The 230,686-nt window shown below is 30.4% G+C and carries 224 protein-coding genes and 6 tRNA genes (1 of these 230 cut by a window edge); 110 read left to right on the forward strand and 120 right to left on the reverse strand.

Translation table 11 applies throughout. The features are described 5' to 3' along the window. From MOV42_RS09175 to MOV42_RS09185, 3 genes are all read left to right on the forward strand, one after another. Positions 1–266: the end of an EI24 domain-containing protein gene (locus tag MOV42_RS09175; RefSeq protein WP_324170895.1), read on the forward strand. It extends 505 nt beyond the left edge of the window; 266 of the gene's 771 nt are visible here — the last part of the coding sequence; its start codon lies beyond the left edge, outside the window; the stop codon is at positions 264–266. Then, positions 256–1,056: a paraquat-inducible protein A gene (locus MOV42_RS09180; RefSeq protein WP_324170896.1), complete on the forward strand. Its 801-nt coding sequence runs from the start codon at positions 256–258 to the stop codon at positions 1,054–1,056. Before MOV42_RS09175 ends, MOV42_RS09180 begins: the two co-directional genes overlap by 11 nt. A gap of 260 nt (positions 1,057–1,316) precedes the next feature. Then, positions 1,317–2,156 carry a hypothetical protein gene (locus MOV42_RS09185; protein ID WP_324170897.1) on the forward strand — a complete coding sequence of 280 codons (840 nt, stop codon included), beginning with the start codon at positions 1,317–1,319 and terminating at the stop codon, positions 2,154–2,156. A 67-nt stretch (positions 2,157–2,223) separates the two neighbouring features. Here the strand turns inward: MOV42_RS09185 and MOV42_RS09190 are convergent, their stop codons facing one another. After that, entirely contained in the window at positions 2,224–4,308 is a 2,085-nt protein-coding gene (locus MOV42_RS09190) for an ATP-dependent helicase (RefSeq protein WP_324170898.1), read from the reverse strand. A gap of 108 nt (positions 4,309–4,416) precedes the next feature. On the opposite strand from MOV42_RS09190, the gene MOV42_RS09195 reads away from it, so the two are divergent. Further along, positions 4,417–5,235, forward strand: coding sequence for a GGDEF domain-containing protein (locus MOV42_RS09195; RefSeq protein WP_324170899.1), 819 nt, complete (start codon positions 4,417–4,419; stop codon positions 5,233–5,235). 15 nt (positions 5,236–5,250) lie between these two features. Here the strand turns inward: MOV42_RS09195 and MOV42_RS09200 are convergent, their stop codons facing one another. Further along, positions 5,251–7,422 carry a transglycosylase domain-containing protein gene (locus MOV42_RS09200; RefSeq protein ID WP_324170900.1) on the reverse strand — a complete coding sequence of 724 codons (2,172 nt, stop codon included), beginning with the start codon at positions 7,420–7,422 and terminating at the stop codon, positions 5,251–5,253. After that, positions 7,415–13,264 carry an alpha-2-macroglobulin family protein gene (locus MOV42_RS09205; protein ID WP_324170901.1) on the reverse strand — a complete coding sequence of 1,950 codons (5,850 nt, stop codon included), beginning with the start codon at positions 13,262–13,264 and terminating at the stop codon, positions 7,415–7,417. Before MOV42_RS09205 ends, MOV42_RS09200 begins: the two co-directional genes overlap by 8 nt. A gap of 156 nt (positions 13,265–13,420) precedes the next feature. On the opposite strand from MOV42_RS09205, the gene MOV42_RS09210 reads away from it, so the two are divergent. Genes MOV42_RS09210 through MOV42_RS09220 form a run of 3 tightly spaced genes read left to right on the forward strand, consistent with a single transcriptional unit; the run spans position 13,421 to position 20,320 of the window. After that, the gene (locus MOV42_RS09210) at positions 13,421–16,024 is read left to right on the forward strand and encodes a valine--tRNA ligase (protein ID WP_324170902.1); all 2,604 of its coding nucleotides are present in this window, start codon (positions 13,421–13,423) and stop codon (positions 16,022–16,024) included. 3 nt (positions 16,025–16,027) lie between these two features. After that, a complete protein-coding gene (locus tag MOV42_RS09215) occupies positions 16,028–17,566 on the forward strand; it encodes a SulP family inorganic anion transporter (protein ID WP_324170903.1) in 1,539 nt (512 codons plus the stop codon). Positions 17,567–17,590: 24 nt separating this feature from the next. After that, positions 17,591–20,320 carry an EAL domain-containing protein gene (locus MOV42_RS09220; RefSeq protein WP_324170904.1) on the forward strand — a complete coding sequence of 910 codons (2,730 nt, stop codon included), beginning with the start codon at positions 17,591–17,593 and terminating at the stop codon, positions 20,318–20,320. Here MOV42_RS09220 and MOV42_RS09225 read toward each other — a convergent pair. After that, on the reverse strand, positions 20,285–21,754 hold the full coding sequence (locus MOV42_RS09225; protein ID WP_324170905.1) for a hypothetical protein: 1,470 nt from the start codon (positions 21,752–21,754) through the stop codon (positions 20,285–20,287). The two genes, MOV42_RS09220 and MOV42_RS09225, sit on opposite strands and share 36 nt — an antisense overlap. Continuing rightward, positions 21,699–22,421, reverse strand: coding sequence for a flagellar basal body L-ring protein FlgH (gene flgH, locus MOV42_RS09230; protein WP_324170906.1), 723 nt, complete (start codon positions 22,419–22,421; stop codon positions 21,699–21,701). Before flgH ends, MOV42_RS09225 begins: the two co-directional genes overlap by 56 nt. Before the next feature lie 66 nt (positions 22,422–22,487). Here flgH and MOV42_RS09235 point away from each other — a divergent pair, with 66 nt between their 5' ends. After that, positions 22,488–22,931: a GatB/YqeY domain-containing protein gene (locus MOV42_RS09235; RefSeq protein WP_324170907.1), complete on the forward strand. Its 444-nt coding sequence runs from the start codon at positions 22,488–22,490 to the stop codon at positions 22,929–22,931. A 5-nt stretch (positions 22,932–22,936) separates the two neighbouring features. On the opposite strand, the gene trpC is transcribed toward MOV42_RS09235, so the two are convergent. The 4 genes from trpC to MOV42_RS09255 are packed head-to-tail and all read right to left on the reverse strand — an operon-like array spanning position 22,937 to position 26,073. Continuing rightward, on the reverse strand, positions 22,937–23,722 hold the full coding sequence (gene trpC, locus MOV42_RS09240) for an indole-3-glycerol phosphate synthase TrpC (protein ID WP_324170908.1): 786 nt from the start codon (positions 23,720–23,722) through the stop codon (positions 22,937–22,939). Further along, positions 23,719–25,005 (reverse strand): hypothetical protein, encoded by a 1,287-nt coding sequence (locus MOV42_RS09245; protein WP_324170909.1) that lies wholly within the window; start codon positions 25,003–25,005, stop codon positions 23,719–23,721. The genes trpC and MOV42_RS09245 overlap by 4 nt, the downstream gene beginning before the upstream one ends. Continuing rightward, on the reverse strand, positions 24,998–25,378 hold the full coding sequence (locus MOV42_RS09250; protein ID WP_324170910.1) for a YkgJ family cysteine cluster protein: 381 nt from the start codon (positions 25,376–25,378) through the stop codon (positions 24,998–25,000). Before MOV42_RS09250 ends, MOV42_RS09245 begins: the two co-directional genes overlap by 8 nt. Then, the gene (locus MOV42_RS09255; protein WP_324170911.1) at positions 25,378–26,073 is read right to left on the reverse strand and encodes a tRNA1(Val) (adenine(37)-N6)-methyltransferase; all 696 of its coding nucleotides are present in this window, start codon (positions 26,071–26,073) and stop codon (positions 25,378–25,380) included. Before MOV42_RS09255 ends, MOV42_RS09250 begins: the two co-directional genes overlap by 1 nt. A 63-nt stretch (positions 26,074–26,136) precedes the next feature. Here MOV42_RS09255 and kdsB point away from each other — a divergent pair, with 63 nt between their 5' ends. Further along, positions 26,137–26,853, forward strand: a complete 717-nt coding sequence (gene kdsB, locus MOV42_RS09260) for a 3-deoxy-manno-octulosonate cytidylyltransferase (RefSeq protein ID WP_324170912.1) — start codon at positions 26,137–26,139, stop codon at positions 26,851–26,853. Positions 26,854–26,928: 75 nt separating this feature from the next. Here the strand turns inward: kdsB and MOV42_RS09265 are convergent, their stop codons facing one another. The 15 genes from MOV42_RS09265 to rpsO form a co-directional block, all read right to left on the reverse strand. Further along, a complete protein-coding gene (locus MOV42_RS09265; protein ID WP_324170913.1) occupies positions 26,929–28,227 on the reverse strand; it encodes a response regulator in 1,299 nt (432 codons plus the stop codon). After that, positions 28,227–28,970, reverse strand: coding sequence for a ParA family protein (locus tag MOV42_RS09270; protein ID WP_324170914.1), 744 nt, complete (start codon positions 28,968–28,970; stop codon positions 28,227–28,229). Before MOV42_RS09270 ends, MOV42_RS09265 begins: the two co-directional genes overlap by 1 nt. After that, positions 28,951–29,220: a hypothetical protein gene (locus MOV42_RS09275; RefSeq protein ID WP_324170915.1), complete on the reverse strand. Its 270-nt coding sequence runs from the start codon at positions 29,218–29,220 to the stop codon at positions 28,951–28,953. The genes MOV42_RS09270 and MOV42_RS09275 overlap by 20 nt, the downstream gene beginning before the upstream one ends. Positions 29,221–29,228: 8 nt before the next feature. Then, positions 29,229–29,993, reverse strand: a complete 765-nt coding sequence (locus MOV42_RS09280; RefSeq protein ID WP_324170916.1) for a chemotaxis protein CheW — start codon at positions 29,991–29,993, stop codon at positions 29,229–29,231. Between the two features lie 13 nt (positions 29,994–30,006). Next, positions 30,007–32,688: a chemotaxis protein CheA gene (locus MOV42_RS09285; RefSeq protein WP_324170917.1), complete on the reverse strand. Its 2,682-nt coding sequence runs from the start codon at positions 32,686–32,688 to the stop codon at positions 30,007–30,009. A gap of 13 nt (positions 32,689–32,701) precedes the next feature. Further along, positions 32,702–33,067, reverse strand: coding sequence for a response regulator (locus tag MOV42_RS09290; RefSeq protein WP_324170918.1), 366 nt, complete (start codon positions 33,065–33,067; stop codon positions 32,702–32,704). A 9-nt stretch (positions 33,068–33,076) separates the two neighbouring features. After that, complete coding sequence (locus MOV42_RS09295; RefSeq protein ID WP_324170919.1) at positions 33,077–33,478, reverse strand: hypothetical protein; 402 nt, start codon at positions 33,476–33,478, stop codon at positions 33,077–33,079. 2 nt (positions 33,479–33,480) lie between these two features. Then, complete coding sequence (locus MOV42_RS09300) at positions 33,481–33,852, reverse strand: response regulator (RefSeq protein WP_324170920.1); 372 nt, start codon at positions 33,850–33,852, stop codon at positions 33,481–33,483. Positions 33,853–33,948: 96 nt separating this feature from the next. Further along, positions 33,949–34,779 carry a protein-glutamate O-methyltransferase CheR gene (locus tag MOV42_RS09305; protein ID WP_324170921.1) on the reverse strand — a complete coding sequence of 277 codons (831 nt, stop codon included), beginning with the start codon at positions 34,777–34,779 and terminating at the stop codon, positions 33,949–33,951. A 2-nt stretch (positions 34,780–34,781) separates the two neighbouring features. Further along, positions 34,782–35,408 carry a HEAT repeat domain-containing protein gene (locus tag MOV42_RS09310; protein ID WP_324170922.1) on the reverse strand — a complete coding sequence of 209 codons (627 nt, stop codon included), beginning with the start codon at positions 35,406–35,408 and terminating at the stop codon, positions 34,782–34,784. 15 nt (positions 35,409–35,423) lie between these two features. Next, entirely contained in the window at positions 35,424–36,479 is a 1,056-nt protein-coding gene (gene cheB, locus MOV42_RS09315) for a chemotaxis-specific protein-glutamate methyltransferase CheB (RefSeq protein WP_324170923.1), read from the reverse strand. Beyond that, on the reverse strand, positions 36,479–37,843 hold the full coding sequence (locus MOV42_RS09320) for a chemotaxis protein CheW (RefSeq protein ID WP_324170924.1): 1,365 nt from the start codon (positions 37,841–37,843) through the stop codon (positions 36,479–36,481). Before MOV42_RS09320 ends, cheB begins: the two co-directional genes overlap by 1 nt. 6 nt (positions 37,844–37,849) lie before the next feature. Beyond that, positions 37,850–39,748, reverse strand: coding sequence for a methyl-accepting chemotaxis protein (locus tag MOV42_RS09325; RefSeq protein WP_324170925.1), 1,899 nt, complete (start codon positions 39,746–39,748; stop codon positions 37,850–37,852). A gap of 17 nt (positions 39,749–39,765) precedes the next feature. Further along, complete coding sequence (locus MOV42_RS09330) at positions 39,766–40,194, reverse strand: PAS domain-containing protein (RefSeq protein ID WP_324170926.1); 429 nt, start codon at positions 40,192–40,194, stop codon at positions 39,766–39,768. Between the two features lie 216 nt (positions 40,195–40,410). Continuing rightward, positions 40,411–40,686: a 30S ribosomal protein S15 gene (gene rpsO / locus MOV42_RS09335; protein ID WP_324170927.1), complete on the reverse strand. Its 276-nt coding sequence runs from the start codon at positions 40,684–40,686 to the stop codon at positions 40,411–40,413. A 190-nt stretch (positions 40,687–40,876) separates the two neighbouring features. Between rpsO and MOV42_RS09340 the strand changes: the two genes are divergently transcribed. The 8 genes from MOV42_RS09340 (at position 40,877) to flhA (ending at position 49,827) form a co-directional block, all read left to right on the forward strand. Continuing rightward, positions 40,877–42,763: a hypothetical protein gene (locus tag MOV42_RS09340; protein ID WP_324170928.1), complete on the forward strand. Its 1,887-nt coding sequence runs from the start codon at positions 40,877–40,879 to the stop codon at positions 42,761–42,763. Beyond that, entirely contained in the window at positions 42,764–43,135 is a 372-nt protein-coding gene (locus MOV42_RS14015) for a GtrA family protein (RefSeq protein ID WP_416385437.1), read from the forward strand. It abuts the gene before it with no gap. Next, positions 43,128–43,931: a methyltransferase domain-containing protein gene (locus tag MOV42_RS09345; protein WP_324170929.1), complete on the forward strand. Its 804-nt coding sequence runs from the start codon at positions 43,128–43,130 to the stop codon at positions 43,929–43,931. The genes MOV42_RS14015 and MOV42_RS09345 overlap by 8 nt, the downstream gene beginning before the upstream one ends. After that, positions 43,928–45,325: a hypothetical protein gene (locus tag MOV42_RS09350; protein ID WP_324170930.1), complete on the forward strand. Its 1,398-nt coding sequence runs from the start codon at positions 43,928–43,930 to the stop codon at positions 45,323–45,325. The genes MOV42_RS09345 and MOV42_RS09350 overlap by 4 nt, the downstream gene beginning before the upstream one ends. After that, positions 45,318–46,133: a hypothetical protein gene (locus MOV42_RS09355; RefSeq protein ID WP_324170931.1), complete on the forward strand. Its 816-nt coding sequence runs from the start codon at positions 45,318–45,320 to the stop codon at positions 46,131–46,133. The genes MOV42_RS09350 and MOV42_RS09355 overlap by 8 nt, the downstream gene beginning before the upstream one ends. A gap of 3 nt (positions 46,134–46,136) precedes the next feature. Next, complete coding sequence (locus tag MOV42_RS09360; protein WP_324170932.1) at positions 46,137–47,075, forward strand: glycosyltransferase family 2 protein; 939 nt, start codon at positions 46,137–46,139, stop codon at positions 47,073–47,075. 176 nt (positions 47,076–47,251) lie between these two features. Beyond that, positions 47,252–47,653 (forward strand): Rrf2 family transcriptional regulator, encoded by a 402-nt coding sequence (locus MOV42_RS09365; protein ID WP_324170933.1) that lies wholly within the window; start codon positions 47,252–47,254, stop codon positions 47,651–47,653. A gap of 2 nt (positions 47,654–47,655) precedes the next feature. Continuing rightward, positions 47,656–49,827: a flagellar biosynthesis protein FlhA gene (flhA, locus tag MOV42_RS09370; RefSeq protein ID WP_324170934.1), complete on the forward strand. Its 2,172-nt coding sequence runs from the start codon at positions 47,656–47,658 to the stop codon at positions 49,825–49,827. A 199-nt stretch (positions 49,828–50,026) separates the two neighbouring features. Here flhA and MOV42_RS09375 read toward each other — a convergent pair whose 3' ends face one another. Continuing rightward, complete coding sequence (locus MOV42_RS09375; RefSeq protein WP_324170935.1) at positions 50,027–51,241, reverse strand: IS110 family transposase; 1,215 nt, start codon at positions 51,239–51,241, stop codon at positions 50,027–50,029. Between the two features lie 250 nt (positions 51,242–51,491). Between MOV42_RS09375 and MOV42_RS09380 the strand changes: the two genes are divergently transcribed. Further along, on the forward strand, positions 51,492–52,577 hold the full coding sequence (locus MOV42_RS09380; protein ID WP_324170936.1) for a phosphoesterase: 1,086 nt from the start codon (positions 51,492–51,494) through the stop codon (positions 52,575–52,577). Here the strand turns inward: MOV42_RS09380 and MOV42_RS09385 are convergent. From MOV42_RS09385 to MOV42_RS09445, 13 genes are all read right to left on the reverse strand, one after another. Then, positions 52,574–53,935: an N-acetylmuramoyl-L-alanine amidase gene (locus tag MOV42_RS09385; protein ID WP_324170937.1), complete on the reverse strand. Its 1,362-nt coding sequence runs from the start codon at positions 53,933–53,935 to the stop codon at positions 52,574–52,576. The two genes, MOV42_RS09380 and MOV42_RS09385, sit on opposite strands and share 4 nt — an antisense overlap. Before the next feature lie 7 nt (positions 53,936–53,942). After that, on the reverse strand, positions 53,943–55,034 hold the full coding sequence (locus MOV42_RS09390) for a nitronate monooxygenase family protein (protein WP_324170938.1): 1,092 nt from the start codon (positions 55,032–55,034) through the stop codon (positions 53,943–53,945). Continuing rightward, positions 55,035–56,234 (reverse strand): tyrosine--tRNA ligase, encoded by a 1,200-nt coding sequence (tyrS, locus tag MOV42_RS09395; protein ID WP_324170939.1) that lies wholly within the window; start codon positions 56,232–56,234, stop codon positions 55,035–55,037. Between the two features lie 24 nt (positions 56,235–56,258). Then, the gene (locus MOV42_RS09400) at positions 56,259–58,412 is read right to left on the reverse strand and encodes a RelA/SpoT family protein (RefSeq protein WP_324170940.1); all 2,154 of its coding nucleotides are present in this window, start codon (positions 58,410–58,412) and stop codon (positions 56,259–56,261) included. 12 nt (positions 58,413–58,424) lie between these two features. After that, entirely contained in the window at positions 58,425–58,646 is a 222-nt protein-coding gene (locus MOV42_RS09405; protein ID WP_324170941.1) for a DNA-directed RNA polymerase subunit omega, read from the reverse strand. A gap of 18 nt (positions 58,647–58,664) precedes the next feature. After that, the gene (gene pyrH, locus MOV42_RS09410; protein WP_324170942.1) at positions 58,665–59,375 is read right to left on the reverse strand and encodes a UMP kinase; all 711 of its coding nucleotides are present in this window, start codon (positions 59,373–59,375) and stop codon (positions 58,665–58,667) included. Positions 59,376–59,557: 182 nt separating this feature from the next. Continuing rightward, positions 59,558–60,190, reverse strand: coding sequence for a zf-TFIIB domain-containing protein (locus tag MOV42_RS09415; RefSeq protein WP_324170943.1), 633 nt, complete (start codon positions 60,188–60,190; stop codon positions 59,558–59,560). Between the two features lie 3 nt (positions 60,191–60,193). After that, entirely contained in the window at positions 60,194–61,192 is a 999-nt protein-coding gene (locus MOV42_RS09420; protein ID WP_324170944.1) for an SPFH domain-containing protein, read from the reverse strand. A 66-nt stretch (positions 61,193–61,258) separates the two neighbouring features. Then, positions 61,259–63,547: a nitrate reductase gene (locus MOV42_RS09425; protein WP_324170945.1), complete on the reverse strand. Its 2,289-nt coding sequence runs from the start codon at positions 63,545–63,547 to the stop codon at positions 61,259–61,261. A 77-nt stretch (positions 63,548–63,624) separates the two neighbouring features. Continuing rightward, positions 63,625–64,245 carry a 3'-5' exonuclease gene (locus tag MOV42_RS09430; RefSeq protein ID WP_324170946.1) on the reverse strand — a complete coding sequence of 207 codons (621 nt, stop codon included), beginning with the start codon at positions 64,243–64,245 and terminating at the stop codon, positions 63,625–63,627. After that, positions 64,238–66,070 carry a putative nucleotidyltransferase substrate binding domain-containing protein gene (locus MOV42_RS09435; RefSeq protein ID WP_324170947.1) on the reverse strand — a complete coding sequence of 611 codons (1,833 nt, stop codon included), beginning with the start codon at positions 66,068–66,070 and terminating at the stop codon, positions 64,238–64,240. Before MOV42_RS09435 ends, MOV42_RS09430 begins: the two co-directional genes overlap by 8 nt. 86 nt (positions 66,071–66,156) lie before the next feature. Next, positions 66,157–67,794, reverse strand: a complete 1,638-nt coding sequence (locus MOV42_RS09440) for a cation acetate symporter (protein WP_416385454.1) — start codon at positions 67,792–67,794, stop codon at positions 66,157–66,159. Between the two features lie 23 nt (positions 67,795–67,817). Then, positions 67,818–68,135 (reverse strand): DUF485 domain-containing protein, encoded by a 318-nt coding sequence (locus tag MOV42_RS09445; RefSeq protein WP_324170949.1) that lies wholly within the window; start codon positions 68,133–68,135, stop codon positions 67,818–67,820. Between the two features lie 362 nt (positions 68,136–68,497). Between MOV42_RS09445 and MOV42_RS09450 the strand changes: the two genes are divergently transcribed. The 4 genes from MOV42_RS09450 (at position 68,498) to MOV42_RS09465 (ending at position 73,219) form a co-directional block, all read left to right on the forward strand. Continuing rightward, complete coding sequence (locus MOV42_RS09450; RefSeq protein WP_321777822.1) at positions 68,498–68,752, forward strand: DUF4212 domain-containing protein; 255 nt, start codon at positions 68,498–68,500, stop codon at positions 68,750–68,752. A 13-nt stretch (positions 68,753–68,765) separates the two neighbouring features. Further along, positions 68,766–70,664, forward strand: a complete 1,899-nt coding sequence (locus MOV42_RS09455; RefSeq protein ID WP_324170950.1) for a sodium:solute symporter family protein — start codon at positions 68,766–68,768, stop codon at positions 70,662–70,664. Positions 70,665–70,793: 129 nt separating this feature from the next. Next, positions 70,794–72,608 (forward strand): putative nucleotidyltransferase substrate binding domain-containing protein, encoded by a 1,815-nt coding sequence (locus MOV42_RS09460; protein WP_324170951.1) that lies wholly within the window; start codon positions 70,794–70,796, stop codon positions 72,606–72,608. Next, positions 72,608–73,219, forward strand: a complete 612-nt coding sequence (locus tag MOV42_RS09465) for a 3'-5' exonuclease (protein ID WP_321777819.1) — start codon at positions 72,608–72,610, stop codon at positions 73,217–73,219. The genes MOV42_RS09460 and MOV42_RS09465 overlap by 1 nt, the downstream gene beginning before the upstream one ends. A 7-nt stretch (positions 73,220–73,226) precedes the next feature. Here the strand turns inward: MOV42_RS09465 and MOV42_RS09470 are convergent, their stop codons facing one another. The 3 genes from MOV42_RS09470 to MOV42_RS09480 form a co-directional block, all read right to left on the reverse strand. Next, positions 73,227–74,792 (reverse strand): DmsC/YnfH family molybdoenzyme membrane anchor subunit, encoded by a 1,566-nt coding sequence (locus MOV42_RS09470; RefSeq protein WP_324170952.1) that lies wholly within the window; start codon positions 74,790–74,792, stop codon positions 73,227–73,229. 79 nt (positions 74,793–74,871) lie between these two features. Next, positions 74,872–75,648: a CheR family methyltransferase gene (locus MOV42_RS09475; protein WP_324170953.1), complete on the reverse strand. Its 777-nt coding sequence runs from the start codon at positions 75,646–75,648 to the stop codon at positions 74,872–74,874. Further along, entirely contained in the window at positions 75,648–76,247 is a 600-nt protein-coding gene (locus MOV42_RS09480) for a chemotaxis protein CheB (RefSeq protein WP_324170954.1), read from the reverse strand. The genes MOV42_RS09475 and MOV42_RS09480 overlap by 1 nt, the downstream gene beginning before the upstream one ends. A gap of 103 nt (positions 76,248–76,350) precedes the next feature. Here MOV42_RS09480 and MOV42_RS09485 point away from each other — a divergent pair, with 103 nt between their 5' ends. Then, a complete protein-coding gene (locus MOV42_RS09485; protein ID WP_324170955.1) occupies positions 76,351–77,631 on the forward strand; it encodes an MFS transporter in 1,281 nt (426 codons plus the stop codon). 60 nt (positions 77,632–77,691) lie between these two features. Beyond that, positions 77,692–78,405, forward strand: coding sequence for an FKBP-type peptidyl-prolyl cis-trans isomerase (locus MOV42_RS09490; protein WP_324170956.1), 714 nt, complete (start codon positions 77,692–77,694; stop codon positions 78,403–78,405). On the opposite strand, the gene MOV42_RS09495 is transcribed toward MOV42_RS09490, so the two are convergent. Further along, the gene (locus MOV42_RS09495) at positions 78,398–79,597 is read right to left on the reverse strand and encodes a class I SAM-dependent rRNA methyltransferase (RefSeq protein WP_324170957.1); all 1,200 of its coding nucleotides are present in this window, start codon (positions 79,595–79,597) and stop codon (positions 78,398–78,400) included. The two genes, MOV42_RS09490 and MOV42_RS09495, sit on opposite strands and share 8 nt — an antisense overlap. Before the next feature lie 72 nt (positions 79,598–79,669). Here MOV42_RS09495 and MOV42_RS09500 point away from each other — a divergent pair, with 72 nt between their 5' ends. The 5 genes from MOV42_RS09500 to MOV42_RS09520 are packed head-to-tail and all read left to right on the forward strand — an operon-like array spanning position 79,670 to position 86,655. Further along, a complete protein-coding gene (locus tag MOV42_RS09500) occupies positions 79,670–81,307 on the forward strand; it encodes a protein kinase domain-containing protein (RefSeq protein ID WP_324170958.1) in 1,638 nt (545 codons plus the stop codon). A gap of 5 nt (positions 81,308–81,312) precedes the next feature. Beyond that, positions 81,313–82,629, forward strand: coding sequence for a hypothetical protein (locus MOV42_RS09505; RefSeq protein WP_324170959.1), 1,317 nt, complete (start codon positions 81,313–81,315; stop codon positions 82,627–82,629). Positions 82,630–82,631: 2 nt separating this feature from the next. Next, on the forward strand, positions 82,632–83,723 hold the full coding sequence (locus MOV42_RS09510; protein WP_324170960.1) for a trypsin-like peptidase domain-containing protein: 1,092 nt from the start codon (positions 82,632–82,634) through the stop codon (positions 83,721–83,723). After that, on the forward strand, positions 83,720–85,672 hold the full coding sequence (locus MOV42_RS09515; RefSeq protein ID WP_324170961.1) for a M3 family metallopeptidase: 1,953 nt from the start codon (positions 83,720–83,722) through the stop codon (positions 85,670–85,672). The genes MOV42_RS09510 and MOV42_RS09515 overlap by 4 nt, the downstream gene beginning before the upstream one ends. Before the next feature lie 53 nt (positions 85,673–85,725). Then, positions 85,726–86,655 carry an endonuclease/exonuclease/phosphatase family protein gene (locus MOV42_RS09520; protein ID WP_324170962.1) on the forward strand — a complete coding sequence of 310 codons (930 nt, stop codon included), beginning with the start codon at positions 85,726–85,728 and terminating at the stop codon, positions 86,653–86,655. Here the strand turns inward: MOV42_RS09520 and MOV42_RS09525 are convergent. The 4 genes from MOV42_RS09525 to MOV42_RS09540 all read right to left on the reverse strand — a co-directional run bounded on the left by MOV42_RS09525 (position 86,636) and on the right by MOV42_RS09540 (position 89,356). Then, positions 86,636–87,298: a uracil-DNA glycosylase gene (locus MOV42_RS09525; protein ID WP_324170963.1), complete on the reverse strand. Its 663-nt coding sequence runs from the start codon at positions 87,296–87,298 to the stop codon at positions 86,636–86,638. The genes MOV42_RS09520 and MOV42_RS09525 overlap by 20 nt on opposite strands. After that, on the reverse strand, positions 87,298–87,696 hold the full coding sequence (locus MOV42_RS09530) for a hypothetical protein (protein WP_324173020.1): 399 nt from the start codon (positions 87,694–87,696) through the stop codon (positions 87,298–87,300). The genes MOV42_RS09525 and MOV42_RS09530 overlap by 1 nt, the downstream gene beginning before the upstream one ends. 695 nt (positions 87,697–88,391) lie before the next feature. After that, a complete protein-coding gene (locus MOV42_RS09535) occupies positions 88,392–89,108 on the reverse strand; it encodes a restriction endonuclease (protein ID WP_324170964.1) in 717 nt (238 codons plus the stop codon). Beyond that, positions 89,108–89,356, reverse strand: coding sequence for a hypothetical protein (locus tag MOV42_RS09540; RefSeq protein ID WP_324170965.1), 249 nt, complete (start codon positions 89,354–89,356; stop codon positions 89,108–89,110). The genes MOV42_RS09535 and MOV42_RS09540 overlap by 1 nt, the downstream gene beginning before the upstream one ends. 170 nt (positions 89,357–89,526) lie before the next feature. Between MOV42_RS09540 and MOV42_RS09545 the strand changes: the two genes are divergently transcribed. From MOV42_RS09545 to MOV42_RS09610, 14 genes are all read left to right on the forward strand, one after another. Next, the gene (locus MOV42_RS09545; RefSeq protein WP_324170966.1) at positions 89,527–89,766 is read left to right on the forward strand and encodes a hypothetical protein; all 240 of its coding nucleotides are present in this window, start codon (positions 89,527–89,529) and stop codon (positions 89,764–89,766) included. Then, positions 89,763–89,957 carry a hypothetical protein gene (locus tag MOV42_RS09550; protein WP_324170967.1) on the forward strand — a complete coding sequence of 65 codons (195 nt, stop codon included), beginning with the start codon at positions 89,763–89,765 and terminating at the stop codon, positions 89,955–89,957. Before MOV42_RS09545 ends, MOV42_RS09550 begins: the two co-directional genes overlap by 4 nt. A 394-nt stretch (positions 89,958–90,351) precedes the next feature. Further along, on the forward strand, positions 90,352–90,696 hold the full coding sequence (locus tag MOV42_RS09555; protein WP_321777800.1) for a hypothetical protein: 345 nt from the start codon (positions 90,352–90,354) through the stop codon (positions 90,694–90,696). A gap of 229 nt (positions 90,697–90,925) precedes the next feature. Continuing rightward, positions 90,926–91,156 carry a hypothetical protein gene (locus tag MOV42_RS09560; protein ID WP_324170968.1) on the forward strand — a complete coding sequence of 77 codons (231 nt, stop codon included), beginning with the start codon at positions 90,926–90,928 and terminating at the stop codon, positions 91,154–91,156. A gap of 9 nt (positions 91,157–91,165) precedes the next feature. Continuing rightward, a complete protein-coding gene (locus tag MOV42_RS09565) occupies positions 91,166–91,441 on the forward strand; it encodes a hypothetical protein (RefSeq protein ID WP_324170969.1) in 276 nt (91 codons plus the stop codon). A gap of 2 nt (positions 91,442–91,443) precedes the next feature. Next, a complete protein-coding gene (locus tag MOV42_RS09570; protein WP_324170970.1) occupies positions 91,444–91,695 on the forward strand; it encodes a hypothetical protein in 252 nt (83 codons plus the stop codon). A 157-nt stretch (positions 91,696–91,852) separates the two neighbouring features. Beyond that, complete coding sequence (locus tag MOV42_RS09575) at positions 91,853–92,158, forward strand: hypothetical protein (RefSeq protein ID WP_324170971.1); 306 nt, start codon at positions 91,853–91,855, stop codon at positions 92,156–92,158. A gap of 127 nt (positions 92,159–92,285) precedes the next feature. Continuing rightward, on the forward strand, positions 92,286–93,254 hold the full coding sequence (locus tag MOV42_RS09580; protein ID WP_324170972.1) for a hypothetical protein: 969 nt from the start codon (positions 92,286–92,288) through the stop codon (positions 93,252–93,254). Beyond that, positions 93,251–94,870: a hypothetical protein gene (locus MOV42_RS09585; RefSeq protein ID WP_324170973.1), complete on the forward strand. Its 1,620-nt coding sequence runs from the start codon at positions 93,251–93,253 to the stop codon at positions 94,868–94,870. Before MOV42_RS09580 ends, MOV42_RS09585 begins: the two co-directional genes overlap by 4 nt. A gap of 248 nt (positions 94,871–95,118) precedes the next feature. After that, positions 95,119–96,360: a zonular occludens toxin domain-containing protein gene (locus tag MOV42_RS09590; protein ID WP_324170974.1), complete on the forward strand. Its 1,242-nt coding sequence runs from the start codon at positions 95,119–95,121 to the stop codon at positions 96,358–96,360. A gap of 112 nt (positions 96,361–96,472) precedes the next feature. After that, a complete protein-coding gene (locus tag MOV42_RS09595; protein WP_324170975.1) occupies positions 96,473–97,867 on the forward strand; it encodes a hypothetical protein in 1,395 nt (464 codons plus the stop codon). Between the two features lie 224 nt (positions 97,868–98,091). Further along, a complete protein-coding gene (locus MOV42_RS09600; RefSeq protein WP_324170976.1) occupies positions 98,092–98,244 on the forward strand; it encodes a hypothetical protein in 153 nt (50 codons plus the stop codon). Further along, entirely contained in the window at positions 98,235–99,428 is a 1,194-nt protein-coding gene (locus MOV42_RS09605) for a DNA cytosine methyltransferase (RefSeq protein ID WP_324170977.1), read from the forward strand. The genes MOV42_RS09600 and MOV42_RS09605 overlap by 10 nt, the downstream gene beginning before the upstream one ends. Further along, the gene (locus tag MOV42_RS09610; RefSeq protein WP_324170978.1) at positions 99,425–100,306 is read left to right on the forward strand and encodes a site-specific integrase; all 882 of its coding nucleotides are present in this window, start codon (positions 99,425–99,427) and stop codon (positions 100,304–100,306) included. Before MOV42_RS09605 ends, MOV42_RS09610 begins: the two co-directional genes overlap by 4 nt. 382 nt (positions 100,307–100,688) lie before the next feature. On the opposite strand, the gene MOV42_RS09615 is transcribed toward MOV42_RS09610, so the two are convergent. The 3 genes from MOV42_RS09615 to MOV42_RS09625 are packed head-to-tail and all read right to left on the reverse strand — an operon-like array spanning position 100,689 to position 101,596. Beyond that, positions 100,689–101,021: a restriction endonuclease gene (locus MOV42_RS09615; protein WP_324170979.1), complete on the reverse strand. Its 333-nt coding sequence runs from the start codon at positions 101,019–101,021 to the stop codon at positions 100,689–100,691. Then, positions 100,993–101,346, reverse strand: coding sequence for a hypothetical protein (locus MOV42_RS09620; RefSeq protein ID WP_324170980.1), 354 nt, complete (start codon positions 101,344–101,346; stop codon positions 100,993–100,995). Before MOV42_RS09620 ends, MOV42_RS09615 begins: the two co-directional genes overlap by 29 nt. A gap of 1 nt (position 101,347) precedes the next feature. Beyond that, positions 101,348–101,596: a hypothetical protein gene (locus tag MOV42_RS09625; protein WP_324170981.1), complete on the reverse strand. Its 249-nt coding sequence runs from the start codon at positions 101,594–101,596 to the stop codon at positions 101,348–101,350. 110 nt (positions 101,597–101,706) lie between these two features. On the opposite strand from MOV42_RS09625, the gene MOV42_RS09630 reads away from it, so the two are divergent. The 15 genes from MOV42_RS09630 to MOV42_RS09700 all read left to right on the forward strand — a co-directional run bounded on the left by MOV42_RS09630 (position 101,707) and on the right by MOV42_RS09700 (position 113,488). Then, on the forward strand, positions 101,707–101,946 hold the full coding sequence (locus MOV42_RS09630; protein WP_324170966.1) for a hypothetical protein: 240 nt from the start codon (positions 101,707–101,709) through the stop codon (positions 101,944–101,946). 188 nt (positions 101,947–102,134) lie between these two features. Next, a complete protein-coding gene (locus MOV42_RS09635; protein WP_324170982.1) occupies positions 102,135–102,329 on the forward strand; it encodes a hypothetical protein in 195 nt (64 codons plus the stop codon). A 395-nt stretch (positions 102,330–102,724) separates the two neighbouring features. Then, positions 102,725–103,069, forward strand: a complete 345-nt coding sequence (locus tag MOV42_RS09640) for a hypothetical protein (RefSeq protein ID WP_324170983.1) — start codon at positions 102,725–102,727, stop codon at positions 103,067–103,069. A 235-nt stretch (positions 103,070–103,304) separates the two neighbouring features. Further along, positions 103,305–103,808 carry a hypothetical protein gene (locus MOV42_RS09645; protein WP_324170984.1) on the forward strand — a complete coding sequence of 168 codons (504 nt, stop codon included), beginning with the start codon at positions 103,305–103,307 and terminating at the stop codon, positions 103,806–103,808. Between the two features lie 97 nt (positions 103,809–103,905). Then, entirely contained in the window at positions 103,906–104,136 is a 231-nt protein-coding gene (locus MOV42_RS09650; RefSeq protein WP_324170985.1) for a hypothetical protein, read from the forward strand. Between the two features lie 6 nt (positions 104,137–104,142). Continuing rightward, complete coding sequence (locus tag MOV42_RS09655; RefSeq protein WP_324170986.1) at positions 104,143–104,331, forward strand: hypothetical protein; 189 nt, start codon at positions 104,143–104,145, stop codon at positions 104,329–104,331. Between the two features lie 3 nt (positions 104,332–104,334). Next, positions 104,335–104,529, forward strand: coding sequence for a hypothetical protein (locus tag MOV42_RS09660; RefSeq protein ID WP_324170987.1), 195 nt, complete (start codon positions 104,335–104,337; stop codon positions 104,527–104,529). Then, on the forward strand, positions 104,529–104,660 hold the full coding sequence (locus tag MOV42_RS09665) for a hypothetical protein (protein ID WP_321777794.1): 132 nt from the start codon (positions 104,529–104,531) through the stop codon (positions 104,658–104,660). Before MOV42_RS09660 ends, MOV42_RS09665 begins: the two co-directional genes overlap by 1 nt. Positions 104,661–104,662: 2 nt before the next feature. After that, positions 104,663–106,288, forward strand: coding sequence for a hypothetical protein (locus MOV42_RS09670; protein ID WP_324170988.1), 1,626 nt, complete (start codon positions 104,663–104,665; stop codon positions 106,286–106,288). 2 nt (positions 106,289–106,290) lie between these two features. Further along, positions 106,291–106,575, forward strand: coding sequence for a hypothetical protein (locus tag MOV42_RS09675; protein ID WP_324170989.1), 285 nt, complete (start codon positions 106,291–106,293; stop codon positions 106,573–106,575). A 19-nt stretch (positions 106,576–106,594) separates the two neighbouring features. Then, positions 106,595–108,391, forward strand: a complete 1,797-nt coding sequence (locus MOV42_RS09680; protein WP_324170990.1) for a secretin N-terminal domain-containing protein — start codon at positions 106,595–106,597, stop codon at positions 108,389–108,391. Next, a complete protein-coding gene (locus MOV42_RS09685; RefSeq protein ID WP_324170991.1) occupies positions 108,384–109,574 on the forward strand; it encodes a zonular occludens toxin domain-containing protein in 1,191 nt (396 codons plus the stop codon). The genes MOV42_RS09680 and MOV42_RS09685 overlap by 8 nt, the downstream gene beginning before the upstream one ends. 74 nt (positions 109,575–109,648) lie before the next feature. Further along, positions 109,649–111,043, forward strand: a complete 1,395-nt coding sequence (locus MOV42_RS09690; protein WP_324170992.1) for a hypothetical protein — start codon at positions 109,649–109,651, stop codon at positions 111,041–111,043. Between the two features lie 262 nt (positions 111,044–111,305). Continuing rightward, the gene (locus tag MOV42_RS09695; RefSeq protein WP_324170993.1) at positions 111,306–112,490 is read left to right on the forward strand and encodes an IS3 family transposase; all 1,185 of its coding nucleotides are present in this window, start codon (positions 111,306–111,308) and stop codon (positions 112,488–112,490) included. 116 nt (positions 112,491–112,606) lie between these two features. Further along, positions 112,607–113,488 carry a site-specific integrase gene (locus tag MOV42_RS09700; protein WP_324170978.1) on the forward strand — a complete coding sequence of 294 codons (882 nt, stop codon included), beginning with the start codon at positions 112,607–112,609 and terminating at the stop codon, positions 113,486–113,488. A gap of 441 nt (positions 113,489–113,929) precedes the next feature. Here MOV42_RS09700 and MOV42_RS09705 read toward each other — a convergent pair whose 3' ends face one another. After that, positions 113,930–114,337 (reverse strand): hypothetical protein, encoded by a 408-nt coding sequence (locus MOV42_RS09705; RefSeq protein WP_324170994.1) that lies wholly within the window; start codon positions 114,335–114,337, stop codon positions 113,930–113,932. Between the two features lie 86 nt (positions 114,338–114,423). On the opposite strand from MOV42_RS09705, the gene MOV42_RS09710 reads away from it, so the two are divergent. Together MOV42_RS09710 and MOV42_RS09715 are read left to right on the forward strand one after the other, a co-directional pair. After that, a complete protein-coding gene (locus MOV42_RS09710) occupies positions 114,424–114,723 on the forward strand; it encodes a hypothetical protein (RefSeq protein ID WP_324170995.1) in 300 nt (99 codons plus the stop codon). Positions 114,724–114,750: 27 nt separating this feature from the next. Beyond that, a complete protein-coding gene (locus MOV42_RS09715; RefSeq protein ID WP_324170996.1) occupies positions 114,751–115,125 on the forward strand; it encodes a hypothetical protein in 375 nt (124 codons plus the stop codon). On the opposite strand, the gene MOV42_RS09720 is transcribed toward MOV42_RS09715, so the two are convergent. After that, a complete protein-coding gene (locus tag MOV42_RS09720; protein ID WP_324170997.1) occupies positions 115,091–115,414 on the reverse strand; it encodes a hypothetical protein in 324 nt (107 codons plus the stop codon). The two genes, MOV42_RS09715 and MOV42_RS09720, sit on opposite strands and share 35 nt — an antisense overlap. Position 115,415: 1 nt before the next feature. Next, complete coding sequence (locus tag MOV42_RS09725; protein WP_324170998.1) at positions 115,416–115,664, reverse strand: hypothetical protein; 249 nt, start codon at positions 115,662–115,664, stop codon at positions 115,416–115,418. A 145-nt stretch (positions 115,665–115,809) separates the two neighbouring features. Between MOV42_RS09725 and MOV42_RS09730 the strand changes: the two genes are divergently transcribed. The 15 genes from MOV42_RS09730 to MOV42_RS09800 all read left to right on the forward strand — a co-directional run bounded on the left by MOV42_RS09730 (position 115,810) and on the right by MOV42_RS09800 (position 127,168). Further along, positions 115,810–116,049 carry a hypothetical protein gene (locus tag MOV42_RS09730; protein WP_324170999.1) on the forward strand — a complete coding sequence of 80 codons (240 nt, stop codon included), beginning with the start codon at positions 115,810–115,812 and terminating at the stop codon, positions 116,047–116,049. Positions 116,050–116,370: 321 nt separating this feature from the next. Beyond that, positions 116,371–116,715, forward strand: coding sequence for a hypothetical protein (locus MOV42_RS09735; RefSeq protein ID WP_324170983.1), 345 nt, complete (start codon positions 116,371–116,373; stop codon positions 116,713–116,715). A 233-nt stretch (positions 116,716–116,948) separates the two neighbouring features. After that, positions 116,949–117,452: a hypothetical protein gene (locus MOV42_RS09740; RefSeq protein WP_324171000.1), complete on the forward strand. Its 504-nt coding sequence runs from the start codon at positions 116,949–116,951 to the stop codon at positions 117,450–117,452. A 97-nt stretch (positions 117,453–117,549) separates the two neighbouring features. Continuing rightward, entirely contained in the window at positions 117,550–117,780 is a 231-nt protein-coding gene (locus MOV42_RS09745; protein ID WP_324170985.1) for a hypothetical protein, read from the forward strand. Positions 117,781–117,786: 6 nt separating this feature from the next. Continuing rightward, positions 117,787–117,975 carry a hypothetical protein gene (locus MOV42_RS09750; RefSeq protein ID WP_324170986.1) on the forward strand — a complete coding sequence of 63 codons (189 nt, stop codon included), beginning with the start codon at positions 117,787–117,789 and terminating at the stop codon, positions 117,973–117,975. A gap of 3 nt (positions 117,976–117,978) precedes the next feature. Next, on the forward strand, positions 117,979–118,173 hold the full coding sequence (locus MOV42_RS09755) for a hypothetical protein (RefSeq protein WP_324170987.1): 195 nt from the start codon (positions 117,979–117,981) through the stop codon (positions 118,171–118,173). Further along, positions 118,173–118,304 (forward strand): hypothetical protein, encoded by a 132-nt coding sequence (locus MOV42_RS09760; protein ID WP_321777794.1) that lies wholly within the window; start codon positions 118,173–118,175, stop codon positions 118,302–118,304. The genes MOV42_RS09755 and MOV42_RS09760 overlap by 1 nt, the downstream gene beginning before the upstream one ends. A 2-nt stretch (positions 118,305–118,306) precedes the next feature. After that, the gene (locus MOV42_RS09765; RefSeq protein WP_324171001.1) at positions 118,307–119,974 is read left to right on the forward strand and encodes a hypothetical protein; all 1,668 of its coding nucleotides are present in this window, start codon (positions 118,307–118,309) and stop codon (positions 119,972–119,974) included. A gap of 2 nt (positions 119,975–119,976) precedes the next feature. Further along, on the forward strand, positions 119,977–120,261 hold the full coding sequence (locus tag MOV42_RS09770) for a hypothetical protein (RefSeq protein ID WP_324171002.1): 285 nt from the start codon (positions 119,977–119,979) through the stop codon (positions 120,259–120,261). A 19-nt stretch (positions 120,262–120,280) separates the two neighbouring features. Continuing rightward, complete coding sequence (locus tag MOV42_RS09775; protein ID WP_324170990.1) at positions 120,281–122,077, forward strand: secretin N-terminal domain-containing protein; 1,797 nt, start codon at positions 120,281–120,283, stop codon at positions 122,075–122,077. Beyond that, the gene (locus MOV42_RS09780; protein ID WP_324170991.1) at positions 122,070–123,260 is read left to right on the forward strand and encodes a zonular occludens toxin domain-containing protein; all 1,191 of its coding nucleotides are present in this window, start codon (positions 122,070–122,072) and stop codon (positions 123,258–123,260) included. Before MOV42_RS09775 ends, MOV42_RS09780 begins: the two co-directional genes overlap by 8 nt. Before the next feature lie 74 nt (positions 123,261–123,334). After that, positions 123,335–124,729: a hypothetical protein gene (locus MOV42_RS09785; protein ID WP_324170992.1), complete on the forward strand. Its 1,395-nt coding sequence runs from the start codon at positions 123,335–123,337 to the stop codon at positions 124,727–124,729. 224 nt (positions 124,730–124,953) lie between these two features. Continuing rightward, positions 124,954–125,106, forward strand: coding sequence for a hypothetical protein (locus tag MOV42_RS09790; RefSeq protein WP_324170976.1), 153 nt, complete (start codon positions 124,954–124,956; stop codon positions 125,104–125,106). Then, positions 125,097–126,290 carry a DNA cytosine methyltransferase gene (locus MOV42_RS09795; RefSeq protein ID WP_324170977.1) on the forward strand — a complete coding sequence of 398 codons (1,194 nt, stop codon included), beginning with the start codon at positions 125,097–125,099 and terminating at the stop codon, positions 126,288–126,290. Before MOV42_RS09790 ends, MOV42_RS09795 begins: the two co-directional genes overlap by 10 nt. After that, positions 126,287–127,168: a site-specific integrase gene (locus tag MOV42_RS09800; protein ID WP_324170978.1), complete on the forward strand. Its 882-nt coding sequence runs from the start codon at positions 126,287–126,289 to the stop codon at positions 127,166–127,168. Before MOV42_RS09795 ends, MOV42_RS09800 begins: the two co-directional genes overlap by 4 nt. A gap of 65 nt (positions 127,169–127,233) precedes the next feature. Here the strand turns inward: MOV42_RS09800 and MOV42_RS09805 are convergent. After that, positions 127,234–127,324 (reverse strand) — tRNA-Ser (locus MOV42_RS09805). A 174-nt stretch (positions 127,325–127,498) separates the two neighbouring features. Here MOV42_RS09805 and MOV42_RS09810 point away from each other — a divergent pair. After that, positions 127,499–128,047: a transglutaminase-like cysteine peptidase gene (locus MOV42_RS09810; protein WP_324171003.1), complete on the forward strand. Its 549-nt coding sequence runs from the start codon at positions 127,499–127,501 to the stop codon at positions 128,045–128,047. On the opposite strand, the gene pyrF is transcribed toward MOV42_RS09810, so the two are convergent. The 9 genes from pyrF to MOV42_RS09855 all read right to left on the reverse strand — a co-directional run bounded on the left by pyrF (position 128,044) and on the right by MOV42_RS09855 (position 138,604). Continuing rightward, positions 128,044–128,727: an orotidine-5'-phosphate decarboxylase gene (gene pyrF, locus MOV42_RS09815; RefSeq protein WP_324171004.1), complete on the reverse strand. Its 684-nt coding sequence runs from the start codon at positions 128,725–128,727 to the stop codon at positions 128,044–128,046. The two genes, MOV42_RS09810 and pyrF, sit on opposite strands and share 4 nt — an antisense overlap. Before the next feature lie 44 nt (positions 128,728–128,771). After that, on the reverse strand, positions 128,772–130,721 hold the full coding sequence (gene acs / locus MOV42_RS09820; protein ID WP_324171005.1) for an acetate--CoA ligase: 1,950 nt from the start codon (positions 130,719–130,721) through the stop codon (positions 128,772–128,774). After that, a complete protein-coding gene (locus MOV42_RS09825) occupies positions 130,722–131,276 on the reverse strand; it encodes a 3'-5' exonuclease (protein WP_324171006.1) in 555 nt (184 codons plus the stop codon). After that, positions 131,273–133,087, reverse strand: coding sequence for a putative nucleotidyltransferase substrate binding domain-containing protein (locus MOV42_RS09830; protein WP_324171007.1), 1,815 nt, complete (start codon positions 133,085–133,087; stop codon positions 131,273–131,275). Before MOV42_RS09830 ends, MOV42_RS09825 begins: the two co-directional genes overlap by 4 nt. Further along, positions 133,084–134,673: a cation acetate symporter gene (locus tag MOV42_RS09835; protein WP_324171008.1), complete on the reverse strand. Its 1,590-nt coding sequence runs from the start codon at positions 134,671–134,673 to the stop codon at positions 133,084–133,086. Before MOV42_RS09835 ends, MOV42_RS09830 begins: the two co-directional genes overlap by 4 nt. A gap of 5 nt (positions 134,674–134,678) precedes the next feature. Next, positions 134,679–134,984, reverse strand: coding sequence for a DUF485 domain-containing protein (locus MOV42_RS09840; protein WP_324171009.1), 306 nt, complete (start codon positions 134,982–134,984; stop codon positions 134,679–134,681). 145 nt (positions 134,985–135,129) lie between these two features. After that, positions 135,130–136,515: an OprD family outer membrane porin gene (locus MOV42_RS09845; RefSeq protein WP_324171010.1), complete on the reverse strand. Its 1,386-nt coding sequence runs from the start codon at positions 136,513–136,515 to the stop codon at positions 135,130–135,132. 214 nt (positions 136,516–136,729) lie between these two features. Next, a complete protein-coding gene (locus MOV42_RS09850) occupies positions 136,730–137,386 on the reverse strand; it encodes a response regulator transcription factor (protein ID WP_324171011.1) in 657 nt (218 codons plus the stop codon). Beyond that, complete coding sequence (locus MOV42_RS09855) at positions 137,387–138,604, reverse strand: HAMP domain-containing sensor histidine kinase (RefSeq protein ID WP_324171012.1); 1,218 nt, start codon at positions 138,602–138,604, stop codon at positions 137,387–137,389. A gap of 66 nt (positions 138,605–138,670) precedes the next feature. Between MOV42_RS09855 and MOV42_RS09860 the strand changes: the two genes are divergently transcribed. From MOV42_RS09860 to MOV42_RS09920, 13 genes are read left to right on the forward strand one after another with little or no spacing between them, the layout of a single operon-like run. Next, positions 138,671–139,177, forward strand: coding sequence for a peptidylprolyl isomerase (locus tag MOV42_RS09860; RefSeq protein WP_324171013.1), 507 nt, complete (start codon positions 138,671–138,673; stop codon positions 139,175–139,177). Continuing rightward, positions 139,171–140,223 carry an epoxyqueuosine reductase QueH gene (locus MOV42_RS09865; RefSeq protein WP_324173021.1) on the forward strand — a complete coding sequence of 351 codons (1,053 nt, stop codon included), beginning with the start codon at positions 139,171–139,173 and terminating at the stop codon, positions 140,221–140,223. The genes MOV42_RS09860 and MOV42_RS09865 overlap by 7 nt, the downstream gene beginning before the upstream one ends. Before the next feature lie 47 nt (positions 140,224–140,270). Beyond that, positions 140,271–140,720 carry a 3-hydroxyacyl-ACP dehydratase FabZ gene (gene fabZ, locus MOV42_RS09870; protein ID WP_324171014.1) on the forward strand — a complete coding sequence of 150 codons (450 nt, stop codon included), beginning with the start codon at positions 140,271–140,273 and terminating at the stop codon, positions 140,718–140,720. A 10-nt stretch (positions 140,721–140,730) separates the two neighbouring features. Beyond that, the gene (gene lpxA, locus MOV42_RS09875) at positions 140,731–141,531 is read left to right on the forward strand and encodes an acyl-ACP--UDP-N-acetylglucosamine O-acyltransferase (protein WP_324171015.1); all 801 of its coding nucleotides are present in this window, start codon (positions 140,731–140,733) and stop codon (positions 141,529–141,531) included. After that, positions 141,528–142,772, forward strand: coding sequence for an ATP-dependent Clp protease ATP-binding subunit ClpX (gene clpX / locus MOV42_RS09880; protein ID WP_324173022.1), 1,245 nt, complete (start codon positions 141,528–141,530; stop codon positions 142,770–142,772). Before lpxA ends, clpX begins: the two co-directional genes overlap by 4 nt. An 11-nt stretch (positions 142,773–142,783) precedes the next feature. Beyond that, a complete protein-coding gene (locus MOV42_RS09885; RefSeq protein ID WP_324171016.1) occupies positions 142,784–143,821 on the forward strand; it encodes a rod shape-determining protein in 1,038 nt (345 codons plus the stop codon). Next, positions 143,821–144,582, forward strand: coding sequence for a rod shape-determining protein MreC (gene mreC, locus MOV42_RS09890; protein WP_324171017.1), 762 nt, complete (start codon positions 143,821–143,823; stop codon positions 144,580–144,582). The genes MOV42_RS09885 and mreC overlap by 1 nt, the downstream gene beginning before the upstream one ends. Then, positions 144,579–145,319 carry a MipA/OmpV family protein gene (locus MOV42_RS09895; RefSeq protein ID WP_324171018.1) on the forward strand — a complete coding sequence of 247 codons (741 nt, stop codon included), beginning with the start codon at positions 144,579–144,581 and terminating at the stop codon, positions 145,317–145,319. The genes mreC and MOV42_RS09895 overlap by 4 nt, the downstream gene beginning before the upstream one ends. Before the next feature lie 58 nt (positions 145,320–145,377). After that, on the forward strand, positions 145,378–148,635 hold the full coding sequence (gene carB, locus MOV42_RS09900) for a carbamoyl-phosphate synthase large subunit (RefSeq protein ID WP_324171019.1): 3,258 nt from the start codon (positions 145,378–145,380) through the stop codon (positions 148,633–148,635). Then, positions 148,596–149,069: a hypothetical protein gene (locus MOV42_RS09905; RefSeq protein ID WP_324171020.1), complete on the forward strand. Its 474-nt coding sequence runs from the start codon at positions 148,596–148,598 to the stop codon at positions 149,067–149,069. The genes carB and MOV42_RS09905 overlap by 40 nt, the downstream gene beginning before the upstream one ends. Continuing rightward, positions 149,066–149,509, forward strand: a complete 444-nt coding sequence (locus MOV42_RS09910) for a hypothetical protein (RefSeq protein WP_324171021.1) — start codon at positions 149,066–149,068, stop codon at positions 149,507–149,509. The genes MOV42_RS09905 and MOV42_RS09910 overlap by 4 nt, the downstream gene beginning before the upstream one ends. After that, entirely contained in the window at positions 149,506–150,072 is a 567-nt protein-coding gene (locus MOV42_RS09915; protein WP_324171022.1) for a hypothetical protein, read from the forward strand. Before MOV42_RS09910 ends, MOV42_RS09915 begins: the two co-directional genes overlap by 4 nt. After that, on the forward strand, positions 150,069–151,247 hold the full coding sequence (locus MOV42_RS09920; RefSeq protein WP_324171023.1) for a glutathionylspermidine synthase family protein: 1,179 nt from the start codon (positions 150,069–150,071) through the stop codon (positions 151,245–151,247). The genes MOV42_RS09915 and MOV42_RS09920 overlap by 4 nt, the downstream gene beginning before the upstream one ends. Before the next feature lie 7 nt (positions 151,248–151,254). On the opposite strand, the gene MOV42_RS09925 is transcribed toward MOV42_RS09920, so the two are convergent. From MOV42_RS09925 to MOV42_RS09995, 15 genes are all read right to left on the reverse strand, one after another. Next, on the reverse strand, positions 151,255–152,172 hold the full coding sequence (locus MOV42_RS09925) for a DUF302 domain-containing protein (RefSeq protein ID WP_324171024.1): 918 nt from the start codon (positions 152,170–152,172) through the stop codon (positions 151,255–151,257). A 110-nt stretch (positions 152,173–152,282) separates the two neighbouring features. Continuing rightward, positions 152,283–153,467 (reverse strand): IS3 family transposase, encoded by a 1,185-nt coding sequence (locus MOV42_RS09930; protein WP_324171025.1) that lies wholly within the window; start codon positions 153,465–153,467, stop codon positions 152,283–152,285. Between the two features lie 45 nt (positions 153,468–153,512). Then, complete coding sequence (locus MOV42_RS09935; protein WP_416385438.1) at positions 153,513–155,666, reverse strand: cache domain-containing protein; 2,154 nt, start codon at positions 155,664–155,666, stop codon at positions 153,513–153,515. A gap of 35 nt (positions 155,667–155,701) precedes the next feature. After that, the gene (locus MOV42_RS09940; RefSeq protein ID WP_324171027.1) at positions 155,702–156,136 is read right to left on the reverse strand and encodes a DsrE family protein; all 435 of its coding nucleotides are present in this window, start codon (positions 156,134–156,136) and stop codon (positions 155,702–155,704) included. Then, the gene (locus tag MOV42_RS09945; RefSeq protein ID WP_324171028.1) at positions 156,133–156,507 is read right to left on the reverse strand and encodes a thioredoxin family protein; all 375 of its coding nucleotides are present in this window, start codon (positions 156,505–156,507) and stop codon (positions 156,133–156,135) included. The genes MOV42_RS09940 and MOV42_RS09945 overlap by 4 nt, the downstream gene beginning before the upstream one ends. Continuing rightward, entirely contained in the window at positions 156,500–157,405 is a 906-nt protein-coding gene (locus tag MOV42_RS09950; protein ID WP_324171029.1) for an MBL fold metallo-hydrolase, read from the reverse strand. Before MOV42_RS09950 ends, MOV42_RS09945 begins: the two co-directional genes overlap by 8 nt. Before the next feature lie 27 nt (positions 157,406–157,432). Further along, the gene (locus MOV42_RS09955; protein ID WP_324171030.1) at positions 157,433–158,608 is read right to left on the reverse strand and encodes a porin; all 1,176 of its coding nucleotides are present in this window, start codon (positions 158,606–158,608) and stop codon (positions 157,433–157,435) included. A gap of 107 nt (positions 158,609–158,715) precedes the next feature. Then, positions 158,716–160,476 carry a thiosulfohydrolase SoxB gene (gene soxB, locus MOV42_RS09960; RefSeq protein WP_324171031.1) on the reverse strand — a complete coding sequence of 587 codons (1,761 nt, stop codon included), beginning with the start codon at positions 160,474–160,476 and terminating at the stop codon, positions 158,716–158,718. Positions 160,477–160,486: 10 nt separating this feature from the next. Further along, positions 160,487–161,260 (reverse strand): sulfur oxidation c-type cytochrome SoxA, encoded by a 774-nt coding sequence (soxA, locus tag MOV42_RS09965; RefSeq protein WP_324171032.1) that lies wholly within the window; start codon positions 161,258–161,260, stop codon positions 160,487–160,489. 3 nt (positions 161,261–161,263) lie between these two features. Beyond that, positions 161,264–161,599, reverse strand: coding sequence for a thiosulfate oxidation carrier complex protein SoxZ (soxZ, locus tag MOV42_RS09970; protein WP_324171033.1), 336 nt, complete (start codon positions 161,597–161,599; stop codon positions 161,264–161,266). Positions 161,600–161,649: 50 nt separating this feature from the next. Then, complete coding sequence (gene soxY, locus MOV42_RS09975) at positions 161,650–162,120, reverse strand: thiosulfate oxidation carrier protein SoxY (protein WP_324171034.1); 471 nt, start codon at positions 162,118–162,120, stop codon at positions 161,650–161,652. Between the two features lie 13 nt (positions 162,121–162,133). Continuing rightward, on the reverse strand, positions 162,134–162,688 hold the full coding sequence (gene soxX / locus MOV42_RS09980) for a sulfur oxidation c-type cytochrome SoxX (protein WP_324171035.1): 555 nt from the start codon (positions 162,686–162,688) through the stop codon (positions 162,134–162,136). 75 nt (positions 162,689–162,763) lie between these two features. Continuing rightward, complete coding sequence (locus MOV42_RS09985; protein ID WP_324171036.1) at positions 162,764–163,927, reverse strand: HAMP domain-containing sensor histidine kinase; 1,164 nt, start codon at positions 163,925–163,927, stop codon at positions 162,764–162,766. After that, on the reverse strand, positions 163,917–164,570 hold the full coding sequence (locus MOV42_RS09990; protein WP_324171037.1) for a response regulator transcription factor: 654 nt from the start codon (positions 164,568–164,570) through the stop codon (positions 163,917–163,919). Before MOV42_RS09990 ends, MOV42_RS09985 begins: the two co-directional genes overlap by 11 nt. After that, complete coding sequence (locus MOV42_RS09995; RefSeq protein WP_324171038.1) at positions 164,567–165,661, reverse strand: cache domain-containing protein; 1,095 nt, start codon at positions 165,659–165,661, stop codon at positions 164,567–164,569. Before MOV42_RS09995 ends, MOV42_RS09990 begins: the two co-directional genes overlap by 4 nt. Positions 165,662–165,971: 310 nt before the next feature. On the opposite strand from MOV42_RS09995, the gene pepN reads away from it, so the two are divergent. Beyond that, positions 165,972–168,539, forward strand: a complete 2,568-nt coding sequence (pepN, locus tag MOV42_RS10000; RefSeq protein ID WP_324171039.1) for an aminopeptidase N — start codon at positions 165,972–165,974, stop codon at positions 168,537–168,539. 128 nt (positions 168,540–168,667) lie between these two features. Here pepN and MOV42_RS10005 read toward each other — a convergent pair whose 3' ends face one another. Beyond that, the gene (locus MOV42_RS10005; protein ID WP_324170767.1) at positions 168,668–169,870 is read right to left on the reverse strand and encodes an IS3 family transposase; all 1,203 of its coding nucleotides are present in this window, start codon (positions 169,868–169,870) and stop codon (positions 168,668–168,670) included. 326 nt (positions 169,871–170,196) lie between these two features. Here MOV42_RS10005 and MOV42_RS10010 point away from each other — a divergent pair, with 326 nt between their 5' ends. The 4 genes from MOV42_RS10010 to MOV42_RS10025 all read left to right on the forward strand — a co-directional run bounded on the left by MOV42_RS10010 (position 170,197) and on the right by MOV42_RS10025 (position 175,075). Beyond that, a complete protein-coding gene (locus MOV42_RS10010) occupies positions 170,197–171,663 on the forward strand; it encodes an NAD(P)/FAD-dependent oxidoreductase (protein ID WP_324171040.1) in 1,467 nt (488 codons plus the stop codon). 25 nt (positions 171,664–171,688) lie between these two features. After that, positions 171,689–171,892, forward strand: coding sequence for a hypothetical protein (locus MOV42_RS10015; RefSeq protein WP_324171041.1), 204 nt, complete (start codon positions 171,689–171,691; stop codon positions 171,890–171,892). A 69-nt stretch (positions 171,893–171,961) separates the two neighbouring features. Next, on the forward strand, positions 171,962–172,765 hold the full coding sequence (locus tag MOV42_RS10020; protein WP_324171042.1) for a peptide deformylase: 804 nt from the start codon (positions 171,962–171,964) through the stop codon (positions 172,763–172,765). Positions 172,766–172,792: 27 nt separating this feature from the next. Beyond that, positions 172,793–175,075, forward strand: coding sequence for a hybrid sensor histidine kinase/response regulator (locus tag MOV42_RS10025; RefSeq protein WP_324171043.1), 2,283 nt, complete (start codon positions 172,793–172,795; stop codon positions 175,073–175,075). Positions 175,076–175,080: 5 nt separating this feature from the next. Here the strand turns inward: MOV42_RS10025 and MOV42_RS10030 are convergent, their stop codons facing one another. Both MOV42_RS10030 and MOV42_RS10035 read right to left on the reverse strand, forming a co-directional pair. Then, on the reverse strand, positions 175,081–175,830 hold the full coding sequence (locus MOV42_RS10030) for a response regulator (RefSeq protein ID WP_324171044.1): 750 nt from the start codon (positions 175,828–175,830) through the stop codon (positions 175,081–175,083). A 101-nt stretch (positions 175,831–175,931) separates the two neighbouring features. Continuing rightward, complete coding sequence (locus MOV42_RS10035; protein WP_324171045.1) at positions 175,932–176,897, reverse strand: 5'-nucleotidase; 966 nt, start codon at positions 176,895–176,897, stop codon at positions 175,932–175,934. 49 nt (positions 176,898–176,946) lie between these two features. Here MOV42_RS10035 and MOV42_RS10040 point away from each other — a divergent pair, with 49 nt between their 5' ends. After that, the gene (locus MOV42_RS10040) at positions 176,947–177,204 is read left to right on the forward strand and encodes a GIY-YIG nuclease family protein (RefSeq protein ID WP_324171046.1); all 258 of its coding nucleotides are present in this window, start codon (positions 176,947–176,949) and stop codon (positions 177,202–177,204) included. Here the strand turns inward: MOV42_RS10040 and MOV42_RS10045 are convergent. From MOV42_RS10045 to MOV42_RS10055, 3 genes are read right to left on the reverse strand one after another with little or no spacing between them, the layout of a single operon-like run. Further along, positions 177,186–178,145, reverse strand: a complete 960-nt coding sequence (locus MOV42_RS10045; protein ID WP_324171047.1) for a WD40 repeat domain-containing protein — start codon at positions 178,143–178,145, stop codon at positions 177,186–177,188. The two genes, MOV42_RS10040 and MOV42_RS10045, sit on opposite strands and share 19 nt — an antisense overlap. Then, entirely contained in the window at positions 178,126–178,482 is a 357-nt protein-coding gene (locus MOV42_RS10050) for a hypothetical protein (protein ID WP_324171048.1), read from the reverse strand. Before MOV42_RS10050 ends, MOV42_RS10045 begins: the two co-directional genes overlap by 20 nt. Position 178,483: 1 nt before the next feature. Next, positions 178,484–178,810, reverse strand: a complete 327-nt coding sequence (locus MOV42_RS10055) for a hypothetical protein (protein ID WP_324171049.1) — start codon at positions 178,808–178,810, stop codon at positions 178,484–178,486. A gap of 147 nt (positions 178,811–178,957) precedes the next feature. Here MOV42_RS10055 and MOV42_RS10060 point away from each other — a divergent pair, with 147 nt between their 5' ends. Continuing rightward, a complete protein-coding gene (locus MOV42_RS10060) occupies positions 178,958–179,209 on the forward strand; it encodes a YfhL family 4Fe-4S dicluster ferredoxin (protein WP_324171050.1) in 252 nt (83 codons plus the stop codon). 11 nt (positions 179,210–179,220) lie between these two features. Further along, complete coding sequence (locus tag MOV42_RS10065; RefSeq protein ID WP_324171051.1) at positions 179,221–180,681, forward strand: Ppx/GppA phosphatase family protein; 1,461 nt, start codon at positions 179,221–179,223, stop codon at positions 180,679–180,681. A gap of 3 nt (positions 180,682–180,684) precedes the next feature. Here MOV42_RS10065 and bamA read toward each other — a convergent pair whose 3' ends face one another. Then, on the reverse strand, positions 180,685–182,928 hold the full coding sequence (gene bamA / locus MOV42_RS10070) for an outer membrane protein assembly factor BamA (RefSeq protein ID WP_324171052.1): 2,244 nt from the start codon (positions 182,926–182,928) through the stop codon (positions 180,685–180,687). Positions 182,929–183,026: 98 nt separating this feature from the next. Here bamA and MOV42_RS10075 point away from each other — a divergent pair, with 98 nt between their 5' ends. After that, positions 183,027–183,857 carry a prephenate dehydrogenase gene (locus tag MOV42_RS10075; RefSeq protein WP_324171053.1) on the forward strand — a complete coding sequence of 277 codons (831 nt, stop codon included), beginning with the start codon at positions 183,027–183,029 and terminating at the stop codon, positions 183,855–183,857. Here MOV42_RS10075 and MOV42_RS10080 read toward each other — a convergent pair. The 15 genes from MOV42_RS10080 to MOV42_RS10150 all read right to left on the reverse strand — a co-directional run bounded on the left by MOV42_RS10080 (position 183,854) and on the right by MOV42_RS10150 (position 198,607). Then, entirely contained in the window at positions 183,854–185,269 is a 1,416-nt protein-coding gene (locus MOV42_RS10080) for a BatD family protein (RefSeq protein ID WP_324171054.1), read from the reverse strand. The genes MOV42_RS10075 and MOV42_RS10080 overlap by 4 nt on opposite strands. Next, complete coding sequence (locus MOV42_RS10085; RefSeq protein WP_324171055.1) at positions 185,253–187,109, reverse strand: VWA domain-containing protein; 1,857 nt, start codon at positions 187,107–187,109, stop codon at positions 185,253–185,255. Before MOV42_RS10085 ends, MOV42_RS10080 begins: the two co-directional genes overlap by 17 nt. Next, positions 187,109–188,038 (reverse strand): VWA domain-containing protein, encoded by a 930-nt coding sequence (locus MOV42_RS10090; RefSeq protein WP_324171056.1) that lies wholly within the window; start codon positions 188,036–188,038, stop codon positions 187,109–187,111. The genes MOV42_RS10085 and MOV42_RS10090 overlap by 1 nt, the downstream gene beginning before the upstream one ends. Further along, positions 188,031–188,435, reverse strand: coding sequence for a hypothetical protein (locus MOV42_RS10095; protein WP_324171057.1), 405 nt, complete (start codon positions 188,433–188,435; stop codon positions 188,031–188,033). Before MOV42_RS10095 ends, MOV42_RS10090 begins: the two co-directional genes overlap by 8 nt. After that, positions 188,436–189,257 (reverse strand): DUF58 domain-containing protein, encoded by an 822-nt coding sequence (locus MOV42_RS10100; RefSeq protein WP_324171058.1) that lies wholly within the window; start codon positions 189,255–189,257, stop codon positions 188,436–188,438. 14 nt (positions 189,258–189,271) lie between these two features. Next, positions 189,272–189,490: a hypothetical protein gene (locus MOV42_RS10105; protein WP_324171059.1), complete on the reverse strand. Its 219-nt coding sequence runs from the start codon at positions 189,488–189,490 to the stop codon at positions 189,272–189,274. After that, entirely contained in the window at positions 189,481–190,035 is a 555-nt protein-coding gene (locus tag MOV42_RS10110) for a zeta toxin family protein (RefSeq protein WP_324171060.1), read from the reverse strand. Before MOV42_RS10110 ends, MOV42_RS10105 begins: the two co-directional genes overlap by 10 nt. Positions 190,036–190,116: 81 nt before the next feature. Then, positions 190,117–191,064: a MoxR family ATPase gene (locus tag MOV42_RS10115; RefSeq protein WP_324171061.1), complete on the reverse strand. Its 948-nt coding sequence runs from the start codon at positions 191,062–191,064 to the stop codon at positions 190,117–190,119. 32 nt (positions 191,065–191,096) lie between these two features. Beyond that, entirely contained in the window at positions 191,097–191,834 is a 738-nt protein-coding gene (locus MOV42_RS10120) for a hypothetical protein (RefSeq protein ID WP_324171062.1), read from the reverse strand. 36 nt (positions 191,835–191,870) lie between these two features. After that, entirely contained in the window at positions 191,871–192,875 is a 1,005-nt protein-coding gene (locus MOV42_RS10125; RefSeq protein WP_324171063.1) for an LPP20 family lipoprotein, read from the reverse strand. 11 nt (positions 192,876–192,886) lie between these two features. Beyond that, entirely contained in the window at positions 192,887–194,152 is a 1,266-nt protein-coding gene (locus MOV42_RS10130) for a hypothetical protein (protein ID WP_324171064.1), read from the reverse strand. A gap of 15 nt (positions 194,153–194,167) precedes the next feature. Then, positions 194,168–195,106, reverse strand: coding sequence for a hypothetical protein (locus MOV42_RS10135; protein ID WP_324171065.1), 939 nt, complete (start codon positions 195,104–195,106; stop codon positions 194,168–194,170). Positions 195,107–195,157: 51 nt separating this feature from the next. After that, entirely contained in the window at positions 195,158–196,261 is a 1,104-nt protein-coding gene (locus MOV42_RS10140; protein ID WP_324171066.1) for a hypothetical protein, read from the reverse strand. Beyond that, positions 196,242–197,687: a VWA domain-containing protein gene (locus MOV42_RS10145; protein WP_324171067.1), complete on the reverse strand. Its 1,446-nt coding sequence runs from the start codon at positions 197,685–197,687 to the stop codon at positions 196,242–196,244. The genes MOV42_RS10140 and MOV42_RS10145 overlap by 20 nt, the downstream gene beginning before the upstream one ends. Then, entirely contained in the window at positions 197,684–198,607 is a 924-nt protein-coding gene (locus MOV42_RS10150) for a VWA domain-containing protein (RefSeq protein ID WP_324171068.1), read from the reverse strand. Before MOV42_RS10150 ends, MOV42_RS10145 begins: the two co-directional genes overlap by 4 nt. A gap of 142 nt (positions 198,608–198,749) precedes the next feature. Here MOV42_RS10150 and MOV42_RS10155 point away from each other — a divergent pair. Together MOV42_RS10155 and MOV42_RS10160 are read left to right on the forward strand one after the other, a co-directional pair. Then, positions 198,750–198,825, forward strand: a tRNA-Lys gene (locus MOV42_RS10155). A gap of 36 nt (positions 198,826–198,861) precedes the next feature. Continuing rightward, positions 198,862–198,936, forward strand: a tRNA-Glu gene (locus tag MOV42_RS10160). A gap of 161 nt (positions 198,937–199,097) precedes the next feature. Here the strand turns inward: MOV42_RS10160 and MOV42_RS10165 are convergent. The 10 genes from MOV42_RS10165 to gyrA all read right to left on the reverse strand — a co-directional run bounded on the left by MOV42_RS10165 (position 199,098) and on the right by gyrA (position 207,547). Further along, a tRNA-Asn gene (locus MOV42_RS10165) sits at positions 199,098–199,172 on the reverse strand. 27 nt (positions 199,173–199,199) lie between these two features. Beyond that, positions 199,200–199,274 (reverse strand) — tRNA-Asn (locus MOV42_RS10170). 56 nt (positions 199,275–199,330) lie between these two features. Continuing rightward, complete coding sequence (locus tag MOV42_RS10175) at positions 199,331–200,263, reverse strand: radical SAM protein (RefSeq protein ID WP_324171069.1); 933 nt, start codon at positions 200,261–200,263, stop codon at positions 199,331–199,333. Between the two features lie 5 nt (positions 200,264–200,268). Continuing rightward, positions 200,269–201,303, reverse strand: a complete 1,035-nt coding sequence (gene hemE, locus MOV42_RS10180) for a uroporphyrinogen decarboxylase (protein WP_324171070.1) — start codon at positions 201,301–201,303, stop codon at positions 200,269–200,271. Beyond that, positions 201,300–201,815, reverse strand: coding sequence for a YqhA family protein (locus MOV42_RS10185; RefSeq protein ID WP_324171071.1), 516 nt, complete (start codon positions 201,813–201,815; stop codon positions 201,300–201,302). Before MOV42_RS10185 ends, hemE begins: the two co-directional genes overlap by 4 nt. A gap of 5 nt (positions 201,816–201,820) precedes the next feature. Next, on the reverse strand, positions 201,821–202,855 hold the full coding sequence (locus MOV42_RS10190; RefSeq protein ID WP_324171072.1) for an aspartate-semialdehyde dehydrogenase: 1,035 nt from the start codon (positions 202,853–202,855) through the stop codon (positions 201,821–201,823). Between the two features lie 9 nt (positions 202,856–202,864). Continuing rightward, on the reverse strand, positions 202,865–204,007 hold the full coding sequence (locus MOV42_RS10195) for a sigma-54 dependent transcriptional regulator (RefSeq protein ID WP_324171073.1): 1,143 nt from the start codon (positions 204,005–204,007) through the stop codon (positions 202,865–202,867). Between the two features lie 13 nt (positions 204,008–204,020). Continuing rightward, positions 204,021–204,431 carry a hypothetical protein gene (locus tag MOV42_RS10200; RefSeq protein WP_324171074.1) on the reverse strand — a complete coding sequence of 137 codons (411 nt, stop codon included), beginning with the start codon at positions 204,429–204,431 and terminating at the stop codon, positions 204,021–204,023. Next, positions 204,380–204,988: an LPP20 family lipoprotein gene (locus tag MOV42_RS10205; RefSeq protein WP_324171075.1), complete on the reverse strand. Its 609-nt coding sequence runs from the start codon at positions 204,986–204,988 to the stop codon at positions 204,380–204,382. Before MOV42_RS10205 ends, MOV42_RS10200 begins: the two co-directional genes overlap by 52 nt. A gap of 93 nt (positions 204,989–205,081) precedes the next feature. After that, complete coding sequence (gene gyrA, locus MOV42_RS10210) at positions 205,082–207,547, reverse strand: DNA gyrase subunit A (protein ID WP_324171076.1); 2,466 nt, start codon at positions 207,545–207,547, stop codon at positions 205,082–205,084. A gap of 389 nt (positions 207,548–207,936) precedes the next feature. Between gyrA and MOV42_RS10215 the strand changes: the two genes are divergently transcribed. From MOV42_RS10215 to MOV42_RS10245, 7 genes are all read left to right on the forward strand, one after another. Further along, the gene (locus tag MOV42_RS10215; RefSeq protein WP_324171077.1) at positions 207,937–209,895 is read left to right on the forward strand and encodes an autotransporter domain-containing protein; all 1,959 of its coding nucleotides are present in this window, start codon (positions 207,937–207,939) and stop codon (positions 209,893–209,895) included. 250 nt (positions 209,896–210,145) lie between these two features. Further along, positions 210,146–211,399 carry an ammonium transporter gene (locus tag MOV42_RS10220; protein ID WP_324171078.1) on the forward strand — a complete coding sequence of 418 codons (1,254 nt, stop codon included), beginning with the start codon at positions 210,146–210,148 and terminating at the stop codon, positions 211,397–211,399. A 58-nt stretch (positions 211,400–211,457) separates the two neighbouring features. Then, a complete protein-coding gene (locus MOV42_RS10225; protein ID WP_324171079.1) occupies positions 211,458–211,796 on the forward strand; it encodes a P-II family nitrogen regulator in 339 nt (112 codons plus the stop codon). A gap of 113 nt (positions 211,797–211,909) precedes the next feature. Beyond that, positions 211,910–213,085, forward strand: coding sequence for an ammonium transporter (locus MOV42_RS10230; protein WP_324171080.1), 1,176 nt, complete (start codon positions 211,910–211,912; stop codon positions 213,083–213,085). A 111-nt stretch (positions 213,086–213,196) separates the two neighbouring features. Beyond that, a complete protein-coding gene (locus tag MOV42_RS10235) occupies positions 213,197–213,796 on the forward strand; it encodes an energy transducer TonB (RefSeq protein ID WP_324171081.1) in 600 nt (199 codons plus the stop codon). 118 nt (positions 213,797–213,914) lie between these two features. Further along, positions 213,915–214,322 carry a cytochrome C gene (locus MOV42_RS10240; protein WP_324171082.1) on the forward strand — a complete coding sequence of 136 codons (408 nt, stop codon included), beginning with the start codon at positions 213,915–213,917 and terminating at the stop codon, positions 214,320–214,322. Between the two features lie 297 nt (positions 214,323–214,619). After that, on the forward strand, positions 214,620–215,303 hold the full coding sequence (locus MOV42_RS10245) for an IS256 family transposase (protein WP_324171083.1): 684 nt from the start codon (positions 214,620–214,622) through the stop codon (positions 215,301–215,303). 226 nt (positions 215,304–215,529) lie between these two features. Here MOV42_RS10245 and MOV42_RS10250 read toward each other — a convergent pair whose 3' ends face one another. From MOV42_RS10250 to MOV42_RS10285, 8 genes are all read right to left on the reverse strand, one after another. Continuing rightward, complete coding sequence (locus MOV42_RS10250) at positions 215,530–216,510, reverse strand: IS5 family transposase (RefSeq protein ID WP_324171084.1); 981 nt, start codon at positions 216,508–216,510, stop codon at positions 215,530–215,532. A 120-nt stretch (positions 216,511–216,630) separates the two neighbouring features. After that, on the reverse strand, positions 216,631–217,815 hold the full coding sequence (locus MOV42_RS10255; protein ID WP_324171085.1) for a tetratricopeptide repeat protein: 1,185 nt from the start codon (positions 217,813–217,815) through the stop codon (positions 216,631–216,633). 3 nt (positions 217,816–217,818) lie between these two features. Beyond that, positions 217,819–218,454, reverse strand: a complete 636-nt coding sequence (locus tag MOV42_RS10260; RefSeq protein WP_324171086.1) for an energy transducer TonB — start codon at positions 218,452–218,454, stop codon at positions 217,819–217,821. A 1-nt stretch (position 218,455) separates the two neighbouring features. Continuing rightward, positions 218,456–218,863 carry a biopolymer transporter ExbD gene (locus MOV42_RS10265; RefSeq protein WP_324171087.1) on the reverse strand — a complete coding sequence of 136 codons (408 nt, stop codon included), beginning with the start codon at positions 218,861–218,863 and terminating at the stop codon, positions 218,456–218,458. Beyond that, the gene (locus tag MOV42_RS10270) at positions 218,860–219,363 is read right to left on the reverse strand and encodes a MotA/TolQ/ExbB proton channel family protein (RefSeq protein ID WP_324171088.1); all 504 of its coding nucleotides are present in this window, start codon (positions 219,361–219,363) and stop codon (positions 218,860–218,862) included. The genes MOV42_RS10265 and MOV42_RS10270 overlap by 4 nt, the downstream gene beginning before the upstream one ends. A gap of 2 nt (positions 219,364–219,365) precedes the next feature. After that, positions 219,366–220,688, reverse strand: a complete 1,323-nt coding sequence (locus MOV42_RS10275) for a MotA/TolQ/ExbB proton channel family protein (RefSeq protein ID WP_324171089.1) — start codon at positions 220,686–220,688, stop codon at positions 219,366–219,368. After that, positions 220,689–221,444 (reverse strand): DUF3450 domain-containing protein, encoded by a 756-nt coding sequence (locus MOV42_RS10280; protein ID WP_324171090.1) that lies wholly within the window; start codon positions 221,442–221,444, stop codon positions 220,689–220,691. 188 nt (positions 221,445–221,632) lie between these two features. Then, positions 221,633–223,738, reverse strand: a complete 2,106-nt coding sequence (locus tag MOV42_RS10285; protein ID WP_324171091.1) for a TonB-dependent receptor — start codon at positions 223,736–223,738, stop codon at positions 221,633–221,635. A 116-nt stretch (positions 223,739–223,854) separates the two neighbouring features. Here MOV42_RS10285 and MOV42_RS10290 point away from each other — a divergent pair, with 116 nt between their 5' ends. After that, positions 223,855–224,829, forward strand: coding sequence for an AraC family transcriptional regulator (locus tag MOV42_RS10290; RefSeq protein ID WP_324171092.1), 975 nt, complete (start codon positions 223,855–223,857; stop codon positions 224,827–224,829). Positions 224,830–225,027: 198 nt separating this feature from the next. Here MOV42_RS10290 and MOV42_RS10295 read toward each other — a convergent pair whose 3' ends face one another. Beyond that, positions 225,028–227,271, reverse strand: a complete 2,244-nt coding sequence (locus MOV42_RS10295) for a glutamine--tRNA ligase/YqeY domain fusion protein (protein WP_324171093.1) — start codon at positions 227,269–227,271, stop codon at positions 225,028–225,030. A gap of 169 nt (positions 227,272–227,440) precedes the next feature. Here MOV42_RS10295 and tpx point away from each other — a divergent pair, with 169 nt between their 5' ends. After that, positions 227,441–227,950: a thiol peroxidase gene (gene tpx / locus MOV42_RS10300; RefSeq protein WP_324171094.1), complete on the forward strand. Its 510-nt coding sequence runs from the start codon at positions 227,441–227,443 to the stop codon at positions 227,948–227,950. 42 nt (positions 227,951–227,992) lie between these two features. Here tpx and groL read toward each other — a convergent pair whose 3' ends face one another. Continuing rightward, a complete protein-coding gene (gene groL / locus MOV42_RS10305; protein WP_324171095.1) occupies positions 227,993–229,636 on the reverse strand; it encodes a chaperonin GroEL in 1,644 nt (547 codons plus the stop codon). 4 nt (positions 229,637–229,640) lie between these two features. Next, on the reverse strand, positions 229,641–229,901 hold the full coding sequence (gene groES, locus MOV42_RS10310) for a co-chaperone GroES (RefSeq protein WP_324171096.1): 261 nt from the start codon (positions 229,899–229,901) through the stop codon (positions 229,641–229,643). A 138-nt stretch (positions 229,902–230,039) separates the two neighbouring features. On the opposite strand from groES, the gene MOV42_RS10315 reads away from it, so the two are divergent. Then, positions 230,040–230,116 (forward strand) — tRNA-Met (locus MOV42_RS10315). Positions 230,117–230,686 lie beyond the last annotated feature (570 nt).

The following is a 230,686-nucleotide window of genomic DNA, read 5'->3' on the forward strand; positions in this document are numbered from 1 at the left end:
TTGTTAATATTGTAGCTTTCAATCTACCACTGTACTACTTTTTTCATAAGATGATAACTTTTGATATAGCCTCAAACATCTGCACAAAAGAAGAAGACAAGCAAATAAAATACTTTCGTGGAAGTAGCATAAAATTTAAAACATTAACTCTATATCTTTTGTCACTAATTCCATTTGTTATATTCTTTGGTGCAATATTTTATGTGATTTATTTAGGTCACACATATTTTATTGAAGTTAGAAAAATTCGTAATAATGTACAGTAAAAACCTTTCCTCAGGTATATTGTCTGTAATTTTAGTTTTAATAATTGCTTTTATGGCATTTCAAGCATACTTATTTTCTGTAAAATATGACAAAGAGATGGCTTCTCACGCTCAAAACTATAAAATAGAAAATAAAATAGACCACTATATACAAAAAACAAACAATATAATACAAGATTACTTTTCTGAATATATACGTGGCGAAACTAAAGAGCAAAAACCACATGAGTTATCAAAAATAAATAAAGAAAACACACAACTTTATACAACACTTTATTTTATAGCTTTAGGAGTATTACTACTTACATACTTTTTTTCTTCTAAAGAAATTTTTATAGTATCAATTTTAAGTGCTGCTCTTATTTCTTGGTTTGTTGGTATATTCGCACCAATTATGACAGTTGAAATTTTTAAAGATTTACCAATTTTTGGATTCACTATATTTAAGTACGAGTCAAAAGGGATTTGGAGTACAGTTGAGAAATTATGGATTTTACAAAACTATTTTTTAGCTGTTGTAATTACACTATTTAGTATCGCTATACCTATTATTAAAACTATATCACTTTACTTTAGTGTTCTTATGAAGATAAATATTAAATATATAGATTTTATTACAAAATGGTCAATGGCAGATGTGTTTATTGTTTCTTTATTACTTACAAATCTATCTCTTAGTGTCGATGAATTTACAAATGCAGAAGTTCAAATAGCTGTTTACTTTTTTTGTACCTATGTTGTACTTTCTATATTATCGTCATATATAATAATAAAAGAGAGGGAGAAGTAAAGCTTACTCTTCTTCCTTGTCTAACTCTTTCAACACTAAAGCTCTATAAGCTTAATATAACCATAAATGCACATTAAGATATAATTAATAGTACAAAAGATATAATTTCATTCAGGACATCAGCTCTCCTATCGTTCTCAACCTTCTATAAGGTATGGTAAATCTGAATTCAACACTCACTCAACGTAAGTTATCCGTAATTTGGTAATTGTTATAAAGAGAACAATAACATTAATATTATTCAAATTAAAGGGATTTACATGACAACTACTATATCAAAAAAAACAATTAAAGAAAAAGCAAACTTACTTAAAAAAAATAGCAGCTTAAGTCATAGTCAAGCACTTCATGCAGTATCAAAAGAATTAGGCTTTCAAGATTATGAGTATTTCAACAAATTAAAAAAATTCAAGATAGTCGTTTTTAGTAGAAAAGGAGGTGTTGGTAAAACATCAACATCCCTAAACTTAGCTATAGATTTAAATGCTGACCACTATTTTAGAACAGACTACACAGATTTTAATAATAAATTTTATCAGATATTTCCTAAAATAGAAAAGTACAATAAAAAACTACCTACTAAAAGATTATCATCAGTTTACGATTTGTGCAGATATACAAAATTTGAAGATATTGAGGACACATTAAATGATATTGATTTGTTTATTATTCCAACATGGGCTCATGAATGTAATAAACCATGGAGACTTGTACTTGAAAATTCTGTTGAAGAAGTGTCTAAATATAATACACCTGTCATTATATTATCATATGGCACACATTACATATCAAAAACAAAAGATTTGAAATATTTGGATAATTTAAAAGAAAAATTATCCAAGCATAAAAATATTCATTATATTTATATACCTTCTTCTACTATTTATGATGATAAAAATGTGTATAATGGAGAAGATATTAGGAATTTAACTTTGATAAATTATGAAGAATTCAACCTTGACACAAAAGCAAAAAGTATACTTCAGATATATAATAAATCTACAAATAATAAGAGAATGTTCAAAAATATTTACAATGAATATATTAAATTATTACACTTAATTGAAAGAGTAATTAAAGAAAATAAGGCTGAACAATGAAAAAGTTTAAATTAAAATTAGCCTTTAGAGTTTGGAAATTAAAAGTTAATTTTTTAGTGGAGAAAACTTAATCTTCATCCTCTTTGTCCAACTCTTTTTGAATCAAGGCTCTATATGCCTCATCTTTTGGAACGAGTCCCGCTTCGTATAAAAACTGAGATGGCATAAAATTTATTTTCTTTATCTTGTCGTACTTTGCAAAACTAAGATATAAAATATCTTTTGCACGAGTTACAGAGACATAAAAAAGTCGCCTCTCTTCATCTAAAGAGCCACCTCTTTGCATAAGTTTTCTGTTTGGAAATCTTCCATCCATTAAGTCAATCACATAAACTTCTTTATACTCTAAACCCTTAGATGCATGGACACTTAACAGATTTACACCCTCCCCTTGAGTTAAATCAGACGAACCTAAAATCATAGCATTTAAAAATCTTTCATGTTGTGAATATGGTTTTGACAACTCTTCTAAAAGCATCATTTTTCTACTTATTCTACTTAGAGATTCTGTCTTTTGTTTTTCATCAACCGAACCATCTTTTAACTGTGCTCTTTTGTTTGATAATATCTCAAATATATACTTAAAACATGCAGATGTTGCAATTTTTTTTACTACTGTTCTTGGTTGTTTTATGCCTTTTAAATCTTTATACAAAAGATAAAAATCATGTAAAAAACTTGCACTATCTTTAGTTAATTTTGGATGCTTTAAAATCGGATTTTTCATAAACTTAGGCGTGAATTCTAGCTTAGCAAATTTTCCAACAGCACCAAGTTCTAAAAACTCATCAAAAAGTCCAAGTTGACGATTTAACTTTCTTTTCTCAAAAGGGTTTTTAATAGACTCATCAGGAGCATATAAACCATAAAATATACTACCATGACCTAATGTTTTAAGTGCTAAGTACAACTCTTTCGCCATTGCACTACCGATGCCTCGAACAAACTCAAAAAGATGAATAAATGCCATCATATCTGACTCATTTACTAAAAGAGTGTAAAAATCTAAAACTGCTTTTACTTCTTTTGCATCGAAGAAACTTATTCCTCCTTTTCTCTTACAAGGAATGTCAAGCTCACGAAGTCCTACTTCAATACCATCCGCAGAAGAGTTGTTTCTAAAAATAACAGCAATCTCTTCATGTGGAGTTTGAGTATCTCTAATCTTTGCAGCGATGGCATGATACTGGTCAAAAAGCTCATCAAAGGCTAAAAGAGTTGGAGCTTTTGCCGCTCCAGTTCTTGTTACTTCTAACTCTTTAGGATATATGCGTTCATTGTGTTCTATAACTTTTGTTGCAAGAGAAAGAATAGGTAAACTTGAGCGATAGTTTTTTGTAAGAGTATGAACTACTGCCTCTGGATATTTAGTAGCAAAAGAGCCTATTATAGAAATATCTGCACCATTAAAAGCATAGATGCTCTGGTCATAATCTCCTACACAAAAAAGTGATGGAGGATTCATAGCATCTATAAGTGTGCCTTGAAGAGCATTTGTATCTTGATACTCATCAACCAAAACTTCTTTATAACCCAAGTCGCTGTTTTCACATATTTTTCTAAAATTAAGTAACAAATCATTGAAATTTAAAAAGCCATATTCACTTTTTAAAGCTTCAAACTCATCTATAACATCTGCATATATCAAACAAAAAAGTTCATGTTCTGGATAAGTTTCTACCATCCAGTCTTCAAAATTTAAACTTAGTTCTGTATTTTGATAAAAAGAGTATATATCATAAAGATAATTCCCACCATAAGGAGTAATCTCTGCACCAATATGCTCAAAAGAGCGTTTTTCAAAAACACTTCTAAAGAGTGTTTTTAATTCTCTTTGTTGTTTTAAAATTACTTTTTTATTTTGTTTTTTTAACCATCTGTAACTAACCGCATGAAAAGTTCCTGCATCTATCTTAGATGCTACATCTTTTCCAAAAAGTTCAGCAACACGAGTCACCATTTCTGCAGCTGCTTTGTTTGTAAATGTAAGTAGTAAAATCTCTTGTGGTTTAATATTTGAGTTTAAAAGATAAGCAATTCTTCCAACTATCGTAGAAGTTTTTCCTGTTCCAGCAGATGCAATTATTAAGTTTTGAGAAGTTTGTGAAGTTGCTGCTTTGAACTGCTGTTCATTTAAACGAGATAATGGCAAGTAACTCTCCTACATATTTTAAGAATGTGATTATAGCGGTATAGATTTAAAGTATTATTCAACATAATAAGAGCATAATTACATAACAATTTATAACTATGAGAGAACATGCAAAACAATGAAACTTTAAAAATTATTTCCAATGAAACAAAAAATTCTGTCGATCAACTTTCAGTTGTAACACCTAGCATCTACGCTTCTATTTTTTCTAAGTTTGCAACTGAACATAAAGTTGATATAAATAATGAACAACAAGTAGCAAAAGATTTGATGATTTTAGAATGTTCAAACTTAACAGATATGCAAACTCAAGCTTCTAAAAGTGCTATTCAATTGAGTAAAAATGCTAACAAAGCGATCAATGCCATAAAAGACAAAGATGAAAAAATTCTCAATGAAGTTTTAAAAGAAGCTCAAGAACTAAGACAAGAAGTTGAAAAACTAAAAGAGTCAATATATAGAGATGAACTAACTCATGCTTACAATAGAAAATGGCTTCATGATAATCTTTTAGATGAGGATGGCTCTTCGCTTAAAGAAACTGGTACATTAGCAATCATGGACTTAAACTACTTTAAAATTATAAATGACACACATGGGCATATTATAGGTGATAAAGTTCTCATATTTATAGCTAATCAACTTAAAAAATCTAGATATACAGTTATAAGGTTTGGTGGTGATGAGTTTATAATAATATATCCAAAAAACATATCTGATTCAAAAGCAATCTCTAATCTAAACAGTATCAGAGAAGAAGTTATTTCTAAAAAACTAAAATCATCTAATTCATCTTTTCATGTAAGCTTTTCCTTTGGAGTTAGTGAGTTTAAAATCGGTGATGATTTAGAAGAAATTATTGCAAAAGCGGACAAAGAAATGTATGAAGATAAAAAACAAATCAAAAAAAGAGTTACAGGGATTTAAACTCTTTTTTAAATCCTATAAAACACTAAAACTGACTTCTTTCGTATCTAGAAACTCTGACTCATTATTTTTTTGTACTCTTGCCTTAACTGAAAATTTTCCCTTTTTAACCTTCCATAAAAAAGAACTATCTTTTGTCTGAGAAACTTCTTTTTGATTAACATACCAGATTACTTTTTTAATCTCCTTACTCTTACTAACTTGAAAGTTAAAATACTCTAAATCATCATCTATTCTTGGATCCATCGCTATTAAAAGATTGTTTGTAGGTTTAATAAGGCGTATCGTTACTTTCTTATCTTGTGCTTTGTTTTCATAGGTATCATTTAAAAAGAACTCATCTCTAGACTCGCATCTAGCATCTGCTATTTCAGATGTTTTAATACAGATTCTTTTTTTCTTAAGTCTCTGGCTTAGATATAATTTCTTTACTTCTCTATTGCTATTTAATTCATTAAAAATTGTTCTAAGTAAGTAAGCTGGTCCTGAGCCTCCAGTCACTTTATCCATAGGTTTATAGTCTAAATTACCAAACCAAACTCCTATTGTATATTTATCGTTATAGCCTATAGACCAAGCATCTCTATAGTCACTTGATGTTCCTGTCTTTACTGCTGTTTGATATGGGAAATTTAGTATAGAGTTTATACCAAACTCTTTTTCTCTTGCAGTTGAGTCACTTAGTATATCTGCAATAAGACTAGAGATATCTTCACTAAAAACTCTTCTACTTCCATTTGTTTTTTCAAAAGTTTTTATGTAACTTAACTCTTTAAAATCTCCCATTCTTGCCAAGACACTATAGGCTTGGACTAACTCATATAGACTAACCTCTCCGTTTCCTAGTGCGATGCCATCGCCATATACATTTGGATGCTGAGATAAGCTTTTTATACCAAAGCTTTTTAAGTGAGTAAGAAAATTATCTACACCAACAAACTGTATAGTCTTTACAGCCGGTATGTTAAGTGAGTTACCAAGTGCTTCACGCAGACTTATAAGTCCGTAGTGCCCTCTTGAATAGTTATGATAAGTATGCATCCCCATACCTACACTCTCTTGCAAGATAGAATCATCTATAAGAGTAGCGCTACTCCATCCCATCTCTATAGCCTTTGCATAAAGAAAAGGTTTTAGTGTAGAGCCTGGCTGTCTCTTTAGTAAGACAGGATTCATTTGTGAGAAAGCCTTAGTTTTATCATCTGCATTTGCAACTGCCCAAGAGAGTATTTCGTTTGTATCATGGTTTACAACTAGTACTGCCCCATTAAATACATTTTTACTCTCAAGTCCTGCTATGCTTGCATCTAAAAGACTCTGTACTTTTTTTTGTAACTGGGAATCTAGTGTAGTTTCTATTTTTGAGCTCATCTCTTGTGGCTTATTTTTAGAGATAAACTCCAAAAAATGTTGAGAGTTAAAATCTGACTTTGCTTCTTGAATTTCTAGTCTGTCAATCTTAATATTTTCAAGTTCTTCTTTAGATATCTTTTGATTTTCATAGAGACGAGTGGCAAGATTTAAAATAGATCTGTTTAGATTTTCATGGTTTTTTACAGGGTCATAATATTTAGGTGAACGAACAAGGACAACAAGGGCTAGCATCTCTTTTTTATTTAATGTATTTATATCTCGGTTGAAGTAGTATCTACTAGCTTGAACAACTCCTCGTCTCTGTGCTTTATATGGAACTTGATTTATATAAAACTCTAAAATATCAAGTTTGGAAAACTTCTCTTCTAAAGATATTGCTTCAAAACCTTCAATCCATCTCGCACTTACAGTCCTTGGTCTTGAATGCAAAAGACGAACTACCTGTTCCGATATAGTACTAGCACCTCTTACAACACCAAAAGAGCTTACATTTTGCCACAAAGCATGAACTCTGGCTAACCAATCCATTCCTTTGTGTGAGAAGAATCGTTTATCCTCAGAGAGTATAAATGCAATTTGAAAAAACTTTGGGATATTGTGAAGTTCTACTTGATCGTATAAATTCCATCTATTCTCATAAGTCATATTTAGACGCTTAGAATATCTATCGAGATAGATTGGTTTTTTTATGACTTTAGAGATGCTAGATAATTCTTCATCAAACTCGAGCATACTATTTTGAGTAAAATTAAAGAGCCATACCAAAAGTAAAACACTCAGTATGGAGATAAAAAAAAGTAACTTTTTAATCATCAATAACTTTTAACTCTGATGGTAGTGACTTACCGTAAATATCACTGTCATACATTTCCTGGGCATGTGCAGGCATTATACTAAACTCACCCTCTGCTATTGCCTGAGCTGTATATGATAAATGGTAGTTTCCAGTTGGAAGATAATCAGCATAAAAGTTAGCTCCATCATGTTTTAACTCTTTATGGTAAAAACTCCAGAAATACCTTCCATAACTAGACCACTCACCTCTACTAAACCACCATGAACCTTTAGATGCTACAAATGCTCCCTTGTCTGCATCTACTTGTGAACTTGTAGCCAAGTCACTGTTAACAGGTTCAAGTCCACCTGCCATTGGATCACGAATTACTACAAAGTGTCTAGCCGCAGGAACAGACACAAATATATCTACTCTAAGAATATCAGACTTTTTAATCTGCATCGGAGCTTTGAGCATTACAAATTTGCCATCTTTCTCAACTGAGTATTCTCTTCTTACCTCAATCCCTGAGTTGATTCTATCTGCATTTTTGGCTTTTAAAGCATAGCTAATTTTAGCACTATAGTATAGTCTCCCCTCTCCATATTTGTTAATAGTAAGGTCAGTTTTTTTATCCTCATCAGATGGTCTTAAACCACGAGATACCTCAACTTCTACATCACTTTTTTTATCAAATGTAGTCTGAGCGAATACTTTATTATCCAGTTTTACAATGACCTTCATAGATGGGTCTTTGGATTCATATACTTTTGCATAATCAACTATAGCATTTAGACAAAAGAGATTTTCTTGAGTACTTCCCCAGTAATCTTTGTTCTTACGACTATGCATAATGCTTCTTAGTAGTTTAGGAGTAAGAGACTCCACTTTAAGTGCTAGTAGATGCTCGTCTTGTGCTTGAACTAAAGTGGAGAGGATAGAACACTCTGTTCTTAAAGAACTTGATAGCATCTGAGAATAATCATCACCTAAATCTTCACTAAAGCCTATCTTAGAACTTGTTTCATTGACATGAGAAAGTATTGAGTCAAGAACCTTAGTTTTAGTGTCACTTGAGACTCCTTTAGTTGCAAGGGCGGCTTGTAGAAAGTTAGACTTACCAAATAAATCCATATCAGCTACATGATCTTTATATCTTCGGATATCAGATGCTACAACTATTTTTGATTTTGATAGTGCATTTAGTGCGACAGCTCTTACACTTGAACTCATACCTTTTGAGTAGTGACTTGGTAGGTTCTCATTTCTAAGCATATCAAGTAAATACTTGTTTAGGTTTTCACTTACCTTTGTGGGAACCTCATAACCATCTTCTTTTAACCACTCAAATGCCAGAGCTGTATAAGCAGAGAGGTATGGGCTAACATACGCATTTTGACCTCTCCAAAAACTCATACCACCATTTGGAGCTTGAAAACTTGAAGCACTTTGCATAGTTTTCTCTATTAGTTTCTTCGCATCTTTCCATCTGTCTTCTTCTTTTAGATACTCACTTAACTCTACATTCTTTGAAGCACCTAGAGATTTTGAAAGTCTTTGTTCCCAACAAAAGAATGGATACTCTTTGAGATATTTAAACGCTCCATCTATATTTCCAATAGCTGAAGAAGAGAGTGAAACCCCTATTTCCCCAACATCAGTATGTATATCTTTTGGAATATGAATAGCTTTTTTAGTCAAAGAATCTTTTGTAGAACCGTATAGTGCAGATGTCTCTAAAGAGCGTCTTTTATTTACCACTACTATATATTCTAGACTATCTGCGTCAAAAGCATCTCCTCCTGTAGCACTAAAAGTAAGTTCACCAAAAGTTGTAGTTTTGACTGGTATGTAGATGCTCTTTCTCTCATAAGGCTTAAGGTTTATTTTGAATTCTTTTTTTATAGTCTTACTTATAGCTCCACTCACTTGTATATCTACTTTTATATTTCTAGTTTTAGCACTTCTATTCATCACGCTAAAACCTGCTTTAAAACTATCTCCTTGAAGAAGTTGGTTTGGCATTACAGGTCTTATTTCTGTAGGACGATTTACTTTAAAGCTTTTTGTTGAGAGTCCCATCATGTCATCTTTATTTACACCAAAGGCAATGATTCTCCATCCTGTTAGATTATCAGGAACTTCAAACTCTACCTCAGATGCAAGATTATTTCTTACTACTATAGATGGGTTCCAGTATGTCACATATTTAAAAAGATTTCTTAGTTGTGACTGAGCAACTCCACCACCATCTCCACCTGCGTTTGCACCTTTTTTCTCAAACTTTTGACGACCTATAAGACGACTGATAAGACTATAATTTTTAATATCAAGAGATTCTAGTTTATTAAATCCAAGATATGGGTCATAGTATCTATTACCTGATTTGTTCAGTGCTAAGACTGACTCATCAACAACAGCAATCGCTATTTCATAAGGTTCACTTTTTCCTGCCTTAGGAATATTTACTTTTAGTCTTACTTTTACTTTCTCTCTTGGTTTATATATCTCTTTATCTGTTGTAATATCAAACGACAGTTCCTTAAATGAGTCCTTAACTAGAGTCTTTATGTATCCCATCTTATAACTTGGTTTTCCAAGGTCAACTTTAGATAAACCCTTAGGTTTTTCTACACGAGGAGATAAAACGACTACACTTAGATAAAATCCTGGAAGGTACTCAGACTTAATAGGTACTTCTATTACATGTGTACTAGTTTCTAGTGTTTCAATCCAAGAATCAATAATGCCGTATCTCTCGATAGTTACTAAAGCTTTTGCTCCGGGAAAAGGATTTTTGACAAGATATCTAGCTTTATCACCTATCTTATAACTATTTTGTTCAGGTATTATCTTTAGAGTTGCATCGTTACTTTGATTCCATAGTAAGTTTCCAGATCCACTTACCCAAGCGTGTATCATGCTTTTATGTTCTTTGTTTTTAGAATCTTTTATCTTCGCAGTAAATCTATAATAACCTGAGTTTTTAGGAATAAAACTACACTTTACTATATCGGTAGTAGATGCTACGCTGCACTTCTCTTGCTCAACCCATTTTCTTACAGTCTGTGTTAAAAATGCATTACCCGCACCCTTAACCTTAGATGCTACATATGTCTCATGCTCTATAGTTATCTCTATCTCCGTACCTGAAGTTAGTTTTCCTTCTTTATCTACAACTATTACTTCGATATCTGCACTAGTGCCTTTTTCATAAATCCACTTACTATTTTTAAGACCCACAAAACGATCTCTTCCAAAATACTTTGCCCTAGCACTAGATGCTACAAACTTACCTCTATCATCTTTAACGGCAGACTCAACTACTATAGAACCATAGTATAGATTAAACACAGGTACTTTAAAACTGGTCTGATTTTCACCCTTAGCATCTAGACGACTTCTAATATCTAAGAGTTTATTTTGAGAAAAGTACCCAGAAGAGCTAAATCTAAATCCTTTAGCTAAAGGTATATTTGTAAAAAAAGACTCCTGCTTTAGATGTGCATTTACTCTAATATCTGCATCACTAAAGACTCCACCTGAGTGAAGTGTAGCGATAGAATCTACTCTAATAGTATCATTTGATTCAAATGACTCTCCATTAAGTTGGGTTTTTACTTTAAAAGGAGATGGAGTAAAGTCACTTACTAAAAAGTCCATAGGAGTAAACTTTATGCTTTTTAGTTTTGAATCAACATAATATTCTCTTTTAAGATTAAATCTATATTTACCTGTAGTTGCATTTTTAGGAACTACAAACTCATCACTAAAAGAACCAAACTCATTAAGAGATAAAGCCGTTTTTTTATAGACCTCTTTTCTTTGTGGATCATATACACTTAGTGTGTAGCTAGATTTTTGTGGTGCTACATAACTAGTGTTATTTTGATCTCTAACATAAAGTTTAAACTCAACCTTATCTCCTAGTTTATAAACACCCTGAGCCGTTGTACCCCATGCAGATGCATGTTGTAAATATCCCTGTGTTCGTGCATAAGTCCCACTACTTCTGACTTCAAAGTTATAATCAAGTGGAAGAAGAGCTATTTCTTCATCTTTTTCTACCATTACAAAGTATCTCTCTTTCTTCTTTGAAAGCCAGTAGGAGAAGTGTTGTAGATTTGGGTCAAGTTTACTTATCCCTTCAAAACTAACAAGTCCATTCTTATCACTAAGTAAACCAAATACCGACATTTGAAGTTCAGTTAAATTGTTATATGTACCTTTGTATAGAGTCACTTTAGCATCTTTAACAGGAAGTCCATCACTAAACCTACTTATCCATACAAGAGAGTTAAAATGTCCCATTTTTGCATGGACTTGAAAAGGAGTTACTTGTGCAAAAAGTCTGTTTTGATATTTATATGCGCTAAGTGGTCGTTGAGATATACTCCCATAAAATACGCCAGACTTGTTATCTAGAATCTCTCTAATGCCAAGTTTTACCTTGTAAGCCACATCTTCTTTTTTATTTATCTTTAGAGTTTTTTTAAGACCTTTTTTATCTTTAGAGAACTGAAGTATGTCGTAGTTAAAGTCTATAAAATCCAAGTTTGTCACATAGGCACCTAAAGCACTATCTACCCTACTCTCTAAGACAGCATATGAATAGTTCATCTTTAGTTTTGGATCTCTATGTGCTGTAAAAAAGTCAAACTTTATTTCAGGTTTTTTCAACATATTTTTAAATATGCTTTTGACTGTATCTAGTGTTCCTTTCTTTATTTTTGTCTCTTCTATCTCCTTAATTTTTCTACCAAATAAGTCTGCAAATTCTTTTTTATTTATAGAGACTAGATACTTCTGGTTTGCCTTTAAAAGTTCTGGTAACCAGACTGTATATAACTTGCCTTTTCTATGGGGATAAGAGACTCTATTATAGTCATAACTATTTTTCCAAGGATCATAATCTTTTCTTCCACCATCAAGCCTAGGAAGAAAACTAATGTTATTTTTTACCATAGAATTTGCTACAGGAGTACTAAAGAGAAGTCCAACAGAAGAGAGAGGTTTACATAACTTTTGGAGCCTATCTATTTTTTTAAGAGTATCAATTCCTATAATTTGAGCCGATTTTTTATCTTTTAAAGTACACCTTATACCTTTAAACTCAAGCTCTGGAAATGTCATAAATCTTTTTAAAACTTTCTGCTCAACTCCCGCTTCTCCTCCACTTAAAGCACTCAGACCTGCTTGGATATTTAGCTTTATATTTTCATCTTGGGCAAGTCTTCTTTTTGGCTCAATTACCCAAATAAAAGAGTTTGTACTACTATTTATATCTAAGTTTTGAGTTGTGTCTTCATAGTAAGGCTTTACTCTTTGAAGTTTTTTTCCAAAAGCTACAACACCAAATCTTTTTCCTCTAGAATTTGTAAAAAATATTGACTTCTCAACTGATTCTTTTTTTACAGGCATATTAAATCTTAGCACAATAAGTGGAGTTACAGGAGATAACCATGTTTTAAAATATGTGTATGTTACCTTAGGTCTTTGAGTTATAAAACTACTTGTATAACTGTTTAGCATCTCTATATTACTAGTAGTTTTAAATCCTTTATTAACTTTTACAACATACTTTGTAGCTTTTTTCAATCTTGTTTTTTCATTTAGTTGACAAGACAGAGCAGATAAGTTTAACCATCTCCATTCGCACTCTAATTTTGGACTTATCTCTATTGGTATCTCTGATGCTTTTCTATCCATCTTTCCTAGTGCTACCACATCTCTGTCAAACTGGATAACTATCTGTCTAGATGTAGGTACATCCTTGCCATTTGGGGTTATACGAAGCACTTTTAGGTAATCGTTTGAGATGTTTTGTGCATGTATCGAACTAAATAATATACTTAAAATAATTACTAATATAGGTTTCATAAAATCTCCAAAATAAATGTTAGCTTATTATATAATTTTGCAAAACAATTGCTACTTAAAAAATATACTTTGTCCTCTTACTAGCATCTAAGCAAATCCTCACTTATTTTAAGATATAATCGCGAAATTTTAAATAGACAATTTTAAGGCGATTATATGTCCCAAAACAGCTACCTCCCCAGTAAAATAGAGAATAAATTTTATAAAATATGTGAAGATAGAAAGTACTTCGAAATAGATGGCAACAAAGCTATTCAAGAAGAGGGAAAAAACTTCTCTATTATGATGCCTCCTCCAAATGTAACAGGTCGTTTACATATTGGTCACGCACTTACCTTTACACTTCAAGATATCATAACTCGTTATAAACGAATGGATGGATATAAAACTCTATGGCAACCTGGAACAGACCACGCAGGAATAGCTACTCAAAATGTTGTAGAAAAACAAATACTAGCAAGCGGAACAACAAAAGAGGCCATAGGTCGTGAAGCATTTTTAGAGCGAGCATGGGCTTGGAAAGAAGAATCTGCTGGAATTATGACAGACCAACTTCGTAAGATGGGTGTAACTCCTGCTTGGGAAAGAGAACGATTTACTATGGATGAAGGTTTACAAACATCTGTAAAAGAATCATTTGTAAAACTTTATGATGAAGGTCTTATAATTCGTGGAAACTACATGGTTAATTGGTGTACTCATGATGGAGCTTTAAGTGACATAGAAGTTGAACATGAAGATACTAATGGAAAATTTTATCATATCAAGTATCCTTTTGCAGATGGAAGTGGTCATGTAGAAGTTGCAACAACTAGACCTGAAACTTACTTTGGTGATACAGCTGTAATGGTTCACCCTGAAGATGAAAGATATAAAGACCTTATTGGTAAAAAGATAAAACTACCTTTACTAGACAGAGAAGTAGCAATCATTGCTGATGAACATGTTGATATGGACTTTGGAACAGGTGTTGTTAAAGTTACTCCTGCTCATGATCAAAATGACTACGAAGTTGGAAAAAGACATAACTTAGAGTTTATTACTGTTTTTGATGAAAAAGGGATTTTGAATGATTATGCTGCTGAGTTTAAAGGTTTAGACAGACTAAAAGCCCGTAAAGTAATTGTGGATAGACTACAAGAAGAAGGTTTTATGGTTAAGATAGAAGACCATAAACATCAAGTTGGACACTGTTACAGATGTAAAAGTGTTGTTGAGCCTTATATTTCTAAACAATGGTTTTTGAAAAAAGAATTAGCTGATAAATCTATACTAAAAACAAATGCAGGTGAAGCTACATTTTTTCCTCCTCACTGGATAAACTCTTACAACTCTTGGATGGGTGAACTTCGCGACTGGTGTATTTCTCGTCAACTTTGGTGGGGACATCAGATTCCAGTTTTTTATTGTGATGACTGTGAACATGAGTTTGCTTCATTAGATGAAAATCCATCATCTTGTCCTAAATGTTCAAGTAAAAACTTAACTCAAGATCCTGATGTTTTAGACACTTGGTTCTCTTCGGCACTATGGCCTTTTTCTACTCTTGGCTGGGGTCAAGATGGACAAAACGATATGAAAGATTTTTATCCTAATACTCTTTTAATCACAGGTTTTGATATTCTTTTCTTTTGGGTAGCTAGAATGATGATGATGGGTGAACATTTTAATGGTCAACTTCCGTTTAATCATATCTACCTACACGCTCTTGTTCGTGATGAAAAAGGCGATAAAATGAGTAAATCAAAGGGTAATGTTATTGACCCTCTTGATATGGTAAACAAATATTCTGCTGATATTTTACGATTTACTCTTGCTATTTCTGCCGCTCAAGGTCGTGATATTCGCATGAGTACAGAAAAACTAGAGCAAAACCGTAACTTCACAAACAAACTTTACAATGCATCAAAATACTTTCAAATGAACGAAAAAACTTTTCCTGATTTAAAAGGCTTTTGTCTTAAAACTGACCTTGGAAAGTATATGGCATCTAGACTAAACTTTGCAACAAAAGAAGTTCGTACTTACTTAGAGGAGTATAAGTTTAACGATGCAGCTTTAGTTATGTATCGCTTTTTATGGAATGAATTTTGTGATTGGGGAATTGAACTTAGTAAAGCAGATAAAGCATCTATCATTGAACTTGGAGCTATTTTTAAAGAAGCTATGAAACTACTTCATCCTTTTATGCCTTTTATCACAGAGTATCTTTACCATGAGTTATCTGGTACAACGCTAGAAGATAGTGATTCTATTATGATTATGTCTTATCCAACAAAAACAAAAAAACGAAAAGAAGAAAAAACTTTTGAAATCATCATGGATGCTATTGTTTCTATTAGAAGAGCGAAAGTTCTTGTTGATTTAGCAAACCAAAAAATAGTAAAAGCATTTGTTAAAATTTACAATATTTCAGATAAAGAAAAAAAGATGATGTTACCTTTTATCACAAGACTTGCAAAAGTTGAAGTTTTAGAATTTACACAGACTAAAGTAGAAAACTCTGTAAGCGACATCGCTGATTTGTGTGAAACTTTTATACCAACTGATTCAATCGATTTGAGCTCAATTATCTCTAAGTTAACAAAACAAGACGAGAAGTTGCAAAAAGAGATAGGAAAACTTAATGGCATGCTTAATAATGAAAAATTTGTAGCAAATGCACCTAAAGATGTTCTTGATAAAAATCGTACTCTTCTTTCAGATGCTAAAACAAAACAAAAAAAAGTTTTAGAGCAGTTAAGCTCACTAAAGGCTTAAGCGTTGTTTGATTTAAAAAAATATTCTAATGGCAATATTAAAAATGATGTTTTATCTGGTTTAGTTGTTGCTGTCGCACTTGTTCCTGAAGCAATAGCTTTTAGTTTCATTGCTGGAGTTAGTCCTGTTGTCGGTCTTTATACTGCTTTTATTTTAGGTCTGATTACTTCTCTTATCGGTGGTAAAGCAGGTATGGTTTCAGGAGCTACAGGAGCAGTCGCTATTGTTTTTGTTGGACTTGGACTTGAAGTGACTACACTATTCCAAGCGCAAGGAGCTAGTAAAGATGCCTTAGCTATGGGAGTTTTAAACTACATACTCTTAGCAACTGTTGTCGCTGGACTTATTCAAATAGGTATTGGGGCTTTAAAACTTGGTAAATTTATCCGTCTTGTTCCAACTCCCGCGATTCATGGTTTTGTAAATGGTCTTGCTATAGTTATTGCAACTGCTCAGTTTAAGTTTTTTGATGGTCAAGGTTATATGATGTATATCCTAGTTCTCATAACCATGTTTATCATGTACATACTTCCAAAGTACACAAAAGCTGTTCCAGCTGGTCTGGTTGCGATAATTTTTGTAACCTTAGGAGTTTATCTAACAAACGCGGACACACTACTTCTTAGTGGTTTAGATGATATGAGTAAATATGCTGGACAACTTCCAACTTTTGGTGTTCCTTATTATCTTTTTAGTCTAGACGCTATTGTTTTAGTTCTGCCTTTCGCGGTTATCGTTGCCCTCGTTGGTATCATAGAATCACTTCTTACATTATCTGTTTTAGATGAACTAAGCAATACTCGTGGGTCTGCTAACAAAGAATGTATCGCTCAAGGAACAGGAAATATTACTTGTGGTTTCTTTGGTGGTATGGCTGGTTGTGCCATGATTGGTCAAAGTATCATTAACTACACTTCTGGTGGTATAGGAAGACTTTCTTCTTTTGTGGCTGCCGTAGGGTTAATTATTCTAGTTGTTTCAATGAGTGGTGTTTTAAATACTATTCCTGTTGCTGTTTTAGTTGGAATCATGTTTATGGTAAGTATTGGTACTTTTGAGTGGTCTAGTTTTTCTCGTATAAGTCGTATGCCAAAAACAGATGCTTTTGTAATGGTTACTGTAACTCTTATAACAGTTGTAGAAGACTTAGCTATTGCAGTTATTGCCGGAGTTATTATATCAGCACTTGCTTTTGCTTGGAAACATGCAAAAATATTCTCACGCGTTCATACAGAAGAAGATGGAACTAGAGTTTACGAACTTGACGGTCCTCTATTTTTTGGTAGTGCTACAACATTTGCAGACAACTTTGATATACCAAATGACCCTTCAAAAGTTGTTATTGACTTTAAAGATGCACGAGTTATGGATGCTTCAGGTGTTGAAGCAGTAGATGCCATTACTAAAAAATATGAAGATGCTGGGAAAAATTTACTTCTTAGACATTTATCTGCTGATTGTAAAGCTATACTTAAAAAAGCTGGTCCACATTGCTCATATGAGGAAGATGATCCAACCTATAAAGTAGCATACAACTACTAATAAATCAAAGGAATAACCAATATCATGAAAAATACATTTTTTGACTTTAAAATATTGTTTTTATTTTTAGTCCCTTTAATCTCAATACTCTATTTATCATTATCTTTTATTAGTATAAAATATAATAATTTAAATGAAAGTACAACACATAAATTTTCTGCATATGCAACAAATATTTTCACAAATCTAATCCATGATCTTCAAAAAGAGAGAGGTCTTAGCTCTGGATATATTGCTTTTCCTGATAAAAATAGTAAAAATAAACTTTTATCTCAACACAAACAAACAGATAAGTCATATAAGAAACTCCTATCTTTAATCAAACTAATATCTGATAAAGAAGAACTACTACAAAAGGAAATAAGAGATAAAAATGATCCATTAGTTAAAAAAAATATTTTATATCTAAATGAACTTAAAAATGTAAGAAAAAAAATTTTAGATAATTCTTTTAAATTTGATGAACAATTTAAATATTATAGCAAATTAAATGAAAAATTAATGCAATCTATAGAAGTATTAACAATGGTGATAAATAAATATTCCAATGATAACAATGCTTTATATGAAATACAACTTTTAAAAGAAGATGCTGGAAGGGAGAGAGCAATTATTTACAATCAACTTAACTCAAATAAGTTCGAGTATATGTTGCAAATCAAATTTCTTCAATCACAACAAAAACATGAACATGAGGAATTCATGTTAAATGCATCTACGAGTTCAATCTTTATATATAACTCTATACTTACAAAACAAAATGAAGAAGAACTAAATATATTGAGAAAATCTTTTTTATCAAAATCATTAGATAGTAACGATGCTAAAAAATGGTTTAAAGTTACAACATTTAGAATAGACATGCTTGAAAAAATATCTACTAAAATACTTTCTAAATACACTTCTCAATCCGAAGACCTTTACTCTAATGCGCTCTTCACTCTTTTCATTGTGATATTATTATGGTTGTTATCTATTATTTCACTAGTAAGTTTGGCAACTATATTAATTAAAAAAATACAAAAAGAAAATGAAAATATAGCTGATTTGAAAATGTTTGCACATACATTCAACTCCCACCAAGCTATAACGATAACAGATGCTAATGGAATCATTATAAAAGTCAATGATGCATTTACCCGTATTACAGGCTATAGTGCTTCTGAAGTAATTGGTAAAAATCCACGAATACTAAAATCTATGAAACATGAAGAAAATTTTTATAAAAAAATGTGGACAGATTTGATTAGCAAAGGGGAATGGAATGATGATATTTACAATAAAAGAAAAAATTCTGAAATTTATTTAGAAAGGCTGTCTATAACAGCAATCAAAGATAACAACAACATTACAACTCACTACCTAGCTCAATTTATAGATGTAACTGATATCAAAGAAGCTCAAGAAAAAGCTCAACATCAAGCAGATCATGATTTTTTAACAGGTTTAGTAAATAGAAAGTATTTATTACAAAGACTAAATGAAGAGTTGGTTAAAGCCATAAGACATAACTTTTTACATGCCTTTTTATTTATAGACCTAGATGCATTTAAAAATATAAATGATACTTATGGGCATGATATAGGGGATAAACTTCTTATAGAAGTGTCAAAAAGGCTTAAATCAATTCTTAGAGAAGAAGATATTGTTGCAAGAATAAGTGGCGACGAATTTGCAGTAGTTATTCTTAACATTGATAAAGAAACACCAGAAGCGGCTAAAGATGTTAAAGAAATATGCACAAAAATCATTAATAAACTAAACAAAACATTTATATTTAATGAACAAAAATTAAATATTAGTGCGAGTATCGGGGTTAAACTATTTCCAGATGACAAGGTAGGTATTCCAGAAATTATGACAAATGCTGATGCCGCAATGTATCAAGCAAAAAGTCAAGGTAAAAATCAATTTGTTTTTTTTAACAAAACTATTGAGCTTGAACTAAAACGTCTGCAACTACTTGAAGAAGAATTAATTTTTGCATATAATAATGATGGATTTAAGTTTTATTATCAAGCAAAAGTAGATATAAAAACTGGTAACATTATTGGAGCCGAAGCACTGATTAGATGGCAACATCCAAAACGAGGACTTCTATACCCAGATTCATTTTTAAAAGTTTTGACAGATATGGGTATGATTCATGATATTAGCATACTAGCACTCTCTAGTGCATGTAAATTTATAAAATCATACAAAAAAATATTTAATGGAATTATCTCTATTAATATTAATGTAAACGAACTACTTGATCCTTTGTTTGAGCAAGATATAATATCAACTGTTAATAGTTTTGGGGTAAATCCTGCTAATATTGAGCTAGAAATCACAGAAAAGGAACTTATTAAAGATATTAGCGCTGCCGTATTAAAAATAGAATCACTTAGAAAAGTAGGTTTTAAATTTGCTATTGATGATTTTGGCATAGGATGCTCATCTATCTCATATTTAAAACAACTACCTGTAAACTCTTTAAAAATAGATAAAAGTTTTTTAACAAATTTAAATAATTCCTCAAATAAAGAGGTTATTAAGATGCTAATTCATATGGCAGATACATTCAACATGCAAAGTGTTATAGAAGGTGTAGAAGATAAAGAACAACTCTTATTCATACAAGACAGCGGAGCAAAACAGTATCAAGGCTACTATTTTTCTAAAGCAATTGATGAAGAAAATTTTGTAAAATTAATAAATAAAACTACAAATTTATCATCACTTTACAATAACAAAACTGTCTGGTCTAATTGATTTATATTTAGGCATACTTTGACCAATACTAGCGTTGATAAAAGTAGGATCTGCAAGCACAAATTTTCTTTGTCCTGCTTTTACACTATCACCGCTCATAGGTACATAAAGAGCGGTTGCCATGTGGTCTTTATATTTTACACCAATAACACCCACCCCAAATAATTTTTTTATAAGGTATGAATAGAGAACTGCTCTGTCTTCGCAATCTGACTTATTAAAATAAAGAGTTTCAGCTGCAAACATAACTTTTTCTCTTCCAAACTGAGCATTATCTCTTGCATATTTAAAAGATTTCTGAACGAAATGAAGAACAAAGTTCATAGCATCTCCAGCTTTTTTGCCATCTACATACTTTTTAATATCTTTAGCTATTGAAGAGTATGTTCTACTATCTAGTGGAGCATTAAAATATGTCTCATAGTCTGCTTGTGGATATGTAGCCATGAAGTCTATAAGGTTTTGGTTGAACTCAAAAGAAACTTTATAGTTTTTGCCAAGTTCATTAAAACTAAGTGTTTTACTTTTCATATTAGACTTAAAATTTGGTAATGTTTTAAGTGCTAAGTCAAGTGGTTTATTCGCTCCAGGATAATTTTGTTTGTATGAATAAAGCCTACCTACATTTCCTTTTGAATAATTAGATACTACATAAAACTGTTTATTTGAAAAACTATAATTAGGAGTAGAATATATGATTTTTTTAGAGTAATGCAGTAAAACTATATGTCTTTTAGCTAAACCTACCTTTACAGCATAACCAAGCTTATTAAAAATAAACCAACTTAATAAATTTGAATTATCTTTACTCGGATGCACCTCAGAAGAAATTTTTAAAACTAAAAGATAAACTCCCCAATCATTAAGATTCATATTTGTAGATACTTTTTTTATATCACCTATGAGACTATGATAATCACTAGATGCTACACTATCAAAAAAGTTTGTAATCCCTTTTTGATTTTGAGGGTAAAATCTTGCTTTTTTTATGCCAGTTGGCATATCAAACCCTAAGTACGAACCATAAAAGTCAAAGCTTATTTCTTTTTTTATTATTTCTTTTTTTGCTTCTTTAAATATTATGAACTTTTGTACAGGTTTTGGCTCAACGGATTTTACTTTATGAACCTTTATACTTATTTTTGGACCAACACTTTTAATCTTTTTAATTTGAGCAGGAGCTATCTCTTTTGGTTTTGGTTTTTCATATAAAGGAGTACCTTTAAAAACATCATATGCCTTCCACTGTTCTTTGAGATACTTGTTAAAAGCATTATCTTTTTCATCTTTATATTTAGAGAACGATTTTACTTGTGAGTTTTTAAATTCTGAAAAACTTTGAGAAGAAAAAAGAGATGTACTTAAAAAAAGTATTAGGCTAAAACGGCCAAACAGCCTGAATGATTTTGGTTCCCCATCCTTGTTGTGTCGCACGGTCAACATCTCCTTGTGTTTTATAAAGAATTTTAGCATCACTCATTTGAGCAGAACTAATTTTATTATATTGGTCTATATCGTATGGACGAATAACACCACTTATTTGTACAACTTGCTTTTGTTCATCAACTAAAATTTCTCTTTTTCCAGAGATAAAATAGTTTCCATTTTGTAAAACCTTTACTATTCTAGCTGAAACAGTTGTAGTAAAAGTTGCATCTTTTGTTGCACTTCCTTGACCTGAATAAGTATTAGAAGATTTTCCAGTATAGCCTATATTTGATAAACCAGTAAGATTATTTGCAAAAGCACTCACTGCTGAGTTTCCACTAGCTGATGCAAAAACTCCACCACCTAAAACACTCTCATCAGATTCAGCAAGTGCTTTTGTTCCAGTACTTGAGCTTTTAGCTGTTTCAGAAATAACAACTCTAACTATATCATTTACATGCATTGCTTTGTGATCTGAGAAAAGTGGATTGTCTCCTTGACCAAATATGCTTCCCGTTGATATATAATCTTTTTTATCTTCACGAGATGGCATCTGCTCAACATAAGCGGGTGCTTCAAAGTTTATTTCTGGTTTTGTCAAATTAGCAGTACATCCTGTAAAAAATAGTATAACATAAAATGGCACTAAATATATTAAAATCGTTTTTAGCATTTAATCTCTTTGTTAGTAGTCTTTGTTTAGTTATAATTCTAGCAAAAATAGTTCCAAGGAAGTACAATGACATTAAGAGAAATAATTAACCAAGATGTTAAAGATGCTATGAAAGCAAAAGATACAAAAAAAAGAGATGCTCTTCGTCTTTTAACAAGTGCTTTTAAGCAAATAGAAGTTGATGAAAGAAAAGTTTTAAGTGATGATGATGTTATCAAAATCATACAGACTCAAGTTAAAAGAAGGAATGATGCTGCTTCTCAGTTTAAAGATGCTGCTCGTGATGATTTAGTACAAATAGAACTAGATGAAATTGCGATATATACACCTTATCTACCTGCTCAATTAAATGATGATGAATTATTAACTGCTATAACACAGATAATATCTAAAGTTGGAGCTTCTACTATGAAAGATATTGGTAAAGTCATGGGTAACGCTTCTAAAGAGTTAGCTGGAAAGGCTAATGGAAAAAGAATAAGTGAATGTGTTAAGAGTTTATTAAAATAATAAAATTAACCAAATTTTAGTTTTCTTAGAGCTTCTTCCTCGTTGTCTGTTCTCATTAGAGATTCGCCAACAAGAAAAGCGTCTACTCCTGCTTTACTTAAATCTTCTAGTTGACCGTGTTCATAGATGCCACTCTCAGCTACAATTATTTTACCATTTGGTATTAGAGGTATTAGGTCATAACATAAATTCATATTCATTTCAAAAGTTTTTAAATTTCTATGATTAATACCTATAATATCACTACCTGCATATATAGCTTTTATTAAATCTGTTTTGTCATGTACTTCTACTAAAGCTTCCATACCAAGATGTCTTGTATATGCTAAAAGTTCTTTTAAATCTTTTTTAGAAAGTGCCGTAGCTATTAATAGAATAAAGTCCGCACCGTGAACCATTGCTTCTAATATCTGATATTTAGAAACAATAAAATCTTTTCTTAAAAGTGGGATACCAACATACCTTCTAATTCCACCAAGATAGTCTAATGAACCTTGAAAAAAGTGAGGTTCTGTCAGAATAGATATAGCACTTGCTCCACCTCGCTCATAGGCTTGAGCAATCTCTAATGGGTCAAAGTTCTCACGAATAACCCCTTTTGATGGTGAGGCTTTTTTTACCTCTGTTATTATTCTATATGGGTCTTGTAGGGTTGCTTTTAAATAAGGGAAAACATCTCTTGGAACTCTTGCATTAAACGCAAGTGAACGACCTAACCAATCAAGTGAAAACTCTTTTTCTCTTTTAATTAAATCTTCTTTTGTTTTTTCTATAATATCATCTAAAATCATTTTTTCTTTTTACCCTTATTTTTTTTGTTTTTACATTTTTTTATTATTCTAAAATGAGCTAAAACTTCAAGGTCATCTCCGCCCTCTAGTTTCATAACATTCTTAATTATTCTTAATGCTTTTTTGCATTTTCCTAATCTATAGTAACCCCAGGCTAAAGAGTCAAGGTAAAAAGCAGATTTTGGCTCTACTTCTAAAGCTTCTCTTACATAAGCTATTCCTTTTTTTATATCTATAGAATGGTCGATTAAAAGATAACCTAAATAATTTAAATACAATGCATTTTTATCTATCTTAACAACTTTACTTAACTTTTTTATAACAGACTTTTGCATTTGTTTATTTTCTTTATTTTTAGCATATTCATACTCAAAAATTGCACTCTGTCCAAGATAGTTTATGTCATCTTTATTTTCATAAAGTTTTTCTGCTAACAAGTATGCTTTTTCATAATTTTTTGAATTTATGTAGAGTTGAAGCAAAAGGTCATCATCACTACCGCTATCTTTTAAGAAAACAAGAAGTTTTAAATGCTCTTTTTTATAAAGATAAATTTGTATAATTTTTTTAGATATTTCACCACTTTTATACATATTATATTTTCTTAAGTATATAGATAAAATTCCATCTATATTATTCTCATTTGAGTAAAAACCAATTAGTCTATTACATATTTTTTTTGAACATCCATGTATTCTACTATGCGTTTCTAGTTGTGCTATCGCATCTTTTTTTCTTTGCAAGTTTACATATAAAATTATTGACATTCTGTCTAATATATCTTCATTGTAACCTTTTGCATATGCACTTTCTAAATATTTTAATGCTGTATCAAACTTTTTTTGTTTTACATATATTTCACTAACCATAATATAATCAGTTGCTTTTTTTGAGGTATCTACAAGTTGTATAGCTAATACTCTAGCGTCTTCAAGTTTAATCTCTCCAATAAGTGCTAGTATTTTAAGTCTTATAAGAATAAAATCATCAAGGTTATTTTGTGCTATTTCATCAACTTTTTTAACAACTTTACTATAGTCTTGCTTTGCTATATCATTTTGAAGTGATTTATAAAGATACTCTTTTTTTCCAGATTTTTCCCAAAGTGTATTAAAAATACTAGATGCTGCCTTGTACTCTTTAACTTGTTCTGCTCTTAGTGCAAAGAGTATGTAAGCATCTTCTTCTTCAAAAGCTTTTTCATTAGGTTTTATCGATGAAATAGAACCTGAACAAGCACCTAAAATAAATGCTAAAAATATTGTTATAAGTATTTTATACATCTTTATCCTTCATCTTTACTCCTGGACACTCTTGTTTTAACTCATCTAATCGTATTTTGTAATAATCCCAAAAAGGAAAAGTTCTACACTGAGATGGTCTTTCATCGTAGATGCTACAAGCTTTTATATCTCTATCATAAAATATACATTCATAAGAATCATTATACTTCATCTCTTTTATAGAGTACTTATATCCTTTTTTAAATAGATAATTTTTAACAAAATTATTTTCTTCTACAGATAAAAGTTTACTGATTTTTTCTATCTCATTCTTTGTAACAAAAATATATCCACTATCTCCAGTGCAACATCGACCTTCACAACTAAAACAAGCACTAGAATCAAAAGTATAATCAAAGCCATCCTTTTTCATTATAGTTGGCACTTTATACTATGAGTAGACGCTTTTTTAAAAATTTTTTCTACTTCTTGCGTATAGTTGTCACTATCCATTGTAATTAACGGAGGTAATACATTCATAAGTGATTTTGAACTATTTCTTACATGTATTAACACTAAAAAAGCCTTTTTATTTACTTTAGAGTGGACAAATCTTACATCAACGACTCTTAATTTTACTCTATGTAACTCTGCGCATATTAGAGAAAACTGTGAAGCTTCATAGCAAAATATAAAATGTGCTTGAGGCTTTAAAAGTCTTGAAATTTTTTTAAAAAATTTATCTATTGGTAAGTTGACATTATACCTTGCATTAAACAACATATTATCTTTACTTTGTTTACTTCCTTCATTATAAAAAGGAGGATTGGAAAAAATAAAATCATACTTTTGACTCTCATAAAAATTCAAAACATCTTCTTTTTGGATTTTATATTTTATTTTATTAACTCTTGCATTAACTAAAGCATAAGAAACAAATATATCTTGTTTTTCAACTGCTTCTAGTTCTATTTTTGGATTATCCCGTGCGACTAAAAGTCCAACTATTCCGCAACCTGCCCCTATATCCAAGACTCTACCACGAGGCTTAAAAGAGTTTATAAAATCATATAAAAGAAGAGAATCACTATTGTAGTTATAACCTGACTGAGGTTGATATAGAAGCATTTAAAAGTACCTTGCAACATTTTAGATATAATTTTGTTATTATATCTCAAAGGCATTAAAATTATGATTATTATTCCTGCACGATTGGCATCTACAAGATTTCCGCAAAAAGTTTTAGCTGATATTGGTGGTTTACCAATGGTCGTTAGAACTGCAAAAGCAGTAGAGCATCTAGATAGAGTTGTTATCGCTACTGATGATGAAAAAATTATTTCTATTTGTAAAGAGCACAATATAAAAGCGATGCTAACATCAACAACACATAAAAGTGGAACAGATAGAATCCATGAATGTGCAAATATTTTAAACTTAGATGATGATGAAATAATTATAAATGTTCAAGCTGATGAACCTTTTATAGAGCCAGAAGTAGTCCAATTACTTATAAATAGACTTAAAGAATTACAAAAAGAAAAAGAGCCTTTTATCATGGGAAGTTGTTATAACTCCATAAATGCAGACTCTGCAAAAGACCCAAATCTTGTAAAAGTTGTACTTGATAATGATAATAATGCCATATATTTTTCACGCTCACTTATCCCGTATAACAGAAGTGGAAGAGCAAACTACTTTGGACACATTGGCATCTATGGATTTTCCAAAAAAAGTTTAAAAGAATTTTGTAATCTTAGTGATGCACCTATCGAAGATATAGAAGGCTTAGAACAACTTCGAGCTATTCATCATCAAAAAAAGATAACTATGCTAAAAGTTGCAAGTACAGGTTTTGGAATTGATACTAAAGAAGATTTAGCAAGAGCTATAGAAATTTTTCTTTAATTATACTTTCTGAAAATCCACTTTTAAAAAGCAACTGCATGTATTTTAAATTTTTACTTTATACATAACAAATTCCTAAAAATCAAAGATATCATCTAAATCTTCTATATTACTAAGATTATTATCTAATTTTAACATTGAACTTATTGTCTCGCAATTAACAACGATAGTATCATTCATAAAATCAACACTTGGTGCACCTTTATAAAAAGACATCTGAATCCATTTTGACATATCACGACTAAAAGCTGAACACATTGCTCCTAAGTTTTCAGAATTTTCTATAAATTTATATATATTATCTGACATATTATATGATAAATCTTTTAATGCCTTTGAAATTACAAAAACTTCACTATACGAAGATAGGATTATTCCAAGTTTTTCTAAATATCCATATATTTCTTGAACCTCTTCAAAAGTAATATCATCACTGCCAACTATTAGCATTAATGATTTTAGCTTATTAGCGAATTCTTCTAAGTCAGATAAATCTTCAATATCTAAATAATTAAAAACTTCCAATTTTTGTGACTTAAACTCAACAATAGATGCTATCTCTTCATTTGCTTCTTTAACAAAAACAGGTTGAACACTTTCACTCTCTTTTTCACTATATACTTTTTTTAATTCAAAAGATATTTTTGATACATTTATTTTATATGGACAAGATACATTATTCTTTTTCACTATAAGTTCAACGATTTTTTTAGGAAGTTTTTCTATATTTGTTAATGTAAAGTATTCGTTATCTTCTGATTCCTCTATAACTATATTAGCATCTATAGATAATTTTATTTGTGCTTCAGTAATAGAAAAAATTGCCCGAACTACATCACTTAAATTATCGTTTTTTTTCATACTATTTAATAGAAAAAATTCCCAAAATTCTGATATAGAATCTTCTGTGTTAATCATAAAATTTGTATATCTTGAAAAAACTTCTGCTGTAAAAAGATTAATATGATTAATATTACTTTTTTTGTACCCTCTTGTTTCAACAAGCATTATATAATTTTCTATTCTACTTATAAATATATCAGCATTTACAGGTTTAGTTATATAATCTTCTGCACCATTATTTAAAATTTCTTTTTTTCTAGCACTATCATTAACTGCTGAAACAGCAATAATCATAACCTTATTATTTTTTTCTCTTATTAGTTTAGTGGCTTCGATACCATCCATATTTGGCATCATTATATCCATTAGTACTATGTCATAATTATTATCATTACATTTACTTACAGCTTCGCGTCCATCTTCAGCTTCTTCTATATTAAATTTTATATTCTTATTTTCTTCATAATCTTCAAGAAGTAGTCTTAATATCATCCTATTATTAGAATTATCATCTACTATTAAAATATTCATTATTTAATCCTTTTTATAAGTTCTTCAACGCATAGATTATAATCTTTCATGCCCTTAGATCTCTTTTCGTCTAAAATAATTGGTAAGCCAGATTCAAACTGTTTTGCTAACTTTATATCTACTCCAATTGGAGATAAAAGCTTATCTGCTCCAAAAGATGTTTTCACTTTTGCTAATGATTCTTTATGCTCATTTATATGCGGATTAAACATTACAGGTAGTATTAAAATATCTGCTATCTCTCTTGAGAATGTTGAAGCACTCTGATAAACAGCACGAAGCATCTGACCAACTGCTACCACACCTAAATGATGAGGGACAAAGGGAATGACAACAGCATCTGCTACTTCAAGAGAATTTTTTAGCAAGGCATCGAAAGTTGGAGGTGTATCTATTACACAATAGTCAAAAAATTCTGCAATACTTTCTCTTTTAAAACGACTTTTTAATACACCTCGTAAGTCAGAATATTCATACACATCAAAAAAAGAAAGTGCTGGTGATAGAGTTAAGTTATTATGAACAGTTGGTATAAAACTTTCACTCAAAGTATGTCCTGTAAAAATAGAATGCACTCCTAAAGTTTCACTTGGTTCACAACCAACACCAATACAAGCATGTCCTTGAGTATCAAAATCTATAAGAAGAACAGAACCGTGTTTTGCTAAACCGCTTGCGATATTTACTGCTGTTGTTGTTTTTGCAGAACCACCTTTTCTATTGCTAATTACAATGGTTTTCACTAGTATCAAATCCTTCCAAAACTTTTTGAAAAAGCTTTTTACTTTTACCGAACTTATAAGAAATTGAGTAGTTTTTTTTATAAGCCATAATAATTTGTAAAACTGCCAAATGAATATCTTCGCACTCACCAAATTCTAGTTTAACTGCGTCAGGTGCTTTTTCTTGTAAAAAATCTCTAAATGAAACAACCTCATCTTCATAAATCACAGATACAAATATTGCTGAATTTTTTTTATATTTTATTGCCATTTTCACTCCTAACTTGGTATTTTTATAGTTTTAATTATATTTATTAACATATCATCTAACTCAAGAACTCCTAAAAGCTCTAAAAAAATATTATTACTATCATCTTCATTACTCATAATATCACCATCTTCAATATGAGCAATATCTTCTATTTTATCTACTTTTACTGCAAAAACTTTATCATTATTTTCATAAATAATAAGCTTCTGTAAAGAGTTTGTAACTTTATCTGCTTTGGAAATAAAAGAGTCTATATCATCAATAGTTTTAGTAAATATATCATAAATATTTTTGTTAAATTCTTCTATTGCTTTATCTTTATCTTCTTTCAAAATCTTCAAGATATTTGCACCGACTAAATGAAGTTTTTTATGATTTTCATATAGATGCTTAAATATTTTTTCAACATCTTTATCATCATAAGAATTAAAAGAATTCAACCAAATACCAAGTTCACATTTATTTGGATCTAGTTGTTTTGTAAATGTAGAAGCATTTTTTATGGAACTTTCTAAAGCGTCTATCCAAACTTGATGACTTTTTTTAAGCTTATAAAAAAATTGTACCAGCTCTTCATCATAAGTTAATAGTCCGATTAACTTACGGAAGTTAATAACTTTTATAACCTTACCCTCATAAGACATCATCCCATCTATGAGGTTATGAGCATTTGGTATCTCACTTATCTCAAGCATTTGAATTATTCTTTGTATATTTTCAATATCAAGAGCATAACGATTATCTCCAACACTAAAAACTATTAAATCTTTCATACTTAAACCCTCTTTATGCTACTGCAATATCTTCTTTTAAATTTTGTGAAATCCCTAAAAGTCCTATTGGGTCAATTGCCATAATTATTTGTCCATTCCCAAGAAGTGCCGTTCCACTAAAAAGAGGATGACCTTCCATTACTCCTGCTAAAGGTTTTTGAACCACATCTAATTGACCCAAGAATTTATTTACAACAACTGCCAATAAATTATCTTTTATTTTTAAAACAACAATTGACATTGGTTCATCTATCATAATTTCTTCATCTAACATAGATTTAATAAACAGTAGAGGAATAACTTCACCACGAATATAAACAAATGGTTCATTATGAAGGTATTCTATCTCTGAACGCTCGAGCTTAACAGTTTCACTAACACTGTCCATAGGAAGTCCATAATGAATATTATTCATTTGAATGTGAAGCAAAGATGTAACAGCTAAGGACATTGGTATTGTTAAAGTTATAGTTGTTCCTTCATTTGCTTTAGTTTTGATGCCAATATTACCACCAAAACTCTCTATAGACTTTTTAACAACATCCATTCCCACACCGCGTCCACTAAATTCAGTTATCTCTTGGGCAGTTGATAATCCTGCTAAAAGAACTAACTCAGCCATTGCATTTTCATCAAGATTATCTATTTTCTCAGATGTCATTAAACCTTTTTCTAAAACCTTACTTGCAACTCTTTCTACATTTATCCCTGCACCATCATCTATAATTTCTATAATTATTCTATCTGATTGAGTATAAGCTTTTAGAGTTACATTACCCATCGCACTCTTGCCTTTTTGCTCCCGCACATCTGGCATCTCAATTCCATGGTCAAGTGAATTTCTCATTATATGAATCATTGGATCAGCCAACATCTCTATCATATTTTTATCTAACTTAGTGTCGCCACCTTCCATTTCTAGTTTTACTTTTTTACCAAGTTTTTTACTGATATCACGAACTAATTTAGGATATCTATCAAAGACATAAGAAATTGGTAACATTCTCATACCCATAATAAGATCTTGAAGTTGTTCTGTCAAACGATTTATAAAAATATATTTATCCATAATCTCTCGTTTTATAACTTCATGACTCAAGTCAATAACACTATCTGCTAAATATGGAAGAGAATTTTTGGCAACTAAAAGTTCTCCAGCTACATTCATAAGGCTATCTATAGATTCTTGTTCAATTTTAACAGTTTTGCCAATAACTGTTTTTTTAGTTTCTATTTTTTTCTCTGTTTTTTCTTCTACTTTTGCTTTAATATTTTTTTCTATCTTAGATTCAATTTTTGCCTCATTTTTCGGCTCAGTTAACTCAACTTTTTCTTCTACTTTTACTACGCCTAGTTGAGATTTTAAAAAAGATTCTACTTCTTCTTTTGTGTTTAAATCATCTGGCATCTGAGGTGTAAATTTTTTAATTTTTTGCATCATCAGTAAAATTCTTTGCAAATCATCTTCAGTTTTAACATACTCTAGTGCATGAAGCTGTTGAGTTTTAATGTTTGTAAGAGCTTGTTCTATATGCTCATTTATCTCCATTTTAATTTCAGGACTCTCTTGCTTTACACTTTCTTCTTGGACAATATGTTCTTTTGTTACTTTATTAGCATCTGATTCTATCGTATATACTTTACCCTTGTGAAGATTTTGAAAAAAACTATCTAATTTTTTAATATCATTTTCTTTTATTAAAGAGCTTATATCAATAAAGCGTTGAAGCTGTGCATGCTGTAGCGTATCTACTCCAACCAATTCCATAGAACGCTCAACTGCTTCAATGATGCCATCTAAATCTAAGTCATTAGTAATATCACTTAACTCTTTTAAAGAGTCAATTTTATGCCCTTTTTCTCCAGCATCTATACTCAGTAAGGTCTCAATATCTAAAGGTAAAAATTGAAGTTCATCAATAAAGTTAAAAAGTGCATCTTCAATTTCACTGTAATTAGATTTTACAAAAGCAGTCAATTGAACTCTTAAAAGTAAGCCATCTGAATCTTCTGTTCCACTAAGAATAGACTTTGCATTATTATCAGAAATACAAGAATGAACACCAAGAACTTTATCTTCCAATAGAGAAAGAGTATATATAGGATCATTCCCATAAACCATACATGATTCATCTATATCAAACAAAATTGCGTAAAAATTATCATTTTCACAAAATTCTTCACTTAGAGGTTGGTTTTTAAAAGGTATTTTTTTGCAAGATTTATTATCTAACATATTAAGAGGTATATTAATTATCGAGGAACTATCTTTTAGCACCATAAACCCTGCTTCCCAAGCACTCTCTTTTTCCTCGCTTTTACCCATCTGTTCACTTAAACTTGAAACAATAGTGCCTAAAATTTTTAAATCAGCTTCAACAATACCTTCGCTCTCTTCTGCTGCTTCTACTAAATTTAAAACTTCATCAAAAGCATCATAAAGTGCTGATACCATAGAATCAGCAAAGTCTAACCTTCCATCTCTTAGCATATCAAGTAAGTCTTCAGCATGATGAGTAATATCTCTAATACTATCAAAACCAACAATCCCACTTCCACCTTTTAAAGTATGTGCTGCACGAAAAACAGAGTTTAAAAGTTCTGGATCATCACCACCAATATCTTCAATATTTTGATCTATAAATGCTAAATTTTCTCTTGCTTCACTTAAAAATTGTTCTAATAAAGGATCCATAATTTATTACCTCCTAACTTTTAACTAATATATCTACATATGCTTGAAGCACTTCAGGTTTTATAGGTTTAGTTTCAAAAAGATTTGCTCCAACTTTAAAAGCATTTATCTTGTCTTCTTCTTTTGCTTGAGTTGTAACCATAATAACGGGGACAGTTTTATGAGGAGATTGCTTTCTTAAATCACGAATAAAAGAGTAACCATCCATTATAGGCATGTTTACATCTACTAAATATAAATCAATAGATATTCCAAGAGATTTTTCCAATGCTTCCATACCATTTTCTGCCTCTAAAATCTCAAAACCTTGAGACTTCAAAATTGCGCCGTGATAATTTCTAACTGTTTTTGAATCATCTACCACCATTATAATTGCCATAATATCTCCTTAAAAAAACTCTATTTCATCAGCTTCGTTTTGATTACTTAGCTTACCTAAAAATGCTTCTTTTTTGTCTTTTGCTGTTTTAAGAGTTTTTGATAATTTTGAGTGAAGTTTTTTTATACTCTCATTAGCTATTATCTCATCTGAATTTTGAGCATTCTTAAAAATATTTATACTTTGTTGAACACTCTTTATCGCCTCTATTGTAGCACTTAATTGTTGAGAAATAATATCCTGATATTGTAAAGCTTTTGAAGCATTATCATCTAACTCTATTGAGTTATCTTCAAAAAATTTACTTATCATCAGCATAGATTCTTGCGACATTTCAATAGTATTTTGCTCTACCTCTTTTATGTGAGAAAGCAAATCATTAATCGAAGATAACATATTCATTTTATTCATCACTATGTTAATCTTAGCACTCTTGAAATTGCTTGTTTTAACTGTGCTGGATTAAATGGTTTAACAATCCAACCAGTAAGTCCCAATGCTTTACCTTTTTGTTTTAATTCTGCTTTAGTCTCTGTTGTTAGCATTAAACATGGTGTTCTACCAGTAGATGGTACTTTTCTTAACTCTTCTAAAAATTCAAGACCATTCATTACAGGCATATTAAGGTCTGTAATTATTAAATCAGGTGTCATACCCGCTTGAATCTCAGCTAACGCTGTTTGTGCCTCTGTAAATTGTATCACTTCTATTGGCATAGAGTTTGTCACCATTCTAGTTGAAGCTAGAGCTGTCTCACTATCATCTACAAATATTACTAATGGCATCTATTATCCTTATTATTAATTTTTAGTTCTATTATTATGAACTTGATTGAAAGTTTTTTTTTAAATTCTCAATCAAGTTCAGTATAATCAAATAACTTACTTTTGATAAATCAAAGTAGTGTCTATTTTTTTTGCTTTAAAAACAGACACTATGCGACTCATATATTCGGCATGTCCTAACAAAACATATCCACCAGGATTTAACATATCGTAAAATGTCATTGCAACCTCTTTTCTGGAAGCATCATCAAAATATATAAGCATATTTCTAGAAAAAATAACATCAAATTTACCTAACTTACGCATCTGTGCTTTATCAAATATATTTGCCACTTGAAAATCAACACTTCCTAGCAAATCATCTCCAAGTTGATAACCCAAAGACTTTTTATTAAACCATTTAGCTAAAATTTTCTTTGGTATCGCATGAACAGAGCGTTCTGTATATTTTGCTTTTATTGCCTTTTGAATCACTGTTGAATCAATATCTATACCCACAACTTCTATATCTCTTTTCTCAACAATATTAGCCTCTTCAACTATATGGAGTATCATAGAATAAGGTTCTTCTCCAGTTGAACATGGAGAAGATAATATTCTAAGAGTTTTAGAAGGAGGAAGTTTTTCATGCAATTCTGGCAAAATTTTATTCACTAAAACTTCAAACTGATCTTTTTCTCTAAAAAAATATGTTTCATTTACAGTTACACCATTCATAAGTGCTTGAAATTCTTCTCCCGACTTATCTTCAAAACGAAGTTTATAAAAGTATTTTCTAAAACTATCAACTTCTAGCTCTTTTGCTCTCACATCTACATATTTTGCTAATTTATCAAAATGTTTATCTTCTTCAAGAAAAATACCACTTTTTCTATACACAAACTCACTCATTTTTGCAAAATTTTCTTTTGACAACAAGTATGCCATCGCTACCCCCTAATCATTTTTACTGCACCATCTACAGCAAATTCTACATAGAACTCACCATCAAATCTTGTTTTTAATGACTCCAAAAGTTCTATATCTTTTTCTTCTCCTATTTCAGCCATATAATCAACTGCTGTCATTGCCACATTTATATCTTGTTCATCTTCTAAAAGTTCAACTAACATATCTCTTGATTCAGCAAAATCAACATCACCTAAAACATTAATAGCAAAAATTCTTAGGTCTCTATCATCACCTATTAAAAACTTAACAATATAGTATTTAATTTCATGACCAAAATCTCTTAATATAGAGATACCTAAGTTTCTTATATACGCATTATTGAGTTTAAGTAACTCCATAATATCTTCAATAGGTGCAATTGCAGGATCCATACTCGAAATAACTGAGGCTATTTTTGTTAAATAATTTTTTTCAACATGTTCCTCTTTGCCTATACAAGTAACCAAGTATTTTCCCCCTCCATCAAACTTTACAATTTCTTCTATTGCGTAGTCTTTGTTATCGCTGTTTATGTTTGACTCAAAATAGCTTATTGCATCTTGAAGTGTTGTGAATTCTGGTAAATTTTCAACTTCTTGCTTAACATGTTCTTTAATTAAAGCCATTTTATATCCTAAATTTTATTTCAATGTTACTATTTTTTTCAAAATATCTGAAAAATTCAATTGCTCACTAACGCCACCTTTTTCAAAAGCAACTCTTGGCATGCCATAAACTGTTGCGCTCTCTTCACTTTCACCTAAAGTATATGCTCCAGCTTTTTTAAGTTTTACCATTGAATCTGCACCATCATCACCTATTCCAGTCAGAAGAACTCCTATAAGATTTTCACCATCAAAAATATTAAGGGCACTACTCATCATATCATTTACACTTGGCTGAAAAAAATTATCACCTTTTTCTTTATCTTCTCGTATTACTATCTTCCCAGATGTTTTTTTTGCAAAATTCATATGAACACCACCACGAGCTACATATATATTTCCGGGAAGTAGCTCCATATCATGCGTAGTTTCATGTACATCCAAAACACTTGAATCATTAAGCCTCTGGGAAAAAACTTTTGTAAATTTTTCTGGCATATGCTGAACAATACAAATTGGATATTTATAATTTATTGGAACTCCAGCACAAATTTGCTCTATTAAACCTGGCCCACCAGTAGATGAACCTATTAGAACAACTTTTTGGATATCTCTTGAATCTCCTATTTGCTCCACACTTTGTGCAACTACTTTTCTCTCTCTATTTACTGATTTATTAACTTTTCTTTGAAGCCTTCTTTTTGGAATACTACTAAGACATTTAACTAATTCCACTATATCTTGAGCATTTTTAGCTTTACCGACATTCATTGTTCCAGGTTTAGTTATATAATCAATCGCTCCAGCATCCATCGCTTTCATAGTTATCTCAGCGTCTTGAATTGTTAAAGAGCTAATCATTAATATAGCGGTAGGTTTTATTCTCATGATTTTTTTAACAGCTTCTATACCATCCATTACAGGCATATTTATATCCATCGTAATTACATCATACTGAGTTGAAGTTGCTTTTTCAACTGCTTCTTTGCCATTTTTAGCAATATCTATCTCAAAATTAAGTGTTTGTATTATTTCTGTTAATTGTCTTCTTACTAAAGCAGAATCATCAACAATAAGTACTTTTTTTACCACTATTTCTCCTTACTTGAAATTATTTTTTTTATATCCATACTCAAAACCAACCTTTTTCCACCTTCTAGATGCAATACATGCTTAAATATTTCTTCATCTTGATTTTTTTGTTCATCACTGTTTATGTATAATATATCACTAATACTATCAACAACAAAACCTATCTTATTTTCATCTATATCACAGATAATAATTTTTGAGTCTTCATTTCTTTTTCTTGGTATTGATAATTTTTTATAAAGAGAAACGATAGTAACTATTTGACCTCTAATATTTATGATTCCATCTATATTTTCATCACTATATGCAACTTTTATTGAGTCCACTATATCAATGATTTCTGCAACATATTCAACATCAAAAGCATACTCTTTGCCAAGAAGTTTAAATATAATTACCTCTTGGGCTATTTCTGAACTATTTATATGAGAAATTATTTTTGATTTAGAATCAATATATGAGCTATTTTTAGAAAATATTACTTTTAATACATCTTCATCAAAAAAAGGTATAAGAGAGTTTTTATCATGTATAACTCCAGATATTTTATTATCCTCAAAACTATCTCTCATGTACTCTACATCACTATTTAAAACACTCTTAATATCTATAATATCATCAACTAAAAGACCTATCCTTTCATCATTATATGAAGTTATTAGTATTCGATTTGAGTCACTTCTTTTACTGGAAAAACCATAATATGAACGAAGATCTATAACAGCGAGAATATCATTTCTTAGAGTAATCAGACCAAGTAAGTCATCAGAACTTCCTGCAATATCTGTAAAGTCTATATCTGCAAGTATTATCTCTCTTAAATAATCTATATTTAAAGCAAATTTTTCATTCGACATTGCGAATATTAAAAATTTTCTTAAATCTTCTTCTTTAATTTCAGGTTCTTTTATCTTTCCATTTTTAATCTCTTTTGATTTTATATCAATTTTAGAGATATTTGAAATTATAGTTTCAAGAGATAAAATTTGAATAAGAGAGTCTTTATGTTTATATATAGCTATAACAGGGTCACCCTTATTATCTATATATTCTATATTTGAGTCATCTATATTTAGAGTATTGTAAACTTTACTAACCAAAAGTGCACTTGATGACAACTCATCATTTAAACTTAAAAGTCTGCTGTCATCATTTTTTAAATCAACTTCTGATATATCTAGTAAAAGATTCAAATCTAAAAGAGTTACAATATTTCCATTAACAGCACAAAGTCCTCTTATACCTTTTGGTCTTAAAGGAAGTTTTGTAATAGCTGGAACTCTAGAAATTTGGTTTATACACTCTGTCGATATACCATAACTCTCAGATGCATTTTTAATGATTAAAATCTCTTGGATTGTCATATGATTTTACCCTTGCTGAAGCTCATCTGCCATAACTGCCAACTCTTCAACACCTTCACCAATATGAGAAATTGTTTCGATAATTAGTTCACTTGCCTTACGAGATTCCATAGCATTTCTTGCACTTAACTCTACTGCTTTTTGAATTTCATTAATTCCTATAACAACTTGATTCATTCCTTCAAGATTTTGATCATTAATAGCTTTGAGACCTGTATATCTGTCAAGTAAATCTACAAGCATATCTGTTATTTTTACTATATCATTTATTAGAGCATCTATAAGGGATTGTTCATTTCCTTGAGATGCTAAAAGGTTGTTCCAATCAGTTTTAACAATATCTATTTCAGAGTTCATAGACTCCACAATATCATTTATCTTATCCGTGTTTGATTCTGAATCTTTTGCTAAATTTCTAATATCAGCACTTACAACTGCAAAACCTTTACCAAAATCACCAGCACGAGCGGCTTCAATAGAACCGCTAATTGCTAGCATATTTAACTGAACGATTGAGTTTGAAATATTACCAACCGTTTTATCAACATTTCTTGTTTCTTTTACAATTACACTAAGTTCACTTGCCGCACTATTCCCTTCTGTTATAGAGTCACTAAAAGCTCTTCTAATCTCACTTACAGTATTTTTTACTGCATTAAAAGAAATTTTTAAAAGATCGAAATTTCTTCTTGCTATTTCAATAAGTTTATCTATATCTTTTGCAGCTTCTATACCTGCTTCGATTAGTTCTTTATTATTTAGTGCACTTTTATTTGTTGTATGTGAAGCAGATTCTATTTGATTTAATGCATTCGTAACATCTTCAAGTGCATTTTGAATATCTTCCATTGAGCCACCAATAGTATCTGCTGAAAGTGCTATATCTTCTGCTGACTTCATCGTATCTGTTGAAAATTTCAACTCTTCGGCAAGATTAGATAGTTCTTTTATATCATCTTCTGTTTGAGCAAGAGCGTCTGATTGTATGTCTATGCCATTTAGAGTTTTTTCAACTGAAAGTGCTATCTCACTAGACGCATTAGCTATATCTTGAGAACCGTCATTTATCTTAGAAACAAAATCACTAAGTTTTTGAGTATATGTGTCAACACTTCTAGCTGCTTCAACTGAATATACTGCTATCTTTGTAAGCTCTTCCATTTTAATACTCAAAGCATTGCCTTTAACACCATTACTAGAAATAGTTTTTGTTGTCTCGCCGATGCTTAATATTATTTGGTCGATACTTCCTTGAATTTTTGTAACAAGTTCAGATATAAATTCGGCATTTTTTTCACTCTCTCCAGCTAAAGCTCTAGTTTCATCAGCAACTACTGCAAAACCTTTTCCATGTTCTTTTGCTCGGCTTGCTTCAATAGCAGCATTTAAAGCTAAAAGGTTTGTTTGGTCTGCAATTTTAGCAATAAATCCAACTGCATCACCAATATTTTGAGATGAAACTTTTAACTCTTCACTTTTTGTTGATGATTCTTGTGCAACTTGTACGGCAGTGTCCATTCGCCTAACAGAATCATTAATTTTCTCAACAGATGCCATAATATTTTCACCAGTTGAAAGAGTAGAAGAAATTACTGTATTTATTGTTGTGTTCATTCTACTAATGTTTGTATTGATACTTTTTACATTAGAAAGAGCTTGTTCACTTGCTCCACTATTTTCTTCAGCAGCCGTTGCAATCTGCTCCATGGAAGACTTAAGTTCTTCTATCGCACTTACACTCTCTTGTGCATTTTCAAGTATTGTCATAGAAACACCAGCAATACTTTCAGAAATTTGTTGTTGTTTTGCTAAAGTTCTTTGTCTTCTTTTATCTGTTGTACCACTACTATGAGCAACAACTGCCGCTGAAGATGAGTTAGAACTATTCTTTTTCATTAATGCCATTTTAATTCCTTTAAATTCTAATCTAGAGTTGCGTAAAGCGCTTCAGCTTTTTTGATTTCTTCATTAGATGGTTTTACACGAATAGAAACATATTTAGTATTACCATTTTTATCAACTGAACGAAGAACAGTTGCAAATACCCAGTAGTGTCCACCACCTTTTCTAGCATTTTTTACATAGCCTGTCCAAAAACCTTTTGACTGAACATCATCCCAAAGAGACTTAAAGGCTGCACGAGGCATATCTGGATGACGAACTACATTATGTGGTTGACCTATAATATCTTCTTTATCCATATTTGCTATTTTTAAAAAAGAATCACTAGCATATTTCACTATTCCCTTTTCATCAGTTTCACTTAAAAGATATAAATCATTGTATAGAACTTCACCGTTTTCTAAAAATGTTAAGCCATCTGTGCTTATTTCAGTGTTATTATCAGACACAATAAACCTCCAATTAAATTATTATTGTGTAGCTTACTATTTAAAGACTAAAATTATATTTAAAGACATGGTATTTTCTTATATATATACAAATTTTTTAAGCACTTATAAAAGTCAATAGAATTATGAAGAAGTAGTTATATTAAATAAAATTCTTAGTGAAAGGGAAGATTAACCTCTCTTAAGAAAGAGAGACTAATCGTTGGTTAAATTAGATTATATATTATCTCTAATATCTAAATCTCCTACAAGTTTAAGATAAGAAACTTTATCTTTTCTTTTGAAGTATTTCATTAAACGACGACGCTGACCTACTAGCTTAAGCAGTCCTAGTCTAGATGCATGATCTTTTTTAAATATTTTAAGGTGCTCTGTTAACTCAGAAATTCTTTCCGTTAAAAGTGCAATTTGAACTTCGCTTGAACCAGTGTCACTCTCTGAGCGACCATATTTTGTTACAATTTCTTGTTTTTTAGCCGAATCTAAAGCCATAATAGCCTCCTGATGGGTATAATAATCTAACTAATGCACAATATGTATAAAAGTTGAAGTGAAATTGTACCTAAACTATTTTAAATTAGGTTTAGGTTCACTATAATATTCAAACCATTATAACCCTAAAAAATATGTTTAATGCTATAATAAATACTAATTATAAATAATTTAATTTTATAGGAAAAAAATGACAGCTATCGTTACTTTATTACCAATTTTTGGTTTTGCAGCTTTGTTTAACGTATTTCTTAAGAAAAGTGTTTCAGTTTCAATATTCTTTTCAATTACATCAATTATTACAATTTTATTTACTTTTGGAATGTTTGAATTCCTTCAAATTGGAGCATATTTATTGTTCTATGGTGGAATATTTTTGGCAATTCTAATGGGTACCATGTACAAGAATGAACTATTTAAATCTATTAAATCAGTTCCTTTTGTGATTTATACTTTAATGAGTATTATTTATTTGTACCTAATGAAAGATGCACAATTCTTCTTTTGGGATGAGTATTCTCATTGGGGAGCATTTATAAAAGAGATGTCTTATTTTCATCAATTTTATGATCTAAACAGTATTGCTTCAAACCGCATGTATCCTCCTGGAATCTCTGTCTGGGATTATTTTTTGGTTTTACCTACAGGTTTTTCAGAAGGGAAAATTTATTTTGCATATTTTTTAATTTTATTTAGTTCAGTACTAATGATGTATGAAAGATTGAAATGGAAACAGTCTTATTGGATAGCATTAATATTCGTAATGCAAATGATTGTATTTGCGACATATGGACATTGGTTTAGTAGTATATATGTAGATCATGTTGTAGGTGCTTTAGTAGCCGGAATTATTTTATCATATTTTGTTGATGAGTTTAATGGTAGAGAACTATTCTTGTTGGCTATTCCATTAGTTACTTTAGTTTTATTAAAAGAAGTTGGTCTATATTTTGGAGTTGTATTTTTAGGAATGGTTTTTTTATTAAAGATTTATGAGAGCAATGGTAGTCTGCTTTTAAGATTAAAAGAACAAATAAAAACAGTATTTATATTAATGTCATTATTATTATTAATGTTAAGTGTATTGAAAATTTGGGAAGTAAGGCAAGAGTCGACAGGACTAAAAACCCCATCACATTCTATGTCAACATTGGTTAGAAATATAATATCTGGTAAAAAACTTTATAATGATAAAAAAGCTCAAGAAAAATATAATGAAGTTTTTACAAATGTGATTTTAAATCAACAATTGCATACAGAAAAAGTTTCATTAAACTATAATGAGTTCACATATGGAACAATGAGTAAATTTACTAAAGAGTTAAAACTAAGTACGGTTGGGACTTACATATTTATTCTTTGCTCTATTTTTCTTTTAGTACTAATGACTAGAGATAGAAAAGAAAAATATAAAGTACTAATTATTACCATGTATTTATTTTTTACTAGTCTATTATATTTATTAATTTTATATTTAAGTATGCCATTGTCGTTTGGAAACCGTGCATTAAATATGGTTTCATTTATTAGGTATATAAACATATCTATTATGCCTATTTTGTTCGTAGTATTTGCATTCTATCTACCATTGTTCAAATATGAAATAAAAACTAAGAATAATGATATACTTAAAAAATTTATAGCATTATTGTCAATTGTACTTGTTTTTTCTTTTATAACTAGACCATATTTCAAACCTCTTTATTCTCAACTTGAAAATAGCTTTAGAAAGCAAATAGATGGTGTAGCCCCTAGACTTTTAGAACATATACCATATAAAGCTAAGTTGCTAGTAGTCTTTCCTGTAAGAAATAATGGTAGTTTAAATATTATTATTAAGTATGCATTGATACCATCAAAATCTACAGTTACTGCATTTGATTTTTTTGAAAAAAAATCTATACAAGAAGTACTGGCAGAATATGAAAAATATGATTATATTTGGTTTGCTTCATTAAATCAAATAGTCATAAATAAAAGCCAAAAAATTTTAAGACAAAAGAATGAGAAAAATATATTTACTTTGTATAAAGCTGAAATACTTAATAAAAAAATTGTTTTTAAGCCAGTAATGTAAATGAAAAGAATAGTGTCAAGTTTCATTTTAGTTGGTATTATGAATACAATATTTTATTATAGTATATATGTGTTATTTTTATATATAGGGTTGGAGTATTCTATATCAGTTTTATTAGCAACGATTTTGGGAGTATTGTTTAATTTTAAAACATTTGGAAAATATGTATTTAAAGATGACGATAATAAATTAATCTTTAGATTTATTTCAGTTTATATAGTATTATATATTGTAAATATTACTATAATAAATATTTTTAATTATTATATCCAAAATTATTATATCTCTGGATTTTTAGCTATATTCCCAACTGTCACGCTTTCCTTTATATTGAATAAAAAAATTGTATTTACTAGGAGTTTAAATGATTAGTTCATTAATTAGAAATTTTGTTTTAGATGATAGAATTAAAAATATAGATAGAGATAGTTCAGACTTATTGAGAATACATTTAGAAATAATTAAGAGTAAAAAAATGATTAATAATATTTTTGAAGAATTTTATAATTTATGTGCTATTTATAAAAATAAATATTTTATAAATAGCAATAAAAAGGTAATTGAACTTGGTTCTGGTGTTAGTTTTGTAAAAGATAAATACCCAGATGTAATAACGAGTGATATTAAAAATTATAAAGGAGTTGATTTAGTAGTTAATGCTCAAAAGATGCAGTTTAAAGATGGAGAAATAAATTGTTTTTATTGCATTAATTGTTTTCATCACTTCCCTGAACCTAGAAAGTTTTTTTCTGAACTTGAGCGTACTTTAGAAAAGGGTGGTGGCGTAATTTTGATAGAACCTTATTATGGCTGGTTTTCAAATATTTTATATAAAAAAATCCATGAAGAAGAGTTTTATGATAAAGGTCAAGTAGTTTGGGAAACTGGTCAAAAGAACAATCAATTTATGACTGGAGCAAATCAAGCATTATCTTATATAGTTTTTGTTCGAGATATAAAAACTTTTGAAAATGAGTATCCAAATTTGGAAATATTAGAAACAAAAGTCATAAATAATTATATAAGATATTTGGTTTCTGGCGGAGTTAATTTTAAACAATTATTACCTAATTTTATGGAATTTCCATTAAAAATTATGGAATTCATTTTTATTCCAATAAAAAATATTTTTGGTTTGCACCATATGATAGTAATAAGAAAAAAATGATTAGTGCAGAAACTGACTTAGTTGTTATTGGGGGAGGTGCTTCTGCATATGGTTTTTTAAAGGGATTGGGAGGTAATAATCATTTTAAGAATACAAAAGTCATTTTAATTTATCCTTCAGAGTATAATGCAAGAACTGAATTAATAAATATTGCTGATATATCACCAAAATTTCTACAAAAGAAAAATTTATTGTCATTATCATATTATTTACATTCTTTTGGAAATTATATAGAAAAAGGATTTACTCATATTGGTGTGCATGGAATAGGCGGTATGGCAAGAATATGGGGTGGTTCTATTGGTGTATTTGATAAAAAATCATTAATAAAAAATAATTTTAATCCTTCGGAATTTCAATCAATATACGATGAGATAGATTCTTTTTTGCCTTCGGGCTGCAATAGCATCAAGGTTTCTAAAAAGATAAAAAAATTATTTGGTAATTATGTAAACAGTAGATTAAAGATAAGTTTTCCTAAGTTATTAATAAAAGATAATTGTAATAACTGTAATCAATGTCTAGCAGGATGTGACCTCAATAGTATTTGGTATCCTACAAAAGATGATTTTGAGAATATAGAAAATTTAGATATTAATATCATGGAAAATTGTTTCGTTACAAATATATCTGACAATAAACTTACATACAAAAATAAATATAATGAAAATAAATATTTAAATAGTAATACAATAGTATTAGCAGCAGGCACAATGCAAAATTATAAATTAATGATTAATTTGAAAGAGTGTAAAAGCACAAAAGCCAAATTATACACTACTCCAGCTTTAGCATTTGCATTTTTAAATTTTACTAGGAATAGTGAAAAAAAGTTTTTTGGGATGGGTAATGCCACATTTTTGATAGAAAAAAATAAAAATATACAATTTTATGGAAATCTCTATGACGGCTATTCTTTGTCAATCTCCAAGGGAAAAGTATTTTCAAAGTATAGAGTAATAGACTCTATCTATAAGGTCTTATCTAGATTCATGGTCGTTGGCGCTGGTTTTTTGTCTTCGGATAATGCTGACTGCAATATTGAATATATAAATAATACTATTGTAATTGATGGTAAATATACAGATGAGTATTATAAAAATATTGCTATGATTTTAAATATTTTAAAAAAATTTTTGAAAGAAAAAAAGTCTATATTCGTTCATATTAAAAAAACGAATATAGGTGCTGATCTACACTATGCAGGTGGTGTTCCAAATGAATTATATGATATAAATAAAATTATTGATGGGCAACTTAAAGGTATTGAAAATGTAACTGTAGTGGGTGGATCAACTTTTTCTTATTTACCTCCAGAAAGTCCAACATTATCATACATAGCAAATTCTTATAGAATAGGAAAAAACATGACTAGAAGTTCAAATAATGAATAAAAAAATATTAATAATTGGAATTAATGGATTTTTAGGAAGAGAACTTAAATGTTATTTATCTGATTTAAACTTTAATGTTTATGGAACTTCGCATAATCAAACCGACGATTCTAAAGTTATTAGATTAAGAATTGGTGACAGCTTCAATAATGAACTTCTATCTAATAAATTTGATGTAGTAGTATATTTAGCACATTCTTATAATAAAAGTAATAATGATAAATTTATAAACTGGTACAAAAATATTTTTTCAATCTTTCAACAAAGAGTAGATAAACAAATATATATATCATCATATTCTGCAAATGAGTTTGCAACATCAAATTATGGTAGAATAAAGTACACAATAGAAAAGTTTTTTTTGCAAAATGGAGGTTATTCTATTAGTCCAGGATTAATAATAGGGGATGGTGGTATTTATAAAAAAATAGAAAAGCTAGTTAACATATTACCAGTTATATTTATTCCTAAATATAATAATAGTTGCTTTTTACCTATAGTTCCCGTTAAAACTGTATGCAATGTTATTTCAAAAATAATTAATTATGACTACAAAATAAAAAATTATGATATATACACAGAAAAAATTTCACTTAAAAAATTAGCAAAAGATATAGCAAGTAAGAATAAAAAATTAAGATTTATTTATTTTATTAATGCAAGATTTGTTTTATATATAATGTTGATTTTTGAGAAACTTGGTCTAAAATTACCTGTAACAAGTGATAGTTTAGAAGGATTTATTGCTAATCAAGCTTATCATTCTAATAATGAATTAAATATTTTTTTGGAAAATCAAGGAGTATAGTAGATGAAGAATAGTGAAAAAATTGCAGTATTAATACCATGCTACAACGAAGAACTAACTATTGAAAAAGTAATCACTGATTTTCAAATAGAGTTACCAAAAGCAAAAATCTATGTTTATGATAATAACTCTAGCGATAATACATTTCAAATAGCAAAAGAAAATGGTGCAATAGTAAAAAAAGAATATAGACAGGGTAAAGGAAATGTAGTCAGAGCCATGTTTAGAGATATAAATGCAGATATTTATATTATGATAGACGGTGATGATACCTATCCTGCAAGTTTTGTTCACAGTTTAATAGAACCTATATTAAGTGGAGAAGCAGATATGGTTATAGGAGATAGACATAGCAATGGAGCGTATAAATATGAGAACAAAAGGCAATTACATAATTTTGGAAATAATTTAGTCAGAAATCTTATCAATTGGATATATAAATCTAATTTAAAAGATATAATGACAGGATATAGAGTTTTTAATAAAAAATTTGTTAAAAATATGCCAATTAATAGTAGCGGTTTTGAAATAGAAACTGAGATGACTTTACATACATTAGATAAAAGATTTTTAATAAAAGAAATTCCAATAGAGTATAGAGATAGACCAAAGGGAAGCTTTTCAAAATTAAATACATATAGTGATGGAGTAAAGGTACTGAAAACTATATTATGGGTATTTAAGGATTATAAACCTTTGGCTTTTTTTAGTATTTTATCTTTAGTATTTTTTGTTTTAGGATTAATTATAGGTATTCCTGTTATTGTGGAATTTTTTGTAACATCATTTATATCAAAAATTCCTTCTGCTATTCTATCTTCTGGATTAATAATAGTTTCAGTATTGGCACTATTTAGTGGTTTTATATTAGATACTATCGTAAAGCAACATAGAGAGGATTATGAACTTAAAATTATTCGATGGATAGAAGCAGAGTTGTAAAATGACTGCATTATACCATTCATGAAATTAAGCAATATTAATTCCTTGTTGCGTAAGGTCAGTTCCTAATATTTTATTTATAAAGCAAAAGAAAGTGCTAGAAATAAAGTAATTATAAACTCATAATTTAATATTAAATTTTTTTTGATATAATCTTTATAAAAAAGTACCTAATTATGTTAATAACACGCGCTAGCGAATACGCTATACTATCTCTAATCGTCTTATCTAAAAATTCATCTCCTATGGATAGTGAAACATTATCAAATCAACTATCAATTTCAAAAAGTTTTTTAGCAAAAATCTTACAAGCACTTGCCAAAAAAGGCATCTTAAAGTCCTTTAAAGGTGTAAATGGTGGATTTGCACTTTTCAAAGAACCTAAAGATATAAGCATGCTAGATATTATGAGTGCTGTTGAAGGCAAAGCACCAGCAGTTTTTGACTGTTCACCTTCGTTACAAGATTGCCCTAGTGAAAAAGCTAATATCTGCTCAATTTGGCCTTTTTTAAATAAACTTCAAGGCAAAATTGACACCTTTTTAAATGAACTTACTCTTCAAGATGTAATAGAATAAGAATGGCGAGAAAACGAACTCTTAGGCAAAAAGTAGGTATAACTTTAAACTTTTTACTTGGACAAAAAGATTTAAGTGTTGTTGTCTTTGTAATGGCTATTCTTGCAATTATTATAGTTCCACTTCCATCTGCTGTACTTGATGTTTTACTAACTATTTCAATGTCAATAGCTGTTTTAGTTTTACTAATCTCTTTATATGTTCCAAAACCAACAGACTTAACAACTTTTCCAACTCTCATCCTCATCATCACACTCTTTAGGCTTTCTCTCAATGTTGCAACAACAAGAATGATTTTGAGCCACGGGCATGAAGGAAACGAAAATGTAAGTAGCATAATTACAAGTTTTGGTGACTTTGTTGTTGGTGGTAACTTTGTTATAGGTATAATTGTTTTTTCTATCTTAATTCTTATAAACTTTATGGTTATTACAAAAGGTTCTACAAGGGTTGCAGAGGTTGCAGCAAGATTTACACTAGACTCAATGCCAGGAAAACAAATGGCTGTTGATGCAGATTTGAGTGCTGGACTTATAGACGATGCAGAAGCAAAACAACGCCGTGCAGAGATTCTTCAAGATGCAAATTTTTATGGAGCTATGGACGGTTCTTCAAAGTTTGTAAAAGGTGATGCTGTTGCTGGTATTATCATTACACTTATTAACATTATAGGTGGGTTTCTCATAGGAGTTTTTCAACATGGGATGAGTGTGGGTGATAGTGCTTCTACCTTTACACTTCTTACTATTGGTGATGGTTTAGTTGGTCAGATTCCTGCTCTAATTATTTCAACAGCTACCGGTATTATGATTACTCGCTCTTCTGGAGATGGTGATAACTTCGCAGAAGGCACAATCAACCAAATGATGGGTAATGCAAAAATTATGATGATAGTTGGATTTATAATGATTTTATTTGCTTTAGTTCCAGGACTTCCTACTGCTTCTATGGGTTTTGTTGGTATTGTATTTGCACTTCTTGGTTGGTCTGTGTATAAGTACGAAAAAGGGGAATTTACTATTCTTGACCAAGATGATATCTTATCTCCTAAAGAAAAAGAACAACAACAAAAAGACAGATCTGCGGCTAAGCCAGAAAAATCAAATGAAGAAATAGCAAAAGAAGAAGAAAGTGCACTTGAAGACATACTAAAAGTAGAGATGTTAGAACTTACTCTTGGTTATCAATTAATACGACTTGCAGATAAATCGCAAGGTGGAGATTTATTAGAACGCATACGATCTATGAGAAGAAAAATTGCATCAGATTTTGGTTTTTTAATGCCTCAAGTTCGAATAAGAGACAACTTGCATCTAGACCCAGAACAATATCAAATAATGCTAAAAGGAATCTCAGTTGGAGAGGGTACAATAAAACCAGATAAATTTTTAGCTATGGATAGCGGTATGGCAACTGGAGAAATAGATGGAGAAGCTACAAAGGAACCAGCATTTGGCTTAGATGCTATCTGGATATTAGCTGAGCAAAAAGAAGATGCTATTATAAATGGTTATACAGTAGTGGATGCAGCAACTGTTATATCAACACATATGAGTGAACTAGTTAAACAAAATGCAGAAGATTTATTAACTCGTCAGGAAGTTCAAACACTTATAAATAAAATACAAATAGACTTTCCTGTTATTGTTGATGATGTCCTTAAGGTTGCTAGTATTGGTCTTATACAGCGTATATTTAAAGCTCTTTTACATGAAAAAATACCACTTAAAGATATGTTGAGTATCTTAGAAACTATTGCAGATATTGCCGAATATACTAAAAATGTAGATTTTATAACAGAACAAGTAAGAGCAAAACTATCTCGTGTTATTACACAAATGTATTCAAGTGAGGATGGTGTTATACGACTTTTAACTTTTGATACAGCTAGTGAGCAATTAATGCTTGAAAAATCTCAAGAAAAAGATGGGGTTAGAAACCTTTTACTGAGTGTAACGGAGATAAATCAACTTATTCAGGCAACTAGCACAAAAGCACATGAGTTACTACAAAAAGGTGTTTCTCCTGTTGTAGTTATAGTTGACCCAGGACTTCGTCGTGGTATAACAGAAATATTTGAGAGATTTTCTCTTGATGTTGTTACTCTTTCTCATGCAGAGATTGATTCAAGTGCAACATTTGAGGTCATGGGTTCAATTTCCATAGAACAATAAAACCATCCTATAAAGAATAGCTTAAACAGAAGCTAAACTTTATAGACATGAGTATGTTGTTTCATTATTTGAGTATTTTGTAAAAATGCTCAGATGATCAAATAAAAAAAGTAATACATTCTTGGTCAGTGTTCATTAAAATCTCATTGTTTTCACAAGTGCTAAAACTAATAAATTCGTGTTTGTTCTTTAGATATTTTTATCTTCTAGGTAAAAATACTCTTTTTGGTTCATACGGTTTATTGTATTTAAAAAGTGAATAGATTGTTGTTGCTAATTTTTTAGAGATAATGATTAAGGCTTCTTTCTTGCTTTTACCAGCAGAGACTTTATCATAGAAAACTTTGTTAAGTTCTATATTATGTCTTACAGAAGCAACAGCTGCCATATAAAGAGCATGCTTTGCTATTGGTATGCCACGCTTAGCGAGTCTACCAACAGATAAAGAGTTACCAGATTGGTATTGAGTAGGATAAAGTCCTAAGTAGGCTATAAAAGCTTTTGCAGAAGTAAAGCGTTTAATGTTTCCACACTCTCCTAAAACAGCAGAGATAGTTTTATCAGACACCCCTGGAATAGTTCTTATATTTTCAATAGCTGAATCTAGTTCTTCAATTTTGTTATAGAGTAAACTGTTTATTTGAAGCTCTATTTCATCTTTTTCTTGACAAAGAAGCTCTAATACCTTAAAATTAGTTCTAATCATTAAGGCTCTTGCTTCTTTAGCACGACCAGCATAAATTGAAGATTTAGAAAGTTCTATTAAGAATTTAGCTTTTTCTTCATTGAAGTTGTTACCTTTGATATGTCGAAATAACTTAGTCAGCTTCTTTGGCGTAGCTTTAGAAATATCCACAGCTGTTGGGTAAGCTTTAATGGTTACTATAGCTGTCTTAGAAAAAATATTTGGAAAGACTTTATTAATTTCTGGATTAACAGTTGCTATCACAGTAGAAATTTCTCTCTTAATGGGTTTTATCTTATCTGATAAAGATTTTTTTAATCTTCCTAAAACTTTAAGTGACTGATAATCATCGTTAGAGATATAACTCTCTTTGTACTTATCACTAGCTAAAAGCTCAGCAATAACTAATGCATCAATAGAATCATTTTTAATCTTTCTCATAGTGCTAAAATCTCTATATTTAGCTGTTTGATAAGAGTTTAAAAGAACTACTTTATAATCTGCATCAGTTATATACTCATATAGATTTTCACTAAAAGCTCCAGTTGACTCTACTCCAATAATGAAATCATCATTATTTAAAGAGAGTTCAGCAAACTTTGCAAGTAAATCTCTAAGCCCTAAAACATCTGAATAAATCCAGAATTGTTTTACAGCTATTTCTCTAGTATCATCTAAGATACAAACATAATGCTTCTCTTTGGCTACATCTATTCCTACATAGTACATAATACACCTCTTGTTATTAGTTTAGCGATCTCATAGCTTCGTGTTATACGAGGTAGAAATGTTCAATTTCTCCTCAGCATCCTATAGATGATTTAGTAAAGCTAACACAAGACGTTTTTTGTGTTGCTACATATAGTCCAAAAAGGAAAGAAACCTGTTTATAGTTAGCTTTTGTGAAAACCATGAGTCTTTAATGAACTCAACCATTTTATAGTATTTGGTTGGTTAATGTATTATACGAAGGGAAAAAATGAAAAGACAAACTATACATCACCTATCGCATATTGACTTAGATGGATACAGTTGCCAATTTGTAATGAGATACACTCCATATAAAATATTTAACTACAACGCTAATTATGGAGCAGAAGTAAGACAAAAACTTGAACTTATTATAGAAAATATAAAGAAAAATAAAGATAGTGCTATTATTTTAATTACCGATTTAAATTTAACTAATGATGAGTCTAGGTGGTTAAATGGTGAAGTTCATAAGATTAATGATACCCATAAAATGGATATAACTTTAACTCTACTTGATCATCATGGAAGTGGAGAAAGTAGTGCAAATAAATATAAATGGTACTACCTTGACACTGAGCGTTGTGCAACTAAAATCACTTATGATTATGCGAAAGAAAATTTTTCTCTAGATGAACCTGAGTGGATGGAAAAATTTGTAAATATAGTAAATGCTGTAGATTTATGGAAACAAGAAGAAGTGGAAAACTTCGAACTTGGAAAGGTTTGTATGCGACTTATAACTGAAACAAGAGAGCTAAATAAAGTTATGTTTGCAGAAATTGACACTAATTATAAACTTTCACTACTGCTAGAAGCGACAAAATATATAAATGAAGAAAATGCTCATATCTTACTAGATGAAAAAATTCACTCAATAAAAAAAGATTTTTTTAAAGTAGATAAGAATGATACTCTTGATAATCTAGCTACTAAATATATAGTACAACTATTAGGAGATGCTAGAGCTGAAAAAACTATTTATTATAAAGGTTATAGAGGTTATTTAAGTTATGGTGTAGGTAATACTTCGATAATAGGAAATGGTTTTTTACTTGCTTATCCAGAATATGATTTTATTGTAGATGTAAGCTACCGAGGAGCAATGAGCCTAAGAGCAAATAACCAAGTAAGTGTTTCTCAAATATCAAAAGAGTGGGCGAATGGAGGTGGACATCCAAATGCGGCGGGTGGAAGAATTGTAGGATTTAAAGAGCAATATCGTTATGATAAAGTTAAACAACAGATAGAAAAAGTCATAAATGACAAAGAAGCAGTTGCTGGAGATTTGGAGTATAAAAAAGAAGATATTTAATTTCTACTATTGTAAAAATATCTTTCTATTCCATTTGCTAGACCCAAAGCCATAGTTCTTCTATATTTAGAATTAACTAATCGTGTAGCTTCTTTTGGGTGTGTTATAAAACCAACTTCTACTAAAACTGCTGGCATCTGAGCACCAACAAGTACCCAAAAAGGGCCTTCACGAACTCCACCATCTTTAACTTTATACTTTTTTAAACTGCCTAACATTCCTCTTTGTAGATCAATTGCAAGCTTGTTTGAAGCTAAAATTTTATGATGATTTAAAAACTTTAAAAAAGTATTTTTACCATATCTATTCATCTCACTTAAATCTGCCGAGTTCTCTTTTGCTGCAATACTCTCAGCTCTTGAAGACTTAGAAGGAGATAAAAAATAACACTCTATGCCATGAACTTTATGAGCGTTCCTTTTAGGAACTGCATTTGCATGAATACTTATAAATATATCTGCTTTTTTAGTATTTGCATACTTCGTTCTTTTACTTAGCTTTACAAACTTATCACGATTTCTCGTCATATAAACTTTATAACCACGAGATGCTAAAATTTTTTTTAACTCCTGAGAAATTTTAAAAACAATTATTTTTTCTCTGTACCTTTTATACCCAACTGCTCCTGGGTCTTTTCCGCCATGTCCAGCATCTATCACTATTATTTTTTGTCTATCTACTCTTTTTGGAGTTGTTATTTTTTTTGATGAAGTTTTTATATATATAAGTAGTTTCATAGATTCTTTTTTAAAACTTATTTTTAGTTTTTTAGAGTTTTCTATAACTAGACGAAGTGTATTAGTGTTATATTGTGCAATTTTTATTCTATTTATACCATGTTTTCTAAGACCTTGTGAAGAAGTTAACATAGAAGCATGTATATCAAAAACATATCTATACTTTTTTTTAAATCTATCGTAAAGTGTAAAATAATTAATCTGATTAGAGCGAAGTTTTTTATCAAAACTTAGTATTAGTCTATCATTTCTCCATCTAATTGATTTTAGTTTATGTGTTGATTTTATTTTTAGATTTTTTACTTTTTTTATAACTTTAGATTTTGGAGCTTTATAAGTAGTCTTGGGCTTTAAGTTTGAGAGTTCTTGTGAGTATTGTGATATATCAATATGAAGTTTCCTTCCACTTTTTACTATACCATCTAATGCTTTGAATCTAAGCTTATTATCTTCACTCATAATAGAGCGAAGATATAGATTTTTGTAATCATTATATGCGCGAAACTGATTGGATTTTGTACCACTTTTCATAAAGCCATTTGCGCGTTTTAGAATCTCATTATCGCTTAATGCGTGAAGTGCAATGACTACCAAAAAAAGTAGAGTAATTAAGCGAAACATTCTGTGTTTATTCGCCTTGTATCAGTTTATTCATCAACTCTTTTACTGAGATAATTTCGTTTAGTCTATAACCATTTGTTCCTGAAAAGAATAACCCTGTTTCAGTATTCCCCATAAAAGCATCACTAAGTCTATCGGCTATACAAAAACCAACTTCTTTTGCTTCTACTCCACGATTACAAGGTGATACACAGTTAGATATACATTTAATTGCTGGACCTTCTCTTTTTTCAACTAAATGAGTTAAGTTTGTAACAATTCCTTGCGCAGGATAACCAACAGGTGAACCCATAAGTTTTATGTCATCTTTTTTAGCATTTAGAAGTACTGTTTTAAAGTTATCATGAGCATCACATTCATGTGTTCCTATAAAACGGGTTCCCATTTGAACACCAGATGCACCAAGAGCCATCATCTCTTCTATATCACTCTTGTCCCAAACACCACCAGCAGCAATAACAGGAATATCTCCCCATTTAGAAGCTTCTTCTACAACAGGTGAAACAAGGTTTTCTAGCTGGTTTTGAGGTAATTTGCACTGCTCATAAGTAAAACCTTGATGCCCACCACTTTTTGGTCCTTCAAGTACAACAGCATCTGGAAGTCGGTTATATCTTTTTTGCCATCGTTTACAGATGATTTTAAGAGCCTTTGCAGATGATACAATAGGAACTAGAGCAACATCAGGATAACCTTCTGTAAACTCTGGCATATTTGTTGGAAGCCCTGCTCCTGTTATTATAATATCAATCCCAGATTCACAAGCATTTCTTACAACATCACCATAACCATTAATAGCATATAAAATATTTGCTGCTAATGGTTTATCTCCACATATTTTTCGAGCATTTTGTATAATTTTATCAAAACCCTCTTTTGAGTAGAAATTTGCCTCGCTTAGAGGTCTGTTTGATACTAGCTTCTGTGCATAAGCCTTATCTTCATAGTAACCTGTTCCAACTGAACTTACAACACCAAGTCCACCCTCCTTTGAAACATTACCGGCTAAACCATCCCAGCTAATACCAACACCCATACCACCTTGGACTACTGGCTTGTCAATAATATATTTTCCAATTTTCAGTGACTTAAAACTCATCTAATTAACCTTTAATTTTGCAAACTTTCTTTTTCCAACTTGTAGTATATAACTACCACTTTGTAGCTGTAAATTTATATCAGATATTTTATCTTGGTTTATTTTAACAGCACCTTGCTTAATATCTCGCCTTGCTTGAGAAGTTGATGGTTCAATATTACAATCTACTAAGGCTTTTGCTATCCAAACCTTACCTTCGCAAGAAAATTCTTCAATATCTGTTGGTATTTGACTTTTAGCATGAACTCTATCAAACTCTGCTTTTGCTCTCTCTGCTTCTTCTTTTGAGTGATACCTTGTAGTTATTTCTATTGCTAAATCTTCTTTAACAACTTTTGGATGCATTGAACCATCTGCAACACCACTTTTTATAGTTGAAATTTCATCTAAAGTTTTTGTACTTAGCAACTCGAAAAATCTCCACATAAGTTCATCATTTATACTAAGAACTTTTCCAAACATATCATTTGGTGCATCTGTTACACCAATATAGTTGTTTAAAGATTTACTCATTTTTTGTACGCCATCTAAACCTTCCAAGATAGGCATCATTAAAACAGCTTGTTGTTTTTTTACATCATAAGTTTTTTGAAGCTGTCTTCCCATTAAAAGATTAAACTTTTGGTCAGTTCCACCTATTTCTATATCACTCTTTAGATGCACACTATCATATCCTTGAAGAAGTGGGTACATAAACTCACTAACAGCTATCGGAGTATTACTCGTATATCTTTTTGAAAAATCATCACGCTCTAATATTCTAGCAACTGTAAGTGTAGATGCTAACTCCAACATTCCATTTGCTCCAAGAAGCTCTAGCCAATCATTATTATATACAATGTCTGTTTTACTTTCATCTAAGATTTTAAAAGCTTGAGTTGTATAGCTTGTAATATTTTTAGTTATATCATTTTTACTTAACACTTTTCTTGTAGTATTTTTTCCAGTAGGGTCACCAATAGTTGCAGTAAAATCACCAATTAAAAATTGAACTCTTCCACCATATTTTTGAAATGTTGCTAACTTTTGAAGTAAAACAGTATGCCCTAAGTGTAGATCAGGGGCAGTTGGATCAAAACCAGCTTTCACTGTATATGTTTCTCCAGTCTCAAAATACTTAGTCAATAATTTTTCAATTCTTTGTATATCGATTATCTCAGCACTACCTCTATTTATCTCTCTTAAAGCTTCTTCTAGCATATATATATTCCTAAGTATTTAATTTTATTTGTATGCGTCATCTGTTCGTATTAGATGTATAACTTTTACTTTTTGTTCCATTTTAAGCTGAAGTGCATTTGTACTTGATTCTTTTGACTCAAAACTCATCTCACAATAGCGAGTAGACTCACTATCATTTTTGCCTAATTCTATAGAATTTATATCTATATTTAACATAACTAAAAAGTTTAAAAAATCTGCTAAAGTTCCTTTACCACTATGAAGAGAGACTATTAAATTATAATTATATATATTTTGCTTTTCCCATTTAACAAAAATCAGAGGCTCATTTACTTCTAATTTTTTTGTAGCGATTTTACACATTTTATGGTGAATATGCACTTTTAACTTTTCGCTGAAACCTATTATTTCATCACCAGATTTTGGATGACAACAGTAGTCAAATACAACACCGTTTATGTATGAAGCACTAAAAAGTTCTATAGAACGAAAACTATATGCTCTTAATTTAAATCTATGACGAGATAAAAATCTTTTGAATCTAGAAGTTTTTCCTATTTCTAAAATATATTTGTGAATCATCTCTCGAAAAAAATCAACTTCATAATTTAAACCTATTTTTTTTTCATAACCATTACCAATAAACCATTCTTTAACTCTTGAAAATTTTAAATTCATTGCTGTTGCTATGATATTTATACTAGCTTTCACATTTATTTCTTTTATTCTAGCATTACAGTTTAGTTGCATATTTGTTTGTGCTTTAGAAGTTTTAACCGCATCTATCCAACTACATCTTGTGATAACTTCATCTGCTGTTATTATTTGAACAATATCACCATTTTCAAGCTTACTTAGTAATGGTTGTTTTTCTTTGTTTATCAGTGCAGACACTGCTTTATTTCCAACTGCAGTATGTACGCAATAAGCATAATCAAGAGCAACAGCAGCACGAGGAAGCGTAAATGGTTCTCCTTTTGGAGAAAATACAGAAATATCTTCAGAATATAAATCATTTTTCATCAAAGCATAAATATCTTCAGCCGAACTATCTGATTCATTTTGAAAATCTAAGTTTTGTAACCAATCAAGTTTTATATTATTTCCACCGCTTTTATATTTCCAATGAGCAGCAACACCAAGTTCAGCAGTTTGGTGCATATCGAAAGTTCTTATTTGAACTTCAAATATCGCTGTATTAAAAAAAACAGTAGTATGAATAGTTTGGTAACCATTATCTTTTGCAACAGCTATATAATCTTTAAATCGTGAAGAGAGTGGTTGAAATTCTAAATGTATAAGCCCTAAAATACTGTAACATTTAACAGGGTCGATGGTTAATACTCTAACTGCTAATAAGTCAAGCACTTCATCAATACTCACACCTTTTCTTTGCATCTTTAAATAGATAGAATAAGTATGTTTAACACGAGAAAGTATTTCAAAATCATCTTCACAAAAACCATTTTTTGATAAAAGTTTATGAATTTTTTCTTTAAAATCATTTAATTTCATCTCTAAGGCATGGTAATTTGTGTCAAGATAGTTATCAATATGATGTTTGTCTTCTTTAAAAAGGTATGAAAAGCTTATGTCTTCGAGCATATTTTTTAAAAAACTGATTCCCAAACGATGAGCTATTGGGGCATATACGACAAGTGTTTCTTCTGCAATTCTAAGTTGTTTATGTTCTGGCAAGGCATCTAGAGTCAACATATTGTGAAGTCTGTCACATAGTTTTACAACTAATACTCGGACATCTTCTATGCTTGCTATCAACATTTTACGAAAAGATAAGGCTGAAACTACAAGTCTTTCATTTGAATTTGAAGGTATTAACTCAGAGTCACGAATAGTATCAATCTTTGTCAATCCTTCAACTAAATGAGCAACATCACTACCAAAAACTTCAATTACTTTTTCAATACTTATCTCTGTATCTTCAACAACATCATGAAGCAACGCAGCAATAGCCATAGACTCATCACTTGTAATAGAAGAAACTATAGATGCTACTAAAATTGGATGGATTATATATGGTTCTCCGCTCTTTCGTTTTTGATTTTTATGAGCGATTTTTGCGTATTTTAATGCTTCGTGTAGTTTTTCACTTTCATCTATTTGAGTAAATAGAAAGTTCTGTGCTGAGTCAACATCATGGAGATGCTTTATTTTTGCAATATTTAGTTGACTCATATTAAGGTTGACTTACTTTTCTATATCTATAAAGCCTTTAACTCGTAAAAGGCCTTGTGCTATTTCCATAAGAGCTAAGTCTGCCGCTTTTATACTCTTTGGATCAATATTTAATTTACTTGTTGCACCATTTAAAAGCTCATCAGTTCTTTTTGATACTGCTATTGCTAATTGGTAATTATCCATATTTGGATTATCTTCTAATATTTTTGCTGTTAATTTTTCTATTTTCATTCTGTTAATTTCCTTTCTTTACTTTACTATTGAGCAATTTTTTAAGTTGCCATTTACTATATCTAAAATATTACCTTTTCTATTCATATCACAAACTATAATTGGTAAATTATTATCTTTTGCTAAAGCTATTGAGGTATCATCCATAACTTTTATATGATCCATTAAAGCTTCTTCATAACTAATTTCTGGAAGCTTAACAGCATCGCTATATTTTGCTGGATCTTTATCATAAACTCCATCTACTTTAGTCGCTTTAATAATAACTTCTGCACCAATTTCAATCGCTCTTAAAGTTGCAGCAGTATCAGTTGTAAAAAATGGGTTACCAGTTCCTGCTCCAAAAATAACAACACGACCTTTTTCTAAATGACGCACTGCTTTACGGTTGATATATGGCTCTGCAATTTGTTCCATCTTAATTGCTGTTTGTAGTCTTGCATTAAGACCTGCATGTTCGCAAGCTTCTTGCATAGCGACAGCATTTATAACAGTTGCTAACATTCCCATATAATCAGCACTTGTTCTTTTAATAATTCCATCTTTTGCGGCAGTTACACCACGAATAATATTACCACCACCAATAACTATGCCAACTTCTATATCAGCATCTACGAGTGATTTTATCTCTTGAGAGATATAATTTAAAATTTGTGTGTCAATTCCATGACCTGCTTCACCTGCTAAAGCTTCACCTGAAAACTTAACCAGTACTCGTTTTTTAGCCATGCTCTAAACCTTTTTATCTCTTTTAAAATCCGTGAATTATACTTAAAAATCTCTTTTGTTTTGCTTTAAAAATATTTTCAATAAGATTATAAAGATACAAAAGAATCTATTTCAGAAAAACTACAGCTCTATTTTGCTCCTTATAATCTAAAATGTTTTCTAGCATCTGAGCTAAGTTTTAATTACCATCTACTTGAGAAAAAGATATCTTCTAGCAATTCAAATACACTAAAGTCATCATTGACTTTATCTGTAGTATATTTTTGTTTTTTTGTTTTTGTTTTTGTTTTTAAGGATTCTTTTTTCTCTTTAATTGTACTTATACCACCAGTTTTTACCCATTCCATAATATGACGCAACTCACCTGAATCAAGCCATATACCATGGTCTATACATGAATCTGCAATAACTCCACTTCTTCCCATAAAATTTTTACGTTGCATCATTTTTTTACATACAGGACATTTACGATAAGTTAAAATATCAATATGTCGTGGATTCTCTGAAAGTTTAGCTAGTTTTATCAAGTCAACATTTCTAGAACCTTTAACAGATTTTTCTATCATTATCTCCAGCTCATTTACATCAAAAAACAGTCCATAGCAACTTTGACATCTCTCAATATACAAAGGAAGCTTTTTACCTATATTTATAGTTTGCATTTGTGTATGACATAAAGGACAGTTGCGTTTTTGTTCAGGACGCATATTTACAAATTCAACATCATTTAAGTCGATATCGTTTCTTGTACCGCAATATTCACAAATAATTCCGCTTTTTGGTATTGGTGCAGAACAACTACTACATTTTGCCATCAGTTATAACTCTTGAAGAATTGATTTCTTTTTCAAAGAATATTCATCCTCACTAATAAGACCTTCACTATAAAAAGATTTAAGCTCTCGTAAACGCATTCCCAAATCTTTAGATTTTTGTTCATTTTTAGCAAATGGTTCATTCATAGTTTGAGACAATGCATTTCCTGCACCCATACCCATAAATACTCCTGCTGCTCCAGCTTCATTTTTTGCTGCATCTTTTAGTGCATCTAATTGTTGAAGTTCCCTATAAGAGACTCCCGCAGTTGAAGCAGCATGCATATCAGCACTTACATCAGCTATCTTATTTATGCGAGTAATTGTATCTTCATCAAATTCAGTTCCCTCTATACGAAAATCGATAAGCTTAAAACCCAACCTATCAAAATCCGACTGAAGTATTGAAGTCAAATCTTTAGCTATCTCATTACGCTTTGCATCTACTTCTGCATATGACAATTTCTTTTCTGCTAAATAATCTGTAAGGGGATGGATTAATCGGTTTACCATTACATCACGAAGTTTACTGACTCTAAATATTTCATCTCCACCGACCACTTGTGTAAAAAATAGTTTTGCATCTGAGATTTGAATGCTGTAATTACCAAATACACGAAGAGCTACCGGAAAATTATATTTTGGATCATCATATTTTATACTAGAAAGTGTTCCCCATTTTTGATCTAAAATTCGTGTTCGTTTATAAAAATACAAACCAACTTTATGTTCACTTTCAAATGCTTGCATAATCTTTGTTATAGTAGTCCAAAATGGAACATTACTAGTTTCTAGATTTACAATACCTTCTTCTTCAACTACTGCTGTAACTTTTCCTTCATAAACAAAAATACATCCTTGTCCTGGTCCTACAATAAGTTTTGAAGCATTTTTTATTTCATCACCATTTTCAGACCACTGATAAAAAAGCTCATTATCATTTATATTTTCCCACTCAATTACAGAGCGTAACTGTCGTTTTATTCCATCCCATAGTGCCATAGTTAGAGTCCTATTGATTTTATTGTACATATGATAACACAAATTTAAATAATACGATAAGAACCTCTAAAGAGCCATCTCTTTTTCTTTTAGTGTCACACCTTCATAAGCAGTTTTTATATGTTCAATCTCTCCTTTGACTTCCTCTTGTTGTAATACTAATCCATCAGGGGTTTCTTGTGAGTGAAGTTGAATTGCAGTTTGCTTAAAATTTGGCTCTCCAGATTTTGGACAAAAGCTATCATTTGTTAAATTATTTACAAGTTGAGTATTAAAATGAAAAGGAACAAAAACAGTGTTTGGTGCTACGCTTTGTGTAACTCTAACCATAATATCATCAACTCTTCCTCTAAGACTTGAAATAGACAATCTTTCTCCACTTTTAACCTTTAATTTTGTAGCATCTAAGGGATTTATATCTATCCATGCTTCAGGGGCTAAATCATTAAGTATTTCTATGCTTTTTGTTTTTGTACGAGTATGCCATTGCTCAACCGTTCTTCCTGTGTTTAATATAGCTGGAAATTCTTCACAAATAGGCTCTGCCATAGGAAACCAATCTAAACAAAGAAGGTTTGCTTTTTCATCTTTAGTTTTAAAAGGCATATCAGGAGTATAGAGTCTTGGTGTTCCAGACGGATTTTTCTCATTACAAGGCCATTGAATTCCACCTAATTCTTCAATTAGCTTATAATTAATACCAGAATAATCACAAAGTTGCCCACGACTTACCTCTTTAAACTCATTAAATGCATCAAGTGGAGTTTTCCAATCTTTAAATAACAACTCTTTTACATCTTGAAAATAAGAAGAAAAATCAACAATTATATCAAAATCACTTTTAGTATTACCTAGTGGTTCAACAGCTTTATTTGCTTTATTACATCGTCTCTCAGAGTTTGTAAAAGTTCCTTCTTTTTCTCCCCATGTTGCTGCTGCAAAGACTACATCAGCAATCTCGGCAGTATCACTCATAAACGCATCTTGAACTACTAACAAGTCAAGTTTTGCTAATGTTTTTCTAAGTTTATTTTGATTTACAAAACTTACAAGTGGGTTTGTAGCAACTATCCAAAGTGCTTTTATTTCCCCTCTATCTATAGCATCTATAATTTCTGCATATTTATATCCACGCTCACGAGGAATAATTTCACTAGGTACGCCTATGATGTCTGCATACTCTTGTAAAGCTTTTTCATCTCCAAAGTTTCTATATCCTGGCAAAGATGAAGTAAATCCACTTTCTCTTGCTCCCATAGCATTACACTGACCAGTTATAGAAAAAGGTCCAGCTCCTTCTTTACCTATTTGCCCCGTTAAAAGATGTAAATTAATTATTGCACTTACTGTATCTGTTCCCATAAAAGATTGATTGACACCCATTGTCCAAGCACTTAAAACTGCATCTTTAGCTACAAACTCTTTTGCTATTTCATAAAGTGTCTTAACATCGATGCCCGTAATATTTGCTACTTCTTGAGGTGGATAATTTTGAAGATGTTTTTTAAGTTCTTTATAACCATTTATATTTGCTTTTATATAACCTTCATCTTCCCAACCTTGCTCAATAATAATATATGCAAGACCGTTAAAAAGTGCTAAGTCTGTTCTTGGCTTAAGAGGAACAAACAAGTCTGCCATTTGAGAAGTTTTTGAGGCTCGTGGGTCTATGACTATAATATGAGGTTTATTTTTATTTTTTTTAATATGAAGTTTTAATATAGGATGATTATCTGCTATGTTTGCGCCGATGAGTATGATTGTATTTGCTTTTTGAAAATCTTCATAGCTACCAACAGCTCCATCAGAGCCTAATGATTGCTTATACCCCATTACTGCAGATGCCATGCATAGGGTTGTATTTCCATCAAAATTATTTGTTTTTAGCCCGAGTTGAACAAACTTACCTAGAGTATAGAACTCTTCTGTTAAAAGTTGTCCTGTTCCTATAACACCGACTGCTTTAGTTCCATGTTCATTAGAAATTCTTTTAAACTCATCTGAAACTTTTCTATAAGCGTCTTCCCATGAACTATAAACCAACTCACCATTTTTTTTTATCAAAGGTGTTGTAACCCTATCTGGAGAATTTATGAGCTGGTGTTCACTTAAACCTTTTGGACAAAGTGTTCCCATATTTACAGAGTGTGCAGGATTTCCTTTCGTATAAACAGCTCGTCCATCTTTAACACCGATGTATAAACCACACCCTACTCCACAATAACCACAAGTTGAAAAAACCCATTTATCAGGCTTTTTTTCATCACTTATCATTCCAAATGTTGAGTCATTTGAGAGTTTATACTTATCTGCTTTAATATCAAAGCCTAAAAAATCTTTTAGTCTATTTATCATTTGATGCTCCATTTAGTAAACTATAGCATAAGAATATCTGAGAGAGTAGAACTAAAAGATTAAAATTTAAACACTAATTATTTTATTTTTACTTTTGATTGATTTTTTAATTTTAAAAATATCATTGATGTCATAAGTGCATCGTTAAAAGCATCATGTTTTGAAAGCTTTGGCAACTTTAACTCTTTTATAATCGTGTCAAATCTTAAGTCTATATTTCCTTGAGGAATTGTCTCAATTTTCCAATCATAATATATTTCTGATGTTTCTAAAGCTTTATTTGGAAGAGTAATACCAATAGCTTTTTTAGTGTATTTGTTCACCATAGCAATATCAAACTCTAAAAAATACCCAACTAAAGTTCTGTTTCCGATAAACTCTAAAAAATCATATATAACTTCATCAATATTTTCAGCATTATCTAAATCACACTCTCGTATATGATGTACCTTTATAGCTTCACTTTGAAGTTTAGTCTTAGGTTTTACAAACTTTACAAATTTTTTACTAGCTATTATCGTATTGTTTTTTATGATAACTGCTCCAATAGAGATAATATCATCATTTACTCTATCTAAGCCTGTTGTCTCACAGTCAAAACATACATATTCATCTTCATGTGGTTTGTCAAAAAGATACAAATACTTATCGTTAGTGAGCTTTTTTTTATTAAAATAATTTTGTATCTTTTTAAGCATAGTTCAACTTGTATCTATATTCTAGTTTTTTCTTTAGTTTGTTTATAATTTTAAAAGAATCTTTTAATAAATCTTTATCCATTCGAGATAAATTCTTTGGTGATATAAAATTATCTACTTCATGCCCTGAGTCAAGTTGCTCTAGGTGAGAGTTTAATTTTATAGTATTTAAAAAGTTAAAGGCTTCACTCAATTCCGCTGCAAATTCAGAATCCAATACTCCTTTTTCTTCTAAATCTATAATTCTTCTTAAAGTATTAGAGCGATATAACTTATGCTCCAAACTTAAACTTCTAATACTTTGTACCAAGATGAATATACCACCTTTTTTAATATCTATCTCATCTTTATGATTTTTGTCATATACGAAACCATCAAATATACCTAATGGTATATCAAAACTCATAATTACCTTTGCAAAGTTTGTATAAAACATTTGAGAATCTGAACATACTTTAAATATATAAGCTTTTAACTCTTTTATAAGCTCAACATCTCCTGAAGCACAAAGAGCATCATAAAAAATAGCAAGATTCATAAAATCATCACCTGATTTTTTAGTAATCCATGAGTAAATCAAATCTTTAAACTCACTTACAGTTCTAGTCCAATATGGATTTGACACCATAATATTACCTTCGCATCTAGGAAAGCCAAAATCAACAATGATTTCTGTCAACTCTTTTGTATACTTATCTAAATCATCTTTAGAAATAGTGCAATCATCTCTAATGATTAAAGCATTATCTTGATCAGTTTTAATTACTTGCTCGCCTCTTCCTTCACTTCCCATAACTAAAAAGCAGTAGTTTCCAAGTAGTTTTTTTGGAGCAGTAAGAAGGATAGCTTTGTCTATTATTTTTCTATTTAGCTGATTGATTAGCTTACTTATAAAACCGATTCTCACACCTTTTGCATTAAGAGATCTTACAATTTTTATGATGGAAAAAGATGCATGTTTCAACTCTTCAAGTGTCTCTGCATTTGCGATTTCATTTGAGACAGAAAAAGTATGTGTCGCAAAAAAACTAGAAAGTGACATTTGGTCTAGTATTCCAACTATAACATCATTATCATCTTTTACTACAACTCTTTTTATACCATGTTTTGTCATGGTTAATTGAGCGTTAAATAAAAAGTCATTTTCATTTACACAGATTAAATTTCCTGTACTTATCTTAGAAACTTTATCATCATACTCCATTCTATTTAATATAACTTTTTGTCTAAAATCAGAGTCAGTTATGATAAATACTTCTCCATCAGAATCTTTTAACAAAAGAGTTGGAACTTTTTCTTTTTTTATTATCGTTGCAGCGTCAAAAATTGTTGTGTCATAAGAGGCAAAAACAGCTCTGTGGACTTTAGCATCTTTAACTTTTGCAATCATTATATTTGCAAGGTCTTTATTTTTTTCATTTGCTATGTATGAATTTAGTTTTTGAGATATTGACTGAAAAAAGTAACTTTCAAGGTCTTTATTTTTATATAGAGTCTTTTTAAATATATCTTTTGGTAGAGAGTAGCAAATAGTCTCTTCAATAGCTGTGAAACTATTTTTAGAATGATTTTCTATTATGGAAATTGGGTCAAAAAATTCATTTGTAGAAAATAGAGAAATCACCTCTTCTTCAGACTTTTCCTGAACAAGTCCTTTTACTATAAAATAAAGGGCAATTGGACTATCTCCATCTTTTTGTATTACTTCATTTTTTTTGTAGTAAATAACATCTAAATTTTGTGAAAAATTATCAAGTTCACTCTGGGAAATATTGCTAAAAGGATGTATGTTTTGTAAAAAGCTTGTTAACTCGTGTGCGCTCATATATTGACTCCATAAAAATTTATGAAATTATATCAAAAGCAAGATGTAAATCTACCAAAGAAGGAAAACTTCTTTGGTAAAAAAAATTAATGGTCAACAGCGCCTTCAGCACCAAAACCAGTTTCAGATCTAACACTTTGAGCGATAAAAGCTTTTTCTTCATCTTTAGCTCTTTGAGACTTATCTGTAATAGAGAAGAACCAAATACCAACAAATGCAGCAGTTACAGAGAAAAGTGCAGGATATGCGTATGGGAAGATTGGTTTAGCATTACCTAAAACACCAACCCAAACAACAGGACCAAGGATAACTAGTGTTACTGCAGTAGTTAAACCAATAAAGCCACCTATTAAAGCACCTCTTGTTGTCAATTTAGACCAGTAAATTGATAAGAAAAGAATAGGGAAGTTTGCAGATGCAGCGATTGCAAAAGCAAGACCAACCATAAAGGCAATATTTTGATGTTCAAAAGCGATACCTAAAATAACACCAATTACACCAATAATAATTACAGAAATTTTAGAAACTTTCATCTCTTTAGCTTCATCAGCATTACCTTTACAAATAACATTTGCATAAATATCATGTGATATAGATGAAGCACCTGCTAATGTAAGACCAGATACAACCGCTAAAATAGTAGCAAAAGCAACAGCTGAAATAAATCCTAAGAAAACATCTCCACCAACAACTTTAGACAAGTGAATAGCAGCCATATTGTTTCCACCGAATAATTTTCCATCAACAAAAAATTCTTTCGCAATTGCAACATTTTCAGGAGTTAAATAAACAATAGCACCTAAACCAATAACTGCAATAACAAGGTAAAAATAACCAATAAAACCAGTAGCATATACAACTGACTTTCTAGCTTCTTTTGCATTACCAACAGTAAAGAATCTCATAAGAACATGTGGAAGACCAGCAGTACCTAACATTAATGCTAGTCCTAAAGAAATAGCAGAAATAGGATCTGTTATCTTACCTTTATCTGATGGAGCCATAATATCTTGTCCCCAACTATGAGTTTCAACAGCTTTTGCTGCTAAAGCTTCAAAAGAAAAGTTAAAGTTATTTAAAATCATTAATGCCATAAAAGTTACACCAGATAGTAAAAGAATAGCTTTAATAATTTGTACCCAAGTTGTAGCAAGCATACCACCAAAAGTTACATATACAATCATCATTACACCAACTAAAACAACTGCCCACTCATAAGGAAGACCAAATAAAACTTGAATAAGTTTACCAGAACCAACCATTTGTGCAATTAAATAAAGAGTGACAACTGATAATGAACCAAAAGCGGCAAGAGTTCTTATCTCTTTTTGTCCAAGTCTATAAGCTGCAATGTCTGCAAATGTATATTTTCCTAAGTTCCTTAATTTTTCTGCCATTAAAAATAAAATTACTGGCCAACCAACTAAAAATCCAACAGCATATACTAGACCATCATAACCTTGTAAATATACAAGACCAGAAAGACCAAGAAAAGATGCGGCAGACATATAATCACCCGCAATTGCCATACCATTTTGAAATCCTGAGATTCCACCACCAGCAGTATAGAAGTCACTAGCTGATTTAGTTTTTTTAGCTGCCCAGTAAGTAATACCTAGCGTTGCACCAACAAAAATAAAGAACATAATAATTGCAGGAATATTAATCTCTCTTTGAACTGCTTCAAATGTAGCATCTCCACCAGCAAATGCTGCAACAGCCATTAACGCTAAAACAAATATTAATCTCACAGAGCATCCTTTATATCTTCATGAAGTGAGTTTGTTAAATCTTCAAACTCACCATTCGCTCTTCTTACATATATAAGTGTTGTAATAAAACTTATAATAATAATAGCAGCCGCAACAGGGAATGCCCATGTCATAACACCTGTTTCACTTATCTTTACAGCTAATAACTCTTTATCAAATGCAATAACTAATATATAACTATAAAACATTGTTAAAACAAATATAGCTAGTTTTAATGCAAAACTACTTCTTTTTGAAACTAATTCTTTATACTTAGGATTAGCTTGAATTTTTTCTGCCAACTCTTGGTTCATTTTTTCCTCCATAATTTATTGATTGTTTTAAATTTACCCTTAAAAACAAAAAATCGATTCGATTATATAACTTCAACTTTAACCTAATATACTATTCAAGGTAATTTACATGTAAATATATAAATTTGGTAACTTTTCGCTACATTTAAAGAGAGATGAAAATAAACATACATAAATATGAAAACATAGAATATAAAAATATAATTTTTTATTTATGTTTCTTTTCTACACATAAATATAAAATTTCCTAACTTTTTTAATAAAACTCCACTTTGCTATGTTCATGCTATTTTGCACCTCTATGATTAAACTTGAAAAATATCGAGGAACCTTGATATTTAAATTTACCACTAGGAGACCCTATGAATAAGGAAGCTGCAGAAGCTTATTGGAAAGAAAATATATCATTAATTCTTAAATTATTGGTTGTTTGGTTTGTTGTTTCGTATGGTTGCGGGATTATCTTTATAGATGAACTTAATGCTATTACATTTGCAGGATTCAAGCTTGGATTTTGGTTTGCACAACAAGGTGCTATATATGTATTCTTAATTCTTATTTTTGTTTACGCAAAAAGTATGGAAAGACTTGAAGAAAAATACGACATTCACGAATAATTAAGGGGATACAATGGAATTACAAAGTTTAATTTATTTATTTGTTGGTACTTCTTTTGCACTATATATAGCAATCGCTATTTGGGCAAGAGCTGGATCTACAAAAGAGTTTTACGTTGCGGGCGGTGGTGTACACCCTGTCTTAAATGGTATGGCAACTGGGGCAGACTGGATGAGTGCTGCTTCTTTTATCTCACTTGCGGGTATCGTTTCACTAAAGGGTAGTGACGGTGGTGCTTACTTGATGGGTTGGACAGGTGGTTATGTACTACTTGCAATGCTTTTAGCACCTTACTTAAGAAAATTCGGTAAGTTTACTGTTCCTGACTTCGTTGGTGACAGATACTATTCTGATGTTGCTCGTACTGTTGCAGTTGTTTGTGTAATCTTTATTTCATTTACATATGTTGCTGGTCAAATGAGGGGTGTAGGTATCGTTTTTTCTAGATTCTTACAAGTTGATGTAAATATGGGTATTTATATTGGTATGGGTATCGTTTTCATATATGCTGTTCTTGGTGGTATGAAAGGTGTTACATATACTCAAGTTGCTCAATATTGTGTTATGATTTTTGCATTTACTGTTCCTGCAATTTTCCTTTCACTTCAAGTTACAGAAACATTCTTGCCACAAATCGGTTTTGGTGGAACTATTCCATTCCAATTCGATGATGGTATCAGGATGATAGATTCTGGTACTTACTTACTACATGCACTTGATACATCTATGACTGATCTTGGTTTTGGTATGTATACTGAAAGTCATGCTGGTACTTGGAATGTATTTATGCTTACTACAGCACTTATGCTTGGTACTGCTGGTCTTCCACATGTTATCGTTAGATTTTTTACTACACCAACTGTTGCTGGTGCACGTATTTCAGCTGGTTGGGCTTTATTGTTTATTGCTATTCTTTATACACAAATTCCAGCGGTTGCAGGTTTTGCTCGTCTTAACTTGATTAAAAACTTACAAAATGTTGAGTATGCTGCCTTTGTTAAAGGTGAAACTAAACATGCTGATGGCACAATCAACAATGGTTACTGGTTTAAAAACTGGGAAGAATCTGGTCTTATAGCTTGGACAGATAGAAATGGCGATGGTAAAATTCAATTTGCTTCAGGTAAAGCATTTGAAGGTGGAAAAGGTAAACCTAAGTTTACAGAAGGAAGAGGTGCAAGCGGTGAGCGTTTAACTTCTAACTCAATGCCTTCTCATACTGCAACTGCAGAAGAAATGAGAGCTAATGGTAAAATCATTAATGAACTTTACCTAGATAGAGATATTATCGTTCTTGCGAATCCAGAAATTGCTGGTCTTCCAAATTGGGTAATTGCTATTATCGCAGCGGGTGGTTTAGCAGCAGCTCTTTCAACAGCAGCTGGTTTATTACTTGTTATTTCAACTTCAATTTCACATGACCTTTTAGGAAATGTAATTATGAAAGATCCAAAAACTGGTAAATCAACATTAAGCGAAAAAGCAGAGTTAATGAGTGCTCGTCTTGCAGCAGTTGCTGCCATTATGGTTGCTGGTTACTTAGGAATACACCCTCCAGGGTTTGTTGCACAAGTTGTTGCATTTGCTTTCGGTCTTGCTGCTGCATCATTCTTCCCTGCTATTTTGTTAGGTGTTTTCTATAAGAGAATGAACAAAGAAGGTGCAATTGCTGGTATGGCGAGTGGACTAATATTCACTTTCGGATACATTATTTACTTTGTATTCATGGGCGGAGATAAAGCTGATTATCTATGGGACATTGCTCCAACAGGTATCGGTACAATTGGTATGTTATTACACTTCATCGTTGCGTTAGTTGTAAGTAGTATGACACCTCCACCACCACAAGAGATTCAAGATCTTGTTGAAAGAATTAGAATCCCAAGAGGAGCTGGCGGAGCAACTCACTAGAGTTACTCTCCAACTAAACGAAACAAGCCGAAACACTCGGCTTGTTTTCCTTTTCTTATAACCTTTTCTTAATATATCTCTTACGACTTATGTGATACCTTAATAAAAGATTACTTTTAAAGGCAATAAATGAGTTTACACGATCAAGAAGCATTTTTAAAATCTATTCACCCTTTTGAACTACTTACACACAAAGAGCTTACAAGAGCCGTCAATTCTATGGATATTGCTTATTATAAAAAAGATCAAGTTTTAATTTCCCCAAATCATATTTCAGAATTTTTATATTTAATTATTAAAGGTGAAGTTGGTGAGTATCATAAAGATGAGCTTATTAAGGTCTATCACAACTCCAATACCTTCGATGCCGATTCACTTATATACGATAAGACGGAGGATACTTTCACTGTTTTAGAAGAGCTTATATGTTTTGAAATGAAAAAAGAAGATTTTAAATCTTTACTAGACTCAAACGATGCTTTTAAAGAATTTTATATTAGTGATTTAGCAAATAAAATTCAATCTGCAAAACAAAAAGAATATACAACACAAATGTCAGGGTTTATGATAGCTCGCATTGTTGATTCATATCTACATGCTCCTTGTATTGTTAATGCTGATACACCTATTATGGAAGCCTTACATAAAATGGAAGAAATCAAGACAAATTGTATCTTGGTCAAAGATAGCGATGGCTGTGGAATAGTTACAGATAGCATCCTTAGAAAACATATTTTATATAATGATTATGATAAGAATGGACCTATTGGACCAATTGCTCTAAGACCTATTATTACTTTAGAACATGATGACTTTTTGTTTAATGCTCTGCTAGCATTTACTAAAAACTCTATAAAAAGAATTATAATTACAAAAGATGGAGAAATTCTAGGTGTATTAGAGCAACTTGATTTACTTAGCTACTTTGCAAATCACACATATCTTGTAGCTGTTCAAATTAAAAAAGCAACTTCTATTGAAGAGTTGAAACTTGCAAGTCATGATTTTATAAATATAATAAAAAAACTTCATGATAAAGGAACTAAAGTTGAGTATATCTCAAAACTTATTGCTGAGTTAAATGAGAAAGTATACGAAAAACTATATGAAATGATTGTTCCTGATGAACTTGCTACAAATGCTTGTCTAATCGTTATGGGAAGTGAAGGCAGAAAAGAGCAGATGCTAAAAACTGACCAAGATAATGCTCTTATCATTAAAAATGGTGTTGATGTTGCCCAGTACGAAAAGTGTATGAAAGAATTTACTAAAACTCTCATAGAATTTGGATTCCCTGAATGTGAGGGAAATATTATGGTTTCAAATGAGTATTGGAGAAAAAGCTTCGATGATTTTAAAAATGAAATACTAAGATGGCTAGAAGCACCAAACAAAGATGACTACATGAATTTAGCTATCTTTTTTGATTCTATTGCTGTTGCTGGAGATGTTAAACTGCTTGATGAACTTAAAGACATCATATATGAAAATGTAAAAGATAAAGATGTTTTTTTAGCAAACTTTGCAAAAGCAGCACTTTTATTTGAAACACCTATTGGTATGTTTACAAAACTCATCTCAACAAATGATCAAATAGATATGAAAAAAGGTGGTATCTTCCCAATTGTTCAGGGAATAAGAAGCTTGGCACTAGAAGAAGGCATAAGAGAAACAAACACGAACAATAGAATAAGGCTCTTAGCTAAAGCAAATGTATTGGATAAAGAATTTGCTAATATAGTAGAAGAAGCCTTTGATACTCTACTAAATCTTAGACTCAAAGAGAGACTAAAAGCAATCGGGCATGAAGAAGATGCAAATAACTTCATAGATGTGCAAAATCTAAATGACATGGAAGCAGACTTATTAAAAGATAGTTTTAAAATTGTCAATAAATTTAAAAACTTTTTATCTCATCATTTCAAAATAAGTATGGTTGGATAATGTTTGCAAAAATAAAACAACATTTCAATAGAAAGAATTTAACAAATGAAGATTACTCATTTTTATTTGATGAGGCACCAGAAGATGAATATGTTGTATATGATACTGAAACAACAGGCTTAAATCCAAAAGTTGATGAAATATTATCTATTGGAGCTTTGAAAATTCGTGGGGATAAAATTATTACCTCTGAGAAGTTTGAATTATTTGTTCAACCAACAAATCTTATTAGTGAAGAGAGTATTAAAATTCATCAAATAAGAAATATAGATTTGCAAAATGGAAGTAAACCTGATGAAGCTTTAGATAAATTTTTACACTTTGTTGGCTCTCGCCCTCTAATTGGGTACTATCTTGAGTTTGATGTTGCAATGATAAATAAATATTTAAAGCCATACCTTGGGATAACACTGCCACAAAAACAGATAGAAGTTTCTAGTATGTACTATGATTTAAAAACAAAATTTATACCAAATGCAAATATAGATCTTAGATTTGATACAATTATGAAAGATTTAGGATTACCTATATTTGGAAAACATGACGCAACCAACGATGCTATCATGACGGCTATGATTTACCTGAAATTAAAAAACATAGATAGAATTTAAAACTTTATTACCTCTGTTTTCCTACAAAAAATCCTCCAGCCATTCCTAATGGAACAACAGTTGTATAAAATAAAAATCTATCACTAAGTTCACTTAGTATCATCAGAATAATACTTATTCCTAATACAACACTAAGCCCTGAAAATATTGACGAACTTAAAAGTACATTTATTATTAAAGGAAGAAAGAAACCTGAAATAACTAAACAAACAAAGCGAAAGTTGATAATCTTTTTAAAATTTTCATCATACAATCTTGCTGTTCTTAAAAGCTGATACTTATTTTCTTTGATACTTTTTAATGTTCTTAAATCTTCATAACTAAAAAATATTTGTGCAACCACGCCAAGCATTCCTAAAGATATTAAAGGAAGAGCAACAGAAGTAAAATCAAGAATTAAAGCGACAAAAGCAAGTAAAAACATTCCAATATAACTAACACCAAAAAACTTCAAATTTGTTGTTATTCTATTCCAAGATGGTCGTGCTTTAATGCGATAAATCATACTCTGAGCATAAATGCCAAAGATTCCAATAACTAAAGTTATAAACTCTACAAAGAGTCGCACACTTTGTGAAATATCTAATAAATATAAAATTACAATAATATTCATTAATGCTGTAAAAACTCCAAGAGCTAATTCCTCACGAGATAACCATGATGTTTTTATATTTTTCATTGCTGTTAGTGCTAAAAAAGGACGACCAAGATGCAGAGCAGATAAAGGGAGACCAAGGGCTGAGGGAAGCATAACTACAAGAGCCATAATAAAATTAGGCTGTGTAAATCCAAAAAGACTTAACATATCACCTAAAAATAAAGCAAAAAATCCACCAAGAGATATTTGAGTTAAAACTGTCATAAAAACCAAAGGGAGTTCAGAATGAGCAGGTTTAAGGATATACTCATCCATCTGTTTTAAAGTTGGTAAATCTTTTGGTAGTGTATACCTAGTTGTTGATTTAGTAATATTAGCATCTGGTAAGAATGGCATATTCGCCTCTTTAAGCATATCTTCATCTAGCCATTTTTTTACATTCACAACTTCTATTTCTATCGCTCCAGATGGACAAGCTTGTACACAGGCAGGAGTTTGTCCAACATTTAAACGCTCATGACACATATGACATTTAGTAACAATTTTTCTCTCTTCATGAAATGTTGGAACACCATAAGGACAATTCCAAGTACAGTATTGGCAACCAATACAAGTCTCATCTTTATGAACAACAATACCTGTCTCTTCTATCTTAATATACGAAGAAGTAGGACAGCCTTTTAAACATTCTGGATCTATACAATGGTTACAGCTCATTGAGTTAAAAAGTTGAGTAAAGGAAGGGAATTCTCCTCCTTCCATCTCTCCAACTCTTCTCCACTTTGTATCTGCTGGATTATTATTTTGCTCATTACAAGCGACTTCACAACATCTACAGCCAATACAAGCAGTTGCATCGAAATGAAACCTATATTGCTCACCTTTTTGGAGTTTAGGAATATCAATACTATAATTTCCACACTGCATACCTGTGTCAGCTTTATGATATATAAAACTCTCTAATGGTGTTTGCATCTAATCTCCATTTTATTTATAGGCAAATTATACACCATATAAAACATCAATATATACAGTTTATTGATTAATCTTTTAGCTAGAATAAATCAGCATGACCAAAAAATATCTCTTGATTATCATTTTTTCTCATACTTTCTAAAATATTTTTTGCTTTATTTTTTGTCTCTTTATCGAAGTAAATCAACATATTTCTTGATAAAATATAATCAAATTTTCCTAGCTTTTTAAAAGATTCATCAAATAAATTTGCTAATTTAAAAGTTACAAGATTTTTAATACTAGCATTTAAAATATATGAGTCATTATTAACATCAAAATATTTATCTATTATTTTTGATGAAAGTTTTTTAATATTTCTCTCTTTATAAATACCCTTTGTTGCTTTTTGTAAGGCATCATTATTTATGTCTATTCCTAAAATTTTAAACTTTTTAGAACTCACTCCTGACTCAAGCAAAGCTATTGCAATACTATAAGGTTCTTCTCCAGTTGCCGATGGGGCACAAAGTATTTTAACCTCTTGTTCACTAGTTTTTACAGTATTTACCAATTTTTCAATTTGTGCAAATTCTCGATAAAAAAATGTTTCATTAGTAGTTAAACAATCTATAAGTTCTTGTTTTATATTTTTATCTGTGCTTATCCTATTTAGTAATTTTGTAAAAGAGTTAATATCTCTTTGTTTACAAAAAATCATAACCTTATTTTTTAAAATATCAATTTGCTTATCAAAATCAACACCCGTTTCATTTTTAAAATATCTCGCTATTATAGTGACATCAACATAGTCTGTTGGTTCTTGAACTTCTACATTTATTTGTTTTTCTTTTACTTTTTTAAAAAAATTAAACATTATAAACAAAATTCCTTTATTTTTTTCGTTATATTTTCTATATCCATAATATGAATATCTTTTACTTCTGCTCTAGCTCTACTTGGCATACCATCAACTATTGCACTATTTTCACTCTCTGTTAATGTATAATGACCTTTTAAACTAAGTGCTTGACAAGCATCTACCCCATCTCGACCAATACCTGTTAATATGACACAGAATATCTCAATATTCTCAGAGATATTTACAAAAGAATTAAATACTTTATTTATATCTGGATTAAAATCTGTCATATGCAAGAGTTCTTTTTTTATAAAAAATATACCTTGATTATCTTTTTCTAATTTTATGTCACCACAACATGTGTATATCTTTCCAACTTGTAAATATTCATTATTTTGTGCAACTGATATCGTATTCTCACTATATGTCTGTAACTGTTTAGAAAAACTGCTCATGAAGCCACTAGTCATATGCTGCGCAATAACAATAGCACTATCATTAAGTATCGAAAGTTCTTTTATGATTTTTTCTATTTGTCCAGGTCCACCAGTTGATGCACCTATAAGGAGAATTTTACGGGGGATAGAATGTTTCATTTTTTTAGAGTTAATCATATTTTTACCTCATCTATCAGTACAAATATTATAGCACATAATCTAAAATATTTATTTTTTATATTATAATTCACTTTTCAATTTAATTATTAGGAGTTTTTTTATGGCAGGTTTTAAAGATTTAAAAGGACAAGGACATACTCCAACATTACTTATGTCGTTCTTGTATTTTGATATGAGTTTTATGGTTTGGACTATGCTTGGTCCACTTAGTACAGAAATAACTGAAGCATTAGCGCTTGGTGGTCACATAATGACAGCAGGCGAAAAAGCAACTCTACTTTCACTTCCTATACTCTCTGGTGCAATTTTAAGAATAGTCCTTGGATTTGGAGTTGATAAACTAGGTGCCAAAATGACAGCCTTAATCTCACAAGCTATTGTTATTGCTTCTCTACTAACAGCATTTTTTATGGGAGACAACATTACTTATAATGCCTTACTTATGGTAGCTTTAGGGCTTGGTTTTGCAGGAGCTTCGTTTGCAGTTGCACTTCCACAAGCTGGTCAATGGTATCCACCAAAACTTCAAGGTGTAGTTTTAGGAATTGCTGGAGCTGGAAATATTGGTGTAGTGATTGATTTTCTTTTTGCCCCAAAAATTGCAGAAATATGGGGTTGGTCATCTGTTTTTGGTGTAGGTGCGGCAATGTCAATTATTGTTATTATCGCTTATGCTTTTATGGCAAAAGATGCCCCTTCTGATATTTATACTGCTAGACCTAAAAAAATAAAAGATTATATAAAACTTTTAGGTGATAAAGACACATGGTGGTTTTCATTCTTTTATGCTATTAGTTTTGGTGGCTTTGTAGGTTTTGCAGGATATATGAAAGTTTACCTAATGAATACTTACAGCGTTGATATGTCTACATTTGGTTTAGAGATGCTAGATGAAGAAAATGTAAAGGTAATAGCTGGATATTTTGGTGCTTTTTGTATTTTTTCCGGTGCCGTACTTCGCCCTGTTGGTGGAAATATTGCAGATAAAATAGGTGGAGTAAAATCACTTTACTTCTTTTATGGTGCAGTTGCTATTTTAGTAACTATAAGTGCTTTAGTTTCATTACCTTTTTATATCGCGATTTTAGTGCTATTTTTAATTATGGCTAACTTAGGTATGGCAAATGGTGCAGTTTTTCAACTAGTGCCACAAAGATTTGGAAAAGATATTGGTATTATGACCGGACTTGTCGGTTGTGCTGGTGGACTTGGTGGAACAGCTCTTATAAAAACTCTTGGGTGGAGTAAAGGTGCTTTTGATGGCTATACAGCAGGATTTTTAATCTTTGCTTGTGTTGTTTTAGTTGCTATTATGGGACTAAGCTTAGTGAAAACTAGATGGAGAACAACTTGGGGGTTTAAATCTGGCGGTAGAATCTAGCTTTAAAGTTCATTTATTATCTATCGCTATAATTGCCTTAAATTAAATAAAAGGCGATAGATGAATACAAAAATTCTAATACTTACGATATCTTCAGCACTACTTTTAACTGCTTGTTTTGACACAAAAAAAGAAGTTAAAAAACCAGATGTTACATCACTAAAAACTCAAAAAGAAAAAGCAGCTTATGTTATTGGTACTCAGCTTGGAAAACAACTGATGATTTCTAAAGATGATATAAACCTAGATGCTATGAAACTTGGTATGAAAGATGTTTTTTCAGGAACAAAATCTAGGCTTAGTGACGACGAAATTCGTAAAACAATGGAAACATTTACCAAAGCAAAACAAAAAAGAGAAGTTGCAATGGTAGATAAATTTTCAAACCTTAACATAAAAGAAGGAAAAGCATATCTTCAAGCTAACAAGAAAAAAGATGGTGTAATAACTCTTGAAAGTGGACTTCAATACAGCGTAATCAAAAAAGGAACAGGAAAATCTCCAAAACTAACAGATACGGTAGTAACTCACTATCATGGAACTTTAATTGATGGAACTGTTTTTGATAGCTCTTATGATAGAGGTGAAACTGTAAGTTTCCCTGTAAATGCTGTTATAAAAGGTTGGACAGAAGCTTTACAAAAAATGAAAGTTGGAAGTAAATGGCATCTAGTTATTCCAGCAGAACTAGCTTATGGAAAAAGAGGGGCACCCCCTAGCATAGGTCCAGATGCTACACTTGTTTTTGATGTTGAACTATTAGAAATTAAGTAAGTTTTTTTATAAAAACAACTTTTAAATAGTTGCCCTCTTTAAACTTTGGATTTACTCTAAAGTCTTGTGCAAGAGAAAAACTCTCTTGCACTTGAAATCTTCCTCTTAACTCTTTAAACGCTCTTGAAATAAAATCTCTAAAAGTCATCATCGAAAAATTTGCAGAATTAGTAGATGCTACTATAATCCCATTTTTAGAAGTTATTTGTATAGCTTCTTTTAAAAGTTTTACATAATCTTTTGAAGCAGAAAATGTATGTTTTTTACTTCTTGCAAAACTTGGTGGGTCAAGCACAACTAAATCAAAAGATAACTTTTTTCGTACAGCATATTTAAAATAATTAAACACATCTTCTACAATAATATCTTGTGCAGATGCGTCTATGTTGTTTATGCTAAATTGCTCTGTAGTTTTAGGCAAACTTCTTTTTGCTAAGTCAACACTTGTTGTTTTGCTTGCTCCTCCAAGAGATGCAAATACTGAAAAAGCTCCCGTATATGAGAATGTATTTAGAGTTGTTTTTCCTTTTGCATATTTATCTCGCAGGGTTTTTCTAACTTCTCTTTGGTCTAAAAAAACACCAACCATTGCACCATCATCTAAATGAATTGCAAAATTAACATCATTTTCTTTAACTATTAAAGGAGTAGATGCTTTTGCCCCACAAACAAAATCATCTGAATCATCAAGATATTTTCCCTTAGTGTCAAACCTCTTTTTTTGATAGATGCCCTTATATTTCACTACTTCTTTAAGTGCTTTTAATATCTCTTGTTTAAATACATAGATGCCCTCAGAATACCAAGTAAGCAGATAATATCCATCAAAATAATCAATACTTAAGCCACCAACGCCATCTCCTTCAGCATTAAAAACTCTAAAAGCTGTTGTTGATTTATCGGAGAAAAAATCTTCTCTATATTTTATAGCATCTATAAATTTTTTTTCAAAAAAAGAACTATCTATTTTTTCATCTTTTTTTAAAGATAAAATCCAACCGTATCCTTTATTTTGAATGCCATAATAAGCTTGCGCAATAAACTTTTTCTTAGCATCTACTAAGTTAAATATTTGACCTTGTTCTTTTAATGTATCTAGGTTTGAGATAGACTCTTTAGATAAAAGTGGATATCCATCTTTGTAACTTTGTATAAATTCTGATTTTACGATTAAATCTATGTTTTGACTCATATTTATGCAACCTTCTAAGAAATTATAGTATAAATTTTGATAAAATATTTCATACTAAAATAAAAGAGATTTATGCCATCTTCAAATATTAAAACATCTGGTTTTTCACTTGCAAAAAGAAGAGAACTAAAAGGTGATGACTTTTACGATACAAAGACCATAGGTGATTTAACCATAGCAATAGTCTGTGATGGAGTTGGAAGTGCTAGTGAAGGTGCAGTTGCGGCTTCAAGGGTTACAAGCTATCTTATGAATAATTTTAAAATTCGTCCTAAAACATGGAGCATAGAGAAATCAATAAAAACTTTTATTCACTCTATAAATTCTATTCTTTACCAAGAGTCTATGCTAAATTATGAGCGACCTGAATTAGTTACAACCCTATGTATCATAGTTATTCAAGGTAATAAACTTTATGGTGCAAATGTTGGGGATTCAAGAGTATATTTACATAGAAATAAAAAACTAAATCAACTATCCTATGACCACGCAATGGAGGAAAAAGGTTATGAAAATGTACTTACTCAAGCAATTGGTATAGATAAAGAAGTTGAACCCTACTATTTTGAAAATATTATTCAAACTGATGATAGTCTTTTACTTTGTAGTGATGGACTTTATAATGTTTTAACTCAAGAAACACTTGAGGTTGGTATCTTAAATGGGGCTTCTTTTTTAGTAAAAAAAGCTTCTAAATTAGTTAAAGACAACCTTCCTGATGATACCACAGCAGTAGTGGTTAAAATTCTTAAAGCCAACGATTTCCAACTCTTAAAACAACAAAACATGCCAATCCCAAAAAGTTTAAAAAAAGGACAGATAGTTGATGAGTACAAGCTAGAAAAATCTCTTATTGAAAATGGAAGAACTTGGCTTTGTAGTAAAAAAACAAAACAATATGTTATAAAATTTGCTCCTATTGAAGCTATCGATGATGAAATTGCATTAGATATTTTCGTTAAAGAGGCTTGGAATGCAAAAAGATTAAAAGCAGAATTTTTTCCAAAAGCAGTTATTCCAAAAAATAGAACTTATCGCTACTATGTAATGCAACTTTTTAAAGGTGAAGATTTAGACAACTATTTATCTATTAAAAAAATAACTATTGATGATACTATTGCTTTAGCAACTACACTTTTAAAAATGTCACAGTTTTTATTGAACTATGACTTAATTCACGGAGATATAAAGCCTCCAAATATAATGATTTCAAAAGACGAAAATGAAAGTCTAGAATTTAGAATTATTGATTTTGGAAGTATTACGGAGATATTTTCACATGCGACTAAAGCAGGAACACCTAGTTTTCTTTCTCCTCAAAGGTTTGAAGACGAAGCCATAAATGAATCAAGTGAGATTTTTTCCATAGGTGTTACAATATACCTCGCTTTAACTAGTAAATATCCATATGGAGAAATAGAACCTTTTCAATCACCTACATTTAAAGAAGCTAAAAAACCAAGCTTGTATAATAGCAACATACCAAACTGGTTAGACAGTGTAATTTTACGCTCAATAGCACTAGATAAAGACAGAAGGTATGAACATTATTCTGAAATGGAGTATGAGTTAAAAAACCCAACAAAAGTAAAACCTTTCTTTGCTAAAAATGCCACACTAATGGAACGCTCACCATTGGCTTTTTATAAGGCTGGTTTCATTATAATGACACTCTTAAATATTATCTTACTTATATGGATGGACTCATAATAAATATGAACTGGCTAAACTTTTTTTATAACAAAACTACGCATCTAAGACACTCTTTTGGAAGAGGTATAAACGCTTCTATATCTCCCAATGAAGAAGAACTTTTTGATAAATCTTATGAAGCATTTGAAAAAGGCAGGACTTTAAAGGCTTACGAATATTTTTTCAAATCTTTAGAGAATTTTTCAAATGAAAATTCAAACAACAATATTATTACAAAATTAAAGAGTGATAAACTAGAGTTTGAAATATTTCAGGGAAGTGCGAAAATAAGAGGTCACGTTACAAATGCAAAATTGTATGCTGAGGCAATTATTATCAATACTTCAGATGCTAAAGTGGCTTTAAAAAGATACATTCTACAAAGAAACTATCAACTCACATATGCATGTTACTTTAGTGATGATGATTTTATTAAACTAAAAATTTTTCAAGATAACATTACCGCTTCTCCACAAAAAATATTTTTTCCTTTAAGAGAGATTGCTCTAACTGCAGACTTTGACAAAGAGTTTATAAAAAGTGAATTTCCTAATATCACTTTGAAAGATGCAACGCATCTAGTTAAATTATCTCCAGAGGAGTTAAAGATAAAATATGACTTTTTACATCAATGGATAAATGAACTAGAAGCAAAACTATCAACTCTTCCGACAAATGATAATGCTGGAATGCAATCTTTTTTATACTTAAATTTTCTTTTTAAAATCGACTATTTACTTGTTCCAAAATGTGAGATATACCAAAAAATCAGTAAAAAAATACAACGCTATTTTAATGATGAAACCCTATCTCCTGAAGCAAAAAATGAAGAACTAAACAGATACATACAAAAACTAAAAGTTATGAAATTTGAAGACTTTAGTAGTAAGTTTTATAATGCAAAATATACTTTTAATCCTTTAGAAAAAAGTACACAAGAAGAAATAAATAATTTTATAAGTGAATCACTCATAAAAATAAGATGGTATAAAAACAATCGCTATAAGCAAATAATACCTAGCATCTACACTTATATACCTTTTAATATTTTGTATAACTATGGTCTAAATCCTGTAACTAAATCTCTTTTACATACACTAATCGAAATTCAAAACCCATCTTTTTTCAAGGCTCTTGATTATACTCCTCTTTATTTTGAAGAAAAAGACACCTTTGCTAAAAAAGCAATTATCGCTAGAGTAGATGAGGCTATACTTCCTAATCAAAGTCAATTTAAATCTTTAGAAACTTTTGGAGATAAACTAAACTTTTCTTCCATGAATGAACTTAGTAATAGCTATCTTCTTCAGCTAAAGCACTTAAATTTCGAGGAGATATAAAAATGAATACTCAAGATATACTAGATAAATATGTAGATAATATCATTCAAATTATGACTCCATACGGAACAGGCACAGGTTTTATAATAGATGACTTGATTATTACAAATTCTCATGTTGTGAGTGGATTAAAAGAAGTTGTAATCAGCTCAAAACTAATCAAAAGAACAATAGCTCAAGTTATATATGATGATGCGGATTATGATTTAGCTTTTATCCATATTGATTTTAAAGCATCTAGTAATCCTTTAAAACTATCTTTATCACCTGTAAAAGATGGTGATACAACTATTGCTATTGGCCATCCTTATGGGCTAAACTATACAGCTACAGAGGGGATAGTTTCAAAAGCATCTAGGCTTCAAGATGATTTAGAATATATTCAAATTGATGCAGCTATAAATCCAGGTAATAGTGGTGGACCTCTTTTAAATGTTGAAGGTGAAGTCACAGGGGTAAATACTTTTATTGTTCAAAATGCTAACAATTTAGGTTTTGCTCTTCCCTACTTTTATGTTGATGAAACAATACAAAATTTCAAAAATATTAAAGAAATAAATATTATAAAATGTCCCTCATGTAAAAATTTCATAAAAGAAAAAGAGATAAAAAATGATTACTGCTTTGAATGTGGCACAAAACTTCTAGTTGCAAAACAAAGAAGAAAAGGGTATAAACCTTCTGGAGCTACTAAACTTTTAGAAGAAATTCTATCAGATTTAGATGTTAATGTTACTCTTTCAAGACGCTCGCAAGCATCTTGGAGAGTACAAAGCGGTAGTGCGAGGGTAGAGATAAACTATTATGAGAATGGTATAATTATTGGAGACTCTAAACTGTGCCAAATTCCTAAAGATAAGATAAATGAGATCTATGATTATCTTTTAAGTCAAAATAAAAAATTATCATATTTACAGTTTTCAATAAATGAAAATACTATCTATCTTTCATACCTTATAGTAGATTCATCATTAACACTACAAGAAGGAAAAATTGCCTTTAAACGCTTGCTAGATTTATCTGATGAGTATGATGATATTCTGATAAACAAATATAACGCCATAAAATTAAAACGAGATGAGGAAGACGAATGAGTAGTAAATTTTTAAAATTTAATGTAGAACTAGATAGCTTTATAACAGATTTAGAAAAAAAAATTAAAACGAACAATGAGAGCATAGAAACATTTTTAAAACAAGAGCATAACACATATGCTTCTTTTGTAAAACCGATACAGATGCTAGAAGAAAAACTTGAACATTTTTTTACACCTTTATCGCATCTAAACTCTGTAAACAACTCAGATGAAACACAAAAAATTTATGCTGATTCTTTACCAATAATTACAGAATATTCTACAAATATATCTCAAAATATAGATATTTACAACGCTTATAACAAGATTCAACAAAATGAAAAAGAAACTTTAAACTTCGAGCAAAAAAAAGTTTTAGAGTTAAATATACTAAATTTCGAGTTAAGTGGTGCACACCTAGATGCAAAAGTAAAACAAAGACTTGGGGAGATAAATATAAAACTAAGTGAGCTCTCAAATAACTTCTCACAAAACCTTCTGGATGCTACTAATGATTATGAGTACATCATAGAAGATGAAGCTGATATAGAAGGAATTCCACAAAGCGATATTCAGAGTGCAAAATATGAGGAAGATTCTAAAACAAAATATAAGTTTACTCTTCAGATGCCATCATACATTGCCTATATGACTTACGGTAGAAATGCAAAAATAAGAGAATCTTTATACAAGGCTTATGTAACAAGAGCACCACAAAATGCAAAAATCATAGATGAATTACTAGCTCTAAAAAATGAAATGAGCAAAATATTAGGCTTTGATAATTATGCACAATACTCTATAAAAAGTAAAATGGCAACAGACGAAAAAAGCGTAGTAAACTTTCTGCAAACTTTAATAACAAAATCAATAGATCAAGCAAAAAATGAACTTCAAGAAGTTGAGAAAATGTCAGGCAAAACACTACAAAGTTTTGACAGTGCTTACTATAGCGAACTTCTTAAAAAAGAAAAATATGAAATAGATGAAGAGTTATATCGCCCATACTTTGAGCAAAACAGAGTTGTAACTGGAATGTTTGACTTTTTAAACAAACTATTTTCAATTGAATTTAAAAAAGTAGAAGAAAAACTTTGGGATGAAAAGGCTAGTTCTTATGACCTTTATCTTGATGGCAAATTAAAAGCAAGACTCTATCTTGATTTAGAAGCTAGAAAAACAAAAAGAGGTGGAGCGTGGATGCATAACTGGCAATCACATTGCTTAGATGAAGAAGGCAAAAAACAACTAGCATCTTCATTTATAGTTTGTAACTTTCCTCCATCTACTTCAGAGACTCCTTCTTTACTTCGACATGATGATGTTGTAACTCTTTTTCATGAGATGGGACATGCGATTCATCATATGTTAAGTAGTGTCAATGAGAATGAAGTTAGTGGGGTAAATGGAGTTGAATGGGATGCAGTTGAGTTCCCATCACAATTTTTGGAAAATTTTGCTTATGAACCAAGTGTTTTAAAACTTTTTGCTTCTCATCATGAAAGTGGTGAAATTATTTCAGATGAGATGATTCAAAAGCTTGTTAAAAGTAAAAACTTCTTATCGGCATCTGGAATGCTTAGACAATTAGAATTTTCTATTTTTGATTTTAAACTACACTCTAAAATATATAAAGGTGATGAAGTTCAAGCACTCTTAGATAACATAAGAGAAGAAACCGCTCTTATAAAAACACCAAGTTATAATAAGTTTCAAAATGGTTTTGCTCATATTTTTGCTGGTGGATATGCTGCTGGATATTATAGTTACAAATGGGCAGAGGTCTTAAGTGCAGATGCTTTTTTTAGTGTAGTTGATGAAGGAATATTTGATTCTAAAACTGCTAAAAAGTACCTTAATGTGGTACTTAATGGTGGTGGAGCAAAGAGTATGCAAAGCTATTTTGAAGAACTTATGGGACGAGAACCTGATCCGCAAAACTTATTAAGATTAAATGGCATTAATTAGTGAAACACCTCTTTGTTTTTCTTATATTAATCAGTTCATTATATGGAGATAGAATGTTCAAAGTTGCTACTTACAATGTTGAAAACCTTTTTGACTTAAATAAAAAAGGTTATAAACACAAAGAGTATAAAGCATTTACTCCATCTCTTTGGAACAAGAAAAACTATAAAATTAAACTGCAAAATATTGCAAAAGTCATCAAAGATATAGATGCTGACATCATAACACTTCAAGAAGTTCATTCACTAGATGCTTTAAAAGATTTGCGTTTAGAGCTTAAAAAAAATGGTTTATATTACCAATATTATAAAATTACAGATAATAAACCTACTGCTATTCATGTAGCATTTTTAAGTAAATTTCCTTTTGTTTATACAAAAGAATTAAAAGTCACTTCATCTTATAAATACAGAAATATCTTAGAAGCTAAACTAAATATAGATGGACAAAACTTATACCTATTTGCAAATCATTGGAAAGCTAAATCGGGACCTGAGAGTATGAGAATAACATCTGCTAAGGTTTTAAGAAATAGAGTTGCCCAAGTTGGATATGAAAAAAATATAATCTTACTAGGTGACTTTAACTCTGACTATGAAGAGTACATAAAATTTATACGCAAAAGAAGACACAACGATACAAATGGAAAAACAGGTATAAATCATGTGCTAAGAACCATAAAACAAGGTCATAATAGTTTTTATAACCTTTGGTACGATGCGAAAGAAAAAGATAGATACTCTTATATTTACAGAGGTAAAAAAGAGGCGCTTGATAATATTTTAATCTCACAATCACTTCTTATAAAAGATGGCATCTCTTACATAACAAGCTCTATAAAAAACCTAGATAAAAAATACCTATTTAAAAAGAAACAGATTTTCAGATGGCAAGTATCTCGTGCTAGAGTTCCTAAACATAAAGGTAAAGGTTACTCCGACCACTTACCAGTTATGGCAAAATTTAAGATAAACTCCAATTAATCTCTTTTTTAGAATGTTGCTTTAAATATTCGTTTGTTTTAGAAAATGGCTTTGAACCAAAGAATCCTCTATATGAAGATAATGGTGATGGATGTGGTGATTTTAATACTAGATGCTTACTCTCATCTATAAAAGAAGCTTTTTTGATAGAGGAGTTACCCCACAAGATAAAAACAATATTTTCAGACTTTAAAGATAATTCTTTGATTATAAAATCTGTAAAAATTTCCCAACCTTTTGCTTTGTGAGAATTTGCTTTTGCGCTTTGTACTGTTAAGACAGTGTTAATTAGTAAAACTCCTTCTTTAGCCCATGATGTTAGGTTTCCTGTTATTGGATATTTGCATCCCATATCTTCTACTAACTCTTTAAATATATTTTTTAGTGAAGGTGGTATTTTACATTTATCTCCAACAGAAAAAGCCAAACCATTTGCTTGATTTTCACCATGATAAGGGTCTTGCCCGATTATAACAACTTTTACTTTTGGAACTTCTATTAAATTAAATGCTCTATATATATCTTCTCGTTTTGGAAAAATTGTTTTTTCTTTATATTCTTTGTCAACAAATGATTCAAGTTTTTTAAAATAATCTTCTTGCATCTGTGCTTGTAGTAAGTTTGACCATGATTTACTTAACATTAAAAACTCTCTAAAGATAGATATATAAGAGGAAGATAAATTACTAAACCCATGTACAATATAAATTTGTTAATTGGTGCTAAGAGAGCCAAAGTCATCTCATCAGACAAATTTTCATCAATAAACACTTGTTTAATAAGTGAAATTTTTGTAATCATATCAAGTGATTTAATAAGTAATAGCGTAACTGCATAAATATTATAATCATTTAAAACCATAAACCCGATAGCAAAGTAAAATGTAGGATGCATAATCAAAAATAAGAATATACTTTTAGAATAATGCTGATACATTCGAGCTAACATACCCATAATAGTTTGGGCTTTTTGCCACTGCAACTCATATATTTCTAAAAATATAAACAGCAATATATAATTTAGTACAACTTCATTTATCATCAATTATGGTTCCATAGTTATTTTTTGTAAGTATAGCAAAATCATTTGTAAAGTGGTGGACAAGGAGAGATTCGAAAAAACCTTACCCTGTTTAGTTCTTTTTTAGCCACTTTCTAACTCTCTTTTACTTTGTGTTATACTTCCGCTGTTACAAGCATTGTCTCTTCTTTTGGCTTATGGGTGTTAAAGGGATATTTGGATTTAGAGGGTATCTCCAAAGAAAGGAGACACGATGTGAAGTTATTTCTTATACTAGTGGTTTTAATGGTTCTAGCCCAACCGTTATATTAAAATAGGGAGCTTTCGCTCTCTTCCACTTGTGTAATTGTAACATATTTTTATTAATTTTATAAAATGATGATTTTTGACATATTCTTTTTACTATGATATACTTTTGTTTACTGTGCAAGGTAACTCCTTATAAAGGTGTAATTAATTACTATACTTTTTTTTGGAAGATTAAGGTTAGGACTTCGGTCTTAGCCTTTTTTTTTGCTTTTTTTTTAGCAAGTGGTGTTAGGTGTGGGATTAGGATTTCAAGATAGGAGTTTATTTTGCACAATAAGCTGATAGTAGCCTTTTTAGTTTTTATGGTGTTTACACCCTCTTTATACTAATCAAAACAGAGGGATTAATTACCCCTCTGACTACTATTTTTTTATCTACAAAATCTTATAATTTAAATTCTCTTAATTTTAATCTATCATTGGAATTATTCTAAACTCTACTACATCACTATTGTCTTGTATATAGTGATATCCACTTCCATGTAATACATTTTCAGACATTATATATATTATTTTAGTTTTGTACATTTCATATAATGGGTATTTTTCTTTATAATCTTGTACATCTTGCCTTGTTACTTTTATTTCTTTATCTCTTACTTTATTTGAGCTATTGGCACTCCAATTTTTACACTGTATAAATAATATTTCTTTATCTTTTTTAGCAATGATATCTATACCGTAATCTTTTACGCCATTATCTTTTCCATGCTCTGCAATTGTATGTCCTTGTTCTCTAAAGTGTTTTGCAATAAAGAGTTCATATTCATCGCCTTTTTCTTTTTTCTCTTTATCTGTCATTTTCTTTGTTTTAATGACATTTTTTTTATTTACTTGATCCTTTATCTTTTTACTATTTTTTAAACCTTCTACAACATCTATAAATTCAAAGTCATTTTTTATTTTTTCATTCCAATGTATATAATTAACACCCATATATACACCCTCTTTAGCACCCTTGTCTATTCCAAGTTTAGTAGCTTTCCAACCTTTATCATCTGACTTGGTTGCCCACTTTAACAGTTCTAAAACTTCATGAAGTTGTTTTGATGTGATTTTAAAATATTCTCTTATTTCTTTAGCTTTTAAATATATTATTTTATTTTCATTTTCTTCTTTTTTCATTATATTCCCATTTCTGCTAATTCTGCCATTATTAAATAATAAAATTTCTTTTTTTTATTATCGGGTAGTTTTTTTAATTCTTTTACTATTTCTTTTACTAAATTATTATCATTATTTAGATTTATATCTTTTTCATTATTATAAAAATTTTTAATTATAAATTTATATAGTTTGGGTCTTCCATCTTCCCATTTACTAAATGTTTTATAATCAAGTTCCAATTCTCTAGTTATTTCTGATTTATTCATCTTTATTACCTATTTATATAATTATTTTATATCAAAATTACTTATTTATTCATATCTAACTCATTATTACTTAATTTTAAACTGCACTTAAGTTAATATGATATATAATTTAAATATTAATAAGTCGTAGTTACCTAATTAAGTAACTACTACATACTAGGAGTGACAAAATGCAAGTAAATTTCTCAAAAATTCAAAGACCGACTCTGTTCCAAGAGTTCTTCGACAAATTGATTACATACTCTAATGAAGTAATAGAGTATATACATACATCTACTATAAATCTAGTCACTCCTACTCATCGCAAAACTGCGATAACTCTTATGAATATTATCAAAAAGAACATTAAACATTCATATACACAAGTTAAAGCGGTTTTAGTAAATTTGTTTAAGAGGATTTTAAAATGACTAGATTAAAAAAGTTAAAAAAAAAGTTAGAAGATATTAGTTTAGAGATTGAAAAATTAGTAGATGAAAAAGAAAGTTTAGAAGACAGTTCTCCTGGTACAAGAGAATATCAAAAATATTTCATGTTAGTCAGATGTGAAGTTAAATCTAAACAAAAACTTATTAAAAAATTTAATAGGGTTTTAAAATGAAAAATTATGTCATTCAAAAATCAGTTTTATTCGATAATTCTGTTCCTTGTATAAATTGTTTCAATAAACAGACAAATATTGTTCATATGAAAAAAATAACGAAAGTATCTAAAAAATTTGACAAACCGCAATCACATAATGGTATATCAAGTTTGATATAAGTCGGGGATGTCCAAGAGCAATAGTTAGAACTCTTTAAAAGCTAATCTTCCTTTCTCGGTCACTCCTGAAAGGGTCAAAAAAAATAGAGTGATATTTAGTTGAGTATTTAGAGCATAAAAATTGTAGTGAATAGTAGGGTTATTTTTCCCTTATAAACTCTTTCTTTATGTTCTAAAAACTTAATTATTGATAGTGATTAAGTAAATTTAAATATTCACTAAGGAGTGACATCATGACAACACATTTAATAGGACAACTACTAGAAGTTAAACCTTCAGAGTACACAAACAAGAAGACTGATAAAGTTTCATATAGTACAGATTTAACAGTTATGTTTGACGGTATAGATGAAGAAGGTTTTCGCAAAGTATCGGTAGAAACTGTAAATACAGATGAAGAATACTATGAAGAACTAAAAGGTTCTATCGGTAAATTTATTGCTTTAGCTTATCATTCAAGTATCGACCAATGGGGGCAAAAGTTTTATGCTGACCGTTCAATGGCTGTTCTAACTTTAGATAAAAATCCTCTTGACTATTCAAAGTTTAAGAGAGTTGAATCAAAAGACAAGAAATAAACAATGTCAATTAGTAGTCTAAGAAACCTAAATTTTTCTATTGCGATACATTTATCAGATTTTAAAAAGTGTAAAGATGAAAAAAACAAGAAAGAAAATTGAGGCACTCCTAGACATACTAAGAACAAAAAGAGGTAATAACCTTCAAAATCCCGTCAAAGCAAAGCGATAGGGACACCAAACGATAGTGCGGTAGTAACTCAAATAAAATTAGTAAAGGATAAATAAAATGAGTATATTTAGCTCAAGTGCTTGTGAAGATGTTTCAAGCGATTTTAATAAGAATTTCGCAAGACCTAAAAAGAAGAAAGATATGTCTCATTTAAAAGAGCAAATTTCTGATTTAAAGGCTTCTTATCAAGAGGCAAAAGAAGATGGCGATTATATGGACGCAAAGGTTATAGCTGAAGAGTTATGTTCTAAAGAAAAAAAGTTAATTAGTCTTATTGACGGATATTAAGGAATTACTATGATTTTGACATTAAATGATTTTGACATATTAAGATTTAAACTTTCAAAGCTCTTGAAACTAAAAGAAAAAAGAGTTACAGATATACATATCTATTGTGATAATAAAGTAGGTGTTCAAACCTTCCCTTTCGGTTTAGTAAAGTTTGATTCTTTAAAAGAGATAGAAGATGATTACAATAAATTCTATTCAGATGAAGAAATCCCAAAACGCTTAAAACTGGTCTGCGATGAAAATGACGCTTGTAAACCCAGTGTAAAAAATACAAAGGATTGATTATGCCTAAAATAATTCAATCACATTCTTTCTCAGTTGAGAATCAAAACCAAGCTGAAAAAATCGTTAGAGTAGGTTTAGTTCTAGCTTCTGCTTCTACTATGGCTTTAGCAGCTGACCCTGCTTGGTATACAACTATGATGACTACTTTAACTTGGATTGGTGCCTCTGTTGGTGCTGTTTTAAGTATTGTCATAGGTATTAGATTGGCTCCACTTGCTTGGATTCATATTAAGCGTGTGTTGTATCGTTAAAAATATGACTCAGATTGATTTGACAGCTTATTTTATAGTTGCAAGTGTAATTTTATCTTTAAGAGCTTCATTTTTTGGAGCTTTTTTTATAGAGCAAATTATTAAAAAAGCTTAACAAGGGGATTTTTTTCTCCTTTTGTTAAAGAAGGATTTAAAAGTGAAAATTATTTTTTTAGTTACATTTTTATTATTAAGTTCTTTATCTTCTGATTATCTTTACAATCAAGAAAACAGATGTGTACAAAGTTATTATGTAAAGGGTGGAAATCTTTATTATCTTAGAAGTGGAGAATTAAGCTGGAGAGTTACAACTGAAAAAAATTCTGTAAGTATGTCAAATGGATATATTTTTAATCCTACTACTAAAAAATGCTTTCCTGATAATATTTCTAAAGTTAAAGAATTTATAAATGTTTCTATAGGCGTAATTATTACTATCTTAATTATTTGGTCTTTAACATGATTGATATTATTCAGTTCAATATTACAAATTCTGCAATTGTAAATGAAATATTCAATGTTTGTTTCACTGTTTTTTTATATGTAATACCTGTAAAGATGATTTCAGATATTTTAAAAAGGGCTTCAAAATGGTTTTAAAATTTCTTCTATCTTTAATTTTTTCTATTAATTTGTTTGCATTTCAAATCGCTCCTTCTACTATTGATTTAAGAGCATTAACTATTTTAGTATCTGAAGAACTAGGTAAAAATATTTTACTTAGTATAGATATAAAAAATCTTAATGTAGATATATATTTTCCTAATAATATAGAAAACAAAGTTCTTTTTGATTTTTATAGAAGAGCTTTATTATCTAAGGGTTTGTATCTCAATAGGTACGATGGTTATTATGCTGTTGAGAAAAAAGAAAAAAAAGTAATAGTTGTCACTAATAAAAAAAATATTAAGTTAGAACTTACAATTATTGAAATGGACAATGACAAATTTAGAGAATTAGGTTTTAAATCAAATGCGGACTCAACTTTTAAAAGTATTTTTAATATAGGTAGCGTATTTACTAAAACTACAACTTTTGGAGCTTTTTTTGATTTACAATCAACTTTAAAACTATTAGAAACAAATGACATCATTAATATTATTTCAAATCCTACTGTCTTAGTAAAAAATAAAGAAACTTCTACAATGATTATAGGCGATACAGTCTCTGTCTTAACAAGTTCAATCTCAGACGATAATGCAAATAATAAAGTTCGTAATACTTATAAGCAACAAGATATAGGTTTAAAAATCGTAGCTACACCTACAATAAGAAAAGATGGAAAGATAGATGTTTCTGTATCTTTAAATATGGAAAATTTGAAAGATTATTCAGAAGGTCTGATAGCTACAACAAAAAGAGTAATTAATAGTAATTTTTCTATTAAAAGCGGAGAAACAATAAAAATAGGTGGTTTGATTCATAATTACAATTTAAAGAAGACTCATAGATTACCTATTTTAGGTTATATCCCTGTTGTAGAATATTTATTTATGTATGAAAGTGAAAAAACGATAAATAATACTCTTTCAATTTTGATAAAAGTGACTATATTATGAGAATAATAACTCTCCTACTATATAGTTTATTATTTTCTTCTTCATTATTTTCTTCTTATTTTATTACTAATGAATGGCGTACTTCTACAAATGGAAATCATTATAATATTAAAGCTCAATACGATATAGAGGGTAAAAGGATTTGTGGTCCTGGTATTGGTTCTAATTCTGTAGTATTTAGTGGTTCGCAACTATCAACTATACGCTCTTTTATTATTGAATCGGATAGGTGGAATAAATTTAATTGTCCGAAAATAAATAATGGTAATAATTTGATAGGTGTTGTTTATAATTCTGCAATAAAACTGACTGCAAAAAAATCTCAAGGTTATTGTTCTTATAGTGATAATAGTTGGGGGTTTTTTGTTGATAGAACTTATCCAAAACGAGAGATATGCGAATATGATGGTAAATTGCCTCCAAAAACTTGTACTCCTCCACAAGTATGGAATACAGAAACCGAACAATGTGAGGCACCTCCTTGCAAAGATGAAGATACTATCCTGCCTGTTCCTCAAAACATGTGTTACGGTACTTTCAATAATGCTGATAAAGGCATTCGTTATGGAGAGTTATATTATCAAACTTGCGATAATACTTGTCGTGGTGTTTTTACAAGTTTTTACACATGTAATGAACTTATATTAGCTCATTTATCTTCTTGTTCATTAGAATCAAATACTTTAGAATTTTCATGTGTAGATATTGATGATGGAAACGGTGGAAAAATACCAAATTTGCAAAGAGCTGAGTGTGTACCTAAAAAAAAGATTAAAACTAATCCCTGTGATGATTTGTATAAAAACACACTCAGCTCTTGTAATATGGCTACACATATAGTTATTGGCTATCCAGAGTGTTCTCATAATGGTAAAAAAGTTACAAATGATACTATAAAGTGTGTAATACCTGATGATAATGAAAGGATAAAAAAACCTGATGATTGTAATACTAAATGGTATGAAAAATTTAATGAATCTACAAAAAAATGTGAGTGTCAAGATAATTATAAACGCAACAAATGGGGTGAGTGTTGGAAAAATCTTGATTCTAATTCCACAAAACCTGAAATTGATAAAGATAAAAAAGAACAAGACAAAAGCGGTAAAGAAAAAGAAAAAAATGAAGCCGATAAAAATGCTACAAAAAGAGCTCAAACATCAAATAAAAATATTGAAGATATCTTAAGTGGGATTCGTCTAGATTTAAATACTACTAATTCTTTATTGTCTAATATAAACGACAAAAATACTTCTTCTTCAAGTTCAAGTTCTTCTGGTGGTGGTAAAAGCGAGGATTCAAATACTTCTAAACCTTCTGATTCTGATTGTATGAGTAAGGGTTCTTTCAAAGAAATATTAGATTGCTATAAAGAAGCTTCTATGCCTGAAGATTTTTTTAAAACTCCAAAAGATTGGTATAAAAATAATAAATTAATTTTAGATATAGAATTAGGCTCCAATTGCAAATTAGAAACTTTTAAATGGACTATGTCGAATAAAGTTTTAGAATTTCCTCCTAGAGATTTTGTAACATCACTACCTCTTGAAAAAGTAGCAGGTTTTTTTATAGCTCTTTTATATATTGGTGGATTGCGAGATTTTTTAAAAACTTAAAGGTGGTTTAGAATGTTACATTTGATAGGTAAAGGTTTAGCTTTCACTTTATATTTAGCAATGCTTGTTAGTATTTTGGCTACTTTTAAAGTGATAATTGTTAATTATACTGATTTCACATCGTGGATTACACCCACTGTATGCTATTTTTTAACCAGGTTAAAAGTTGATTTTCTGATAGGTACTTCTATTTCTTTTGCTAGTGCTAATTGGTTAAAATCTAAAGTTGCTAAATATTGGACTAACTAATGATTAAGGCTATAATTGGTGCTGGCGGCTCAGGCAAGTCTATGTATTTCATTCGATATTTATTTGAGGAAGTAGATGTTTATGATGTTGAGATTATAGACGGTAAAGAAAAAGAGATTCATATAAAGAAGCCTATACATAGTTTATATGGTCGTTTGATTTTAAATATTAAAGGTTTTGATGAGAATTTATTTAGAGAATTTTCAGGTAATTCAGAAATTGAAATTATTCATGAATCGAAGCATTGGCATAAAAATGATATAGAAAGAATCTTTAGACAACAAGAAAAAGAAGATGATAAACCCGAAGATGATAGAGTCCCTACTCTTTTAATATATGATGAGTGTCAGTTTGGATTATCAACTTTTTCTCAAGCACAAGCTCTACTTCCTCAGAATGAATATATAGCTAATTTCATGTCGTTACATCGCCATTATGGACCTTGTGATATATTCTTAGCTACTCAAAGTGCAGATAAGATTCACGGTAAGTTTGTTGGAGATTTAGATGAGTTATATATTTCTTTAGAATCCAATCAGAAGTTAGACCCTGAAAATGATATAGTTTTTGATCAATATGATAAAGATGGTAGAACTATTATTTCAGGTGGACGCTCTAAAATAAAATTTAAGAAATTAGATAAGTTAAAAGCTGTAAATGGAGATGATTTTGCACCTTTTGAACTTTATACAAGTGGTGACTCAGGTAGAAGACCTGTAAAGCGTAAATCTTTTTGGGGTAAATATATTTACATTTTTGCTGCTTTACTCTCTTTTATTTTTATAGTTGCTTTTTTAGTTTTTTATAATTTATTTTCAAAAATGAATGAACAAACCTCCAATATTGTTATAAAAAAAGAAATATCTACATCTGCACAATCCCCTCATTCTTCACAAAACGAACTTGTTTTAAAAGAAGAAATTCACGAGGAAACTCAATTTGATAGATATTTAGAAGCACCATATCATAATATAGATGCACAAGTTTTATATAGGATATTTGTAAATAATAATATTTGTTATATAGGAAAACAAGTTGTACCTTTAGGGGTATTAAATAGATTATTAGATGAAAATGTAATTTACAAAATTACTGAGCAACGCATTACACCTACATCTAAATATATAAATGTATTGATCCATCAAAGTTTATTAAATTCTTATCAACTTATAAATAATTTTGACAATACAGCAGAAAATAAAGTCAATGGTAATTCTCGTAAGGTTGGAAATATACTATAGAAAGGTGACCAAACGAGCGAGCGAGCGACGTCAGGAGTGAGTGAGTGAGCAAGGTAGTCGCCCTTGGCTATCTATAAAAAGTTATCGTACAAAAATTAAAGGAGTGACAAAAATGAAAAATTATGGATTAAGTTCTTACCAAAGATATAAAGCTTTAAAAAAACTAGAGTTCAACAGAGACTATATGCTTAGTAACGGGATACAGCTAGATAATAAGATAATTCCTTTTGCTGATTTTGTATGTAACAGTTATACAAATTCTGATAGGTACATAGCTGAGTTACAGCATAGAGCTTGGTCGACTTACGACTATGCAAAAGAAAAAAACTTAAAAAATATATTTTTTTCTCTTACTCTTCCTTCTAAATGGCATCCAATGAAAACTATTAATTTCGGTAAAAAGAATGAAAAATTAGTATTTAATAAAAAATTTGGTGGTCGAAGAATTATTAAAGTTCACACTAAACAGAAAAATAAATATCATTTCTTAAATGCTCATGTAAAGCAAAACATTCCTTTCATTGAGCCTATATTAGATTATACAAATACAGTTGATAAATATTCTCCTCATAATGCTTCTAAAGAGTTGTCTAGGTTATTATCTGCAGGTTTATTTAATGAAAGAAGTTATAGAAAAATAGATAAAGAGCATAGATGTTATTTTAGAGTAACAGAACCTCACAAAGATGGTACACCTCATTTACATATAAGTTTATATGTTCCAGAAAATAAGGTTAATTCAATAGTAAAATCACTTAAGAGATGTTATCCTGCTCCTATGGGAGATATAGAAACAAATGTAAATAATCCTGTTTCTTACCTTATGAAATATGTTTTAAAAACTCTTGATGATTTGAGAGATAATCCCGAAAAAATAACAAATCTTACTTTGTGGTATCTGCATCATGGGATTAGTCGTTTTTATACTTCTCGTACTTTTATATCTTTGGAAGTGTATAGAAAACTTAATGGCATGTACACTTTAATAGACTTAACTAAAAAATACAAATCAAATGATATATGCATTTATGTTTATTCAGATACTAAAAAAATAGCACTCATAGAAAACGAATACGGCACTATCTATATTCCTAAACCTGTAAATTGGTATGATAAGTTAGTGGACACCGACCATACTTACTTAGAGGCTGAATTTGAACCTATTTATAAAGAGCAAAATAAATCAGTTAAACCAATACAGATAAAGATAGATGATGAAGATTACATAATCCATCAACACTCTTTAAAAGAACACAATCAACAAAACGAAAAACTCATTAAAAATAATAAAATTCCCTTATCTCTTGATGATATTCTTATAAAACCAAAGATTCAACCATATCAAATGAAAAATTATCAACTTTCACACTATTTTGAAAATATAAATATGGACAGTGTAAATCCTGCTCATTTCGCTGTTACATATAACTTAATGATAGAACGAGGCTTGATAGCGGGTGAGTTGCTGAAACCATCTAGTATGTATGAAGCTTTTGAGGTATTTTAAAATGAGAATAAGCAAATGCCCTATATGTCATAACGAATTTAAAGATTATAGTCTTTATAAACCTACGACTTATTGTTCTGTTAATTGTTGTAACTATAATAAGCAAAAAAACGCTTTAGAAAAATCTATAATTGTTCTTAAGCCTACGAAGGAAGCTAAAAAGATAATTAAGGGTGACATGTTCAGATTGTCTAATTTAGTAAGTATTGGTACTGTTACTAAAAATGATTAAATTTAGCCACTACTCAAAACTATATTTAGAGTTTAAAAAGCATGAACTAAAATTTTCTACTTTAGACAAATATACAAATATAATTAAGGATAGATTATATAAAAAGATTGAAGTTTTAGATAATGGTGTTATATTATGCAATTAGTTCTTAGCCTATTTAGCGGTGTCGGTTTACTAGACCAAGCTTTTAGAGAAAATGGCTTTTGTGTTGTATCGGCTGGTGACTTGATAACTGGTCAAGATGTCCGTGACTTTACAGGTATGAAAAATAAATTCTCTGGTGTGATTGGTGGAAGTCCTTGTCAAGACTTTAGCGGATTGAAGAGAGTTAAAACTGATTATTCTAATAAAATGATAATAGAGTTTTTAAGAGTAGTTTCAGAGTGTGAGCCTGATTGGTATCTTTTGGAAAATGTCAAAGGTGTTCCAAATTTGACTGACTTAAATAAAAATAGTGTGACTCCGCTGCGTGAATATTCCCACCAACGAATTGATATTAATCAGGGTTGGTATGATGATTATTCAAGATTAAGACATATTCAGTTCGGCTCAAAACAAAATTTTTACTTAGATATACCTCGTGGAACTATGAAAAATATTATAAGTGGTTGTGCCTTAGCTTCTGATGATAGAAGTTTTAAAGAGCTTTGCCATATCCAAGGTTTACCAAGTGATTATGATTTAAAAGATTTTAATGTAAAAGGTAAAAAGAAAGCTGTAGGAAATGGTGTTCCTTTATCTGTTGGAAGAGTTCTTGCAAAAGCTGTTTTAGATGTGACTGATCCAGGTAACAAAGGTGTGAACTATCGAGAAGAAAAAAGTGTGACATTAAAATCCTCTCAAGGTAAAATTAGTTTTACAACATTTCTTAATGATAGAAATATTTCATTTGATTCTCGTATGTCAAGTGGTTTTATTTGTAGTGTTTGTAATACTCAGTTTAACCATACTGCTCATAATAGATTTGATTCAAAAGTTCATATTTTTAGTTTGTTTGAATATCTAGATTTTGACTATATGGATTTTTTAAATAATAAAGATACAGAATTAAAAGTTAAAAATTTTTGCAATTCTATTGGTGTTAAAAATACTACATTTTTTTTATCTATTTGTGATGATTGTTTTCAAAATCATAGTTTAATTACTCCAGCTGTTGAAAGTGTGACTTTGCTGCATAAAGAATCTGTGACACAACAGGATAAAAAAAGGTGTGCGTGTGGTTGTGGTCGTGAGTTAATTGGAAAAAAGAAATGTTATGACTCTACATGTCGCAAAAGATTATCACGAAAAAGTATTAAATGTGATTTAGCAGCGGAACAAAAAAAATGATTAAATTTAGCCACTATTCAAAACTATATTTAGAGTTTAAAAAGCATGAACTAAAATTTTCTACTTTAGACAAATATACAAATATAATTAAGGATAGATTAAATCCTACTTTTGGAGATTCAGACATAGCAAATATAAAACCTAGTAACATAAAAAAATGGTTATATGACATAGATGATGTAGGCGGTAAATCTAAAAGAACATATCTGAGTATCTTAAGCGGTATCATGCAAGAAGCTCTTTATGATGAAGTTATAAATCGTAATCCCGTAAGACTTGTTAGACTTCCAAAATTTGACACTCCAAAAATAAAACCTTTTACAGCTGATGAAGTAAATAAAATTATGTCTTTAGCAAAAAATGATAACTATCGTCATTATCTTGCAATAGCATTTTATACGGGTATGCGTTCGGGCGAAATAATGGCACTTAAGAAAAGTGATATAAATTTCAAAAAGCAAATTATTACAGTTCAACGAACACGCTCACGCTATGGAGAATCTACTCCTAAAACAAAATACAGCATTAGAGATGTTCCTATTATAAAATTATTAGAACCATATATTACAGAACTATACAAAAAACATGATGAAGAATATTTATTTATCACTCAGTACAAAAAACCTTATAAAGATAATCATGTCTTTGCTGAAAACTTTTGGAAGAAGGCATTAAAAGAGTTAGACTTAGAATATAGAAGACCATATAACGCTAGGCATACTTACGCTACAAATATGCTTTATAATAATTTAGTAACTCCAGTTCAATTAGCTCAATTGCTAGGTCATGCAAATTCTCAAATGGTTTTTGATGTATATGTTAATTATATAGATTCGTTTAATGAAAACTTTGATAGGTCAATAAATATTTATATTTGAGGGGTACGACAAGAAAAAAAGTGATTTTCAAAAAGGTGCTTCAAACCCCTACATTTAGGGCTTTATGGTGGACAAGGAGAGATTCGAAAAAACCTTACCCTGTTTAGTTCTTTTTTAGCCACTTTCTAACTCTCTTTTACTTTGTGCTATACTTCCGCTGTTACAAATGATTTATCTTTTCTAGGCTTTGGTGTTTCTTTTATTAGAGGGTTGAGGGATTAGTCGGTATCCCCTTGAGAGGAGATACTTCATGTACATAGTACTTGCATTTGTGGTTTTAATGGTTTTAGCCGAACCGTTATATTAAAATAGGGAGCTTTCGCTCTCTTCCACTTGTGTAATTGTAACATATTTTTATCCATCATCTATAAAATTTCTTATTTTAATCTATCATCGGAATTATTCTAAACTCTACGACATCACTATTATCTTGTATATAATGATACGCACTCCCATGCAATACATTTTCTGATATAGCATATATTATTTTTATTTTATATCCTCCTAGTTTATACAATGGATTTTTTTCTAAAAAATCATCAATATTTTGTCTTGCTATTTTTATATCATCTGCTTTTACTTTTCTAGTACTGTTCGCACTCCAATTCTTGCATTGTATAAATAATATTTCTTTTTCTTTTTTAGCAATAATATCAATTCCATTATCTTTCCTACCGTTTTCTTTTTTAATGTTCAGTACAATTAAAATATACATGATTTGATTTTAGACATGATAATCTAATTTCATAATATTTTATATTTCCTTTTTTTGTTACTTTTTTTCCATTAACTATTTTTGTACGAGATAAATATCCTATATGATATTTTTTTAATGATATTGGTCTTTGAAGATAAAAAGTTTCTCTATTGTTTTGTAAATACATTCCATTTCCGTTATTATTTTCTCTGTCTATAAACTCTATTCCTCTTACACTTTTAAGATTTACAATAACTTCTTTAACTCCGTGTTTTATTTCATATATTTTATCAAATGCAAATATAATATTTACATTGATTAATATGATTAAAATTAATTTCATTTTAATGTCCTAGTTCTGCAAGTTTAGTTTTGATTGTGTAATATAATATTTTAATTTGTCCTAGTGGTAATTTTTTTAAATCATTTGTAATTTCATTAACCATATATTCTGAACTTTCAAAGTCTGGATATGTCTTATTTTCTTCAAAGTGTTTTTCAATTATTTTATAAAGTTTTGGTTTTTCTTTTTCCCAATTATTTAATGTTTGTCTTGATATGTTAAATAGTTTTGCAATATCTTCTTTTTTCAAATTATTTACCTTCTTAGTTAAATTATTATACATTTTAAGTTAAATTAAAGTAAAATAATTGTACAATATTATTATATGTAAAATAGTTATACATTTTAAGGAGTGACAAAATGCAAGTAAATTTCTCAAAAATTCAAAGACCGACTCTGTTCCAAGAGTTCTTCGATAAATTGATTACATACTCTAATGAAGTAATAGAGTATATACATACATCTACTATAAATCTAGTCACTCCTACTCATCGCAAAACTGCGATAACTCTTATGAATATTATCAAAAAGAACATTAAACATTCATATACACAAGTTAAAGCGGTTTTAGTAAATTTGTTTAAGAGGATTTTAAAATGACTAGATTAAAAAAGTTAAAAAAAAAAGTTAGAAGATATTAGTTTAGAGATTGAAAAATTAGTAGATGAAAAAGAAAGTTTAGAAGACAGTTCTCCTGGTACAAGAGAATATCAAAAATATTACATGTTAGTCAGATGTGAAATTAAATCTAAACAAAAACTTATTAAAAAATTTAAAAGGATTTTAAAATGACTAGATTAAAAAAGTTAAAAAAAAAGTTAGAAGATATTAGTTTAGAGATTGAAAAATTAGTAGATGAAAAAGAAAGTTTAGAAGACAGTTCTCCTGGTACAAGAGAATATCAAAAATATTACATGTTAGTCAGATGTGAAATTAAATCTGAACAAAAACTTATTAAAAAATTTAAAAGGATTTTAAAATGAAAAATTATGTCATTCAAAAATCAGTTTTATTCGATAATTCTGTTCCTTGTATAAATTGTTTCAATAAACAGACAAATATTGTTCATATGAAAAAAATAACGAAAGTATCTAAAAAATTTGACAAACCGCAATCACATAATGGTATATCAAGTTTGATATAAGTCGGGGATGTCCAAGAGCAATAGTTAGAACTCTTAAAAAGCTAATCTTCCTCTCTCGGTCACTCCTGGGAGGGTCAAAAAAAATAGAGTGATATTTAGTTGAGTATTTAGAGCATAAAAATTGTAGTGAATAGTAGGGTTATTTTTCCCTTATAAACTCTTTCTTTATGTTCTAAAAACTTAATTATACATGACAGTTGATTAAGAATATTTTATTCACTGAGGAGTGACATCATGACAACACATTTAATAGGACAACTACTAGAAGTTAAACCTTCAGAGTACACAAACAAGAAGACTGATAAAGTTTCATATAGTACAGATTTAACAGTTATGTTTGACGGTATAGATGAAGAAGGTTTTCGCAAAGTATCGGTAGAAACTGTAAATACAGATGAAGAATACTATGAAGAACTAAAAGGTTCTATCGGTAAATTTATTGCTTTAGCTTATCATTCAAGTATCGACCAATGGGGGCAAAAGTTTTATGCTGACCGTTCAATGGCTGTTCTAACTTTAGATAAAAATCCTCTTGATTACTCAAAATTTAAGAGAACTAAACAAGAATATAAGAAGTAAAAAATGTACATCAGTAGTCTAAGAAATATTAATTTTTCTATTTTAATTCATCAAACAGATTTAAAGAAATGTAAAGATAAAGAAATAAGAAAAAAAAAAAATTGAAGCACTCTTAGACGAACTGAGAACAAGAAGAGATAATATAATTTATAAATCCCGTCATAGTGAAACGATAGGGACAACAAACGATAGTGCGTTAGTTAACTAAATAAAAATTATTAAAGGATAGATTATTATGAATTTAAGTTCAATATTTACACCTCTTATGGATAATTTACTTCTTGTAATTGGTGCAATGGTTTCTGTTTTATCATTGATTTGGGCTTCTAAACAGCTTTTAAACTTTCTAGGTTTAGAAAATTTTACTTCAAGAGTAGAAGCTAAAAAACAGATAAAAAGAGAAAATAGACAAGCTAAAATAAATCAATATAAAGCAACTTATCGTAAATCTGAATCTGATAAGAAACAAGCAAAGCTCCAAAAATCAGAAGAGAAAAAAGCACTTAAACAGTATGTGAAATCTCAAAAATTAAAAGTAAAAACAGAGAAAAAACAAAGAGCAAAAAGTGGAAGAGTTATCAATGTTAAAAAAAGACTTGAAAAAAATCCTCCAATAGCTCAAAGAATACCAAAAACTAAAACTTCTTCTAGTTCTAAAAGAACTTCTAGAAGAGAATTTATGACTAAAAAGTATAGAGATACTTTTAGCAATGACCCAAGGTATCACTCGGATTTCTAAATATAGATTTTATTTCAATTTTGCTCTAAGTGGGCGTTACATTACTTAAAGCAGAGTTGTAACGAACTCTAGCTAATTTTATACAAAAGGGGAAATCATGAAAAGATTTCAAAGAATTTCAAAAAAAGTTACTGACAAAATGAGTCAGTCAAAAGTTGCAACTGGTGTTACTGGTGTTGCTCTTGCGAGTACACAATCGTTTGCATTGACTTCAACTGATATTAATTTCGGTACTACTGAGGCTGATATTGGTTTAGTTCTAATCGCAATGATTGGAATTGGTGCTGTCGTTTGGGGTGGTCGTAAACTACTTGGTTTTTTCGGATAATCAAAAGTGAAAAAGTACATCATTAATATTTTTATTTTCCTTATGATTGTTAGTGATGTACAGTCTGCTCCACTTCTTGCAAGTGATATAGACCCTTCAAATGCTAATGAGCAAATAGCTCTTATAGTTACCTCATTAGTTGCCTTTTTAGCCTTTATCATGGGTTCAAAAAGAGTATTAAAGTTTCTAGGATAGATTATGAAAAAGTTTTTTTATATATTTTTATTGTCATTTATATTTAGTACAAATATATATGCTTATGTAAATATGTCTAATGTTGGTGATAGAGCTGATGATTTAGGAATGAGAAAAGAAGATTATACTTATGCTATGGCTATAAGTGGTGCTTTGTGTGGTTCTATGTTTGGACTTTTTCTTTGGAAGGCAAGATAATGCCTAGTTTTTTAGATTTTACAATTATTGGTGACCCTGCTTTTGATTTCTTTTTTTCTATTACAGCATCTATAAATCTTTTGATGTTTATAGCTTTTTCTGTAACTGCTCTTTTTCGTGGTCGAGTTTAGACATGTATTTAAAAACCCTCCTACTATATATTTTATTATTTAGTGTTTCACTTTATTCTTCTATTATTCAAAAAAAAATAACTTCTCCTCTAACTATTGAAAAATATAATGTAATATATAAACCAGGTTGTTCAAATTATAAATTAAAAAATAGAAATACATTAGGTGGTGCTTCACAAGGTTCTTGTATTAATGCTGGTTTAGATGGTAAAGATTTTATATCAGCTCAAGTAGATTCTATATTTTATGAAACAAATTGTGTTACAGAAAATTCATTTTACATTTCTTTTGAAGTTTATTCATCTTCTACCATACTTTGTAAATATGCTTCTTGTAAAGATGGATTAAAATTTAATACAAAAACCGAACTTTGTGAAGCACCTCCAAAAACTTGTAAAGATAAAGAAAATCAAGTTTTAAATCCTGATACCAATATTTGTGATTGTGCTGATGGTTATGTGAAAAAAGATGATGATTGTCTTTTAGATACAGACGGCGACGGTGACCCTGATATTACCGACCCTGATAAAGATGACCCTGATATTACTAGTGGTGGTGGTTCTCCTGATGGTTCTTGCAAAGGTTTTGCACAAACAAAACATTTTTTTCCTAATTCTCCAAAATTTCCTTATTCTGATTATAAGTATCTTCCATATTATAAAACTATTCCTGAATGTAAATCTTTAGTTTCAAATAAAAATAAAGTTGATAGTATATTTTATGTTGATGATAAAGGTAAGGCTTGTGAGCGTTCATATTGTTTTGCACATTATAAAAAAGAACAAAAATGTACTTCTACAGTTAAAAATAGTAAACCTGCGGGTTTTGTTTATATGTCTAATTTAAATAAAGATGAGTGTTACGCCAAGGTTGACGGAATTAGTTATACAAAGGCTTTATATTTCGTTGCCGATTCTCTTACTTGTCCTAATATTGAATATTGTTTTTTAAAGCCTAAAAAAGATTTACCAGACAATCCTAGTCCTGATAATAATACTTCAACTAATCCTTTACCAAATAAGAAGTTAAATAGTATTGATTCTAAAATAAAAATTACTAATGATAAATTGACTGATTTAAATAATAAAGCTACTGATAGAAATAATAAATTGAATGATTTAAACAATAAAGCTATTGACAGAAATAATAAATTAGGCGATATTATTAAAAATACATCAACTTCAAACAAATCTTTAAAAAGTATTGATGAGTTTATAAAATCAAATAATAAAGGTTTGACAAGTTTGAATGAGACAACTTTAAAAAATAACTCTCAATTTCAAAACATCGCCTCTAATACTAGGAATATTAATGAAAATTTACAAGCAGGATTACTTGGCGATGACCCTTTTGCAAATGTAGATTTAACAGATGATGGTTCTTCAAAGTTTGGTGATTTTAAAAGTGATGTTTCTTCTGCATTTGATAAAACAACTTATTTTAATATTTTTGGTTTAAGTGGAATGTCTGGCGGTTCTATTCCTGAGTATAGCGCGAATATTATGGGTAGTAAAATTACAGTTTTTCACCCTAGTATGCTCAATGGTTTTCCAATGGCTGATATAAGAGCTTTAATCATGTTTTTCTTTGCCCTTATGGGCTTCATTCACACATTTAGGAGCGTTTAAAGATGGCTATATCTTTATTATTGGCTGGATTTAGTGGTATAGCCTCTATTGCTAGTTTTATTATGAAACATCCGTTTGTTTCTAAAATGATGATTTTTGGTGTTTTTACTGCACTTCTAACCCTTGCTTTTACATACTTAAAAAATCTAGTAGCTCCTTACATTGTAGGAAATTCTTTGATGTCTTTAGCTGCTTATTTTGGTGTACTAGATGGGATAAGCATATATATAACAATCTTAGTCGCAGGATTTGGAGTCAAACAAGTTTTAGCGTTTGTAAGGTCTTAATTTAAATATAGGAGTAACAATGTTTAGGTATCTATTTATAATTTTATTTTTGGTGTTTAATCTAAATGCTAGAAGTTTAGTAAATGTAAATTTTTCAAATTTAAAAATCAATGAGTTTATTAAAATAGTTTCAAAGCTAGTTAATAAGAATATTTTAGTTACTGATATTATTGAAGGTCAAGTTAACTTAGTTAGTAATGTCTCGATTTATGATGATGAACTTATAAGCATTTTATCATCAGTTTTAAAATCTAAAGACTATACACTCATAAAAAATGGTTCTATCTATGAAGTGATTAAAATATCTAAAGCTGTAAAGAGTGAAGCAAATTATAAAGGTAGTTTAAAAAATAATAGTTTTATAGTTTCCCACCTCATACAAATAAAAAATAATGATGTTGATATTATTGCTTCAAAGCTTAAAAGTTTAACTTCTATACATTCAAACCTTATAACTATTAAAAGCTCTAACATGATACTTATTAGTGATTATCCAAAGAATATAAATGTAATCAAGAAGATAATAAAAAAGATAGATATTAAACTAAATAATGATGTGTTTATGTATGAGATTAAAAATGTACAAGCTAAAGCACTTCTAACATATCTAAATGAAAGCTCTAAACTTCTTTTCAATGATTCTTTAAAGTCTGACAAGGTTAAAATCTTATTACATGAAGATTTAAATTCTATTATAGTTATTGGTAAAAAATCAAATGTTTTAGTTATTGAAAAGTTGATAAAAAAGTTTGATATTGAATCTTCAAATAATCAAACACTAAAAATATTTAATCTAAAAAATGCTAAAGCTGATGAAGTATTTAAAGCTCTTAATGACATCATAAAAAATCAAAAGTTTAGTGATGAATCTTTAAAGCCTAATGTTTCTAAAAGTGATGATATTAATTCTATTATAGTTGTTGGTGTTCCTCACATCATAAAAGCTCTTGAACCTCTCATAAAAGAGTTAGATAAGGAAAAGTATCAAGTATATGTAGAAGCTCGTATAATAGATATAAATAAGAAAAATTCAGAAGATTTAGGCATTAAATATAATTTTGATGGTGCTAGGCTTTTATCTAGTGGTGGTTTACTCTCTTTTAGTTCTAATTTCAGTGGTATAGCTCCTATACAAGGCTTGATAGGTAAAAACTTATCATCTTCGCTCGTTGGTGATGGTTTGGCTCTTGGTGCATCTATTGACTTTCTTCAAACAAACGGTGCAAGTAAATCAATCTCTAATCCTTCTATTCTTTGCGTTAATAATAAAGAATCATCAATATATGTAGGTAAAGCTATCTCTTTACAAAGTGGGTCTGTCTCTGCTTCTGATAGTGGTGTTACTAACTCTTATGTTAGAACTGATATAGGTTTGACTTTAAAAATAATTCCTCGTGTTTCATCATCAGATAAAGTTACTTTAGAAGTATCAATCATTTTAGAAAACATAATCGATGATGGTAGTAATAATGAAACGGGTCAACCAGTAACTTCTAAACAAGAAATTAACACTCAAACAATACTTAGGCATGGCGAAAATATAATTATAGGTGGTTTAGTTAAGAGCTACACTTTAGATTCTAAGTCACAAATCCCATTACTTGGAGATATTCCTTTTCTTGGGGCATTGTTTAGAAGTACATCAACAACAAAAGAGCAAGATAATTTAGTTGTTATTCTAACTCCGTATATCATTGATAATAGTGAAAAACTATCACAACTTCAAAAAGATTTAGGAACATTATCAAAGTTACAAGAAAAATACAATCAAGAAGCATTTAATAATTTTGAGGAAGAAGGTTTAAAAGATGATTGATTATTTTTTTGGTAAACCTAGAACGGGTAAAACTTACAGAGCTGTTGATATTCTCTACAATGATTATGTTAAAGATGAAAATGCTTCTCCAAAATTTACTAATATTATTACAAATATTGGTGGTTTTAAATTTAAAGAAATAAACCAACTCTTTAGGGATAGAGGTTCTAAATCAGTAGCTTATAAATTAGTTTGGAGAGATTTATATACACATTTATCAAAATTGTACGAAATGGCTCTTGATGATAAAAGTGATGAAGAATTAAATAGATACGCATATAGTCACAAGATAAATGACGCTTTAATAATTCTTGATGAAGCTTCTTTGTTTATGAAAAGATATGATGATGTTGTTTCATGGTGGTTGGCTTATCACGGACATTTTAAAATGAGAATTATAATAATAGCTCAAAGTCCTAAACAAATAAATGCTGAGTACCTTGTACATGCTGAAATATATTATGAAGCTCAACCTCAAAGTAAACAGTTAGCAAGTAATAAGCTTAGGTATATACACTATAGTGAGCCTTATTTTGTAAAAGATAATAAATTTTCTTCTAATACTATTACTTCTAATCAAAAAATATTTGATTTATATAAAAGTGGAGAAGTTGATAAACCTAAAAAAATGTTAATTAGATTTATTATATATATTTTAATAGCTCTTTTTATATCCGCTGCTTTTTTCAAATTTCTTCTTTATAGACTTTCTCCAGATACTCCTGATACAGAAGAAAACCAATCCAATAGCGTTACATCAACTTATGAAGATGTTGATTATCCACCTCCAAAATCTGATGATTATTTATTGTCTGTTCGTTGCAATAAGCGTTATTGTTGGAATACTGACCCTAAATATGACAGTAAAGAAATATCTTTAAGTTATTTTAAATTTATAGTTATTAAACACTCTTTAGAACTAGAATATAGTGAGATTATAAATGAGGTTTACATACTTACTCCAATAGAGAAAACTTTGAGTAAATCAACTTTATCAAAGTTAACTGATTATTATTATTTCATACCCAAAGAGCTTAAAACTAAAGAGTTAAAACAATTTTTTATAAGTAAAGAAGTAATGACAAATAAAAGAAAAGATTTTAGTATTAATCCATTTAATATAAACACGAACGAAGAGAACGCAAGGACGAGCGCCTTAGCGAGGACGACCAAAAGCGAGTGAGATGGGAGGAGTTTAGCGACTCCCCTTGGCTATCTATAAAAAGTTATCGTACAAAAATTAAAGGAGTGACAAAAATGAAAAATTATGGATTAAGTTCTTACCAAAGATATAAAGCTTTAAAAAAACTAGAGTTCAACAGAGACTATATGCTTAGTAACGGGATACAGCTAGATAATAAGATAATTCCTTTTGCTGATTTTGTATGTAACAGTTATACAAATTCTGATAGGTACATAGCTGAGTTACAGCATAGAGCTTGGTCGACTTACGACTATGCAAAAGAAAAAAACTTAAAAAATATATTTTTTTCTCTTACTCTTCCTTCTAAATGGCATCCAATGAAAACTATTAATTTCGGTAAAAAGAATGAAAAATTAGTATTTAATAAAAAATTTGGTGGTCGAAGAATTATTAAAGTTCACACTAAACAGAAAAATAAATATCATTTCTTAAATGCTCATGTAAAGCAAAACATTCCTTTCATTGAGCCTATATTAGATTATACAAATACAGTTGATAAATATTCTCCTCATAATGCTTCTAAAGAGTTGTCTAGGTTATTATCTGCAGGTTTATTTAATGAAAGAAGTTATAGAAAAATAGATAAAGAGCATAGATGTTATTTTAGAGTAACAGAACCTCACAAAGATGGTACACCTCATTTACATATAAGTTTATATGTTCCAGAAAATAAGGTTAATTCAATAGTAAAATCACTTAAGAGATGTTATCTTGCTCCTATGGGAGATATAGAAACAAATGTAAATAATCCTGTTTCTTACCTTATGAAATATGTTTTAAAAACTCTTGATGATTTGAGAGATAATCCCGAAAAAATAACAAATCTTACTTTGTGGTATCTGCATCATGGGATTAGTCGTTTTTATACTTCTCGTACTTTTATATCTTTGGAAGTGTATAGAAAACTTAATGGCATGTACACTTTAATAGACTTAACTAAAAAATACAAATCAAATGATATATGCATTTATGTTTATTCAGATACTAAAAAAATAGCACTCATAGAAAACGAATACGGCACTATCTATATTCCTAAACCTGTAAATTGGTATGATAAGTTAGTGGACACCGACCATACTTACTTAGAGGCTGAATTTGAACCTATTTATAAAGAGCAAAATAAATCAGTTAAACCAATACAGATAAAGATAGATGATGAAGATTACATAATCCATCAACACTCTTTAAAAGAACACAATCAACAAAACGAAAAACTCATTAAAAATAATAAAATTCCCTTATCTCTTGATGATATTCTTATAAAACCAAAGATTCAACCATATCAAATGAAAAATTATCAACTTTCACACTATTTTGAAAATATAAATATGGACAGTGTAAATCCTGCTCATTTCGCTGTTACATATAACTTAATGATAGAACGAGGCTTGATAGCGGGTGAGTTGCTGAAACCATCTAGTATGTATGAAGCTTTTGAGGTATTTTAAAATGAGAATAAGCAAATGCCCTATATGTCATAACGAATTTAAAGATTATAGTCTTTATAAACCTACGACTTATTGTTCTGTTAATTGTTGTAACTATAATAAGCAAAAAAACGCTTTAGAAAAATCTATAATTGTTCTTAAGCCTACGAAGGAAGCTAAAAAGATAATTAAGGGTATACTACCCCAAGAAAATCAAACAACTATTTCTAAAGTTTAATTCTTAAAAGAGTAAAATTAAACAATAAAAATAGAAGGTAATCTTATGAGTCGAAAAAGAACAACATATACAGCAGAATTCAAGACAAAGTTAGTTTTAGAAGTTTTAAAAGAAGATAAGACACTAAATGAAATAGCAAGTGTAAATAATATCACACCAAAAAACTTACAAAATTGGAAGAAGATATTTTTGGAAAATGCAGAAGTTGCGATGGAACCTGCAAAAGTAATTAAAGAGTACAAAGAAGAGAATGTAAGATTACAAGCTAAACTTGATGAATATGCAAAGGTTGTAGGTCAACTAACAGTAGAGAAGGACTGGGCGGTGGGAAAGTTAAGCAGCTTGGACTCTAGCTATAAAAAGGAGTTGATTGATAGAGATGAAAATAAGGCATTATCAGTTGTAAAACAATGTAATCTTATTAACTATAACAGAAGTAATTTGTTCTATGCACCAATGGTAAATCTTGCTAAAAATGTAATTAAAAAACATATAGAAAAAGTATTTGAAGAGATACCAAGCTATGGCTATATGAAAGTGTATCATCAACTACTAGAGGATGGTTTTCGTGTCAGTCCCAACACAGTGCTGGCATACCGTAGAGAGTTAGGTTTACAGGCTGTTTTAGCTGTAAGACCACCAAATACAAGCTGGGCGGACAAGCAACATCATAAATACTCTTACAAAATAAGAGGATTAGATATCGTAAGAGCAAACCAAGTATGGTCAACAGATATAACCTATATTAAAATTAAAGGTGGTATGGTCTATATGGCTGCCATAATTGATTGGTATTCTAAAGCAATATTATCTTGGCGAATATCCAACACAATGGATACAGATTTAGTCATAGGTGTACTAGATGAAGCACTCGCACTCTATGGTAAGCCTGAGATATTTAATACTGATCAAGGGTCACAATATACAAGCTGTATCCACACTCAAACATTAAAAGATAATGACATAATTATCTCTATGGATGGCAAAGGTAGAGCAACAGATAATATTTGTATTGAGAGGTTCTGGAGAAGTGCTAAAGTTGAAAAAATATACCTCAATGAATATGAGAGAGTATCAGTTCTCAAAAGTGATGTTAAGGATTATATAGAATTTTATAATCACAGAAGATTTCATGAGACATTGAAATATAAAAAACCTATGAATGTTTATTATGATAGTTTAAAAATCAATGATGAGAATTACACTAAATCTAGTGAAAATGTAGCATAGGGTAACAGGTATTTAGGGAATTAGATTTTTGAAAAAGTTGTCTTGACATATTGGGGTAGTATAGGGTGACATGTTCAGATTGTCTAATTTAGTAAGTATTGGTACTGTTACTAAAAATGATTAAATTTAGCCACTACTCAAAACTATATTTAGAGTTTAAAAAGCATGAACTAAAATTTTCTACTTTAGACAAATATACAAATATAATTAAGGATAGATTAAATCCTACTTTTGGAGATTCAGACATAGCAAATATAAAACCTAGTAACATAAAAAAATGGTTATATGACATAGATGATGTAGGCGGTAAATCTAAAAGAACATATCTGAGTATCTTAAGCGGTATCATGCAAGAAGCTCTTTATGATGAAGTTATAAATCGTAATCCCGTAAGACTTGTTAGACTTCCAAAATTTGACACTCCAAAAATAAAACCTTTTACAGCTGATGAAGTAAATAAAATTATGTCTTTAGCAAAAAATGATAACTATCGTCATTATCTTGCAATAGCATTTTATACGGGTATGCGTTCGGGCGAAATAATGGCACTTAAGAAAAGTGATATAAATTTCAAAAAGCAAATTATTACAGTTCAACGAACACGCTCACGCTATGGAGAATCTACTCCTAAAACAAAATACAGCATTAGAGATGTTCCTATTATAAAATTATTAGAACCATATATTACAGAACTATACAAAAAACATGATGAAGAATATTTATTTATCACTCAGTACAAAAAACCTTATAAAGATAATCATGTCTTTGCTGAAAACTTTTGGAAGAAGGCATTAAAAGAGTTAGACTTAGAATATAGAAGACCATATAACGCTAGGCATACTTACGCTACAAATATGCTTTATAATAATTTAGTAACTCCAGTTCAATTAGCTCAATTGCTAGGTCATGCAAATTCTCAAATGGTTTTTGATGTATATGTTAATTATATAGATTCGTTTAATGAAAACTTTGATAGGTCAATAAATATTTATATTTGAGGGGTACGACAAGAAAAAAAGTGATTTTCAAAAAGGTGCTTCAAACCCCTACATTTAGGGCTTTATGGTGGACAAGGAGAGATTCGAAAAAACCTTACCCCTAAATTCAACTTTAAGAGGCTTCAAAACTCTCTCTTTTCTTTTATAATATAGTAGTCAGAGGGGTAACTAATCCCTCCGTTTGTTTAGTAAAGAGAGGGTGTAAACACCATCAAAACCAAAAAGACTACTATTAGCTTACTGTTCAAAATAAGCTCCTCTTTTGGAATCCTAATCCCACACCTAACACCACTTGCTAAAAAATAAGCAAAAAAAAAGGCTAAGACCTAAGCCTTAACCTTAATCTTCCAAAAAGAAATATGTTAGTTAATCATATTCTTATAAGGAGTTATTTTGAACATCAGAGGAATTATATCATATTTTTATTTATCTACAAAATCATTATTCTATTTTATATTTTAATTCACTTAAATATTTTTTCCAAATATCTTTTCTTTTTTCCCAATCAAATGCTTTTTTTGATTGATATCCTATTTTTTTAGAATCTTCTTCACTTAGTTCTATCTCAATATCTTCAATATTTTTTTCTTCTATAAAATCATTGATTTTTATAAAGCCTCTTCCTGCTTCACCACTTAAGCCATCATTTGTTCCCCATTCGTGAATAAGAGCTGTATATTTTCCAATAGTACACTTATTTTTAAATAATACTATTAATGAATAATTATCATGTCCATCGTTTACTTTTGCCATAGCTATAAACTCATTAGGATTTTTAACTATCTCGTTTAAAAGATTATTTACCCAACTTGTAATACCTTCTTCTCCATATTCTATAATTTCTATCATTTTTTTACCTTTTTAGTTTATTTTAAGCTATTATTACCTATAATATACAAGAAATAGGAAGTAATTACTTTTAAAGGAAGTGACACATGCACTCAACAAATACACACATAGCAAGTAATCAGAATTTATCTGGTAAATCTAAAGTTTTTGTACTTATAGCATTTAAAGGAACTCACAAGAAGTTTATAAAACAGTTTCATAAGCTGTTAAATGATAAAAAGTACAATAAAATAGATATAAATGACCGTCTTTTTTATAGAGCGACAAGAATATCTGATACAAATATCGTAGAATCAAATATTATTTTCTTTAATGAACCTGATAAAGTTAAAACTATTCATAATTTACTTGAAACTTATTTCAAAGATAATTATACTCTATTATAATTTAACATTTTACTAAGGAGTGACAAAATGCAAAATAATCAACTAACACATAGTTATTTAAAAGAACCTATTAGAAATTATTTAATAATTTATAGTATTAATATTCAAGTTGCTAAAGATTCAGTAAATTTTTCTTTAAGATTATTATCTGATATGAATAAAGATAGTTTTAATTATTTATATTTTTATAATTCTTTAGAACTACGCAAAGAAAAATTAAAGAAAATTTTAAATGAAAGAAAGGAAGCATTTTTTGTTCAAAAAGAAAGTTATGGTTGTTTTTTACCATTTATAGAATGGTATCATTTTGTAAGAACTGGCTATATAATGAGTTATAAAGATTTAATAGATATATATCCTAAACAGTTTAAATTTCATCGTAAGCATTTAGATTATGCATAAGTCTAAACGCATTATAGTTAGATAATATGTCTAATACTTCTGGGTTTTTTAATATGCTACTTTTATAATAAACATAATAATAGTTTCTTCCCTCTTTTTCATCAGGGTCAATCTGGTTACCATATTTTTTTCCTTTATCTTCAATTATATAATCAGTGATATTATATTCTTTTTCCCTTCTTACAAAACCAATGTATATAAATATATCATTTAATTCTTTTGCACTTATATTAATTCTATTTGCTAATTGAGTTACACTATAATAAATCTCATTTTCTTTATGTTTCATATTAATGCCCCATCTCTGCAAGTTCTGCCATCATCAGGTGATAGAACTTTTTAGTTTTGTTTTCAGAAAGTTTATCAATAGCTTTTATCATTTCACTTTTTAAATAGTTTGGATTATTTAAATCTGGATACTCTTTTTTATTTTCAAAATGTTTAATAATTATTTCAAAAACTTCTGGTCTTCCATTTTCCCAATTTCTGAATGTTTTATAATCCATTTTTAATAAATTTGCCATTTCTGTTTTATTCATCGGTAACTATTTCCTTCAGTTAGTATATTTATATTATAATTGCCTATATTTAAACTTATTTTAAGCTATTATTGCCTATAATATATATAAGAAATAGGAAGTTATTACCTTTTTAGATAATTACTTCCATTATAGGAGTGACAAAATGCAAGTAAATTTTCAAAACATTCAAAGACCGACTCTGTTCCAAGAGTTCTTCGACAAATTGATTACATACTCTAATGAAGTAATAGAGTATATACATACATCTACTATAAATCTAGTCACTCCTACTTATCGCAAAACTGCAATAACTCTTATGAATATTATCAAAAACAACATTAAACATTCATATATACAAGTTAAAGCGGTTTTAGTAAATTTGTTTAAGAGGGTTATAAAATGAAAAACAAAAATCTATCAAATCTATAATTTAACCGCAGTCACATAATGGCATGTCAAGTTTGATATAAGTCGGGTCTGTACAGTTGGAGCATTAAGCTAGAACTCCATTAAAGTAACAAAGCTAGTCTTTCCTCTCTTCCTCTCTCGGTCACTTCTGAGATGGTTTAGAGTGATATTTAGTTGAGTATGTAGAGCATAAAAACTGAGAGCTATAAAGTGGGTTATTTTTCCCATAAATAAGAAAACTCTTTTTTTATGTTCTACACACTTAATTATTAATAGTGATTAAGTAAATTTAAAATTTCACTAAAGGAGTGACATAATGACTACACATTTAATAGGACAACTACTAGAAGTTAAACCTTCAGAGTACACAAACAAGAAGACTGATAAAGTTTCATATAGTACAGATTTAACAGTTATGTTTGACGGTATAGATGAAGAAGGTTTTCGCAAAGTGTCGGTAGAAACTGTAAATACAGATGAAGAATACTATGAAGAACTAAAAGGTTCTATCGGTAAATTTATTGCTTTAGCTTATCATTCAAGTATCGACCAATGGGGGCAAAAGTTTTATGCTGACCGTTCAATGGCTGTTCTAACTTTAGATAAAAATCCTCTTGATTACTCAAAATTTAAGAGAACTAAACAAGAATATAAGAAGTAAAAAATGTACATCAGTAGTCTAAGAAATATTAATTTTTCTATTTTAATTCATCAAACAGATTTAAAGAAATGTAAAGATAAAGAAATAAGAAAAAAAAAATTGAAGCACTCTTAGACGAACTGAGAACAAGAAGAGATAATATAATTTATAAATCCCGTCATAGTGAAACGATAGGGACAACAAACGATAGTGCGTTAGTTAACTAAATAAAAATTATTAAAGGATAGATTATTATGAATTTAAGTTCAATATTTACACCTCTTATGGATAATTTACTTCTTGTAATTGGTGCAATGGTTTCTGTTTTATCATTGATTTGGGCTTCTAAACAGCTTTTAAACTTTCTAGGTTTAGAAAATTTTACTTCAAGAGTAGAAGCTAAAAAACAGATAAAAAGAGAAAATAGACAAGTTAAAATAAATCAATATAAAGCAACTTATCGTAAATCTGAATCTGATAAGAAACAAGCAAAGCTCCAAAAATCAGAAGAGAAAAAAGCACTTAAACAGTATGTGAAATCTCAAAAATTAAAAGTAAAAACAGAGAAAAAACAAAGAGCAAAAAGTGGAAGAGTTATCAATGTTAAAAAAAGACTTGAAAAAAATCCTCCAATAGCTCAAAGAATACCAAAAACTAAAACTTCTTCTAGTTCTAAAAGAACTTCTAGAAGAGAATTTATGACTAAAAAGTATAGAGATACTTTTAGCAATGACCCAAGGTATCACTCGGATTTCTAAATATAGATTTTATTTCAATTTTGCTCTAAGTGGGCGTTACATTACTTAAAGCAGAGTTGTAACGAACTCTAGCTAATTTTATACAAAAGGGGAAATCATGAAAAGATTTCAAAGAATTTCAAAAAAAGTTACTGACAAAATGAGTCAGTCAAAAGTTGCAACTGGTGTTACTGGTGTTGCTCTTGCGAGTACACAATCGTTTGCATTGACTTCAACTGATATTAATTTCGGTACTACTGAGGCTGATATTGGTTTAGTTCTAATCGCAATGATTGGAATTGGTGCTGTCGTTTGGGGTGGTCGTAAACTACTTGGTTTTTTCGGATAATCAAAAGTGAAAAAGTACATCATTAATATTTTTATTTTCCTTATGATTGTTAGTGATGTACAGTCTGCTCCACTTCTTGCAAGTGATATAGACCCTTCAAATGCTAATGAGCAAATAGCTCTTATAGTTACCTCATTAGTTGCCTTTTTAGCCTTTATCATGGGTTCAAAAAGAGTATTAAAGTTTCTAGGATAGATTATGAAAAAGTTTTTTTATATATTTTTATTGTCATTTATATTTAGTACAAATATATATGCTTATGTAAATATGTCTAATGTTGGTGATAGAGCTGATGATTTAGGAATGAGAAAAGAAGATTATACTTATGCTATGGCTATAAGTGGTGCTTTGTGTGGTTCTATGTTTGGACTTTTTCTTTGGAAGGCAAGATAATGCCTAGTTTTTTAGATTTTACAATTATTGGTGACCCTGCTTTTGATTTCTTTTTTTCTATTACAGCATCTATAAATCTTTTGATGTTTATAGCTTTTTCTGTAACTGCTCTTTTTCGTGGTCGAGTTTAGACATGTATTTAAAAACCCTCCTACTATATATTTTATTATTTAGTGTTTCACTTTATTCTTCTATTATTCAAAAAAAAATAATTAATCCTCCAACTATTGAAAAATATAATGTAATTTATAAATCAGGTTGTTCTAATTATAAATTAAAAAATAATAATACATTAGGTGGTGCTTCACAAGGTTCTTGCATTAATGTTGGTTTAGATGGTAAAGATTTTATATCAGCTCAAATGGATTTTATATATTATGAAAGAAATTGTGTTACAGAAAATTCATTTTACATTTCTTTTGAAGTTTATTCATCTTCTACCATACTTTGTAAATATGCTTCTTGTAAAGATGGATTAAAATTTAATACAAAAACCGAACTTTGTGAAGCACCTCCAAAAACTTGTAAAGATAAAGAAAATCAAGTTTTAAATCCTGATACCAATATTTGTGATTGTGCTGATGGTTATGTAAAAAAAGATGATGATTGTCTTTTAGATACAGACGGCGACGGTGACCCTGATATTACCGACCCTGATAAAGATGACCCTGATATTACTAGTGGTGGTGGTTCTCCTGATGGTTCTTGCAAAGGTTTTGCACAAACAAAACATTTTTTTCCTAATTCTCCAAAATTTCCTTATTCTGATTATAAGTATCTTCCATATTATAAAACTATTCCTGGATGTAAATCTTTAGTTTCAAATAATAATAAAGTTGATAGTATATTTTATGTTGATGATAAAGGTAAGGCTTGTGAGCGTTCATATTGTTTTGCACATTATAAAAAAGAACAAAAATGTACTTCTACAGTTGAAAATAGTAAACCTGCGGGTTTTGTTTATATGTCTAATTTAAATAAAGATGAGTGTTACGCCAAGGTTGACGGAATTAGTTATACAAAGGCTTTATATTTCGTTGCCGATTCTCTTACTTGTCCTAATATTGAATATTGTTTTTTAAAGCCTAAAAAAGATTTACCAGACAATCCTAGTCCTGATAATAATACTTCAACTAATCCTTTACCAAATAAGAAGTTAAATAGTATTGATTCTAAAATAAAAATTACTAATGATAAATTGACTGATTTAAATAATAAAGCTACTGATAGAAATAATAAGTTAGATGATTTAAATAATAAAGCTACTGATAGAAATAATAAATTGAATGATTTAAACAATAAAGCTATTGACAGAAATAATAAATTAGGCGATATTATTAAAAATACATCAACTTCAAACAAATCTTTAAAAAGTATTGATGAGTTTATAAAATCAAATAATAAAGGTTTGACAAGTTTGAATGAGACAACTTTAAAAAATAACTCTCAACTTCAAAACATCGCCTCTAATACTAGGAATATTAATGAAAATTTACAAGCAGGATTACTTGGCGATGACCCTTTTGCAAATGTAGATTTAACAGATGATGGTTCTTCAAAGTTTGGTGATTTTAAAAGTGATGTTTCTTCTGCATTTGATAAAACAACTTATTTTAATATTTTTGGTTTAAGTGGAATGTCTGGCGGTTCTATTCCTGAGTATAGCGCGAATATTATGGGTAGTAAAATTACAGTTTTTCACCCTAGTATGCTCAATGGTTTTCCAATGGCTGATATAAGAGCTTTAATCATGTTTTTCTTTGCCCTTATGGGCTTCATTCACACATTTAGGAGCGTTTAAAGATGGCTATACCTTTATTATTGGCTGGATTTAGTGGTATAGCCTCTATTGCTAGTTTTATTATGAAACATCCGTTTGTTTCTAAAATGATGATTTTTGGTGTTTTTACTGCACTTCTAACCCTTGCTTTTACATACTTAAAAAATCTAGTAGCTCCTTACATTGTAGGAAATTCTTTGATGTCTTTAGCTGCTTATTTTGGTGTACTAGATGGGATAAGCATATATATAACAATCTTAGTCGCAGGATTTGGAGTCAAACAAGTTTTAGCGTTTGTAAGGTCTTAATTTAAATATAGGAGTAACAATGTTTAGGTATCTATTTATAATTTTATTTTTGGTGTTTAATCTAAATGCTAGAAGTTTAGTAAATGTAAATTTTTCAAATTTAAAAATCAATGAGTTTATTAAAATAGTTTCAAAGCTAGTTAATAAGAATATTTTAGTTACTGATATTATTGAAGGTCAAGTTAACTTAGTTAGTAATGTCTCGATTTATGATGATGAACTTATAAGCATTTTATCATCAGTTTTAAAATCTAAAGACTATACACTCATAAAAAATGGTTCTATCTATGAAGTGATTAAAATATCTAAAGCTGTAAAGAGTGAAGCAAATTATAAAGGTAGTTTAAAAAATAATAGTTTTATAGTTTCCCACCTCATACAAATAAAAAATAATGATGTTGATATTATTGCTTCAAAGCTTAAAAGTTTAACTTCTATACATTCAAACCTTATAACTATTAAAAGCTCTAACATGATACTTATTAGTGATTATCCAAAGAATATAAATGTAATCAAGAAGATAATAAAAAAGATAGATATTAAACTAAATAATGATGTGTTTATGTATGAGATTAAAAATGTACAAGCTAAAGCACTTCTAACATATCTAAATGAAAGCTCTAAACTTCTTTTCAATGATTCTTTAAAGTCTGACAAGGTTAAAATCTTATTACATGAAGATTTAAATTCTATTATAGTTATTGGTAAAAAATCAAATGTTTTAGTTATTGAAAAGTTGATAAAAAAGTTTGATATTGAATCTTCAAATAATCAAACACTAAAAATATTTAATCTAAAAAATGCTAAAGCTGATGAAGTATTTAAAGCTCTTAATGACATCATAAAAAATCAAAAGTTTAGTGATGAATCTTTAAAGCCTAATGTTTCTAAAAGTGATGATATTAATTCTATTATAGTTGTTGGTGTTCCTCACATCATAAAAGCTCTTGAACCTCTCATAAAAGAGTTAGATAAGGAAAAGTATCAAGTATATGTAGAAGCTCGTATAATAGATATAAATAAGAAAAATTCAGAAGATTTAGGCATTAAATATAATTTTGATGGTGCTAGGCTTTTATCTAGTGGTGGTTTACTCTCTTTTAGTTCTAATTTCAGTGGTATAGCTCCTATACAAGGCTTGATAGGTAAAAACTTATCATCTTCGCTCGTTGGTGATGGTTTGGCTCTTGGTGCATCTATTGACTTTCTTCAAACAAACGGTGCAAGTAAATCAATCTCTAATCCTTCTATTCTTTGCGTTAATAATAAAGAATCATCAATATATGTAGGTAAAGCTATCTCTTTACAAAGTGGGTCTGTCTCTGCTTCTGATAGTGGTGTTACTAACTCTTATGTTAGAACTGATATAGGTTTGACTTTAAAAATAATTCCTCGTGTTTCATCATCAGATAAAGTTACTTTAGAAGTATCAATCATTTTAGAAAACATAATCGATGATGGTAGTAATAATGAAACGGGTCAACCAGTAACTTCTAAACAAGAAATTAACACTCAAACAATACTTAGGCATGGCGAAAATATAATTATAGGTGGTTTAGTTAAGAGCTACACTTTAGATTCTAAGTCACAAATCCCATTACTTGGAGATATTCCTTTTCTTGGGGCATTGTTTAGAAGTACATCAACAACAAAAGAGCAAGATAATTTAGTTGTTATTCTAACTCCGTATATCATTGATAATAGTGAAAAACTATCACAACTTCAAAAAGATTTAGGAACATTATCAAAGTTACAAGAAAAATACAATCAAGAAGCATTTAATAATTTTGAGGAAGAAGGTTTAAAAGATGATTGATTATTTTTTTGGTAAACCTAGAACGGGTAAAACTTACAGAGCTGTTGATATTCTCTACAATGATTATGTTAAAGATGAAAATGCTTCTCCAAAATTTACTAATATTATTACAAATATTGGTGGTTTTAAATTTAAAGAAATAAACCAACTCTTTAGGGATAGAGGTTCTAAATCAGTAGCTTATAAATTAGTTTGGAGAGATTTATATACACATTTATCAAAATTGTACGAAATGGCTCTTGATGATAAAAGTGATGAAGAATTAAATAGATACGCATATAGTCACAAGATAAATGACGCTTTAATAATTCTTGATGAAGCTTCTTTGTTTATGAAAAGATATGATGATGTTGTTTCATGGTGGTTGGCTTATCACGGACATTTTAAAATGAGAATTATAATAATAGCTCAAAGTCCTAAACAAATAAATGCTGAGTACCTTGTACATGCTGAAATATATTATGAAGCTCAACCTCAAAGTAAACAGTTAGCAAGTAATAAGCTTAGGTATATACACTATAGTGAGCCTTATTTTGTAAAAGATAATAAATTTTCTTCTAATACTATTACTTCTAATCAAAAAATATTTGATTTATATAAAAGTGGAGAAGTTGATAAACCTAAAAAAATGTTAATTAGATTTATTATATATATTTTAATAGCTCTTTTTATATCCGCTGCTTTTTTCAAATTTCTTCTTTATAGACTTTCTCCAGATACTCCTGATACAGAAGAAAACCAATCCAATAGCGTTACATCAACTTATGAAGATGTTGATTATCCACCTCCAAAATCTGATGATTATTTATTGTCTGTTCGTTGCAATAAGCGTTATTGTTGGAATACTGACCCTAAATATGACAGTAAAGAAATATCTTTAAGTTATTTTAAATTTATAGTTATTAAACACTCTTTAGAACTAGAATATAGTGAGATTATAAATGAGGTTTACATACTTACTCCAATAGAGAAAACTTTGAGTAAATCAACTTTATCAAAGTTAACTGATTATTATTATTTCATACCCAAAGAGCTTAAAACTAAAGAGTTAAAACAATTTTTTATAAGTAAAGAAGTAATGACAAATAAAAGAAAAGATTTTAGTATTAATCCATTTAATATAAACACGAACGAAGAGAACGCAAGGACGAGCGCCTTAGCGAGGACGACCAAAAGCGAGTGAGATGGGAGGAGTTTAGCGACTCCCCTTGGCTATCTATAAAAAGTTATCGTACAAAAATTAAAGGAGTGACAAAAATGAAAAATTATGGATTAAGTTCTTACCAAAGATATAAAGCTTTAAAAAAACTAGAGTTCAACAGAGACTATATGCTTAGTAACGGGATACAGCTAGATAATAAGATAATTCCTTTTGCTGATTTTGTATGTAACAGTTATACAAATTCTGATAGGTACATAGCTGAGTTACAGCATAGAGCTTGGTCGACTTACGACTATGCAAAAGAAAAAAACTTAAAAAATATATTTTTTTCTCTTACTCTTCCTTCTAAATGGCATCCAATGAAAACTATTAATTTCGGTAAAAAGAATGAAAAATTAGTATTTAATAAAAAATTTGGTGGTCGAAGAATTATTAAAGTTCACACTAAACAGAAAAATAAATATCATTTCTTAAATGCTCATGTAAAGCAAAACATTCCTTTCATTGAGCCTATATTAGATTATACAAATACAGTTGATAAATATTCTCCTCATAATGCTTCTAAAGAGTTGTCTAGGTTATTATCTGCAGGTTTATTTAATGAAAGAAGTTATAGAAAAATAGATAAAGAGCATAGATGTTATTTTAGAGTAACAGAACCTCACAAAGATGGTACACCTCATTTACATATAAGTTTATATGTTCCAGAAAATAAGGTTAATTCAATAGTAAAATCACTTAAGAGATGTTATCTTGCTCCTATGGGAGATATAGAAACAAATGTAAATAATCCTGTTTCTTACCTTATGAAATATGTTTTAAAAACTCTTGATGATTTGAGAGATAATCCCGAAAAAATAACAAATCTTACTTTGTGGTATCTGCATCATGGGATTAGTCGTTTTTATACTTCTCGTACTTTTATATCTTTGGAAGTGTATAGAAAACTTAATGGCATGTACACTTTAATAGACTTAACTAAAAAATACAAATCAAATGATATATGCATTTATGTTTATTCAGATACTAAAAAAATAGCACTCATAGAAAACGAATACGGCACTATCTATATTCCTAAACCTGTAAATTGGTATGATAAGTTAGTGGACACCGACCATACTTACTTAGAGGCTGAATTTGAACCTATTTATAAAGAGCAAAATAAATCAGTTAAACCAATACAGATAAAGATAGATGATGAAGATTACATAATCCATCAACACTCTTTAAAAGAACACAATCAACAAAACGAAAAACTCATTAAAAATAATAAAATTCCCTTATCTCTTGATGATATTCTTATAAAACCAAAGATTCAACCATATCAAATGAAAAATTATCAACTTTCACACTATTTTGAAAATATAAATATGGACAGTGTAAATCCTGCTCATTTCGCTGTTACATATAACTTAATGATAGAACGAGGCTTGATAGCGGGTGAGTTGCTGAAACCATCTAGTATGTATGAAGCTTTTGAGGTATTTTAAAATGAGAATAAGCAAATGCCCTATATGTCATAACGAATTTAAAGATTATAGTCTTTATAAACCTACGACTTATTGTTCTGTTAATTGTTGTAACTATAATAAGCAAAAAAACGCTTTAGAAAAATCTATAATTGTTCTTAAGCCTACGAAGGAAGCTAAAAAGATAATTAAGGGTGACATGTTCAGATTGTCTAATTTAGTAAGTATTGGTACTGTTACTAAAAATGATTAAATTTAGCCACTACTCAAAACTATATTTAGAGTTTAAAAAGCATGAACTAAAATTTTCTACTTTAGACAAATATACAAATATAATTAAGGATAGATTATATAAAAAGATTGAAGTTTTAGATAATGGTGTTATATTATGCAATTAGTTCTTAGCCTATTTAGCGGTGTCGGTTTACTAGACCAAGCTTTTAGAGAAAATGGCTTTTGTGTTGTATCGGCTGGTGACTTGATAACTGGTCAAGATGTCCGTGACTTTACAGGTATGAAAAATAAATTCTCTGGTGTGATTGGTGGAAGTCCTTGTCAAGACTTTAGCGGATTGAAGAGAGTTAAAACTGATTATTCTAATAAAATGATAATAGAGTTTTTAAGAGTAGTTTCAGAGTGTGAGCCTGATTGGTATCTTTTGGAAAATGTCAAAGGTGTTCCAAATTTGACTGACTTAAATAAAAATAGTGTGACTCCGCTGCGTGAATATTCCCACCAACGAATTGATATTAATCAGGGTTGGTATGATGATTATTCAAGATTAAGACATATTCAGTTCGGCTCAAAACAAAATTTTTACTTAGATATACCTCGTGGAACTATGAAAAATATTATAAGTGGTTGTGCCTTAGCTTCTGATGATAGAAGTTTTAAAGAGCTTTGCCATATCCAAGGTTTACCAAGTGATTATGATTTAAAAGATTTTAATGTAAAAGGTAAAAAGAAAGCTGTAGGAAATGGTGTTCCTTTATCTGTTGGAAGAGTTCTTGCAAAAGCTGTTTTAGATGTGACTGATCCAGGTAACAAAGGTGTGAACTATCGAGAAGAAAAAAGTGTGACATTAAAATCCTCTCAAGGTAAAATTAGTTTTACAACATTTCTTAATGATAGAAATATTTCATTTGATTCTCGTATGTCAAGTGGTTTTATTTGTAGTGTTTGTAATACTCAGTTTAACCATACTGCTCATAATAGATTTGATTCAAAAGTTCATATTTTTAGTTTGTTTGAATATCTAGATTTTGACTATATGGATTTTTTAAATAATAAAGATACAGAATTAAAAGTTAAAAATTTTTGCAATTCTATTGGTGTTAAAAATACTACATTTTTTTTATCTATTTGTGATGATTGTTTTCAAAATCATAGTTTAATTACTCCAGCTGTTGAAAGTGTGACTTTGCTGCATAAAGAATCTGTGACACAACAGGATAAAAAAAGGTGTGCGTGTGGTTGTGGTCGTGAGTTAATTGGAAAAAAGAAATGTTATGACTCTACATGTCGCAAAAGATTATCACGAAAAAGTATTAAATGTGATTTAGCAGCGGAACAAAAAAAATGATTAAATTTAGCCACTATTCAAAACTATATTTAGAGTTTAAAAAGCATGAACTAAAATTTTCTACTTTAGACAAATATACAAATATAATTAAGGATAGATTAAATCCTACTTTTGGAGATTCAGACATAGCAAATATAAAACCTAGTAACATAAAAAAATGGTTATATGACATAGATGATGTAGGCGGTAAATCTAAAAGAACATATCTGAGTATCTTAAGCGGTATCATGCAAGAAGCTCTTTATGATGAAGTTATAAATCGTAATCCCGTAAGACTTGTTAGACTTCCAAAATTTGACACTCCAAAAATAAAACCTTTTACAGCTGATGAAGTAAATAAAATTATGTCTTTAGCAAAAAATGATAACTATCGTCATTATCTTGCAATAGCATTTTATACGGGTATGCGTTCGGGCGAAATAATGGCACTTAAGAAAAGTGATATAAATTTCAAAAAGCAAATTATTACAGTTCAACGAACACGCTCACGCTATGGAGAATCTACTCCTAAAACAAAATACAGCATTAGAGATGTTCCTATTATAAAATTATTAGAACCATATATTACAGAACTATACAAAAAACATGATGAAGAATATTTATTTATCACTCAGTACAAAAAACCTTATAAAGATAATCATGTCTTTGCTGAAAACTTTTGGAAGAAGGCATTAAAAGAGTTAGACTTAGAATATAGAAGACCATATAACGCTAGGCATACTTACGCTACAAATATGCTTTATAATAATTTAGTAACTCCAGTTCAATTAGCTCAATTGCTAGGTCATGCAAATTCTCAAATGGTTTTTGATGTATATGTTAATTATATAGATTCGTTTAATGAAAACTTTGATAGGTCAATAAATATTTATATTTGAGGGGTACGACAAGAAAAAAAGTGATTTTCAAAAAGGTGCTTCAAACCCCTACATTTAGGGCTTTATGGTGGACAAGGAGAGATTCGAACTCTCGGTAGGATTACTCCTACGCATCCTTAGCAGGGATGTGGTTTCAGCCAGCTCACCCACTTGTCCATTGTTTGAAGGCAGGAATTATATTCATATATTCATAATAATTAGCTTAAATAAAAGAAGTTTGTATTATAATATTTTACACTTACCAAGGAATACACTATTAAACTTTTTATATACTTATTTTTTACTACCATTCTACTTGCAAATACTTACCCTAATTTTAATGAAAAGGAGTTGTCCTATATAAAAAAAATATCTGGAAACATCGCTGTTAACAGAGTAAATGACTATACCAAAAATATAAAATCTTATCAAAACCTTACAAAAGACAAGCAACTATTAAAAGTTAACTTTTATCTAAATCAACTCTTGCCTCAGTATGATGATGTAATACAAAAACAAGAAGATTACTGGGCAAGTCCAAAAGAGTTTCTTATCACTGGTTTTGGTGACTGTGAAGATTATGTAATTATAAAGTATTTCACCCTTTTAAAACTTGGATTTGACAAAGATAAATTATTTTTCACAACAGTTTATGAAAAATATATTGGAGGTTATCACATGGTATTGAGTTATTTTAAAGTACCAGGGAAGTCACCTATTATATTAGACAACCTTAGTTTTAGAATTTTACCCTTGAATGTTAGAAAAGATTTAAAGGCAGATACATTTATAAACTCAATAGGCATCTATAAAATAGACAAAAACAACAAACTTTTTAAAGTACAAGACAACTCTCTTAAATTTCAAAAGTTACTTAAGAAAGTAAAAAAAGAAATCTAAAGCTTTTTTAAAATATTTTCTATAACTTCTACAGGATTTTTTGCTTGGTAAATTGGACGACCAACTACTATGAAATCTACTTGAGCTTTTTTAGCAAACTCAACATTAGCAACTCTTTTTTGATCACCAGCATCTTCTCCAAAAGGGCGAATACCAGGAGTTAAAGTCATAAACTCATTTGATGTTACACCTTTAATAGAATCGCTCTCAAATGCACTACAAACAACGCCATCCAAACCACTTTCATGTGCATCTATTGCAAACTGGTCAGCTTTATCATTTATACCTTTTTCATACACCGCAACAAACTCATCTTCGCTAAAAGATGTCAGAGCTGTTACAGCCAATACTATTGGTCTAGAAGAGTATAATTCCAATCTCTTCATAACTTCACTCATTGCTCGTTTTCCTGCACTTGCATGTACATTAAACATATCAACACCAAGTCCCATTATTGACTCAGCAGCATCTGCCATAGTATTTGGAATATCATATAGTTTTAAATCTAAAAATATTTTAAAATCAGGATTTATTTGTTTTATTTCAAGCAGGAAATCTTCTCCATCTCTTATGAAAGTTCTTAGTCCGACTTTTAGCCAAACATCATAATCTTTTATTTTGTGGATTAAATCTAGGTTTTCTTGTTTTGTGGGTAAATCGAGAGCAACGCATAATTCCATCATATCTCTTTATATTAAAGTGATGGAATTATAACATTTTTGTACTATGAATTAACCATTTTATTTATTGTATCAACTACACCTGGATCTTCAAGTGTTGAGATATCTTGAGTAATTTTTTCACCTTTTGCGATTGAACGAAGGATTCTTCTCATGATTTTACCTGAGCGAGTTTTAGGAAGTCCTGGAACAAAAACCATATCATCACAAAGGGCAATATTACCTATCTCTATTTTAATGATTGCATTGATAGCTTTCATTTCTTCAAGCTCATCAGCTACACCATCATCTTCTTTTAAGAGAATATAAGCGAAGATACCTTCACCTTTAAGTGGATGTGGTTTACCAACTACTGCAACTTCTGCTACATTATCATGTTTTTTGATAGCCGCTTCAACTTCAGCAGTTCCCATTCTGTGTCCAGAAACATTGATAACATCATCCGTACGACCTGTTATAGTGATATATCCATCATCATCATAAACAGCACCATCACCTGTAAAGTAAACTGGTTTACCATCTTTTTTAACATCTCCAAAGTATGCTTTTATAAATCTTTCTTTATCTCCCCAAACACCACGAATCATCGCTGGCCATGGACGAGTTATACACATAAGACCTTTTTCTCCAACTGGAGCTTTATTGCCTTCATCATCTAAGATTTCTGCCATGATTCCTGGAAGTGGGAATGTAGCACAACCTGGTTTAATAGGAGTTGCACCTGGAAGTGGAGATATAACATGTCCACCTGTTTCAGTTTGCCAGTAAGTATCAACGATAGCACAGTTATTATTTCCAACTGCTTCATAGTACCATTTCCATGCTGGAGGGTCAATAGGCTCACCAACTGTTCCTAAAACTTTTAGAGATGATAAGTCATATTTTCCTGGCTCATCCTCACCCATTTTATGAAGTACACGAATAGCAGTAGGTGCAGTATAAAATTGGTTAATTCTATACTCTTCAACCATTTTCCAAGGACGACCAGCATCTGGATAAGTTGGAACACCTTCAAACATTACTGTTGTCGCACCCATTGCAAGTGGTCCATAAACTATGTATGTATGACCTGTAATCCAACCAACATCAGCAGTACACCAATAAGTATCGTTTTCTTTAACATCAAAAACCCATTCCATAGTCATCTGAGCCCAAAGTATATAACCAGCTGAATTATGTTGAACACCTTTTGGTTTTCCTGTTGAACCTGATGTATAAAGTAAGAAGAGTGGATCTTCTGCATCCATAGGTTCCGGATCACAGTGAGAACTTTCTAAATCAATAAGTTCGTTATAAGAGTAATCTCTTCCCGCTACCCACTCTACATCTTCAAAGTTTCTTTGAACAACTAAAACTTTTTTAACAGGTGTTGCACCTTCTAGTGCCTTATCAACAACTGGCTTAAGCATATATGGCTTATCTTTACGAAATGCTCCATCCGCTGTAATAATAATTTTAGCATCTGCATCTTTAACTCTATCTTTTATAGCTTCAGCAGAGAATCCACCAAAAATTACAGAGTGAATAGCACCAAGTCTAGCACAAGCAAGCATAGCATAAGCAGCTTCTGGAATCATTGGCATATAGATGATAACTCTATCACCTTTTTTAACATCAAACTTATTTTTAAGTAGGTTAGCAAACTTATTTACATTATAGTAAAGTTCAAGATATGTAACGATTTGCTTGTCTCCACGATCACCTTCAAAAATAATAGCTGCTTTGTTCTTCTTTGTATCTAAGTGACGATCAATACATTGAGAAGCAACATTAAGTTTACCACCATCAAACCAATTAACAAACGGAAAGTTTGAATCGTCCATTACTTTTGTAAATGGTTCCATCCAATCCAATTTTTCTTTACCATAGCTTCCCCAAAAGCCTTCATAATCTTCAGTAGCCCAATCCTGTAAATCTTGGTACTCACACATATTTTTAATGCGTGCATTTTTTGCAAACTCTTTGTTTGGTTTAAAAACTTGTTTTTCTGACATTTATCTTTCCTTTGTTAATTTTAAATATATCATTGCTGTCATTATTGCATCATTAACAGCATTATGCGAACCCATATATGGAATACCACACCTGCCTAGTATTGTATCAAATCGTAAATCAATATTACCTTGTGGAATAGTTTTTATTGTCCTATTGTAATAAATTTCTGATACATCAGTCATTTTGTTAGGTAAAACTATCCCTAGTGTCTTCTTTATATACTTGTTAATCATAGCTATATCAAACTCTAAATAGTACCCAATCAAGGGGCGTGAACCTATGAAATATAAAAAATCTTTTATAGCTTCATCTATCGTTTTTTCATCACTTATTACTGCTTCAAATGTTTGTGAAGTTATTACACGGTTGCCTTTTATTCTTACTGCTCCTATTGATAAAATATTGTCTTTTCTTATATCAAAACCAGTTGTTTCAGTATCTAATACTACAAACTCTTCACTTTTATCTTCATCAAAAAGAAAATTGAACTCTTTTGCTTTAAGTCCAGCATAATTTGATTTAGCTTTAAAGTCAGATAAAAAAGACAAGGTCACGCAACCATACTTAAATGAAAGTGATAAGTTATAAATTTTTTAAATTTATTGACAATTTTAAAACTATCTTTTAGTAAATCTTTTTGAATTTTGTCTAACTTTTGAGGATTTATATAGTTTTGTTCATCACTATTTGTTGCTTTTAGCATAGTTTGTAGTCGAAACGAACTCAATGTATCAAAGCTCTCTATTAACTCAACAGCAAAGGTTTTATCAATTACACCTTTATTGTTGAGTTCTTTTATTCGCTCTATTGTATTTGTTGCTTTTATCTCATATTTTAGACAAAGAGTTCTTGCACCATGCACGAGTGCGAAAATACCGCCTTCTTTGAGATTTAATCTATTTTCATGCTCTTTTTCTATCACAAATCCAGAAAATATAGATAGTGGAGTTTGAAAATTTAAAATCGATTTAGCTATGTGAGCTAAAACATCATCTCTATTATGAAAACTCTCATGAAGATACTTTTTAAGTTCATCTACTAAACTCTCATCTCCTCCAACACACTTAGCATCTGCAAAAATACTTAAGTTCATTACATCAACTTCTTGCATATTTTCTATCCAAGCGCTAATATATGTTTTATATGAAGAAACATCTCTTCTCCAAAATTCATTACTTATCATAATATTATCACTACACTTTGGAAAGCCTAGTTCAAGCAATGACGCATTTAACTTCATCATTGGTTCTTCAAATATTTTGGCATCTACACCATCTTTAATTATCAAAGCATTATCTTGATCAGTCTTGAGAGTTTGTTCATCTCTACCTTCACTTCCCATAATAACAAAAGCACATTTTTTTTGTAACTCTTCATTTACGCACATCTCAAAGAGTTTTTTATAAACTTTTATATTTAAAGTAGCTACTAGTTTTGTTATATATCTAACTTTTACACCTTTTGCTTTAAGTGTCACTATTAGATTTTTTAAGTCAACTTGAAGAGCTTTCAAATCATTTATATTTTGTGCTTTTTGGATTTGTACCGCTACAACATGTGAGTGATTTGCAAAGTAACTAAGTAAATCTAACTGTTCTAATATACCAATAATTTTGCCATCTTTAGTCACTACAACTCTTTTTATAACTTTATCTATCATTATAAGAAGAGCATTAAATAAAAAATCATCAGCATCTACGCTTATTATCTTTTTTGCATCTATTTTAATTACAGCGTCATTAACATCTAAGGATCCTAGAAGTACATTTTCTCTTATATCACTATCTGTAATAATAGAATACTTAGTTTTATCTTTTACAATAATTACATTCGCTTTTAAACTCTTTTGCTCCACTAAAGCATCATATATAGTTGTATTTTTTTCAACTATACATGCTTTATGAAGAAACATATCAGATACTTTAGATATTAAAAATGGAGATAGTTCACTTTGATGATAATAATTTTTAAGATTTTGGTGTCTAGTTACAAAATCTTGTAAAAAATAACCTTGTACTTTTTTGCACTGCATAAGCTCTAAAAAATCATCTTTTTGTATTTCATAGCATATAAGGTCGTTATCTACAACAAATTTACCCTCACATTTTGAGTATATAAGTGCATCTGCATCAAAACAATCTCCCTCTGAGTAAACATTATGAACTTCATCATCAATATACTCAGTAACAGCACCTTTTATAATAATATAAAAAGCGATAGAAGGTAATGATTTAGATATAAGCAGTGTGCCAATTGGATAATATGCTATATCAATTTTTGTCATTAAATTATCTAATTCTTTTGAGCTAAGTGCATCAAAAGGACGGATTGATTCTACTAATTTTCTTTGTTCAAGTATGCTCATTTATACTCATCCTCCCCTTCGGTTCCAATGCCTGTTTGACTTCTAATAAATTGTGCTTCAAAAGCCATTTTTTCATCTTGTGCTGCATCTGAAGTATCACTAATAGAAAAAAACCAGATAGAGATAAAGGCAGCACTTACAGAAAAAAGTGCTGGATATTTATATGGAAATATCGCTTGTGCATTTCCAAAAATATCTACCCAAACGATAGGACCCAGTATAACAAGTAGAACTGCTGTTGCCAAGCCAATTGACCCACCTATCACAGCACCTCTTGTAGTTAGCTTTTTCCAGTAAATAGATAAAAAAAGTATGGGAAAGTTTGCAGATGCAGCAATTGCAAAAGCAAGACCAACCACAAAGGCAATATTTTGATTTTTAAACATTATGCCCATAATTATTGCAACACCACCAAGAACAACCGTAGCATATTTTGAAACTCTCACTTCTGCCATGCCATCTGCCTTTCCATGTTTAAGTACAGATGCATAAAGGTCATGGCTTATTGCAGATGCACCCGCTAAGGTTAGACCTGATACAACTGCCAATATAGTAGCAAAAGCAACAGCAGAAATAAAACCTAAGAAAAAGTCTCCTCCTACTGCATGACTTAAATGAATTGCAGCCATATTATTTCCACCAAGTATAGGAAAATCTGACTTAAGAAGAGTGCTTGTGGCATCTAAGTAGTCTGGATTTTGATATACCATAACAATAGCTCCAAACCCTATAATAAAAGTTAAAACATAAAAATAACCAATAAAACCTGTTGCATAAAAAACAGATTTTCGTGCCTCTTTTGCATCCCTAACTGTAAAAAATCTCATAAGTATATGAGGAAGTCCTGCAGTTCCAAACATCAAAGCCACTGCTAAAGATATAGCAGATATTGGGTCAGATACAAGTCCTCCAGGGCTCATAATAGCTTCTCCTTTTAACTCAACAGCGTGAGCAAACAAAGAACCAAAGTTGAAATCATGATGTGCCATAACAGCTACAGCCATAAAAGTAGCACCACTAAGGAGTAAAAAAGCTTTTACGATTTGAACCCAAGTAGTGGCAAGCATACCACCAAAAGTTACATAAAGTACCATCAAAACACCAACTAAGACAACTGCTACTTCATACTCCAAACCAAAAAGAAGTTCTATAAGTTTTCCAGCTCCTACCATCTGTGCAATAAGGTACAATAAAACAGTTGTAATAGAACCAACTGTTACAAGTGTTCGTACCGAAGTTTGAGAGAGTCTAAACGAAGCTACATCTCCAAATGTATATTTTCCTAGGTTTCTAAGTGGTTCTGCAATCATAAAAAGTATGATAGGCCAACCAACTAAAAAACCTATGGAATAGATAAGTCCATCATAACCTTTAAGATAAACAAGCCCAGATATCCCAAGAAATGAAGCGGCAGACATATAATCTCCTGCTATTGCCATTCCATTTTGAAAACCTGTAATACCGCCACCTGCGACATAAAAATCTTTTGCACTTTTAGTCTTTTTCCAAGCCCAATAAGTAATACCTAAAGTCCCTACTACAAAGAGCAAAAACATAACTATCGCCGAGAGATTTAAACTGTGCATGATTTTTATAAGTCTTGTTTGATTTTATTTGTCAAATCATCAAACTCAGAATTTGCTCTTGAAGTATAGATGCCCGCTAGGATAAAAGCAAAAATGATAATAAAAATACCAACAGGAATGCCAACAGTTGTAACAGAGTCACTAGAAATTGGAGCACCTAAAAACGATGGAAAAAATGCGATAGTAATGATAAAAGCAAAATAAACTAAAAGCATAGAAACAGAGAGTTTAATAGAAAACGAGCTTCTTTTAGATACTAGTTCTTGATAATGAGGATTATTCTTTATCTTATCAACTAGTTCTTGATTCATGGCATTTCCTTTCGTCAATAATTAGTTTATATTCTATCATCTGAGTGTTTAGTAAAAAACACTCAAAGAATAAAACAGGGTATTCAACTCTTTAAAGAATAGATATGAAGCTATTCTTTAAGAGATATAAAAATTCTAGAGTTTTCTAGAATTTGTAATTTGCTATTAATCTATACTCTGACCAATCACGAACATCATCTGTACCATTTGGAGCAGCAGTCCAATCACTTACATAGTTTCCACGAAGACGAAGTTGTAAGTTTTTAGCCCATGCAGTATTATAGATAATGTCAAAACCTTTTTCATTTGTATTTAACTTCTCATTGTAACCAGCATTACTATTTGCATAGTTTATACCAATATAGTAACCAACAACTTTTACATCAGCACCCATTTCTTTGAAACTATATGCAAGAACTGCTTTAATAGCGCTAACACCAGCAAGAGTCATTTGACGAGATACCATACCTTGAGTATATACTGGGTAACCACCACCCACTAAAATAATAGAATTTTTAGCTGTATCACTTGCTGCTAAATCTGAATCACTATTTTCACTCGTAGCAGAATATGCTAAGTAAGTTGTAAAACCTGAAACAGAAAGTCCAGCTTTAAGCCCATAGTAAAAACCTTCTAGTTCACCCTTATCGCTTATACCAGTGTTTTTAAGTTTTTTATCACCAGCAGCACCTTGCTTGATAAACTGAGCAGCTACAAATGGAGTAATTGAACCCATTTTTGCTTTATATGAGATATCACCATAAATAGTATTTGAGATATCATGAGCATAATAGTCCCATAGTTGAACTTTAAGACCTTTAATACCTGTATAAGTAACACCTAATGTTGTGATACCTGCTGTTGACTCACCAACATAAATATCACCAAAACCTTCGAAGTCAGTATTACCTCTATTTGCTTTTATAGAAGTATAACCAGCCGCTGCAGCTGTAAGTCCACCAGCATACGCATTAGCAAATGTACCAGCAGCCATTTGAGTTGTATGACCAAGGTTAAATTTTACACCATCAACACTTGTGTTAACAATCTCAACAGAGTTAAATAAGTTTCGAATCATTCTATAATCATCACCAGCCATTAATGGAGAGTCAATTTTTTGACGACCAACTGTAACTGCTGTTTTTCCATTTTTGTATTGGATATAAGCTTCACCTAAGATAGAATAACCATTACCATCAGCACCTAAAACAGTTGTGTTGATTAGATTGTTAAGCTTGTCATTATCACGAGCAAGAAAAGCATTTGTAGTATAAAATGCTGTACCAAGAGTAAAACCTGATGCTTCAGCTGTTACATACTTTAAATAACCACCAATTGCGTTTGACATTTGATTTTTATCAGCCTTGGCAACTGGATTTGAATATTTTGTATCTCTAACAATTGTGAACTCTCTAATTTGTCCACTTGCTTTACCATTTTTAAACATTGTGCTTACAGCGTCATCTGCTTGAACACTAACTGAACCTAAAAGTCCAACAACTATTGCACTTAATGCGATATTATTTTTCATATATTTCCCTTTTGAAATGAATTTACATTCAAATATTAAAAGACAAACATAGCATTAACATAGCAAAAACACTATTTTAGGCAAAAGAGTCTGTTTTTAGGTAGTTTGTGAAGAAAAGTAACATTTTGGCAACATAATTTAAGATATACAAAATTATGCTAGTCCTATATATCTTTCTTGTACTCTTCTATTACTTTACTTGAAATATTATAGATTACGGTTTCTCTATCATATAGCCCATTCCTCGGACATTTGTGAGTACATCTTCTTGTAGAAATTTTTTTAGTCTGTTGATTTCTGCTCTTATAGTAGCATTATCTATGATATTTTCATCCCAAACATAGATGCGAAACTGTTCAAAGTCAACTACCATTCCTCTGTTTCTTGCGAGTAAGTCTATGATTTGTGACTGTTTTTTAGTTAGGACTTGTGGTTCGTTATTAAAAAGAAGCAGACTATGCTCTTGATCATAACTATAATTTGTAGAGAGTCTTAGATGCACTCTTGGAATTTCTTTATCTACTTTTACCCTATCTATTCGAAGAGTTAGCTCTTTTAAATGAAATGGTTTTTTTAGGTAATCATAGCACCCAAGATTATATGCTCTTGAAATATCTTCTATATCCACCAAAGCACTAATGTAAATAGAAGGAACATGTATTTTAAGTTTATGCATTTGTTCTAAAAAACTAAGTCCATCAATGCCAGGAACATTGATGTCGAGTATCAGTAAATCATAGGAGTTTTCTTTTATGGACTCTAAAGCATCTAGCCCATCTAAAAAACTATGCATCTGATGTCCAACAGCATCTAGATACTCACAGATGGACTCATTTAACATTATTTCATCTTCCAAAAGTAGTATTTTCAATTACTCTCCCATCATTTTAAATCTATACTTAAATATAGTTTCTTCATTACTAGAGGATAAAGAAATCATAACATCTTCTTCATCACAAATAGTTCTAATTAGTCTAAGACCTATACCAAAACCACTACTTGTTTTCTCTTCTTGATAATACTCATCAAAGACTCTTGAAGTATCTTTTATAATTTTTGACTTCGAACTCATAGAAAAATCAAGATGTGCCCAAACTTGAACTAATTTTACATAAACTGTCTCATCTGGAAGTGTATATTTTATAGCATTAGTTATTGTATTGTCAACTATTCGTTGAAGTTTTGTACCATTAAAGTATACATGTGCATCTGGAGACTCTGTCTCATAAACAAATTTAACTCTTGAATATCCAGCAACCTCACTAAAAAAATCAATGCGTGAAGTAAGATAGTCATGAAAATTTATAACTATTTTTGGGTACTCTATTTGGTCTTTTTTAACTAAGTAACTCAAATCATCATAAATATTAAAAATATTTTTAACTGCTGCTTCTATTTTTGAAAGCTGCCTATCTTTTGGGTGTTTCATAACATACAATTCTATAGAAGTTAAAATTACGCTTAATGGTGTATTTGTTTCATGAACTGTATATCTTAAAAATTCTTTGTGTGATTTTACTAAATCTTGAGAGAATTTTTTTTCTTCTTCAAGATTTTTATTTATGCGTAAAAGGTCAGCTGTTTTTTTTTGAACTCTATCTTCTAGGCTTATATTCATATCTTGAAGTGCGTATTTTTGTTCGTTAATTTTTTCTACCATTTTGTTGGCATATCCAACCATGATTTTAAAATCTTTAAAAAATATAGAATCTGGGTTTATAACTTGGTCATTATGTGCAGCTTGTTCAAAAAAGTCTAAAAATGTTTGTGTATCCCTATTTAGTAATTTATTAAAAAGGTTGTTAAGACCTAAAAAAAGTGCAAAAAGTATAAAAGAGAGGGTAACCACAACCAAAACGGTCTTTATCATCAATGTTTTTAATTTTTTATGTTTTTGTACTAAAATATCTTCAGTAGATAAAAGACTGCCATCTACCATATAACTTTGTTCTAGTGCGATTTCATAATCTTCATACATCTCAGTTGTAAGTAAACCAACAAAAATTGTACTAAAGAAAAACATAATCATAATTGTAAAAATATTTGCTTGTCTAGTAGTCACATTGGTAAAAGTTGAACTTAGTTTCATGGTGCTATTATACTAAGATTTATAAAATTTAACTATAATTGCACCACTAAAATTTAAAGGTATAAAATGTCTAGAACAACTGAGTTAAAAAAATACGATTTGAGTGCTGATGAGTTAGCAAAACTTCAATGGGCAAAAGTAACTACAAGTAAAGGTATTATCTGGTTAAAACTTTTTGGTGAACAAACTCCAAATACTGTTGCTAATTTTGCTCATTTAGCAAATACTGGTTTTTACAATGACCTAATATTTCATCGTGTGATTCCAGGGTTTATGGCACAAGGTGGTTGTCCTGATGGTAGTGGAATGGGTGGTCCTGACTGGGCTATAGAGTGTGAAACTGCACAAAATACTTCTCTTCATGCAAGAGGAAGTTTATCTATGGCTCATGCAGGACCAAATACAGGTGGAAGTCAATTTTTCATAACTTTTGCTCCAACACCACACCTTGATGGTGTTCACACAGTTTTTGGTGCGATTGAAGAAGATGATACGGAGAGTTTTGCTGTTTTAGACAGCGTTGAAGGTCAAGATTCTATCGATTCTATAGAAATTTTGGAAAGTAAATCTTAGTACATATTTGTTGCAGTGTTGATTCGCACTTTTTTTTGCAAAAACTTCAACAAGATTTTCCTCAGGAGAAGCTAATTGGTTTCTTCTATGATCCCAACATTCACCCATATTCTGAGTACCAACTTAGACTTCTTGATGTAGAGCGTTCATGTAAAAAACTTGGCATTTCCCTACTTGAAGGTGAGTATGACTTTGAAGCTTGGATGCAAGCGGTAAAAGGTTTAGAAAATGAACCTGAGAAGGGAAAAAGATGTGAAGTTTGTTTTGATAAACGCTTTGAAGTAAGTGCAAAAAAAGCTCTATCTTTAGGTGAAACAAAAATTACAACCACTCTTTTAGTAAGTCCACTTAAATCGCAAGAACAGCTAAAACGAAGCGGTGATGCTTTTTATGATAAATATGGTGTTGAATTTATTGCGGTAGATTACAGAGCAAAAGGTGGAACACAAGACCAAAGCCGAGTGACAAAAGAAGAACAACTTTACCGACAAGATTATTGCGGATGCATCTATGGTTTAAAGATGCAAAGAGAACAACAAAAACGCTTAATGGATGAAATATTTTCTCCTATTTCTGCTCAAATATTACCAGCATCTATAGAAGAACGCTTAGAGATGTATAAAAAAAGAATAGTGCTTGAAGATGAAGGTAAAAAATACAAAATCATCAAACAAAAGTTTCTAAATTATAGACAACTCTCTCTAAAAGTAACAGAAGATAAAAAAACAAATATACCTGCTTATGCTCTATCTTACTCAACTTTACCAAGAAAAAAAGTTCAGGGAAACAGAGTAAAAGAAGAAGTGACTTTAATAACTCTAGATACTTTCAATATTGCTTCAAAACAAGAGTATAAAAATATAACAGAGCTTATATATAATCCTCCTACTTTTGATGAAGAACTAAAAATAAAAGAGCACCTAGGCTCTTGTGCTTATGATTTAAATCCAATTATAGTAGTCGAGCAAATTCCTACAAAAAAACTCACAATAGAGTTAGATGCTTTAACTTACGAAGATATAAAAGAAAAACTAATCATAATATAATCATTTTTTAGCTAAAATGACCAAAATTATTTATAAGGCTCTACTAAATGACCATGGATGTTATAGAAATTCAAAAAATCATACCTCATCGCTACCCATTTTTGCTGCTAGACCGTGTTACTAATCTTATTCCAAAAGAGTCAATTATAGGATTTAAGAATGTAACTATTGGCGATAATATTTTTCAAGGTCATTTTCCTGGTCATCCAATATACCCTGGTGTTATGATTTTAGAAGGAATGGCACAAGCTGGTGGCATTTTAGCTTTTAAAAGTATGGGGGATATGACAGAAGAAGAGGTAGCTTCTAAAGTTGTTTACTTTATGAGTATCGACAAAGCAAAATTTCGTAAACCAGTAAAACCAGGAGATAGACTAGAATATAGAATTAGTGTTATCAAGAACAAGGGTAGCATCTGGATGTTAGATGGAAAAGCTTTTGTTGATGATGTTTTAGTGTCTCAGGCTGAATTAAAAGCTATGATTGTTGATAAGTAGGAAAACTGATATGTCTAACATTTCTCCTCAAGCTATAATTGAAGACGGTGCAGTAATAGGAAAAGATGTAGAGATAGGTGCATTTTGTTTTATCTCTTCACAAGCGAATATCGGTGATGGTACAACTATTGCACAAGGTTCTTGCATCTATGGAAAAACTACCATCGGAAAAAATAACATTATATTTTCTCATTCAGTTCTTGGCTCAATCCCACAAGATTTAAAATTTGCTGGAGAAGATGTAGAACTCATAATCGGTGATAATAATAAAATAAGAGAATTTACTCTTTTTAACCCTGGTACAAAAGGTGGCGGTGGCAAGACTATCATAGGCAGTCACAATCTTTTTATGGGTTATGTGCATCTAGGGCATGATGTTATCATTGGTAACCACTGCATACTTGCAAATGCTGCAACTTTAGCTGGTCATGTTGAAGTTGGAGATTATGCAGTTATTGGTGGTATGACTCCTATTCATCAGTTTGTTCATATTGGCGATTATGCCATGATTGGTGGAGCATCTGCCCTCGCTCAAGATGTACCTCCATTTTGTATGGCTGAAGGAAATCGAGCGACTCTTCGGGGTCTTAATTTAACTGGACTTAGAAGAAACTTATCTCGTGAAGATATTAATGAACTAAAATCTTCATATAGAGAACTATTTGAATCTGGGAAACCTCTAAAAGAGAGTGCTAGTACACTTTTAGAAAAAACTAAAAATCATTATGTAAATGATTTATGTGACTTTGTACTAAAGACAAAAAGAGGTATTCCCTTTGAAAGAAAAACAATACAAGAGGAGAAATCATAATGAGCAGACATTGTAGTTTTTGTGATGCTATAGAGAGTGAAGAAAATCCACTTATAGCTGGAAATGGTGTGTATATTTGTAAAAATTGTGTATTTTCTGCATATAAAATCATGTTTGGTGATGAGAAACAAAGTACAAATGAAAATAAATCTGAACTTCTTGAAGCAGTAAATAAGCTTATGACTCCAAAAGAGTTAAATAACTTTTTAGGTGACTACATTATAGGTCAAGAAAGAGCAAGAAAACTTCTAAGTGTTGCTGTTTATAACCACTATAAAAGAATATTTAAAACACATGAAGTAAGTGATGATGATACAGAAATAGCAAAATCAAATGTTTTACTAATAGGACCAACTGGTAGTGGTAAAACTCTAATGGCTCAAACTATTGCAAGAGTTTTAAATGTTCCTATCGCTATAACAGATGCAACTAGTCTCACAGAAGCTGGATATGTAGGAGAAGATGTTGAAAACATCTTAACAAAACTTATCCAATCAGCAGACGGAGATGTTCAAAGAGCAGAAAAAGGTATAGTCTTTATCGATGAAGTAGATAAAGTTGCTCGTATGAGTGAAAATCGTTCAATCACAAGAGATGTATCTGGTGAAGGTGTTCAACAAGCACTACTTAAAATAGTAGAAGGTGCTGAAGTAAATATTCCTCCTAAAGGTGGAAGAAAACATCCAAACCAAGAATTTACTACTATTGACACTAAAAATATTTTATTTATATGTGGTGGTGCTTTTGATGGACTTGAAGATATTCTAAAAAGAAAACAAGGTGACAATATTTTAGGCTTTGGGCATGAGAAAAAAACTAAAAATGAGCAAAAACCAACTTATGACATGGTAGAACCTGATGATTTAGTTTCTTATGGACTTATTCCAGAGCTTATAGGAAGACTTCCTATTATAGCTTCACTTCAAGAAATAAGTGAAGAGGACATGGTACGCATCTTAGTGGAACCGAAAAATTCACTTGTTAAACAATACAAAAAATTATTTTCTATTGATGGAGTTGACTTATCTTTTGAAGAAGACGCGCTTGGTGCCATAGCAGCAAAATCTATAAAAAGAAAAACTGGCGCTCGTGGACTTCGTGCAATACTAGAAGAGCATATGATAGATATTATGTATGAACTTCCAGAATATGAGGGTTATGAAGTTCTTATTACAAAAGATGTAATCGATAATAATCAAGACCCTATATATATAAAAAAATCTAATAAAAAAATAGCATAAGGTAAATTACAATGATATTCAACAAACTAATAGGACTTTTCTCAAACGACTTAGCAATTGACTTAGGAACTGCGAATACGATTGTAATTTCAAAAGGTCGTGGAATTATTATTAATGAACCATCGGTGGTTGCAGTTAAAACTGAAAAATTTGGTCACACTAGAGTTTTAGCGGTTGGGCGTGAAGCTAAAGAGATGGTAGGGAAAACTCCTGGAAATATAAAAGCTATTCGCCCAATGAGAGATGGAGTTATTGCTGATTTTGATATGACTGAAAAAATGATTAGAAAGTTCATAGAAAAAGCTCATGGAAGAAGTACTCTTATTAGTCCTAGAATTATTATATGTGTTCCTTATGGACTTACACAAGTTGAAAGGAAAGCTGTAAGAGAATCAGCTTTAAGTGCAGGTGCAAGAGAAGTTTTTCTAATCGAAGAGCCTATGGCAGCAGCAATTGGGGCGGGCATTGATATTCGTGAACCTAAAGGAAACTTAGTTGTGGATATAGGTGGTGGTACGACAGAGATAGGTGTTGTTTCACTTGGTGGGCTTGTTTTATCTAAGTCTATTAGAACTGCTGGTGATAAACTAGACAAGGCAATAGTTGATTATATAAAGAAAAAATATAATCTTTTAATAGGTGAGCGAACTGCTGAAGAGATTAAAATCAACATTGGTACTGCTGTAACACTAGCAGAAGAAATTACTATGGTTGTAAATGGTAGAGATCAGGTTGAGGGACTACTTAGTTCAATCGAGCTTACAAGTGAAGATGCAAGAGAGGCTATGAAAGAACCACTTAAAGAGATTTCAGAAGCTCTAAGAGATGTCATAGAAAAGATGCCACCTGACCTTTCTGGTGATATTGTAAACCATGGTATTATTTTAACTGGTGGGGGTGCTCTTATTCGCCAACTTGATAAATTTTTATCTGATATTGTTAAAGTACCTGTTTATGTTGCTGATGAACCACTTTTAGCAGTTGCAAGAGGAACAGGACGAGCACTTGAAGAGATAGACTTACTACAAGAGTTATTTGAGAATGAATAATGAATAAAGAGCTACTTAGCTTTTTTTCACTCTTCATCGCACTCTTCGTGGGTGCACTTTTTTATACAAACACTATACAAGGTCCACTTACTTCAGTTTTAAACTCTTTTAAAACTGTTTATCATAATGCGACACAAATCATTCAAAATAATATTGATAGACATACTTTTCAAGCATCAAAAATCATACAACTTAACGAAAACCTACAAAAATATGAAAACAATCATCTTGTAATGCAACAGATGGCTTCAGAAATAAATGACCTATTTAAAGCAAATAATTCGCAACTAAAAATTAATCCTAAAGTAGAACTTATAAGAACTATCTCTTATGAAAAATTTGGTGATTTAAATAGAGTTTGGATGGATGTAAAAGATTACAATGCTTCTAAAATTTATGGACTTACCTTTAATGAGTTAGTTGCGGGTATAGTCATAGAAAAAAATTCTAGACCTTTAGGACTTTTAAATAGGGATATAAAATGTTCTTATGCAGTTTTTGTGGGTAAAAAGAAAGCTCCTGGCATTGCCCATGGTAATAATTCTAAAAATTTACTTATTAAATTTATACCTGCATGGTTTGAAATCGAAATAGGTGATGAAGTGGTAACCTCTGGACTAGATAATATTTTCTTTAAAGGTTTAAAAGTTGGCAGAGTTTTATCTGTAAAAACATCTCAAGGTTACCAAAATGCAGTTATTGAACCTTACTATAAAGCGAATGACCCAGATTATTTTTACATGATAAGGAAACTTAAATGAAATACTTATTGTTAATTGTGCTTATTTTATCAACACTATTAGCAGAAGAAAAAAAGCAAAAACTTACACTAGGACTTGGTCCTTATATACAAACTCAACCTTACAAAAATGTGGATGACATTATTATACCATCTCCTGTAATATTTTTTGATAATGGCATCGTTTATATAAGGTGGAGTAGAGCAGGAATCTATTTTTTAGGTGATAAAACAGATGATTTTTCATGGGGATTATCAGTAACTTTTCAACCAAGGGTTGATGGATATACATCTTCTGATATAGCTGGAATGGACGATAGAAAAAAAACACTTGAAGGTGGAATTGCTTTTAGTTTAAAGATGGATAAAGCATATATGGAAACTATGCTTTTAACTGATGTACTTGACAGATATGAAGACTTAATATTTAAAACTGAAATTGGATATGACTTTGAATTTGAAAAATTTTCAATCTATCCAAGTGCAATTATAGTTTACCAATCATCAAGCTTTATAGATTATTACTATGGCGTAAAAAAAGAAGAAACAACTCGTACCAACTTCGCCCAATACACGCCAAATGGTGGACTGCAACTAGGAATGCAAACTTATATTAAGTACCCCTTTACAAAAAAAATATCTGCACTTATTAATCTAAGAATTGACAAAATAGCTAACGAAGCCACTTCTAGTCCTATTGTTGAAGAAGATTATATCTACTCAGGATTATTTTCACTTATTTACACTTTTGAGTATTAATTAAGTGCCTTTTAGCTATAATCTCTAAATTTTCAAAGATATTTTCAAGAGGTAAAAAATGCCAAAACGCACCGACATAAAAACTATTTTACTTATAGGTTCTGGTCCGATTATTATCGGTCAAGCTTGTGAATTTGACTACTCAGGAACTCAAGCCGTTAAGACTTTAAAAGAACAAGGCTATCGTGTTATTCTTATAAACTCAAATCCTGCAACAATTATGACAGATCCAGAATTTGCTGATAGAACTTATATAGAACCTATCAAAGAAGATGTAATCGCAGAGATTATTAAAAAAGAAAATGTTGATGCTGTTCTTCCTACTATGGGTGGACAAACTGCTCTAAATGTAGCAACAAGTATGTATGAAAAAGGCATGCTAGAAGGAATAGAATTTTTAGGTGCAACTCCCCAAGCTATTCATAAAGGTGAAGACCGTTCAGCTTTTAATGAAGCTATGATAAAGATTGGTATGGATTTACCAAAAAGTAGGAATGCATACACTGTAGAAGAAGCAATCGAGGCAGTTAAAGAGATTGGTTTTCCCGTAATTAGTAGAGCTTCTTTTACACTAGCAGGTGGTGGCTCAGGTGTAGCGTATAATATGGAAGAGTTTAAAAAACTAGCAGAAGAAGGCATCTCAGCTTCTCCCGTAAATGAAATCGAAATAATGGAATCTATGCTTGGTTGGAAAGAGTACGAGATGGAGGTTATCCGTGATAAAGCAGACAACTGCATTATCGTTTGTGCAATTGAGAACTTTGACCCTATGGGAGTGCATACTGGCGATAGTATCACGGTTGCACCTGCCTTAACATTAACTGACAAAGAGTACCAAAGAATGCGTAATGCTTCTTTTGATATTCTAAGAGAAATCGGTGTTGATACTGGTGGGTCTAATGTTCAGTTCTCTATTTGCCCTAAAACAGGAAGAATGATTGTTATTGAAATGAATCCTCGTGTATCTCGTTCTTCTGCTCTAGCATCTAAGGCTACAGGTTATCCAATTGCGAAAGTTGCAACACTTTTAGCCGTTGGTTATACACTTGATGAAATTACAAATGACATTACAGGAACTCCTGCATCATTTGAGCCGGTAATAGATTATGTTGTAACTAAAATTCCTCGTTTTACATTTGAAAAATTTCCTGAAGCGCAAAGCACACTAAGTACGAGCATGAAGTCTGTTGGTGAAGTAATGGCAATCGGTAGAACATTTAAAGAGTCTTTGCAAAAAGCTCTTTGTTCTCTTGAAACTGGTCTATGTGGATTTGAACCTATAGATGCTGATGATGAATTTGTTAAACATGAGATTCGTCGTCCAAATGCTGAGCGTATTCTTTATGTAGCTGAAGGTTTTCGTCGAGGCATGAGCGTAGAAGAGATGTTTGACACATGTGCTATTGACCCATGGTTTCTTTACCAACTAGAAGAGCTTCTTCAGGCTGAAACAACGATTACAGATAAGATACTTTTTGATGCAGATTTTATGAGAAGCATCAAGGTTGATGGTTTTTCAGACAAAAGAATCTCTCAACTAATCGCTACAAACTCAAAGCAAAATGTTAGCGAAAATGAAGTTTACGATAAAAGAAAAGAGTTAGGCGTATCTTTAGAATTTAATGAAGTTGATACTTGTGCAGCTGAATTTGAAGCTCTTACTCCATACCTTTACTCTACTACAAATATAGTAGCATCTCCAAGTGCGAAAAATAGAGTTAGTGATAAGAGAAAAATTCTAATTCTTGGTGGTGGACCAAACAGAATCGGTCAAGGTATAGAATTTGACTACTGTTGTGTTCATGCTGCATTTGCCCTTAAAGAGATGGATATTGAATGTATTATGTACAACTGTAATCCTGAAACAGTTTCTACTGACTACGATACTTCTGATGTTCTTTACTTTGAGCCGATTGACTTTGAACATGTTAGAGAAGTTATTGAGAATGAACAACCAGATGGAATTATTGTTCACTTTGGTGGGCAAACTCCGCTTAAACTAGCAGATGGACTTACAAAAATAGGTGCAAAAATAATAGGAACCACTTCTGCTGTAATCGATCTGGCAGAAGATAGAGAACAGTTTTCTGATTTTGTAAACAAACATAGACTAAAACAACCTCAAAATGGTTTAGCACGCACAAAAGAAGAAGCTCCCGCTATAGCTGAAAGATTAGGCTTTCCTGTTCTTGTTCGTCCATCTTTTGTTCTTGGTGGAAGAGGAATGAAGATAGTATACTCTCAAGAAGAACTAGCTCAGTATATGACACTTGCCATTTCTGTTTCAAATGAAGCACCTGTGTTAATAGACAAATTTTTAGACCAAGCTATAGAACTTGATGTAGATGCTATAAGCGATGGAACTGATGTATATATTGGTTCTGTTATGCAACATATTGAAGAAGCTGGGATTCACTCTGGAGACAGTGCTTGTTCACTTCCTCCTGTAAACTTATCTAAAAAAATGATAGAAAAAGTAGAACAACAAACTAAAACTATTGCACTTGGACTTGGTGTCATTGGTCTTATGAATGTTCAATATGCAATCTTACAAGATGAAATATATCTAATTGAAGTTAATCCAAGAGCTTCAAGAACTGTTCCGTTTGTATCTAAAGCGACTGGTATGCCTTTGGCTAAAGTTGCAACTAGAGTAATGGTTGGTGAGACTCTTAGAAGTTCACTAGAGCATTATGATAAGTATGACATAGTTCAAGAAGTAAACGGTTTACTCAAACCTAAACTTAAAGGTCATGTCTCTGTTAAAGAGGCAGTATTTCCTTTTCACAAACTTTACGGTGCTGATTTAGTCCTTTCTCCTGAGATGAAATCAACTGGTGAAGTAATGGGTATAAGTTCAAACTTTGGGGTTAGTTTTGCAAAAGCTCAACTATCTGCTGGAAATACAATTCCAACCGAAGGAACTTGTTTCTTATCTTTTGTTGATAGCGATAAAATACATGCATGTGAAATAGCTCGTGGACTTCATAAACATGGCTTTAAACTTATTGCCACTAAAGGAACCCAAGTTATTATTGAAGAAGCTGGTATCCCTTGTGAGCGTGTTCTTAAAATCTCTGAAGGTCGCCCAAATATTGAGGACAGCATGAAAAATGATGAAATTGCAATGGCAATTAATACTTCGGATAACAACACATCTAAAAAAGATGCTGTAGTAATCCGTCAAGAAGTTCTAAGAAAAAGTATTCCATATTTTACAACTTTAAGTGCAGCTAGAGCACTTATCTTAGCACTTGATGAGATGGGTGATGGTTCATGGACAAGTTCAACCGCACTTCAAGACTTTCTCGCTTAAGCGAGAAGGTTATCCTTTATCAAAGCGACACTACTGTTGGCTTTTCATCTCAAGATGCTAAAAAACTACAAAAAATAAAAAGTAGAGACCCCTCTAAAGCTTTTATAAAAATTTTTAAAGACCTAAAAACTCTAAATATGCTCGGTTTAAGAGTTCCTTATAAATATAAAAATACTTTACGCCGCTCAAAAAAGAGTAGTTTTGTCGTAAAAAACATAGCTTTTAGAGTAGTAAACAACCCTATAAACTCACAAACCCTCAGAGATATACCTTGGCACTATTCAACTTCAGCTAATGAATCAGGCAAAAACTTTAATCTTGATTTTTGTGAAGAAAAAGCTGATATAATAATACAAAACAAAGATGGATTAAGAGAATTAAATTCATCTTCTTTATATAAACTAAATCATACAAAAAGGAAAAAAATAAGATGACAAAACTTTTTCAAGCTTTTTTAACTGGTATTTTTTTCACATTTATTTTAGACTTTTTTTTATTTTTAGGCATTAAACAAGGTTATATAGATTTATACAATATTGATTTATATTACAATATTTTATTTGCTGACCATCAAAATATATTTATATACACTCTAGTTAGTGCTATTTTAGGTTTTATAATTATATATATAAATAGTAATAAACTTAGCTTTATAGTTGTAGGAGTTTTATTTACACTATCACTCTCAACTCTTATTCCATCTATTGGTCACTCCGTAGGAGAGATGCTACTTATGAAAAAAAATGTAGTTTTAAAAGATAAAAAACATACATTTTATGGAGATATTTATTATGATGGAAGAACTCAGATAAATTTTTATGACAATGAACTAAAAAAGATAATACTACTAGATAAAAAGGATTTAATTAAATGAGTAATAAGCATATTTCAAGCATAGTTGGCGGTGTAGCACTTGGTAGTGCTGGTGTTCTAATGATGAGCGTTCTTAGTGGTTGTGAAGCTCCACAAGAAAAACAACAAAATCGTTATTTAGTTATAGAACAGCAATCAAATGGGAAATATATAGTTGTTGAAGAGATGCCAACAGAGGGACCAAACAGAGCTATTATTCGTGAAAAAGATTTAGATGGAAACACTATTGAGCGTTTTATGAATGAAGATGAGATGAAAGTTTTAGCAGATCAAGAATACAAAAAAGTTCAAAATGGAACTTCAGAAACTACACAAAGTGGAAGTGGAGGAATGGGACTTGGCGGAACAATACTAGCAGTTGCAGCAGGTTCACTTCTTGGAAATATGATTGGTAATTCTTTGATGAATAACAAAAACTTTTCTCAACGAGCATCAAGTGTAAATAAAAGTGCATACAGCCGCTCAAGTAATTCAAGAAAATCTACTAAAAGTTCTTCAAGAAAAAGTTTTTTCGGTGGAAATTCTAGATCATCATCCTATGGAAGTAGAAGCTACGGCGGATGATAAAACTTCAAAAATTAAATCCTCTAAGTAATGAAAAACTTGAGAAACTAGGTTTTACTTGGCATACAGATAGTGATGGAAGTAAATATATAAACGATGAACTTGTTGTTATCTCTCAAGATGAAGCAGAGGCTTACTATAAAGCAGGAAATGAAGTATATGATATGTTTGTTGAAACGGCAGAGCATGTCATAAAAAATGAGCTATTTTTTGAACTTGGAATTCCATTTAATTTTATAGAAATGATTAAAAAAAGTTGGGAGAATGATGTTCATTGGCATATTTATGGTCGGTTTGATTTTGCTGGAGGAGTAGATGCTAAACCTATAAAACTTATAGAGTTTAATGCTGACACACCAACTTCTCTTTTTGAAACTGCCCTACTTCAATGGGCTTTACTAAAAGAAAATCATCTAGATGAAGAAAAACAGTTTAACAATGTTTACGAAGCAATAAGCCAAAACTTTAAAAGACTTATAACTTTAGATGAAGATATTTCAACTTTTAATGAAAATTATAATGGCTGGAAAATACTTTTTTCTAGTGTAGAAGGTGATGATGAGGAAGAAGCTACAACAAGACTGCTTCAACAAATGGCAACAGATGCTGGATTTAACACAAGTTTTGAATACTTACAAAATATCAAATTTGATAAAGATGGCATCTTTGATTCTCAAGACAATCAATATGAATACTGGTTTAAACTTTACCCTTGGGAAGATATAGGAACCGATGAGAGTGAACTTTCTGTCACTCTAAATGAGATTATTAAAAATCAAAAAGCTATAATTTTAAACCCTGCATATACTCTTCTTTTTCAATCAAAAGGCATAATGAAAATAATGTATGACCTATTTCCAGACTCTCCTTATCTTTTAAAAACTTCTTTTGAGCCATTAGAGAATATAAAACAAGTCCAAAAGACTCTTTTTGGTAGAGAAGGTGCAAATATTAAAATAATAGATGCCAACGGAGAAGTTGTTGAGCAAATTGATGGACCTTACGATAACTACAATAAAATATATCAAGAATATGTGGAATTTACTAAAGATGAAAATCAAGCTAAATACCAAGCAGGAGTCTTTTTTGCTTATGAATCCTGTGGGATTAGCTTTAGAAAAGGTGGTGAAATTTTAGATAATATGAGTAAATTTGTGGGGCATATTATAGTCTAAAGTTCCACTATTCTGTGACTTCTTTTAAGATGTCTTCAAAATCATCTTGAGCTTTTTGAAGAATTGCTTGAGTTTTTTTATTATCAACTCTAGCACTACTCATCCAGTTATAAACACCAGGGAATCCTATGACAACTTTGTCTTCATCTTTTTTCTTGTATACCATCATGGTACAAGGAGCAAATGCAGCTGCTTCAGGACGCGTTTGAGATACAGTATATATGACTTTTAGTTTACAAATGGAATAAGTGACATAAAAATCAAATGGACTTGAATTTCCACCTTCAACTAACTCTTCGTTAAAGTCTAAGTAGTTTGCCATAACAAAGCCAACTGGTTTAAAACCATTTTCTAAACCAAGCTCTATCTCTTCTCTCATCTCTTCCCAATCTTCACCGTCTAAATCAAGTTCATACTTAGTAACTAAATTTCTACTCTCTTTTAAACTATTTTCACTAAATTTATGCTTTGCATTTGGCATCACACTCCTTATAGTTTTTAAAACTTCTTTTTCTATAGACTTTAATAATGAATCGTCAAAATCAAGTATCTTAGCTTGAGCCTCAGATGTTAGCATTGATACATGCAAGGTATCTTCATTTAGACCTTGGTATATACCAATCCCAAGTGGAGTAAACACACCTGCATCTGGATGTTTTCTTACTAAATCATGAGATAGTGTTGAGTGATGTACAGTTAAAAGATTATAAATTTTAAATTTTGTCTTTTTAAACTGCTTTTTAAACGGAAGATTCATCTCACTATTTACTGCTATTTTAAAACCATTTTGTACAAATGCTTTCTCTATTACATCTGGAGTAATAAAACCATTTTTATTATCTACTTCAAATAGGTGTAAATCTCCTTGCGCGAACATTACACTTGCACTAAATATTGCAACTATTAAACTAACTATTTTTTTCATTTTTTTCCTTTTATTTTAAGTTAAATATATTTTATTTTGTAACAATGTATACTACCCCAATATGTCAAGACAACTTTTTCAAAAATCTAATTCCCTAAATACCTGTTACCCTATGCTACATTTTCACTAGATTTAGTGTAATTCTCATCATTGATTTTTAAACTATCATAATAAACATTCATAGGTTTTTTATATTTCAATGTCTCATGAAATCTTCTGTGATTATAAAATTCTATATAATCCTTAACATCACTTTTGAGAACTGATACTCTCTCATATTCATTGAGGTATATTTTTTCAACTTTAGCACTTCTCCAGAACCTCTCAATACAAATATTATCTGTTGCTCTACCTTTGCCATCCATAGAGATAATTATGTCATTATCTTTTAATGTTTGAGTGTGGATACAGCTTGTATATTGTGACCCTTGATCAGTATTAAATATCTCAGGCTTACCATAGAGTGCGAGTGCTTCATCTAGTACACCCATGACTAAATCTGTATCCATTGTGTTGGATATTCGCCAAGATAATATTGCTTTAGAATACCAATCAATTATGGCAGCCATATAGACCATACCACCTTTAATTTTAATATAGGTTATATCTGTTGACCATACTTGGTTTGCTCTTACGATATCTAATCCTCTTATTTTGTAAGAGTATTTATGATGTTGCTTGTCCGCCCAGCTTGTATTTGGTGGTCTTACAGCTAAAACAGCCTGTAAACCTAACTCTCTACGGTATGCCAGCACTGTGTTGGGACTGACACGAAAACCATCCTCTAGTAGTTGATGATACACTTTCATATAGCCATAGCTTGGTATCTCTTCAAATACTTTTTCTATATGTTTTTTAATTACATTTTTAGCAAGATTTACCATTGGTGCATAGAACAAATTACTTCTGTTATAGTTAATAAGATTACATTGTTTTACAACTGATAATGCCTTATTTTCATCTCTATCAATCAACTCCTTTTTATAGCTAGAGTCCAAGCTGCTTAACTTTCCCACCGCCCAGTCCTTCTCTACTGTTAGTTGACCTACAACCTTTGCATATTCATCAAGTTTAGCTTGTAATCTTACATTCTCTTCTTTGTACTCTTTAATTACTTTTGCAGGTTCCATCGCAACTTCTGCATTTTCCAAAAATATCTTCTTCCAATTTTGTAAGTTTTTTGGTGTGATATTATTTACACTTGCTATTTCATTTAGTGTCTTATCTTCTTTTAAAACTTCTAAAACTAACTTTGTCTTGAATTCTGCTGTATATGTTGTTCTTTTTCGACTCATAAGATTACCTTCTATTTTTATTGTTTAATTTTACTCTTTTAAGAATTAAACTTTAGAAATAGTTGTTTGATTTTCTTGGGGTAGTATAATGCTATCCAAGATAGCAAACATTTCTTTAGATTTAAGTTCAGTATCTTTAAATAGTGAAACTATCTCATCTGGGTTGATTGAATTACCATCTGCTATCATTTTCATAACACTTGCTATATTTTCATGAACACCCATATGAGGTTTAGCTAGAGATTCAAAGTTATTATTAGACCCGAAACTTTCCTTTCCATCTTTGACATACCATTTACCCAATCTACAACTATTATGATCTTCAGTAAGAGCACTTGCTTTACCTTCAAAGGCAGCTGAGTAAGTATTGTTTTTCAACACCATATGATCAAGTTTAACCGTATTTACAAACAGTTCATGACCTATTACAGTATTATTTTCAGTGATTTTTCCTGAGTTGATTATTAATTCACCAAGAGTATCTTTAAAAAGGTCTAGTTTAGTTTGTGATGAGTGAGTATGTCCTTCTATAAGTTCACTGTTTTCTGCCATACTCATAGAGTTTTGCTTAAGAACACTGATATTTACTTCTATTTCACTAGTAGCTTTTTGTGTACGTTCTGCTAGTTTTCGAACTTCATCAGCAACAACTGCAAACCCACGACCATGCTCTCCTGCACGAGCTGCTTCAATAGCTGCGTTAAGCGCAAGAAGATTAGTCTGATCTGAGATATCTTTAATAAGAGAGATAACATTAAAGATCTCTTCAACATTTGAGTTTAACTGTTCAGAAGAACTTCTTGAATCACTTATCATATCAGTAATATTAGATATAGTACTTATAATCTCATCTGTAGAAACTGTAACTTTAGAGATAACTTCTTCTGTCTCTTTGTTTAGAATATTTGCTTCATTTACATTTTCAACATTTTTCTTCATACTATCGCTAAGATTATTTGCGTTATCAATAGCTCCACGAATCATCTCATCTGAAAGTGCTAAGTTTAGTCTGTTTTTATCCATACTCATCTGAACTGCTTTTTCAGACTCTACTGCTCTAAGTGCTTCTTCTTTTGCTTCATTAGAGAGTACTTGAACCTTATCAAGAAACTTATTGAAGCTGATACTTGCATGTCCTAATTCATCACATGATTTTACAGGAAGTCTTTTAGAGAGGTCTGCATCACCTTGAGCTAATTCTTTTGCAACTTCATCAAGATTTAGTATAGGGTTAACCACAGCTATTTTTATAACTATAACTAAAAATACCAAGATGAATAGATCGATAAGAGCCATTACATATACTTGCCTCATTAGAGAGTCTTCTGATTGAGATATAACACTCTCAACATTTACTACTTTATTACCAACAACTGCATAGCCCACTACTCTATCAGAGAAGTCTTTTATAGGTTCAGAGACTACATAATAATCACCAGCTAATTGAAATGAAGTGGTATTAGAGATATCTATATTTTTAAGGTCTTTAATAAAACCTTGATTTACAACTTTCTCTTTTACTGCTAAAGTATAGTTTCCTATTTTAAGAGCAGACTTAAGTGCAGTAGCGGTAGACAGGTAGTCATTTTTCATAACGATAGCTATTTCATAACCACTAATCTTTCTTGCAGATTCAACTATAGAGTTAAGTCCCTGCATAAACTCAACTGAACCTATATAGTTACCTTCATCAAATATTGGAGCTAAACCACGAAGAACTAAACCTGCACGACCAAGTTCTATAGCAACGATTGGTTTTTTATTGTTTTTTACACTTACAATTGTCTTTCTAAATGAGCTTAGATCATCACCAAATTTCTTTGGTTTCCAAGCTCTTAAGAAGCTATGTACCTTTGAATCATGAATATGTATCTTAATGTTTTTATAGTTTGTAAAACTTTTAAACTGTTCAGATATTGTACCTAGTCCATCAACAGCTATACTTCTGTCATTCTGTTTTAGAGCACGAATAACATCATAGTTCTTTGCAATATTAATTGCATTAGTTAGACCTATGCTCTCTTTAGACTTGATAGACTCTTGATATAATGAACGCAGTGATTTCTCTTGTATTTTATGTACATTCTCTTTCATCTCATCAATTGAGTAGAAGTAGTTCACTATTATTATAATGAACCCAAATATGATAGAGGCGATTAGGGGAATGTGAATTTTTTTACTGATAGAGAGCTTATTCATTTCTTCTTTCCTTTTATTCTTTTAGCAGAACCATTTTAAGGGACTATATAAATCCATCCTTCTTTAACTCGTTCAATCATTTCAACTATTCCGGCTGTAACGATTACAGTGTCTTCGATAAGCTCTCCTTTTTTTATATTTTTTGTCTTCATTGTATTTCCACAGACTACAAACTCTACATCAAGAAGCATCAAGGCTCTCACTCTTAGAGCTATGTCTTTATGAATTTTTTGCAAAGCTTTAATACCATGATAATAAGCAACTATCTTCATTTCTACATTTTCAGGTCCATATAACTTTAATACATTGTTTGCACTACTTAGTACATGATTTATCTCTTCATCATCATCACTTTTTATAGAAAAAATTATCTGTCTTTGATTATCTATTGCAGGCATTGGTTGGGCAAATTCCGTATCTCCAAATGAAAACATACAAATACTTAGTAAAATAAGCGTAAACTTTTTCATTTTATTTTCTCCGTTAAATCTTTAAAATCTTGTTTATTCCATGAACCAGGAATAGTTTTTATAACTTTCAAGTCTGAATCTAATATAAAAAAAGTGGGAGTAAAGTTGACTTTTAACCCTAAAGGAAGCTTCTCATCACTTATATTTACTTTAGCCATAATAAATTTGTCGTCTAAATATTTCAACATTTCTGGGTCTGAAAAAAAGTTTTTCTCCATATCTTCACAATAGTGACAACCAGTTCTTACAACACCTAGCAATATAGTTTTCTTAGTTTGCTTTTGTAATGATACCGCTTCTTTATATGAGTGCATTTGGGCACCCCATAATGACACTAAACCTAAGACTAATATTAATGTTATTTTATTCATTTTCCCACTCCAACATTCTGTATGCTATTTCAACATTTTGTCTATGCATAGAGTCATAAAAATTTATATCTTTAAACTTTTCCATCTTAACCATGTTTACAACATCACCTATTTCTTCACCATCTTCTAAAAATGTAGCTACTCTCTGTCTTAATGTTTTTATGTAATTATATGTCATATCAATTGAACTTCTATTAACTAGCTCTCCATGTCCACCTACGATAAAGTCAACATCCATTAAACGCACTTCATCGAGTACTTCTATCCAGCCTTTTAGTTTTCCATCTCTTATAGATGGTATCCTATCGTTAAAAACCAAGTCCCCGACAAAAACTATTTTTTGACTAGGTATGTAAATTAAAAGATCACTATCTGTATGGGCTTTTTTATTTACACTAATTAAATTAACTTTTTTTCCATTTATATTTAATACCTTCTTTTCTTCTACAAATATAGTAGGAAAGACTTGCGTTGTTTTAGTAAATGCATCTGGACTTACTCTTTCTTGCATTCTAGTCATCTCAACTTTTGACTTATATTTAAACGCACTTGAACCTATTATTTTTACACCGATTGAATTATAGTAAGAGTTACCAAGCCAGTGGTCATCATGATTGTGAGTGTTTACTACATAAGAGATTGGAAGATTATTAATCTCTTTCATTTTTGCGTATGTTTGTTTTGCATAAAGATATGTAGGACCGCTATCTATCACAAGATAGCTTGTCCCCATATTAACAAAACAGGAGTTAACCATATTACCATTGTTATGCTCGTCCATCACCTCTGGTAAGCCAAAAAAGCAGTGTGTTTTAGCACTTATTTTTACCGGCTTAAGAGTATATTCAAAAGATAGGAGGGAATTTGTAAATATTAAAAACATTAGAAGTGATTTCAAAGCATAACCTTTTTTTAGTAATTTAGTCTAGAATTTAAACTGGTACTGAGCGATAAATGCATTGTCGTTATATCCGCCTAAACCATTCCACTTAGTAGTATCTCCGCCAGCTACAATATAGTTAAGTACAACTTTATGCTGATTTCTAGCTCTTTTTGCTTTACGAGAAAAATCTTCATAAGGCATTGACATAAAAATGTTTAAACCTAAATAAGTATTTGACAAAGTTGTATCAGGAGTACCAGTTGCCCATGTTGCATTACCTTGCATGTGTTTAGCAACAACTTCTAAAGAAGGAGTTACAAAGTAACCAGCAGTAGCAGTAAATACTTGCTCATCTCTATCTTTAGTACCTTTAATATTTTTTGCATCAAAAAATTCTGCCTTTAAACTTAACTTACCTAGATTAGAATCAACACCTATATTGATGTTTTTATAGTCTTCTCCACCCGTAGTTCCACTTGGACCTTTAGCATTTTCAGATAAAGCATAAGACGCTTCAATATGCAGTTTTTCAGTGTAATCAAACATACCACGAACAGCATAAGAGTTTCCACCATTTTTAGAGCTAGATGCAGATGCACTTCTACTTGCTTGATTAGCAATCATAACATCATAACCAAAGCCTTTCCATGGACGCTCATGCCCCATTTCAAAACCGTTTACCTTGCCATTATTACCAAGACCGATATCACGACCAGATATCATTAGACCAGTATTTCTCTCTAAAACAAGTTTTTTATCAAAACCACGCTCTGCAATATCAAGATTCCATCCAGGCATAGTAAAACTCATACCATTTGGCATCTTAATAAGACCAGCTTTAACTACAAATGCAGGATCAACAACATAAGAGATAAAAGCATCTTTAACCATACTTGGCATTGCTGCACCATCACCAGTTTTTTTATTATCATCATGATTCTGATTAAAATCTAAGAAAACCTTACCACGAACATTTCCAGCTACATATTTCCAACCAAGACGAATACGCTGAGCACCGAATGCAACTTTAGAATCCTCATTATCAGCGATTACACCACTACCACCACGAGCCTCAAGTTGAGCAAAACCAAAAACTGTAAGTTTAGTATCCACACCACCAACTTTTTTCTTCATTGTATAGCCAGCATTTGCTGATGTACTAACTAGTAAAATTGCAGCTACTCCAGCAGCCAATTTAATCATTGTATTTTTTTTCATTATTTATCCTTATTTATTAATTTCTAGTATGCTATTATAAAGCGTTTTACTTTGTTAGTATAACATATTAAAATTTAGATGGTTGTTATAACTACCATCTACCTGTTCTAACAACTTCTAGAACCTTTTGTAGGACAACCACAATCAAAGTCAACTAAAGTTACATTACCTGCATTACTTACATCAACTATTTTTTGTTTCTTTATATAATCACGAGTTACATCATAAACTGCCCTAATCTTATCTTCTTGAAGATTTTCACCAGCATTTTGCAAGTTACCGCCCCAAGATGACACTTTGTATGTTTTATTCAAGTCTATAGGTTTACCTCCAATCATTAGTTTAGAAATGCGTTTACCTGCGGCAGCAGCAACTGCGATAGAATAAGTAGCTCCACCCAAACGACTCATATCCCCACCTTGTTGATAAAGAGGATTTGCATTAAACACATTATCTGCAATATCTTCTAGTAGCGTTGCGATTTTAGAACCTTTTAACTCAAATGTATATACATTTGGATATGTAATGCCACACATCTCATATACATTATCCATCAAGATATCATCACCAGCTAAAACTGTAGTACCCCATCTATAACCAGGAGTAAAAGATATATCACACTTCATTTCATCCATGATAGCATCGTTAATCAGCTGATCAAAAGTTGAAAAGAAAGTATCTCTTTTATATAAAGTATTTTTAGTCTTACCTAATACTTCATTGAACTCTTTTGCAAACGGAGCATAAAGTTCATCTACCAGTTTCACACCTTCAGGATCTGCCGGAATCATATTAGATGCCATAGGAACAAGTTTATATTCATAATCAAGCACTTTACCATCTTTGGCATCTATATCTAAGCGACCAATATATTTACCGTGACTACCTGCAATAACAATAACTGTACCGTTGATTGTAATAGGTTTAGGTGAAGGATCATGTGTATGTCCACTTAAAATAAAGTCAATACCGTGAACCATACGAGCAACTTCTTGATCAACACTAAATCCATCGTGAGAAAGAACAACAACACAATCAACTTTATGCTCATTTCTTAACTCATTTACATATTCTTGAAGTGTTTCAGGTCTAATACCAAAACTCCAACCCTCTGTAAACTCTTTAGGATTTGCAGTTGAAGTAAAAGGAAAAGACTGACCGATAATACCAATCTTAGCCCCACCTTTTTCTTCAATCGTATACGGTTCAAAAATAAGTTCTTCATACTCATCAGCAAATGGATCATTACCAATAATATTTTGAGAAATAAACTTAGCATCTAGCATCTTAATAAGTTCCTTAACTCTCTCTTTACCATAAGTAAACTCCCAATGTCCAACCATTACATCAACACCAAGGTAATTTTGTGCTTTAACTATAGCCTCACCTCTAGTTTTTAGTGCAACACCTGTACCCTGCCAAGTATCTCCTGAGTCTAAGAACAATACATTATCATTGCCACGCTCAGTTCTCACATGATCAAGATATGTCTTCATATGAGCTATACCACCCATTTTTCCAAACTTTTTAGCCAATATTTCAAAGTCAATATGTGTATCAAAATACGCATCTAAACTTGATGGCTCTAAACCGTAATGTTTTGCGAATGCTTCCCCACATAAAAATCCAGGTGTTCCAACTAAGTTAGGAGCCGAGATTAAAGTAGAAGGCTCTCTCCAATATAGTGGCTTAATATGTGCATGAATATCACACATATGAAGTAGTGTGAAATTACCCATTGATTTAAACTCATAAATATCTTTTAAACCTACACTTGCTGGTGTTTTAGAACTAGCCATACCACCAGTAGCAGCACCTAATCCTAAAATAGCAGCGATGTGCATAAAATCTCTTCTTGAAATATCCATTATATAAACCTTATCTTTTAAGACCAGGGATAGCTATCTCTGTTCCCTCAGCCCTTTTAGTTAAATAAACTTCAAGAGCAACCATTTCCGGTGAACCTATCGGTATAACTTTTAATAGTGCATTTTTCATACATCCCTGAAAACGGCGTTGTAAAGTTCTAAGGGATGATTTAGTCATTCTATATGCTGGCCAAGTTGCAGCTACTGAAACACCTTTATTACTTAAATCTGGTAGGGGTTGAGTTCTTAAAACTGAACCAATTACATCAGGAGAATGACAGCTCATGCAAGATAAACCTCTACCACCTCGTTTTTGATTAAATGTTTTATCACCCAAAGCATAAGCTGCTTTCATATGCTTATTTGCATCTATATCAATTTGACTTTTTTCACCATTTGCTATTGATTTAGCATAAGCACTCATATCAAACATATCTGAGCTTTTAAGTTTAAATGGTTTATGTCCTTTTACACTCATTAAAGCCTGTAGTACTTGATCTATACCAACTACCATTTTAAAATCTGCCAAATAACGCGGAAAACCTGCCAAATAACGTGGCAAGTCATCTTCACTTACTTCCAAAAAAGATGCTAAACCAGCATCTCCACCACAAAATTCTTCAAGTAACTCATTGCCACTTTCTATCATAATATCAGCTGGATTATTTTCTAGCATCTCAGTATACATTGCACGGTCAGAATCACTCATTGCAAACTGTTCACCGCCAAAAGACAACGAAGAGAGAAGTGCAATAGATAGTGCTATTTTAATTCCTGTTTTCATTGATTATCCTTTTGGTTTAATCTTTTTGCTTTTTTCATTTACTTCGCCAGTATTGTCAGTATATGTAACAGTAAGCTTACCTTTACCATTTATTCTCATATATGTAGTAAATACTGGGTTAGTAGACAGTGACTCCCATACATTCATCGTTATAATAACTTTGCCGTTATAGCTAAATTTTACATTATTGATATATTTTGCTGGAATAATCTGTTTAGTTTTTTTATCTTTACGCAATCCAGTTTCCATTGGATGCATAACCATAAAACTTACCTTTACAATTTCACCATTTTTGAATTTTTTTGGCTTAATTTTAATCAGTGATTTTCTTTTTCCCATTTTATTTTCCTTAATTTTTATATTTTTAGATTATGTTAAATGGTCGAAAATCAACCACAACCACCGATAGTAACTTTTACACTTTGACTAGCAGTAATAAATGATCCATCACTAAGTTCAACTACAGTTACAATTTCTTGAGTTCCACCAAGTTTAATACGAGTTGAGAACATTGCTCTTCCATTTGCAGGAGTCAAATGAACATCTATACAACGAGTATTGGCATTTTTTGTAGCAAAAATATGAATTGCTTTTACATAGTCGGCATCCGTCATCGGAGACTCAACTTCAACAGTAACTGGAACAACAGCACCATTTTCAGCAATTTCTGGAACTTTTAATTTAATCTTTGAAGATACTACAGGTGTTTTCCCACCAGTTACGGCATTTACAGCATCTTTAAATGAAAGATCATTAGGACCTAATGGTTTTTTTTCATTAGCTGCAAAACCAATTGTTGGAGCAACAGCAGCAACAACAGCAACAGCACCTAATTTTTTGAAAAAATCTCTTCTTTGCATAATATATATTCCTTTATTTTGGAGATACTATATATGAGGTAATCTCACATATCTCTTTAGTTGTGAATAACTTAGTTGTTAAGTTAACAGTCATGTGTGTGTCTTTGTTATCTATGCGAGGATCAGCAATCTTTTGAAATACAAACTGATTATCTCTAACACCAGTTGCCATAAATATATCATTATAAGCTGTTAAGTCTGGACCGATACTTCCAGCACCGCGAGCACCTTCTATATTATGGCATGCGACACAGTTTCCATATTGTTTATTTGGAATTTTGTCACCAGGCTTATAAGTCTTACCCTGTTTCATTTGCTTTTTAGCAAGACCTTCTGGTAGTTTGCCTTTTACTTTTCCACCATTAAGGTTATGGAATATAAAAGCACCTCTTGCGATAGCTTTAGGATTTGTTGTAATACAGCCAGCTGGCATTGTAAAAATCTTAGCTGGCGCCAACAGATCTTTTTTAATCATCTCACTTGCACTTGGATTCTCCACCACACTGCTATAATCAACAGCGAAAAGAGAAGCACTTAAAAGTAGTGACATCATCACAGTTTTTTTCATTTTTATTCCTCCTATTCTTATTTCAGAAGCAAGTGTAACTCTAAAGTGTAAAATTAATGTAAAATTAATGTAAAATTATATGTTTTTAGAGGAGATTATTGGAAAAATGTAGAGAAATTCACTTCCTATCTTTGGAGTAGAGTCTATTTTAAGCTCTATTTTAGCTTTGCTTATAATAGATTTAACTATATTTAATCCTATACCAAAACCACCTTTGCTAGTATCTTCTCTATAATAACGGCTAAATATTTTTTCAACATTATCTATACCTACACCATAATCCTTAAAGCTTAAATGGCATTTTTTATCTTTCATATATAAACTTATATCTATTTCAGAGTTTTCATATGAGTACTTAATTGCATTTGATATAGTATTGTCAATTACACGCTGAAGCTGCTTTGTATTCATCTCTATATTATCGCAATTTTTAATATTTGAATTAATAATTATATTTTTCATTAAAGCAACTTCGTTAAAGTAGTCTATTCTATCTTTTAAAAAGATAGCCATATTTATACTCTCTTTTTCATACTTCAGCCTGTCATGCTTAATTAGATAATCCATATCATTATATATATTTGAGAGTACTTTTGTAGCAGCTTTCATTCTCTGCATATATTTATTGGGGGAATTTTTTCTATTATAAAGGTCAATATTAACACTAATAATAGAAAGAGGAGTATTTATCTCATGCACAGAATCTTTTATAAAATTATCCAATCTCTTATTCAATTTTTTAAATGGCTTAGCAAAACTTTTTAAAAAGAAGAGACTCAATATAAAAACTAAAATTACTACACTAAATAAAATTAACATAAGTTTCTCATAAACAACGGCAAAAGAGACTTGGTTTTTTATAATAAGATACTTGGCACCAAAGTATCTCCCCTTTGGAAGTTTAACAATCAGATATGCATCATTGCCGTCTAGATGGTAACCATCTTTAAAGTACTTTATTTTATAGTTTATCAAGGAGTATATAGGCTGAAAACCCTCATCATACAGACCTGATTCAAATGTTTTAAACCTTGGATATTCAAAATATTCTTTATTTTGATTATATTCATGCATTGCTTTTACAACTAAAATAGATTTTTCCTTGAGAAGCAACTTATTTTGAATTGAGTAGATATTTTTCATATATATAAAATAAAAAAACATTGGAGCTAAAAGTATCACAGAAACAAATGATGTATATATTAAAGCATACTTTGTGGAATATTGACTATCTTTCAATTATATATCCTAAACCTCTTCTGTTTTGGATTAAATCATCTGGAAGTTTTTTGCGTAGATTATTTAACTGAACTCTGACTGTAGCTGGTTCTACATACTCTCCCCATACTTCATCTTGAAACATTTGAGTAGAAACTACAGAGTTTTTATGTTTTATGAGAACTTCAAGCATATCCTGTTCTGTTTTTCTCAGGATTATTTCTTTTTCATTTAGTGTTAATTTACTTTTTTTTATATCATAAACAATGTCATAACCAATATCTATAAGAAAACAATCATCTTTAAAAAAGCTTGCCAAGGCATGGTCTATTCTTAACTCAAGTTCCTCCAAATCAAAAGGCTTACGTATGTAGTCACAACAACCTCTTCTATAACCCTCTTTTAAATCATCCACATCTATCATTGATGTTAAAAAAATTGCAGGTATATTTTTATCATCAAGTCGTAATTTTTTTAAGAGTTCAAAGCCACTAAGTGAAGGAACATTTACATCCAAGAGTAAAATGTCGTAGCTTTTGTCATATATAGCTTCATAAGCTTCCATTCCATCCATAAAACCGTCAACTTCATAACCTATATCTGTTAAAAACTCTTCTATACTAATCCGTAATGAATACTCATCTTCTAATAATAAAATTTTCATTTGATTTTTCCATTTATCTTTTTAACTACTTTTCTTTCCAACATCATTTGAATAAGTTCATCTTTTGAATACTTGTCAAACTTTTCATACGCCTCGTCAAAAAAAATTTGCCTATCTTCTTTATCTATTACATTTTGTAAATAAACCATAGCACTAGCAGAGTAGTTATCGTATATATTTTGCGCATACTTCTCTTCCTTTAGTACATCATAGAGACTACTTCTTGTTACATTAATCAAAAATGATATATCGTCTTCAGGATTTCTAAAATATTCCAAATATCGTTCAGGCAAAACAAATACAAATGCACCGATTGATTTAAAATTACCATCATACATAGTTTTATAAAAGAGATATTTATTATCTAAATATACCACTTGACTCAGCTTAAGCTCTTTAAAGTCAATACTATTTAGTGTCTGAATATGACTGTAATTATAATTTCTATTAGAGACTATGTAGTTGGCTATTGTTAAATTTTCTCTCATCAATACTGCACTGTCACTATACTTAACATCAAGAAGTACATAAATATCAACTCCCATAGAAGCGAAAAAGTCTGTAATCGATTTAAAAAATGAAATAACTTCTATAAATCCTAAAAAAACACCATTATTGTATATTGGAACTGTTGATTTAAGTCCGAGTCTTCGCCCTATTTCAATTGAAGTACGAGGTGTTTTATGAGTATTAAAATATTTAAGATCATCCCTATAATCTCCTATTGGAACTCCTGCATATATATCATCCCAGCTTCTTGCAAAAATATTGAGTTCTTTTGTAATAATCTGTGCTCTTATTAAAATATCTGTATTATTTTTGATTGTACTTGTTATGTCAAATAGTATCTCATGTCCTAAATCTTCATCATCATTTTCTAAAGCATCTACAATTCCTTTGTTTTTAGAAAGAACCAACGCTATTTCCAAGTCATCCATGCGGTGAGATTTCAACTCGGAATCAAAGGTCAAGGTAACTTGATCCATAATGTCATTTATCTTTTGCTTTTTTATCTCATTTTTATAATAAACCACACCAATAAAGATAAAAATAACAATTGTAATAAATATAATAAATATTTTTTTAAACATTTTACATAAGCACTTTAAAATTAATATAAAATAATTATATCCAATAAAATAGCATTTTACATATAAAAAAAATATTATTTACTAAAGTTTGTATTTACGATGCCAATAATACACTTACTCCATCAAACTCAAAGCTAGTAACGGAGTAGGTGTAATTATGATTTAAAGTAAAAAAATGCTATAACTTTTGCAGTCTGGTATCTGCATTTAAAACTTAAATTACAAGAATTATGCTTAATACTAACTTTAAAATATTTTGCACTTAAGTTATTAGTGATACAATCATACAAAAATAATATAAAAGATTAATATGAAAAAAGTTAAAACCATTCACTTAAAAGACTACAAAAAATCTGAGTTTGACATACAAGAGACCCAACTACTTTTTGAACTTTTTCAAGAGCATACTATTGTTACAAATACAATCAAAATCATAAAGCTAGATGCTAATACTAAAGATATAAAACTAGATAGTATCGACTTGGAACTTTTAGATATTTGGTTAAATGATTTAAAATTAAATAATAGTAGGTATATTATAGACAAAGAGAATTTAACTATTTTAAATGTTCCTTCAGAGTTTAGCTTAAAAATTATCAATAAAATTTATCCACATAAAAATACAGAACTTGAAGGACTATACAAATCTGGTTCTATTTTTTGTACTCAAAATGAACCTGAAGGTTTTAGAAAAATAACACCTTTTCTAGATCGGCCGGATGTTATGAGCATCTATACTACTACTATCATTGCAGATCAAGATAAGTACCCTACTCTTTTAAGTAATGGAAACAAAAAAAACTGTCAAGATTTTTTAAATGGCAGACATGGAACTACTTGGCATGACCCTCATCCAAAACCATCTTATCTTTTTGCTCTTGTTGCTGGGGACTTGGGTGTTGTTAAGGATGAATTTACCACAGCATCTGGGGAGTATGTAGAGCTAAATATATACTGCGATAAAGGAAACGAATCTCAATGTTTACACGCAATGAAGTCTTTAAAAGAAGCTATGGTTTGGGATGAACAGATGTATGGACGGGAGTATGATTTAGAGATTTATAACATAGTCGCCGTAGATAGTTTTAACATGGGTGCGATGGAGAACAAAGGCTTAAATATCTTCAATTCACACTATGTTTTAGCAGATGAAACAAAAGCAACAGATGCAGATTTCATGGGAATTCAAAGTGTTATAGCCCATGAATATTTTCACAACTGGACAGGAAATCGTATAACTTGTCGTGATTGGTTTCAACTTACTCTAAAAGAAGGGCTTACTGTTTTTCGTGACCAATGTTTCTCAGCAGACTTGAATTCTTGTGCAGTTGGACGAATCGAAGATGTAAAGTCACTAAGAGAAAGACAGTTTGTAGAAGATGCTTCTCCTACAACTCATCCAATCCAGCCAAAATCATATATATCTATGAACAACTTTTATACTGCAACTGTTTATGAAAAAGGGGCTGAAGTCATCAGAATGATTCATACTCTTTTGGGTGAAAAAAAATACAGAGATGCCACAGACTTATATTTTAAAACATTTGACGCTCAAGCAGTGACAATAAATGATTTTTTATGGGCGATGAGTACAGCTAGTGGTGTAAATTTAAAAGCATTCGAGCTTTGGTATCACCAATCAGGAACACCAAAACTTCAAGTATCTGACAAGTTTGTAAATGGCATCTATACATTAAGTTTAACTCAAATTATTCCTCAAAGTGTAGATGCTAAAGAGCAAAAGCCTTACTATTACCCACTAAAAATTGGACTTATTGGTTTAGATGGTAATGAAATTTTAGAAAAAATTCTAATTGTTTCAAAAGAAAAAGAAGATTTTATATTTGATGGATTGGCATCTAAGCCTTATATATCTATAAATCGTGATTTTTCAGCGCCAATAATAATAGAACAAAACATCAAAGAGTATTCCTTTTTAATGAAACACGACATAAACAGCTTTGTAAAATACGAATCAACACAGTCTTTTGGCATAGATACAATTGAACAGCTTGTCTCTACTGGTGTTATTGATAAAGAGTATTTAGTCGCTTTTTCTTATCTACTTGATTTAGACATTGAGCAATCATATAAAGCTTTACTTTTGGAATTGCCATCTATTTCAACATTAATGCAAAGACAAAAAGAGGTTGATTTTGAACCTTTATATCTTGCTAAAGATAGATTACTTCAGGAGTTAGCTTCTACATATAAAGCAAAGCTTTTAGAAATTTATCAACTAAATCATAATCCAAAAAATAAAGATTTAGATTCCATTAATATAGGTAAAAGAGCTATAAAAAACAGAGTTTTAACTATCTTATCTGCTTTAAAAAGTGAAGAAATAATCCTGTTAGCAAAAGAGCAATATTATAATTCTTTAACTATGACAGATAAAATAAATGCTTTTACAATTCTTGAAGACATCTCCCCAGAAGAATCAAAAATGGCACAAAAGAATTTCTATGATATATATAAAGATGATACTTTGGTTATGAACAAATACTTTGCTATTTTGTCGTCATCTACAAGAGATGGTGTTTTAAATCGCGTTATTGATTTACAAAAAGATAAAGCTTATGATAAAAAAATGCCAAACAATGTTCGCTCTTTAATAGGTACATTTACAAAAAACTACAAATATTTTCACTCTAAAAATGCAGAAGGATATAAGTTTATAGCAGATAAAATAATTGAGATAGATAAAATCAACCCTCAAATGGCTTCAGGACTATGTTCTTCTTTTAGAATTTATAGCAGATTAAATAAATTGAATAAAAATGTGATGAGAATAGAGCTAGAGCGTATCATTTCTACACAGCCTCTTTCAAATAACTCTTATGAAATTATTAGTAAAATCTTAAATAAGGGCACTTGAATATCCCCTATCAAAGAGACACTTATTTAGTCAGTTAACAAAATATTGTTTTTAATTGTCTTGTATATAATGCCCCTAAAAATCAAGACAACTTTCCTAAAGATTTAATTTCATAAGCAACTGTTACCTTACCCTACATTTTTTAGATATTCAAGATAAACATTCATCGGTTTTCTATAATCTAAACTTGAGTGAAATCTCTTAAAGTTGTATTTATAGATATAAGCTTTAACTCCTTCTTTTAAATTTCTAATAGTTTGATAATCATTTATGTAAATATTACCATGTTTAAGGGTTCTAAAAAATCTCTCAATTACTATATTGTGAATACTTCTAGCTTTCCCATTCATTGATATTTGAATATTATATCTTTTAAGTATCTGAGTATGCTCATTGCTTGTATATTGACTTCCTTGATCACTATTAAATATCTTAGGCTTAGGATACTTTGCAAGTGCCTTTTCTAGCACATCGGTTGCAAGTGTTGCATCCATAGAATTAGTACCACAAGGGCATGATAATATTTTATAGGAGAGTATAGCTTTAGAATGCCAGTCTATAACTGCTGCCAGATACATAAAACCTCCGTTAATACGAATATAGGTAATGTCACCACTCCATACTTCGTTTGGAGTAGGCACATAGACAGTATTTTTCTTACCAACTCTAGTCCAATACTTCTTGAGGAGGTACTCATATATTTTATGTTCTTTATTTTTAATACTTGTTAGTTTCTTTTTAGTTGGGTATATTGCTTGTATGCCAAGTATTGCCATATATTTCAAGACTCTATTTCTGCCAATGGCATAGCCATCTTCTTTGAGTTGCTCGTAGATAAACCTATAACCATACTCTGAGTTCTCTGTAGCTATCTCATCAATTTTATGAAGTAGTTTGATGTTTTTTTGACTCATTGGTACTGGTTGATAGTAATAGTGGCTTCTACTAATACCAAATATCTCACATTGCTCTGAAATTGATAATTTTTTATGCTTGGACTCGATCAAAGCTTTTTTATTACATAAGTCCAAGCTCTTTAGCTTTTTTTCAACGAAACCTGCTCTTACAGTTGCTTTTCCTAGTGCCTTAGCTAAGCCATCATTCTCAGTTTTTAACTCTTCTATTTCATCTCTATAAGCTTTCGTCGCTCCACCCAAGTCAAATGCTAAAGATGCATTTTCTAAAAATTGAGTCTTCCATTTTCCTAATGATTGAGAAGTGATTTTATACTTAGTTGCTAACTGACTTATTGTCATATCTTCTTTTAACATTTCTAAGACTATTTTAGTCTTCTGTTTTGCCGTATAAGTTTGCCCTTGTTTTCTACTCATAATTTATCTCCATAATTCTTACTTATTTTAGCTTTTTTGAAAATAAATCCTACTGAATTGGTGTCTTAGATTTTAGGGGCATTATACTATGATGTACTTTTATTACACTACACACAGTCTTTGAACTGTATAGTGTTGCGAATACTCTTTAATAAACGCGTACTTTAGTTTGCTTTTTTAGAGGTGCCCATAATTAAAGCAATTGCCAAAAAACAAGGCTCATATAAAAAGTAACATTTTTATTTACATTAATTATAATTTTATTTACAATTAAAATGTGATAATTTTATGATACAATCATTAAATAAAACTATAAGGAGACAAATATGGCAAGATTAGTAATACTTGGTGCTGGGGTAGCAGGTCATACAGCAGCATCATTTGCTGCAAAATGGCTAGGAAATGGACATGAGGTAGTAGTAGTTACTCCAAATGCAAAATGGAATTGGATTCCTTCAAACATCTGGGTAGGTGTTGGAGAAATGACTAAAGAAGAAGTTACTTTCGACTTAGCACCTGTGTATGAAAAAGCAGGGGCAGTATATAAGCAAGCAAAAGCTGTTTCAATTAATCCTGAGGGTAGCGAAGCAATGGAGAAACCATTTGTTAGTATTGAATACACAGGACAAGATAAAGAAGGCTCAACTGAAGATGTAGAGTATGACTATCTTATAAATGCAACAGGACCTAAGCTCAATTTTGGTGCAACACCAGGACTTGGTGAAGGCACTACTTTAGGCGAGCATACTGTTTCTGTGTGTACTGCTGATCATGCTGTTCATGCATCTCATGAGTTAAATAATTGCATCCAAAAGATGAAATCTGGAGAGCGTCAAAAGTTCTTAATTGGTACAGGACACGGAATGTGTACTTGTCAAGGTGCTGCATTTGAGTATATTTTCAATATTGAACACAAACTTCAAGAGAAGGGCGTTAGAGATATGGCGGATATCACTTGGATTTCAAATGAATCTTTCTTAGGTGACTTTGGTATGGGTGGATTACACTTTAAGATGGGTGGCTTTGTTACTTCATCTAAAGTTTTTGCTGAGTCTCTTTATGCCGAGCGTGGTATGGACTGGATTATTGGTGCTCATGTAAATAAAGTTGAATCAGGCATGGTTACTTATGAGTCACTTGATGGAAGTATTGATACTCAAGAGTTTGACTTTGCTATGCTTATCCCACCATTTGCTGGTGTTGGCATGAAAGCTTATTCTAAAGATGGTAGTGATATTACAGATACAGTTTTTGCTCCAAATGGAATGATGAAAGTTGATGCTGACTACACCAAAACTTCTTATGCTGATTGGGAGCCAAAAGATTGGCCAAGAACTCTTCAATCTCCTGTATATAAAAACATTTTTGCAGCTGGAATTGCTTTTGCTCCACCACATCCGATTTCAAAACCTATGAAAACACCAAATGGAACTCCAATCACTCCAACTCCTCCAAGAACTGGTATGCCATCTGCTATGATGGGCAAAGCTGTTACTCAAAGTATTGTTGATATGATAAATGGAGCACCTGAACCTACTCATACATCATGCATGGCAGAGATGGGGGCAGCTTGTGTAGCATCTGCTGGTAAAGGTTTATTTAGCGGAACTGCGGCAGCAATGACTGTTTTTCCAATCGTTCCAAACTTTGAGAAATACCCTGGAACTGGTCGTGATATAAATGGTACAACAGGTGAAATTGGTCTTGCAGCACACTGGGTGAAGCATCTACTTCATCATGTGTTTATGTGGAAGGCTCAACTTAAACCAGGTTGGACTTTAATTCCAGAATAATTATAAAAAACAAATAGGAGATACTATGAGCGAAGAAAAAAAAGAAAAAATTGTTGTTGACAATGAGCATAAGCATGTACAACATGTAGAACCATACACACCTCAATTTGGTACTATGATACCAAGTAGCGGACAAAAGTTCATGAGAACTTGTGTTATTTGGCAACTATTTAGATTTATTGCAATAAATATAAAGATGACTGTATTAATTATTAAAAGTCATCACTAACACTTCTCGTTCCTTCCATTGCGAAGGAACGAAAAAACCATTTTCATTTAAATTTTATAAGGCTAAATTATGATTAAAGATATAATAATATACCCGACTCCAACAGGTGTGGAATATGCTCCAGATATAAGAGTTTTCAATGAGCAACTTTTTATTTTTATTGATGATTTAAAAGAAACAGTTGAAGCAAATAACTTAAAAGGATTGGCAGCTCCTCAAGTTGGAAGTTATTATAACTTAGTAGTTATAAAAAAGGATGGAGAGTTTCTTGAACTTATAAATCCGAGAGTTCTTCGAAAATCAGGAGAAATAACCTCAGTAGAAACAACTTCTTACTTCCCAAATACAAGTGTCCAAATAAAAAGATATGAAAGTATCAGTTTAGTATATGAAGATAGAAATGGAGACTCTCATTCTTTAAAAGCCTCTGGAGACTTTTCTATACTTCTTCAGAGAAAAATTGATTATCTATTTGGAGCGAATTTTTTAACAAAACTAAAAGATAAAGATAGAGAAAATTTTGAAGCAAGCTTAAATGCCAATGGAGTAAGTTGTCCTACAACACCATCATCATTTAGCAGAGATTATTTTATAAAAGCTTCTAATATTGTTTTAATTGCAATGTTATTACTACTTATTTCATCATTTATTATAAGTGAAAAAGATACATTGAAAGAAATGTGGAATTATCAACTATACCTATCATTTGGCGTTTTAGCCATAAATATTTTTTATGCTCTTTACTCATACTATGAAAATAAAAAATTTAGCATCTGCACCAATTGTTACAATATGAGTATATTTGGTGTAGTTGCCATGGGCTTTTTTAGATTAACTATGATTATGGTAGTATCATTTTTATTAATTAATTAAAGTATTTTTGCTATGAAGGAGGGATAGATGTATGAAAAATTACCAAACTTGGTAAAACATAGAGAAATTTTCATAAACTCTAAAAATGATATTATTACAAAATGGTTATCTTACACTTCACCACAAAAAATATTAAAACAATATGACATAGAAAAAGAATTTTTTTTATCAAGATATGCTGGCGGTGTATTTGATTACTTTATGAATGTAATAGAAGGTAGTGTAAAAATTGGACAATGTCCTATTATGCATAAATTTTTACTATATTTAAAACATAAAGAAATAAGTGCTGATGAACTTTTTGAAATCTGTAATCATTTTCGCCGTTCTATGATTGATTTTTCTTACGATAAAGAACTAGATTCAAAAGATATGACAAATGAAATATCATTTATTTTTGACAAAAACTTTAGAGGTGTATTAAAATTTCATACAGAGACAGTCTTTCAAAAACTCATTGATGCCAGAAAAACAGCAGATACAGCTTCACAAGCTAAAGAATATTTTTTATCAAACATGTCTCATGAGATTAGAACTCCACTTAATGCTATTTTAGGTTTTGTAAATCTTCTTATGGATGAAAATGTTTCAAAAAAACATAGGAACTACCTAAATATTATTTTTAAAAGTGGTGAAAATCTTTTAAGTATTATAAATGATATTTTAGACTTCTCTAAACTGCGTAGTGGTGAATTTACAATCGAAGCAAAAAATTTCTCAGCCCATGATGAGATAAGCCAAACTATGGAGCTTTTCGTTGCTAGTGCTAATGAAAAAAATATTACTATAACATCTTTTATAGACCCTTATATTCCAAAAAAACTATATGCCGACTCTTTAAGAATGAAACAAATATTATCAAATTTTTTGAGTAATGCCATAAAATTTACATCAGTAAATGGACATATCTGCGTAGAAGCTTCTTATGAAAATAGAAATCTCATACTAAGTGTTACAGATAATGGTGTAGGTATCAAAAAACAAGATTTAGACAGTATCTTTACTGCTTTTGTTCAAGCAAATTATGAGCAATTAAAAAACTTAGACGGAACAGGTTTAGGACTTTCTATTTGTCATCAACTTGTACAACGAATGGGTGGAAAAATAAATGTAACATCAACATTTAAAAAAGGAAGTACTTTTTCAATTAGTTTACCAGCATCTTCGCAAAGTGAACTTTGTCCTATTTATGAAAATATATTAAACTTTCAATCTTATAAAATTGTAATTTATTCAGAAGATAATAAAGACTGCTATAAGGCAAATTCTTTCTTAAAGTATGCAAAAATATTTGATATGAATGTAGAAATAGTTAATAACTTAGATAATGATTTTGATATAGCATTTTTTGTAAATGAAGATGTTAATGCAGATTTTAAAGCAAAACTTATAAACTCAGATAAAAAATTCATAGCAATGGTAAATACACCAAGTGACGAATATGACAAATATGATAATATCGCATTTATCTCTTTTCCTTTATATTGTTCTAAAATAAGAGATACTTTTAGTGAGATTTTTAACCCAGATGCTTATTCTCCTCACAAAAAAAATATTGCTACCAAATTTATTGGTCATATTCTTGTAGCAGAGGACAATGAAGCCAATCAAGAACTTATTAAAATTATACTTGCAAAATATGGACTTAGTTTTAGCATTGCTCACAATGGGCTAGAAGCAGTCAACCTTTATAAGCAAAATCATTATGATTTAATTCTTATGGACGAACAGATGCCAATCATGGATGGAACACAAGCAGTTAAAGAAATTTTAGACTATGAGATAAGCAAAGGACTTGGGCATACACCTGTTTCAGCACTTACAGCAAATGTAGTAAAGGGAGCAAAAGAGAAACGATTAAGCAGTGGGTTTGACTCATTTTTGGGTAAGCCAATTATTTTAAAAGATATAGAAGAAGTTTTTAACCTCTACCTAAAAGTAAATTTTAGTGAAAACAATAAGATAAAAATACAAAAATCTAAGGACTCTATTATTGGTTTAGATACAACGAAATTAAAAGAAGAACTTATGTTAAATCAAGATGAACTACTTATGCTTTTAAAATTATTTATAAAAAAAATGAAAAAACAACTTCCAGAATTAGAAGAAGATATAAAGAATAAAGAATATAAAAAAATTGCACTAAATGCTCATAGCATAAAAGGTTCGAGCGGAAATTTTAGAATAGAATCTATACAGCATAATGCAAGTGAGATGGAAGAAATGGCAAAAAATGAAGATGCCAATTATAACTATAAAATATGTTTAGAAAAAATAAGAAGAAGAATTCAAGAGATAGAGATATCTTAAAGATTCTACTCTTCTATACAATAACCAATGCCTGAAGCATTTTTAATAATATCTGTTGGCAACTTATTTCTAAGTCTCCAAACCAGTGTTCTAACACTATTTGCTGTTGCTCCACTCTCTTGCCAAACATAGTCCATTGCTTGCTCAAATGTAACAACACTAGCAAGTTGAGCGACTAAAAGACGCAAAAAAGCATTCTCTTTTTTAGTAAGTTTAATTTTTTTATCTTTAAAAAATGTTTCACTTATACCTATATCAAGATAATATTCATCTCCAAAATATACGATTGGTTTATCTATATCTTTTTTTGCATGTAATAATTTTTCAATATCAAAATCATTTACATTTGATTCTTCTATATTTACTTTTCTTTTATTTTCAACTTCATACTTAAAAATTGCCATCTGAAGAGTTGCATGAAGAGAAGATGGATCAAAAGGCTTAACAATATAACCATAAGGTTCAGTTTGTTTTGCTTGAGATATCATGTCATCATCACTATAAGAAGTGAGATAAATAAACGGAATATTATATTCTTGTCTTACAGTATTACCCAATTCTATGCCATCATTGCTTTCATCAAGAGATATATCAATGATTATTATATCTGGTTCCAACTCTTCTATTTTAACTTTTGCATCTATTGCATTATCACAAACTGCTACAACATCATAGCCATGTTTTTGCAGAGATAAATTAAGATTTAACGCTGTAATCTCATCATCTTCAACAATAATAATACTATTTTCAACCATTAAAACACCCTTTTTATTAAATAAATGTAATTACTTTGTGATATTATAATATAACTTTGTACTATTTACAATACTATAATGATTATATGAATAGGTTGTTACTAAATAACACAAATGTTTTTATTATTAAGTTTACAATTACTTGGATACAACACTTTACCACATGGAACAACTAAAGAAGAATCTTCAAGGTGAACATCTTGATCATCAAAAAATATATGTGCTTTAAAGGCTTTTAAAATTTTGCTTTTCGTAATACCGCCTAAAAAAAATGCTTCATCAACATAAACACCCCAATGTCTTAAAGTTTTAATAGCTCTAATATCAGATGGTGCATTTCTAGCTGTAACTAAGGCTATACGGACAGGAGAGAATTCCATTCTCATAGGAAGTCTATCTTGTAAAGAAGCAAGTTTTTTTAGAAATGAAGCAAAAGGACCTTTATTCATTGGAATATCTTGTGCTTTTTTTTCATTTTCATGAAAGGCTTCTATGCCTTTTTCCTTATAAACTATCTCACTTTCTTCATCAAAAAGTACAGCATCTCCATCAAAAGCTATTCTAACTTGATCATCACTTATATCACATTCATACTCTGGAGAAACTGACAATACTGCTGAAGCGCATACTCTATTATCAATCACTACCTGAGCATCTTCTTCATTTGTAGTTAAAAATAAGTCAACATTAAATGCTTCTAAATAATCAGCACTAGATTCCCCTGCTGTAAATGCTGAGCGAGTTATATTTAGTCCAATCTCTCTTATGGTATTTAATACTCTTACACCAGTATCTGGTGAGTTTCTCGACATTACGACTACTTCAACCAAAGGAGTTTCATTTTTATTTTGAAATCTATTTAAATTTAACAGTGCTTTTATAAGAGGAAAACCAACTCCTTTTTCAAGTACTATATCCTCATTTTTAAGCATATAATCTCTATAAACCTCTATTGCCTTATCAGGATGAGAAGCATATTTTTTATATAATTTATCTGCTTGGGATAGGTCAAATAAAGCAGTTGCAGAGATGCCAACAACAAGTGTATTTTGTAAGTTAAGTGCCAAGATATATCCTTTTTTATGCTCTATTACTTTATTATAGTAAGATTCTTCTATGACTTACTTTGTTTATATACTTAAGTGTAGCGATAGCACTCTTTATACTGGAATAGCCACAGATATTACAAGGCGATTGAATGAACATAACAACTCAGATAAAGGTGCAAAATATACAAAGAATAGACGCCCTGTTAAGCTCGTATACAGTGAATCTCAGCCTGATAGAAGTAGTGCTTCAAAAAGGGAGTATTTTATAAAAAAACTCTCAAGAGAAAAGAAACTACAACTCATAAATCAATCAATCCTCCAGTAAAAAATCTCTCTTCTTGCATCTGAGCTAAAAAGCTCTTTTTCATTTATAAATATTATATTGTTTGGTGGAGCCTTATGACCAACTAAACGATCTGTGAACTCTTTTGTTTTTGGATTAAATAGTTGTAGATAATTTTCTTCACCTCTGGAAAAAACCCCTACTTTAGCACTTGGGCTTAAACCAACACAGTAAACTAAAAAATCATTTTTTATGTAATAAGGTTTTTGATTTTTAACATATACTGCCATTCTCCTATCTTGTCCTGCTGTTAAGACTACTCCATTTTTAAATGCTACATGAAAAATATTATCAACATTTTGCGCTTTAAAACTTTTTTTTACTTTAGAACTTTTTGCATCTATGAGTTTAACTTCTCCACCCTCATCTACTACTATAATCTCTTGTTTATCATCACTTAGAGTCATATCGCCTAAGGCACTATATGAGATATGTATTTTATAAACATTATAGTTTTCAGTAGTATCTCTTAATATAACTTCTGAGCCAAGTGTGCCAAATATAATTTTTTTATCATCTAAAAAACGAGCTTCTTTAATTGACAATTTTTTTTCTTCATTTATTATATTTTTTAGTTCATTATTTTCATAAATCCATACATTCGTATACGAACTCTTACCGATGCTTACGATGAGAACTTTATTATTGATATAATCAACACTTAAAATATTTGGAGCTATTAGTTTATTCATTGAAGTAGTAAGAGGTGGAAGAACAATCTGCTTGACTATTTGTTTCTTTTTAATATCAAAAATATCAACTACACCCATATCATTTGCAGCATAAAGATGATTTTTATCAATCACAAAATCATTAACAAAACCAACAGACTTTAGTTTAAATGTTGGGAAAATATCTTTTGCATCTATTTGTATATAAATAAAACAAATAAGAATAAAATATTTAATATAAATGCTTATCACCATTTTTTAAAAAAAGAGATTCTAAAAACTTAAATTCACTCTCTTTATTTTTCTCTCCATTGTATTCAGAAACAGTATATGAAAAGTTAAATTTGTCTTTTATTTTATCAATAAAAAGAGTTGATTCATCTTTAGTTGTGTGAGATAAAAAGATAACTATAGTATCTGAATCAATTTGCTGGAGTACATCTGACTTGCGTATCATCTTTTCTAGTATGTTAAAAGCATCTTTATTTTGTGTATTAATTAACATTACTACTAATGATAGCCTATATCTCAATGCCCTATAAAACTCATCAGTTCCAATATTTAAAGCATTTTCAATAAGCATTTCCATTTTAATCTTCTTTTACTTCTAAATTTTTCTTCAGTAGTTCAAATTCATCTTTATATAGTATATCATCTCTAAGCATATTAACAAGCTCATTAAGGCGTCTATCTTTAAACTCTTTACCTTTTGTGTGAATAATTCTTATTTCTTTTTTAAAGGCATCTTTTTTAGCTTTTCTTCTTTCTTCAAGAGGATTATCAATCTCATATTTTTTTGCATTTCTTCTAGACCAAATCCAAGAGATTACAGACATACTAAAAAAAACTACAACAAATAAAATAGCCTCATTGTAAATACTATCTAATACTTTTGGGTCAATACCTTCTGTATTCATACATTACTCTCCATGTTTAAAATTGGCATTATAACGAATCTATATAATAAATTACGCAAATTTAAATCAAATATAGATATTTTAAAATATCTTAAAGCTTAGATTGGATATAAACTCGGAGATATAAAATATTTGAGGTTTTTTTTAATGGCTTTACTAATTAATAACGAATGCATTGCATGTGATGCATGTCGTGAAGAGTGTCCAACTACTGCGATAGAAGAGGGTGACCCCGTGTACTATATAGACCCTGATAGATGCATAGAGTGTGTTAGTATCTATGATGAACCAGCTTGTATCTCAGTATGCCCCGTAGATTGCATTGTTTTAGACAAAGACAATGTTGAATCGATCGCAGAACTACAGTTTAAATACAAAAATTTAAAAACAGAAGAGTAACTGAACTTTCAATGGCAAAACGAGTAGCAGTTATCGACATAGGTTCTAGCTCAATAAGGCTAGCTGTTTATGAAAAAACATCTCGTTTTGCTTTTCATCTTTTAAATGAGTCAAAAAGCAGAGTCAGACTTTCACAAAATGCTTACCAAAATAATAATAACCTTCAAGAAGAAGCAATCAAAAGAACAGTAGATGCCCTTCGAGACTTTTTAACTATTATTACCTCATATAAAGCTAGAAAAACTTTATGCGTAGCGACATCAGCGTTAAGAGAAGCACCAAACAAACAAGAATTTATTTTAAGAGTAAAAAAAGAGTTAAATCTAAACATTAAAATAATAGATGGTCAAAAAGAAGCTTACTTAGGTGCAATTGCTTGTGCTAACTTACTGCCAACGCAAAAAAATGCAATTAGCATAGATATAGGTGGAGGTTCTACTGAATTAGCTCTAATTGATGATAAACGCATTTTAAACACTATGTCTATTAATCTCGGTACCATTAGGATTAAAGAACTTTTTTGCGATTGCCAAAAAATAGATGAAGCTATAAAATATATAGACTCAAAACTTGAAGTATTAAATGATAAAAATGTAAATACTATCATTGGACTTGGAGGAACATTTAGAGCAATTTCCACAGCTATTTTAAAAAATAAAAAATATCCGCTAAACAAGACTCATGCTTTTACTTATGATAGTGATGAGCTAAATAATTTTTTAAATGCTGTTTTGAATGCGGACAATAAAGAACTTACAAAACTTGGCATAAGAAGTGAAAGGTTTGACATAATTAAACCTGGAGTTATGATACTCCAAAGAATACTAAAAAAGCTTTCTATTAAAAAAGTTGTAACAAGTGGTGTAGGAGTTAGAGAAGGTGTATTTTTAAGTGACTTACTAAGAGGTTCTAAAGATAAGTTTCCAACACACTACAACACATCTATGAGGTATATTCTAGATGCTCATGTAAGTGAGAAAAATTTTGCAAATCTTTTAAACTCATTGGCTAAAAAAATATTCGATTTAACTTATCTACACTTAGGCATAGATAAACAATATCGTAAAGACTTAGCGATGGCTGCAAAACTATACCCAAGTGGAGGAGATGTACATTTTTACTCTAAAAACAAGCATAGTTACTATCTAATTCAAAGTGCATTAGAGTATGGGGTAACTCATAATCAGATTATTCTTATTGCAACTCTATGTAAATATGCTAAAAAGAAACTTCCATCTTCTTCGCATCTACAAAAGTATGCTCTACTTCTTCCAGATACTAATACTACAAATGTTCTTAGTTACCTACTGTCTCTTAGCATATCTTTACTTGTTCATAGGCCAAGAAATATTGACTTTGATTTAGTTTTTTGTGATGGAGTATTAAAAATCAAATCAAATAAAAAACTTCATCTAAGTAAAGAAGCAGTAGAAAAACTAGAAGCTATAACTAGCTTAAAAATAGAGTTTTAAAAGTTAAAATCTCTGTCCCATTGTAAATTCAAATGAAGAAGTTCTATCTCCTGGTTGTACATTAAGTGGTCTTGCAAACATAAGTTGAACTGGTCCAACCGGAGAGAACCACTCTAATCCTAGTCCATAACCACCGCGAGAAAATTCACTTAAAGACTCACCTCCAATTAACCCCCAGTCAAAAAAAGCAACTAATCGCATCTTAGCTTTTGGAACAAGTGGTAAAGAAAGTTCAAAGTTATTTGAAAAGGTTTGAGTACCACCGATTAGTCTATCTTTACCATCACTCTCTTTTATTCTCGGAGAGATAGAGTAAGATTCATAACCTCTTACACTCCCAAGACCACCCATATAAAATCTCTCAGCAATTGGAAGATAACCTGTATCTGCAGCAAAGTAAAACCTAGCCTTGTATCTAAAAATAGCATCAAAGCCTATATAATCTTCAAGGCCATTATATTTTCCAAAAGTTGTTCTAGATTTAAAAAAGTTCGCATCTCCGCCAAGACCAGATTTTTCAAAACTTTGTTTAAAAGCAAAACCCTCTCTTGGTAAATAATAATCATCTGTATTATCAAAATTAGCACTAATAGTAATAGCACTCTTTGCGTAACTCTCAAAATAATAATTCACTGTGTTATTGTTTTCATCAACACTAAGTACATCATGTAAAGTATAGTCATTCTTTGAGTAATTATATCCCATATATCCACTAATACTTCTAGAAAATCTATGTCCAACTCCAACCCCAGTACCTAAAGTACTTACATCATAATCATTATACTCGATATCTGACATATAAACAGAAAAATTACCACTAAAGTCACTATCATTTAATCTTGAATTTGAAATATTATAAGAGTAGTTGTTTGTCTTCCCAGAGCGTTCTATTTTAACACCCATGTTTATACCTGAACCCCAAATATTTCTATCATTTACAGCTAAAGTAACTAAAAGACCCCCATAACTTCCATATCCACCACCGATTTGAATATTACCAGTTGGTGCTTCTTTTAACTTAACAACTAAGTCCATAGTAGAGTTGTCTATTCTTTGTTCTTCTATTGTGTTGCCTTCAAAATAACCAAGTCTACCAAGAGAATTTCTTGAATCTTTTAAATCAGTAAGAGAATACATATCTCCTGGACCTAAATATAACTCTCTTCTTACAATTCTATCTAGTGTTCTTGTATTTCCAGAGATTACTACATTTCTTATTTTTACTTTATCACCAGGTGTAATTTTAAAAATAACTTCGACGGTTTGGTCTTTTTTATTTTTTCTTAAATCTGGTGTTACTTGAACAAAGGCATAACTTAAATCTGCTATAAGAGTTTTGATTTTTTGTGCATCATCACGAAATGTTTTTATATTAAAAGGTTCACCTTTTTCTAACTCAATAATTTCTCGTATTTTTTTATCATCTACAACTTCATCTACTTGGTGCAAAGAAATTTTACTTATGGTATAAACTTCCCCTTCTTCTATTTGATAACTCATTTGAGCTGTGTAGTGATCAAAATTTACCCTAACAAAAGGCTCATCAACAGTAGCATCTAAATATCCATGTTGCATATACATATCACGAATTCTAAGAGGGTCATATGCTAAATCAGAAAGTTTCATATCTCCACTATTTCGCCCCCAAAGCCAACCCATAAATTGATGTTCTTTATTTGCTATGACTTCATCAAATATATCTACATCTAAATTTTTAACACCGCTATACTCAAGATTTTCAATAATTATTTCTTCACCTTCATTTGCGATAAATATGATTTTTATACTTCCATTATCAAGGTGTTCTTCTTTTATCTCTACAACACTATCAATCTTTCCATCTTGAGAGATTGCTTCTATAATTCTTTTTTTTGCAGCAAGTAGCTTCTTTTTATCATAGAGTGAACCTTTTTTTATTTGGATAACACTATCTAAGATATCTTTATCGTTTTCTTTCCAACCCTCTAACTCAACTTTAGAGATAATAGCTTTTTCTTTAAAATGAAAAGTTAAATTTCCAGCATTAAACTCAATCCAAATATCAGTAAAATATCCCTGTTTAAAATACTTTTTTATTGCTTTATCTAAAATCTTTTCATTAATGTTGTCATTGACTTCAAAATCTAACATTCTTAATGCAACAGGCTTTGATATGTGTACCATGCCCTCATAACTTATTGATTTAATTGTTATTGCAGATAAATTGATACTTAATAGTATTAGCAAAATTGCTAAAAAATTTCTCATTAAAATTCCATAGTTATAAAATAGAAAAAGATTTTACCTTTATTAGGGTTAATTTGAAGTAAACTATGTATAATTCATATTAAAAAATAAGAAGAGATATGAATATAGCAATTGTTGGACTTGGACTTATGGGTGGCTCACTTGCTTTGAGTCTGAAAAAATTAAACTTTATAGATGAAGTTGTAGGTAGTGACCACAATAAAAAACACCAAAAAGAGGCTATAAAATTAGGTCTTGTTAGTAAAATCATCAGCATTGAAGATACAAAGAATTATGATGTTATCTTTTTAGCGATACCTGTTGATGGTGTTATTTCTGTACTTCACAACTTAAAAGATGTTGATGAAAATCTTACTATCATAGACTTAGGTAGTACAAAATCTAAAATAATTTCTTCTATTCCATCTTCCATACGAAAAAACTTTGTTGGTGCACACCCAATGACAGGAACAGAATACTTTGGACCTTCAGCAGCTGTTGATGGACTATATCAGGATCAAGTTGTTGTTCTATGTGATTTAGAAAAAAGTGGAGAGCATCAACAACAGGTAAGTAAAAAAATCTTTAAATCTCTTGGCATGAAAAAATACTTTATGAAAGCTAGTGAACATGACCGTCATGCCGCTATTATCTCACATATGCCTCATGCTATTTCTTACTCAATTGCAAATACTATTATGAAACAAGAAAAGAAAGATAACATCTTAGCTCTTGCAGCTGGTGGATTTCGTTCAATGAGTCGCTTAGCAAAGAGTTCACCAAATATGTGGGAAGATATATTTAGACAAAATAAAAACGATTTACTTGAAGCAATTACTCTTTTTCAGACAGAATTAACAGGTCTTAAAAAAGCAATTGAAAATGATGAATGGGAAAAAGTTCATCAAGAGATGGAATATGCTAATAAACTTCATGATATCTTAGACTAGGAAATATCGTACCTTTTAATTAACTCTTTTAATAGTTTTTTATCTACTTCTATTTTAGCATCTTCATAAATATTTTTTTCTAAAATATCCATCATATTTTTAACATCTTCATTATTTTTAAATGGAAGAAATTTTACTAAAAGTATTTTTGGCTCTTTTACAGATACTACCTGTTTTTTTTGTTTAAATTTATATGATTTTAACAACATTATTAAAGCACCAGATGCCATACCTACTACAAAAATAAGGATAAACCAATAGTCTGATATAGCTTTTTTATTTATTTTTATAACTTTTTCTTTTACCTCTTCTTTTTTTATAGTAAGTTTTTCTTTTATTTTAGAATTTTTTACCTTTATATTTATAGCTTGAGTTGAAATAGTTTGTATTTGCTTTGTTTGAGGATTAAAAAATTTCAGGGTAAAAGGTTTAATTATAAAATTATTTTCTCCAACAAAAACTATTTCTTGAGTTAAAACATTATCTTTAATAACTATTTTTTCATCAAATATATTTATCTCGTCTATGTATGGCTTAAAACTTTTTATATCTTCTAAATTGCCATTTCCTTCTACTTTAAGACTAAGGTTTATTGCTTCATTTGAATTAATCTCAGTTTTATCAACACTAGCACTAATACTGAAATCTCCTACTAAACTAGCTCCGCTTGGTAACTTTTTCACATATATATTTAACTCATTTGAGAAGTAGGTTTTCCACTTTATTTTTGGTATCCATGATCCCCAACTATCACGTGTATGAGATCTAGAAGCTATTCGCATCTGTGCTGAAGTTATTTTTAACTGCCCGTCTCTTTGTGCTGCTATTTTATATGTTATTTTTGTTATTGAATATTTTTTACCTTGGCTTCTTGTAGGTTGTGATTCACTTTTTATCCAAAAACCTTTTAACTTAGGAGGTGTAAATTTACTATCAATAGCCTCAGCATCTTTTTTTTGTTTTAACAGTAAACTAACTTCAAAAGCTTCACCAACAAAAACTTCTTTTTTTGAACTCTCTAAAATTAAAATAAAATCGGCATCTTTGTTAGCTAGAATTTTTCTTACATTAACCTCAACTTTATTACTTTTTTGTATTTTTCCATCTATATCTACTTCCATTGGTTCAATCACACAACTTTTTTGAGGAATAAACTTATAGCTTAATATATTGCTTCTTGTGACACTGCCATTAATCATCTCGATAGATGTTTGAGAAGATGTAGAGATAACATTAACCCCACAAAGAGAGTTTATAATTGGTCTTGTAATATCAGATCCTGATAGATGCAAAGAGTATGTTACCATTTCCCCTATTTCAACATTTTTAGCATCTACACTTGCTCTAACATTAGCAAATACAACTGTATGCGTTATTAATAATATAAAAATTATTTTACCAAGGTTTTTCATTATCTCTTGCCTCATTAGGTTTTTCTTTATTTAGTTTATACATGTAAGTATTTTTTTGCAGATTAATCTCGTTTAACCATTTTGCCTCTTCTGCATCACTCATTTTTGATTTTGAAGTATTTTGAGCTTTACCTGATGACTTATCATCTTTTTTATCTTTATCTTTTTCTAACTTATCAAGTTTTTGTTTCTCTCGTTCTTCTTGTTTCGCTTTATCATTTTGTTCTTTTTGAGAATCTTTTTCCTCTTTATTCTTCATATCATCAGATTTTTGTTTTTTATCTTTTGAGTCTTTTGATTTAGAGCTATCTTCATCTTTTTTATTTTTATCTTTTTCTTTTGAGTCTTTATCTCCATTCTTATCTTTTTTATTCATCTTTTCATTACCATCTTTATCTTCTTTTTTACCTTCTTTATCTCCGCCTTCTTGTGCTTCTTCTTTTTTCTTTTTTATTCTTTTTTTTACTTCTTCCAAATTTTTTTTAATATTATCATCCTCTACTAATTTTAAAGATTGTTCATAATATTTTTTTGCTTTTTCTAAATTATCTTGTTTTCCTTGCTTAGCATGTGCATTACCTAAATTAGCAAACTTCATAGCTTTATATTTATCTTTTTGAAATATTACTTTTTCATACAACTTTACAGCTTCTTTATATTTTTTTTGTTTATAAAAAGCATTACCTGCATTAAAATAACTATGTGGGTCTTGCGATTTATTCGCATACTCCTCATAAATAGATGCTGACTTTTTATAATCACCCTTTTCATAAGCTTTTTTAGCATCTCTAAGTTGCATAAAATCCATCAACCCTGCCCTAGCATCTATAGATGCTAACATAAAGAAAAGAAGTGCCAATCCACTAGCAGATGAGTTATTTATTTTTCTACCTATTGAACTAGTCGCAATTAGCAATAGTAAAAGTGACATAGCCAAAGGATAATAAAAAAGAGGTATATATTTATGAATCTCTTCACTTTTTAACTCTTTTGTACTGCTTATACTTTTTATCTCTTTTAGCATTGTCATAATATCTCTGTTTGAAGTTGTATTAGCTATATATACACCACCAGTTTTAACAGCTAAATCTGCTATATTTTCATTTAATCTTGATACTAAAATATCTCCATTATGTTTTATGAAAGTTCCATCTCGAAGTTTTATAGGTGCACCTTTACTTGTGCCTATTGCCAAAACAAAAACAACAATATTATTTTCCTTTGCAAATGATATTTCATCTGAAAAATCATCTGCATCTCCACCATCACTTAAAATTAAAAGATACTTTTGCATTTTACTTTTTGATGATAATGCAAAAGTTTCTAAGATGGAAAAAAAGTCTGTTCCTTTTTCTGTTATGGAAGTCGTGTCTAGTTGAGTTAGTAAAAAAGAAACTGCTTTTGTATCAAAACTAAGAGGAGAGACTAGGTAAGAATTTTTTGCAAATGCCATTAAACCAACTCTTTGATTTGTAGAATATTTTAGTAGTGTCAATGCTTTTTGTTTTGCTAAATTTAAACGATTTGGATAAACATCCTCAGCAAGCATAGAGTCTGAAATATCAAAAGCAATCATAATATCTGAACTTTTAGCTTTTACTAGAACCTTACCATCATCTATTACTGGTTGTGCTAAAGCGATGATGATAAAAAATCCCATAAGAAAAAAGAGTGCGTTTCTTGCACGGATGCTTAAAGTATTTGCACTAACTCTAAGCTTATCCATAACTTCTTTACTAAAAAAATGAGCCTCGCTCTCCTTTTGTCTAAGTAAAATAAAAAATAAAATAAAAAGAGGTGGCAACATATAGTATAAAAATTCAGGATGTAAAAAACTCATTAAACACTCCCTCTTTTATTTCTCAAATATACATAAAGCATCAAAGATAATAAAGATAAAAATAAAGGATATGTGTAGTAATATTTAATATATGAAAAAGTTTGAGCTTGAATTTTTGACTTTTCAAGCTTATCTATCATGGCATATACTTCTTCTAGCTCCATCGCACTAGATGCTCCAAATGCTTTTCCACCAGTTTTTTCAGCAATATTCAGTAAAACTTCCCTATTATATTCATGCGGCATACCTATTCCAATAGGGTAAACTTTGATCCCCTCTTTTATTGCCATTTCTAGCGCTACATCAAGTGGAATTTTATCTATGCTTGGTGTTGAGTCTCCATCAGTGAGTAAAATAGCTACCTTACTTTTAGACTCACTCATCTTTAAAAGGTTTACACCTTGAGCTAAAGAAGTGTAAAGTGCTGTATATTTTTCTGCCATTCCAATATAGAGTTGAGAAAGAATTTTATTTAAAATATTAGCATCATAAGTTAGAGGAGATGCTATAAAAGAGTATGATCCAAAAACAACCAAACCTATGTTGTCATTTTGTCTTGCTTTAATGAACTTACTAACTATATCTATAACAACATCAAATCTTGATAGATTCGGATTAACTACATCAAAACCTTTAATTCCCATAGAGTGGGATGCATCTAAAATAAGTGCTATTTCATAACCATCTTTTGGTTCTAACTCATAAGGCTCATCTTTTACAGGTGACATCAAAGCTACAACTAACATAACTACTCCAAGCCATTTTAAAAAGAATAAAAGCTTAGATGCTGATACACTAGAGTTCACAAAATCTTTTGTATGAGGAAAATATAGTGATGGCAATTTCATCTTGCAATATTTTGCACAAATCATAAAGATTAAAATTATTAGAAGAAGAAAAGGAAACTCAAAGTAAAGTCCATCAAACATCAAGCATACCTTTATAAAGTTCAATATAACCTAAAATATCACTATCAAATTCTGTTACATTTTGTCTATATTTATAAACTTCTAGTCTTTGAACTAAGTCTTCATACATATCTTTATGTCTTAAACTGTCATCTTTAAATACTAATCCTAAAGAAGTAATCTGATAAGCTGAATTTTTAGTCTCTTTTAGGTCAAGAGCATTAATGATTTTTAAATTCTCTTTTCTCTGATTAAATGCATTTTTTGCCTTTATCCATTTGTAAATAAGATAAGAAATTACAAGCAAAAGGATAATTACCAAAAAAACAAGAGCCAAAAAATAATACAAAGAATACTCTTGAATTTCTAAAAGTGGTTTTATATCATGCAACGGAATATCAAAACTTTTTTCTTGCATCTACCTACCCTCAAATAATCGTCTAAGTTCTACACTCTCTTGTGAGTGAGTATATATTTTTGTAAATCTAACCTGATCTTTTCTAAAAGTTTCATATAGATTATGGTCATGCATCTTTACTTTTTTTGCATAAGCTTTTACACTAGATGCATTAAAATCACCTTCTAGTGTTGCTCCACTTTCTGGGTCAACTAAAGAAGCGAAACCCATCTGAGGTGGATTCTCTTCTAATGTATCTCTAACTATTATAGATATAACCTCATGTTTTTTTGCCAAAAGTTTAAAGTTTGGTATCTCAAAAAAATCTCCCATAATTATGATTAAAGATTTTCTTTTTAGTCGTTTATAAAGGGTATCAGCCACAACTTTAAAATCAACCTTTTTATTTATGGCATCAAAATCTAAAATATCTGATACATTTTTTTGAATTTGATGAAGTTTTTTACTTGGTTTAGTATTTGAAATCATTTCATCTGTAAAAATATATGAACTTAATAAGTCACCATTTTTAAGTGTCGAAAAACTCAAAAGTGCTGATATATCAGCAATGGAATCTTGTTTAAATTTTTTAGAGCCAAAATGAACACTTCCGTTTAAAATAGAAACTAAAACAACATTTAACTCTCTTTCTTCACGAAAGATTTTTATAAATGGTTTTTGCATTTTAGCTGTGATATTCCAATCAATATGACGAATGTCATCTCCTGGCATATACTCTCGTAACTCTATAAAATCGTAACCTTCACCTTGAAAAATAGATGGATTGTTTCCAACCATTTCACTAAAAACTTGGCGTCTAGCACGAACTAAAATCTTTTGCAATTTACTCAAAATATCTAACCGACCAAAACTTTAAGTCTCTCTTGCAACTTTCCATTCTCAAAAGGATTTTCCATTGTAATAGTTCCATCAGGAAGCTGATAATATACAACTCCATTTTTACTATACACATTAGGAATACCATTTTCAAGGCTTTTTCTTTGAGCTTCTCTTACTGCATTATTTCCTATTTGCTGTATAAGTTCATCTTCTGTTAGCTTTGTGTCTATTGGCATTTTGTGTCCTTTTTAAATTTAGTATACTTTTCACTATCAAGAACTATCTTATTATCTGCAATTTTTTCAAATATTTCATTTGAATTATAGTAAATACTCCATGATGATACTATATCTTTATAAAGAGTACAAAATAGATTTTTACTTCTGTAAAATCTTCTTATTATATCATCTGTTGGAACATTATGCCCACCATTTAACACTCTGTTTTTCACTCTACCAATATTTGTTTGAGGTTCTTCTAAGAAAAGATAAATCAGGACAACTTTATAACCTAAATCTTTGGCTCTATTTATATATTTAACTAAATATTTTCCAGATAAAGTTGTTTCTATCATAAATGATTTTTTAAGCAATAAACTAGAATTAAATTCTTGAAAAAATATCTTTCCAGCTTTAATTTTATATTTTGTTAGATTATCAGCATCCAACTCTTTTGCAATCTCATCTGCATTTATAAAATAAAAATCATTTTTTTTAGAAAACTCTTTAGCAAAGGTAGTTTTACCACTTCCGTTTGCTCCTGCTATTATGTATAGAGTCATTTTGTTATCTCCATTTCTTTAAAAGCTCATATACCATTCTGGATAGCTTTGTAAAACTCTCTTTTGAAATATAGGTTTCATCTATGGAATCGCAATAGTCTCTAAAACTTTTTGAATTATCTCGTCAGTTGTAATGCCCTCTGCTTCTGCTTCATAAGTCAATATAATACGATGACGCATAATCTCTTTTACTATAAATGCAACATCAACAGGAGTTACAAAATCTTTACCTCTTAAATATGCCATTGCTTTAACTGCTTTAAACATATCTATACTAACACGAGGAGAAGCTCCAAATTGTATATAGTTTTTCAATTCTTCAAGACCATAATCACTAGGATTCCTCGTAGCATTTACAAGTTCTATAATGTACTTTTGAACTTCTTCATCTATATGAATTGCTTTTATTTCTTCTTTTAACGCTTCTAGTTCTTCATGTGTAACAACAGCTTTAATCTCTTCAATATTTCCACTAGAAATTCTTTTTGCTATCTCTAACTCTTCTTCTTTTGTATTGTAATCAACAACAATTTTAAGCATAAATCTATCTAATTGAGCTTCTGGAAGTTGGTAAACACCCTCTTGTTCAACTGGATTTTGCGTAGCCATAACAAAAAATGGTGGGTCTAGTTTAAATGTTGTATCGCCAAGCGTTATCTGTTTTTCTTGCATAACTTCAAGTAAGGCAGATTGAACTTTTGCAGGAGCACGGTTAATTTCATCTGCTAAAAGCAAGTTTGTAAATATAGGACCTTTTTTGATTTTAAAACTATTGTTTTGAGGGTCATAAATTTCTGCACCAAGTATGTCAGAAGGAAGTAAGTCAGGGGTAAACTGCACTCTTTTGAAATTTAAACCCAAAGATTTTGAAAGTGCATTTACTGTTGTAGTTTTAGCAAGTCCAGGAACACCTTCTATAAGTATGTGACCTTCACAAAGCAGAGCTATTAAAAGCCCATCTATCATCTTGTCTTGCCCAACAACTACTTTTGCTACTTCTTTTTTGATTGTTTGTATTTTAGAAATCATACTCAAGTGACCTTATTTTTAATGTAATAAAATTATATCAAATAGGGGTAAATCATTGGTAAAACGACAGCTTCCTTCCACCTTTTTAAAAAAAATTCTCTTGTATAAACTTCACAACCAAGTCGTTTTTTATATTCCATATGCGGATGACCTAAATTCCAAAAAATAAAGCCTTTTTTTTCTAAAAATTTTGAAAGTAAAACTAGTTGTAAGTTACCATAATTTGCATACTTTTTTTCTTTTGAAGAAAAACCACTTAAACTCGTATATGTTTTACCTATGATATAACCGATTTCTCCTGATATTAGTTCATCTGTATTTTTACAAATAACTTCAACTGAGACTATTTTAAAATTTTTTTCTTGAGTATTACTTCTAAAAAGTTTTTTTAAAAGTTCTACATATTCATCTTTTAACCAATTATATTTATGTTTAGAATCTATCTTTTTTAAAACCTCATCAAACCTTGTATTTATGCAAAATATATAATCATTTTTATTTATAAGTGTTTTAACTTTATGTGAAATATGAAGGTTTTTAAAATCTAAAATTGCATAATTAAATTGTAACTCTGGAAGTAATACTAAAGAATCTTTAGAGTTGTAAGTTGTACATATAAAACCTGCACAAGCTAGTTCTATGTAAAAAGACTCACTCCAATCCTCACTCCAATAGTAATTATTACTCATATCTGAACAGATATAATCAAAAAATAGTTGGTCTTGAAGTTTTTGCGATGAAATATTATATATTTGAGGTTGAGAAAACATAGATGCCTAATGTAGGTAAATTAATCCAAACTTGGATTAATTACCTGTAATAAAAGAGATGATACCTTTCTTTTCAATCATAGCTTCATATTTTGAAACTCTCGCGATTGCATCTTCAAAACCTTCTGAAGAACCAGCTTTTGTTTTATACATAACATTTGAAACTATATTTCCTTTTCTATCAGTCGCTTTAATTACTGTCTTTCTAAGAGCAATTGTAAGTTTTTTAAACTCCTCATTTGTAGAGTTTACTTTTCTAATTTTTGCTTTTGTTGTTATCTTTATAAGAACATTGTAATTTTTATTATTAAAAGTAGCATTCTGTACACTTAGTTCTGAACGAATAAGTGAAGCTAAAGATTCTGAATTTTTATCAGACTTTATCTTAAAAACCAACTCACTCTTTGCTTTTCGCATCTCTTTTGTATATGTCAAGTATCTATTAGTATATTTTGAGTCATCATAATTTGTATTTAGCGCATGTAAAAGAGGAAAAAATGTATCTGTTTGCTTTAAATACTTATTTATAACAGAAGAAAGTTTTAGTTTTTCAAAATAACTAGCATCTTGATATATTTCCCATTCTGCTTTTATTTTATCATCTACTTTTTTCAGTTTTCTTTCATAGGTAGCAGTTAATATAGCTCTATCAACTTGAACTAAGAGAGTCCATTTTCCGCCCTCGTTTAAACTCTCTTGTACTTTAACATCACTATACTCAATGTTTTTACTTTTACTCACTACTTCATTCTTTGTATTTTGTAAAATATCTTCATTTCCATCTTGACGACTAGTTGTTAATGAGTTTGAAAAGTTAGATGTAACATATACAGAAATTTTAGCACTTATTACCCCTAAGGCATCACTTTTAGCATTTTTTTGAGTATCTCCATACCCAACTGCATAAAAGTATTTACTTGTATCAGAAGGTGGATTAGTTAACCAACTAAGCACTGCACTATTTGCTGATGGTGAAGCCGAAGCTCCACATGCACTAAAAAAAGTAATTGTAAGTAATAAAAAGAATGCTTTTATTTGCATGAATATCCTTGTTATTTATCTAACTTCTGTGCTTCTTGAGCCGAAAGGTCTTGTTCTACTTTAGTCTGATGAGCCAATAAAATTATATTTGTTACGCTCTCATATTTCTCAGCTAAACTAGACTGTTTATTAGCATAGTATGTACCGATTAAAATATTTGGTAGTAAGTATACAGCATTTTTAACTAACCTAACCAATCTTTCATCATAATTTGCTTGTAAATTAATTGGGACATTAGCTTTAGCAATAGCTAAACTTTCTAGCTCTTTTGGAAACATAAGAACAATATTACTAGATATGATATTTGCAGATGCTAAAGAAAAAGAAGTATATGCTTGTACAGCACCTATTTGAATTTCATTTGAAACGATATTTACATTTTTTGCAAGTTTTACATAGTTTTCATTATCTATATTTATGTCACTCTCCAATGCTACTACCGCTTGGTCAAGAAGTTCAAAATAAATAGCTTCTTTTTCATCTGCAACAGATTCAGCCACTTTTATTCTTGTTTCTACAAAACTTATTTCTTTTTCTATATCAAGTTTTTCTTGTGTTCTTGTTATATATATTTTATGTTTAGTTTGAAGATCACCTTTTTCAGATTTAATAGATGCAACTTCAACATATCCATCTAGCATTTCATCCCTAGCAACACTTAAGTCTTTTTGTAAGTTTATAGGAATTAGTGATATAACTGCTTCACCAAGAGTTTCATATACATCACCAGTTACTGCCTCTATATCTTGAAGGTTTCCATCGTTAAATTCTACGAAGTTATCAAGTGTACTATCAAAATTAAATATATTTGGCCAATTAGCTTTATCTTCACCATAAAGAATGATTATTTTTTGTATTGCTCTTTTTGTTAAAGGTTTTACTTTTTGATTTAAAAGTGATGAAGCAAAGTCAGCATAATCCCCTAACATGCTCATACCAGAACTGCTTCCTAGCATCTTTCTTTGAATAGCATCACTATAATGAACAGTTGAAAAGTATGGATCATCCATCAAAGAATCAATTATAAACTTATCTTGTGTTTCACTTATATCAGCCGATACTAAAGCAGGCCATTTAGCATCTGCTGAAATTTGCTTCTTAAATGCCATTATATTATTTTCACGAACAATTGTCATACCAATTGCAACACGATTTGCTTGATTTTCTAAAGTTGGGACTTCCATCTGTGACTGAAGTCCTTCCATCATTGAGCTACACCCTGACATTACTAAAGCTGTTAAACTTACTATTATTGTATGTATAACTATTCTTCTCATCAATTTCTCTTAATTTTACTTATATTCACTATCACTGCTTCCAGTCATAGAATTTCTATCATGTCTAAGTGCTTGATTTGATTTATCTTGTTCTTTTATTTTATTTAAAAGATTGTAAAAACTATCAAATCTTGAACTTGCACTTACAACTATTTCATCATTAATTCCACCTAGACTTAAAGCTTTTTCATAATACTCAGATGCTCTGTTTAAAAGTTTCATATCTTCAGTATTACTAGCTTGGGCTTCATACAAAATAGCTAAATCATAAAAGTAATTCATATCTTTCTTGCCTTTATATTTCTCCATTATTTTTATTGCACCTTGGTAGTTTTTTCTTTTTGCATAAGTTATAACATGTGTTAACTCTTGAGATAAAGATTTAAACTCACGAAGTTGATTTGTCTTTAGTGGTGATATATCTGAAATAAAATACTTAACTACCTTACTCACAGCAGCAGAAGTCAACTCATTTTCACTTGGCAACTTACTAGCGTCACGAGATTGACGATTTTTTCTATCACTATATATTTTAACTAAAAACTCATCACTACCACGAGAAAGCGTAAAACTCACTTCTAAAGAAAGGGATACTTTATTTCCATTTGGCTTGTACTCATAACTAAGTATCTTCATGCCCAAAGCTACATCACTGTTGCTTCCCATTGGGTCTAGTGTTATGAAGTTAGTTTCAGTAAGTCTTTGTTTTACATTATATACAAGCATATCTTCAAGCTTCCTATTAGCCTCTAGGGCATCTTTCACTTTTGGATTTAGCCATACAGCCAAATACGCTCCATCTGATATAAATTCATCTTTTGTCTGAATCTTTGATAATTTTGCTACTTCTTTTGGTGCAGTGTATGATGGTATAACTATTTTAGCACCACTGCCACAACCTGTAAAGAAAAAAATTATCATCGATAAAGTAATTAAAGAAATCGTTTGTTTCATCTTTTATCCCCTTAAAAATAATCATCAATTTTAGTTAAAAAATATTTAACTTCACATTAATTTTATAATTATTTTCTTACATTCGCTCAAAGAAGTAATTTTATTGTTTTGTATATCATTAATCAGTTCTTTATAAGTTTTAGAATCTTCCAAAGCCAAGGTAATAAGAAGTCTTTCTAATGATTTGGTATTTTTAACTTTTTCCTCAAATATACTACTTTTTATATCTTTATTTTTTGTTTTTTTAGAACTAATTTTCGCCAAAATAAAACCTGCTATAAATGTTAAAATATAATACACAAAATCAAAATTTAAGGCAAAAATTTCTTCTTTTTTATCAAGAAGTTCTTCTTTTACATAAACATTTTGTATATTAACTCTTGTACTACCTACAACTAGTTCGTTGATTTTTTTTTGCTCTATGTCATAATATTTTATTTTTAGACTTGGAATAATAAAATTTTTATCAGCTACAAAAGCAAGCTTTTGGCTCCATCTTCCTTTGTATCCATCTCTTGTTAGTTTTATATCTTTAATAATTTTTTGTGAAAATACTTTCACACCTTTAATATTAAGGTTTATTGGTTTTAAACCTTTAAAATTACCGACTCCATCTATTATTATTTCATAATGGTATGGTTCATAAGAGTTGATAGATTTCTTTGCTTTTTTTACTTCTATGCTAAAATTTCCGACTATTATGGAACTACTATTTTCTACATTAACAACTAAACTTTTTTGTTTTAAATATCTATTTGTAAATGACTCTTTATCTCTATCATTATCTCTTCCACCAATAGTAGCATCTATAGATTCTTGTGTTGTTTTTTTCATAACAATGTCAAAATCAAATACTATCTGACCTTCACGCTTTGCATAAACAATGTATTCATAACTGTTTATTCTCTTGCCTTCAAGTATTTTTTCTTGTTCTGCTAAAAGTTCAACACTATAGTTTTTATAATCTCCAACAGGATTAAAGTCAATCGTATAAAGCTCACTCTTATCACTAAACTCACAAACATACTTTAAGTAAATAGCCTCATTAACTATAGCTTCACTTTTATTTATCTGAGCGCTCCATTTATATGTAGAAGCATCTAGCTGTAGAAATATTAATAAGATTAAAACAACCTTACCAAGGTTCTTTTTCATTTACTTTCCTTTTATTTATTAGTTCATACTGTTTTGAACTAAGTTTTGCTTTTGCAGTATTTAAGTTTATTTTTGTTTGTGAGGAAATTTTTCTTCCACTATCTTCGGCACCACTACTTGCATTTGCACTTACTTTCATGTTTGAACTTCCACCCTCTTTTGCTTTTTTATTTGAACTCTCTTTTTTTGCAATAGAAGATTTTTTAGAACTCTTTTGTTGTCCTGTATTCATTTGCTTTTGTTCTTTTACATCTATGATATAAAGTAAGTTTTCATAAGCCTCTTTTGAGTAAAAAAGAGTAAGCGATTTTTTATAAGCTTCTCTTGCATCTTTAAACTTTTTCAACCTAACTAGAGAATTTGCTGTATTATAATAAACTCTAGATTTAAACTCAGCATCTGATGATTTTACATTTTTATATACTTCAAATGCTTTTTCGTAATTACCTTTTTTATAATAATTACTTGCTATTTTAAACTGCTTAATATTTTCATATTCAAATATTTCAACTATATTAGCATCTAGATTCACACCAACAAAAAGTAAAAAAGCCACTAGATACTTTTTTAAAGTTGTAATGCTTAGTAAAAAGAAAACAATTGCTAAAACTACCAAATAATAAAATAATTCAAGATTCTTAATTATAATAGTTTTAGATTTTTCATCATCTCTTTTTTGCTCATTTAAAGCATCTGTTAATTCACCTAAATCTTTTGTATATACCCCACCAGTTGCATTACTTAAAGCTTTAATATTAGGATTTTCTCTGCTAAGAACTATGTTTTTATTTTCATCTTTTAATAGTTCTCCATTTTCAAGACTTAAAGTACTTCCATGTCTAGATGCTAACATGAATATATTTACCACCATAAAATTATCTTTTACAAATCTCACTTCATCCTCAAAACTTCTAGCATCTGTACCATCGCTTAGTATGACAAGACTCAGATGCTTAGATTCTGACATCTTTCTTGCTAAAACTAAGGCACTCATAATAGAGCTTCCCTTTGTGATAATCAGTTTATCATCAAGAGAATTAAAGAGATGCTTTAAAAGCTGTGAGTCTTGTGTCAATGGCGAAAGAATAATGGCATTTGTTGTAAAACCAAGCACTCCAAACCTACTCTTTTGTTCTACTTTAACTAAAGTAGTTAAAATCTCTTTTGCTTTTTGTAATCTAGTAGGTTTTATATCTTTAGCTTGCATAGAAAACGATAAATCTACCGCAATAACAACATCACTTACAACTTGCTCACTCTCTATAGGTTCTTGTTCAATTACAGGACGAGTAAGAGCTAAAACTATAAATATAAAAGTAATAATATAACCAAAAGAAGTTATGCGTAAATCTTTAAAATCTTTTTTTATAAATCCTACAAGTAAAAATAAAAAGAGCCAAAAATATTCAGGATTTAAAAAACTCATTTTTTCAGCTCCCGATACAAAAGAAAAAGAAGTAGTCCAGATGCTAAAAGTAAAAATATCTGGTAAAAATAATCTTTAAGTAAATACTCTCTACTTTTTATTTTTGATGATTCTAGTTTATCTATATCACTATAAACTTTTTTTAACTCTTTTGCAGACGCTGCACTAAAAAACTCTCCATTACTCTGAGAAGCAATTTCTTTTAAAAGTGCCTCATCTGCTTCACCTTTATTTCCCATAGCTATTGTATATATTTTAATTTTTTTATCTAGTGCTAATTTTACAGCATCTTTAGGAGAAATGACTCCACTATTGTGTTCTCCATCACTTAGTAGTATAATGATTTTTGTTTTAGCAACTGAGTGTTTAAAAGCTCTAACACTCATAGTAATAGCTTCACCAATAGCAGTATTTTGACCAGCCATTCCTTGAGTCATATAACTAAGCATTTTACTAACTATCTCCTTTTCATAAGTGATAGGTGAAGCTATAAAAGCAAAATCTCCATACAAAACAATTCCAATATTATCACTAACTCTTTTTTTTATAAACTTTGTTGCTATTATTTTAGTTATTTCAAATCTACTAAGCCTTTTTCCTTCACTTACTTCATCTTCAAAGTCAAAACCAGAAGAGTTCATAGAACCGCTAGAATCTATACTTAAAACTATATCTTTTCCATTCCTATTGTAAGGATTTAGTTTATCTATGATTATTGGAGAGGATAAAGCGATACATAACATAATGAAAATGAGAATTTTTACAATCCACTCTAATTTCAAGAAGTTTTTTTTAGCAGATAAAAACTGTAAATGGACAAAATATATTGGTTTCATATACTCTTTGCATCTATATAAACAATATATAATAGGAATCAATAAAAAGATAAGATATGGGTATTCAAAACTGTAATAATTCATTACATATATTTTATCTAAAAAGCATTTTTATGCCTAATCGCAACAAATTTCAAAATATCTTACAATTTAGCATGATTTATCTTGACAACAAAAAACAATTTGTCTATAATTTCGGCTCACAAACAGAAATGTTTGAGTTTATGTCTTGTTAGCTCAGCTGGTAGAGCACGTCACTTTTAATGATGTGGCCGATGGTTCGAATCCATCACAGGACACCATCAATTTGTACGCAAAGCATACAAAAACAACTTAGTGGCCCCGTCGTCTAGCGGTTAGGATCCATGGTTTTCATCCATGTTACAGGAGTTCAATTCTCCTCGGGGTCACCACTTACTTATACCTATTTTAGGTACTTTCAAAAACACTCATTCTTCACTATTACTTTTAACTCCTAAAATATTTATGATACAGGTTTAATACAAATTTATTTTTTAAAACTTAAATTGTTTCTGAAAAGTACTTGAAAGGTCGTATTTTAGGCATTTTGAAGTGGCTCCGGATGCTGGATTCGAACCAGCGACCAAGTGATTAACAGTCACCTACTCTACCGCTGAGCTAATCCGGATTATTTAAAAAGGGTTTCAATAAGTAATGGCTCCGGATGCTGGATTCGAACCAGCGACCAAGTGATTAACAGTCACCTACTCTACCGCTGAGCTAATCCGGATTATTTATTGAGCCGAAATTATACTTTAGAGAAGCGTAAAAGTCAAGCTATTTCGGTTACTTTTTGAGTTTTCTTTTAAGATTTGCATCTGGTATGAAAAAGTCCAAATTTCCAACTACTTTTTTAACAATTTTTGAGTTTTTAATAAGTATGTTTAGTCTTTGTTTACTTTTATCATCAAAGAGCAAGTTTATATCATCCATTGTAAGTGGTCTTTTATCTAAAGTGTTAAGTATTTCTTCATCAGAGTACTCACTGTTGTTAGGTTCAGCGTGAACTCTAGATGCTATATGTATAGGAATTGAGCTGTCAAAGAGTAAAGAAGCTTCATGAAGCTCTTTGTAGCTTATTCCCATGACAGGATAGGCTGGAGGTCTATCTATGGTTCCTAGATCAACTCTGCAAGCATCTATGCTTAGTAAAGCATCATTTAGTTTGAGTATCTCTTCTTTTGTATCGTTTAAACCATGAACAAATAGTATCTCTATAAAAAGTTTACCTTTAAACATTTTACTAAACTCTTGTACATTTGTTATAACATTTTTGATGTCTATATTTGCATGAGGTCTATCTATCTTTTTAAACACATCATCGCTAATGGCATCTAAAGACAACTTTACCTGGTCTAGTTTCAAAAGTGTTGTAAAAATTTTATCATCAACAAGTGTTGCACTATTTGTAAGTATGAGTGTTTGAGTTTTGTTTTTTATCGCATCTATTGCATCTATAAGTTCATCTAGGTTTGGATATAGAGTTGGTTCACCATTTGCTGTAAGAGTTATTACATCTATTTTAGCATCTAGATGTTGTTTTAAATCATTTATAATTTGTGAAACTAAAACTGTGTGACTTTGAGCATCTACGGTAGCTGTTGGAGCAAGTTCACAGTAAAGACAGTCAAAGTTACATTGTTTAAGAGCAGGAGAAAGGTCTATACCCAAAGAAGAACCAAATCTTCTTGAGTTTATTGGACCGAAAATTGTTTGCATTTGTACTACTTTTTACTAACTCTTTGACACTCTTTAACGAAGTGTATTGCATTTTCAACTGGAACATCTGGAAGTATTCCATGCCCAAGATTAAAGATATGTCTTGAAGTTCCCATAACTTTTTGTATATCTTGCACACTTTGTGTAGTCATCTCTTTTGAATATAATCTACATGGTTCCATATTTCCCTGAAGAACATATTTGTCACCAAGTTTTTCTTTTGCTAATTCCATTGGAGTTGACCAATCAACACCAAATACATCAAAATTTCCATATACTTTATCTAAAAATGAAGGTATTCCTTTTGGAAACATAATTATTGGAATATGAGGGTATTTTTCTTTTAAATATTCTGCTATTTCTACCATATATTTCCAAGAAAATTCATCATATTCTGATGGTTCAATTGCAGCTGCCCATGAGTCAAAAATCTGAACAACATCAATGCCAGCTTGGATTTGTTTTTCCATATAAAGTTTTATAACTTGGGTGACTTTTGCAAGAATTTTATGCAGTAAAACAGGGTTAGAGTACATCATTTTTTTACAAATATTGTATGTTTTTGTGCCTTCACCTTCTATCATATAAGTTGCTAAAGTCCAAGGTGCACCAGTAAAACCAATAAGTGCGATATCTTCACTTAGTTCTTTTTTTATCAGTTTTATAGTGTCAAAAACATAAGTAAGTTTACTAGCTGCCTCATCTCCACCAATAAGCCTATCTACATCAGCTTCAGTTTTTATAGGATCACTAAATTTTGGACCTTCACCTTTTACAAAACTCAAATCCATTCCCATTTCATCAGGAATAACTAAAATATCGCTAAATAATATAGCGGCATCTACACCTACAATATCAATAGGTTGAAGTGTGACTTCACAAGCTTTTTCAGGGTTATGACATAGGTTTAAAAAATTTCCAGCTTCAGCTCTTACAGCCATGTACTCTGGCAAGTAACGACCTGCTTGCCTCATCATCCAAACTGGAGTGTATGGTGTTTCTTTGCCTAAACAGGCATCTACAAATATTTTATTACTCATGACTTTTTACCTACTTTTCCTAAAAAATATAAACCAACTGCTATAGCAGTTATAGATAGTGCGAAGAATAGCATATCTAGCGGATTATTATATTGCGTATGACCAACTTTTTGAAAAAAGCCAACAACTAAAACCATCACTATTACTTTGGATATTTTATCTTTTAACTGATCTAGTGAGTGTATAGCCAAAATTTTGTTTTCTTGCCCATCTGCACTTTTTGCAGCATCTATATCAGATATAAACAACTCATAAAGTCCAAAAGAAAAAAGAAGCATAACAACACCGATAAGGTATAAATCAACTGCCCCAATTATCCCACCAACAACATCTTCATGAAAATTTTCTGGATGAGCATGAGTTATATAAGTATTTAATACAAATTTTGCCGTTTCATATATATCAAATGAAGCAACTACAAAAAGAATAACTGCTCCTAGTAGTCCAAAAACAACAGCAGTTATAACCATAAACCTTGATGCCCATAGTGTACTCTCGAATATTTTTTCCATATTGATTATTTTTCACCTTCCATTTCTACCCATTTTTGAGCGATTCTGACAGCATTTGTAGCTGCCCCTACTCTTAGGTTATCTGCAACTATAAACATATGAAGCATATTTTTTCTATATGGGTCATTTCTAATACGACCTACAAAAGTTTCATTCATATCCACACAAGTTGCAGGCATTGGGTAAAGACTTTCAGCTGGATTATCAAGTATAACTATATTTGGAGCTTTAGCTAAAACTTCTCTTGCTTCGTTAGCATCTACATCTGAACCAAAAGTAAGTGTTAAAGATTCTGCATGACCACGAAGTGTTGGAACACGAACACATGTCGCACTTACTTCTATATTTTTATGCATGATTTTACTTGTTTCATTTACCATTTTCATCTCTTCTTTTGTATATCCATTTTCCATAAATACATCGATTTGAGGGATAACATTTAGAGCTATTTGATGTGGAAAAGCTTTATGCTCGGCATCTTCTAATTTAAAAGAAAAAAAGTCTTGCATCTGAGTAACAAGTTCTTTCATAGCAGTTTTCCCACCACCAGAAGTTGCTTGGTATGTACTAGCATCTACTCTAATTAAATCATAAGCTTCATCCAGAGGTTTTAGTGTTTGAACCATTTGAATAGTTGAACAATTAGGGTTAGATATGATTCCTGTTTCTCTCCATAAAGAGATATCTTCAGGATTAACTTCAGGAACTACAAGTGGAACATTTTTATCCATTCTAAAGTGTGAAGTATTGTCAATTACAACTGTCCCAGCTTTAACTGCCGCAGGAGCAAATGCTGCTGTTACGCTTCCACCAGCACTAAAAAGAGCAATCTCAATATTTTCATCAGCAAAAACTTCATTTGTTAATTCTTTTATAACTATATCTTTGCCTTGAAATGAAACACTGTTTCCTGCACTTCTCTTACTAGCCAGAGGGATTAAGTTATTTAATGGAAAATCTATCTCTTGTAGAACTCTTAAAATTTCTTCACCAACTGCACCATTGGCACCAACTACTGCTAAATTGTATTTTTTTGACATTTTGTCTCCTTATTGTATTTTATTTTGTAAAAAAAGTTCATCTACTGAAATTTCTTGTGTTTCACTTAAAATAACGGCTCTCTCTACTACAGAGATTAGCTCTCGAATATTCCCTGGCCAGTTGTATGCTAAAAGTTGTTCTTTTGCTTCTTTGCTAAAAGTTTTTAACTCAAAGCCATATTTCTTAGAGTTGACTTCACTCATTGTATATGCTATTTGTAAAATTTCATCTTTTCTTTCTTTTAGCGGAGGAATATTAAGTGGAATTGTATTTAAGCGATAGTATAAATCTTCTCTAAATTCTCCATTTTTAATTTTCTCTAAAAGATTAGCATTTGTTGCAGATACTACTCTTATGTCTATTTTTATATTTTTAGATGCGCCTAATCTTCGTATCTCTTTTTCTTGTAATGCACGAAGAAGTTTTGCTTGAACACCGTAAGGCATCTCGGCAATTTCATCTAAAAAAAGTGTTCCACCATTAGCTAGTTCAAATTGTCCAGCTTTTGCTTCTTGTGCGTCTGTAAATGCACCTTTTTCAAAACCAAACAATTCACTTTCTATAAGATTATCTGGAATAGCTGCCATATTAATCGCTATAAATGGTTTTTTTGCTCTAGGTGAATTTTTATGGATGTAAGAAGCAAAAACTTCTTTTCCTACTCCACTTTGACCTAAAAGAAGTATACTTGCATCTGTTTTACATGCTTTATCGGCAATATTTATAACTTTTGTAAGAGCATCTGATGTTCCCAAAAATACATCTGCTTTTTTAGTGTTATTTTTAATAGTTTTTTGTACTTTTTGTATTTTATCTTCTCTTTTAATTGCCGTAATTAAATCATCAACATCAAAAGGTTTTAATAAAAAATCTTTAACACCAAGCTGAATAGACTCAATTGCACGAGTAAGTGTTGCATTTCCTGTCATAATAATAACTTCAAATTTCCCATTTAGCTCTTTAACAAATTCTATACCATCCATTTTTGGCATGTTAATATCTGTAATTATTAAGTCAAAAGAATCATCAAGTTTTTTTAATGCATCTATAGGATTTTTAAATGTAAAAATTTTAAATTCTTTATAGTCGCTCATAGCTATTTCAAGAGATTTTCTCATATTAATATCATCTTCAACTATTGCAATTTTCACTACTTTATTTTCCTTATTTTAAAGGTGCAATTTTAGCAAAATTTTCATTAAAATCGACTTTGAAGCAAGTTGTTTTTAAAGTTAGGATTGTAGTTGATTTATTTTGTGCATTTGTTGTTACTTCATCGTGTATAACATGAAGACCAAGTTTATGAATATAATCTAAAAAAGTGTTAGAATTTTTTTCTATCGTTAGTTTAATGTCATCATCACCAAAACTAGGCAATAGCAATGGATTATAAGGTTTACCAGTGCATTTTTTCATAGATGCTGATATGTATAGTGATTCGTTGTAAATAGTAGCGTCTTTTACCATATAGCGGTAAGATATAAGAAACTCTTTAGCATCTAGAGCTAAAGAGTTAAGTAATATTATTGAGAAAATTGCGCGTGTGATAGAACGATTTCCATCTCTACTTCGCATAAACCATCTTTAAAAGTTGTTTCAACAACATTAGCATTTCTAACCATTGCTTTTACAGAAGTGCGAATAGTTGATCTTTTAACCATCATATTTTTGATTAAGTCTTGACCATCAATGCGAACGCCTTTAACTTTTTCTGCTATTAGTCTATAGGCGTCTGCCGTTGCAGCACGCTTTGCAAGTGCATAAGCTTGTGCAGGAGATAAAGTGTTCATTGGTGCAACACCTTGACCAGTTACGCTGATTCTTACATTAGTAGTTTCGCTTAAAACTTCTTCTGACGCTTTTTTTTCAACTTTTGCATTTTTAGTAACTTCATCTACTTTTGTTTCTAAAGAAGCGATTTTGCTTTCTACATCAGTCATTTTTGTATCGATGCCTGTTACTTTTGTATCGATGCCTATTACTTTTGTATCCATTCCCGAAACTTTAGTATCCATATCTACTAACTGAACATCGATAGAATCCATTCTATCATAGTTTTCAATAGTTTTTGGAGCAGCAGCTACTAATGAAGTGACACTAATTAGTGTTATTAGAAGTAGAGAGTATTTCATTGTCAATCCCTTTATTGTTAGGCACCAAAGAAGGTGCCTAATTAGTTGTGTAGTTAGCTAGAAGCAAATATTATTCCAAGCCTAGTATGTTAGTTAATTTTCATCTTCATCATCATCTTCTTCTTTATGTTGTTTAGGACAACGGGAAACACTTGCGACATCATCACCTTTTACTATATAAACCCCAGAAGTATTTCTGCTCGATTTAGAAATAGTTTGCATATCAACTCGTATCATCTTTCCAGCTTTTGTTAAAGCCATCATGTCCATTGCTTCATCAACCATTAAACAACCAACAATATTTTTACCAGTTTTTGGAGTCATTTTCATAGCTATAACGCCTGAACCACCACGGTTAGTTAAGCGGTATTCACCAGCATCTGTTCTTTTTCCAATACCTTTTTCAGCTATTATGAGAATTTCTTGTTCATCATTTTCTATGATATTAGCATCTATAACTACATCGTCATCATGTTTAAACTTAATCCCTCTAACACCTCGAGTGCTACGACCTTGCTCTCTTGTTTTTTCTATTTCAAATTTTATACATTGAGCGAGTTTTGTAACAATAAACAGGTATTTAACATTTTGATTTGCTATTTTTGCTGTAATTAGAGTGTCATTATCATCAAGAACAATTGCTCTTACTCCATTACTTCTTATGTTTGAGAACTCACTTAGATTTGTTCTTTTTACAACTCCTCTTTGAGTGAAAAACACAAGACCTTTGTCTTGACTAAAATCTGTTGTTGGTATAACAGAACATATTTTTTCATCAGCTACTAGATTTATAAGATTTACAACTGCTTTACCTTTAGCAATTCTGCTTCCCTCAGGAATACGGTAAACTTTTAACCAGTGAAGTTGACCACGGTCCGTAACAAAAAGTAGCGTATCGTGAGTATTACAAGTAAAGAAGTTTTCTATAAAGTCATCTTCATAAGTTGTAACAGCAATTTTACCTTTACCGCCTCGTTTTTGTTTTTCATAAGACGCTAGAGGTACGCGTTTGATGTAACCTCTATGCGTAATTGTAACAACCATTGGCTCATTTGGGATAAGGTCTTCTATATCTATATCATCATAATCATCTTCTATATCAGTTCTTCTTTCATTACCACCATAAGTTGCGAGAACTTCATCAAACTCTTCATTTATGATACCATGGAGAACATCTTCACTTTTTAAGATTGATTCTAGATACTCTATAAGTTTTACTAACTCAGCTAATTCTTCTTCGATTTTTTTGATTTGTAGACCAGTTAAACGACCTAATCTCATTGCAACAATGCTAGATGCTTGAATCTCAGAGAAATCATATTCAGTTACAAGATTATTTTTAGCATCTTCTTCATCTTCTGACGCACGAATAGTTTTAATAACTTTTTCTATAATATCTATCGCTTTTTTCAGACCTTCTAAGATATGTGCTCTTGCTTTTGCCTTTTCTAAGTCAAAAATTGTACGACGAATTATGATTGTTTTACGGTGATTTATAAAATGTTTTAATATCTCTATGATTCCAAAGATTCTAGGCTCTTGATTTAATATAGAGAGCATTATGATACCAAATGTAGTCTGCATACTTGTTTGTTTAAAAAGATTGTTAAGAACAATTTCACTCATTGTGTCTCTTTTTAACTCAATTACAACTCTCATACCATCTCTATCTGATTCATCACGAACTTCAGAAACACCATCTATCATCTTGTCTTTTACTAGGTTTGCAATATTTTCAATAAGACGAGCTTTATTTACTTGGTAAGGTAATTCATCTATTACGATAACTTCTTTTTTACCTTTTTGTTCTATATGAGTTTTAGCACGAACTTTTATTCGACCACGACCACTTTCATAAGCATCCATAATCCCTTTTTTACCAAAAATGATACCACCAGTTGGAAAGTCAGGTGCTTTTATATGTTCCATGATTTCTATTAAAGACATATTTGGGTTTTCTAAAAGTGCTTTTAATCCAGTAAGTATTTCCCTAGGATTGTGAGGAGGGATATTTGTAGCCATACCAACTGCAATTCCTGATGAACCATTAATTAGAAGATTTGGAACACGAGTAGGCATTACATCTGGCTCTTTTGTGGTACCATCGTAGTTGTCTGTCATATTTACTGTGTTTTTTTCTAAGTCTTTTAGAAGTTCACCCGCATATTTAGTCATACGAGCTTCTGTATATCTCATAGCAGCAGCACTATCGCCGTCTACTGAACCGAAATTCCCTTGACCGTCAACAAGTTGCATACGCATAGAAAAGTCTTGAGCCATTCTAACAAGGGCATCGTAAACAGAATTATCACCATGTGGATGGTATTGACCGATTACATCACCGACTATACGGGCAGATTTTTTGAACTTTGCACCATGAGAAAGACTTAACTTATCCATCGCATATAAAATTCTTCTATGAACTGGCTTTAGTCCATCACGAACATCTGGTAGGGCACGACCTACAATTACACTCATTGAATAATCAAGATAACTGTTTTGAAGTGTTTCTTCAATGTTAATAGTTTGAATGTTGTCGTTATTTAGCAAATCACTCATTAATACACCTAGTAAAATAATTTTGCTGATAATATCTTAATATCGTTGAGTACTACCTTAATTAGGGCTAGGTTTTGTGAGTAAGTATCCTCCTATAAGAACAGGTATGATTCCAATAATTTGTCATTTTTGAAGTACTCCATTGCTGAGATGCTAAGAATTGGAAAACAAATCTCTCAAATCGCTAATCCTAACATTAATATTTCACCTTGACGCACTTTCTTCATTAAATATTTTTTACTTTAAATCTGAGATTCAGTCAAAAGATAGAAAAATTAGTTGGCTTATTCGGAGGGTTCAATTTGTTGAAATGCGCTTATTTTTAAAGCCGACAAAAACACGACAAATTTATTATATAATATAATATAGAATTTAAAAGGAGGCTAGTTTTGTACAAAAAGTCATTTTTTATATTAACAGTATTTTTATTTTCCCCACTTATATTAAGTGGAATAGAAATGGTTGGTTTAGGAGGAAGTAATAGTCAGGCAGATGCAGTTAATTCAGATGGAAGTGTTGTTGTCGGAACTAGTAAGTCTACCAGCAATAATACTAAAGCTTTTCGTTGGACACAAGCAGGGGGAATGGTAGATTTAGGAGATTTAGGAGGAGGTCATAGTCAGGCACATGGAGTTAATTCAGATGGAAGTGTTGTTGTCGGAAATAGTAAATCTGCCAGCAATAATACTGAAGCTTTTCGTTGGACACAAGCAGGAGGAATGGTAGGTTTAGGAGATTTAGGAGGAGGTTCTAGTCATGCAAGTGGAGTTAATTCAGATGGAAGTGTTGTTGTCGGAAATAGTCATTCTGAAGCTTTTCGTTGGACACAAGCAGGAGGAATGGTAGGTTTAGGAGATTTAGGAGGAGGTCATAGTGAGGCACATGCAGTTAATTCAGATGGAAGTGTTGTTGTCGGAAATAGTAAATCTACCAATAATAATACTAAAGCTTTTCGTTGGACACAAGCAGGGGGAATGGTAGATTTAGGAGATTTAGGAGGAGGTCATAGTAAGGTTAAAGCAGTTAATTCAGATGGAAGTGTTGTTGTCGGAAATAGTAAATCTACCAACGATGCTACTGAAGCTTTTCGTTGGACACAAGCGGGAGGAATGGTAGGTTTAGGATATTTAGCAGGGGGAGTTTTTTTTAGTAAGGCAAATGCAGTTAATTCAGATGGAAGTGTTGTTGTCGGGGTTAGTAAATATACCAGTGGTCATGAAGCTTTTCGTTGGACACAAGAAACAGGAATGCAAAGCTTAACTAAATGGCTTCAAAAGAGTGGATATACCCTAAGCGGTTGGAGTAAGACTAGTGCAACTGGAGTAAGTGCTGATGGTAGAGTAATTGTAGGATATGGTACTTCTTCAAATGGTCGAGAGGCCTTTATAGCAAGAGGTGGAAGTGGTCTTCCTGATGGAGGTGGTCTTATTGGATTAAGTACATTAACTATGTCGCTTAGTAGTATAGCAAATGTAAATGTACAAGGAATGAGTATACTTAACACTACAATGCATGGAGCCCATGGACATCCAGGTTCAAATAGAGCCTCAGATGATAAATATACCATGTGGACAGCAGGTGACTTTGCATATAATGATAGATATGAAACTAAAGATAACTTTTACTTAGCAGAAGTAGGCTTCGGATATAGACAAAATGATTATGTAAGATATAGTATGTCTTATGGGCAAACAACGGGAGCTAGTAAACTACTTTATGAAGGGAAAAATAAAATAGATGGGTATTTTTTTGTAATTGAGGCAGATATAAGATTACCAATAGAATTACCAATATATACTACACTCTCTTATATGTACGGTAAAAATGATTTAGACATAAAAAGAGGATATGAAAATGCAGGTAGCCTAGACTACTCAGAAGCTAAAACCGATCAAAATATGCAAGCCTTCAGACTAAGAGTACAAGGGCAGTCAGAAAAAGATTATATTTATCCTTATGTTGAATATAACTATGCAAGTGTAACAACAGATGCATATACAGAAATAAATGGAGGATTTCCTGCCAGTTTTAATAAAAACAAAGAGAATACAAATGATATAAGAGTAGGATTTGATTCTAACTTTAAACTAAATGAAAAAAATAGAGTAATAACAAGCCTTGAAGGTATACACCGTATGGAAAAAGAATCAAATGGAATAAGTGGAACGGTGATAGGCTTTAGCTCATTTCATTTAGCTAAAGAAATATACAAACAAAATTGGATAAAAGCAACTGTAGGAATAGAGAGTACTTTTAATGTTGGAAAATTTACCTTAACACTAAATTCCACTTCAAAGAGTGCAGACCCTCAATACTGGGTAGGAGCTAATTACTCTTTGTCTTTTTAGTATAACTTTTAGATTTACAAATGGTTGTACCCCAAGGGCAGGCTTTGCGCTCTTTTTTACATTGACTATTTTTTTTAACTCTGTTATTTCAATATAAATTTACTAGCAAATATTAATCCATCTCGAACTTATTTTTGTCTTACTACTCACTAATTAAACATATTATTGATTAAAAATTAATCAATTTATTGACTCTTTAGTGCTAAATAGTTTGTATAATTTTGTCAGTTTAAATTATTAAGGATAAATAATGAAGAGATATTTACTTGCTTTATTAGCATTGCCAACCTTGGTCTTTGCAGAGGATATATTAAATAGTGGTGACACTGCTTGGATGTTAGTTGCTACGGCTTTTGTTATGTTAATGACTCCTGCAGGACTTGCACTTTTTTATGGTGGTCTTACAAGAAGCAAAAATGTACTAAATACAATGGGTATGAGTTTAGGTGCTTACGCTGTTGGTACTTTAGTATGGGTTTTAGTTGGTTACTCTATTGCTTTTGGTGATGGAGATTTTATAGGAACAGGTAAGGTAATGTTATCAGGAATCACTTCTGATACTTTAAGCGGAACTATTCCAGAGTTACTTTTTGTTGCCTTTCAAGGAACATTTGCTGCAATCGCTGTTGCAATCGCTAGTGGTTCTATGATTGAGAGAGTTAAATTCTCAACTTATATGGTATTTGCAGCTTTATGGATAGTGGCTGTTTATGCACCTGTTACACACTGGGCATGGGGTGGTGGTGAAACACTTAACTTCGGTGAGATGGACTTTGCTGGTGGTACTGTTGTTCACTTAAATGCAGGTGTCGCTGGTTTTGTTGTTGCTTTGATACTTGGAAGAAGAAAAGACTATGGCAAAGTTGCAATTAAACCTTTTTCTCCGATGTTAGTTGTTCTTGGTGCTGCTCTATTATGGTTTGGTTGGTTTGGTTTTAATGCAGGAAGTGAAGTTGCTGCTGATGGTGTTGCTGCTTCTGCATTTCTTGTAACAAATGTTGCTGCTTCACTTGGTGTAATTGGTTGGATACTTGTTGAGTGGCTAGTTTACAAAAAAGCTACTTTAGTTGGTGGTGCTTCTGGTGCTGTTGCTGGATTGGTTGCAATTACTCCGGCATCTGGTTCTGCTGGTATTGAAGGTGCTATTATAATAGGTCTTGTTGGTGGTGCACTTGGTTTTTATGGTGTTTCTAAGCTAAAAGGTATATTTAAAGTTGATGATTCTTTAGATGCATTTTGGATTCATGGTCTTGTTGGTATTTGGGGTTCAGTTGCAACTGCAATCTTTATTGCCGACTATGCGATGGCAGAAGATTATAATATGGTAACTCAATTGGGCGCTCAATTCTCAGCTATTGGTTTAACAATTGTTTATTCGGGTATAGTTACGGCAATTGTATTTTATATAGCTTCAGCACTTACAGGTGGCGGTAGAGTTGATGAAGAGACAGAAAGTCGTGGTCTTGATGAAACAGTTCATGGTGAAAAGGCACTTAATCTATAAAAGTTGATTTTAGCCACAAATATGGCTAAAATGTTAAAATTAAATTTGGAGTAATATAATGAAAAGAGTAGAAGCAATTATAAAACCGTTTAAACTAGAAGATGTTAAAGATGCATTAGCAGAAATTGGTATAGAAGGAATGACGGTAAGTGAAGTTAAAGGTTATGGTCGTCAAAAGGGACACAGTGAGCTTTATCGTGGAGCTGAGTATGTAGTTGATTTCTTACCAAAAATAAAAATGGACATTGTTGTAAATGACGAGATGGTTGATAGTGTAACAAGTACAATCGTCGAAGCTGCTAGAACTGGTAAGATAGGTGATGGTAAGATATTTGTTAGTGATATAGAAAAAATTATTCGTATTCGTACAGGTGAAACTGATAACGAAGCGGTATAATTAGTACGCGAAACGAGCAAAAGCTCAACTGCTTAAATTTTAATCAATTTAAAAAAATACTGTACTTTTTTTAAGCTACAATTCCCCTTTAATATAAAAAAGGGGTTACTTACATGTTAGAAGCTGATTTTAAATATATTATAGATACTTTTTTTATACTTTTTTCAATGGTACTTATAATCTTTATGGTACCAGGTTTTGCTATGCTAGAAGCAGGGCTAGTTCGTACAAAAAATGTTACTTCTGTTTTAACTATAAATGTAATGATTTATACTATTGCATCTCTCGCTTTTTTGCTTATTGGATATACGCTTGCTTTTGGTTCATGGGAAAATAATTCTATGAGCATCTGGGCAGCATTTATGTTTCAGATGGCATTTGTTGGTAAAACAATTAATATTATGAGTGGTGGTGTTAGTGAGCGTGTTCGTATTTTTCCTTTAGCTATGTTTGCTGTTATTATGGGTGCTTTTATCTATCCTACAGTAGTAAATATTAGCTGGGGTGCAGATATGATAGCAGGAACTTTTCTTGATTTAGATATGTATGATTTAGCAGGTTCTACTGTGATTCACTCTACTGGAGGATGGGCTCTTTTAGCTGCTATTATGATTATTGGTTCTCGTAAAGGTCGTTACTCAAATGGGAAAATCAGAGTTATCCCCGCTTCAAATATTCCCCTAGTTGTTTTAGGTGCTTTTTTACTTTGGATAGGCTGGTTCGGTTTTAATGGTGGAAGTATTGGCTCTATTTCTAGTGTAGAAAATGCAAATTTGGTAGCAAAAACTATAATGAATACAAATACAGCTGGTTTATCTGGTGCTTTAATTGCCGGAATTATGATGTATGTTAGATATAAACTTTTTGATATTACGATGATTTTAAATGGTGCTTTAGGTGGCTTAGTTGCAGTTACTGCTGGACCTGATTTATATGATATGTACACTCCTATCTTAATAGGTTTAGTTGGTGGTACCTTAGTTGTTTTTGCTGTTCCTATCTTTGATAAATTTAAATTAGATGATCCCGTCGGTGCTTTATCTGTGCATCTAGTAAATGGCATCTGGGGAACATTAGCAGTTGGGATTTTTGTAGATAGCATTTCTTTTATGGCTCAACTTAAAGGTGTTGTAGTTGTTGCATTTTTTGCTTTTAGTGTATCTTTTGTAGTTTTATATCTTATCAATAAAATTTCTAAGTTTAGAGCAGATGATGATGCTCAACAAGAGGGAATGGATGTTAATGAGTGTGGGGTGGAAGCATATCCAGAATTTAGAAGGGCAATATAATATTTTTTAGGATTTTAACATTTATGTAACACATAACTTGTTATTATTCTGCTTATGATTAGACACTGCAGTTCATTTTTTATATCGATTATCTTTCATATTATCTTGCTTGTGTCTGCTTTTTTTATTTGGAAGAGTATTCCATCTGTTAAAAAAATTGAGTGTAATGATAAGATTTGCATTAAACTTTGTGATGTAGTAAGTCAAAAACAAATCATAAAACCACCTTCAAAACCTAAAGCAAAGCCAAAAAAAATAACAAAAGCTAAACTTGAACCGATTCTTGTACAAAAAGTTATCCAAGAAGAGTTTATAAAAGAACCTGAAGTTATTGAAGAAAAAAAAGAAGTTTCACAAACAATGGAAGTAGTAATAGCAAAAAGTGTTGCAGTAGAAGATACAATGACTAAACAAAAAAGAGTCAAAAATGATTATTTACAAAAGCATATAGCAGAAATACAAAGACTTTTACAAGAAAACTTATACTATCCAAGAAGAGCGAGGGAAAGAGAAATAGTGGGAGAAGTGAGAATTGAGTTTACACTATCTACAGATGCTAAAGCACACTCCATTAAAGTAATCTCATCAAATAGTGAAATCCTTAGTAGAGCGGCTGTAAAAACTATTGAAGATTTATCTGGTAAATTTCCAAAACCAAAAGAAGAGCTTACAATTACTGTTCCTATGACTTACTCATTGATAAAAAATTAAAACACTTATTTACATTAAGTTGTGAAACTGAATGAATATTCATTTTATTGCAATAAATTATTAAAATTAGTAGTTATTTTCGTTATACTGCCTTTTATATAGTAAAAAAAGGTGCAAAATGAGAATAATAGCGTTGTTAATATTATCTAGTACAATAATTTTGGCTAGTACTTACACTAAAGCAGACAGAATTAAAGATATGCAAATTATGGAAAAAGCTATGTCAACTATATCTACAGGAATTTTATATAATAATCCAGATATAGTTAAAGAAGGTGCAATATCACTCTCAGACGCAATAAGAAGAGTTAAACCTCCAATTGAGGTAGAAACTGAAAAAGACCCAATGGCTAGATATATGAATAATAGAGTAACATTTAGTTATAAAATTGTTAGAAATATTGATAAGAAAGTAAAAACTATTTTGGAAAGATTTAAGGCTGGTGATTCAAGAGCGGCTTCTCAAGCTCATGCAAAAATAATGAAACAATGTATTCAGTGTCATTATGAAGTTTTAGACTGGTAATAGACTGTTCAAAAACTGTATCAATCTGGTAAAATACCAATTACTTAAGGAAACACAGATGAAAATAGAAATAGATTTAGAGCAATTTACTCGTGATATCAAGGTGCCCCTTGAGGGTAGAAAGCCGGTAAAAGTATCGGTGGAAAAGATGAAGCGTTAGGCTCTCTAATTAAAAAACTTATGCCCGAATAAAACGACAGAAGCACTTGGGTACAGAAGCTGCACTTGCAACTAAAAGAGAGTGTAAAATATACTGTGTAAACCTTAAAAATTAGATTCATTTGATAAACTAATCAAGTGAATTATTTAAAGGATTTACATAAGTTTAATCAACCACGAAGAGTTAAAAAACAATTAGCATCAGGAGAGATAACTTCTCTAGATGATATTGCAAATGAGTTTAAAAATATACTCAAAGAAGTGATACAAATTGCATCCCAAGAAGAGCTAACTCCGCTGTTGACAGCAATAAAAGCCGTTTATCCTAAAGCTGAGATACAAAGATGTATTGTTCATCAAATCAGGAGCTCCCTGAAGTTCGTATCTTGGAAAGATAGAAAGGCAGTTGCTAAAGATCTTAAGTCTGTGTATTCATCCATAAATGAAGAAGATGCTCAATTAGCACTTACAGATTTTAACGATATTTGGGGTAAAAGATATCCTAACATTACTGTTTCTTGGACAAATCACTGGGCTGAACTCTCAACTTTTTTCAAATATCCAGATTCAGCTAGAAAACTAATTTACACTACAAATCCAATAGAATCTATAAATGCAACAATAAAAAGAAAGACTAAATCTAAAGGTTCATTTCCTACTGTAGAATCTGCTTATAAGCTAATGTATCTCGCTACACAAGAGCAACAAAACAAATGGAATATGTCGAGTGTCAGAAATTGGTTTGAGATTTATACCCAAAGGGCAGAACCTCCTCAACTTAGTATATTTTTCAGTGAAATTATGTCAAAATATACTAATTGATTAATGGATAAGAGGTAGGTTTACACAGTTAGATTTACACTCTCGTTTATTTTACGGTCTCCTATTTTAAGAATTGAACCCTCTGAACAAGCCAGATGATTCTTCTTTATACTAATATTCTATCATTTTAAAAATTCTCTTTCAATTTTGAAGTGAGTTTCTGTCTTGTTTTTCTATATTTCTACTATTTATTAGCATGTTAGAACCTTATTTTGTTCCTTTTGTATCAGTTCCTAGCCCTTACCAGTGCAGGTGTCCGTCTCAGATTATAACAAGCAGCCAACATAAAAAAGTGTTGTTGATTTTTCTCTATTCCCCGATATCTGGTTTTTCTGAAGTTCATATGTTGTTTTATAAATGCGAATGGTAATTCCACGAGACATCTTATCTTTGAGAATCTTGTATTATTTCTTGATTGTTTAGGTCTTAGTTTCGATTGACCTCTTACTCGTCTTTCAACTATACCAGCAAAAATACCTTTTGCTCTTAGTGCCACTTTTCTTGCCTTTTGCATATAGCCACTATCTGCGAATATTGCTTTATTTTCATCTTCTGTCAGCTTATCAAACTGTGTACTATCGTGTGTTGATGCAGTTGTAGCTATTACTTTTTTGATGATACCGTTTGTATCAGTTGCTATATGCATCTTTAATCCATGATGTTTACGACCTCTTTTTGAAGTATAGGTTGCATCAGAATCATGGGCTTTATTTGAAATAACTTTATCCTTGTCATCTTTTTTTCTCTTTGGTTCGCTTGAGTGGATGAGAGTAGCGTCTATAAGAGTTCCCTCATTGAGTATAAGTCTTTTAGATTCCATCATCTTTTTTACTTCTTCAAATATATCACCAAGTATCTCTTCTTTGATAAGCTTGTTTCTAAATTTACAAATAGTTGTTTCATCTGGAATAGTATCTTCATCTCTTATATCAAGAAACTTTCTGAAGCTTATACGGTCATGTATAAGCTCTTCGGTCATTGGGTCTGACAATCCATACCAGTTTTGTAAAAAAAGTGAGCCTACTAATATCTTTGATGGAATAGATGGTCTTCCTGTCTTACCTTTGTTGGGTTTGTATACATTTTTCTCTATAAGTATCTTCTCAATAGCTTCAAATGGAATAATCTCTTTCATCTCATTTAAAAACTTCATACTCTTCTTACCACCTTGGTATTTCATGGCATGGTCAAAAAAACTTAGTTGCATATTTATCCCTCAAACTTGGCTTCTTAGTATATCTATTTTAGCTAATTATTGGTTTAAAGGAGGTTAAGTTAAATTGCTTGATTGTTCAGAGGGTTCAATTAAACTTTAAAAAGCATTTTTTTACTTTGCAACAATTCTTAATTGTTTTAAAAAAGCAAGTGCAATTTTTTTTGTTTCTCGATGTTTTGTAGCTTCATTTAAACAACTTATACATTTTTCAATTATATTGTTTTCATGGTAAAGATAACTTAATTCTAAATTTGATATTGGAAACTCTTTTGATTTTTTCTTTTTAATTATTGATTCATATGACATAATTGCTTTTTTATTTTGATGTAACATAACATATAATCTTGCTTTTTGTAAAATGTATTTATTTTTATTTGTTAGATTTATTAATTTATTTAAAATACTTAAGGAAGAAATATATTCCCTTGCATTAAAGTATGCATCAAAAAGCAGTTTTAGATTTTTTTCATTTGTTTGTATCGTTTTATTTTTTAGATGGCTAGATAAAAGTTCAGCTCCTTTGTAATATAGTTCATTTTGTAATAGAAAACTTATAAATTGTAAAATATCTTTTTCTTCTAATATTTTTAGATTATATGTTTGTTCAAAAATACTTAAGCCTTTTTGGACTTGATTTTCAATAGTATAGATTTGTGATAAATACAACCAATAATTCTTATTTTTTGGTTCTATGTATATAATAGAATAAAGTGTTTTAATCGAGTTTTTATAATCTTTCAACTGATAATAATTTGAAAATAATAATTCATACCAATTGATTGGAATTTTTCTTTTGAGAATACTTTGCAGTTTAATAGCTTGCTTTATACTTTTTATTGCTTTTTTATTTTGTTTTATTGCAATATAGCTTTGAGCTAACAATATATGAGCTTTAGGTTTTTTTTCTGTTGTTTTTTTTATCCAAATATTTAAATATTTTATGGCTTGTTTGTACTCTTTCAAAGACAGATGAAGTTGTGCTATATTATATGTAGTATTTAAATAATTTTTTTTATTCATTATATTTAAATTATTCATTTTTTTAAAAGATAAAATAGCTTGTTTTAAGTTTTCTACAGAAAGAAATAAAAAACCTTGGCTTTGGAGTATGTATGCTTTATCTGCCTTATTTAACTCTTTTTTTAAAAGTTCATTTATTATATTGAGTGCTTTAGTATATTGTTTGCTCTCGCTTAGTTTTTGAATATGAGTTAATTTTTTATATGTACTTGAAGAAAGTGTTATATTTGCATTTAAGACCCATATATATGTAAACAATATAAATAGTATTTTCATTTTTTACCTTAATTTAAATTCTAAAATTTGTTCAGCCATTTGCTCTATTCTTTGTCCATTTACTTGTTTTGGTTTAAATTTCCAACCATATACGCTTTGTAATGCAGCATCATCAAATATGTTTTTTGGATTGGAATCTAAGATAATTGCGTTTTTCACTAACCCATCTTTACCTATAAGTAGTTGCACTTTTACATAACCCTCTTTTTTAAGTATTTTAGCTCTTCGTGGGTACATAGGAGGTATCCTAAGTATTGGCATTGCTGAAGTATTTTGTGTGATATCCGATTTAGTGAAAATTGCACCATTTAAAAAACCATTATTATTTATATTCATTGATAACTTAATAGGTGAAATATTTATATTTAGTTTGGTTTTTTGCATCGCAAAGTTTACTTTATTTATATTTGTAGTTATTTTTGGAGGAGTTTTAATTTTTTTAGGTTTTGGCAACTTTTTCTTTACTCTATGTTTTTTCTCGATTTTACTTTCATTGATCATTCTTATAAAACTTATATTTCCGTATTTAGTTTGAGTAGATTTATTATTGCTAATTATAATGGTTTGATTTAGCATCCAATATAGTGTTAGAGTAAAAAAGAGGGCAACAATAGGTAAAAAAAATCGTATAATTGTCATGTTACTCTTTTTTTGTCGCTATTGATATACTTTGTATACCCGCCATTTTAATTTGATCCATAACCGCGACTAAAAGACCAGTTTTTGATTCCATATCTGCTTGAATTATAATTGAAGTTTTATCATCACCGTTAGTTAATCTTTGTATATTTGCTCTTAATGCTCTTAAATCAATTTGCCTTTTATCTATCCATATTTCTTCATTGCTTGTAATTGCAACTAAAATATTATTGCCTTTATCTTTTTTTTGAGATGTTTGTGCAATTGGTCTGTTTATGTCAATACCTGATTCTTTTACAAAAGATGTAGTAACTATAAAAAATATAAGCATTATAAAAACAATATCAAGCATAGGTGTCATATCTATGCCTGCATCTTCATTATCTTCAAAAAAATCTCTTTTTCTCATTTTCTTCTTTTTCCTTTAAATTCAATATGAAGTTTTTCACTTAAAAAGCGTAATTTTTTTTTGTTAACTTGCTCCAAATATGTTTTAAATATCATGCCACTAAGTGCAACACTCATTCCTACCATGGTAGGAATAGTAGCTTGAGATATGCCGCTTGACATTGCTCTTGCATCAGAATTTCCCAATATTGAGATAGTATCGAATACTTCAATCATCCCTGTTACAGTGCCAAGAAGACCTAAAAGTGGAGCAACCATAATAGAAATTTTAATAAAGTTCATTCCATTTTCAATTTTATTTTTTGTAGACAAAAAAGACATCTTATTTAATTGTTTATTTTGTATTTTTATTAAGTAAATTTTTTTTTTATAAACAAAAAAATGATAAAATAATTTATCTAAGATAACCGACCACATAGCTAAAGCAACAATGAAAATGACAATTAAAACATCTCCTCCTCTTTCAATGAAAGAGTTAATCGTATACAAAAAATCAAGCATTTCTAGTCATCTTTATTTAAAAGGGAAATACTAGTTTGCTCTAAAATACTTATAACTTTTTTCGCTTTTGAGCTTAAAAATGTATGTGCAAAAAGCAGTGGAATGGCAGCAATAAGTCCTAGCATTGTAGTTATAAGTGCTTGAGAAATTCCTCCAGCCATAAGTTTTGGGTCACTCGTTCCAAAAAGTGTAATTGATTGAAATGTCAAAATCATTCCCGTTACAGTTCCTAAAAGACCAAGTAAAGGAGTAGTCGCAGCAAAAAGTTTTAGCATAGAAAAACCACTTTGGAGAGAAGGTACTTCTTTGTAAAAGGCTTCATCTATTTTGTACTCTAAATCAACTTCATTTATATGTTTATTTTTATTGTAAACTTTAAGTATTCTTCCTAATGGATTGTTTAGTTTTATATCATTTTTATGTTTTAACTGTTTTTTTATTTTTCTAGCTACTAAACAAAGCCAAATATACTTTATAAAAGCAAAAAATAAACCTATAATTCCAAGACATATAATGATATAACCTATAATTCCACCTTGTGAAATTCTTTGTTCTAAATTTGGTTTTTGAGATATAATGTCAAGTATAATTCCTCTCGTAGGATCTATGGCTATCTCACTTATTTTTTCATTTGAATTAAAATACTTTTTTACAAGAGAAAGGTATTTTCTGTTCGGTTGAAAAGATGGTTCGACAAACAGTGAGTTTGAAGCGTTGTACTTTAAAAATGAGTTTTTGCTAATGGCATTAAAATTACCAAATCTTATGATATTTTCTACTTTTTGTGTTCCTTCTTTTGAAATTATTTTTGTTTTGTATTTTATAACTTTTCCAGATTCAATAATTTCTTGAAACATTATATACCAGAGTTTTTCAAGTTCTTTTATATCGGGCAATGCATTTTTTGAAATAAGTTCTTTTAAAAACTCTTTTCTTTGTGGAAATTGTGATGAGATCAACGAAGCTTTAATATGTACATTCATATCTGAACTCACTTGCTTAACTGTCCCAAAAAGTTCACCTAAGTCTTCACTAGCTAAGTCAAGCTCATTGCTTAGGTTTTGTAGTTTTACTTCATTGTCTTTTATACTATTTTTTAATTTTTGCGATATTTGTTTTGCTTGTTTTATTTCTTTTTTAGTTTCTAAAAGCACTTTGTTTTGTGTGTTAACATCAAGAAGAAACTTTTTTTCTCTTTTTTTATCTTGTATAGTTTGTGTTTTATACCCAGCCTTAACTTTTTCTAATAATTCTTGAAAAACTTTATCACTATTGTTCGCAAATGTATTTGTTATAAGCATAAAAATTAAAAGTAAATATTTCATTTATAAAACCTCCTTGGCACTAAACATAGGAAGATTTAAAAGATTAGGCACACCTTTTTTTGCAGCAATTTTAATCGCTTTATTTAATTTTTTAGAATAACCAGCATCTAAAATATTCCAATCTTTTGTTTCTTTGTCCCATATAGCAGATTCTTTATTGTTTTCTGTTACATAATACAAAGCAATCCTTCCAATCCTTAAAAATTTTACATTTTTGCTTAATCCTTGAGTCTCTAAAATATCATTATAAGTTTCAATTGTTCTACTGTATTGGGTTTCTATTTCATATGCTTCTATAACCGCTCTATACTTTGTTGCTATTGAAACATCAGATCTTTTCATAAGGTGCTTAAGTCTTTTGATTCTTTTTGCTCTCTCTTTTGGTAAAAAAGGTATGTCATTTTGTATCATTTCATCTAATGAAATAAGCATATTTTTTATCAGAGGTAAAATTTCTCTTTTTGTTTTATCAATTTCATCAATCTGATTTAAAATAGATTTTTTTTCACTGTTTTGTGAATTGATGATTTCATTTAATTCTATATTATAATTATTTAAAGATTTTAATTCATAATTTTGAATTTTGAATTTTGAATATAATTTTTCTTTTTTTATTACCAATAAATCAATCTTTTTTTGGGAGTTGATGGAGTGTTTATTTGCCTGCTTGGTTAATGTTATTGTTGTGTCAAGTTCTTTAGCTGTTATGTTTGTGCATAAGAGTGCCAATAAGATAAATAGTAAGTTTTTTTTCATAGTACCTCTTGATTGTAAAATACTTCACATTATAGTATACATGATAGTTATAATCAATATCATAGTTATTCTAAAAGGATTTTTTTTTATGCTAAAAGTATTTTAGATAATCTATTTTAAATCTTTACATGTAAGAATTAAAATTTTCTTACATGTAAAATGAATCTAAATTTATATAGGAAAAGTTATTAAAATCTATAATTGAAATTAAGACTAAATTCTCTAGGACTTCCAACTGTTCCCATATAACCAAGAGTAGGATCTTTAAAGCCATCTAAAAAATATTCTTCATCTGTTAAGTTTTTAGCTGTTAAATATACATCCCAATTATCTCTTTCATATCCAACTTTAAGGTTATATATAGTGCATGATTCTATTTTTTTACTATTTGCTCTATCAAAATATTTCTCACCTGTATTTTGAATCTCAAAATTGGTAAAATAACCTAAAGAACTTCTATACTTAAATGCTATATTTAAATCATATTTTGGTACCAAACTAACTTTATTATCTTTATAATTTTCACTAGTCATAAGATTTATATAATCTCCATATTTAGCGTTGGTTATACCAAAACTAGTGTTTATGCTAAATTCATCATTTAAAGTATAAATAGATTCTAACTCAAACCCTTTTATATCAACTTGTGTAGCATTTTGTTGCAAAATTGTAGTAGGGTTTATTTGTACTCTATCTTGATAATCATCTACTTTGGTATAAAATGCTGCTAAGTTTAAAGTTAAACCTATATCTCTAAAAGTTGATTTTATACCTACTTCATAAGAGTTTGCTATTTCTGGGTCAAATTCACTTAGCGTAGCATCATTTACCGCATATGAAAAACCACCTGCTTTATAGCCTTTTGCGAAACTACTATAAAGCATTATATTATCTTTTATAAAATAATCTAAAGCAAGTTTTGGTAAAAGTATCTCATTGTTTTTTTCTAAATTATTAAAAGGAGCAACACTATTTACTCCTCCAAAAGTATGTCTTCTATTATTCATCTCTCTTTTTGATTTTTCATATCTTAAACCAGCTGTTAATCCTAACTTATCATTAAAAAACCTAAGTGTATTTTGAGTAAAAATAGCAATATCTTCTGTTTTTAGATTTGCTGACATTTTATCTTCTGTATAGAGAGGCACACCATTAGCAGTTGCATAAACTTCATCAAGCTTATATCCTGTTTTATCTTTAATATCTTCATGGCTAAAATAAGCACCAACAAGCCATTTGAATGAGGTATTATTTTTAGACGATAATCTGAATTCTTGAGAAATTGAACTTAAATCTCTAGCATTGAATCCTAAATAATTCTTAGCAGGAGAAAAATCACCATCTAAAGTACTTTCATTATTCATATCCCTATATCCTGTTATAGAAATCAGATCATAATTATTTTGTTTATATTTCATTTTTAATAAAAATGTTTTTGTTTCAGAAGAACTTTCCCCGTTGTAACTAAAAGAGGATTGAAAATCTTTTAAGGAACTGAGACCTGTTGCTGCCATATATGTACTTTTATCAACAGCAGTCATAGGAAAACCTCCATCATCATCAAACTTGTTATATCCTAATATTAAGTTAATATCAATATTTTTGGTTGCTTTTAAAAGAAAATTTCCTCTTACAGATGTTGTATCTTGAGAATCTATCTTGGAATTATCATATAAGTTTTCGATATATCCATCTCTACTAGATTTTAAGGCTGAAAATCTTAAAAATAGCTTATCATCTATAATGGGAGCATTAAAAGATCCTATAATCTCTTTTTTATTATAAGAGCCATATTTTAAAGCCATAGATCCTTCTGGACTATTATTTGGTTCTTTTGTAATGATTTTTATAACTCCAGCTTCAGTATTTTTACCATAAAGTGTTCCTTGTGGTCCTTTTAAAACTTCAATCCTTAGTACATCAAATAAAGGAGAATTAAAAGCGTATAAGTCTGCATAAGAGATGTCATCTATATATAAAGCTACAGCAGGATCTCCAATACCAGTATTTGAAATACCTCTTATTGATATTCTAGTATAATAATCTCTTGAACCTTCATGCATAGTAGTCAGGTTCGGAATATAAGATGAAATATCACTAGTATTTTCAATAGAAGAATCTAAGATACTATACTCATCTAAGACACTTACGGATATGGGAACTTCTTGTATGCTTTGTTCAACTTTTTCAGCAGTAACCACTATATTTTCTAAATTAGTATTTTGTTTAGCAAATAGAGGGAAAACGATAATAGCTAATATTGCACCAATTGAGAGTAATTTTTTTTTCTTCATGATTTTATACCTTTTAAATGAAAATTTAAATATTTTTAGAGTATATTAATAATTGATAATTAAAATCAATATTAAAATAAAGATTTTAGTATTATAATTAATGAAAAGGGTATTTTGTGTATCAAGAATCTATTTTAGATAATTTAGAAAATGTTTTATATAACGATAAAAGAAGTTCTATATCTATAGGTTTAGAAAATAATTCAGGAAAAATAGATATTAATAGCGTACAAATAAACAATGATATATCTCTTTATAAAAATACAATGAATTTTTTTAAAAGTACTAGCATGAATTCATCTTCTAGTGAAAGTGGTTTATTTATTGATATTACATTGAACGGAAATGTGAATTATACGGACAATATATTAAATTCTACAATAGAGAAAAAACAAAACACAGTATTTGTAAAATACATGAATTTGAGTGAATCAACACTTGAAGCAGAAGAAAATACAAATTCAAAAAATATAGGGATAATTGTTAAAGGAAATTTCTTAGAAGAATTCTTTTTGCAAAATGTAAAAAATTACGATAATTTACAAAAAAGATACGAACAAAATATCCCTTCATTATTAAAAAAAGCAAAAACAGATGCAAAAACAACTATAAGTGCAAACGAAATATTTAATTCTCCTTTTTGTGGTAAATTAGATTATATATATCTACAAAGTAAAGTTTATGAAATTATACATAATGAATTTAAGGATATTCTTCAACCTCAATTGCAAACAAGGTCAAAAAAGATAAAGTTAAATGAAGACGACATACAAGCACTTTTAAAAGCTAAAAAACTAATATCTCAAGAAAAATATTTTTCTACACTTATCAAGTTATCAAGAAAAGTAGCACTTAACGAATTCAAATTAAAATATGGCTTTAAAGAACTTTTCAATACTTCACCAACAAGTATGATGCTAGATTACAGGATGATTGAAGCAAAAAAACTACTCGAAACAAGCGAATATAGTATAGGTGAAATATCTGCTAGCGTGGGATACAAATACGCTCAAAGCTTTACAAATGCTTTTTCTAGTAGATTTGGCATACTTCCAAAAGATTTAATGAAAAAAAGAAAGTATTATTATTGAAATAATTTTGAATAAAACTAATTTGAAGTTTTTTTTGGCATTAAATATGTAAGCATTCCCTTAAACTATACTAGTTTAAGGGAATAATTCATTGCTAAATTTTACTTATCTAATTAACTGATTAAATTCTTGTCTACTTTATAGGAAACATTCCAGAGCCACAACATCAAAATCAATCAATGTCAAATCATAAGTTTATTATTTTAACTTCTGTGCAACAAGTTTATTCACTACTTTTGGATTTGCTTTGCCCCCAGTGGTTTTTAGAACTTGCCCCACAAAGAATCCTAGAAGTTTAGTATTCCCTGCTTTAAACTTAGCAATATTTTCTGGATTTTTTGCAATTATCTCATCTATAATAGGCGAAATTTTAGAGGGGTCACTTATCTGAACAAGTCCTTTATCTTCAACTATTTGTGTTGGACTTTCTCCAGATTGTACCATCTCTTGGAGTACTTGTTTAGCAATTTTACTTGAAATAATATCATCATCAATCATTTTAACAAGTTCAGATATTTGATTTGCAGTAAATTTCAATTCATTTGCTTCTTTTAACTCTCTTGCTACTTCAGTCGCTACAATATTAGCTAAACTCACTGGACTATTCAACACAGATAAAGCTTCTTCATAGAATGAAGAAAGGTTCGCATCACGAGCTAAAATATTAGCTACTTCACTATTTAGTCCAAATTTACTACTATACTTTTCAAATAATAATTTTTGCTCATCGCTCATAGCTACTTCTTTACCATCTACTTGCACTTTTTTAGTTTGAGTCTTTACTACTTTTTCAGGTGTTTTTTTCTTTTTACCCCAAGAATTCTTTAGACCGACAATTTTATTAAATACAGGTTTTGAATCTGTATAGTCAATAGGGTCAGCATAAAAATAGCCCTGTCTTTCAAACTGGAATCTTTCATCTGGTTTATCTGAAATTACAGCAGGTTCAATAAGAGCATTTTTAATAATACTTAGAGAGTTAGGGTTTAAGTCTTCTAACCCTTCAGGTGCTTCTGATGAGTACAATCTATCATAAACTCGTACTTCTACAGTTTTAGCACGAGAAGCATCTACCCATTGAATAGCACTTTTAACTTTTATACCGCTACTGTCTGAGCCACTTTTTGAGTCAGGATAATACTCTGCTATTATCTCTACAATATTTCCATTTGCATCTTTAATCACTTCTTTACAAAATATGATAAAACCGTGTCTAAGTCTTACTGGTTGCTTAGGAGTAAGACGGAAATATCCTTTTGAAGGGTTTTCATTAAAATCATCACGCTCAATATAAATCTCACGAGAAAAAGGCAACTTTCTTGAACCCTCTTTTGGTATATCATGTGGATAGTACGGGGCATCTATCTCTTCACTACCCTTATAATTTTCGATAGTTACTTTTAGTGGGTCAAGTACACACATCACTCGTGGCACTATTGTATTTAAATTATCTCTTATACAAAATTCAAGTTGTGCAACATCAACCATTGAGTTTGCTTTTGCTATACCTATTTGATCACAAAAGTTTAAAATAGACTTTGGAGTATAACCTCTCCTTCTATATCCAGCAATCGTAGGCATACGAGGGTCATCCCATCCGTTAACCTGACCACCTTCTACTAGTTCTAAAAGCTTTCTTTTACTCATAACCGTATAGTTAATATTTAATCGTGCAAACTCATGTTGATAAGGGCGCGGCAATGCAAGTCCTAGAGTATCAAGTACCCAATTATATATATCACGGTTATTTTCAAACTCTAGTGTACAAATAGAGTGAGAAATACCTTCAATATAGTCAGATAAGCAATGAGCAAAGTCATACATTGGATAAATAGACCACTCTTTCCCTGCTCTAAAATGATGTGCGTGTCGTATGCGATATAAAAGAGGATCTCTCATTTTCATATTAGCAGCACTCATATCAATCTTTGCTCTTAATACATGTTCACCATCTTTAAACTCACCCTTTTTCATTCTCGCAAAAAGATCTAGATTTTCCTCAACACTACGCATGGCATATTTACTGCGTATTCCTGACTCTGTAATTGTTCCACGAAGGGAGCGCATCTCTTCTTCATTTGTACTATCAACATATGCCTTGCCCATTTTGATAAGTTCTGTAGCATATGCATATATCTTAGGGAAATAATCAGAAGTAAAATACACATTATTACCCCAGTCAAATCCAAGCCACTCTACAGCATTTTTTAGAGCCTCAACATATTTGGTATCTTCTTTAGTTGGATTAGTATCATCCATTCTTAAGTTGCAGTGACCATTATAGTCACTCGCAATTCCAAAATTTATACAAATTGACTTAGCATGTCCAATGTGAGGAAATCCATTAGGCTCTGGAGGAAATCTTGTAATAACCTCTTTATATTTGCCTGACCTTAAGTCTTCTTCAACGATTGTTCGTAAAAAATCTTTGTTCTCACTCATTATTATTAAACCTCTTGATTTTGAAACTATTATAAGAGTAGTATTTTATCAAATTAGAGCTTATAGTATCTTAGATTATATACATATCATAAGGTTTGTAAAATTAATTTTTAATACTCTTTACACTGTTTTTATGATAGTATATTTCAAATTAGATTAAGGAAACTTTATGCAAACAACAAACTTTAATGACTCTACTGTAAAATTAACTGGAAATCAAATTAATGTTGGGGATAAAGCACCATCTGTTATAGCAATTGGAACTGATTTAAGCAATATCTCAATCGGTGGAGCTAAAGATAAAATACAGTTGATTATTACCGTTCCATCACTCGATACTGATACATGTGCAGCTGAAACGAGAAGATTTAATGTTGATGTAAACAACTTAGATATTTGTGAAACAACTGTTGTTTCTATGGATTTGCCATTTGCCGCAGATAGATTTTGCACTACTGAAGGTATTGAAAACCTAACTGTTGCATCTGACTATATAAATAAAGAAGTAAGTAGAGCATACGGTATTTTAATGGATAACAATAAGCTAAAAGGTCTAAGTGCTAGAGCTATTTTTGTTGTAGATAGAAGTGGTAAAGTTGTATATAAAGAGATTGTTTCAGAAGTAACTGATGAGCCAAACTATGAAGCTGCATTAGAAGCTATAAAAGAAGCGAGATAGAACTAAAAATAGCATCTTAGTTCTATCTAAACTTACTTTAGATTACATCCCCATTCCTGGCATCCCCATCTGAGGAGGCATTCCACCACCCATATCAGCTGAAGCTGGATTGTTTTCTGGTATTTCAAAAATTGCGGCTTCTGTTGTAAGAAGTAATGATGAAACTGATGTTGCATTTGTAAGAGCAACACGAGCAACTTTTAGTGGGTCAATGATTCCTGCTTTGAACATATCTACATATTTACCTGTTGCAGCATTAAAACCTACATTTTTATCTTTAGCAATTTCAACTGCATTAACAACTACACCAGTATCAAAACCAGCATTTTCTGCAATCTGTTTAAGAGGCGCTTTTACAGCACGAAGAATTATCTCACAACCGATTAATTGATCACCTTCTAAATCAAGAGAAACTTTTGCTGCAGCACGAAGAAAGGCAGCTCCACCACCAATGATAATACCTTCTTCAACAGCAGCTTTTGTAGCACTAAGTGCATCATCAACTCTATCTTTTTTCTCTTTCATTTCTGTTTCAGTTGCTGCGCCAACTTTTATAACTGCTACACCACCACTAAGTTTTGCAAGACGCTCTTGGAGTTTTTCTTTATCATATTCACTTGTTGTAGCATCTAGTTGAGTTTTGATTTCAGAGATTCTTGCTTTTACTGCCTCTTCAACTCCAGCACCATCAACGATAACAGTATTGTCTTTATCTATTACCACACGAGAAGCTTGACCAAGAAGTTCAATACTTGCACCTTCAATAGTATGACCTGTTTCTTCAGAGATAACAGTTCCTGCTGTAAGAGTTGCTATATCTTGAAGCATAGCTTTTCTTCTGTCTCCAAAACCTGGAGCTTTAACAGCAGAAATATTAAGCACACCACGAAGTTTATTTACAACTAAAGTAGAAAGTGCTTCACCATCTACATCTTCAGCAATAATTAGAAGTGGGCGAGAAGTTTTTTGAACTTGCTCAAGAACTGGGAGTAAATCTTTTAAAGAAGATATTTTACTATCTGCTAGTAAAATCCAAGGATTTTCTATCTCAGCTGTCATTTTTTCTGTATTTGTAATGAAGTACGGACTTAAATAACCTCGATCAAACTGCATACCTTCAACAACATCAAGCTCATCAGAAATACCCTTAGCTTCTTCAACGGTTATAACACCATCTTGACCAACTTTTTCCATCGCTTCAGCAATCATATTACCAATATCATGATCAGAATTTGCAGAAATAGTAGCCACTTGGGCTATATCTTGCTTTCCATTTACAGCTTTGGATGCAGCTTTTAAATTTTTTAAAATTGATTCGCATGCTTTATCCATACCACGCTTAACCTCAACAGGGTTAGCACCAGCAGTAATATTTCTTAAACCTTCAGAAAAAATAGCATTTGCTAAAATGGTTGCAGTAGTTGTACCGTCACCTGCTTCATCAGCAGTATTAGATGCTACTTCTTTTACAAGTTGAGCACCCATATCTTCTAGTTTATCTTTAAGTTCAATCTCTCTTGCAACTGAAACACCATCTTTAGTTATTATAGGTGAACCGTAACTTTTTTGAATTAAAACATTACGACCTCTTGGTCCCATTGTAACTTTTACTGCATCTGTTAGTTTTGCAACACCACGAGCAAGAGCATTTCTTGCATCATCTGAAAATATTATCTCTTTTGCCATAAATTTATCCTATTATTCCAAAAATATCATCTGTATCTATTACTAAATATTTTTCATTTTTTAAAGTTACTTCATTACCTGAATACTTGCCAAATAAAACAACATCACTGTTTTTTAGCTCACTAACTTCTTTACTAACTGCTACAACTTTTGCTTGAGAAGGCTTTTCTGTAGCGCTATCTGGTATGATTATTCCAGAAACTGTTGTAGTTGCTTCTTCTACCCTTTTTACTAAAACTCTTTTTCCTAATGGTTGAAAGTTCATATATATCCTTCATCTTTTATTATTATTTGTGATAATATCTAAATATAAGTAAATGATTGATAAATAGTATTGCCATCTTAAAACAAATAAAGATTCTTTAAAGCTTTTCATGGTTATAATTCCGACCTACAAACGGATGTCACGGTAGCTCAGCTGGTTAGAGCACTGGTCTCATAAGCCGGGGGTCGGGGGTTCAAGTCCCCCTCTTGACACCATCTTTTTAAGATACTTTACTTTGTAGGTCATACTTTAGGTCATACTTTTTACAAGTAAATCTAAGTAGTAACTACACAATTACCCCATAATTTTTTAATTACCAATCATTAATTTTTTAATTACTAAGTAGTAACTACACAGTTACTAGTCGAATATTTATTAATTATCCACCAGTAACTACACAGTTACTACCTACCTCTTTAAACAACCTTATATAGGTTCATAAATAAATAATTTTTCTACATATACCAAGTAACAATATCTTTAACAATATCTTTAACACTACAGTATTAAAAAAATAAGTATAATTATGCACTTTAAACCCAACAATATATTTATCTCAATGAATTTAATAATAAAGAGCCATTAATACTACAGACACAATGATAAACTCATTTGACACACACATTTTCATATATGACACAATCTAAAATTCTATTGACACAGTCTAAAACTCTACTAACACACTTTAAAAACACTAAAAACACTAATATATACAATATTTTTCTTTTCAACCTAAATTAATTTATTTATTTAGGTTGGCAGGATAGGGAATTTGTATGACAAAT

It is taken from the genome of Sulfurimonas sp., assembly GCF_029027405.1.
In the GTDB taxonomy this organism is placed as follows: Bacteria; Campylobacterota; Campylobacteria; order Campylobacterales; family Sulfurimonadaceae; genus Sulfurimonas.

Excerpts from the sequence above, each read along its gene's own strand:
- MOV42_RS09660 (WP_324170987.1), top strand. The coding sequence starts at position 104,335 with ATGAAAAAGTTTTTTTATATATTTTTATTGTCATTTATATTTAGTACA.
- MOV42_RS10040 (WP_324171046.1), top strand. The coding sequence starts at position 176,947 with ATGACTTACTTTGTTTATATACTTAAGTGTAGCGATAGCACTCTTTAT.
- MOV42_RS10140 (WP_324171066.1), bottom strand. The coding sequence starts at position 196,261 with ATGAAAAAGAACCTTGGTAAGGTTGTTTTAATCTTATTAATATTTCTA.
- acs (WP_324171005.1), bottom strand. The coding sequence starts at position 130,721 with ATGTCAGAAAAACAAGTTTTTAAACCAAACAAAGAGTTTGCAAAAAAT.
- MOV42_RS09885 (WP_324171016.1), top strand. The coding sequence starts at position 142,784 with ATGATATTCAACAAACTAATAGGACTTTTCTCAAACGACTTAGCAATT.
- soxY (WP_324171034.1), bottom strand. The coding sequence starts at position 162,120 with ATGCAAAGAAGAGATTTTTTCAAAAAATTAGGTGCTGTTGCTGTTGTT.
- MOV42_RS10075 (WP_324171053.1), top strand. The coding sequence starts at position 183,027 with ATGAATATAGCAATTGTTGGACTTGGACTTATGGGTGGCTCACTTGCT.
- MOV42_RS09455 (WP_324170950.1), top strand. The coding sequence starts at position 68,766 with ATGGAATTACAAAGTTTAATTTATTTATTTGTTGGTACTTCTTTTGCA.
- MOV42_RS10260 (WP_324171086.1), bottom strand. The coding sequence starts at position 218,454 with ATGACAATTATACGATTTTTTTTACCTATTGTTGCCCTCTTTTTTACT.
- soxZ (WP_324171033.1), bottom strand. The coding sequence starts at position 161,599 with ATGGGAAAAAGAAAATCACTGATTAAAATTAAGCCAAAAAAATTCAAA.
- groES (WP_324171096.1), bottom strand. The coding sequence starts at position 229,901 with ATGAACTTTCAACCATTAGGAAAAAGAGTTTTAGTAAAAAGGGTAGAA.
- MOV42_RS10030 (WP_324171044.1), bottom strand. The coding sequence starts at position 175,830 with ATGGTTGAAAATAGTATTATTATTGTTGAAGATGATGAGATTACAGCG.
- MOV42_RS09700 (WP_324170978.1), top strand. The coding sequence starts at position 112,607 with ATGATTAAATTTAGCCACTACTCAAAACTATATTTAGAGTTTAAAAAG.
- MOV42_RS09735 (WP_324170983.1), top strand. The coding sequence starts at position 116,371 with ATGACTACACATTTAATAGGACAACTACTAGAAGTTAAACCTTCAGAG.
- MOV42_RS09525 (WP_324170963.1), bottom strand. The coding sequence starts at position 87,298 with ATGTTAAGTAAATCATGGTCAAACTTACTACAAGCACAGATGCAAGAA.
- MOV42_RS09415 (WP_324170943.1), bottom strand. The coding sequence starts at position 60,190 with ATGGCAAAATGTAGTAGTTGTTCTGCACCAATACCAAAAAGCGGAATT.
- flhA (WP_324170934.1), top strand. The coding sequence starts at position 47,656 with ATGGCGAGAAAACGAACTCTTAGGCAAAAAGTAGGTATAACTTTAAAC.
- MOV42_RS09360 (WP_324170932.1), top strand. The coding sequence starts at position 46,137 with ATGAAGAATAGTGAAAAAATTGCAGTATTAATACCATGCTACAACGAA.
- MOV42_RS09765 (WP_324171001.1), top strand. The coding sequence starts at position 118,307 with ATGTATTTAAAAACCCTCCTACTATATATTTTATTATTTAGTGTTTCA.
- MOV42_RS09580 (WP_324170972.1), top strand. The coding sequence starts at position 92,286 with ATGGTTTTAAAATTTCTTCTATCTTTAATTTTTTCTATTAATTTGTTT.
- gyrA (WP_324171076.1), bottom strand. The coding sequence starts at position 207,547 with ATGAGTGATTTGCTAAATAACGACAACATTCAAACTATTAACATTGAA.
- MOV42_RS10130 (WP_324171064.1), bottom strand. The coding sequence starts at position 194,152 with ATGAGAAGAATAGTTATACATACAATAATAGTAAGTTTAACAGCTTTA.
- MOV42_RS09520 (WP_324170962.1), top strand. The coding sequence starts at position 85,726 with ATGTTCAAAGTTGCTACTTACAATGTTGAAAACCTTTTTGACTTAAAT.
- MOV42_RS09685 (WP_324170991.1), top strand. The coding sequence starts at position 108,384 with ATGATTGATTATTTTTTTGGTAAACCTAGAACGGGTAAAACTTACAGA.
- MOV42_RS10275 (WP_324171089.1), bottom strand. The coding sequence starts at position 220,688 with ATGAAATATTTACTTTTAATTTTTATGCTTATAACAAATACATTTGCG.
- MOV42_RS09560 (WP_324170968.1), top strand. The coding sequence starts at position 90,926 with ATGAGTATATTTAGCTCAAGTGCTTGTGAAGATGTTTCAAGCGATTTT.
- MOV42_RS09725 (WP_324170998.1), bottom strand. The coding sequence starts at position 115,664 with ATGAATAAAACAGAAATGGCAAATTTATTAAAAATGGATTATAAAACA.
- MOV42_RS09345 (WP_324170929.1), top strand. The coding sequence starts at position 43,128 with ATGATTAGTTCATTAATTAGAAATTTTGTTTTAGATGATAGAATTAAA.
- MOV42_RS09200 (WP_324170900.1), bottom strand. The coding sequence starts at position 7,422 with ATGATTAAAAAGTTACTTTTTTTTATCTCCATACTGAGTGTTTTACTT.
- MOV42_RS09695 (WP_324170993.1), top strand. The coding sequence starts at position 111,306 with ATGAGTCGAAAAAGAACAACATATACAGCAGAATTCAAGACAAAGTTA.
- MOV42_RS09730 (WP_324170999.1), top strand. The coding sequence starts at position 115,810 with ATGCAAGTAAATTTTCAAAACATTCAAAGACCGACTCTGTTCCAAGAG.
- MOV42_RS10175 (WP_324171069.1), bottom strand. The coding sequence starts at position 200,263 with ATGCAAACAATTTTCGGTCCAATAAACTCAAGAAGATTTGGTTCTTCT.
- MOV42_RS09505 (WP_324170959.1), top strand. The coding sequence starts at position 81,313 with ATGAACTGGCTAAACTTTTTTTATAACAAAACTACGCATCTAAGACAC.
- MOV42_RS10220 (WP_324171078.1), top strand. The coding sequence starts at position 210,146 with ATGAAGAGATATTTACTTGCTTTATTAGCATTGCCAACCTTGGTCTTT.
- MOV42_RS09640 (WP_324170983.1), top strand. The coding sequence starts at position 102,725 with ATGACAACACATTTAATAGGACAACTACTAGAAGTTAAACCTTCAGAG.
- fabZ (WP_324171014.1), top strand. The coding sequence starts at position 140,271 with ATGACCATGGATGTTATAGAAATTCAAAAAATCATACCTCATCGCTAC.
- MOV42_RS09605 (WP_324170977.1), top strand. The coding sequence starts at position 98,235 with ATGCAATTAGTTCTTAGCCTATTTAGCGGTGTCGGTTTACTAGACCAA.
- MOV42_RS09250 (WP_324170910.1), bottom strand. The coding sequence starts at position 25,378 with ATGAAAAAGGATGGCTTTGATTATACTTTTGATTCTAGTGCTTGTTTT.
- MOV42_RS09555 (WP_321777800.1), top strand. The coding sequence starts at position 90,352 with ATGACAACACATTTAATAGGACAACTACTAGAAGTTAAACCTTCAGAG.
- MOV42_RS09425 (WP_324170945.1), bottom strand. The coding sequence starts at position 63,547 with ATGATAAATAGACTAAAAGATTTTTTAGGCTTTGATATTAAAGCAGAT.
- MOV42_RS09400 (WP_324170940.1), bottom strand. The coding sequence starts at position 58,412 with ATGAGTCAACTAAATATTGCAAAAATAAAGCATCTCCATGATGTTGAC.
- MOV42_RS09665 (WP_321777794.1), top strand. The coding sequence starts at position 104,529 with ATGCCTAGTTTTTTAGATTTTACAATTATTGGTGACCCTGCTTTTGAT.
- MOV42_RS10240 (WP_324171082.1), top strand. The coding sequence starts at position 213,915 with ATGAGAATAATAGCGTTGTTAATATTATCTAGTACAATAATTTTGGCT.
- MOV42_RS09285 (WP_324170917.1), bottom strand. The coding sequence starts at position 32,688 with ATGGATCCTTTATTAGAACAATTTTTAAGTGAAGCAAGAGAAAATTTA.
- MOV42_RS09280 (WP_324170916.1), bottom strand. The coding sequence starts at position 29,993 with ATGAAAGATTTAATAGTTTTTAGTGTTGGAGATAATCGTTATGCTCTT.
- pyrF (WP_324171004.1), bottom strand. The coding sequence starts at position 128,727 with ATGGAATTATGCGTTGCTCTCGATTTACCCACAAAACAAGAAAACCTA.
- MOV42_RS09590 (WP_324170974.1), top strand. The coding sequence starts at position 95,119 with ATGATTAAGGCTATAATTGGTGCTGGCGGCTCAGGCAAGTCTATGTAT.
- MOV42_RS10005 (WP_324170767.1), bottom strand. The coding sequence starts at position 169,870 with ATGAGTAGAAAACAAGGGCAAACTTATACGGCAAAACAGAAGACTAAA.
- kdsB (WP_324170912.1), top strand. The coding sequence starts at position 26,137 with ATGATTATTATTCCTGCACGATTGGCATCTACAAGATTTCCGCAAAAA.
- MOV42_RS09990 (WP_324171037.1), bottom strand. The coding sequence starts at position 164,570 with ATGAAAATTTTATTATTAGAAGATGAGTATTCATTACGGATTAGTATA.
- MOV42_RS10105 (WP_324171059.1), bottom strand. The coding sequence starts at position 189,490 with ATGCCAATAGACACAAAGCTAACAGAAGATGAACTTATACAGCAAATA.
- MOV42_RS09380 (WP_324170936.1), top strand. The coding sequence starts at position 51,492 with ATGAAAAGACAAACTATACATCACCTATCGCATATTGACTTAGATGGA.
- MOV42_RS09340 (WP_324170928.1), top strand. The coding sequence starts at position 40,877 with ATGACAGCTATCGTTACTTTATTACCAATTTTTGGTTTTGCAGCTTTG.
- MOV42_RS10120 (WP_324171062.1), bottom strand. The coding sequence starts at position 191,834 with ATGTTTTCTCAACCTCAAATATATAATATTTCATCGCAAAAACTTCAA.
- MOV42_RS09300 (WP_324170920.1), bottom strand. The coding sequence starts at position 33,852 with ATGCCATTAGTAATATTTGTAGATGATAGTGAGACAGCTCTAGCTTCA.
- MOV42_RS09570 (WP_324170970.1), top strand. The coding sequence starts at position 91,444 with ATGCCTAAAATAATTCAATCACATTCTTTCTCAGTTGAGAATCAAAAC.
- lpxA (WP_324171015.1), top strand. The coding sequence starts at position 140,731 with ATGTCTAACATTTCTCCTCAAGCTATAATTGAAGACGGTGCAGTAATA.
- MOV42_RS09715 (WP_324170996.1), top strand. The coding sequence starts at position 114,751 with ATGCAAAATAATCAACTAACACATAGTTATTTAAAAGAACCTATTAGA.
- MOV42_RS10295 (WP_324171093.1), bottom strand. The coding sequence starts at position 227,271 with ATGAGTGAGAACAAAGATTTTTTACGAACAATCGTTGAAGAAGACTTA.
- MOV42_RS09490 (WP_324170956.1), top strand. The coding sequence starts at position 77,692 with ATGAATACAAAAATTCTAATACTTACGATATCTTCAGCACTACTTTTA.
- MOV42_RS09245 (WP_324170909.1), bottom strand. The coding sequence starts at position 25,005 with ATGTATAAAATACTTATAACAATATTTTTAGCATTTATTTTAGGTGCT.
- MOV42_RS09920 (WP_324171023.1), top strand. The coding sequence starts at position 150,069 with ATGATAAAACTTCAAAAATTAAATCCTCTAAGTAATGAAAAACTTGAG.
- MOV42_RS09775 (WP_324170990.1), top strand. The coding sequence starts at position 120,281 with ATGTTTAGGTATCTATTTATAATTTTATTTTTGGTGTTTAATCTAAAT.
- MOV42_RS10250 (WP_324171084.1), bottom strand. The coding sequence starts at position 216,510 with ATGCAACTAAGTTTTTTTGACCATGCCATGAAATACCAAGGTGGTAAG.
- MOV42_RS09910 (WP_324171021.1), top strand. The coding sequence starts at position 149,066 with ATGACAAAACTTTTTCAAGCTTTTTTAACTGGTATTTTTTTCACATTT.
- MOV42_RS09620 (WP_324170980.1), bottom strand. The coding sequence starts at position 101,346 with ATGAAATTAATTTTAATCATATTAATCAATGTAAATATTATATTTGCA.
- rpsO (WP_324170927.1), bottom strand. The coding sequence starts at position 40,686 with ATGGCTTTAGATTCGGCTAAAAAACAAGAAATTGTAACAAAATATGGT.
- MOV42_RS09185 (WP_324170897.1), top strand. The coding sequence starts at position 1,317 with ATGACAACTACTATATCAAAAAAAACAATTAAAGAAAAAGCAAACTTA.
- MOV42_RS09635 (WP_324170982.1), top strand. The coding sequence starts at position 102,135 with ATGACTAGATTAAAAAAGTTAAAAAAAAAGTTAGAAGATATTAGTTTA.
- MOV42_RS10265 (WP_324171087.1), bottom strand. The coding sequence starts at position 218,863 with ATGAGAAAAAGAGATTTTTTTGAAGATAATGAAGATGCAGGCATAGAT.
- MOV42_RS10280 (WP_324171090.1), bottom strand. The coding sequence starts at position 221,444 with ATGAAAAAAAACTTACTATTTATCTTATTGGCACTCTTATGCACAAAC.
- groL (WP_324171095.1), bottom strand. The coding sequence starts at position 229,636 with ATGGCAAAAGAGATAATATTTTCAGATGATGCAAGAAATGCTCTTGCT.
- MOV42_RS09265 (WP_324170913.1), bottom strand. The coding sequence starts at position 28,227 with ATGAATATTTTAATAGTAGATGATAATTCTAATAATAGGATGATATTA.
- MOV42_RS09290 (WP_324170918.1), bottom strand. The coding sequence starts at position 33,067 with ATGGCAATTATAATGGTGGTAGATGATTCAAAAACAGTTAGAAATTAT.
- MOV42_RS10050 (WP_324171048.1), bottom strand. The coding sequence starts at position 178,482 with ATGGAAATGCTTATTGAAAATGCTTTAAATATTGGAACTGATGAGTTT.
- MOV42_RS09630 (WP_324170966.1), top strand. The coding sequence starts at position 101,707 with ATGCAAGTAAATTTCTCAAAAATTCAAAGACCGACTCTGTTCCAAGAG.
- MOV42_RS09780 (WP_324170991.1), top strand. The coding sequence starts at position 122,070 with ATGATTGATTATTTTTTTGGTAAACCTAGAACGGGTAAAACTTACAGA.
- MOV42_RS09845 (WP_324171010.1), bottom strand. The coding sequence starts at position 136,515 with ATGAAAAATAATATCGCATTAAGTGCAATAGTTGTTGGACTTTTAGGT.
- trpC (WP_324170908.1), bottom strand. The coding sequence starts at position 23,722 with ATGATTTTAGATGATATTATAGAAAAAACAAAAGAAGATTTAATTAAA.
- MOV42_RS09480 (WP_324170954.1), bottom strand. The coding sequence starts at position 76,247 with ATGATTAACTCTAAAAAAATGAAACATTCTATCCCCCGTAAAATTCTC.
- MOV42_RS09445 (WP_324170949.1), bottom strand. The coding sequence starts at position 68,135 with ATGAACCAAGAGTTGGCAGAAAAAATTCAAGCTAATCCTAAGTATAAA.
- MOV42_RS10205 (WP_324171075.1), bottom strand. The coding sequence starts at position 204,988 with ATGAAATACTCTCTACTTCTAATAACACTAATTAGTGTCACTTCATTA.
- MOV42_RS09585 (WP_324170973.1), top strand. The coding sequence starts at position 93,251 with ATGAGAATAATAACTCTCCTACTATATAGTTTATTATTTTCTTCTTCA.
- MOV42_RS09720 (WP_324170997.1), bottom strand. The coding sequence starts at position 115,414 with ATGAAACATAAAGAAAATGAGATTTATTATAGTGTAACTCAATTAGCA.
- MOV42_RS09705 (WP_324170994.1), bottom strand. The coding sequence starts at position 114,337 with ATGATAGAAATTATAGAATATGGAGAAGAAGGTATTACAAGTTGGGTA.
- MOV42_RS09255 (WP_324170911.1), bottom strand. The coding sequence starts at position 26,073 with ATGCTTCTATATCAACCTCAGTCAGGTTATAACTACAATAGTGATTCT.
- MOV42_RS09840 (WP_324171009.1), bottom strand. The coding sequence starts at position 134,984 with ATGAATCAAGAACTAGTTGATAAGATAAAGAATAATCCTCATTATCAA.
- MOV42_RS10010 (WP_324171040.1), top strand. The coding sequence starts at position 170,197 with ATGGCAAGATTAGTAATACTTGGTGCTGGGGTAGCAGGTCATACAGCA.
- MOV42_RS14015 (WP_416385437.1), top strand. The coding sequence starts at position 42,764 with ATGAAAAGAATAGTGTCAAGTTTCATTTTAGTTGGTATTATGAATACA.
- MOV42_RS10065 (WP_324171051.1), top strand. The coding sequence starts at position 179,221 with ATGGCAAAACGAGTAGCAGTTATCGACATAGGTTCTAGCTCAATAAGG.
- MOV42_RS09540 (WP_324170965.1), bottom strand. The coding sequence starts at position 89,356 with ATGAATAAATCAGAAATAACTAGAGAATTGGAACTTGATTATAAAACA.
- MOV42_RS09470 (WP_324170952.1), bottom strand. The coding sequence starts at position 74,792 with ATGCAAACACCATTAGAGAGTTTTATATATCATAAAGCTGACACAGGT.
- MOV42_RS09680 (WP_324170990.1), top strand. The coding sequence starts at position 106,595 with ATGTTTAGGTATCTATTTATAATTTTATTTTTGGTGTTTAATCTAAAT.
- MOV42_RS09925 (WP_324171024.1), bottom strand. The coding sequence starts at position 152,172 with ATGAAAAAAATAGTTAGTTTAATAGTTGCAATATTTAGTGCAAGTGTA.
- MOV42_RS09305 (WP_324170921.1), bottom strand. The coding sequence starts at position 34,779 with ATGGCATACTTGTTGTCAAAAGAAAATTTTGCAAAAATGAGTGAGTTT.
- MOV42_RS10015 (WP_324171041.1), top strand. The coding sequence starts at position 171,689 with ATGAGCGAAGAAAAAAAAGAAAAAATTGTTGTTGACAATGAGCATAAG.
- MOV42_RS09465 (WP_321777819.1), top strand. The coding sequence starts at position 72,608 with ATGTTTGCAAAAATAAAACAACATTTCAATAGAAAGAATTTAACAAAT.
- soxB (WP_324171031.1), bottom strand. The coding sequence starts at position 160,476 with ATGGATATTTCAAGAAGAGATTTTATGCACATCGCTGCTATTTTAGGA.
- MOV42_RS09835 (WP_324171008.1), bottom strand. The coding sequence starts at position 134,673 with ATGCACAGTTTAAATCTCTCGGCGATAGTTATGTTTTTGCTCTTTGTA.
- MOV42_RS09515 (WP_324170961.1), top strand. The coding sequence starts at position 83,720 with ATGAGTAGTAAATTTTTAAAATTTAATGTAGAACTAGATAGCTTTATA.
- MOV42_RS09235 (WP_324170907.1), top strand. The coding sequence starts at position 22,488 with ATGACATTAAGAGAAATAATTAACCAAGATGTTAAAGATGCTATGAAA.
- MOV42_RS09440 (WP_416385454.1), bottom strand. The coding sequence starts at position 67,794 with ATGGCTGTTGCAGCATTTGCTGGTGGAGATGCTACATTTGAAGCAGTT.
- MOV42_RS09905 (WP_324171020.1), top strand. The coding sequence starts at position 148,596 with ATGGACAAGTTCAACCGCACTTCAAGACTTTCTCGCTTAAGCGAGAAG.
- MOV42_RS09755 (WP_324170987.1), top strand. The coding sequence starts at position 117,979 with ATGAAAAAGTTTTTTTATATATTTTTATTGTCATTTATATTTAGTACA.
- MOV42_RS09220 (WP_324170904.1), top strand. The coding sequence starts at position 17,591 with ATGAAAAATACATTTTTTGACTTTAAAATATTGTTTTTATTTTTAGTC.
- MOV42_RS10150 (WP_324171068.1), bottom strand. The coding sequence starts at position 198,607 with ATGAATTATTACAGTTTTGAATACCCATATCTTATCTTTTTATTGATT.
- pyrH (WP_324170942.1), bottom strand. The coding sequence starts at position 59,375 with ATGGCTAAAAAACGAGTACTGGTTAAGTTTTCAGGTGAAGCTTTAGCA.
- MOV42_RS09550 (WP_324170967.1), top strand. The coding sequence starts at position 89,763 with ATGACTAGATTAAAAAAGTTAAAAAAAAAGTTAGAAGATATTAGTTTA.
- MOV42_RS09205 (WP_324170901.1), bottom strand. The coding sequence starts at position 13,264 with ATGAAACCTATATTAGTAATTATTTTAAGTATATTATTTAGTTCGATA.
- MOV42_RS09320 (WP_324170924.1), bottom strand. The coding sequence starts at position 37,843 with ATGACAATCCAAGAGATTTTAATCATTAAAAATGCATCTGAGAGTTAT.
- MOV42_RS09650 (WP_324170985.1), top strand. The coding sequence starts at position 103,906 with ATGAAAAGATTTCAAAGAATTTCAAAAAAAGTTACTGACAAAATGAGT.
- MOV42_RS09210 (WP_324170902.1), top strand. The coding sequence starts at position 13,421 with ATGTCCCAAAACAGCTACCTCCCCAGTAAAATAGAGAATAAATTTTAT.
- MOV42_RS09485 (WP_324170955.1), top strand. The coding sequence starts at position 76,351 with ATGGCAGGTTTTAAAGATTTAAAAGGACAAGGACATACTCCAACATTA.
- MOV42_RS09495 (WP_324170957.1), bottom strand. The coding sequence starts at position 79,597 with ATGAGTCAAAACATAGATTTAATCGTAAAATCAGAATTTATACAAAGT.
- MOV42_RS10270 (WP_324171088.1), bottom strand. The coding sequence starts at position 219,363 with ATGCTTGATTTTTTGTATACGATTAACTCTTTCATTGAAAGAGGAGGA.
- MOV42_RS09795 (WP_324170977.1), top strand. The coding sequence starts at position 125,097 with ATGCAATTAGTTCTTAGCCTATTTAGCGGTGTCGGTTTACTAGACCAA.
- mreC (WP_324171017.1), top strand. The coding sequence starts at position 143,821 with ATGAATAAAGAGCTACTTAGCTTTTTTTCACTCTTCATCGCACTCTTC.
- MOV42_RS09475 (WP_324170953.1), bottom strand. The coding sequence starts at position 75,648 with ATGTTTAATTTTTTTAAAAAAGTAAAAGAAAAACAAATAAATGTAGAA.
- MOV42_RS09295 (WP_324170919.1), bottom strand. The coding sequence starts at position 33,478 with ATGAATAAAATGAATATGTTATCTTCGATTAATGATTTGCTTTCTCAC.
- MOV42_RS09675 (WP_324170989.1), top strand. The coding sequence starts at position 106,291 with ATGGCTATATCTTTATTATTGGCTGGATTTAGTGGTATAGCCTCTATT.
- MOV42_RS09830 (WP_324171007.1), bottom strand. The coding sequence starts at position 133,087 with ATGAGCATACTTGAACAAAGAAAATTAGTAGAATCAATCCGTCCTTTT.
- tyrS (WP_324170939.1), bottom strand. The coding sequence starts at position 56,234 with ATGCTAGAAGAAGCTTTAAGAGAGATAAATAGAGGTAGTGCTGAGATA.
- MOV42_RS09645 (WP_324170984.1), top strand. The coding sequence starts at position 103,305 with ATGAATTTAAGTTCAATATTTACACCTCTTATGGATAATTTACTTCTT.
- MOV42_RS09915 (WP_324171022.1), top strand. The coding sequence starts at position 149,506 with ATGAGTAATAAGCATATTTCAAGCATAGTTGGCGGTGTAGCACTTGGT.
- MOV42_RS09420 (WP_324170944.1), bottom strand. The coding sequence starts at position 61,192 with ATGGCACTATGGGATGGAATAAAACGACAGTTACGCTCTGTAATTGAG.
- MOV42_RS10135 (WP_324171065.1), bottom strand. The coding sequence starts at position 195,106 with ATGAAACAAACGATTTCTTTAATTACTTTATCGATGATAATTTTTTTC.
- MOV42_RS09670 (WP_324170988.1), top strand. The coding sequence starts at position 104,663 with ATGTATTTAAAAACCCTCCTACTATATATTTTATTATTTAGTGTTTCA.
- MOV42_RS09390 (WP_324170938.1), bottom strand. The coding sequence starts at position 55,034 with ATGAGTTTTAAGTCACTGAAAATTGGAAAATATATTATTGACAAGCCA.
- MOV42_RS09430 (WP_324170946.1), bottom strand. The coding sequence starts at position 64,245 with ATGCTTAAAAAGATACAAAATTATTTTAATAAAAAAAAGCTCACTAAC.
- MOV42_RS09530 (WP_324173020.1), bottom strand. The coding sequence starts at position 87,696 with ATGATAAATGAAGTTGTACTAAATTATATATTGCTGTTTATATTTTTA.
- MOV42_RS09690 (WP_324170992.1), top strand. The coding sequence starts at position 109,649 with ATGAAAAATTATGGATTAAGTTCTTACCAAAGATATAAAGCTTTAAAA.
- MOV42_RS10025 (WP_324171043.1), top strand. The coding sequence starts at position 172,793 with ATGTATGAAAAATTACCAAACTTGGTAAAACATAGAGAAATTTTCATA.
- MOV42_RS09350 (WP_324170930.1), top strand. The coding sequence starts at position 43,928 with ATGATTAGTGCAGAAACTGACTTAGTTGTTATTGGGGGAGGTGCTTCT.
- MOV42_RS09955 (WP_324171030.1), bottom strand. The coding sequence starts at position 158,608 with ATGAAAAAAAATACAATGATTAAATTGGCTGCTGGAGTAGCTGCAATT.
- MOV42_RS09385 (WP_324170937.1), bottom strand. The coding sequence starts at position 53,935 with ATGTTTCGCTTAATTACTCTACTTTTTTTGGTAGTCATTGCACTTCAC.
- MOV42_RS10115 (WP_324171061.1), bottom strand. The coding sequence starts at position 191,064 with ATGATTTCTAAAATACAAACAATCAAAAAAGAAGTAGCAAAAGTAGTT.
- MOV42_RS10225 (WP_324171079.1), top strand. The coding sequence starts at position 211,458 with ATGAAAAGAGTAGAAGCAATTATAAAACCGTTTAAACTAGAAGATGTT.
- MOV42_RS10080 (WP_324171054.1), bottom strand. The coding sequence starts at position 185,269 with ATGAAAAACCTTGGTAAAATAATTTTTATATTATTAATAACGCATACA.
- MOV42_RS09510 (WP_324170960.1), top strand. The coding sequence starts at position 82,632 with ATGAATACTCAAGATATACTAGATAAATATGTAGATAATATCATTCAA.
- MOV42_RS09935 (WP_416385438.1), bottom strand. The coding sequence starts at position 155,666 with ATGAATAAGCTCTCTATCAGTAAAAAAATTCACATTCCCCTAATCGCC.
- MOV42_RS10110 (WP_324171060.1), bottom strand. The coding sequence starts at position 190,035 with ATGACTCTATACATAATAGCAGGAGCAAACGGAAGTGGTAAAACTACC.
- MOV42_RS09860 (WP_324171013.1), top strand. The coding sequence starts at position 138,671 with ATGTCTAGAACAACTGAGTTAAAAAAATACGATTTGAGTGCTGATGAG.
- MOV42_RS09500 (WP_324170958.1), top strand. The coding sequence starts at position 79,670 with ATGCCATCTTCAAATATTAAAACATCTGGTTTTTCACTTGCAAAAAGA.
- MOV42_RS09450 (WP_321777822.1), top strand. The coding sequence starts at position 68,498 with ATGAATAAGGAAGCTGCAGAAGCTTATTGGAAAGAAAATATATCATTA.
- MOV42_RS09310 (WP_324170922.1), bottom strand. The coding sequence starts at position 35,408 with ATGGCTTTAATTAAAGAACATGTTAAGCAAGAAGTTGAAAATTTACCA.
- MOV42_RS09565 (WP_324170969.1), top strand. The coding sequence starts at position 91,166 with ATGATTTTGACATTAAATGATTTTGACATATTAAGATTTAAACTTTCA.
- MOV42_RS09930 (WP_324171025.1), bottom strand. The coding sequence starts at position 153,467 with ATGAGTCGAAAAAGAACAACATATACAGCAGAATTCAAGACAAAGTTA.
- MOV42_RS10200 (WP_324171074.1), bottom strand. The coding sequence starts at position 204,431 with ATGCGAAGTAGAGATGGAAATCGTTCTATCACACGCGCAATTTTCTCA.
- MOV42_RS10145 (WP_324171067.1), bottom strand. The coding sequence starts at position 197,687 with ATGAGTTTTTTAAATCCTGAATATTTTTGGCTCTTTTTATTTTTACTT.
- MOV42_RS09365 (WP_324170933.1), top strand. The coding sequence starts at position 47,252 with ATGTTAATAACACGCGCTAGCGAATACGCTATACTATCTCTAATCGTC.
- MOV42_RS09745 (WP_324170985.1), top strand. The coding sequence starts at position 117,550 with ATGAAAAGATTTCAAAGAATTTCAAAAAAAGTTACTGACAAAATGAGT.
- MOV42_RS09940 (WP_324171027.1), bottom strand. The coding sequence starts at position 156,136 with ATGAAAAAGTTTACGCTTATTTTACTAAGTATTTGTATGTTTTCATTT.
- MOV42_RS09615 (WP_324170979.1), bottom strand. The coding sequence starts at position 101,021 with ATGTATATTTTAATTGTACTGAACATTAAAAAAGAAAACGGTAGGAAA.
- MOV42_RS09355 (WP_324170931.1), top strand. The coding sequence starts at position 45,318 with ATGAATAAAAAAATATTAATAATTGGAATTAATGGATTTTTAGGAAGA.
- hemE (WP_324171070.1), bottom strand. The coding sequence starts at position 201,303 with ATGAGTAATAAAATATTTGTAGATGCCTGTTTAGGCAAAGAAACACCA.
- MOV42_RS09325 (WP_324170925.1), bottom strand. The coding sequence starts at position 39,748 with ATGGCATTAATGAAAAAGAATAGTTCTAACTCATCTTCAGCGGCAGTT.
- MOV42_RS10090 (WP_324171056.1), bottom strand. The coding sequence starts at position 188,038 with ATGTTTGATGGACTTTACTTTGAGTTTCCTTTTCTTCTTCTAATAATT.
- carB (WP_324171019.1), top strand. The coding sequence starts at position 145,378 with ATGCCAAAACGCACCGACATAAAAACTATTTTACTTATAGGTTCTGGT.
- MOV42_RS09855 (WP_324171012.1), bottom strand. The coding sequence starts at position 138,604 with ATGAAACTAAGTTCAACTTTTACCAATGTGACTACTAGACAAGCAAAT.
- MOV42_RS09180 (WP_324170896.1), top strand. The coding sequence starts at position 256 with ATGTACAGTAAAAACCTTTCCTCAGGTATATTGTCTGTAATTTTAGTT.
- MOV42_RS09760 (WP_321777794.1), top strand. The coding sequence starts at position 118,173 with ATGCCTAGTTTTTTAGATTTTACAATTATTGGTGACCCTGCTTTTGAT.
- soxA (WP_324171032.1), bottom strand. The coding sequence starts at position 161,260 with ATGAAAACAGGAATTAAAATAGCACTATCTATTGCACTTCTCTCTTCG.
- MOV42_RS09460 (WP_324170951.1), top strand. The coding sequence starts at position 70,794 with ATGAGTTTACACGATCAAGAAGCATTTTTAAAATCTATTCACCCTTTT.
- MOV42_RS09535 (WP_324170964.1), bottom strand. The coding sequence starts at position 89,108 with ATGAAAAAAGAAGAAAATGAAAATAAAATAATATATTTAAAAGCTAAA.
- MOV42_RS09790 (WP_324170976.1), top strand. The coding sequence starts at position 124,954 with ATGATTAAATTTAGCCACTACTCAAAACTATATTTAGAGTTTAAAAAG.
- MOV42_RS09405 (WP_324170941.1), bottom strand. The coding sequence starts at position 58,646 with ATGAAAATAGAAAAATTAACAGCAAAAATATTAGAAGATAATCCAAAT.
- bamA (WP_324171052.1), bottom strand. The coding sequence starts at position 182,928 with ATGAGAAATTTTTTAGCAATTTTGCTAATACTATTAAGTATCAATTTA.
- pepN (WP_324171039.1), top strand. The coding sequence starts at position 165,972 with ATGAAAAAAGTTAAAACCATTCACTTAAAAGACTACAAAAAATCTGAG.
- MOV42_RS09195 (WP_324170899.1), top strand. The coding sequence starts at position 4,417 with ATGCAAAACAATGAAACTTTAAAAATTATTTCCAATGAAACAAAAAAT.
- MOV42_RS09600 (WP_324170976.1), top strand. The coding sequence starts at position 98,092 with ATGATTAAATTTAGCCACTACTCAAAACTATATTTAGAGTTTAAAAAG.
- MOV42_RS10055 (WP_324171049.1), bottom strand. The coding sequence starts at position 178,810 with ATGAATACAGAAGGTATTGACCCAAAAGTATTAGATAGTATTTACAAT.
- MOV42_RS10085 (WP_324171055.1), bottom strand. The coding sequence starts at position 187,109 with ATGAGTTTTTTACATCCTGAATTTTTATACTATATGTTGCCACCTCTT.
- MOV42_RS10185 (WP_324171071.1), bottom strand. The coding sequence starts at position 201,815 with ATGGAAAAAATATTCGAGAGTACACTATGGGCATCAAGGTTTATGGTT.
- MOV42_RS09275 (WP_324170915.1), bottom strand. The coding sequence starts at position 29,220 with ATGGCAATAAAATATAAAAAAAATTCAGCAATATTTGTATCTGTGATT.
- MOV42_RS09595 (WP_324170975.1), top strand. The coding sequence starts at position 96,473 with ATGAAAAATTATGGATTAAGTTCTTACCAAAGATATAAAGCTTTAAAA.
- MOV42_RS10190 (WP_324171072.1), bottom strand. The coding sequence starts at position 202,855 with ATGTCAAAAAAATACAATTTAGCAGTAGTTGGTGCCAATGGTGCAGTT.
- MOV42_RS10255 (WP_324171085.1), bottom strand. The coding sequence starts at position 217,815 with ATGAAAATACTATTTATATTGTTTACATATATATGGGTCTTAAATGCA.
- tpx (WP_324171094.1), top strand. The coding sequence starts at position 227,441 with ATGCAAACAACAAACTTTAATGACTCTACTGTAAAATTAACTGGAAAT.
- MOV42_RS10095 (WP_324171057.1), bottom strand. The coding sequence starts at position 188,435 with ATGCAAGAAAAAAGTTTTGATATTCCGTTGCATGATATAAAACCACTT.
- MOV42_RS09435 (WP_324170947.1), bottom strand. The coding sequence starts at position 66,070 with ATGAGCGCACACGAGTTAACAAGCTTTTTACAAAACATACATCCTTTT.
- MOV42_RS09785 (WP_324170992.1), top strand. The coding sequence starts at position 123,335 with ATGAAAAATTATGGATTAAGTTCTTACCAAAGATATAAAGCTTTAAAA.
- MOV42_RS10020 (WP_324171042.1), top strand. The coding sequence starts at position 171,962 with ATGATTAAAGATATAATAATATACCCGACTCCAACAGGTGTGGAATAT.
- MOV42_RS09800 (WP_324170978.1), top strand. The coding sequence starts at position 126,287 with ATGATTAAATTTAGCCACTATTCAAAACTATATTTAGAGTTTAAAAAG.
- MOV42_RS09545 (WP_324170966.1), top strand. The coding sequence starts at position 89,527 with ATGCAAGTAAATTTCTCAAAAATTCAAAGACCGACTCTGTTCCAAGAG.
- flgH (WP_324170906.1), bottom strand. The coding sequence starts at position 22,421 with ATGCTAAAAACGATTTTAATATATTTAGTGCCATTTTATGTTATACTA.
- soxX (WP_324171035.1), bottom strand. The coding sequence starts at position 162,688 with ATGAAAAAAACTGTGATGATGTCACTACTTTTAAGTGCTTCTCTTTTC.
- MOV42_RS09895 (WP_324171018.1), top strand. The coding sequence starts at position 144,579 with ATGAAATACTTATTGTTAATTGTGCTTATTTTATCAACACTATTAGCA.
- MOV42_RS09945 (WP_324171028.1), bottom strand. The coding sequence starts at position 156,507 with ATGAATAAAATAACATTAATATTAGTCTTAGGTTTAGTGTCATTATGG.
- MOV42_RS09740 (WP_324171000.1), top strand. The coding sequence starts at position 116,949 with ATGAATTTAAGTTCAATATTTACACCTCTTATGGATAATTTACTTCTT.
- MOV42_RS09770 (WP_324171002.1), top strand. The coding sequence starts at position 119,977 with ATGGCTATACCTTTATTATTGGCTGGATTTAGTGGTATAGCCTCTATT.
- MOV42_RS09375 (WP_324170935.1), bottom strand. The coding sequence starts at position 51,241 with ATGTACTATGTAGGAATAGATGTAGCCAAAGAGAAGCATTATGTTTGT.
- MOV42_RS10125 (WP_324171063.1), bottom strand. The coding sequence starts at position 192,875 with ATGCAAATAAAAGCATTCTTTTTATTACTTACAATTACTTTTTTTAGT.
- MOV42_RS10060 (WP_324171050.1), top strand. The coding sequence starts at position 178,958 with ATGGCTTTACTAATTAATAACGAATGCATTGCATGTGATGCATGTCGT.
- MOV42_RS09610 (WP_324170978.1), top strand. The coding sequence starts at position 99,425 with ATGATTAAATTTAGCCACTATTCAAAACTATATTTAGAGTTTAAAAAG.
- MOV42_RS10285 (WP_324171091.1), bottom strand. The coding sequence starts at position 223,738 with ATGAAGAAAAAAAAATTACTCTCAATTGGTGCAATATTAGCTATTATC.
- MOV42_RS09710 (WP_324170995.1), top strand. The coding sequence starts at position 114,424 with ATGCACTCAACAAATACACACATAGCAAGTAATCAGAATTTATCTGGT.
- MOV42_RS10230 (WP_324171080.1), top strand. The coding sequence starts at position 211,910 with ATGTTAGAAGCTGATTTTAAATATATTATAGATACTTTTTTTATACTT.
- MOV42_RS09995 (WP_324171038.1), bottom strand. The coding sequence starts at position 165,661 with ATGTTTAAAAAAATATTTATTATATTTATTACAATTGTTATTTTTATC.